Genomic DNA, 230686 nt, shown 5'->3' with positions numbered 1-230686 from the left:
CTAGCAGAATTAATTTGCTGTTGTAATCGTTTCATATCAGGGTAATTTGGCTTAAATGTTTTAAGCATCTCCTGATAATCCCCTTCTAACTGAACAAGTCTTGCCTTAAGGCTCGTAATAACGGGGTTAGTTAAAACAGTCGAAACACTTCCTGCTTTTTTCATTTGTAGATATAAGCTTTCAGCTTCAATACGACGTATCTCAGCCTGAACCAGTGCATTGTCTAGATTTTCTAATTTTTTAACTTGTCTTGTTTGATTCTCATCAACACCTAATATGCCATTTTCATTTGCATATTTAACCAGGGTTTCTTCAGCAGAACGTAAACGATCACCTGCGTCTTCGATTTGTTTAGTGAGAAATTCTTTGGCGTATTCACCAGTTTCACTTTTCGTTTCAATTTGCAGTTTAATAAAATTATCAAGTAGGCTTGTAACAACTGCTTTAGCTTCTTGTGGCGATGATGCCTCATAAAATACTTCAACTAAATGTGTTCCACCAATAGGTTGTACAAATAGGTTTTCTAGAAAAACAGCACTGTAGTCTATTGTTTGATTGTTATTAGCTAGTTTGGGCTTATCTTTAGCAAGTCCGATAGTTTTTAATAGCTTAGATAAAGAAAAACTAGATTCTTCTGTTTGCTTAGGGACAAGACTGTTTTCCAGATTTAGGTCTTCAATTACACGTTGTGCAATAACCCGGCCTCGTAACATTTCATATCGTGTTCTAAAGAAGGGATCATTCTCTGAATAACCAGTAGAAGTTTGTTGAGTATTACCAAAACTAACAATTTCAGCACCTTCTCTCTCTATTTGAATAATCGCATTTGCACGAAAGCTTGGTTTGGTTGAGAAGGTATAAAGCAGTGCTAAAGCTAGTACAGCCAGAAGTGTTAGCAGTATCGTGAATTTACGACGATTCAGAATTCCAAATATGTCTCGCATTGACATCTCTTTGGGAGTCTCAAGCATTGGCGCTTGTTGCTGAGAAGTGGGAATAGCTAGTACCTTCCCATCAATGGGTTGCAAATGCGTATTGTTAGTCTGCTTTGTAAGAACTGACATTAATTGTTAACCTTAAAATTTTAATTTATTATTTCTATATTACTTAGTTACTAAGTATTGTTATTACTAAGCAATGCTTAACGTATAAATAGCCATCAAGGATGATTACTAAATACGTTAATGCCGCCTAATCGTTAGCATATTAGGCAATATTGTAATTACGTTCGTTATCATATTAAACAATTCTGATATATACGTAAGTGATTACTAGATGAATGGGGATTTATTTAGCACTTATGTCATAAAATATTGATAACTTAGTGATTTAATGGGAAGCAAGATTATCAAATATCTTTTAGTTACCGATCATCATCACTCTCATACAGTTAGTAGTTAGACGGCTAGATTTGTTTAATTTATGTCTTTATTTTGGACAGACGGTAGCAAATCTATTGCTATATAATTTACTGGAAGGGAATCTAGAATGAAATATGATATTAATGCTCAAGCAACTGCCAGTATTCAAGAAAGAAAAATCGTTTCTTTAAACGCAAAATCAAAAAAACTGATTAAATTATTATCCGTTTGTAGCTTGTTTACATTAGGTGCATTTAATGTTGCTATGGCAGCGGAAACTTCGGAATTACCGACAAATGCTACGGTAATTGGAAAAGTATTTCACGACCAAAACAATAATGGCATTCAAGATAAAAATGAGAATGGAATACCCGGAGTTCGTTTGGCGACAGTCACTGGGCTGGTATTAGAAACAGATGGTTATGGTAGATATCACTTACCAGATAATGTGGTTGATTCCAGGTTTAACAGACATTTTATTATAAAAATTGATACAGCTAGCTTGCCTGTAGGGTCTATAGTTAAATCAGAAAACCCCAGACTCATACGTTTGACCAGTGGCTCTCTTAATAAAGTTAATTTCGCTGTAAATTACTAAAAAACTAAAGTGCAGTGAAAGCTGTGCTTTAGATTCAAATTAATATGGTCATCCTCAATATAAAAAGGGGATGTATATACACCCCCCTACTTATAAGCCTTTTTTTAACCTATTTACATATTGTAAACAGGTTAAAAAATACAGCATCTTTAACGAGTTGAGCTAAGTTAAACACTCAACATTAAAGACACTGATCTTATAGCTCTAAGAACAAACTAGCTGGATCTTCTAGTAATTCTTTAATCTTAACAAGGAAGCTTACTGCCGCTTGTCCATCGATAAGACGGTGATCGTATGAAAGCGCCAAGTACATCATAGGACGAATCACAACTTCACCATTGATCGCCATAGGACGTTGCTGAATATTGTGCATACCCAGGATAGCACTTTGTGGTGGATTCAAGATTGGTGTTGAAAGCATTGAACCAAAAGTACCGCCATTAGTGATAGAGAACGTACCACCAGTTAATTCATTAAGCTCAAGATGACCGCTACGTGCACGAGTCGCGTAATCAGCAATCGCTTTTTCTATGTCTGCATTGCCCATGCCATCTGTATTTCTAAGGATTGGAACAACTAATCCACGTTCAGATGAAACAGCTACACCGATATCATAAAAACCTTGATAGATGATATCACCGTCATCGATTTTTGCATTTACTTCAGGGTAACGCTTAAGTGCTTCCGTTGCCGCTTTAATGAAGAAAGACATAAAGCCTAACTTGATATCATGAACTTTAGTGAAACGATCCTGATACTTCTTACGTAATCGCATGACTTCAGTTAAATCAACTTCATTGAACGTAGTTAAGATAGCTGAAGTTTGTTGTGCACTGAGTAGACGCTCAGCAATTTTAGCGCGTAGACGAGTCATTGGAACGCGACGCTCTTCTCTACCTTCAGTGTTTAGCATGGTATCAATCTTAGGCGCAGATTTAGCTGCTGGTGCAGCCGCAGCTGGTTTTTGTAGATGATTTTCTACATCGCCTTTAAGGATACGACCATTTTTACCACTACCGGCAACATCAGAACCAGAAAGATCATTTTCTGCCATAGTCTTTCTAACAGATGGGCTTGCATTTGCATCATCGCCAGCAGCTGGGCTACTTGCAGATTCTGTAACTTCAGCAGCAGGTGCAGCCGTAGCAGTTTCATCAATAATACCAAGAAGGTCTCCAGCCAGAACTGTGTCACCCTCTTCTACTTTTAATTCGGTGATTACGCCTGCAGCAGGTGCTGGTACTTCCAACACAACTTTATCAGTCTCTAATTCCAAAAGATTTTGGTCTTCTGTAACTGAATCCCCTACTTTAACAACCCATGCAGCAATGCTAGCGTCACTAACTGACTCTGGTAATTGTGGTACTCGTATTTCTATAGTCATTTATTTTGTCTCTAATTTAAGTGCTTGTTGTACTAATTCGTTTTGTTGTTGAAGATGAACTTTATGTGATCCAACGGCTGGTGCTGCAGCACTAGGTCTACTTACACAAGTTACAGTGTATTTATCTTCAAACTTTCTAAATCTATGTTTCGCGCTATCCCATGCTCCCTGATTGCGAGGCTCTTCCTGACACCAAACCAGTTCTTTCAAATTAGGATAAGACTCTAATATCTTCTTCAGTAACTTTTCCGGATGTGGGTAAAGCTGCTCTAATCGTATTAACGGAATATTTTTAACGTTCTCTTCTTCAGATTTAGCAAGAAGGTCGTAATAAACTTTTCCGCTACACATAACAGCGCGTTCTACATCCTGTTTAGATTGAGAGAATCTTTCATCATCAATAATGGTTTTGAAATTACCCTCTGCTAATTCTTCCATGGTACTCACAGCAGCAGGATTACGTAACAGACTCTTAGGAGTCATTACGATTAACGGACGACGATACGGTCTAAGCATTTGGCGACGTAACATGTGAAATGTTTGAGCCGGTGTACTTGGTACACATACCTGCATATTGTCTTCTGCACAAAGCTGCATGAAACGTTCCAGGCGAGCAGATGAATGCTCTGCGCCCATGCCTTCATAACCATGTGGTAAGAACATAACCAAGCCACATAGGCGGCCCCATTTTTGCTCACCTGAACTAATGAATTGGTCAATAACAACTTGAGCGCCGTTGACGAAATCACCAAACTGCGCTTCCCAGATATTAAGCGTGTTAGGAGACGTAGTAGCAAAGCCATACTCGAACGCAAGTACTGCTTCTTCTGAAAGAACAGAATCGATTACTGTAAAACGACCTTGATTATCACTTACGTGTTTAAGTGGAACCCACGCTTGTCTTTTCTCTTGATTGTGAAGTACAGCATGGCGATGTGAGAATGTACCGCGACCACTATCCTGACCACTAATACGAATATCATAGCCTTCACTAACCAATGTAGCATAAGCCAATGTTTCACCCATACCCCAATCTACAGGGCGTTTGCCTTCTGCCATTTCATTGCGCTGATCCAAGATCTTTTTGATCTGGCGATGAATGACCATGTGCTCTGGTACATTATGGAAACGCTTAACCATTGCCTGCATAGTTTTTAGGTCAAAGCGGGTATCCGCTTTTGCCGTCCATTCTCTACCGAGATAGGTTTCCCAATTGACAATAAGGTGTGGTGGAACACTGCTGTAGTCAAGTGTTTCAACTGCTGGTTTACCTGCAGCTAGTTTGTCTTTGTAAGCTTGTATTTTTTCTGCAGCCTGATTTTCAGACAGTAAACCTTCATTTACCAATTTTGCAGCATACAATTCCTGAGTTGTTTTCTTGCTACGAATTGCAGAATACATAACAGGTTGCGTCATTGCTGGCTCATCTGCCTCGTTATGGCCGTGACGGCGATAACAAACCAAATCAATAACAACGTCTTTATTGAACTGTAAACGATAATCTAAGGCTACCTGAGCAGCATACGCTACAGCTTCCGGGTCATCACCATTAACATGAAGAATCGGCGCATTAACCATTTTTGCAACATCAGTTGCATAGTAGGTACTTCTACTGTCGTATTGTTGACTGGTTGTAAAACCAATTTGATTGTTAACAACAATATGAATTGTTCCATCAATCGTGTATCCGCGAGTTTGAGACATATTGAATGACTCCATAACTACGCCTTGACCAGCGAATGCAGCATCACCATGTACACATACAGCAATTACTTTACCGTTATGGTCATCTTCACGTTCTGATCTGCGTTCTTGTCTAGCTCTTACCGAACCACAAGCAACAGGAGAAACGATTTCAAGATGAGATGGGTTAAATGCCAACGTTAAGTGCATTGGATCATGGCTAGTCTCTATATCACAAGAGAAGCCCTGATGGTATTTCACGTCACCCGCTGAAAGTTCTTCAACTTTTTTACCTTCAAACTCACTGAATAGTTCTTCAGGTGATTTACCCATGACATTGATCAGTACGTTCAAGCGACCACGATGCGCCATTGCCAAAACGATTTCACGTGTGTTTTGTTCAGCAGAATGATGAATGATTTCATTCAACATCGGAATTAAAGATTCACCACCTTCCAGTGAGAAACGTTTTTGACCAACGTATTTCTTATGCAAGTAACGCTCTAGTGTTTCAGACGCGACTAAATCATCAAGCAATTCGCTTTTCTTTTCATTGTTGAAATTTGGTCGAGCTTCACAGGGCTCAATTCTGCTTTGAATCCAGCGTTTTTCTTCTGTATCGAGAATATGCATATATTCGATACCAATACTTTCTGTATAGGTATGTCTCAACGCGCGGAAGATATTATCCAGAGTGGGTTTTTCTTTCATCTGGAAAGTACCAGGATCGAAAACCGTATCTTTATCAACTTTATCTAAACCAAAGTTTTGTAGGGTAAGCTCTGGTAGATTCGCTTTTACTTCATCGCCTCTTAAAGGATTTGTATAGGCGACTAAATGTCCTAAAGAGCGATAGTTGTTAATCAGCTGAAGAACATGCACTTGCTGACGTTCTGCTTCAATTTCACCGTAATTGGCTGGAGTAGCAGTTTGAATAGCATGTAGCTTTTTTCTGCTGAATTGCTCACGCATAACCGAATGAGTCGCACCGTTGGTAAAATCAGCAGGTACAGGTAAATCAGTAAAATATCTTCTCCATCCATCACTTACAGAATTAGGGTCTTGTAAATAACTTTCAAAAAGCATCTCAAGATAAGCTGCGTTATCCCCATCGAATACTGTGTCTTGTTGTATGTTTTTATTATTATTGTTGTCTACGTTTTCTGTCATTTGAATAAATTCCTAGTTGAGGTCATATGCCTATACGGTTTTTAGTTTGCTTGGGGAAAAGTGTCAAGCTACAGCCGCAAAGTTCATCAATTAATTTTAAATACAGATGATTAAAAGTTAAGTTTCTAATAATCATATTAATAATATTAATGATGCACCCCCCTACTTATAGACCATATCTTGTAACTTATTTATTTAAAAACTCTATTTACCACTAACACGTGAATATCCTATCAATTAACAATATACTCAGTAGCCCGATAAATAGTCCTAATATTTTGCGATGAATCCTAATTTAAATCAATTACACCCTTATCCTTTTCAAAAAATTGCAGAGCTCTATCAAGGTGTAGAACCAGCAACAAAAGACCTAATATCTTTTGCTATTGGAGAACCAAAACATAAGACGCCGGATATTATACTAGAAGCTGTTCAACAAAACCTATCTGGTTTTTCAAATTATCCATTAACGGCTGGTTCTCCTGAACTCAGAGAGTCAATTAAACACTGGTTGATACAACGATTTAATCTTGGTCAAAGCAATATAACAGAAGATAAAAATATTCTACCCGTTAATGGCACACGCGAAGCATTATTTGCATTCGCTCAGGCAGTGGTGGATAACACAAAACCTAATGCCTCAATTTTGATGCCTAACCCCTTTTATCAAATTTACGAGGGTGCAGCTTTTCTCTCTGGCGCTAAACCGGTGTTCTTGTCGTGCACCAAAGAAACAAATTTCTCACCTGATTTTTCTAAGGTCACTCCTGCGCAATGGGATGATTGTCAGTTACTGTATTTATGTAGCCCGGGAAATCCAACAGGATCAGTTGTTGATGCTGATCAAATCATGCAATTAATCGAATTAGCTGAAAAGCATGATTTTATTATTGCCAGTGATGAGTGTTATTCGGAAATCTATTTTGATGAAGAAAAGCCACCTGTCGGTTTGTTAGAAGTTGCTGCGACAATGGGTAATCATGACTTTAAACGATGCGTGGTTTTCCATAGTCTTTCGAAACGCTCCAATGCGCCCGGCTTACGATCTGGATTCGTCGCTGGTGATGCTGAGATCTTAAAGCAGTTTTTATTGTTTCGTACCTATCACGGGTGTGCGATGTCTCAACCGATTCAAATGGCGAGTATTGCAGCGTGGAATGATGAAAAACATGTTAGAGAAAATAGAGATCAATACCGTTTGAAATTTGATGCGGTTTTAGATGTTTTGGATGATGTACTTGAGGTAGATAAACCTGAAGCGGGCTTTTATCTTTGGCCTGATGTGCAAATGAATGATGAAATATTCACAAGAGATGTTTATGCGCAGCAAAACCTCAAAGTCGTTCCGGGCAGTTATTTGGCTCGAAGCGTCGATGGTGTAAATCCGGGTGAAAACAGAATTAGAATGGCATTAGTGGCAACGATTGAAGAATGCATAGAAGGCGCAGAACGTTTACGTGCTTTTATCAAGTCTCAATAATGAAATCATCTATCTGAAGATATTCCAAACATTAAAAAAGCGCTCTATATGAGCGCTTTTTTTTGTAGAAAAGGTGCTTCTTTCATCAGAGTAAATAAAAAGGCACCCCCCTACTTTGAGGCAGTTTTTTTAGCCAGATATTTAATCGTTGCTATGCAGGCTACTGTTTAATCCACCCCATACTGAAGAATCACTGGTAATCGCTTCTACCGCTCCTGTTTGGCTGTTTCTTCTGAATAATAAGCCAGATTGTCCTGTTAAATCGCGTGCTGAGACAATTTCACCATCAGGTGTTTTTACTTTTGTACCCGCTGTCAGATACAAACCAGATTCTACAATACAGTCATCACCTAAAGAGATACCTAAGCCTGCATTCGCGCCTAACAGGTTACGTTTACCCATAGAGACAACTTGCTTGCCGCCACCCGATAAAGTTCCCATGATGGATGCACCACCGCCAATGTCTGAATTTTCACCAACAATAACACCGGCGCTGATTCTGCCTTCAACCATGGAGTCACCCAGCGTACCTGCATTGAAGTTAACAAAACCTTCGTGCATTACTGTAGTACCAGAAGCTAGATGCGCGCCTAGGCGAATACGGTCAGCGTTACCAATGCGTACACCTTCCGGAATCACATAATCTGTCATGCGAGGGAATTTATCGATAGAGGTGACGCTAAGTTGGTGATTTTCTTCCGCGATTAAACTGCGTAGGTTTTCTACTTCGCCTGGAAGAACAGGACCAGCTGATGTCCATGCAACATTCGCCAATAAGCCAAACACACCGTCTAGATTTAAACTGTTTGGTTTAACCTGACATTCTGATAATAGATGTAAGCGCAAATAGGCTTCTTCTACAGATTTAGGTGCGTCATCCAATGATTTAATTTCAACTTCTACAAAATCACTTTTCAATAGGCCAACTTTTAAAGCCAGACAGCTTCTAGCTATTTCTTTATTGGCACGTGGAAACCATGTGTCGATTGTTTTGCCGCTTGCTGCATCGGTATATCGATGCCCTATTCGTTTAATTGTCATGTAATGCTCGCTGTGTAAAATGTGAAAGAGTTAAAAATAAACTGCGCAAAGTATACAGTTTGTTGAGTTAAACGTGGATAGATTTAGATAAATTCTCTGGTTTAAATATTGATTCTGATAAACTATAGAGTCATTTTTATTGTGATCAAAAGAGAAATAAGTATGTTAGATGTAAATGAATATTTTGATGGAAAAGTTAAATCAATCGCTTATCAAACAGAGATACTTCCTGCTTCTGTTGGTGTCATGTCAGTCGGAGAATATGTGTTTAATACAGCAGACAAAGAGACAATGACGATAATAACAGGCGCTTTGGAAATAACGTTTAAAGATGCAAGTGAGTCTCAGGTATTTAGTGCAGGTGAATCCTTTAATGTTGAAGCGAATAGTTCTTTTGACGTCGTGGTGAAGCAGGAAACAGCTTATCTTTGTACTTATGGCTAAAGAAACCAGTAGAAAGATGATCGTTAAGCTGTATCTGTTAAGGCACTTTAAAAAAAAGTGCCTGTAAGTAGGGGGGTGTAGTTATAGATATTTATGTTAATAGCAAAAAAGTTGTTATTAACATCAGATGTTAGCCGTGTTTAATCAGACACCCTTTTTCACCCACTTCATCGTGGTAAATGTGTAGGCGTGAGAAGCACGCGTAATCGACATTTAAACGAAACAGATTTTCATCTTGCATACCTAGAATATACATAATGATTAATCGAATCGGGCCTGTGTCGCTAACAAATAAAATGCGTTTGCCTTGATTGTTTTCGATAATGTTTTTGAAGTATGCCAAAACGCGCGATTGAAATACGTGAAAGTCTTCACCCTCAGGTGGTGATACTCTAGTGGGTGATTGCCACCATGCGTTAAGAAGCTCTCCTTCCTCTTTCATGATCTGTTCCGGACACAAGCCTTCCCAATGTCCAAAATCCATTTCATTCAAACTATCATCGACTTCTAGATCAATATCATCTTCTTCTGCGATGAGTTGTGCGAATTCCTGGCAACGCTCTAGAGAAGCAGAGACAATTAAATCCCATTTGCCTTTATTATCGAGGGCTTTTACCATTTGCTGCCAACCGGCATCGGTAAGCGTATCGTTAGTGCTGCCGCAGAATACGGCATCATTTTCCACTTCGCCATGACGAAGTAAATCTATTATTGTTGTTGTGGGTGTCATTAATTAAAGCCTGTTAAATAATAAGAGATACATTTCGTATCTCTTATTATTTTAATTAAAACGTGAATGCGTTTTGATAAATCAAAAGACTCACTAAAATTGTTTAAATATATTTAATATCTACAATTTCGTATTCACGTATTCCCGCAGGTGCTTTAACGGTTGCCACATCGCCTTCTTCTTTTCCAATCAATGCTCTGGCGATTGGTGAAGACACAGCGATAAGATTTAATTTAATATCAGCTTCAACATCACCGACGATTTGATAGGTGACAGTTTCTTCTGTATCAAGGTCTTCAAGTTCAACAGTTGCACCAAAAACTACTCTACCTTCGACACCTAAATTGGTGACATCAATAATCTGAGCGGTAGAAAGAACGGATTCCAATTCTTGAATGCGTCCTTCTGCAAAGCTCTGTTGCTCTCTAGCAGCATGGTATTCTGCATTTTCTTTTAAGTCACCGTGTTCTCTGGCTGTAGCTATTGCTTCAACGATTTGAGGACGGGTAATCGTTTTAAGAACATTCAGTTCTTCTTTTAAACGATCAGCACCTACACTTGTAATTGGTGGTCTATCCATGAGGTAATTCCTTTGTACTTTATTTCTTAGTGTTGTTAAGTAAGACGATTACATTATTGATCTAGTGCAAGTCTTGTAGTTTATAAACTTGCTCTTGGTCATCATGAGTCATTGCCTGACATAGCGCCCAGGCCCCTGTGATAGTGGTGGCATAGGTAACTTTACCTTGCAATGCTTCACGTCTGATCTCAAATGAATCTTCAATCGCCTTTTTACCTTCGGTGGTATTTACAATTAAATTAACTTGTTCATTTTTAACCAAATCAACAATGTTAGGGCGTCCTTCTCTTACTTTGTTAATTTGTTCGCATTCAAAACCAGCTTCTTTTAACGCACGTGCAGTACCACGAGTGGCAACAAGTTTGAACTCAAGATCCTGTAAAAGTTTCGCAACTTCTAGCACTGCTTCACGATCATTTTCTCTCACACTTAAAAAGGCTGTTCCGCCCTGTTTAGGGAAATCGATACTGGCCGCGTGCTGTGATTTGCCAAAGGCTTCTGCAAAGGTTTTACCAACACCCATAACTTCGCCCGTTGATTTCATTTCAGGGCCAAGAATAGGATCTACACCAGGGAACTTGATAAACGGGAATACAGCTTCTTTAACTGAAAAATGCGTAGGTATTATTTCTTCTCTCATGCCTTGCTCATCAAGTGATGTGCCTGCCATGCAACGTGCTGCAACTTTGGCTAGAGGTCGTCCTGTGGCCTTAGAAACATAAGGAACTGTTCTAGATGCTCTAGGGTTTACTTCAAGAACGTATACATCGTGATCTTTGATCGCGAATTGTACATTCATTAAGCCTACAACATTTAAGGCTAAAGCCATTTTGCGTGATTGCTCACGTAGCTCGTCCTGAATTTCTTCACTCAATGAATAAGGAGGCAATGAACATGCTGAATCACCAGAGTGAACACCCGCTTGTTCTATGTGCTGCATGATGCCGCCAATAAGCACATTCTCGCCATCACAAATTGCATCTACATCCACTTCAATAGCATCATCCAGGAAGCGATCGAGTAATACCGGAGAATCATTAGACGCCTGAACAGCATCTCGCATATAAGTGCGTAAATCATCTTCGTTGTGGACTATTTCCATTGCTCTACCACCAAGAACATAAGATGGTCTAACAACAAGTGGGTAACCTACTTCACTTGCGAGCCTTACGCCCTCTTCTGTGCTTCTGGCCGTTCTGTTTGGTGGTTGCTTAAGACCTAGTTTCTCAATCATTTGCTGGAAACGCTCACGGTCTTCAGCCAAATCGATAGAGTCTGGGCTTGTACCAATAATTGGAGTTCCGTTCGCTTCTAGTGCTTCAGCGAGTTTTAGAGGTGTTTGCCCACCGTATTGTACGATGACGCCCTTAGGTTTCTCTAAGTCTACGATTTCAAGCACGTCTTCCAGAGTTAGTGGTTCAAAATATAAACGGTCTGAGGTATCGTAATCGGTAGAAACGGTTTCAGGGTTACAGTTAACCATGATCGTTTCATAGCCATCTTCTCGCATTGCCAAAGCTGCGTGAACACAGCAGTAATCAAACTCAATACCTTGGCCGATTCGATTAGGTCCGCCACCCAATACCATGATTTTATCTTTATCACTTGGCTTGGCTTCACATTCTTCGTCGTAGCTAGAATACATATATGCAGTATCTGTAGAGAATTCTGCTGCACAGGTATCTACTCTTTTGTAGATTGGTCTCACACCTAATTTTTGACGTAGTTTGCGTATTTCTTTTTCTTTAGCGTTTAACACAGTGGCCAAACGTCTATCGCCAAAACCTTTGCGTTTCAGGTCGAACATTTCATCTTTGCCAATACTGCTCGGTAAACGACCTTTGAGTGAGTTTTCTAACTCAATAAGTTCTTCAATTTGACTTAAGAACCATGGATCAATTGCAGTAAGGTCGAACAACTCTTCCAGACTCATGCCATAACGGAAGCCATCTCCGACATAAAGGATACGTTCTGGGCCAGCTGCGATTAATTCACGGCGTAATTCGTCGATTGCATTTTCATCAGTAAGGTCAACTTTCTCATCTAAGCCATCTATGCCGGTTTCTAAACCGCGCAGTGCTTTCTGGAAAGATTCCTGGAAGGTACGGCCAATCGCCATCACTTCACCCACTGATTTCATTTGTGTGGTTAAACGTGAATCTGCTTTCGGGAATTTTTCAAATGTGAATCTAGGAATTTTGGTTACAACATAATCTATCGTTGGCTCAAATGATGCTGGTGTTGCACCACCGGTAATATCATTTTTCAACTCGTCTAAAGTAAATCCAACCGCTAGTTTCGCCGCTATTTTAGCAATAGGGAAACCTGTAGCTTTAGATGCAAGTGCAGATGAACGAGAAACACGTGGATTCATCTCGATGATCACCATACGTCCATCTTTAGGATTGATTGAGAACTGGACATTAGAGCCGCCAGTTTCAACACCAATTTTACGAAGTACCGCTAGAGATGCGTTACGTAATATCTGGTATTCCTTGTCTGTTAATGTCTGTGCAGGTGCAACCGTTATTGAGTCACCAGTATGAATTCCCATTGGGTCAAGGTTTTCGATAGAACAGATGATGATACAGTTATCAGCCTGGTCACGAACAACCTCCATCTCGTATTCTTTCCAGCCCAATAGAGACTCTTCTAATAAAACTTCAGTTGTTGGCGAAAGGTCTAAGCCACGTGCCACAATTTCTTCAAATTCTTCGAGGTTGTAAGCTATTCCACCACCAGAACCACCCATGGTGAATGATGGTCTACAGATAGTAGGGAAACCTAATCCTGATTGGACTTGACGTGCTTCTTCCATGCTGTGCGCAACACCAGAGCGTGCTGATGCCAGACCGATATCTTCCATGGCAACACGGAATTTTTCGCGGTCTTCAGCCATATCAATAGCTTCTTTTTTCGCTCCAATCATTTCTATGCCGTACTCTGCAAGTACACCATGCTTGTCTAGATCTAATGCGCAATTCAATGCGGTTTGGCCGCCCATGGTTGGGAGCAAAACATCTGGTCTTTCTTTTTCTATGATTTTAGCAACTGTTTTCCATTGAATGGGCTCAATATAAATTGCATCAGCCATTTCCGGGTCAGTCATAATCGTAGCAGGATTAGAATTCACCAGAATTACGCGGTAACCTTCTTCACGAAGGGCTTTACAGGCTTGAGCGCCTGAATAGTCAAACTCACACGCTTGACCAATAACGATAGGGCCAGCACCAATTATTAAGATGCTTTTTATGTCGGTACGCTTAGGCATTATTTGGCCTCCTTCATTAAAGCAATAAAATCATCAAAAATCGGGGCTATGTCATGTGGACCAGGGCTCGCTTCTGGATGTCCCTGAAAACTATATGCTGGGCAATCCGTGCGCTTAACACCTTGTAAACTGCCGTCAAACAATGATCTGTGCGTTGTTTTTAATGTTGCTGGTAATGTGTCTTCATCAACAGCGAATCCATGATTCTGACTGGTAATCATTACTTTTTTACTTTCTAAATCTTGTACCGGATGATTTGCGCCGTGATGACCAAATTTCATTTTGACTGTTGAAGCCCCGCTTGCAAGACCTAATAATTGATGACCTAAACAGATTCCAAAAGTAGGTATTTTCTTGTCTAGAACTGTTTTAATCGCTTCAATTGCATAATCACAAGGCTCTGGATCACCAGGGCCATTAGATAGGAACACACCGTCAGGATTCATCGCTAATACATCTTCCGCTGAAGTTTGCGCAGGGACAACTTTAACAAAGCAGCCTCTGTCAACGAGCATGCGTAGGATGTTTTTCTTGATTCCATAATCATAAGCTACAACAAAATGGTCAGCCGATGATTTATCTATGGTCACATTATCTTCTGGTTCTAAATTCCAGGTGCCTTCAGTCCAGTCGTATGATTCTTTTGTTGAAACCACTTTTGCCAGATCGGCACCTTTCAAACCAGGAAATGAATTAATTTGTTGTTTGGCTGATTCGATTTCTTCCTGAGTTGCAGCTCCTTCGATACCACCTATGATACAGCCTCGCTGCGCACCTTTTTCACGTAATATACGTGTCAGTCTGCGGGTATCTATATCGGCTATGGCAACTACTTGTTTGCGTTTTAAATAGTCAGGTAATGATTCTTCTGAGCGCCAGTTACTGACTAAACGAGGAACGTCTTTTACTATCAGTCCAGTAGCAAAGATGGTATCGGCTTCTTCGTCTTCTTTGTTTATGCCGGTGTTACCGATATGGGGATAGGTTAATGTAACCATTTGACTTGCATAAGATGGATCAGTCAATATTTCTTGATATCCAGTCATAGCAGTATTAAAAACCACTTCTCCGACATTGCTACCATCGTAACCTATAGACTTGCCATGAAATTCATTTCCATCTTCAAGAATTAGGATTGCCTTCTTATCCAAGCTGCCTCCATTTCGCTTTGTACTAAAGATATGGGGTTTTCAATAACACAAAGCTGTAAATTGCTTACACACAAAACGGGATGGTGCTCCATGCAGAACAACATCCCGATTAAATTCAAAAATATATTGTTGGGTATTCTACTCGAAAAGAATTACGAGTGTCTACGTAGCAGATCGAATCAATAGGTGTATTTGGGTATTATTTTGAAAATAATTTTCCGAGCCAGCGTTTAGGTTGATTTTCAGGCCTATCTTTTACTTGTAAGTTCTGAGGTTTAGATTTAGTTATTGTCCATTTTGGTACAAGTGGAGTTTTGGCAATGCTGCAAGATGAACCTAGACTCTTTGGGTCAAAAACCTTAATAAAATTAGGCTTTTCTAGATCATCCGCATACACAATTCCGCAATAGTCTTCCTTGTGTTCTGCTCTCAATGACAGATCTATCTTTTCGATATAAGTAATAAAATCTTTCTGTAGCATGGGCTTTTCTGGAACTGTTTTATCTGTTTCATAGATGTACCATTCTTCGTCTGGGTCGGTCTTTATCACATCCCAAATATGATCGAGTTGATGCCATTTTAGAACACCGTAAAATTTGCTTTTAAAAAGCGCCAAAAAATCAGTTCCACCTTCCTGATTTTTATCTTGTGATGATAGATTCTTGCTCATTGCAAAATCTCCAGGGTATTGCCATCAGGGTCTCGAACAAAAAGTGCTTTACGCCCTGATTTACTCATGGTGAATACAATCCCATGATCATTAAGACGCTGCTGTATGGTCGATAGATCTCTGACTCTAAAGGCAGCATGCCGATCTCGACCACCATGCTCAGGTCGTTCTAATGGATCGTGATTTTTAACCAATAATAAATGTATTTGTTGAAGATGGTTGATGGTAAGCCAGAATCCATCAAAAGATAAATCAGGGCGTGAATCATCAACTCTTAAACCTAAAACGTCCTCATAAAAACGTCTTGATTTTTCAAGGTTTGAAATAACAAAACTAATATGGTCTATTGCTAAAAAGTTGTCTTTTGCTGTCATATTTATACTAAGAACGAATATAGTAGGAAATAATATAGTGAGATTGATGTTATCAGAATATATGTTTGATTAAGCCTATGCCTGAAATAACAATGAGCGAGGCACCCAATACACGATGGAACATATTACTATCGGTATTAATGAAATAGTCGTGCACTCGTAAGCCAATATAATGACCTATCGCCACAAAAGGAATCAATACCAAGCTAAATTGCCATTGCAACTCAACGTCATAAACAACAAATGCGGTCATTTTAAAAGCGACTAAAATTATCCAGATTACAAACAATGTTTCACGTAATTGTATTTTATTGACATAACGAGCTACTACCGCAACTATCAAGGGAGCACCTGTCAAAGATGTGCCGCTGATATAACCACCAAGCGTCAGCAAAGCAACATCTACTGCTTTTGACTGACTTCGTATCGTGTAATTTAATAACCACGTAGCACCATAAAAAAGCGTGATACTGAACACTATTATAATCAGCCAGTAATTCGGCAGGCTTAAAAGCCCAATGAGTCCTAATATTTTCGGAACTATGATGATAGACATGGACTTTGCAACAACAGGCCAATTTACATTCTGTATTCTGCTGACAATAGTAAATGAGGTGAACAATAATAAATGTGTGCCGATAATAGGCAAGAATACTAACGGCTGATCATCGACTAATAACAGTAATGGTAAGCCTAAAGCAGCACCACCAAAACCGATTCCAGTTCTTACAAACCCAGTCCAGATAAAAATGGCAGCGATCGCCATAAACTGAAATGCTGATAAATCGTTATTAAGAAAGGTATTTAATATATCCATTTATAAAGGCACCCCCCTACTTTGGGGCACTTTTTATTAGTGTACTTTTTTATTGATATCAATGTTGCATGCCTTGTTGAACACCTTCGTTAAAACCTTCAGATAGTGACTCTTTGAAACCTGGTATTTCCATGACCATATAGATGATAGCAAAGATAAACAGCAACGATAGAATGAGAAATAGATAACTGAGTATTAACCCAGTAATTGCCATTCCTTTGCCTTCGTAATCCATAGGTGCTTTTTTAATTTTAGACAGTGCCATGTGGCCGGTAATCACACCAGGAATTGCTGTTAATACAGATAAGAAGATTGATAACAATCCCAAAATTAATGATGCAATTGCCAAACTATTATTTTTTACTGGCGCATAAGTAACTTGCTCATGTGTTGTAGCCTTAGGTGCAACACCATAAGGGTTGTTTTGTTTATCCATAATAATATGCCTTAGTGGCTCCTGAAATACTTTACGTTTAGATCATCGTGAAAATAATAATAAGTCGATTATGAAATACTTTACATATAAAAATTACCCATAAAAAAAGGCATTCCATTTCTGGAATACCTCTTTTTATTCTTATAACGCTCTTTAACTGTTAGTTACAATCAAAAAGCGTTAACAGCATCGAAATGTAAATCGATAGATTATGCTGCTACCACTGGAATATCCAGTAATTTACCTTCACCAATTTTCGCAGACGCTTGATATGACTCAATTTCGTTGAAGTTTAGGTAACGATAAATATCAGCAGACATAGTATCTAACTCTTTAGCATACTCCATGTACTCTTCAGTAGTAGGAATTCTGCCTATTAAAGCAGCGACTGATGCTAGTTCCGCTGAGCTAAGGTAAACATTTGCACCATCACCCAAACGATTAGGGAAGTTACGTGTTGACGTAGAAACAACCGTCGAACCAGGAGCTACTCGAGCCTGATTACCCATACACAATGAACAGCCCGGCATTTCTGTACGTGCACCAGCATTACCGAAGATGCTGTAGTAACCCTCTTCCATCAACTGATGTTCATCCATTTTAGTCGGTGGAACAATCCACATACGTGTAGGAACAGTTTTTCCTGCTTTTTGTAGTAATTTACCCGCTGCACGGAAGTGACCGATATTTGTCATACAAGAACCCAGGAAGACTTCATCTACCTTAGCGCCTGCAACTTCTGACAAGGTTTTCACATCATCAGGGTCATTTGGACAAGCCAGGATAGGCTCTTTGATTTCAGACATATTGATTTCAAATACTTTTGCGTATTCTGCATCTTCGTCAGCTTCCATTAATTCTGGATTTGCTAGCCATTCTTCCATCGCCGTAATACGACGTCCGATAGTACGAATATCACCGTAACCTTCAGAGATCATCCACTTCAACATGGTGATGTTAGAGGTTAGGTATTCTGCGATAGACTCTTTGCCTAACTTAATAGAACAACCACCCGCTGAACGCTCTGCAGATGCATCTGATAATTCAAAAGCTTGCTCCACTTTTAGATCTGGTAAACCTTCGATTTCAAGAATACGACCACTGAAGATATTCTTTTTACCTTCTTTCTCAACCGTTAAATCACCAGACTTAATCGCCGCAAGCGGAATTGCGTTAACCATGTCACGTAAAGTGATGCCTGGTTGCATTTCACCTGTGAAACGAACCAACACTGATTCAGGCATATCTAATGGCATAACACCTGTCGCTGCAGCAAATGCTACAAGACCAGATCCAGCAGGGAAAGAAATACCTAATGGGAAACGTGTATGTGAATCACCACCTGTACCAACAGTATCAGGAAGTAACATACGGTTTAACCAGGAATGAATAATACCGTCGCCTGCACGTAATGAAACACCACCACGATTCATAATGAAATCTGGTAGGTTGTGCTGTGTGTCGATATCAACTGGCTTAGGATAAGCTGCTGTGTGACAGAATGACTGCATGGTTAAATCTGCAGAGAAGCCAAGACAAGCTAGATCTTTAAGCTCATCACGAGTCATTGGACCTGTAGTATCTTGCGAACCTACCGTTGTCATTTTTGGTTCACAGTATTGCTCTGGACGAACGCCTGGTAAACCACATGCTTTACCAACCATTTTCTGCGCTAAGGTATAACCTTTAGTTGAAGAAGCTGGCTCGTCTGGTTTAGCAAATACATCAGAAGGCTCTAAGCCTAGTGCTTCTCTTGCGCGTGCTGTTAAACCACGGCCAATAATAAGAGGGATACGACCATTTGCACGAACTTCATCGGGTAAAACTGGTGTGTTTAATTCAAATTCTGCAATGACTTCATCTGTTCCAGAACGTTTTACAACACCTTCGTATGGATAAACGTCAATTACATCGCCCATTTCCATTTTTGAAACATCCATTTCAATTGGTAATGCGCCTGAATCTTCCATCGTGTTAAAGAATATCGGTGCAATTTTATTACCGAAACAGTAACCACCTTCACGTTTATTAGGAATAAACGGAATATCATCACCCATAGTCCATAAGACTGAGTTAGTCGCTGATTTACGTGATGAGCCTGTACCTACTACGTCACCTACATAAGCAACAGGATGACCTTTAGCTTTTAGCTCTTCGATTGTCTCTAATGGCTTATCAACAAAGTTAGGACGTGGCATTTTTAACATGGCTAATGCATGTAAAGGGATATCAGGTCGTGACCAGGCATCAGGTGCAGGTGAAAGGTCATCAGTATTTGTTTCGCCCGGCACTTTAAATACAGTTACGGTAACTTTTTCCGCTAGTTTCTCTTTAGAAGTAAACCATTCTGCGTCAGCCCAGGATTGCATGATTTGTTTAGCATAATCATTACCAGCATCAGCCAAATCTTTAACATCATAAAATGCATCAAACATTAATAGTGTTTTTGATAATGCTTCAACAGCCAACGGTGCTAATTTGTCATTGCTTAAGCAATCGATAAGAGGCTTTATGTTGTAACCACCTAACATTGTTCCTAATAACTGTGTTGCTTTTAAATCATCGATTAATGGAGAAGAAGCTTCTCCCGTTGTTATTGCCGCTAAAAAGCCAGCTTTAACGTATGCCGCCTGGTCTACGCCAGCAGGAACACGATTAGTAATAAGATCTAATAATTCTTCTTCTGTGCCGCTTTCTGGTTTTTTTAGTAGTTCTACTAATTCAGCGGTTTGTTCTGCACTTAGAGGCAAAGGTGGAATTCCCTGCTCAGCGCGTTCTGCGACATGTTGGTGGTAAGCGTTTAACACATTAATTTCCTCAAAACTTGAAAAACAGTAGATAATCATCATCTATAGAAGCATGTGTGGCAAGTATAAGTTTTAAATCATGGGTATTAAATGAATGAAATCTATCATAAGAAATTTTCCTAGGCAGGGAATAATAATAAATTTACTACTCATGGCTGCTTTGACTTGTCTTGTTGTAGGTGTCTCAGCACCATTACTGACTCTAGAAAAAATGTATTTCTTTGAAAACACAGTTTCCTTACTTTCTACGATTAAAGGTCTTTATTTACAACAAGAATGGTTTTTATTTTATGTCATCGCTATTTTCAGTTTATGTATACCTGCTATAAAAATAGCTAGCTTGGTATTAATTACTAATATGCAGTTTGAAAAAGGCTCATTTCTAGATAAAACATTACAAATTATAGAAACGTTTGGTAAGTGGTCAATGCTCGATGTGTTTGTTGTAGCGCTCTTATTAGTGTCTGTAAAATTAGGTGTTTTAGCCAAAGTCGATGTGCACTATGGTTTATATGTTTTCGCATCTTCGGTTCTGTTAACCATGGGTATTAGTTTCTGGATACATAAGCTATCAAAGTAAAAAAATTGCTAAAAGTAGATACAGATAAATTACTCATGCCACTTATCATTTAATATTCAGTTTTAATCAGAATATCTTTCACAAAAAAGCATCAATAAGGATATAAATAGCCTGTGCAGTTATAGATGCAAACTGTACATCACCAGATACTGACTGTTCATGGAATCTTTAGCGCAAAGATAAGGGTGAATTTGTACTGGATTTGTAGTTAATGGATTATTCTTTATGAAGAAAAGTACAAATAAATTTTATATTTTGCTAACGGTGATTGCGACTTCATTGTGGTTTTTAGGAAGCTGGTGGCATTACACCTGCAATATAAAAAATACTTGTGGTTCAAACTCTACCGAAACTCTAGCGACAACTCCTAAACAAGAAACAACTCCTGAAAACAAATCAAATATCTCTGCTAATCAAGTAGTAGATACCGATTCTGATGGCTTAAGCGATGAGGAAGAAAAGTTATTAGGTACCGACCCCCTACTCTTAGATACCGATAAAGATAGCATTCCTGATAATGAAGAAATTGGCGCATCTGTCTCAGCACCTTTAGATACAGATTCAGATGGAATAATAGATGCCTTAGATGACGATGATGATAATGATGGTATTAAAACCTCTGTCGAAGAAAAAATAGGTACCAGCTCATTACGTCAGGACACTGATGATGATGGGATCAGTGATTTTAAAGAAGTAGGCAAAAATCCTGAAAATCCTAAAGATACTGACCTTGATGGAATCATAAATGCCCTAGATGCAGATGACGATGATGATTCAATCAGCACCAGTAATGAAACTTTACTGGGGACTAACTCCCTACTACTGGATACTGACGGTGACGGTATATCTGATTCAAAGGAAATAGGTGAAAATCTTGATCTCCCAACTGATACTGATAAAGATGGTATTATAGATGCACTTGATACCGAAGAAGAAACTGATCAAGACGGTGATGGATTAAGCGACTCTTTAGAAGCAAAACTAAATACCGATCCTAAAAAAGTCGATACAGATGGCGACGGAATAAGTGACTCAGTTGAAATAGGTGCGAATATAGAAACTCCCCTAGATTCGGATCTAGATGGAATAATCGATGCTATCGATGCTGTCGATGATACTGATACAGATAATGATACGATTAGTGATGTCTTGGAAAAGAAGCTAGGCAGCAATCCTGAGAAAGCAGATTCAGATAATGATGGCATTAATGATAATGAAGAAATTGGTAAAAATATTAACAATCCTTTAGATACAGATTCTGATGGTGTTCTTAATATTAATGACAAAGATGATGACAATGACAAACTAATTACACGTTATGAAATTACAATAGGCACCAATCCTCTGTCTAATGATACTGATAGCGATGGGCTAAAAGACAATGAAGAAGTCAGAAGCCCTGAAGGCAATGAATTACAGGATACTGATGGTGATAAATTGATTAATCCTGTTGATCCAGACGATGATAATGATGGAATATCAACCGCACAGGAACTAAGGCATGGTACAGATCCTTTAAAAACTGACACAGATGGCGATGGGAAATCAGATGCTGAGGAATACGGTAGTAATTTTGATCAACCTGTAGATTTAGATGGAAATGGAATAATCGATGCATTGCAGGCATTAGAAACAAACAAAGAAAGTATTGTTAAAAAAGATGAGCCAAAATTAGTACAAGATGAGTCAACTAATAAAACTAATGTTGGAAAGAATCCTACTAGTAAAGAGGGTGTTGAATCAGTTGAGCCATTAGCCGAAATATCCACTAAAACTGATACACAAAACCTGGATTTGGAATACACCAATCTAGATACTGAAAGCGATTTTAAATCTGCGCGATTATATTTCCCTTTCTATTCGGCAGAGCCTAAATATAGTGAAGAAGCTTCAAAATATTTTGATGAAGTTGTTGAGTGGATGAATAAACGTCCGGAAAATTTAATCACACTAATAGGACATACAGATAATATCGGCTCGGATAAGGCTAATCTAGCATTAGGTATAAAAAGAGTCATGGTTATTCGTGAGATGCTAATTAGCAAAGGTGCACCAATTGCTCAGATAGATATTATTTCCCGTGGTGAGTTTGAGCCTATCAAAGACAATAATACCGAACAAGGTCGATTGCTAAATAGACGTGTAGAAATTATTCCAAGTCAAAAGAAGTAGAACGATTCGTAAGTTTTAAAATTTAAACACTAGATAGTTAAAACGTATTAAGGAAAAATTATGTTTAACAACGATGTAACCAAAAACTATAACAACCAGGATGCGACAGGCGAGATTTTGGTTATGCTTGTGGGTGCTTTTTTACTTGGGTGCCTTCTTTGCTGGTTATTCAAAAAATTATTTAGTGAGAATGATGGTGCCGTTCATAGTAGTAATTCGTCAAACTTAAGCGCAAACAATTATAAACAGTCGATAGTTTCACCAAAAGTCGAAGAGCCAAAATATGTGCCACAGACTACTGGTGAAGTTAGAATAATCAAAAGTAATGATGATAGGATTTATTCTAAGCCTAGAATAGATGAGCTTACTAAAATCAGTGGCATCACGCCCGAAGTTCAAACCATATTAAAGCAGGAAGGAGTTAATTCTTTTACTGATTTAAGGGATATAAAAAGAGAAACTCTACAGTCTCTTCAAGAAAGACTTGTAACTAACAATACGAATAGGAAAGAAATTGAAACATGGCCACATCAAGCCAGTTTAGCTTCGAAAGGTGACTGGAATAAACTAAAAGAGTATCAAGCTTTTATTTCCAGATCACAAAAAGCCTCACTCCATGTAAATACCGTGCCTCCAATAAAACCATCTGATGATTTAAAGGTAATAGAAGGTATCGGTCCAAGAATAGAAGAAATTTTATATTCAAAAGGTATAACCACGTTTCAACAACTAAGTAACTCTGATACAGATGTTTTGAAGAGCTATATTGTTGAAGCAGACAGTCGATTTAACAAGAACGAAACAGAATCTTGGCCACATCAGGCAGCAATGGCTGAAAAAGGACAATGGGAAGAGTTGAATATTTACCAGGAGTTTATGCACTCTGAAACAACTATAAATACCGATGCTGTTACATCTTCTGATAACTCGTCTACGAAAAATACAGCTCAAGAGGTTGCTAATAACGATGATATAAAAGACTACGATGATCTAAAGAAAATTGAAGGAATAGGACCTAAAATTGAAGAACTATTAAATAAAAGTGGTATATATACCTTTAGTCAACTACACAACTCTAATCAAGAACGACTGAAAAGTATTCTAGCAGAAGCGGGGAATCCGTATAGTATGCATAGCCCTGAAACCTGGCCCCATCAAGCAGGTATGGCGCATAATAATGACTGGAAAGGATTAACGGATTACCAAAAGTCTCTTCAAGATAATAGCACTGAACCATCAGTGGACGTAGTTATCATTACTAAGGATGATTTAAAGAAAATTGAGGGTATTGGCCCTAAAATCCAGGAATTGCTAGGAAAATCAGGAATACATACATTTAAAGATTTATCTGAGCAGCAAAGGGATACTCTTAAAAATCTATTAGATGAAGGTGGCCCTCAATATAGAGTCCATGAACCAGAGAGTTGGCCACAACAGGCCAAACTAGCTAGTGAAGGCAAATGGGATGAGTTACAAAAATTTCAGGATGAATTAATTGGCGGGCGAAAGTAATAGCCACTCATCTCCAATAAAGTGACGTTTGATTGTTTAATCTGAGCAACAATACATACAAGGTAGTTATAAAGTTATTTAGCTAAAAACTGAAGTATATTCATTCTTTTGAAGGTTGATTCATAAGATGAAAAAAGAACTCTATACACATTTTGTTTATTTAAGTAATTTTTATAAGACTACTGAATTAAAGATATCTTCGAGTAATTATCTGGAGATAAATGAAATTTCTTTGTTTGGATCTGTTCATAAAAAAATAGATTTAACAGACACATTCCTTAAAACGAAAAATACTCTGCCTAATAAAAAATTTATCTTAATTGTTGCATTATTATTTATTAGCGCTATTAGTGCATTCTCCTTATCACAATTTAATCTAAACAATAAAACAGTATCTTTAGTTCTGTTATTAGCCTCCGCGTCAATCATACTAACTACTGTTTTTCATTTAATAACATATAGTTCTAAAAGAAGACATTCGCTTATTAAGTCATCCAGTGATGAGTTGCTTTATAAATTTGATTTTGATTTGGAGTCTTCATCTAATAGTGAGGAACTTAACGTTTTTACTGTTGAATTACAAAAAAGAATCTCGGGAAATGATGCACTAGACACTTATGTAGATATCTCCCCTAAGTGCAGTAACACAGAAGAACAATATAATAATCTGCTATATCATTTGGAATGTTTATATAACTCTGGTGTTATAGACGATACAACGTTCGATAGAATTGATTCGAACATTAATGAGAAGCTATACCCAAACTTATATAAAGACCCTAGACACGTTGCCGAAGTAATATATCTTTATAATAAGTAAGAGCAAATAGGTCGAGAATAATGACCACCTTATACAGATAAATATTAAATTATATCTAATCTTAGAAAAAATAAAATTCAGAATACAAAAAAGCCAAAGTGAAATACTTTGGCTTTTTTGTGTGTCAACATCTCTCATCGAGATGTTAATGACTGTTTTAGTCTTATGCTGGGACTGCCTTAGATTCAAATGTTAATTTCAAATCATCAGCCTTCTCGGTTATTCTAACAGTACCACCATCTTTACTTAACGTTCCGAATAGTATTTCATCAGCTAGACCGCGCTTAATTTTCTCCTGGATGAGTCTTTCCATAGGACGAGCTCCCATAACAGGATCATGACCAGTTTTTGCTAACCAGCGCTTAGCTTTATCATCGACAATAAGCGTAACTTTTTTGTCATGTAATTGTGCCTCTAGTTTTATGAGGAACTTGTCAACGATAGAAATAATCACATTCTCATCCAAAGGCTTGAATTGAATGACGCCGTCAAGTCTATTCCTAAACTCAGGTGTAAACACTCCTTCGATAGCCTTCATGGTATCTAAAGAATGATCTTGTTTAGTGAATCCCATAGAGCTACGACTGATGTTCTCAGCTCCAGCATTACTGGTCATAACTAGTATTACATTTCTAAAGTCTACTTTACGTCCTGTACTGTCTGTTAAGAATCCATTATCCATAACTTGCAATAAAAGATTAAAAACATCTGGATGTGCTTTTTCTATTTCATCCAGTAACAACACAGCATGTGGGTTCTTGTTAACAGCATCTGTTAATAATCCACCATCATCAAACCCAACATATCCTGGAGGAGCACCAATTAAACGTGAAACAGTATGTCGCTCCATATACTCAGACATGTCAAAGCGAAGTAATTCAATTCCCAAGTTTTCAGCCAGTTGATTAGTTACTTCTGTTTTACCAACACCAGTAGGTCCAGCAAAAACAAACGATCCAATCGGTTTAGAGTCATCACGCAATCCTGAACGTGACATCTTTACTGCAGTAACTAATTGGTCAATGGCCATATCTTGACCAAAAACAACACGCTTCAAATTAAGATCTAAGTTTCTAAGTACTTCCATATCAGTACTAGATACAGTCTTAGGAGGTATGCGCGCAATCTTTGCTACTATCGCTTCAACATCTCTAACTGTAATTTTCTTTTTACGCGTTGATTTTGGTTGTAGCTGTCTATTAGCACCCGCCTCGTCAATAACGTCTATAGCTTTATCAGGGAGAAATCGATCTGTGATATATCTCTCAGAAAGCTTTACAGCTGACTCTAAAGCAGGAATGGTATAGGTAACACCATGGTGCTCTTCAAATCGTGATTTTAAGCCTTTGAGAATCTTGACTGTTTCGTTAACACTAGGCTCTTTAATATCAATTTTCTGGAAACGACGGGATAATGCTCTCTCTTTTTCAAAAATACTGTGATATTCCTGAAAAGTTGTAGAACCTATGCATTTAAGTTCGCCAGTTGCGAGCATTGGCTTTAACAAGTTAGACGCATCCATCGTGCCACCAGAGGTAGCACCCGCTCCTATCATGATATGAATTTCATCAATAAACAGAATCGCATGCTCTTCTTTCTTGATTTGAGTAAGAACACCTTTTAAACGCTTCTCGAAATCACCTCTATATTTAGTACCTGCAACTATCGCTCCTAAATCTAAAGAGTAAATGATTGCTTCTTCTAAAACTTCTGGTACTTCTTTATCTACGATGCGTTTAGCTAAGCCTTCAGCGATGGCAGTTTTACCAACACCGGATTCACCAACAAGTAGTGGGTTGTTTTTTCTGCGGCGACAAAGAACCTGTACTGTTCTCTCTACTTCTAGTTCACGACCAATCAAAGGGTCTATCTTTCCTTCAATAGCTTGTTGATTAAGGTTTGTAGCGAACTTTTCTAGAGGGCTCTCTTGAACTTCTTCAGACTCTTGGTCTGTGTCCTGGTTTATATCAGAATCTTCTGATGAGCTATTCGTTTCATCTAAGCTAAAATCTGAAAGCATTGCTTCATCTTTGCGAATATCATGAGACACATAATTCACTAAATCCAGGCGAGACATATCCTGTCTTGCTAAATAATAAACCGCATGAGATTCAGGCTCACCAAAAATAGCGACTAAGATATTTTCTCCACTAACCTCACCTTTACCAGTAGCTTGTACATGGTATACCGCTCTTTGAATAACTCGCTGAAAGCCTAAAGTAGGCTGAGTTTCACGTTTATCTTCGGCTGTAAGTAGGGGGGTGCTTTCTTCAATATAGCTTTCTAGTTCTGTTTGTAAAATAGGTATATCTATACCACAAGCCCTTAAAGCTTTTCCAGCCGAAGGGTTTGTCGTCATTGATAATAATAGATGTTCCACTGTTACAAATTCATGGTGCTTGTCACGCGCATCCCTGAATAATTTATTTATAGAATATTCAACTTCAGTACTTAACATCTGTATCTCCTTACATTAGCCCTTTTTACAACTGTACATTCTCTATAGTTCGTCACTAAGCTTGTTCCATAGTGCAAAGTAAAGGATGCTCATGCTCTCTAGCAAACTCATTTACCATGACAACTTTAGTTTCTGCAATGTCTTTAGAATAAACGCCACATACACCTTTCCCCTTAGTATGAACATTCAGCATAATTCGAGTAGCTGCTTCTTCATCGAGGTTGAAAAACTGTCGTAAGATTTCTACGACAAATTCCATCGGTGTAAAATCATCATTTACAAGTATAACCATATATCGTTTAGGTTCGGCTACTTCTGGGCGGGATTCTTGCACCACCAAACCTGACTCATGGTCAATATCATCATCTGAATGGTTTACTATTACATTCCTGCTTATCATGTATTGATTTGTTAACTGTTTAGCTGGCATTTCTTTGTTCTCTTACTCTCACTTTTTGTTCTCTGTTGACGATCAAAATAATAATCAAGAATTTACATATGAGAAATCATTTGATCACCAAACTCTGAACAACTTACTTCTGTTGCATCATCCATTTGAGAGGAGAAATCAAAAGTAACTTTTTTGGCTGCGATTGCTCCGGATAATGCTTTAACGATTAAGTCTGCTGCTTCAACCCATCCAATATGTCTTAACATCATTTCAGCAGATAAAATAATGGAACCTGGGTTTGCTTTATTAAGACCAGCAATTGGTGGCGCAGTTCCATGTGTAGCTTCAAATAATGCAATCGTATCTGACATGTTTGCACCAGGCGCGATACCTATACCACCAACCTGAGCTGCTAATGCATCAGAAATATAATCACCGTTTAAATTAAGTGTGGCGATAACATCATAATCTTCCGGGTGAAGTAATATGTTTTGTAAAAAAGCATCAGCGATGACGTCTTTGACGATAATCTCATTACCTGTTTTAGGGTTCTTAAATGAAAGCCATGGACCACCGTTTAATTCGGTTGCGCCAAATTCATTTTTAGCTAATTCATAACCCCATTGTTTAAAGCCGCCCTCAGTAAACTTCATGATATTGCCTTTATGAACCAGGGTCATACTTGGTTTGTCATTATCAATGGCATATTGAAGAGCTTTTCGAACCAATCTCTCTGTTCCCTCTTTTGAAACTGGCTTTACACCAATACCAGAAGTCTCAGGAAAACGAATTTTGGTTACACCCATTTCATTCTGTAAAAAGTCGATGATTTTTTTCGCTTCTGGGGTGCCACTTTCCCACTCAATGCCAGCATAAATATCTTCAGAGTTTTCTCTAAAAATAACCATATCCGTTTTTTCAGGCTCACGTACAGGGCTTGGTGTTCCATCGTAGTAGCGAATTGGTCGTAAACAATTATATAAATCCAATTCCTGTCTTAGTGTTACATTGAGAGATCGAATACCTCCACCTACTGGTGTTGTTAGAGGACCTTTGAGGGACACAACATAATCTTTAATAGCGTGCATGGTTTCTTCTGGCATCCAGACATCTGCACCATAGACTTTAGTGGCTTTCTCTCCGGCAAAGATTTCCATCCACTGGATTTCTTTTGAGCCACCATAAGATTTTTCAACAGCAGCATTGATAACTTTCTTCATCACTGGAGTAATATCTATACCAATACCATCCCCTTCTATATACGGAACTATTGGCTTATCCGGAACATTTAACGAGAAGTCACTGTTAGTTGTTATCTTTGATCCTGACTCAGGGATATTTATATGTTGGTAATTCATCTAAGTACAAATTTCTCCGTATTTTTATTAAAAGATTATGTGGCTATTGTATCGTATTTCAAGTATTTGTTTTTATCAAAATCTGTTAAATTACGCGCCAAATATTAAATTTTATTAAGAGACACTTTCTATGAAATACCATGTATACGGCATTGGCAATGCGTTAGTCGATAAAGAATTTGAAGTTAGCGAAGCTTTTCTTGCAGAAAACGGCATTGAAAAGGGTTTAATGACATTAATTGAAGAAGATCAATTAAGCAGTTTACTCGCTAATTTAAAAGAAAACTTCGGCCTTAAAAAAAGAGCTGGCGGTGGATCAGCAGCTAACACTATCGTTGCAATCAGCCAATTAGGTGGTAAAACGTTCTATGCCTGTAAAGTTGCGGATGATGAGACTGGCGATTTTTACATGAAAGATTTGGCTATAGCTGGTGTTACAACAAAATTAGATCAAATTAAAGGCGATGGCATTACGGGTAAATGCATCGTCATGGTTACAGATGATGCTGAGCGCACCATGAATACTTACCTTGGTATCACTTCAGACTTTTCAGTAGATGATCTGCATATTGATGACTTAATTAATTCGGAATTCTTATACATCGAAGGTTATTTAGTAACCTCAGATGTTTCTCGAAATGCTGCATTAGAAGCACGTAAAATTGCTAAACAGAACAACGTTAAAACTGCATTTACGTTTTCTGACCCAGCCATGGTTACCTACTTTAAAGACGGCGTGGGTGAAATTATTGGAGACGGTGTTGATGTTTTATTCTGCAATGAGGAAGAAGCATGCACTTACACCGGAAAAACCGATTTAAATGATGCAATTACAGAATTACAAAAATTGACTAATAAACTGGTTGTCACCCAGGGGAATAAAGGTGCAATGGTTTTTACTGATGGCAATAAAGTAGATATAAAAGCGAATAAAGTAACTGCTTTAGATACCAATGGTGCTGGTGATATGTTTGCAGGTGCTTTCATGTACGGACTAACACAAGGAATGAGTGACAAAGATGCAGGAATGCTGGCAAGTGAGTCTGCAGCTAGAACTGTAGCTACATTTGGTGCAAGATTAGAGAAAGAAGTCTTACAAAGTGTGCTGGCTAACTATAGTAATTAATCGATCTTGATTTATTAATAGGCTATGTAACTTAGCTAAGCTGGCTAGGCAAATATAGTCAATGCAGACACTGATTATTCAGAAGCTGGTTTTACCATCAGCTTCTGGAATCTAGCCAATGTAGTTTCAAACTCACCTTTAACTTTATCTTTTTCTATGAGATTTTCTGTAATAGCTTGTTGGTATATCTTGAGATTATCGAGAACCACATCAATTTGCTTTTCTAAAGCCTGTTTGTGCTTAATATCTACCATTCTCTCGTGTTTTTGTTCTAAAACTTCTAACTTAATAGATTGTTTTTTGTGCCTGCCTTTCAACAGATCGATGGTGACTTGAGCAAGTTGTAGTTTACTGTCATAGGCTTTAACCAATTCTTTTTCACTGCTAAATACAGACAGTAATAAATTGTCTTCGGCGGCTTGAAACTCTTTAATCTTATTTTCTTTATCAGCCTGTAGCTTTTTCATGGCTCTTAAATCAGCCAATTCTTTGATTTGTCTTTTCTTTTCAGCAGACATGACTTTTTCTGTTTCTATACCCTGCTTGCTGATAACTACATGACCAAGCTGAGATTTAGACGCAGGTACGCTATATGAGTAATGGGTTTTACCATTATCATCTGTCCAACGGTAATACGCAGCTTCTACGGGCAGGTATAAGCAGAGAATTACCGCGATATATTTTGATTTAAATTTTATCATTATTATTTTTTTCTAGCGAAGAATTTACTTTGTTAACTCTTTAAATCTTTCTAAATCAGTTTTGTAGTCTGAATTTAATTTAGCAATTTGAGTTTCATTTTCTTCTAATGCTTGCTTATATTGCACAATAGTCTTATTAATATTTACAATTTTTCCGGCTAAAGTAAGCAACGTATCTTTATGTGTAACCTTAGTGACTTTCTTTTCCAGATTTGCAATTTTTTTGGTTAATACATTATTCTGAGCTTCAAGAATTCTTGAATTTCCTTTTAGCATTTTAATTTTGCTTTCAAAAGAATGCTTTAATTCATCTTCGTTTTCATAAGTAGCTAATAAATAATCATCTCTCTTGTAAACAATATCGAGAGCTTCTTGTTTGATTCGTTGTATTTCTTCTTTTTTCGCTTTCTCATTAGCCGCTATTTTTTCCAGATCTATTTCATTCTGGATCGAAGCAGGATCTACCGTTTTGGTAACATCACCTGTCTTGTTTAATTCAGAGTGCGTTTTTGTAGAGGCAGCTGCTGGAACTTTATCAGAAAAATGAACGTTTCCCGCGTCATCAACCCAACGATATAAACCAGCTTGAGCAGATAATGTAATTAATAGAACAGAACCTAGCACAACTATCTTTTTCATCTTATTTACTTACCCTTTAACTTTTACGATTATTTTGATTATATAAAGCCATAATATCATATCCGTAAAAATAGAAAAAAGTTCCCGACGAACGAAACATTCGCTTAAAACAAAAGCTTAGCTATACTTAGCTTTTATTTTCTTACAAATTGAATATCATGAAATCATATCAACAGGAATTCCTCGATTTTGCCATAGCAAATGATGTGCTTAAATTTGGTGAATACACCCTTAAATCTGGCCGCCTCAGTCCTTATTTTTTTAATTTTGGCCTCTTTCAAACAGGCTCATCATTAGCAAAATTGGGAGATTATTATGCGCAAGCAATCGTCGATTCTGGTGTTGAATTTGATATGTTATTTGGCCCGGCTTATAAAGGCATCCCATTAGTAGCCGTTGTCAGTGCCACTTTATATGAAAAACATGGAATTGATCTACCCTATGCCTATAACCGTAAAGAAGCAAAGGATCACGGCGAAGGTGGCAATATCGTTGGAGCACCATTAGCAGGCAAAGTTTTAATTGTTGATGATGTCATTAGTGCGGGTACTGCATGTCGAGAAGCTGCTGATATTGTTCAGCAAAACAACGCTGAAATAGCAGGTATCTGCATCTCTCTAGATCGTCAGGAACGTGGCACTGGGAAGTTATCTGCAGTACAAGAAGTAGAAGAAAGCTATGGTATAAAAGTGATTAAAATAATTGGCTTGGATAATGTGATTCAACATATAGAAGAAACAGCAAAAGATGATGAATTACTATCTAGAATAAGAAACTACAGAGTTGAGTACGGTGTTTCTAGTTAAACCACGCAAGCAACACAGTCTTAACTAAAGAAAGGTCGATAAGAAAAAACTAAACCCACCCCCCTACTTTAAGCCTGATTTCTTTCAATGAAGAAATCAGGCAATACAGGCTTAATAGTTTATTACACTATCAAGTCTTTACATATTTACTGATTACAAATTTATTTATAAAGAAGCAATTCGTTCAATCGCTTTTTCCAAATTGTCCATGCTCGTAGCAAAAGACAAACGAATATGCCCTTCTAAGCCGAAAGCACTTCCAGGCACTAGTGCAATTCCTTTTTCACTTAATAAAAATTCTGATAATTCAGCAGAATTTGACACGCCATCAATACGATCAATCAAACCACTAACATTGGGGAAACAATAAAACGTCCCGTCTGATTCAAGACATTCGATGCCATCAATCGCATTTAACGCACTCACCACATAATCATGGCGTTTTTTAAATTCTACCAGCATAGGAATAATGCAATCCTGGCTGCTGTTTAAGGCAGCTACTGAAGCATATTGTGATATAGAGGTTGGATTAGATGTACTCTGGCTCTGAATTTTTTTCATGCCTTTAATCAGATCAGCAGGACCTGCAGCGTAGCCAATTCTCCAGCCCGTCATAGCGTATGCTTTAGAAACACCGTTTAGCACAATACAACGATCATAAAGTTCTGGCGTAGTGTTTAAAATATTAGAAAACTCGGCGTTGTTAAACAGAATATGTTCGTACATATCATCTGTAGCGACGATAATGTTGGGGTACTTTAAAAGCACTTGTCCTAATGCTGCTAATTCATCGTATGAATAATTCACACCAGTTGGGTTTGATGGACTATTAATCACAAACAAACGCGTTTTATCTGTGATGGCGTTTTCAAGTAATTCTGGCTTTAGTTTAAAGTGATGTTTTTGATCAGCTTCGACAATAACTGGCTCACCACCTGCTAAAAGAACCATATCCGGGTAAGACACCCAATAAGGTGCCGGTATGATAACTTCGTCACCATCATTCAATAAAGCCTGACAAAGATTTGAAAAACTCTGTTTGCCCCCACATGATACAAGAATCTGATCGGGTGCATATTCGAGCTGGTTATCATTTTTAAACTTGGCAATAATTGCCTGTTTTAATTCGCTAATACCATCAACTGCTGTATATCCGGTTTTATTATCATTAATTGCAGCGATAGCCGCTAATTTAATGTGTTCTGGTGTACCAAAATCTGGTTCGCCAACACCAAGGTTAATAACATCTCTTCCCTCTGCTTTCATCTTTTGAGCTAAGGCGCTCATAGCTAGCGTAGGAGAAGGTTTTACACGCTGTACGCGATTGGATAACTGAATAGACATTAAAAATTTTCCGAAACTAGAATAGATTGAAATATACTCTATCTTACAAATGAGTAAACAAGAATCTGTATGCAAACCACTTTTAATTTAGAAACAAAGTTTGATCCTGCTGGCGATCAACCAACGGCCATAAAATCTTTGGTCGAAGGTCTTAACGATGGCCTGATGCATCAGACATTGCTTGGGGTAACAGGGTCGGGTAAAACCTTTACCATGGCAAATATTATTGCGCAAACTCAACGCCCAACAATAATAATGGCCCACAACAAAACCTTAGCGGCGCAATTGTATGGTGAGATGAAAGAATTCTTTCCGAATAATTCGGTGGAGTATTTTGTTTCGTATTATGATTATTATCAGCCAGAAGCTTATGTGCCCGCATCGGATATTTATATCGAAAAAGATGCTTCAATAAACGAACACATTGAGCAAATGCGTCTTTCTGCAACGAAAGCAATGATGGAAAGAACAGACACCATTATCATTGCCACTGTTTCAGCCATATATGGTTTAGGTGACCCTGAATCGTATATGAAAATGATGTTGCACCTAAATCGCGGCGATAGAATAGACCAGCGCGCGATATTGCATAGACTCACTGAATTACAATACACGCGCAACGATCTTGAACTCTCCCGTGGTACTTACCGCGTACGAGGTGAAGTCATCGATATTTATCCTGCCGACTCAGATCTGGAAGCTGTTCGTGTTGAGTTATTTGACGACGAAGTTGAAACGCTGAGTTATTTCGATCCTTTAACAGGTGAAGTTTTACGTAAAGTGCCAAGGCTCACGGTTTATCCAAAGACGCATTACGTTACTCCCAGAGAAATCATGCTGGAAGCCGTAGAAAAAATAAAAGTAGAACTCAAAGAAAGACTGGAAGTACTGTACGAGGCGAATCGATTAGTCGAAGCACAACGCCTTAAAGAACGTACGCAATACGACATCGAGATGATTGTAGAAGTCGGCTATTGCTCAGGCATTGAAAACTATTCACGCTATCTATCTGGTCGCCCACCAGGAGCCCCGCCACCATGTCTACTTGATTACTTACCGGATGAAGCATTAGTCATCATCGACGAATCACATGCTACCATTCCTCAAATCGGCGCCATGTATAAAGGTGATTTTTCACGTAAAACCAATCTGGTTGAATACGGCTTCAGATTGCCTTCAGCTTTAGATAATCGTCCTTTGCGTTTTGAAGAGTTTGAGAAACTTGTGCCTCAAGTGATTCATGTTTCTGCAACACCCGGCAATTACGAAAAAGAACACAGTGATAACGTTGCCGAGCAAGTGGTGCGCCCTACTGGTTTACTCGATCCAACCATAGAGATTAGACCCGTTCTCACTCAGGTTGATGATGTGATGTCGGAAATCAGTGATCGTGCCGCTAAAAACGAACGTGTACTGATTACCACATTAACCAAGCGCATGGCAGAAGATCTCACAGACTATTTGCTTGATCATGGTCAACGTGTACGTTATCTCCATTCAGATATTGATACTGTGGAGCGCGTCGAAATTATTCGAGATTTACGTTTAGGTGAGTTCGATGCCTTAGTCGGCATCAATTTATTGCGTGAAGGTTTGGATATGCCCGAAGTCAGTTTAGTAGCAATACTCGACGCAGATAAAGAAGGTTTTTTGCGTTCAGAACGCTCATTAATACAAACCATCGGACGTGCCGCGAGAAACTCTGAAGGTAGAGCAATTTTGTATGCCGATAACGTCACAAAATCGATGCAAGCGGCGATAGATGAAACTGACCGTCGTCGAACCAAACAGATCCAGCACAATAAAGAGAATGGCATTACACCGACAAGTATCGCAAAGAAAATCACGGATATTATGGAAGGTGCTTATGGCAGTTCGATGCGTGGCCGTGCAAGTAAGAAATTAGATAAAGTTGCTGATAAAGCGGCAGATTACTCGACACTATCACCTGATAAAATCGCAAAAGAAATCGTTAAACTGGAAAAGAAAATGTTCCAGCATGCTAAAGACCTGGAGTTTGAAGAAGCGGCAGCAGTCAGGGATCAAATCAACCAAATGCGAGAGCAGGTATTTAAATAACTGTTCATATATTACGAGCAAATTTCATCAAGCCACCCCCCGGCTTTGGTGGCTTTTTTTGCTGTTAACACTACAAACTGGTATTGCGAACACATTTACTTCTGCGACTAATACCATGAGTTACTTCACATCAAGCTGACTTAACTGTAATATTTGCACCTTTAATATTTAACCGAGAGATTGTAATGGGCAGAGCCTACCAGAACCGCAAAGAGTCAATGGCCAAGACTTCAGATATGAAGGCAAAGGTTTACAGTAAATACGGACGTGAAATATACGTTTGTGCAAAAGCTGGCGGTCCTGACCCTGATGGCAATCTAGCCTTGCGCAGTTTGATTGATCGTGCCAAGAAAGATCAGGTCCCGACCCATGTAATCGACAAAGCGATTGATAAAGCAAAAGGCGGTGGCGGAGAAGACTTCTCACCTGCACTTTACGAAGGCTTTGGTCCTGCAGGCAGCATGGTATTAGTCGAATGCCTAACTGATAATCCAAACCGTACTTTTGGTGATGTTCGCCAGTGTTTTACTAAATCAAAAAGCAAGATAGGAACACCGGGCACCGTTAGCCACATGTTTGACCACTCTGCTATTTTTGTATTCAAGGGCGAAGATGAAGAAGCTGCACTAGATGCATTAATGGAAGCAGATGTAGATGTTACTGATATCGAAAATGAAGATGGTATGATTTCTGTCTTCGCACCAAATACAGAGTACTTCAAAGCGAAACAAGCGTTAGAGCCTCTAGTAGATGAATTTGAAGTTGATGAAATCCAATATTTGGCACAAAATCTTGCGCCATTAACAGGTGAAGATTTAGAGCAGTTTGAACAATTGCTGGATTTGCTTAACGATAATGATGACGTTCAGAATGTTTACCACAGCGTAGAAATCTAAATAGTTAATCATATAAAATAAAAAAGCCTGCTAAATTGCAGGCTTTTTTGTGTCTATAAACATAAGTTAATTATGTTTATAGTTAGGTTTTAGCTGGGTTTAATAGTTCGTGGACTATTGCTTAGATAATGATTCAACCCAGTATCGTGTGCCGCCAGCAACACCTACAGGCATCACGATAAAGTTAACGATGGGAATCATCATCAATACAGTCAGTACACCTCCAAAACCTAGTGCCATAGAACGATTTTTTCGTAAAAGAGGAAGCTCTTCCTTAATAAACAGCTGATGATTACCCATGGCAAAATCAGTGTATTGCAACGATAACATCCACGCACCATAGATACCCCAGGCAAAGGGTGATATGACGTTAACCACAGGGATAACACTAATCAGTAATAGCAGTGGCACCCATTTCAACATATAAAGGACTTTACTGACCTCACTTCCCATGGTTTTGCCCAAAGTCTTCATCATCGCTTTAAAACCTTTCTGTTCTGTTATTGGCTGACCTTTGAGTTGTTGTTCTACACGTTCGGCGAGAATAGAATTAAAAGGTGCCGCGATAAGATTCGCGATGATAGTAAAGGTATAGTACACAGCGATTAAAATCAGGATCGCAAACAAGGGCCATAGTAACCATTCAAGCCCCGTTTTAATAAAATCAGGCATCCAGCTGGGTAACCAGCCAGTTAAATAATTCATCAACGCTTCAAACTGAGATGAAGCTAGCCAGATTGCAACTGAGAAGACAGCAATATTAATCACCAAAGGGATAAGTACAAAAGGACGAATACCCTTCTTGGTAATCAGTGAAAAACCGCTAAACGCGTATTTCATGCCCTGTAAAAAACCAGAAATCATTTTATCTCTTTCCTTGAGTAATATTGTGGGTGAGGAGTTTACTAGTTTGAAAAGCTAGAGCAAGTCGTAAACTAGAGTGATTTATAAACAAGAGTATGCATAATAAAAACAGCGTTATTCTTTATCCCTAAAATCTTAATAAAGCTTTCGGGTAATAATAGTTACCAAGCAGAGTAAGTAGCGATTCAAATTTGAATGTTATTTATAGCCAATCAGATCTAAGTAACAGGTTTAAACACAACTTTTGTGCTGGCTGGATGCGTTAACAATTTACTGGCAGGACGAATAGGTCTTTGGCAAAAGTTACCTCCGCAATTCGGGCAAACACCCTGCAAGATATTTTCCACACAGGTTCTACAGAATGTACATTCGTAAGTACAAATCATGGCCTCATTTGAATCTGCGGCTAACGATTTATTACAATTCTCACAAGTAGGTTTCAATTCAAGCATTTATCATACCTTTGCAATTGTTCAATTTTATTTAGAGGGTTTTAAACAAGTATAAGCCACCCCCCTACTTTGGGCGGTTTTTTTAGACAAAAAAATACCGACATATGCCGGTATTTTAAATAATCCAAGATAGATTTCGGATTAGTTATTTAACACAGGTGCAGCTTCTTCACTTTTGATCAGGTTACCTGCCGAGTCTTTCATTTCAACAGCTTTTTCCATTACAGAGCTTCCTGCTTCTTTCGCTTTATCCATCATATTATCAGTTGTCTTTGAAACTGCTTCTTTAGCGCTGTCAGTCATAGACGACGCTTTTTCCATCGCTGCTGATCCTGATGTTTTAGCAGCATCCATTACTTCCTGAGATTTCTCTTTAGTCGCTTCTACTGCACTGTCTTTCATTTCAGTTGCTTTTTCCACGACACTGTCTTTCATTTCTGTTGCTTTTTCTACAGCGCTATCTTTCATTTCAGTCGCTTTTTCTTTAACCGCTTCAGTAGTTTCGCTAACGGTCTCTTTTGCTTTTTCAACTGCTGTATCAGCCGCTTTAGAAACACTTTCAGTTGCTGAATCTGTTACTTCTTTAGCTTTATCAGCGACAGAACCTGCAGCATCTTTAGTAGCATCTACTGCTTTACTTGTTGCTTCTTTTGCTTTCTCTACTACGTTTGTTGCAGTATCTGAAGCCTCTGATGATTTATCAGTTTTATCATCAGAACAAGCAGATAAACCTAATGCCATTGCTATACAAACTACACCATATGAAAATTTCATTGAACTACTTCCTTTATTTGAATATAAAAAATTAAATCGATGAGGATTATAAAGTTATTTTCTTTAACTTAAAGTAGCTTAGCGTAATTTTCTAAACTACATTCTTAAGTTAATTAAGAATATTAGTACTTACTAAATAATCTGATAGCTATTAAGTACCTATAAACCTTGATTAGTTCAATATTGTTATTTATTTCATAATGACTAGTGCAGTTTTAAATAATGATCTATTGGGTATTTTTGGACATAAATTGCACAAATGGATTACGCAAATAGATTACGCAGATGTATTGTGTAAATAGATAAAGAAAAATACATAAGAGAAGTAACAAAGAAGTGGTAGATATCTATAAAGGCACCCCCCTACTTTGGGGGCCTTTTTTACAACTCAAAATGTAAGGAAATGGATATATAAGGAACGTATTATTCGTTATCGTTTATTAGATTGCTTCTTCTATTGCCAGAAAACTGCGGTAAATCATCTTTGATGTCTAGCCAATTTGCTTTCGATGAAACGAATATATGCACGTCTGGTTTCAGCTCTATATCACTATCAAGCGTGCCTAAAGCAAATTCTACAAGCTCCGTAGACTCTATGGAGTCCTGAAAAATGAGACTGGAACCGCAAGTTGGACAAAATTTACGGATAGTTCCATTGTCTGCTGTGTAACTTTGCAAGTGTTCTTCGCCTTCAACCCATTTGAAATTTTCACGCTTAGCTTCGCCAAAAGTAGCAAAGGCAGAACCATGAAATTTACGACACATCGAACAATGACAATGCCCCATTTTAGGCTCTATTTTAGACACTTCATATTTGATGGAAGCACACAAACATTGGCCGGAATATGTTGTCATTTAAATTTCTCGTAAGTGTTTATCAACCCAAGCTCTAATCAAAGCACTAATCGGTAAGGGAGTTCTTTAAAATTAATTTTGGCAAAGGAAGATTAGTGTCTGCTGATCGCAACTCTTTGCCTCCTTTTTCTCCTGTATCAACATCAGAAATTACAATATTTATACCTAACTTGTCTCCGGGCTTAGGTTGATAGTTATCTACTACGCTTTTATCAGTATCTTCTTTGTTTTTAGTGGCTGCATCATCTTCACTATCTGGGTCATCAATAGCAGGCTTTGCGTAAATCTGTTTCCAGGGTATCGCCAGATTTAATAAATAACCGGCATCAGTTCTGATGGTACGAGCTTTAGTTGTCGCTTCGTCAAAAGGTGTAAAAGTAAAAGTAATGGCATTTTCTGTGATTGATATCTTTGGCGTTACTTGAGTCTCTGCTACATCTACTGTTTTAGATTGATCAGTATTTACTTTAGCTTCTAAATCATCTTCAGTAGCAGATTGATCTTTGTTTGATTCATCCTGATTAGCATCGTTGTTTGCTATTTCAGCAGGTTTTTCTGTTGAATCTTTCGTTTTCTCTTTTGCATTCTCTTTGGCATCTTCTTTCGCACCATCATCCGAATCATCTTTCGCAGTATCTTTTGATTTAGCTTTCTTTGCTTCATCTGAAATTGTCATTAGCTCTTGTTTGGCAGTCTTATTTTCAGAAGATTTTGCATTACTCTTATTTTTTTCGGTATTTGTTTCGGTACTGGTTTCAGTATTCGATTCGTTATCCGACTTTGTTTCAGCTTTATTCTTAGAAGTTAAGACCTCATCTTTGTTTGATTCTTTGTTTGATTCTCTGGATTTTTTCAAGGATTTCTTTAATTCTTTTTCTATCGTTTTAGTAACATCCTTGATTGATGCTTTGTCATCATTTTTTACTTTTTCGGACAAATTTTCTTTGTCTTTTTCAATGGTTGTTTTATCGTTTGTTTCTTCAGCTGTTACAGAGACAGACTTCTTTTTAGATGAATCGCTAGATTCTTCTATCTCATTATCTTTATCTTTTTCTTTATCTGCTTCTTTCTTATTTTCTTTCTCTTTTTTCTTGGCTTTTTCAGCTTGAGCTTTTGCTCTGGCTTCGTACACTTTTTTACGTGCAGCTTGTTCTTCTTTCTTTTTCGCTAATAGCTTTTTCTCGGTTTTGATATCGATTTTTTCCTGCGCTATTTTCTTAGCTTTGATCTGTTCTTCAGTTGTCGTGTCGAGGGTTAATGAAACACTATCACCGTTTTGTAAGTCGTCATCATTTACGGCCAGACTGATATAGAGATGCTTGGTGTCCCAACTTGCTTGCCAGCTTGCTGAGATGTCTCGGCTGCTATTGTCTTTAATATGAGATTTAATGGCATGAGCAGCATTCAAAGCCCAAATGTCATTAGGAGTTTTAGCATATATAACGGGAGTGTCAGCACTCTCTCCATTGAGTAATGCCATACCCGAATTGGCGGAGTTTTCTGTTTGCTCTTCAGGGTACAAACGTGCATTCAAATACCGAATCAGTGAGTCATATTTCGGTGCTTCGCTACGAGGTTGACGTATATGTTCCTTAAGTCCCCAGCTGCCATACCAGCTATAGATTCTGGGCGCACTGAAAGCAACGAATAATTTGCCACCATTTCGTTGCCAACCTTCCATTAATTCATCGTATAAAATACCCATACGTGGGTCACGATTTGCAGCATAGAGTAGTTTATTGGGATGTTCATCGACCTTTCGAGTATTCCAGTCTACCAAATGTTGCCCACCTTCATAAGCAACCAAATCAACACCAAAAGATTTAGCTACATTCGCTTGTTTTTTTATGTAGTTGATCGTTGAATCCATTCCCCATTTAGTGGTTTTATCAAGCATTGCCTTGAATACATCATCGACTGTCTTAGCGCGCCTTAATACTCTAGGGTGAGCAGAAAAATACGGACCTATGGCAACAGCATCCGTATGTTTATAAGCATCTTTATAGGAAAGAATCGTGCTCGACATGGTTTGATTGCTGGCCCAACTACCGAGAACGCGCACCAATCTATCATTACCGCCAAAAACCTCTTCCCATATTTTAAAGGTTTTAACACTGCGTAATGAATACCACTTGTAACCAGCTATGGATTTCTTTTCATCCAGTTTTTGCTTCATACCTTCTGCAATGGCGTAATCGTGATGAGAAAAAATAGGATTCCAGACTTCGTTGCTGTATTCGATATACGCTTTTAACTCTTTATTCAAATGTTCGTTAACATACTCGCCAAACGCTTTAATGTAATCGTCGCTGGCTTTAAAAGGCATGGAAAACCACGGATCAGCTTTGATCTGATTAGATAAAGCCACCATCACCTCAACAGGTGCACCGCGGGAACCATACTTGCCACCCCAGCTGGCTTTCTTCAGTGTGTTTCTAGCTTTCCAGTCTGTTACAGGGTTACGCGTCATTCCGGACATATTCATATAGCGTATTACCTGAAAATCTTTCATGAAGTTCAAGTAGTCAGGATTAAAGACGATCGCTTTGCTTACGTCTGAATAACCTTTTATTTCATACTTTATATTTTTGTTATTTTTATTTGATTGAGGCTTATTGCGGTCTTCATTTTCAGTAATTTTTTTTGTGTCTTTAGTTGCTTCTTTATTACTGACTTTCTTGGACTTTTCAGACTCTTTCTCTTTAGTATTCTCGGCCTTTAATTTGTCAGAGCTAGCTGTATTTTTTGAATCGTTGTCATCATTAATTTCACTATCACTAGCTACATCACTAGCTACATCATCACTATCATCTGAGGAGGTTTCAGATGTCTGATCTTTTAAACGCAGCTTGAGTTGTTCATCCGCTAATGGGTTTAAATGGTTATCTTCAAAAGACAGATATTCTCCCTTTTCACAGTCCAGATCAGTTTTTACACGAATATGTGGAGAGTCTTTACAGATGCCTCCTTCTGGTAAAATACGAATATTCCGTATGTAATTCTCGGGGTTGGATTTTTTTATGAATAAAGATGCATTCAGTATTTTATCTGTACCTGCTTTTATTTCGATAATGTCTTTATTAGGTCGATGCACAATCAAACGGGCATCATTACCGTAGAAAATCTCACCTTCACCGTCATAAAGTACGGTAAAGAAACCATCTTCAACGGTATCTTGTGGCAATCTGTTGAGAAATTTAGTGCCTGCTTGACCACCTTTTAAATCACTGGGCCAACCATATTCATCGTATTCAAGGCCTTTACTGCTACCCCAGGGAACGGTTTCCTGAAATGGAATGGACGATTTAAAGAGATCCAGAAACTGTACGCTGGAAGTATCTTCCCTGACATCTGCCGTATTAATGCCTAATACGGGTTCCGGTCTTTTTGTTTCTGTAGATTCGTCTTTATCAGATTCTTCATCACCAGATTCGTCGTTTGCTGAGATTTGTTTTCTTATCTCATCAGTAATACTGCTTTTATTACGCCCCTGTAGATGCTCAGTCGCTGTATTAATGTCAGCATGAACGAGACCGAAGAAAGTCCCAGCTAATAGCAAACACATTAAAACGTAAAAGAAAGATTGACGAAAAAACTGATTTAAACGCGGCATATAACATCCAATGTTAGAGGTATGAACATTATGAAAATAGACAATGTAAATGGCAAGAAAGCCCTTTAACTATAATAAACTAGATCTGTTAATTTAGTTATAACACACCCCCCTACTTATAGGCCTTTTTTTATAGTTCTGAATTTTATACTAACAAGAATTCACCATGTAATCGGGAATTATATTATGCACATTCAGCGCCACCTTGTTAGTAGTGTTATCCAAACATTTATTTAATGAGTATTGTCGTCTGGTTTTTTAATAACAACAATAAAACCAACGTTATATCTTGGGGCATTCCTTATATACACTCATATATAATGCCCCATTATTGTATCGCAATATTAATTACTGATTTTCTGCGTTTTAGCATACAATTTTCTGGGATTATTTAAACTTCAGCAGAATCTATTTTCATTAATTACCTATCATTAGATTACTTTCAATGTACTTATTTAGGTAATGTAGTTATGCACGTTCTTATTCTTGGCAGTGGTGTTATCGGTGTAACAAATGCTTATTACTTGGCAAAAGAAGGCCATCAGGTAACGGTCGTCGATCGTCAATCCAGTGCGGGCCTAGAAACCAGCTTTGCTAATGCCGGACAACTTTCTCCTGGCTACTCTGCACCATGGGCAGCCCCTGGCGTGCCTCAAAAGGCAGTTAAATGGATGCTAAGCAAGTATGCCCCTCTCATTGTTAATTTTAAACCCGAGTGGGATAAACTGAAATTCATCACGCGTATGTTCGCTAACTGCACACCGAAGGCCTACAGTATCAATAAAGACCGCATGGTCAGACTCGCAGAATACAGCCGTCATTGCTTGCTAGAGCTTGATGGTGAGTTAGAGTTTGATTACAACCATGAGCGCAAAGGTACTTTACAAATATTTAGAACAGAGGCTCAATTGAAAGCATCTGCCAAAGATATTGCTGTTCTTGAAGAAAATAATGTTCCCTATGAGTTACTTGATGCTGATGGATGTGTCGCCGTTGAACCGGGTCTGGCAGATGTCAAAAAAGATATCGTGGGTGGTTTACGTCTGATCAATGACATGACGGGTGATTGCTTCAAACTTACGACACAACTGATGGAAAAATGTCGTGAGATGGGCGTTGAGTTCAAATTCGATACATCGATCAACAAACTGAATATGCGCGATGGAAAAATTTCGTCTGTTGCTACCAGTTCTGGCGACTTAACGGCAGATAAGTACATTATGGCTTTAGGGTGTTATGCAACGCCACTACTAAAAGAAGTCGGTATAGATAGTCCTGTATACCCTGTTAAAGGTTACTCTTTGACTATTCCTGTGACTAACGAAAATGCGTCACCTGTTTCAACGATTATGGATGAAACCTACAAAGTGGCTATCACTCGCTTAGGCAATAGAATTCGAATCGCTGGGATTGCAGAACTAACCGGTTATGACTTGAGTCTCGGCGATAGACAGCGTAAAACCATGCAGTTTGTTATTTCTAATTTATTCCCTAATGGTACCGATCTGACAGAAGATAATTTCTGGTGCGGATTGCGCCCAATGACTCCAGACGGGACGCCGATTATTGGCAAGACAGATATCAGCAATCTCTATTTAAACACTGGTCACGGAACGTTAGGGTGGACAATGAGCTTCGGATCGGCGCGAGTATCGACGGATATAGTTTGCGGTAAAGAACCAGAAATTTTAAGTGATAATTTCGCGATTAGTCGTTACAAAGGAAAAACAGAACGTCAGGAAATGGTGAATGAAATAGATCCTTTAGAAGTTAACTAAAGGATCAAAGAAAGAATTAAAAAAAGAAATTGGGGTGACTAAATAAATAGTTAGTCATCCCTTTTACTATAGGTACCTTTTAAATAGGCACCCCCCTAATTTGGAGCGTTTTTTTTACAATAGAACCACATCAAATTGTTCTTGTGTATATAAAGACTCAGCCTGAAAACGAATAGGCACACCAATAAACTCTTGTAACTCCGCTAAACTATCTGACTCTTCATCCAGTAACAAATCAGTCACATCCAGGGATGCCAGTACCAGTAATTCACGCGCATCAAATTGACGTGCTTCTCTTAAGATCTCTCTGAAAATTTCATAACAAACAGTTGTAGCAGTCTTAATGTAACCGCGCCCTTCACAGGTAGAACACGATTCACACAAAATGTGCTCAAGTGATTCTCTGGTACGTTTACGGGTCATTTCTACCAAGCCGAGACTAGACAAAGACGTCACGGAGGTTTTCGCGCTGTCGTTTTCTAAGGCTTTTTCCAGCGCGGCTAACACCTGCTCTTTATGATCATCCTGTTTCATGTCGATGAAATCCAGGATTATAATCCCACCAAGATTTCTTAAACGTAATTGACGAGCTAAGGTTTGCGCTGCTTCAAGATTTGTCTTGAATATGGTTTCTTCTAAATTACGATGCCCTACAAAACCACCGGTATTAACATCGATAGTCGTCATCGCTTCTGTTTGATCGACGATCAAATAACCACCAGACTTCAGACTAACCTTGCGCTTTAACGATTTTTGAATTTCATCTTCCACAGAATGAAGGTCAAAAATAGGCCGTTTTCCTGTGTAATATTCAATTTTATCGGACAACTCAGGGATATAGATTTTCGAAAATTCTAAAAGCTTAGCCAACGTTTCGCGCGAATCAACTTTAATGCTTTCAATATCTTCCGCGACCATATCTCTCAGTGCGCGCTGCACTAAGGGCAAATCAGAATATATCTTTTTGGTTTCGGATTGTCCGGAAGCATCGTTTACTTTTTTCCAGAGCTTGTTTAAAAAGAGTATATCGGCAGCAATTGCGTCATCTTCGATACCTTCTGCTGCGGTACGCGCAATATAGCCAAATTTTTGTTCTTTGAGTAAATCTAAGTCGGGGTTATCGGTATCTACTTTTTCACGATAATGAGCGATTAGATTTTTTAGGCGTTTGCGTTCCTCTTCATCATCAATTTTGCTGGAAACACCAATCGTGTTGGTGTCCGGCATTAATACGACATAGCGCGAAGGAATCGTTACGTGCATAGTTAAACGCGCACCTTTAGTTCCAAGTGGGTCTTTAATCACCTGGACTAAAACATATTTACCTTCATGGAGTAATTCGGATATTGGCGGAAGTTGGATGTCTTCATCTGGCGTATCGCCATTAAAAATTTGTTCTTTGGGGAAGCGTAAATCAGAAGCGTGCAAAAATGCTGCTTTTTCCTGCCCAATATCAATAAAGGCAGCTTCCATTCCGGGTAGTACACGACTGACTTTTCCTTTGTAAATATTACCCACGATACCCTGATTAGAGCTTCGTTCGATCATCAATTCTTGCAGAATACCGTTTTCAACCAATGCGACGCGTGATTCTTGTGGTGTTACATTTATTAGTATTTCTGTGCTCATCGATTAACCTGAAAGTTGTTTGTTATTTTGATGTTCGTTTTATTCGTTTGTTTCTAGATTACTGATACCCAAGTCATTAAGCAATTGCATTGTCTCAAATAAAGGCAAGCCCATTATGCCAGAATATGAACCTTCGATTCGCTGAATAAACATCGCAGCGATTCCTTGAATAGCATAAGAACCCGCTTTATCCTGAGGTTCTCCTGTTTTCCAATATCGTATCATCTCATCTTGAGTTATTTCACGAAATAATACGCGATTACGATTTAGTTTAACGTGGGTATTTCCGTTATAACTGATCGCTACTGCGGATAAAATTTCATGCCAGTTTCCTGACATATCCGATAACATTTTGATGGAATGATCCAAATCAGTCGGTTTAACCAGGATATGATCATTTATTAAACCTAAGGTGTCTGAACCAAGAACAGGTTTATCTGTATTTGTTACAGCTTGTGATTTTTCGATAGCTAAACGTTGCACCAAGTCTTCTGCTGATTCATTGGGTCTGACGCTTTCATCGATATCGACACTTTGAATATCGTAAGTGATACCAACCTGATCGAGTAATTCGGCGCGTCGCGGTGATGCAGAAGCAAGGATAATCTGGCTCATAGTACGAATCTCATCTTATCCAGCACGATGGTAAGGATGATTTTCTGTGACTGTATACGCACGATAAATCTGTTCAGCGAGGATTACTCTGACTAATGGATGAGGAAACGTGAGTGCAGACAATGACCATTTCTCTTGAGCCATTGATAGAATATCCTTGCTCAGGCCATCCGGACCACCAATTACCAGCGCGACATCCTGACCACCCATCATCCAGTCTTGCATGCGTGTCGCTAGCTGTTCGGTACTCCACGATTTTCCTTTTACATCGAGCACAACCAGACGGCAATTATTAGGAATAGCTGCTTTGATTTTTTCGGATTCTTTCTCAGTAATTGCGTTTATATTACTGTTCTTTAGTCGTTTTTCGGCGGGTATTTCTTTAAGGACTAATGCGCACTTTGCTGGCAAGCGCTGGGCATACTCATTATAACCTTGAGTCACCCAGTCTGGCATTTTGGTTCCAACAGCAAGCAGGAAGATATTCATCTATGTGAGTAGTGCTTTGGATTTAACTAGGCGTTTTTGTCAGCGACTGCTTGTTCGACACTTTTGTCGTTTGCATCATCGGCAGACCACAATTTCTCTAATTGATAGAACTCACGCGTAGTTTCCAGCATCACATGAACAATCACATCATTAAGGTCAACAAGCACCCATTCTGATGATCCTTTGCCTTCAGTGCCGATAACATCAAGGCCAGCTTTTTTAGCTTCTATCACGACATTCTCTGCGATAGATTTTACGTGGCGGGTTGAATTACCTGTGGCTATATACAATTTATCTGTCATTGAAGATTTGCCAGTAACGTCTACGGCAACAATATCAACAGCTTTCATATCTTCAAGCGCGTTTTGTACCAGATCGCTTATTTCATTTAATTTCATATTTTATCTACTTTGGTTAAGATCTAAGTGTGTACTCATTATCTAGATGGTTATCTAGAGTAACTACTTATCAGACCCATATAATTTGTTTGATTCAATATAATCACAGACCTTTGCAGGTGTTAAGTAATCACATGATTGTTGGTTTTTTAATTTATCCCTGATCATGGTGGCAGAAATATCTAATTGCGTTACATCACAAAAATAGATTTTTCCCGCGGCCAATGATTTCAAGTCATCAATATTGTCAGTTACGCGCGTTGCCAAATACTCATCAAGCGTCTCATCAATTTGATAGCCCGGTCGCGCAGCAATCACAATATGACAGGTTTCTACAATGTCTTTCCAGTCTTTCCAACTGGTAAAAGATTGAAACGCATCGAGCCCCAATATCATTGAAAAAGACTGATCATTGCCAATTTCAAATCGGATAGATTTCAAAGTGTCTATGGTATAGGAAGCGCCTTCGCGATGATACTCACGATCATCAAGAATAAAAGGTTTTGTGCCTTCTATAGACAATTTAACCATATTGATTCTATCTTCAGCGCTGGCTTCAGGCTGCCAGCGATGCGGCGGCGTTGCACTAGGAATGAATCGAACTTCTGTTAATGACAGTTTTTCAGCGATATCTAATGCAGGTCGTAAGTGGCCAAAATGAATGGGATCAAAGGTACCACCTATAATTGCAATCAAAGTACATTACTCATTATGAATGACCTTTACTGACGAATGTGGCCATCACCAAAAACCACATATTTTAACGAGGTTAAACCTATTAAACCAACAGGTCCACGTGCATGTAGTTTATCGGTACTGATACCAATTTCAGCGCCCAACCCATATTCAAAGCCATCTGCAAAACGGGTGGAAGCGTTCACCATCACCGAGGCAGAATCCACTTCTCGCATAAAGCGTCGTGTTTTGGTGATATCCTGGGTGATGATACTTTCAGTGTGCTGTGAACTGTATGTGTTGATGTGTTGAATCGCTTCGTCTAGATCAGCAACGACTTTAATCGCTAAAATTGGCGCTAAGTATTCTGTCTGCCAGTCTTCTTCCGAGGCTGGAGAACAATCAATGATTTGTTGCGTCTGTTCACAGCCACGAAGTTCGACACCTTCTTCTACAAATAAGGAATGTAATTCTGGCAAGATTTCAGAAGCTCTAGATTTAGCAACGAGTAATGTTTCTAAGGTATTGCAGGTTCCGTACCGCTGACTTTTTGAATTGAAAGTGACTTTTAACGACTTTTCTTTATCCGCATCATCATCAATATACACATGGCATATTCCATCGAGATGTTTGATCACAGGAATCAGTGAGTCATTGCTAACGCGTTCGATAAGCCCTTTGCCACCACGCGGAATAATCACATCTACATAGTCTTTTAAGCGCAGTAACTCACCTACGGCTTCTCTATCCGTTACTTCAACGACTTGTACACATTCAGACGGTAAACCAGCTTCTTTAAGTCCATCCTGAATACATTGTGCAACGGCTTTATTCGAATGGATCGCTTCAGAACCACCGCGTAAAATGGTGGCATTGCCTGATTTCAAGCAAAGTGCTGCAGCATCTGCTGTAACATTAGGGCGAGATTCATAAATAATACCGATAACGCCTAGAGGTACGCGCATTTGACCAACCTGAATACCCGAAGGCATATAGTTAAAATCATTAATTTCACCGACTGGATCAGCCAGAGCGGCAATCTGGCGTAAACCTTCAGCCATCTGTTTGATACTCGCATCGGTTAATGCCAGTCTGTCCAGCATCGCGTTGTCTAAGCCTTTTGCTTTGCCAGCTTCCAGGTCCTTTGCATTTTCTGTTTTCAGCGTTTCAGTATTGGCAATTAACTTATCAGCTATCGCATGCAAGGCATCATTTTTTGTTTTAGATTCTACAGCAGCAAGGGTTGACGAAGCTTTGCGCGCCTTGATTCCTAATTCTTGCATATAGACGTTAATATCTTGTTTCATAATGTGTGTCTTATTCTCTATGATTCTTTTACTGCTATGTTACTTTTTTTAAAAGACTTCTTTTCTACATCGTTTCTTGTAACTTCACACCCTATTTCTTTTCATTTAGATTAGTTGAGGCCAAGCAAACAATACAAGCAACAAATACATGATAGAAAAAAGTGCTCATAAGTAGGGGGGTGGCTATAGTCTTATACTTGACGTTAAAATATAAAAATTGCTGTTTTCCTGTGTGACAAATAAATATTATAAAGAATTTAAACCTTAATAGCTTTATTACCTGCCAGCGTTAATGCTAATTCTAACAATTCTAACCACACTCTGGTTAAACCTTTGGTAGCGATATCTCCCTGACCCTTTGAAAGGCGATCAATATTGCCATTCATTTTAATAATATGCGGCCAATCCGCTCTTTGCATTCTTTGTAGTGCCTGCTGAAATGGCTTCTGTCTGGGTCTGGGTACTTTATTCATTACCTGTGACATTTGCATACCACTGTTTAAACCATGTACGGCTGTATAAAGTTGTCGGCTTAAGTCAGACAAGGTCCATAAAATCAGTTGAACTGGCACACCCTCTTCTTTTAAGTTGTGATGAATATGTTGTATTCGACGTGTATCACCCAGCATCACTGCGTTCGACAGATCAAAAATTGAAAAACGTGAGCTGTCACTGACAGCTGCAAGTACTTGCTCTTCATCAATCTCAATTTGGTCTTGATCGTTTTTTTGATAAAGCAATTTCAGCTTATTGATTTCCTGAGCGGCGGCCAATAGATTCCCTTCAACTCGTTCTGTGAGCAATCGAACCGCATCAGATGTAGCCCGCATGCCTTTCTCTCGCATCTGTTTATTGATCCAGGCCATAGTCTGCGGTGCTGATAAATCCCAGATCTGGATAACCACGCCTTGTTTGTCGATGGCTTTTACCCAGGCTGCATTTTTGGCGTTTCCTACCAGCTTGGGCATTTGTATCAACAGAATTTTATCATCGGGTGGATTATCCATATAATCACGAATAGCCTGACTGCCTGCTTTACCAGGACCTTTTGTTTCAACGCGTAAATCAATAAGCTTACGTTCACTAAACAACGACAAACTATTGGATGATCCTAGTAAACTACCCCAGTCAAACTGACCATCTGCATGTAAAATATCGCGTTCAGTAAACCCTTGCTGTTTTGCGAACTGTCGAATAGTGTCGGCCGCTTCCATCAGCTGATAGGGTTCATCACCAGAAAGAAGAAATACACCCTGATTTTCTCTTTTTTGCTGTAGAAATGAACTTAGTTGGTCTGGATTAATTCTCATCAAGCAATAATAACGCCCCATTACGTTTTTTGTAAGTTTTTAGTCAGAGACTTTCCTGGTAATTAATCTTCCATTAATCGTGCGAAGTTAATTACTTGGAGAAGCAACGCTGTTTTTAAAATACAATGCATGGCTATTATAAAGAATACGAATGGTGCTCAACAGAAAAAGACTACCGTTTATTCTATTGGCTATATATTAAGGGATACTACATCGCTTTATACTGTCGCCAAGTATTACGGATCACTTGATAGGTAAATAAGTGGGTTTGCTCGGGGTTCGTTTTTAATTAAATTGATTATCAATTTGCTAAAACATTTAATTCGACATTAAAGAAATAAAAAGGAAATTTACATGAGAATGACTACGCAACTATCTGTATCGAGTGTAATACTCGCTGCTGTATTATCAGGATGTAGCCAACAACAAGTGATTGGTGGTTCGCAAGTTGTTAATGGAAGTTCACAACAAAACGAAGGTGGTTCGCAGGTAGCTGGTAGTTCACAAGCAGGTGGATCTCAACAACAAGTTGAAGCTACTGCACCAGTTGTAATGGCGAAACCTGTTGCTCCTGCTGCTAAAAGAGCACCTGTTAGAGTTTATCAACCTAAGCTCCCAGCGCCTAGAAGAGTCTATTCTCGTGGTCCTGCACCTCGTCCGGCACATTCAGTAAAACGTTCTGGAATGGGTTTACCACCTGCTAAACCAGGACAATGTTTTGCTAAAGTAAAAACACCAGCAAAATACATTACTAAACAACGTAAAGTACTTATCCAGAAAGCTACGTCTAAGCGTGTTCTAGTAAGAGCGCCTCAGTATCGTTGGATCAACAAGCGCGTACTGGTAAGAAAAGCTACATACCAGAATCGTCATATACCTGCGCAATACCGTACGCAAAATAATCGTGTGATGGTTAAGCCAGCATATAACACATGGCGTAAAGGTCACGGTGCGATTACACGTATTGATAATATGACGGGTGAGATCATGTGTCGTGTGACAGTACCTGCGCAATACAAAACAGTATCTAAGCGTGTACTCGTCAGAAAAGCACAAACAATCAGAAAAATGATTCCTGCTGTTTATAAAACAGTAAAGCAGAAGCAACGTGTGTCTGGTGCAATTTATAAAACAGTAAACCGCCCTGCTCGTTACACAACACAAAACTACCGTGTAAAAGTAGCTGGAGCACGTTACGTTTGGCGTCCAATTCTTTGCAAAACGAATGCACCGAAGAACTACCGTCATGCTGCAGTTAAACGTAAGCCTGTCGTTCGCCCTAAGGCAATGCACAAGACTCAATACAAGCGCCCTGCTCAAGGCATTACTCATCAGCAGTACCTGAAAGTAATGAATGCACCTATGCCAAGCAAAGCAGCACCTAAAAAACGTATGCCTAGAAAGGTTATATCGAAGAAGGTGAAAACTGCGCCAATGACTAAAGCAGTTACCAAGCCAGCAGCGACTATGACTAAACCCGTTGCAAAAGCCCCGGCTAAAGCAGCAGGCACTACAGAAAAGCCAAGCAAGACTGCGATTAAACAAAATATCGTTTATGGTATCCAGGCTGCACTTAAGTCTAAAGGTTATAACCCTGGCAAGCTTGACGGAAAAATGGGACCAAGCACAGCGGCAGCTTTGAAAGCATTCCAGAGTTCACGTGGTTTACCTGTAGGCGTTTTATCTAAAGACACATTCCGTGCTTTAGGTCTTGTTCGCTAATTGATTTAAATAGGTATATTACGTTGTAATATTTATTACAAATCAGTTAACAAAAAAGCCTGCTTTTAGCAGGCTTTTTTGTGTCTTTAATTTGAACGTATGATGGGGTATTGTTGTACTCATAAACCTAATCATAAACAAATGTAAGGAACACATAGAATGGTAGAAACATACGAAAAACTGGGTCTTTTTTATCTAGGTCAAGATATTGATAAAACCACTCAGGAAGCTACCGAAGCCCTTACACTTTTAAAGAATAAAAACTTCACTACTCATGCCACTATTATTGGTATGACAGGCAGTGGTAAAACCGGTTTAGGCGTCGGTATTATAGAAGAGGCTGCGATAGATAATATCCCGTCTATTGTCATAGATCCAAAAGGTGATATGGGTAATCTTTGTTTAACAGATCCTGAGTTTTCGCCGAGTTCTTTTGCACCCTGGGTAGCTGATGAAGCTAAAAATAAAGAACAAGACGTCAACGAATATGCCAAAAAGATTTCCACCATGTGGAAAGAAGGGATTGAAAGTCATCATCAAAATAGCCAAAGAGTCGCTAAATTTTCTGCTGTTAAAAAAACCATATACACACCAGGCAGCAGCTCGGGGATTAGTATTAATGTTCTTAGCTCACTAGAAACTCCACCTTCTGAAGTACTAGATGATACCGATGCTTTTTCATCTTACATCAACTCAACGGTTAGTAGCTTATTATCATTAATCGGAATTGAAGCAGACCCGGTTGAATCAAAAGAATACATCTTACTGGCACAGTTAATCTCTAATTCATGGATGGATGGCAATGATCTGAGCCTGGAAGATTTAGTCGGTCGAATCATCAGCCCACCGTTTAAAAAGATTGGTGTATTGCCATTAGATGCTTTTTATCCTCAGTCCGAACGTTTCAAATTTGCCACAAAATTTAATTCAGTCATTGCATCACCAACGTTTAAAAGCTGGTTAGAAGGTGAAACTCTGGATATACAAAAATTAATTTATGATGAAGATGGTAAAGCCAAAGTAGCCATATTCTCCATTTCTCATTTAAGTGATGAAGAACGTATGTTCTTTGTAACCTTGTTATTAAATAAATTCGTCGCCTGGATGAGACGTCAAAGCGGTACATCTGCCTTAAAAACATTACTCTACATGGATGAGATTTATGGCTTCTTCCCACCAACGAAGAATCCTCCCAGTAAAGAACCCATGCTGATATTACTCAAACAAGCCAGAGCCTATGGTGTCGGTGTTGTATTGAGTACGCAAAACCCTGTCGACCTTGATTATAAAGGTCTATCGAATATGGGAACCTGGTTTATCGGTCGATTACAAACCACGCAGGATATCGATCGAGTGATTGATGGTCTGGGCGGAAAAGTGGGTTCCAGTTTCAATAAAGATGAAATACGCGCCTTATTAGCAAATTTAAAGAAGCGTACTTTCTTCCTTAAAAGCGCGCATCTTGATGATATTCGATTGTTCAGTACACGATGGGTGTTAAGTTATCTTAAAGGTCCATTGAAGCGTGATGAAATTTCTACTTTGATGCATGATCAAAAAGCACTTTCAGAAAAGAAACAAGAGCAAAAAGTAGAAAGCATCAGTGCACCTATTATCCCTGAAGGATTTGATAGTTACTCAACGCTAGATAGCAGTATTCCTCAATATTATATGCCAGACCTAACAGGATCGAAGCAATACATACCTAGCTTGATGGCAGATTGTACGCTTAACTTTTTTAATCAATCCAAAGGAATCGATGAAGAAGAAAATTACTGTCTCACTTTAGAATTATCAGAAAGTGATTCTTCCGCAGATTGGGATCACGCCATGAGTGAAGAAGGCGTCGAAAATTGCTTTGCTAAACTACCAAGTAAAGCACCAGAAGATGCTCATTATGCAGTTGTCCCTAATTTTGTGGCTAAAGACAAACAACTTCGTAAAGCGACAAAATCATTATCTGACTGGTTGTATTACGAGCATGCTCTAGAACTCTATCAATGTGATTCACCTAAGCTTTTATCTAAGCCTTATGAATCATTAGGAGATTTTAAAGTTCGTGTTGCTGATATTTTAAATGATGAAAAAGAAAAAGCGATTGAAGTATTGCAAGAGCGGTATGCTAAAAAGGAAAAGGTATTAACGGATCGATTAGATCGTTATTCATTAAGCCTGGAAAAAGAAGAGTCTGATACAACGAGTTCCTTTTTAAACGTAGGTATTACTGTTTTAGGCGCCCTATTCGGAAAATCTAAAGCTTCTATTGGTAGAGCTGGATCACGTGTTCTCAAAGAAAGAGGTGATGTTGGGCGCGCCAAAGAAAAAGTCGCAAAAGTAGAAGAAGATTTGAGGGATCTTGAAGAAGAACTGGAAGATAAGATTGATGATTTAGCTGAAGAATATTCTATCGACGAAGTAGATATCGAAGATTACAGCATTAAACCAAGAAAAACGGATGTGCAAATCAATGAAATCGCTGTTGTCTGGAAATCCATCTAACGCATCTCAAAGCTACTTGCTTAAAAATAAAGCTTAATCGGCTCTTAATATTTATAAAAGTCACCCCCCTACTTATAGGGGGTTTTTTATTATTCATAGTTAGTCATAGTAAGCGATATATTCGTCATCATCCTAATTTGAAATGACGTATAGACGTAATCGGAACTATCATTTAGCGCTAATATTTAAACCTACACCACTTGCTAATCCGATAAAGTCAGGGAATGAAGTATTAACGTTGGCACAATTATTAATTGTGATTTCACCGTTTGCCCGCAAACCTGCAATTGAAAATGCCATCGCAATTCTGTGATCTCCATGACTTTCTACTGTCCCTGAAGTGAGCTGACCACTTTGAATAATAATCCCATCTGGTGTAGCTACAGCATCAATGCCGCAATTCACCAAACCATCTACCATTACCTGGATTCTATCACTTTCCTTAACACGCAGCTCTTCTGCGCCGGTTAATCGTGTTTCACCTTCAGCACAAGCAGCAGCCACAAACAGTACCGGGAATTCATCTATCGCTAATGGAACCAGTTCTTCTGGGAAATGAATGCCTTTTAACTTTGCAGAACGAATTCTAATATCTGCTACAGGCTCTCCACCCACTTCTTGTTGATTTGAGAGCGTAATATCAGCACCCATCAACTTAAGAATATCGATCACACCTGTACGTGTTGGATTGATTCCAACGTGTTGCAGGGTGATATCAGAGCCTTCTGCGATACTTGCTCCAACCATAAAAAATGCTGCTGACGAGATATCTGCTGGCACATCAATATCACAAGCTGTTAATGATCCACCACCGACTAAACGCATGCTATTGCCGTTAGTAGTGACGTCATAACCAAAGCCTCTTAACATGCGTTCTGAATGATCACGTGTGATGCCTGGCTCGGTAACACTAGATTCGCCTTCAGCATACAAACCTGCGAGTAATACTGCAGATTTAACCTGCGCACTAGCAACTGGCATATCGTAATGAATACCTGTTAATTTATGACCACCTTTGATATTCAGTGGAGCAGTTCCACCTTCTTGCGTTTCGATAACTGCTCCCATGCTAGCAAGCGGTTTAGTAATTCTATTCATTGGGCGCGAAGAAAGTGATTCATCACCTATCAGTGTAGAATCAAAGGATTGCCCTGCGAGTAAACCTGTCATCAGGCGCATGGCAGTTCCACTATTTCCCATATCTAAATCAGATTCTGGTTTTTGTAGACCATGCATGCCGATGCCATGAATAGTGACTTCATTGCCATTGGCTCCAGATGGACCTTCGATTGCAACCCCCATTTTTCTAAACGCATTCATCGTCGCTATACAATCTTCACCCGTTAAAAAACCAGTCACATGGGTTGTACCATCTGCCAAAGAACCCAGCATAATAGAACGATGAGACATCGATTTATCACCAGGGACTCTAAGTGTTCCAGTTAATTTCCCATTTGGGCTCGTTTTGAATGTTACTGAATTGGACATTGGTACGGGTAATCCTTGTTAGTGTTAACTTTATGCGAGGTAATACACATAAAAATATATTTTCTTAAATTATGATTTAATGATGCTGTCGCGCGTGGCTTTAGCCTTGGCAAAGAGTTGTTCTATCTCATCAGCATCTTCATTTTGTATGGTATTTCTGAGCTCTGTTAGATCTTTCTGAAAATTATCCAATACTGAAAGGATAGCTGTTTTGTTATCCAGACAAATATCACGCCACATAACGGGGTCACTGGACGCCGTTCTTGAAAAACTCGCAAAACCGCCAGCGGTGTAATCAAAGACGGCATCACCATATTCTGATTTAGATAAGGTATTAACGAAAGAATACGCTAACACGTGAGGCAAGTGACTGGTAGCTGCTAAAACATCATCGTGTTGTTTGACTGCCAACGTTTCGACTGTTGCGCCAGTAATTTGCCACATCTCTTTAATTTTCAAAACAGCTTCACTACTGGTTTCACTGGTTGGTGTCAGTATGACTTTATGATCTACGTATAAATCGTCAATTGCAGCTTCGACACTACTTTTCTCGCGTCCGGCAATTGGGTGCCCAGCGACAAAATTGGGTGGAAGTACACCATCATAAGCTTCTTTAGCTGCTGCTAATACACTCCCTTTAGCACTACCTGCGTCTGTCACAATCGTATTCGCACCTAGATGAGGAACTATTGTTTTTAGAATAGGTGGTATTGCGCGAATAGGAACAGCAAGCAATACAATATCTGCCCCTTCCACTGCTGCAACTGGGTCTAGTGTGTAATCGTCTATAACACCTAATTCAACAGCTCTTTGTAAATGCGCTTCACTGCGACTGCAACCAACAATTTGTTCGCAGTAACTTGCTTTTTTTAACGATAAAGCAAGTGATCCACCAATAAGACCAACACCAAATATGGTTAGTTTTTTAATCATTGTAAAAAATCTTCATGCAGTGTTCTTCTTTTATCAGTTTAGAGTGTGTATGTTATTGAATAATGATAAGAAATTAATTAGAGATATTAACTAGCTATGAAAGACGATTAGTCGATCGGATATTGCTCTAATGCAACATCTAAAGCATCAAGACAACGTTGATTTTCTTCAGCAGTAGAAATAGTGATACGTAAATGGTTAGGTAAGCCATAATTAGGTATAGGTCGAACGATAACTGCTTCTTTAAGCATAGCTTCGTAAAGTGGGACAGCGTTCTGCTCCATGTCTATGGTAATAAAATTGCCAACGGTTGGAATATAATCTAAACCACGATATTGACAAGCAGCTCGCCAAAACTTGATTCCCTTGGTATTAATATCAACACAATTCTCAAGATGATCCTGATCATTTAAGGCAGCGGTAGCCGCTTCAATTGCCATAGCATTTACATTGAAAGGATGTCTTACTCGGTTTAGCAAATCCGCAATTTCTGCACTACAAACTGCATACCCAACACGAAGACCTGCTAAGGCATAAATTTTAGAAAACGTACGCGTTACGATCAGATTAGGAAACTCTTCAAGCCACTGTAGCGTATCTGGGTATTCACCTTCTTGAACATATTCAAAATAAGCTTCATCCACAACTACTATAATATCCTTAGGCACAGCAGAGATAAATTCATGCAATTCATCTGACTTTAACCAGGTACCTGTAGGATTATTTGGATTAGCGATAAAAATAACACGCGTTTTATCATTTATTAAGTCCTTCATCGCAGTCAAATCATGACCGTAAGGATTAGTCTCATGATCGACAGGTAAGGCTTCGGCAACGACACCCGTGGCATTAACTGACTGGATACTAATCGGGTAAACCGCAAAAGCATAACGTGAATAAATAGCTTCGCGTCCTTCGCATAAAAAAGTTCTAGCGATCATATCTAAAACGTCATTTGAACCATTACCCAATGTAATCTGGTTCTGGTTAACCTTGAGCATGTTTGATAATTTCTGCTTTAAGATAAACCCATTACCATCTGGATATAATTGAATTGATGCTTTCGCTTTGTCTAATGCTTCTAAGACCAAAGGACTAGGGCCCATAGGATTTTCATTGGAAGCAAGCTTTAGCGTATTACTAACACCTAGCTCTCTTTCTAATTCATCGATTGGCTTACCTGGCATATAAGGCTGTAAGTTTTGAACGCCATTAATCGCCAGTGATTTATAATTAATTGTCATAATGCTTAGAACTATTGGTTAAATGTATTAAAGGACAGCTTTAGGGTAAGACCCTAGCACTCTCATGAGTTCGGACTCTTCGGAAAGTTCTTCAAGCGCTTTGGCAACATTCGGTTCACTTGAGTGCCCATCGATATCCATGAAGAAGTAATATTCCCAGTTTGCATTTCTTGATGGTCTTGACTCAATACGCGTCATATCTAAACCATGTGCAGCTAAAGGCGCTAATAGATGATAAAGCGCACCAGAGCGATTCTTTGCAGAAATCATCAGCGTCGTTTTATCTTTACCAGATTGAGGCACATCTTGTTTACCAATCACTAAAAAGCGCGTGGTGTTATCTTTGCTGTCTTCTATATTGCTATAGGCAATATCTAGTTCATATATTTTAGCTGCTAAAGCGCCTGCGATAGCGCCAGATTCTGGGTCTTCTTTAGCTCTTCTAGCCGCTTCAGTATTACTTGAAACCGGAATTTGCTCTACATTAGGCAAATTATCATTGAGCCATTGACGACATTGAGCCAGAGATTGTGGATGTGAATACACACGTTTGATAGTGCGCCAATCTTTATTCACTGTCATTAAGTTCTGATGAATTCGCAAGGTGATTTCACCACTAATCTTTAGTGGCGAATGCATGAAAACATCTAAGGTATATGAAATAACACCTTCAGTAGAGTTTTCTATCGGCACAACACCATAATCGACAGTGCCATTTTCGACTTCTTTAAATACCTGACCGATTGATCCCATTGGGACAGTTTCTACCGCATGACCAAAATGTTTTTTTGATGCTTCTTGTGAAAAGGTGCCGTTAGGACCAAGAAAAGCGACTTTAATGCTTTGTTCCAAGGCCAAACAAGATGAAATTATTTCACGATAAATCGCAGTGATTCGTTCGTTTTTTAGCGGGCCAGGATTATTTTCAGTAACGCGGTTTAATATTTGGGCTTCTCTTTCTGGTCGATAAAACCACAGATCGACTTCACCGGTTTCACGTTTTATTTGCGCCACTTTTTCAGCGCATTCTGCACGCTGTGAGAGTAATTGTAAAAATTGATCGTCGATTGCGTCAATTGAATCACGAATTTCTAATAACTTTTTATTTACATCTGAGTTTGTCGTATCTGCATTATCTATCAACTTTTCAGATGATTTCTTACCGTTGTTATTATCCATTCAAAATCCAATTAAAATCTAAAGTTATAATATATTACGTCTCACCATATCTATAAAAGAGACTGCAAAAAACCAACTGCTTTAATACCAAAATAAATGATTAAAGCAAAGATCACATAAATTACCATTGGTAATTTAATAGGGTTATTTTTTTCGTAAATTCTAGGCTGCTTGGCAGTTCCGATTTCGATCTCTATATCGTCTCCGGCAGCAAATGTCTTTATGGCTGTTTTTGATCGAAAATGCAATGTTTCTCCATCCAATTGGTATTCAATAGTTGGCAAATCTAACTCACCAATATCCATCACATCAATTACTTTGCCGTTGATTATTTTAGCGTTTTTAAAAACCAGTACACTTTTGATATACACGATCAGAACAGCAATCAATAATATTACTAAAACAACCGTCCCCCAGCCAAAAACCATATTGAACATCACATCAGAATCATTCATCTTTTTTACAAGCACCCAATTCAACAAATTTTATTATTATAAACGCCCACTCACATAACTAATGGTGTAGTTTGCTTGTTTTGATATATATCATAATGATGATTAGAAACTTAACCGTACTGTGTTTCGAATGATTTCATCATATCTACTAGTTCAATAACACCTTGTTCTGGCATAGCATTATAAATACTGGCGCGCATGCCACCAACGGACTTATGCCCTTTTAAGTAAACCAGATCTCTAGTTGCAGCTTCTGCTAAAAATTTTTCGTTCAGCTCAGAATTGGCAAGGGTAAATGGAACATTCATTAAAGATCGATATTCTTTATCAACCGGGTTTGAATAAAAATCAGAGTTATCTATACAATCGTAAAGCATGGCAGCTTTTCTTCGATTTAAAATTTCCATTTGCTCAAGACCACCTTGTTGCTTTAGCCATTTAAAGATCAATCCAGCCAAATACCAGGCATACGTTGACGGCGTGTTGTACATCGAGCCATTTTTTGCATGAACATCATAATTCAGCATTGTTGGGGTAATATCCATTGCATCGCCAATGAGATCCTCTCTGACAATAACTATGGTCAAACCTGCAGGACCTATATTTTTTTGTGCACCTGCATAGATAAGGCCAAATCTACTCAGATCTACAGGTCTTGATAGAATATTCGAAGACATATCAGCCACTAATGGAATATCACCTGTGTCTGGCACCCAGGGAAACTCAACACCTGCAATAGTTTCATTCGGCGTATAGTGAAGATATGCCGCATCTGGATTTATGTTCCATTCTTCATAGTTTTGTATCGAGGTAAAATGACTACTCTCTGAGTTAGACACCACGTTAACCAGGCAATATCGGCTTGCTTCAGTAATCGCTTTGGTAGACCAGATGCCGGTATTCACATAATCTGCACCCTCTTTTCCGCGCAGCAAATTTAACGGTATTGCCGCAAATTGAGAGGTTGCACCACCTTGTAAAAATAGCACCTTGTAATTATCGGGAATATTCATGACTTCACGAAGATCAGCTTCAGCTGTTTCAGCGATGCTCATAAATTCTTTACCGCGATGACTCATCTCCATCACTGACTGGCCGGTACCATTCCAATCCAGTAATTCTGCTTGTGCCTGTTCCAAGACTGGCTGTGGAAGCATTGCTGGGCCGGCGCTAAAATTATACTTGCGAGTCATGTTGTAATCCTTGTTAGAAGCTGTGACATCATATTTACACTAAATTATTACTGATCTTTGTTTTCTACTAAATCTAATTCGCGTATATCAATTGCAGGGGTTAGATTGTTGATAGTAACTGGTGTTGATAAAGAGATGTTTTTTTCAATCGATGTCTTCAACATCAATTGCAATAAACGTTGACGGGTCAACAGTAGTTTATCCACTTCTTTAGTGAAGTAATAAAAGACCCATTCAACGGCATGATCACCAGTCTCTTTAACACCGAATTCTAAATCATATTGTGGTTCTAAATAAATACCATTATCAATTTTCGCAGCATCGTATACGGTCAAAAATAGATCTTCTACAGCATCTATAGAAGTATCGTAAGAAATTTTGAAAGACAGGCTTTCGCGAAGCCCTCGAGCTGAAGCAAATTTGGATAAATTATGTACCGTAAAATCCCTTAATTTGGAATTACGAATCATAATTCTATGATTGTTTGGGATATTTAAAATAACAGTATGGAACACCTTGGTTTTATACACGAGCCCGTAAACCAATTCCCCGTCATTGAACTGAATAACGTCACCTTCGGTTAACATATCACTGTTCAGTATAATCAAACCATGAAAGATATCAGGTGCCCAGATACTGGATGTTAACGCGAGGAAAACACCTATTATTCCGATAACACCGCCCGCCTCTAATACTGAGTCGAAGCCCAGTAATCTGATGATGCTTATTAACGCAATCACAGCAATAAACAGATTACTAAAGATGCTTAATAGTCGGGTTTGATAGGTAGATACAAAGCGTTTTACGCCATTAACCTCACGCTCTTTACCGTAGTATCGAACTAAAAAACCATGTGTAATGTGCATCGATAAATAAGCAAAATAGATAACCGCCAGAACAGCGATAACATGAATCAGTAAGGTTTTATTTTGATTGTCTTGAAAGAACCGGAAATAACCGTAAGCCAGTATAATTAATAGATTCAACGCCCGAAAGATCATCACTTTGCGGGAGAAATTACTGACTTTTTCTGGCTGATGATAAACAGCTTTAAGGATAACTTTTGCAAATATAAGCAAAAATAAATTAGCACCGATAAGCAAGTAACCGAAACTATCTACCTGATTTATATATTCGATAATTTTATCGACAGCACTATCCATAAATGAATTGGGGGTGGCTTCAATTAAATAAAATTAAATTGAAGCCCCCCCCCTACTTTGAATGATATTTTTTACGTTGTTAATAACGTAAATAGAACGAAAACAAGACTAAAGAGAGCTAAGCAGATTACTCTGGAGACTCATCAGTGTTGTCACTGCTGTCACTCGCATCAGCGTCGTCAGAAGAATCGACATCGTCACTTTCAACAGAAGCTTCGCTAGCTCCATCTGTTAGTGTTGGATCCATATCTTCATCAATATCATCTTCAGACTCATCATCCATAGATTCAATGCGCTCTAATTGCGTTAGTTTTTCGTTTTCGCCCAGTTTGATTAAACGTACACCCTGTGTATTTCTACCAACAACTGATACATCAGCAACCGAGGTACGAACCAAAATACCACCGTTGGTGATTAGCATGATTTCATTATCATCAGTAACCTGAACAGCACCGATTGCAGCACCGTTTCGTTCAGATGTCTGGATAGCAATAACACCACTACCGCCACGATTTTGAGCAGAGAACTCTTCTACTTCAGTACGCTTACCGTAACCGTTTTCAGTTGCCATTAATAAACGACCTTCACGAAGAACGATTAATGCATTAACTTTGTGACCTTCAGGCATCTTGATACCACGTACACCAGCAGCAGTTCTACCCATGCCGCGTACATCAGATTCTTTAAAGCGAATGGCTTTACCTTGTGAGGTAAATAGCATCGCTTCATCATCTTTTTCTGTGAGTGCAACATCAACCAGCTTATTACCATCACGTAAATCGATGGCGATAATGCCTGAAGCACGTTGATTAGAGAATGCTTTCAAATCTGTTTTCTTGACTGTGCCGTTTTCAGTGGCCATAAAGATGTACTTGTCATCTTCATATTCACGTATCGGTAAAATAGCCTGGATGCTTTCATCTTCATCAAGTGGTAATAAATTAACAATGGGTCGACCACGAGAAGTTCTACTCGCCATGGGTAATTGATACACCATTAACCAGTACACTTTACCTTTAGAGGAGAAACATAAAACAGTGTCATGAGTACTTGCGACGAAGAGTTTCTCAATGAAATCTTCATCTTTCATTTTGGTGGCTGATTTACCGCGTCCACCACGACGTTGTGCACGATAAGTATCAATTGGTTGTGCTTTTGCATAGCCTTCATGAGACAGCGTTACAACAACATCTTCTTCTGGAATCAGATCAATATCACCCAGATCTTCACCAACTGCATTGATTTTAGTAAGACGTTCGTCGCCGTACTTTTCGAGCATTTCAATAAGTTCTTCACGAATAACGCGCATTAAGCGTTCTGGACTCGCCAAGATATCAAGCAAGTCAACAATCGTAGCGAGTAACTCTTTGTATTCACCCAGTATCTTATCTTTTTCAAGACCTGTTAAACGATGTAGTTGTAAATCTAAAATTGCTTTTACTTGAACATCAGTTAACCAGTAACCATCATCTTTCAGTCCGTAACGCGGATCGAGGTTTTCAGGACGTGCCACTGTAGAATCACCACGTTCTAGCATCTCAAGAACGATGTCAGCTTTCCACGAGCGACTCAGTAATGCTTCACGTGCTTCAGCAGGATTCGCCGATGCTCTGATTAAAGCGATGACTTCATCAATATTACCTAAGGCAACAGCAAGTCCTTCTAAGATGTGGGCGCGTTCGCGTGCTTTACGTAGCAAGAAAATAGTGCGACGTGTAACCACTTCACGGCGATGGCGAATAAACGCTTCGATAATTTCTTTAAGATTGAAAAGCTTTGGTGCGCCATCAATCAACGCCACCATATTGATGCCGAAACTATTCTGCATCTGTGTTTGTTTGTAGAGGTTATTCAAGATAACTTCAGCGACTTCACCACGCTTAAGCTCGATAACCATGCGCATGCCGTCTTTATCAGACTCGTCGCGTAGTTCTGAAATTCCTTCTATCTTCTTCTCTTTTACGAGTTCTGCAATTTTCTCGATAAGACGTGCTTTGTTAACCTGATAAGGAAGCTGTGTAACAACAATCTTTTCACGACCTTTCTTATCGGTTTCGAAATCCGCTACGGCGCGAATTTTTACACTACCTTTACCAGTGTGATACGCCTGTTTGATGCCATGTGCACCGTTAATGACACCAGCCGTTGGAAAATCAGGACCTGGCAAGTACTGCATTAAATCGTCAATACTGAGCGTTGAATCGTCAATCAGAGCTACACAGGCATTGATTACTTCAGTGATATTGTGCGGCGGAATATTGGTCGCCATACCTACAGCGATACCAGAAGAGCCGTTTAATAGTAGATTGGGTAAGCGAGTTGGGAAAACTACTGGCTCGAATTCAGATTCGTCATAGTTGCCTTGGAAATCAACGGTTTCTTTTTCAAGATCAGCCATTAACTCATGTGCGATCTTCGACATACGGACTTCCGTATACCGCATCGCAGCAGGAGAATCACCATCGACAGAACCAAAGTTACCCTGACCATCAATGAGCATATAACGCATTGAAAATGGCTGAGCCATTCGAACCATGGTGTCATATACAGCAGTATCACCATGCGGGTGATATTTACCGATAACATCACCGACGATACGTGCTGATTTTTTATAAGGCTTGTTGAAGTCGTTGCGGAGCTCGCCCATCGCAAATAACACACGACGATGAACAGGTTTTAAACCGTCTCGAACATCGGGTAATGCACGTCCTACGATTACGCTCATCGCGTATTCTAGATAGGATTTACGCATCTCATCTTCAAGATTAATCGGGATAATTTCTTTCGCGAATTCAGCCATATTATTTGGGGTTCTTTTATGAGTATTTTGTACGGTTTTGTTTGCTTATTTTAAGAAGAAATATGCTTCTTAAAAAACTGCTGGCGAGTATATCAGAATGGCACAGAAATAGTACCTAAATACGCGCTTTTAAACGCGTCTAAGTGGTTTATTTTTATAATATATACACCCCCCTACTTTTGAGGCGTTTTTGCACCTAGCGCAGCTGAATTATATTACGCTCAGATCAACGTAGGTATCATAGAATGCAGCGCCATTTCCAATATCGGTTTTGCTGTGGCTATCAATTAAAGCATTGACGGTTTGTCCTGTTGGACTACTCTCGCACCACGCGCCCTTTGGTGTATATAAAACACCCGCCGCTACAGTGTCATTTACATCGGCAATCAGAACCACTTCACCTTTATTATTATGAAGTTTGACTTTATCACCGGTTTTGATATTTAAGGTTGATGCATCGTTAACATTGATAGACACTTTTTCCGATTCGGTATTATTCCCACCAAATGTAGAATTGGAACGATTAAATGCTGCTGCAGTGACCAAGGTAAACGGTCTGTCTTTTATTATTGATTCGTAACGTGGCAAACCATAGCCGAACTCGTTTTCTAAATCTTCATTGTAGAGTGTGATTTTCTCATCATCGGCCATATCGGATAACCAGACATGATTTTTATCGATGGTGCTTAAGGCAGAATGTGTAGAAATCTCTGAAACTTTATTTGTCTCAAATCTTTCTGATGATAAATCCAGCGCTTGTTCTTGCAGTTCAGCGTCCGTGTCGCTGAATAATGCATCGGTAAACCCGAAGCGTTTGCTCAGACGTCTAAATATCTCTGTGTTAGGCAATGCATTACCTACGGGTTGAATTGCGGCTTCTGCGCGCTGTGCGTAATTATGACCGTATCCCAGATAAACATCATCATGCTCAAAGCTACTGCACGCAGGTAAGATAACATCGGCGTATTGCATGCTATCGGTCATATTGATTTCACAACCAATCACAAAGACATCTTCTTTACTTAGTGCTTCAATCATTTTGTTTTGATCAGGATGCACCAGTACCGGGTTATGGTTGTAAATAAACACAGACTTGATTGGCACCCCCCCACTTATAGGGCTTTTTTTGCTGCTTGATGGAATATCGTTACCCAAAATGTGATCTGCTGTATCAACGATATTAAAGGTGCGCGTTGGTTTTTCAAGAAGGTCTGGACGCTGTAACTTATCCGTTGTCTTAGGATATGCAGGAGAGTGATAGCCAATTTGTCCTTGTCCCTTTTGACCAAATTGACCTAGCAATACAGCTAAAGACATCGCAGAACGAATCGCAGATCCACCATTTTTGGAACGCTCAAGCCCAACACCGGTTTGCATTGAAATGCGCTTGGCATTCCTGAATAGCTCAATAAACGTATCAGCTTGTGATTGATTGATGCCACAAATCTCTGCCAATTTATCGATAGAATACGACGATGCATTTTCCAGGTATTCATCAACACCAGAGACTTTATCGATTAGTTTAGTTTTATCGATCATACCCAGTTTATCGAACTGTGATGCCATCGCGAGCGCAAAATAAGCATCAGTTCCGGGCGTTACTTGTAAAAACAGATCTGCGCTTCGGGCAACTTTGATTCTTTCTGGATTAATTACGATTACTTTTGCGCCATTGTCTTTGGCTTTTTTGATGATTTTCATCAAGTGCAAATAGGTAGTGCTGGTATTCGTGCCCCATAAAACAATCAAGTCAGAATACACTGCTTGTTCTTGAGACATCGCGACGTGGTTACCAAACAATGAACGGTACGAAAGACCGCGAACCCCAGCACATAATGGCGATCTATCAAGTTGCGTTGCACCTAGCTTATAAAAGAAACGCATATCCATTGAACCACCAGACAATTGTCCATGAGGCCCGGCATAATTTAATGGCATTACTGATTCAGGACCGTATTCTAGAATTCCTTTTTGCATGCCTTCATAGCATAAGTCTATAGCTTCATCCCATGAAATCGGTTCGAATTGAGTACTACCGTTATCTCCACCTTTAGCGTCAACCCTTTTTAACGGTGTGGTTAAACGGTGTTTGCCATGAACAAAATCAGGATAGTACTTCGATACCTTGCCGCAAATAACACCCTTAGTCATTGGGTTAGCGTATGAGCCTTTTATTTTATGTATTTTGCCATCTTTAACTTCTACATTAAGACTACAGGCATCGGGACAATCTAAAGGGCAAACACTAGGCGCCTGATAATCTTGTTGATGCTGGTGGTGTTGTGTTTCTTCATTTAGGTTCGCTGACATAATTCGCTCTTCATTCGTTATGACGATAAATAAGAGTCTAATTGGATTTAATGCGATTAAACAGGCACAATTATTTTTTTAAAAAGCATGCCACTCTGAATCAATCTAGTTTTAATTATTTAAAAGATATAAACATGAAACGCAAAATTAAAGGCTTCCATCTGGATGAAGAGAACGATTGGGTAGCTGAACTAGAATGTCATCATGGCCAACATGTACGGCATCAGCCACCGTTTATTAATCGACCCTGGGTGATAAGCAAAGCCGGGAGAAACAGCAAGCTAGATCATGAATTAAACTGTTTGAAATGTGATTTAGGTGAACCAAAAGATGATTGGTAAGTAAAAAGACTGATATAAATGATTTTAGTTACTGTTAGATATCTTATGTTTTTGCTTAAGCCCCCCCCCTACTTTGAGACGTTTTTTTTAGTATATTCAAGGGGCGCTTATCAAGTATCTAAATTATCGTTTCGGCAGTTAGCACATATTAATATTGCCAGTGTCTAAAGCTAATTTCAGTATTTAAGTATAATGTAGACCCATAAGAACTCGAACGTGTTCTGTCGCGCAACGGCCTAGAGAAGTAAGATCATAACCACCTTCAAGCATCGAAATTACTCTGCCATTTGCAAACTCATCTGCGATTTTACAGATTTGATCGGTAACCCAGATATAGTCACTATCCATTAAACTAAAACCGCCCATTTCATCATCAATATGTGCATCAAAACCCGCTGAGATATAAATTATTTCAGGCTTAAACTTTCTTAATGCTGGCAACCATTTTTCTTCAACCGCCGCTCTATAATCAGAACCTTTGGTACCCGCTGGCAATGGAACATTCACCATTAGCTCTTCCATAGATTTTCCAGCATAGCCAGGATAGAAAGGATGTTGGTAAGTTGAACAGAAAAGTACGTGCGGGTTGTGAGAGAGAATGTCTTCTGTGCCATTGCCATGATGCACATCAAAATCTACGATAGCGACTCTTTCTAATTTGTGATGTTCTATGGCATGTAACGCGGCGATAGCAATATTATTAAAGAAACAAAAGCCCATTGCCGCACCTTTCTCAGCATGGTGACCAGGTGGACGAACATTGCAGAAGACTCTTTTAGCCTCACCGGATACAGCTAAATCTGTCGCTAATATACCTGCACCAGCAGAACGTTGTGCAGCTTCCAGAGTAAACGGATTCATGCAGGTATCCGGGTCTACATGACGCAAGCCCTCAAGCGGCGAATGATTATAGATTTCTTCTACATACTTGTTTTCATGCGCTCGTTCGATTTGTAAAATAGTGGCATTAGGCGCTTCATGATACCTTAAAAAATCCATGAGCCCTTTCGCAGACAACTGATCTTCAATTGCCGTAAGACGCTGAGGGCACTCTGGATGAAACTCAACCATTTCATGTCGCAAACAATCTGGATGAGTAATATAAGCTGTGGGCATAAAATATTTCTCCTTCGCTATTTTAAGCTGCAGTTTTCATTCTTTTTGTTTTTGTTATTATTTACTAGAGAGACTAGCTTCTATTCCGTTTATTTACCAACTTACTTTAGAGATATTTACGTGGCATATTAAATAAGTATCTATGTTTTGATAATTGTCATATAAAACACTGACCAATAGAGACAAGATCAACATATAAAATATCTATATTTTGTTATTATTTAATTATTTATATATGCTGGCTTCATTATGTCTGAACATTACTTAAAAGCATTATTTGACCCGTCTTCAATCGTTATTGTTGGCGCGAGTGAAACTGAACAAACATTAGCCGCTTTAATAACCAAAAAACTGCATACGCAATTTACCGGTAGCCTCTATTTCGTTAATCCCAGACATAAAGAAATCCTGGAAACCCCTTGCTATAAAAAAGTCACACTCATTGAAGAAGATATAGATCTGGCAATAATCGTTAGTCCAACAAGAACCGTTGAAAAAGTGATTCGCGAGTGTGCAAAACAAGGCATTAAAAATGCTTTTGTTATGTCTAAGTATGCCAACACCTACAAGTCGCAAATCACCCCTGAAATGAAATCCTTGTTAAAGGTAGCAAAAGAGGTAGATGTCAGAATTTTGGGTCCCAATGCCGCCGCATTGATTCGTCCATCGACCAATTTCAATGCCAGTATTACCGATAATAAAATAATACCCGGCAAACTCGCAGTAGTCGCACGATCCAGAACCATTTGTAGCAGTCTTATTGATTGGGCAGAAACAGAGCAAGTCGGTTTTTCTTCGGTAATTTCTCGCGGTTCTGGTATCGATCTTGAATTCTCGGACATTATTGATTTTTTAGCTAACGATCACAAAACCAGCAGCATTATTGTTCATATTAATCAAGTAACGCACTCCAGAGCATTCATGGGAGCTTTGAAAGCAGCAGCCATGCGTAAACCCGTTGTTATTTTGAAATCTTCCCACGACAATGGCAGCTATAGTGATGCTATCGCAAAAACCAAAGATGTTAGAGCGATGGATGACGTCTTTCGTGCTGCCGTTTTAAGAGCAGGTGCAGATCATGTGACAACGCTGTCACAGTTGTATACAGCAGCTAAAATCCTAGCCAATAATCGACGCACAAAAGGTAATAATTTGGCACTCATTTCTAATGGCTATGGACCAGTAATGCTGGCGAATGACCGACTTAGAGATTTAGGGTTTCAACCAACACTACTAAGTAAAAGCCTTGTGGAAGAATTGAAGGGCACCTCAAAGAATATTTACGGTTTTGATAATGCGATAGTTATTCCTGACAGAAAAAATACCGCAGAACTATACGCAAAAAATATTAAAATTTTACTGGCGAGTAAAGAAGTGGACGGCATAGGAATTATATTTGCACCAGATGCTATGATAGACAGTCAGAATCTGGCTACTGAAATAGCTAAAGTAGTAAAAAATGCCAAAAAGCCAACTCCTACTATCTGGTTAGGAACTGCATCAGGCGGTCAAGGTCGCAAGATATTTACACAAGAGAAAATATCTAATTACCGGTCACCAGAAGCAGCCATGGATGGTTATAGTTTCTTATGCAATCACTTGGCAAACAGAAAAAAATTACTGCAAGTCCCTTTTCCACTGAATAAAACAATTCCACCAAAAACAGCAATTGCTAAAGAAATTATTGAAAAAAACCTTCTACAAAAGCGTAATGTGCTGTCGAGAAAAGATTCAATAAAACTTTTAGAAGCCTTCCATGTTAAATGCAACCCAGCATTGCACGCAGACTCAGTAGAGGAAGCTATAAAAATAGCGGATGAAATTGGCTACCCTGTTGCATTGAAAATTGACTCTCAACATATCACTTATAAATCGGATGTTGAGGGTGTGAAATTGAACTTACAAGATTCAAAAATGCTGAAGAAAGCATTCTTACAGATAAAAACAAGCATTTCTAAAATACGCTCAAACATTATCATTGATGGCATTATCGTTGAAAGAATGTATGCACCCTCTTCTGGTCGTGTATTGAATATCAGTATTCTAAACGACCCTGCTTTTGGACCCGTAATCAGCTTTGGCCCGGGTGGTACGCAATCCCCCGCAATGAAGGATAGAGCAATCCAGCTACCACCACTGAATAGGAGATTAGCTGAAGATCTGATTAACAACACACAGGTGAGTTTGATTTTGGATAAATACCGTAATTTACCTGCAACCAACAAAGGTAAATTACGAGAAATGCTTATACGCGTTTCGGAAATAGCGATTCATTTACCACAGATATTTGAATTAACCCTAAACCCAATTATTCTTGATGAAAATGAAGCCATAGTTAACGATCATCAAATAGTGATTCAGAAGTTTAACAAAGACCCTAAACACTTTAGTCATCTAGCAATACATCCATACCCATCCGATTGGCGCAGATTCATTACCATTAAGAATCATAAGAAAGTTGAACTGCGTCCTATTCGTAGTGAAGATGCACAAGCAGAAGTAGAGCTCATCAATAATATGTCGAGCAAATCTAAATATTTTAGATTTATGCATGCTGTCAATGATCTGACACCTGAAATGTTATCCAGATTTACCAAATTAGATTACGATCGTGAAATGGCTTTTGGTGCTTTTATTCAAAAAAAGAACAAAGATAAACTATTGGGTGTAAGTCGCTATTCCATAAACCCTGATAAGAAAAGTTGTGAATTTGCTATTGGCATAGCCGATAAATATCAAGGTTTGGGTTTGGCCAGACAGTTAATGCTGATTCTGATTGAGCACGTTAAAGACCGTGACCTTAAAATTATTGAAGGTACTGTGCTCAAAAATAATACCTCTATGGATAATCTAATGGATTCTCTAGGCTTTAAAAAGAGCGCATCAAAAGACGATTATGATATTAATATTTATACCTTTGAATTTGATGAATAGAACTTTTATAAATGCCAATTGTTAACAGTGAATTTAAACCAGCCTGGTGGCTAAACAACGCACACCTGCAAACGCTCTGGTCTACTTTTTTTAAAAACCGACCAGATCTACAATTACATAAAGAACGTTTAGAACTAATAGATGGCGATTTTATTGATATTTCGTCAACTACTGACCTTCACCAAAAACCCATTGTTCTTATTTTGCATGGACTAGAAGGAACCTTAGAATCACATTATGCCAAACCACTAATCAAACTCCTTGAAGATAATGGGTATGGCGTATGTTTTATGCACTTTCGAGGCTGCAGTGGCGAGATTAACCGCTTAAAACGAAGTTATCACAGTGGTGACAGTGCAGATTTGCAAGCCGTGATTGATTTTATAAAAACCAGATACCAACAGGCTCCTTTTGCGGTAATAGGTTTTTCATTAGGTGGTAATTTATTACTCAAATGGTTAGGCGAACAACATTCTGAAGCGAATACCACGACAGCAATAGCAGTGTCCGTGCCGTTTAAATTAAAAGATGCCGCTGAAAGATTGGAGAAAAGTTTTTCCCGTGTGTATCAGAATCATCTGATGAGTAGTTGCAAGAATAAATACCAGCAGAAAGATAATCTATTCAACATTGGTTTAGTGGAAGATATCAAATCTGTAAATACCTTTTTTGACTTTGATAACAAAATCACAGCACCGCTTCACGGTTTTTCAAATGCAGAAGATTACTACGCAAAATCAAGCAGTCATCAATTCTTAAATAAGATAGAAAAACCAACCTTAATACTCCACGCAGAAGATGATCCATTCATGTGGAGAACTACACCTCCGCAAGAAAAAGACATCTCTAAAAATGTCACTGTTGAGTTATCTAAATCAGGAGGCCATGTTGGTTTTGTTTCAGGGAGATATCCTTGGGCAGCAAGGTACTGGGCCGATCAAAGAATTTTACAATGGTTAAAATCACAATCTAAAACGTAATATTTCAGTTATTTCTATTATTCTTAAAAACAATCACTGCTTTTATTCAAGATTAATATTCATTAATCATTAGCAGTTAAGTCAAGATTCATACTTCTCGTGTAAAATAGTTTGCACATAAAATTAATTATAAAGAAAGTCATTTACTTATAAAAAATATAGAAATGGTAATTCTTAAAAATTATAAAAAAAGTATTAATAATTATGACTTTAGAAATCTCATCAAATTCAATCACTGCACCTAAAGAAATGAATAATTCTGTCAGGCGTGGATTACTATTACTAAGTATCTATGCCTTTCCCATAGTCTTGTCTTCTCTCGTTTTTCTGTTGGTCGTAATGATTAGCGATATTGATTTCAGTTCAGTTGGTAGTAAAACCGACTATGCAGAGATAACCAGCCCTAAAAATCAATCAGCTGTTGAGAAAAAATTCACTATATCCGGAACGTTGAGCGAACCTCTCAAACATCATAAATTTTACTTACTTGAGTATCGTGAAAAGAATTACTGGCCAAAATATTCTATGGGCAATAAAGCAATGTCCTGGAATAAAAACCTTACGAATAGAGCAAAAAAGAACGCGTTCAATTCTTACTTAATCATCATGGCTGATAAAGACTTATCAGCAACCATAGACAACTGGTTTAAGAGAGCACATGAAACAGGTGAATACCCGGGAATTCCTGATTTAGAGGTAGATCATGTAGTTGCAAAAGTAAGGGTACAAAAAAAATGAGCGCTATAAGAATGAACTGGCTGGATATTTCCAGATTAGCTGCTGCTTTTAGCATCATTGGCATCCATACAACCACAGACCCAAAAGGCAAGGCCTTCATTGATTATGATATCAGTGAAAGAGTTTTTCCGGTGTTGATGAGAACGACCGCAGAACTGGCAAGTACTGAATTTTTCATCCTGGTTTCTTTGTTCTTATTGGCGTTTAAATTAGAAAGAAAGCCTATGCCTTATGGCGCAACCATGAAATTACAAATGCGTCGTTTATTGGTTCCTTTTGTTTTCTGGACTTTCTTTTATGCCTTCTTTGTACTGATAAAAGCCAATGCGTTTGGCTATCTTGATCCAATGCTCGAGAAATTAACAAAACCGGAAACCTGGGCGAGTTATTTCTTATTGGGTAAGTCACAGTATCACATGCACTTTATACCAACGATATTCCTGATTTTCCTGTTTCACCCTGTATTCAAATTAGCTTTGAAAGTCCCTATTCTGGGTTTACTGGTTGTACCATTCTTAGCATTCAACTTAAGTATGAGTACCTGGATTTGGGGAAACATTAGCGATAGAAATACACTCGAATATTTAATACGCGGAATCAAAGTACTTTCTTATATAGGTTACGGTTTTGCGGCTTATAGCATTCTGGGTCTATGGCAACAAAAATTTGATAAAGAATTGTCGAAAAAGATATTCATGTTCGGATTATTAGCGGTCAGTATTTTCTTCATCATAAAACTGACTCATGCAGCGCTAAGTATTGAAGCAGGATCGTATGTTCCGAAAATGGGTGCCATTTACTATGCGCATAATTTACTTCCTATCGGTGTCATTCTTTTATTCCTCGGGTCTCAGCATTTCAATTGGCCAGAAAAAATAAGTGATTTTTCAAAGTTCACTTTTGGTACCTATCTGATGCACCCAGCGGTAATAGACATAATAGATATATTCCTGAAAGGTGTGGAGATGGCACCTTATCAACTTGTTTTATTTAAATACACATTGACGTTAAGTATTGTGCTAGCGCTGTCTATTCTGATCAGCAAGATTCCATTGCTTGCATGGACTATTGGTTTGGGGCCTTTACCTTTTGCTAATAGAACGTCAGGAAAACTAACAACGAATGAAGTTACTGATAAACCCAAAGTAGCTACAACAAACTAATTACTGATAACTAACTGAAAAACTTTATATGCTTACGAAAATATTACTGATTGGCACTTTTATATTACTGGCTTGGAGTACTTATGTACTCACTAACAAGAGCCAATATATTATGGCGCAAAATACAAAATTAATTGAATTGCAGGGTGAGCTAAAAAAGCAACAAGAAACCATCATTCAAGATGCTGACAAACAAATGAAGTTATTAGTTACTAATAATAAAGCTTCTGAATCAGCGATTAAGTCTGTAGCAGACAAAATATCAAAAGTGGAAGTCGCTGTAGATAAATTGAAAAAAACAATCGCTACAAAAAAACCTGCTGCCAAGAAAAAACCAAGTGCTAAACCTAAACCAGCGGCTAAGCCAAAAGCTCCTGCTAAACCAAAACCAGCTGCTAAGCAGAAAGCGGAAGCACCACAAAAAGCTATGCCTAAAAAGCCTGATAATGCTGACGCAGAACTGGAATTAACAAAAAAACTGAATAGTGTAAATGAGTTACATAAGCAGGGTTCTATTGAAGCAGCTTCAACAGCGCTAACAGAATTCAAAGGACTTATCTGGAAAAACAGAAAAGATGAAAGGGTCACGAAAGAAACTGTTTTATCCATTATTTCTTCAATTGATTACACCTTAAAGAAATGGAATGAAAAAGAATTAACGTACGACTTATCAAAAGTGAATGAGAAATTTAAAACATTTTTTAGCAAAAAGGAGGCATCAAAATGAGTGATAAAGTAGAAAAAGACACGATGTCAAAACGCCTTCTTACAGGATTAGTCGTACCTTTATCTTTGGGTGCAGTATTAGCTGGATCATCAATCTTTGTAATATCACAAACGAATAAAAACGTTAGTCTGGAAGATAAGGCAAAAAGTGAACTATTAGGAAGTCTCTTATTACCTAAGAAAGAAGAAGCAAAAACAATAAAAAAAGAGAACATGGAAATCGCTGAATCTAACAAAAAAGTCAATCTAGGCACCTGTTTTGTTCCGAAAAAAGAGTTAACTGAAATCGATGAGCACATCGCTAAAACAGCCTGGACTTATTACGAAAACAATTATCAGGAAAAAACGGGCTTATTCAACGCTGCCAACCAATACCCTTCTACCACGATGTGGGATACAGGTTCTGCCTTGGCGGCAACAATCGCCGCAGAAGATTTTGGCATTATTGATGATAAAGAATTTGATGACAAAATCACCGCGCTGATTAAAACCTTAATTACTATGGATTTATTCAAAGGAATAGCACCGAATAAGGTTTACAACACAAAAACCATGAAGATGGTTACCTATGCCAATAAAGTTACTCCTGATGGTGTTGGTGTTTCAGTATTGGATTTAGCACGTTTAGTTTCCTGGCTTCGAACATTATCGTGTAAACATCCCAAATTTTCACATCAGATTGATTTAGCATTAAAGCGTTGGAATTTTGACACCTTAATTAAAGATGGAAGAATGCAAAGTCTCAAACGCTACCCAGAAACGGGGGAGATTAAATCATTCCAGGAAGGACGATTAGGGTATGAACAGTATGCCGCTAAAATTTTAGAGCGTGAAGGTCATAATTTAAATGTCTCCTCTACTTATAATAATGTAGACAGAAAAGATATCGATATCTATGGCATTACTGTTGCTACTGATAACCGTACACCTGAAGAATACCATTCCAATAACTCTGTTGTTTCTGAGTCATACATCATGGATGCCATCGAAAATGGCTATGATGATGAAAATACACCTCTGATCAATAATATCTACCAGGTACAAAAGAAAAGATGGGAAGAGACAGGCATTGTTACAGCGGTTTCGGAAGACAATATCAATAAAAAACCCTACTTTGTTTATAACACGATCTTTTCTGGTGGAAAAACCTGGGTCGCTAAATCATCAAAAGGCGCCATCCTAACAGAGCATAAAACGGTTTCTAATAAAGCCGCTATCGCGATGTCATTACTATACCCAGATGATAGCTACAGTGATGTGTTATTCAATAAAGTCAAAAGTGCTTACGATCCTAAAAAGGGTTGGTATTCAGGTATTTATGAAAACGGGGAAGGATATAATTCTTCGACAACTGCAAATACCAATGGCGTTATTTTAAGTGCGCTACTGTATAAAAAATACGGTTCAATGCATCAAATTTGCCAGAAATGTCGACCTAGTGCTAAATCAAAACTGTTGGCAGCTAATAATGAAAATAAAAACCTGTGTGAGTCAAACTAAACATGTATAGAAAATCAATAACACTTTTGACGTTTTGTATTTTAGCGTCTTTGCAACAAACGGCTGTTGCAAAAACCAGCTTTTATGCACCAGAAGTTAAAAAGAAAATTAGCGTTGAAACAAAGAAAAAAACGAAATACAGCCTTGGGGGACAGTTAACCTTAAAAGACAGAGTTCATGACAGTAAAGTCAGTTTCAGTGCGAGTGCTACCTGGAAGCCAGATTCGAAAGACTATTGGTATATCAAAGGAACAGCAAAGCATAATTTTGATAACGGAGACGAAGGTTTTACTTACAACTACGGGCTTGGCTATGATGATTGGCACGAAGGTACCTGGACAGTCCAAATTAACAATTATGACAGTTTAAAAATTGGTAAAGGTGGCTTCAATCTAGATAGCGCCATTGTGAGTGTTGGTTATAAAACCAAAATTAAGCAATTACAAAAACTGAATATGAAATCTACCATTACCTTAAGTAAACGTACTGACGGTGACACCAAGCTTTCTACATCTCTACAGTGGGCGCCCAAGAAATACTGGTTTATTAAAGGCATATTGATTACACCACTTGAGAATGGCAAACCTTATTGGAACTATCTGTTTGGCTATGACGATTGGCATCCCGGTACTTTTGGATTTGAATATACAAATTATGAATCAAATCCAACCAGTGAAACTAACTTTAGAAAAGGGTTCTTCTCTTTAACGTATAAGTACAAATTAAAATAAATAAATTATAAATACAAAGTCACCCCCCTACTTATGGGCGGTTTTTTTAAATAAGAAAGGAGTTATGCGAACTAATTAGACTCAGATTGTAATGTAAGAATAAGTTGTTTTACCGCTTCATATTCTGAAACAAAATCTTGAAAAAGCTGATCTATTTCTTTTTCATCATTTGATTCAAACTTTTCAATCTGAAAACTGATGTCAGATAAACCAATAGCACCGAAGGTTCTCGAACTGGATTTAAGTGAATGGCCGATATCTTTAACAGATTCCCAATCCTTATTTTCAATGTGATTCTTCATGTTGTCGATTGATGATTCAGTTTCCTGAAAAAACACAGTAACAAGTTCAGGAAATACTTCATCCATGCTTTCTGCCAGACTAAAGAATTCGCTTTTATTAAAATTTATATCTTTCATAAAAATCTCTTAAAATTGAGAACGTTATTCATATAACCCGAAAATTATATGTGTAAACACCAAAGTATACTTTTAATAAAAATAATTAACATAATATATGAATATACTCGTCGTTGATGATTCCACAGAAATACGTTTAATCATCAAACATTACCTTACAAAGTTTAATCACAATGTCGATTTAGCCGTCGATGGTGGCGATGCATGGGAGAAAATAACAAATAACGAGTATCAAGTCATTATTAGTGATTGGAAAATGCCAATCATGAATGGTTTAGAGCTGTGTAAAAAAGTCAGAGCGGCCAATTTTAAAAACTATATCTATTTCATACTCTTAACAGGTATGTCTGGAAAGCAGAATACGCTTGATTCCATAAAAGCTGGAATCGATGATTTTGTAAACAAACCCATCGATGCTGATGAATTAAAAATTCGTTTAACGTCTGCAAAAAGAGTATTGGATTTAGAAGAAACATTAGAACGTAAGAATCTGGCACTTAAAAAGATCAATGAACAATTAAACACAGATTTAAAAAATGCGACGAATACTCAAATCAGTTTACTTCCCGCTAATCTGGATTCGAAGCATTTCACAACTGCCTGGTACTACAAACCAGCAGTATTCGTAGGTGGTGATACATTTAATTACTTTACGCCCTCACCCGATTTTTTAGTGTTTTATAAAATAGATATCTCAGGTCATGGAATATCTGCAGCAATGCTTTCTATGTCACTTCAATCGACCTTGGGCTTAAAACGTGGGTTATATGGTGGACCAATCACCCGCGAAAGTTCTTATGATTTACCTAGAGTGTTTGCAGAAAACCTGAACAAAATGATGCTGGAAAATAATACCGACCATTATTTAACCATGATTTTTGGCATTGTAGATATCAAGTTAAACCAAATGCATTATGTACAAGCCGGTCACCCTCATCCCATGTTTTACAACAAAGAACATGACCAACTTACAGAGATTGATGTTGATGGATTCCCTATAGGCCTAATAGACAATGTCGAATATGAGACACAGCATATAGATTATAAGTCCGGGGATAAGTTTGTTGTCTATTCTGATGGTATCAATGAAGTAGATTCTGCAATAACCGATAAAAGATTGGAATCAAATACGCTCTACGAGCATTTCAATTCCATTAGAAACCTAACACCCAATAATATGATCGACAAGATCAAAAATACCTGGTTGAAAAAAGAACAACTAAAAGCATTACCTGACGATGTCAGCATACTCATTTTCGAGTTTAAATAAATAAAAATTAGGAGAATTACAATGAACCTTGCAATCACTGAAAACGAAAATATAACAGTCGTTACTGTTAAAGAAGCACGTTTGGATGCCTCTATAGCACCTGAATTTAAAAGACAAATGGAAGAATTAATTAATAATGATAAAGACAAAATTATTCTGGATATATCAGAAATTGGTTTTATGGATAGTAGCAGTTTAGGTGCTCTAGTAGGTGTATTGAAGGCAATGGGTAACAACGGAAAACTAATAGTCTGTGGCGCTTCAGGTGTCGTTCTGGAATTGTTTAAACTGACTAGAATGGACCGTATTTTCACTTTGGCAGAAGACATGCAAGCTGCTAAATCAGCTTTTGTTGCTGAAGCTTAGATAATGCTAAATAACGAATCATTCAACAATGTAATTAACAAAGCAACAATCACAGTATTAAACGGAGTAATAGCCTAAGAGGTTATTCAACTGATATGAATAATATTAATCAAACAGAAATTGACAGTGAGTTATCAGAAGTTAAAAAACTTTCTGCTCACTTTCGAGATTTCTGTAACCACAATTCTCTTAATGAGCAGCTGTCTGGATTATTAGAACTAGCTCTCGTAGAAGCGGTGAATAATATAATCATTCATGCTTATGAAGGCTTACCCGGCAATACTATCAAAGCGCAATATCAGAAAACTGATTCGAATATCATTATTACACTGACGGATTTCGGTAAAAAATTTACCGGCAAAGATAAGAATAAAGATACAGAAAAAGGTGACTTGGAATCTTTACCAGAGGGAAACTGGGGCATAGGACTCATAGAATCTATCGTTGATGATATTCAAAGAAGTAGAAACGCTGATTCGAACACATTAATAATTACAAAAAGTATCAATTAATCATTACTTAAATCTAACAATAAACAATAAGAAGAACACATGAATTTTTACTTTGATAAATACGAAGACAGAAAACCAGAGCCACCATTACCGCATAATGAATGGCGCGAATTACTGTGGCAGTATTTTGCTGTAATAGCACTTGTTGTTGGTGCCTGGTATATCACTTGGCGATGGACATCATCCTTAAACTACGATGCACTCTGGTATGCCATTCCGTTGGTCATTGCAGAAACAGGTGCGTATATTGGATTAATACTCTTTACGTTTAATTTATGGAAAGTAAAAGATACACCTAAACAAGACCCTCCCACCATGTTGAGCGAAGTGATCGCCTATGATATTTCTAAAGATAGAAAAATCAATGTCGATATGTACTTCCCTACTTATGATGAGGACCCAGAACTAGTTAGATTGAGCCTAATCGATGCAAAAAATGTACTGAACCCAATGGGTGTCAATATCAGTATTCATGTTTTGGATGACGGTAGCCGAGACAGCATGAAACAAGTCGCGGATGAAGAAGGTGTTAATTATATTACACGTGAAGGCAATATTGGCTTTAAAGCGGGTAATTTAAGAAATGCCATGGAACAAACAGGTGGGGATTTTATTGTCATCTGTGATGCAGATACACGCCCTCTTCCAACCTTACTCGAACACACCTTAGGTTACTTTAAAGATTCTGATGTTGCATGGGTACAAACACCACAATGGTTTTTTGATATCCCAGAAGGAAAGCCACTTGATCAAGCCCTTGGTAAATATCTTTCTACTCCCGGAAGTTTATTGGGCAAAGGGATACAAAAAATAATTGGACCAGTACAAATTGGGCAAGACCCTTTTGTTAATGATCCTAAGATGTTCTATGACGTGATTCAACGTAGAAGAAATTGGTGTAATGCCTCATTCTGTTGTGGAGCTGGCTCTATACACAGACGTGAAGCTGTTATGGAAGCTGCATTAAAATCGTATGCAGAACAGATTGATGCTGATGTCGAAGATATTTACAAAAAAGTAAAAAAGATTACAGGCGAATCAAAACTAGATGAAAGTCTGCTTACTTTGATAGATCAACAAGCGTTGTTAAATAATGAATTCACGCCTTATCGTTTTCACGTCTCTGAAGATATTTACACGTCGATTGTTTTACATTCCGATCCGGATAGAAACTGGAAATCTGTGATGCATCCCGACGTTGAATCTAAAATGCTATCACCGCAAGATCTTTTAACCTGGACTATCCAGCGATTTAAATACGCAGGTGGCACGCTGGATATTGCTAAAAATGACAACCCGGTATTTCGTAAAGGAATGTCGCTTCCTCAACGCTTAATGTATGCAACGACCATCTGGTCATATATTGGTGGTATATGGAATGCAATTTTCCTAACTGCGCCTCTAGTGTATTTATTCTTTGCAGTATCACCAGTACAAAGCTATTCGATGGACTTTTATATCCACATAGTTCCGTTTTTATTATTGACTGAAATAGCCTTTATGATTGGCGGCTGGGGGTTAGCAGGTTATCCCTCCAAAGCTTCCTATTTAGCTTTTTTCCCGACAAATTTAAGGGCCTTGTGGACAGTAATGAAAGGAGAAAAAATTAGTTTCCCTGTTACGCCAAAAGACCGTCAGGAAGGTAGCTTCCTACATTTGGCGATACCACAAACAGTCATTATTGTGTTAACAACAATAGGTATTATTTACGCATGGTCTCAATATCAGTTAGAACATCCTTCTTATGATATTAACGGCGTTTTACTGAATACTTTTTGGGGATTAAATAATATTTTAGCGTTAAGTGGCATCATCTTTGCCGCTTTATGGAAGCCTGAACAAGAACAAGAAGAAATTACTGCAGTTTAAATAGAGTATATAAAAAATGAATAACAATAACGTACCAGGATTCAAACAAAACTTAGTGAGAGCAAGATCGCATATTATCTTTATGCTAGCCTTAATCACTGCTTTTTCGTTGGTGATATCACTATCAAACGCTTCTTTTGAAGATCGAGTAACGGCAAAATCAACAGTGAAGAATGTAATAGAAATGAAATTACCTCCACAAAGAAATCTAACAGAAGAAGAAAAGCAATGGGCGTTGATTGCCTGGAAATATTTCCAAAATAATACGATTGAATCTACAGGTTTAGCGAATTCTGCAAATGCCTATAAATCAACGACACTCTGGGATAGCTCATCTTATTTGCTAGCCGTTATTTCTGCGAGTCGACTTGGAATTATTGATAAACCTGAATTTGAAAACCGGGTAAATAAATTTCTCGCAACCATGCTAAAACTACCTTTATATGAAGGCAAGTTACCCAACAAAGTGTATAACACTGAAACATTGGAGATGGTTGATTATAACAATAAAAAGACCGAAAAAGGTTTAGGTTGGTCAGCCATAGATATCGGTCGTTTAATGGTGCCACTCAATATCCTGGTTTGGAATTACCCAGAATTTACTACACAGGTAAAAGCGATCACAAAACAGTGGGACCTGAGTGCTGCAGTAGATAAAGGAGATATGTACGGTGCATTAAATGAAGATGGCAAAACGGTTTACCTTCAAGAAGGACGCTTGGGCTATGAAGAATATGCATCAAAAGCATTCCAGCTCGTTGGACTAGATGTTAGTAGTGCAATTGATTACACGTCATGGCTAAAATTCATAGATATCGAAGGGATCAATATTCCTACTGATAGTAGAAGCCCTGAGAAATTTACCGCACATAACTATGTCGTTTCAGAACCTTATATTCTGGATGGTATTGAATATGGTTGGGATCAAATGTCGCGTGAGTTTTCTGGTCGAGTTTATACAGTACAGGAAGAAAGATATAAGAATACTGGCAAACTTACCGCTGTTAGTGAGGACAATATCGACCAAGCCCCCTATTTCGTCTATAACACCGTTTTCACAAGTGGTAAGAAATGGAATGCCATCACTGAAGATGGAACTGATGCGAGTGAGTTTAAAACTCTCAGTACTAAAGCTGCATTTGGCTGGCACATGCTGTATGAAACTGAATACACTAAAAAATTAATGAAAGTAGCTAGCCAACTGTACGACCCTAATCTTGGATGGTACTCAGGTTTGTATGACAAAACAGGTGAGCCAAATAAAGCATTAACTGCAAATACAAACGGCATAATCCTCGAAACATTAGCTTACAAACAAACAGGTCAATTATTGAAACCATAATAATGAATTAAAAATACCTTTACATAGTTTGTAGCTTCGAACGTAAAAAAATGAATAATTATAAATAGAGCGTATAAAAATATGTGTATCACAACAAATACAGCTTGGAAAAACGTACAACAACATGCACTAGAAATGTCAGAATTTCACGTACGTGATGCATTTGTAGAAGATTCCGAACGTTTTAAAAAATATTCAATTCATTTAGATGGTTTACTTTTTGATTATTCCAAACAACGTATAACAAAAGAAACCATGGAGTTACTTTTCGAGCTAGCCAAAGAAAGTGATTTAGAAAACTGGCGTGATCGATTGTTTAATGGAGAACGCATAAACCATACTGAAGATCGTTCTGTATTACATACAGCATTAAGAGATATGTCTGGTGATCCAATCTATGTTGATGGTAAAGATATTAAACCAGACATAGATTCTGTACTTAATAAAATGGAAGCGTTTATAGAAAAAGTTCACAATGGAGATTGGTTGGGCTTTACCGGAAAACCCATAGACACCATTGTAAACATTGGTATTGGAGGTTCTGATCTAGGCCCAAAAATGCTTTATGAAGCATTAAAACCCTATCATATCCCTAAGATAAAGGTTTGTTTTGTATCTAATCTGGATGGTGCAGATTTAGCCAATCAAATTACGCAAATAGATCCCGAAACGACTTTATTTACCATCGCATCCAAGACGTTTACAACGCTAGAAACAATGCAAAATGCAAATACTGCAAGAAACTGGTTCCTAAGACATACTGACAATGAGAGTGATATTGCCAAACACTTTGTAGCAATTTCCACTAACGCAGAAAGCGTTGCAGAATTTGGGATCGATACGAACAATATGTTCGAATTCTGGGACTGGGTTGGAGGACGCTATTCTCTTTGGTCTGCAATTGGATTACCGCTTGCACTCGGTATAGGAATGCATCATTTTAATGCACTTCGTGAAGGTGCATTTGATATCGATACACACTTCAAAACCAGCCCTTTTGAAAGAAATATTCCAGTAATAATGGCCCTCATCGGAATTTGGAATAGAAATTTTTTGGGGGCTGAAACTTTAGCTATTCTGCCTTATGACCACCTGTTAAAAGATCTCCCTGATTTCCTTCAACAACTCGGTATGGAAAGTAATGGAAAATCTGTAGATCGGGATGGTGAAGAAATTGATTATGCCACTGGCGCTGTTGTATGGGGTGCAACGGGTAACAATGGTCAACATGCGTTTTTCCAATTATTACATCAAAGTAAAACCTTAGTTCCTTTAGATTTTATAGGGAGTGTAAACAGCGGTTATTCCTTAGAAGGACACCAGCAAAAATTGTTTTCTAATATGGCTGCTCAAGCCAAAGCGTTGATGTGTGGAAAAACAGAAGAAGAAGTGACTAAAGAAGCAAAATCACAACATGATAGAGATATCGTTCCTTATAGGGTTTTCGACGGAAATGTTCCATCGAATATGTTTTTGTTTGATCATTTAACACCACACAGCTTAGGTATGCTTATCGCTCTGTATGAACATAAGGTTTTTGTTCAAGGCATTATCTGGAACCTTAATTCGTTTGACCAATGGGGTGTTGAACTTGGTAAAAAACTGGCCAACGAAATTTTAGACGACCTTATTAGTAATGAAAACAAAAACAAACACGATTCTTCAACAGAAGGTTTAATGAATTATTTCAAAGCAAGTTTCATGGATAAGCTTGCTTCTTAATTCGCCTTATAATTAATAATAAAAAAATTAGCCATTATGCTTAAAAATTTCACACGATCTGATGTTGTATACAGACACACATTTGTCATCATTTTAGCGTTTGTATTGATCATAGGTAGTGCAGTTGTTCTGTCCTATACCTATAAGCAAACAAATGCCATGAATGAACGCATTGCAAAATTAGATGCAGAGCAATTCGCAACATCAGTAGCTAAATTTAGAAATTTTTACAGTGAAAAGATCGTACCAATTGCAAAAGATCATGGATTAAACGTAACACATGATTATGAGAATGCTAATTGGTCCATCCCCTTACCCGCAACATTCGCTAAAGATTTTGGGGAATACATTTCTAGCGATGATAAATCTTATGCGGTGAAACTATACAGTGATTTACCCTTTCCATGGAGAAGCCAGGAAAAATTAGACACCATTGAAAAAGCCACTATAGAAAAAATAAAAGAAAATCCAGACGCTCCAGTCATATCTGTTGAAAGCCACGATGGCAATAAATATATCAGATACGCTCGTGGTGACATTATGAAAGAGAGCTGTGTAGCTTGTCATAATAGTTATCCCGGTTCTCCAAAAACGGATTGGAAAGTAGGTGACGTCAGAGGTGTTTTAGAAGTCATCAGACCGATAAATACAGCTCAGTTTAATTCTATAGGTTTACTTAAAGAATCTTTTCTTATGATGCTCGCCATTATCTTATCAATGGTTGGTCTTATCTTTTTTGTGCTGAGAAAATTAACAAATTCATTAAATGCAGCATACGAAGCTTATGAAAAAGAGGAAAAAACATCTCAAAAACTACACGCTAGCAGCGTAAAAATGACAGCTATTGTTAATTCGGTAGAAGAAGTCATCATAGTTATTGACGAAAAAGGAATAATTACAGAATGCAATAATTCCATAGTGAAAGTATTTGGCTACTCTGTAAAAGAAATAATAGGTAAAAATGTTAGTGTGTTAATGACAGGCGATCACCATATACATCATGACAATTATATAGAAGAGTATATAGGTAAAGGTGAAGGAACTGTCATGGGACAGAACAGAGAGTTTGTTGCCATCCGTAAAAACGGAGAAGTCTTCCCAATAGAACTTTTTGTAAATGATGCGCGGATTGGGGATACGGTTTTCTTCACGGGTAGTATAAGAGATATTACCGAGCGTATTGAAATTGAAAAAGACAAAGAGCTTACACACAAAGCTGCACTAGAATCCGCTGAATTAAAGAGTGAATTCCTTGCTAATATGAGTCATGAAATCAGAACGCCTATGAATGGTGTTATCGGCATGACTGAGCTACTTCTGCTATCAGACCTTGATGAAGAACAACAAGAACTCGCACATACCGTTAAAGATAGTGCAGACTCTTTATTAACCATTATCAATGATATTCTCGATTTCTCGAAGATTGAAGCAGGCAAGCTATCGATTAAAAAGAGGCACTTTAAACTGTTAAAAATGATAGAAGGTTCTATCGATTTACTATCAAAAGAAGCCAATAAAAAAGAAGTAGAACTTGCCTTCTTCATTGACAAAAATGTGCCCCTCGAAATTACTGGCGATGCCGGAAGATTACGCCAAATTCTAATTAATCTTCTCAATAATGCCTTGAAGTTCACAGAAGATGGACAGGTCATTTTATATGTCTCGATGAACAACGATGACACCATGTGTTTTTCAATTATTGATTCTGGTATTGGTATTCCAGAAGATTCTTTAGCCACCCTATTTGATAGCTTCTCACAGGTTGATGGCTCAAGCTCCAGAGAACATGGTGGAACAGGTTTAGGACTTGCCATTTGTAAGCAGTTAGTAAACCTCATGAAAGGTGAAATGGGAGTCGAAAGCAAATTAGGCGTTGGCTCTACTTTCTGGTTTACAATCAAACTGGATGAGAACAATGAACACCCCATTAAACCATTAATTGATTCCAATGCTCGCGTTCTAATGTGGAGTACTTCAGAAACGTTGAATCGTTACTATAAAGAACAACTCAGCCAATGGGGTATGAGCTCAACTATTGTCAGAAACCTGAATAGCATCAACAGTGAACTAGATAATAATACTTACAATATGCTGGCACTAGATGCGGATAATATATTTATTGATGAAAACAACCCTGAATCCTTTTTCCCTATTTTAGAGACCCTACGTCAAAAATCTAATGCCTTGTTTGTGTTGTACGCGAGCCATCAACAATATCAGTTCCTATCGACGCTTAAATTTGAAAAGAACATCGTTTTATTTAAAAAACCGATCAAACATACGGCAATCAAAACACTGATGGATCAGTTTGAATCCAGAGCAAATAAAACAACAGAACAAGATTCATCTCCAATCAAAATAGACACACTTGAAACTACTCAAGAAGAGGTGACTAACGATGAAAAAACAACAGTAATAGAGAAAGATAAATACCACATTCTTTTGGCAGAAGACAATCTGGTTAACCAGAAGGTTGCCGTCAAAATGCTGACTAATTTAGGCTGTAAGGTAACAGTCTCCAATAATGGTCAGGAAGCATTAGATAAAGCGCGTGAGTATTATTACGACGCTATCTTTATGGATTGTCAAATGCCTGAATTGGACGGTTATGAAGCAACAAAACTCATCAGAACCTTCCCCCAAAGCCACATGAATTATGACATACCAGTCATCGCCTTTACTGCTAATGCCATGAAAGACGACCATAAGAAATGTGAACAGGCAGGAATGGATGACTATCTAAGTAAACCAGTAAGTCTTGATAAGCTGGAAAAAGTAATACACAAATGGATTGAAAAGATGGCTGCGAGACAATCCAGATATTTAAAACAAAAATTAATGAAGGAATTATTATGAAAGGCATAGTGTTTACAGAATTTTTAGAGATGGTGGAGGATAAATTCTCCCCAGAAATGGCAGATAAAATTATAGACGCCTCGAAAAGCTTATCTACCGATGGTGCTTATACGGCTGTGGGTACTTATCATCACTCTGAATTAATAGAGTTGGTATCGCACCTGAGTGAAGAGACAGACATAGATTTAGCTTTGCTGATCAAAACATTCGGTATCTATTTATTCGGTCGATTTGTAGCGCTTTACCCGGGATTTTTTGAAGATAATAAAGGGACGTTTGGATTCCTTCAATTAATCGAAAATCATGTACACGTAGAAGTTAAAAAATTATATCCAGATGCAGAGCTACCGACCTTTGATACAAACCTGGTGAATGATGACCACCTGGAAATGATATACCAATCAAAACGCCCGTTTGCCCCACTTGCAGAGGGATTAATCCAGGGTTGCATGGACTATTACAATGAAAAAATAGATATCCAGACAGAAGATTTATCTGGCGGCGAAAACAAACACGTCAAATTCTCTTTAATTAAACACTAATTTACAAATCAAATATCATGAGTGAAGAACAAGTCAGATTACTTGAGAGACGCATAGCACGCGAGAAATCAGCGCGAAAGCAAGCAGAAAACTTACTCGAGTCTAAAAGTCTTGAGCTTTATAATGCAAATATTCAATTGAAGGAAATTGCTGACTCACAAGAAAGTGAAATTCAAAAGCGTACACAAGAATTAAAAGTTGCTAGAGATAAAGCGATAAAAGCCAGCAGTATCAAAAGTAATTTTCTAGCAACAATGAGTCATGAAATAAGAACGCCTATGAACGGTGTTATTGGTATGGCACAGCTATTACTGGATACTGACTTAAGCAATAAACAACGCCGGCAAGCTAATGTTTTATTATCCTCATCAGAATCCTTACTGCAAATAATTAATGATATTTTAGATCTATCAAAATTAGAATCCGGAAAGTTTCAGGTGCAAAAAGAATCATTTGCTCTGGGATCATTCCTTGATGATATTTTGAACTCTTTTGCGATTACTAGCCAAAATAAAAAAATCGAACTACTCAATATTATCGATAGAAATGTACCTGAAAAAATCCAGAGTGATCCTTTACGATTAAGACAGGTGCTGATTAATTTACTGGGGAATGCGTTTAAATTTACAGAAGATGGGTTTATTGTTTTAAAGATCAATCTAGAACGGATTAATGAAACAGATGCTAATTTACACTTCATTATTCGTGATACTGGCATTGGAATTACTCAGAAAAATTTAATAAAGCTGTTTAAACCATTCAGTCAGATTGAAGATTACAATCAAAAGCGCGCAATCCAGCAAGGCACTGGTTTAGGCTTATCTATTAGTCAAAAATTGTCTGAATTAATGGGGGGCTCAATTCATGTAGAAAGTGAAGTCAATAAAGGCACTACGTTCACATTGAGTTTGCCCATAAACTTAGACTTAAGCTTAAACTTAAAAGACATTGAAAATAAACCAGGCCGATCATTATTAGATAAAAATATCATTTTTTATCAGCCTTTAAGGTCTATTTCAGATATTGCTGAACAACAGTTAAGCAATATCAGTGATCAAGTAGAAAATATGCAATCACTTGAAGATTTTTTAGAAAGGTCTTCTCAAAAAGGTACTACTAAAGACGCCTATATTCTCGATGTAGAGAACCTAAAGAAAAAACAAATCAAATATTTATTAACGCATTTAACTAACAATAATATTAAGTACAACGATTGGCTATTCATACAAAGTATCGACAGCAAACACGAAGATCTGGAAATTTATTGCGATAAACATAACATTAAAACAGTGATGAAACCTACCTGCCAATTCACACTATACGATGCGGTAAAATCATTGAGTGATGGTCACTCACAAAAGATAGTAACAAAGAATGATAAAAAATCAGACTTTACAGGGAAGAAACTACTCCTTGTTGAAGACAACAAAGTCAATCAAATGGTCGCAAAAGCATTACTTAAAAAATTAGGCCTAGATATCACTATTTCCAATGATGGGCTCGAGTCTTTAGATGCATATCAAAAAGATTCATTTGATATTGTTCTCATGGATATTAATATGCCAAATATGAGTGGAATAGAAGCGACTCAGGAATTGCATAAAATCATGAAGGTCAATAATACATCCACCCCTATCATTGCTTTAACCGCTAATGTTATGGAAGGCGCAGAAGAAGAGTATCGATCTTATGGTATGAATGGTTACCTATCTAAACCTATTGAAATAGATAAGTTAAAGATTGAACTGAATAAATGGTTATAAAATAGCCTTACCATAAAGCGTAACCCTTATACCAATTTACATTGAAATAGTTACTTTTCGATAAGATAGATCGTGAAAGCATGAGCACAATATTTAAAAGAATGTTTAAATAAGCGCACATGAAAAAGACACATCACACATCGAATACTCGCGTAAAAACGCCAAAAAATTCCATCAAATCACCATTACCGATGAGGCATGGTGTTTCTGCCAGTAGAGTGTGGCTTCCCAAGTCTGGAGATTCTAAAAACGCATCAGAACAATATGGAGAATGGCAAACAATCCTAGAATTCCTCATAGAAAGGTTTCCATTTATTCCCGCGGATATTTTAGAAGAACGTATGCTACGTGGTGATATTGTCAATCAGGACGGTACTGTATTTAGACCCGACAGCCCTTACCAGGCGGAAACATTTTTATTTTACTACCGTGAAATACCCAATGAGGCCGAAATTCCGTTCAAAGAGAAGATTCTCTATAAAGATGAAAATATCATTGTCGTGGATAAACCGCATTTCTTGCCGGTATCTCCCTCTGGCCGGTATGTCAGAGAGAGTTTGCTTGCACGACTAAAACATCATTATCAGCTTGAAGACATTAGTCCTATCCACCGCTTAGACAGAGAAACAGCGGGTGTCATATTATACAGTTGCAATAAAGACATACGTGGCGATTACCAAACGTTGTTTCAAAAGAAACAGGTTGAAAAAACCTACGAAGCCATCGCACAAAAACCTGACAGTAACTCAGACTTAAGCTTTCCCTTAAATTACAAAAGTCGCATAACAAATGGCGAGCCATTTTTTGTAATGCGTGAAGAAGAAGGTGAAGCTAATTCTGAAACTAATATCGAACTCATTGAGACTCAAGGTAATCTGGCTAGATATCGATTAAGCCCAGTTACCGGAAAACAACATCAATTACGCGTGCATTTAATGTCATTGGGTATACCTATTCTAAACGACCCTTTTTACCCTGATGTTTTACCCGATAAAGGCGATGACTATTCTTCCCCTTTACAATTATTAGCGAAAAGTATCTCGTTTATTGATCCCATCAGTCAGGAAAAGCGATTTTTTGAAAGCGAACAAAATTTAACATTATTGTCATCAAAATAATGCATAAAGTACTAGAAGAAAAAAATAGCAGACGCTAAAATCCGCACCCAATGAATAAAAAACTTAAACGTACGCTAACTTCTTTATTTCCTGTTGAAGAAGGTAGGACTGGCTCTTGCAACAATTGTGGCGCATGTTGTCATTTGCCTTATCGTTGTGTTTTTTTAAAGACTGCCGAAGATAATAAAGAATACTGCTCTATCTACACTGTGCGCCCACCTAACTGTCGTAAATTCCCGCGTACCGCAGAAGAACATCAATTGGTTGAAGATACCTGTGGCTTTGAGTTTAAAGACAGCAAAATAGTAGTAGAAGCTAGCAGCGGCAATAATACTAAATAAACAGTAAGGCACCCCCCTACTTACAAGCGGATTTTTAATAAGTAATAAATTACACATTACTGGGCACTAGCCAGTAGCATTAACCACTAATAAAGTTCTTCAACAAAAATATTATTGAATAAAAAGGCCCTATCAAATGACAGGGCCTTTTTTATTAATAGCGATAAAACTACCGTTGAAGGTAATCCTTAGCTAGAGAGTATCTACAGTTAAACCAGCGTTATAACTATCGAAATATTCATCTAGCTGTTCGTGTCTCTGGTACTCAATGCGCACATCGATATTTTCTGTCACATTATAATAGCCACCGACACCGACGAATGGATTAGTCTCTTCCACTCTTACCCGTACATTATTCGATGAGGCTTCGGTTCTGATTCGCTCTGCACCAACACGACCATAGATGCCTGCACGTGGAGTGAGCGGGACATAACCCACAGCAGAGAATTGAATCGCTGTTGCTTCAAACTCTCGTTCAATGCCACCTTGTGAAATGGCAGTATCGCCAAAATCGGTATAACCAAGTTCTAAAGATACGTGCTTGCCGCCGCCAATGTATTTACCGACAGCCACGTTAAAACCCGCTTCATCAAAATCATCACCGTATTCTGCGTGCATTCCGTTTGCTGCAAAATAAAAGTCATTGGCATGAGCCGTAGAAACGCCAGAAAGCAGAATCACGGAAAGTGTGGTACTCAAAAGTGTTTTATTCATAATCAATCCATTGAAAATAATAAGTCTGATACCATAATATCAGACATTATTATGCCTTGAATGATCAAATATCTAGCAATTTCAATGATGTGTCTATTTTTTGAACAGTAGGGAGAGACTAATTCACCCCCCTACTTTGGAGGACTTTTTTTTATTGAATCAAAACTAACGAAACAATTAATGGAACAAATAAAAATGATTATTTAGGTTAAGACATAGATTAAGGTTAAGACTATGCCTTCTTTTGCAGAATGATTTCCTGCCACTCTTCAGGTCCAGTCTTGTGTACCGAAACACCTTTAGAATCAACAGCAACAGTTACAGGCATATCTTTTACATCAAACTCATAGATAGCTTCCATACCCATTTCTTCGAATGCCAATACTTTTGAACCGACGATCGCTTTAGAGACAAGATATGCAGCGCCGCCTACCGCCATCAAATAAACACTCTTGTGCTTCTTGATCGCTTCGATACCAGCGGGTCCACGCTCTGCTTTACCAATCATGCCGAGCAAGCCTGTTTCAGCTAGCATTTGCTCAGTGAACTTATCCATACGTGTAGATGTTGTAGGGCCAGCAGGACCAACGACTTCATCACGAACAGGATCAACAGGTCCAACGTAATAAATGAATCTATCTTTTAGGCTTACCGGTAGTTCTTCGCCAGCGTCTAACATACTCGTCATGCGTTTATGTGCAGCATCACGACCCGTTAAAATTTTACCGTTGAGTAATAACACGTCGCCTGGCTTCCAGCTTTGGACTTCTTCATGCGTAATCGCATCGATATCAACACGTTTAGCGGACTCACCCGCTTCATAACTAATATCAGGCCATACACTGCTATCAGGAGGCGTTAATACCGCAGGACCAGAACCATCAAGCGTGAAATGTATATGACGGGTTGCCGCACAGTTTGGAATCATACACACAGGCAATGAAGCTGCATGTGTTGGGTAATCCAGAATTTTTACGTCTAAAACCGTGGTTAAACCACCCAATCCTTGTGCGCCTATACCTAGATTGTTAACCGCATCCATAATTTCTAAACGCAATTCTTCAACTCTGTTTTGTGGACCACGATCTCGTAATTCCTGAATATCGATTTCCTGCATCAATGATCGTTTTGCAAGAACTGCCGCTTTTTCTGCAGTACCGCCAACACCGAGACCTAATACACCCGGCGGACACCAACCAGAACCCATTGTTGGAACTGTTTTAACCACCCAATCAACCAAAGAATCGCTAGGGTTAAGCATCACCATTTTTGATTTGTTTTCAGATCCGCCACCTTTAGCCGCAACCTGTACATCAATCTTGTCGCCTTTGACCATATTAAGATGGACTACGGCTGGCGTGTTGTCTTTGGTATTGGTTCTAGCGCCTAATGGATCAGCCATAATAGATGCGCGTAATTTGTTGTCTGGGTTATTGTAAGCCTGGCGTGTTCCTTCATTCACCATTTCCTGAATATCCATCGAAGTGCTATCCCACTTCACATCCATACCCACATCAACAAAAACAGCCACAATGCCGGTATCCTGACAGATAGGTCGATGACCTTCAGCACACATACGTGAGTTCACTAAAATCTGAGTTAACGCATCTTTAGCGGCAGGAGACTCTTCTCGCTCCCATGCGTTTGTCATGGCTCGTATAAAATCTTCACCATGGTAGTAAGAAATAAATTGCAATGCATCTGCAATACTTGAAATAAAGTCAGCTTGTTTAATTATAGTCATGGGATCTTATTAGTTTGATGATGTTAGAAAAAAGTAACGGTTAGTTAGTATGAATGTTATTGAAGTTAAAAGGTAATCTTTAGAATATACACTTATTAAATTACGCACAAAAACTTCTAAAATAACTATAGCATTAGAATTATTTCCTACACTCATAAAAAATGAATAGTGACAATAAACTCAGTATCAATCTATTAAGGCTTGTCATATCGTATCCATACGTTTTGAACTGCTTTATTAGTAATGAATAGCGTACTGTTTACGACAAAGATACTTAACGTATTACAAAATGTAACACTCGCAAATAACCAAAGTCACCCCCCTACTTACAGGCATTTTTTTAGATATCAATTAACATTGAAATATACACTATGCTTAAGCAATGAAACAAAAAATACTCCTGTCATGGAGCAGCGGCAAAGACAGTGCCTGGGCATTACAACAACTGCTACAAAACCCAAACGTCGAAGTCGTCGGCTTATTCAGCACCATCAATAAAGACGCTGATCGAGTGGCAATGCATGGCGTAAGAGTTGAGTTATTAGAAGCCCAGGCAGCAAGTATTGGCATACCACTGGAAATAATTGAAATCCCCGACCCTTGCAGTAATAACGACTACGAGACGATCATGTCAGACTTCATCGAAGCAGCCAAAAAGAAGCATATTGAATGTATTGCATTTGGTGATTTATACCTTGAAGATATCCGACGTTACCGAGAACAGCAATTAGCTGGCACAGGCATTGAAGCCATATTCCCGATATGGGGTTTAGATACCGATAATTTGTCCAGAATACTATTAGATAATGGCATCAAGGCTGTTATAAGCTGCGTCGATTCGAAACAACTCTCAGAAGACTTTGTCGGTAGAAGATACAACACTAGCTTTCTACAAGATTTACCTGAAACCGCAGACCCATGTGGAGAAAACGGTGAATTTCACAGTTACGTGTATGACGCGCCAATGTTTAAACACGCTATAGAAATAACGCTTGGTAAAACATTTAAAAAAGACCCGTTTGTATACATTGATGTATTGCCCAAATAAATACACTAAAAAGTCACCCCCCTACTTTGGGGTACTTTTTTTAATGCGTTTTTGACTGTTATTTAAGATCAAATAATAGAGATTAAAGTTTTATTTATTTATGTCTAGCTGCTTGTATCTGACCAGAGAAAATATAGGCGTTACTACAAATGCTGATATATCGACGTTTAATCAACTTGCGACTCATTTTTTACGTGTTATTAGAATCAATTCATAAGACATATTATTATAATCTATAGTAGGTTTTCTTGAGCTTATAACAAATGTGTTCTATATAGACGCACTATATTTTTATAAGAAGCAGGATTTTTGCATGACTGATAAACAATCGACCATTATTTATACGCATACTGATGAAGCACCCGCTTTAGCGACTCGTTCTTTATTACCTATTGTTCAGGCTTTTGCTGCAAAAGCAGATATCAATGTTGAAACACGCGACATCTCTTTAGCAGGACGAATTATCTCTAACTTTGCTGATTATTTAGCTGAAGATCAGCGCATTGAAGATGCGCTTCAAGAGTTAGGCGCTTTAACGCAAGACCCTAGTGCAAATATTATTAAACTACCAAATATCAGTGCTTCAATTCCCCAGTTAAAGAAAGCGATTGCTGAGTTACAGGCAAAAGGTTATGCCATCCCTGAATTTCCTGACGATCCACAAACGGATGAAGAGCAAGAAATTCGCGATAGATTCAGCAAGGTTTTAGGAAGTGCAGTAAACCCTGTGCTGCGTGAAGGCAACTCTGATCGTCGTGCTCCGGCATCCGTAAAACAATATGCGCGTAACAACCCACACAAAATGGGCGAATGGAGTCAGGCATCTCAATCACACGTTGCACACATGCGCGGTGGAGATTTCTATTCAAGCGAGAAGTCTACAGTGATGGAAAATGACTGTAATTTCAGCATTGAGTTTGAAGACAAAGTAACAGGTGAGAAGAAATTATTAAAAACACCTGCGCCTTTACTAAAAGGTGAAGTGATCGATGCCATGTTCATGAGTAGCAAAGCACTTCGAGCGTTTTTTGAAGAGCAAATGAATGATGCTAAAGAAACAGACATACTATTCTCGTTGCATGTAAAAGCGACCATGATGAAAGTTTCTCACCCTATCGTATTTGGCCATGCTGTTACCGTTTTCTACAAACGCTTGTTCGATAAGTGGGGAGAAGTGTTTGAAGAGGTGGGTGTTAATCCAAACAACGGCCTGGGTAATGTGTATGCGAAAATTCAAAACTTGCCACAGTCTAAACGTGCAGAAATAGAAGCAGATATTCGCGCCTGTTACATCAACCGTCCTGAAATTGCGATGGTCGATTCTGATCGTGGTATTTCTAATTTACACGTACCGAGCGATGTTATCGTTGATGCTTCAATGCCTGCAATGATTCGTAGCTCTGGCAAGATGTGGGGGGCCGACGGCAAACTTAAAGACACCAAAGCCGTAATTCCAGAAAGTACCTATGCGACGATTTATCAGGAAGTGATTAACTTCTGTAAAACGAATGGTGCATTCGATCCAACGACCATGGGTTCTGTGCCTAATGTGGGTCTAATGGCACAAAAAGCCGAAGAATACGGATCTCATGACAAAACCTTTGAATTAGAAGCGGATGGTATCGTTCGTGTTATTGGTGACAATGGTGAAGTATTCCTGGAGCATAATGTTGAGAAAGGCGATATCTGGAGAATGTGTCAGACTAAAGATGCGCCTATCAGAGATTGGGTAAAACTTGCGGTTAAGCGTGCGCGTATCACCGGTGACACCACGGTGTTCTGGTTAGATCACAAACGTGAACACGATATGCAGTTAATCAAAAAAGTAAAACTGTATCTTAAAGATCACGATACAGAAGGTCTTGATATCAAAATCATGCCTCCTGTAACCGCTATTCGTTACACCATGGAACGTTTGATCGAAGGTAAAGACACAATCTCTGTAACAGGTAATGTGTTACGTGATTACCTGACTGACTTATTCCCTATTTTAGAATTGGGCACCAGTGCAAAAATGCTTTCTGTGGTTCCACTAATGCAAGGTGGTGGAATGTTCGAAACAGGCGCAGGCGGATCAGCACCGAAACACGTTCAGCAGTTTAACGAAGAAAACTATTTACGTTGGGATTCATTAGGCGAGTTTCTGGCATTGGCTGAATCGCTTGAGCACATGTCTGAATCTACAGATAATTCTAAAGCCCATGTACTGGCTGAAGCATTAGACAAAGCTACGGGTGAATTACTCAATAACAATAAATCACCACAACGTAAAGTGGGCTTGTTAGATAATCGTGGCAGTCACTTCTATCTTGCTTTGTATTGGGCTAAGGCACTTGCAGAACAAGATACAGATGCTGAGTTAAAAGCACAGTTTACTGAGTTAGCGAATAAACTTGTTAGCGATGAAGAAAAAATCGTTACCGAACTAAACAGTGTTCAAGCTAAAGCTGTGGATATCGGTGGTTACTACTTCCCAGACGAGGAAAAAGCAGTTGCAGCGATGCGCCCTAGCGCAACCTTCAATGCATTACTTTCTTCTCTTAGCTAAGCTAAGCCAAGTTAAGTTAAGTTAAGTTAAGTTAAGTTAAGTTAAGTTAAGTTAAGTTAAGTTAAGTTAAGAATATTCCATAAAACTATCCCATTACCTATCTGACTGTTCAGTCAGATAGGTCTAATAAATTCTGATATACCTTTTAAGGCACCCCCCTACTTATAGGCACTTTTAATATGCACTTCTTTACATCATTTTTAATATAATTGTGTGTACAGACTTATAAATAGCCATGTAAATTCCCATGTAAATAGTCGTTTGCGGTTATATAAAACAAGTGCAAAATTATCACTGATACTAGTTATCAAACCCTTCAAGCAATCTACTACTTTGTAAACCTTTCGTCATCATAAAGATAACTTGAACTTATATAGGCCAAAGTCAGACAAACCTAGACGTGAAATGATGGATTTCAAATATCATGTGTATCCTGAAAATTGGGTTTCAATAGATAGATCAAACTTCTCGCTTTGTGATGCTCTTTAACTGATGATTTATGAATAATTATTCATTAAGAATCTCTATGAGTAATCTGCTATTGTAAGCTGCTTTTTGCGGTTTATCTGCATTCTATCGTCATTCACAACCTGTAATTAACTTAGAGTTTTAATGAAATTGAGTACCATAACATTTGTTTTTATCGCCCTATTGTCACTAACACCATTTGCGGCATACCTTTATAAAAATATATCGCCAGAAGTTGTTAGCGATGAAACCGTTTCGCAAAGCTTGTTCACACCTGCTGCTGTACAAAGCGGAACAACAGATAAAACATCAAAAAAGACGCCAGCGGATAAAAACACTCAGTTACCATCGACCGCTGCTGTTACAGGTACAGACAAAGAGTTAAAGGTTGAAACCAAGCCTAAGAAAAAACATATCCCTGTCGAAGTTAAATACCCGCCAGCAGTAAATAAAAGCTCACCATTAGGCATTAACACCAATGAAATCTACGAACAGGATGCCAGTATTCCCTTTGTTGATTTATTCAGAGTATCAATGCCGTTTAATGAAAACATACGTTGCCGCAAGCAGGATCAGCCTTGCTTAACATCAGCAAAAGTAGAATACGATAAACAAGGTTGGCCGAAGAAGCTCAATGGTGGAAAAGCCGGTGTATTCTTCATTCGTAACGTCAGCCGCGAAGCTTATCCAGAAGGTAATTACACCGTGCTCTATGACGGTGAAGGCAAGATAGAATACCTACAGAATGTCGAAGTCGTGAAACGTGAAAAAGGCGAAGATACCATTCAACTCACCGCGCGCGCTGATGGATTCATGACGGCTGCATTACAAATTGTAGAATCAAACCCTGAAAAACCCTTACGCAATATTCGTATTCTGTTACCGGGTGGTATTTGTCAGGGCAAACCTTTTGAGCAGGTTGCAGACTCTATTTTCTGTAAAGATTCAAAATACCTAAGCTTTAAAGATCATTACAAAACGATTCTGTTTAACCCTGATTATTTAAACTTCATGAAAGACTTTAATGTCATTCGCTTTATGCCCATGTCTGGCGTGACGCGTAATCCTGCCGTTACCTGGGATCAACGTCCTAAAATGGATAAAGCAACCTGGGGCGGTATATATGGATCACGTGGCGCACCCTTAGAAGTTCAGGTTGAATTAGCTAATCGACTCAAGGCAAACCCATGGTTAAATGTGCCACATGCAGCAGATGATAATTATATTAAGCAATTCGCTAGCTATGTGCATGAGAATTTAGACCCGAAGTTAACACCTTATATTGAATACACCAATGAAGCGTGGAATTCGAATTTCGTGCACAACGAATACATGCAGAAAATGGGCATCAAGGAAAAACTCGATCAAGATGCATTAATGGCTGGTTATAAATACTATTCCAAGCGCTCGGTTGAATTCTTTGAAATCTGGGAGAAGATCTATGGTGGTCACGAGAAGTTTGTCAGAGTCATCAGTGGCTGGGATACCCGCCCTGATATTAGCGGCATTATTCTCGCCTACAAAGATACTTACAAGTCTGTTGATGCATTGGCAATCGCGCCTTATATCGGTGGCAATACGCGTGGTTTCAGAGAGTCTGAGACGGTTGATGATATTTTCCATCTACTTACCGATGAGAAATCGTATCGCTCTTTAAATAAAGTCATCGATGAAATCAAAAAACATGAAAAACTGGCGAATGATTTTGGCGTCAGTCTAGTTGCTTACGAAGGTGGACAAGGTCTGGTAGATTGGGCCACCAGAGATTATATGCAACACCCTAACCCACTATTCTTTGGAGCAAATCGTGACCCCCGTATGGCGGATTTATACGACACTATTTATAAAGAATGGCGTGAACTTGGGGCAGACTTATTTGTGGCATTTAGTGCGCCTAGAAGTTGTAATGCCTCTGGTTGCTGGGGATTAAAAGAACATATCCGCAAAGATCTAAAAGAATCTCCGAAACTTCAAGCAAGTCTCGACTTTATCAACACCAATGATAAGTGGTGGAAGTGGGATGAGATTAAAGCTGCGAAGAAGCCTGGCAGCAAAGAAGTAGCAAAATACCTACCGAAAACTGATCCGGATAAACCTCGAATAGTGATTCGTCCTGCTAAAGGTGACCCAAAGCATTTCTTCCGTCTGGAGAATCCACAGGCACTTAATATCCTACTGGAAGGTGATTCGTGGGATAAACGCGATATATCGGGTAAATGGCAAGTCAAATGGGATAAAGACTATTTGTATTTCAGTGCAAAAGTTTACGACAAAGAAGCGAAGAATGATTCTAAAAACCCTGAAGATGATGACTCGGTAGAATTCTTCATAGACCCGAATAATAGTCGTAGCAAAACCCTAGACAAATCCAACGATTTTCATTTTATATTTGCACGAAATGGCAAAAAAGCAACCTTTGGAAGTGGCACTTCAAAAAACCAGAAATTAGATATTCCATTTGATGTTGAAGAGAAATATGATGGCTACGAAATCCACGCCAAGATCAAATGGAAAGATCTGGGTGTTACACCTGCTGTTAAAAACAAACTCGGCATGGATGTTGTCATTAATGACGATGATGACGGTGGAAAAAGTGATGCACGATTAGGCTGGAACACTAGAAATAGTCATCCTGTACCTAGTGATTACGGGATGATTTTAATGAGTGGCAGGTAGTCTTTTATTAGTATGATCTAATGTAAAGGCACCCCCCACCTTTGGGGCGTTTTTTTACATTGAATATATTAACTGTCTTCGATTCTTTCGAACAATTTATACCCACCATTATCTTCTGGGCTTCGTTTACCCTAAGCGCTGGTCCTTTCTGGATAACCGTGATGAGTTCGGCAAAGCATACGGCCGATATCTGAATTATTCCGTCATTTCCTGATCTATCAATTATTAGGCTGGTTCCCGATCATCATGGTGATCGGTGCGATCGTAACGACTATTGGAAAATTAAATGAGGCCATCTACACCAGTCTCTATTTCATTGGTGCAGCGGTCATTTTCTACCTTGCGTATAAAACCTATCAAAGCACAATAAGCAGCAAAGCCAGTTTTAAATTTAACTGGAAAGCGATGATGGTACTTTCGTGGACCAACCCAAAAGTCTGGCTGACTGTTCCTACCGGTGTATTGACCGCCAACTACACTGACAGCGATAGCCTGAATATTCTTATTATGTTTATTGTTGGTATCCCTCTTTACTATATTGGCTTCTTTATGTGGGCGTATATGGGAAAATTTGGGGCAAAAATTGCCAAAGATAAATTCAATATTTTCAATGCCTTATTATTGTTTATCTATGGCGCTTATCTTCTTTATGAAGGTGTTTTGGCTGTAAAAGCGGCTTAGAGATAACAATGGGGAGCAAACAGTGAGGATATATAATAAATAATAGTCACCCCCCTACTTTAAGTGACTTTTCATTTTGCTGTTTAAAATGACATAAGGAACTTATGCTTTGCGGAATGATAATACGTTTTTGTTTTTAGAAAACGTAAATAGAATTTATGCAGAGCTAGGCACTTTTCCTATAATCTAAAACAAACCACTTAATGAATCTATTCTGATTCGAGTAAGTTTCTCATTTCATCAAATTTTTCGCTTTCTTTCTTTTCTACTTTTGGAAATTGAGGATTCATTGCACGTAGGTTCTCAACAATTGTTCTGGCAACCTGTACTCGCATATAGAGTTTATTATCGGCAGGAATCGCATACCACGGTGCATGTTCTTTGCTGGTGTGATTAATAAGCTCCTCATAGGCGTGCATATAATCATTCCACAAGGCACGTTCTTTGATATCGCCGGATGAGAATTTCCAGTTTTTTTCTGGTTCGTTTAAACGGGAAAGAAAACGGTTTTTCTGCTCTTCCTTAGAGACATTCAACCAGAACTTTAGAACCAGAGTACCATTTCTGGCTAGGTGCTTTTCATAGTCATTAAAGGATTCAAAACGATTCTGCCAAAAACCTTGCAGATTCTTTTCATCCAGCGTTTCTGGTAAATCGTTCAAGCGTTGGTATTTTAGATAATCGGGATGTACTCGAACCACTAACCCTTCTTCATAATAACTGCGATTGAATATACCGATTTTACCTCTTTCTGGTGCACGAATATTACTTCGCCACATAAAGTCATGATCAAGTTCTAAAGATGAAGGTTGTTTGAAGGATGAAACCTGGCAGCCAGCTGGATTTACACGATTAAATACCGAACGTATGGTGCTGTCTTTTCCAGCGGCATCCATGGCCTGAAAAACGATCAGTAATGAGCGTTTATCTTCAGCGAATAGCTGATGTTGCAACTCAGCAAGTTCCTGCCTGAGGTCACCCAATTCTTTTTTCAGCGTTTTTTTATCTAACTCAGATTTATCAGCAATGGTTGCTGCCTCTGAAAGCTTGAATTGGTTATCTATTCCAACCTGAAAATTACTTTTAACCGCTTTTAGCATGTTGACGTCCTCAAGACTTATTTTATCTTATAGCGTGATCTACTTTTCCTGTGATGTGCTTTCTTGTGTTGTTCTTATAACGAGAAGTTTCGTATTAATACTTTAGTAGTTACTCAGCCTTCCATCAACCAGCGAGTAAATCTTATCCATCTTTTCAGCAAGTTGCATATCGTGCGTGACAATGACAAAAGCAGTTTGCATTTCCTGATTCAGGCTTTGCATCAAATCAAATATTTGCAGCGCCGTTTTATGATCAAGGTTTCCTGTTGGCTCGTCAGCCAATACCGCATTCGGATTGGTTACCAATGCTCTGGCTATGGCTGCACGTTGACGTTCACCACCTGAAAGTTGCCCCGGCTTATGAGACAACCTTTCTGAGAGTCCCACCTTATTAAGAATTTCACTGGCTTTACTACTCGATTCAGTTGTAGATAATCCACGAATCAGCAATGGCATTGCGACATTTTCCAGCGCAGTGAATTCGGGTAGTAAGTGATGGAATTGATAGATAAAACCTAAAGACTGGTTGCGTAAATCTCCGCGTTCTTTATCACTGAGCTTAGCAATATTTTTACCCATGACATGCACATTACCTTCGGTTGGAAGATCAAGCCCACCCAATATATGTAGCAAGGTACTTTTACCACTGCCAGAACTACCCACGATGGCAATTTTTTCTCCAGCGCTGATATCAAGTGAAATACCTTTGAGTACTTCAACGTCTAACTTGCCTTCCTTAAATCGTTTGGTAAGGTTTTCACACTCAATTACCTTGTCTATTCCATTATTATCAGTTTCAGTCATTGTTTTACTCATAGCGAAGCGCTTCAGCGGGTTGGACTTTAGATGCTTTCCACGCAGGAAAAATGGTTGCCAGTATAGATAACAGGAAGGCACTGATAGAAATCAAGATCACATCTCCCCATTCAATTTTTGCATCGATGTGCGTGATACCGTGAATTTCGGCATTCAATAGCTGAACATTTATCAGGTGCTCGATTCCTTGAACGATAGCGCTGACATTACTCGCAACCAATACACCCAGAAGCACACCAATAACGGTACCTATTAAAGCCAGTAATCCACCTTGCACGATAAAAACCCGCATTACTTGTGCTGGTGACATGCCTAAGGTTCTGAGGATAGCGATATCAGACTCTTTATCAGTAACGACCATAATCAAGGTAGAGACAAGATTAAACGCAGCCACACCAATGATCAGAAGCAAGACTAGAAAAAGCATGGTTTTCTGTAATTGCAAAGCCTTAAAGAAAGTTGAGTGCTGTGTTGTCCAATTAGTAATTACGTAGTCACCGGTAGAATTTTCAGCGATCTCTTTTGTGACTTGATTCGCCATAAATATATCGGAAATCTGAGCGCGTATTCCTGTTACTTCTTTATCCATTCCAAACAGTTCAGCAGCGTCGTCCATGTGAATGTAAGCAACCGACTTATCATAGATATTTAAATCTACTTTGAATGTGGCAGCGACTTCAAAATCCTTCAGTATCGGAATCAAATCATCAGGGTTTTGTGACTCTCCGTCATTCGTAAAACTCTGTTGTTTAGGACTTAACAGAGTAATTGTTTCGCCGATAGAAACATCAAGGGTTTTAGCAAGTGTTTCACCCAATATTATTTTGTATTCACCAGATTTAAGGACATTTAAACTCACCGTCTCTGTTGTCCCTTCAGGTGTTTGAATATAACGGTTGATAGTACCGATATCTTTTTCTAAATCAGGCAAAACACCTTCCAGTAAAGTTGCCTGAACAGTATCAGCTTCTTTAAGCATCACCTGTTTTTCTATGAACGGAGCAGCTCCAGTTACCTGAGTATTTTCCAGTATCTGATTACGACGGTTTTCCCATTGGGGTAGTACCCAGTCAGAATCAGAAACGGTAACGTGAGAAAGCATCCCTAAGTGACGATCTTGAATACCTTTGACGTAACCATTCATGATTGACAGAACAGTAATCAAAACAATGATACCCAGCGCAATTCCTATCACTGAGGCCAATGAAATGAATGAAATAAAGTGGTTGTCTTTCTTCGCCTTGGTATAGCGAAAACCGATAAAAGCGGATAGTGGCTGAAACATATACTTAAATTTCGCTCTTATTGCTTATTAAATTAATCAGTTTATTCATAACGCAAAGACTCAGCAGGTTGAACTTTAGCGGCGCGACTTGCAGGATATAACGTTGCTAAAATTGCGAGAACAAACGATGCGATTGAAATGCCTATCACTTGTTTAAAATCAACGACTGATGGGAATTTAGAACTAGCGTAGAACAAATCCTGAGGCAATAACTCGATATTGAAGAGTGTTTCTATCCATTCAACAATTGTGCCGATATTCAGTGCCAGTAATACACCTAAAATCGCCCCGAGAATCGCACCGAACAAACCGATGATAATCCCCTGAACCATGAATATTCGTTTGACCTGTTTGGCCGACATACCTTGGGTACGTAGAATCGCGATATCAGCTTGCTTATCATTCACTACCATCACTAGCGATGAAACCAGGTTAAACACTGCGACCAATACAATCAAAAACAGGATGAAGAACATCACTACTTTTTCAGTCTTCTGGACTTGAAACAGGCTTTTGTTTTCTTGTCCCCAATCAGTAACCGTAAATTCATCACCGAGTTTTTTAGATAACTCATTTGATACCGAAGGCGCATCAAATAAATCGGTTAATTTTAAACGAATACCTGTTACATTCTCTTTGGTTGAAAACAGCTTAGAGGCGTCTTGCATATGTATAAACGCTGTCGCGCTATCATATTCTGCCATATTGATTTTATACACGGCAACCACGGTAAAGCGTTTACTTCTGGGAATCATGCCAGCGGGAGTGACTCTAAACCTGGGTGTTACAACCGTTACCTTATCCCCTGGGAACACACCTAGTTGTTGCGCAAGTTCTACGCCTAAGGCAATACCATATCCACGCGGTTGAAGATCATCAAAACTGCCTTCCAGCATTCGATTATGCACACCCCCCACCTTTGGCTGCTCTTTTGGTAAAATTCCTTCGAGTAAAACGCCACGAAGTTCACCATTTGCGCTTAACATAACTTGATTTGTGATGAATGGTGCAGAGCCAATAACTTCTGGCATATCAACAAGTTCCTGCTGTTGTTTCCGCCAATCTGAGAGCAAACCGTTTGTCTCACTAATGGTGACATGCGAAACCATGCTTAGTATTCTATCCCTAAGCTCTTTCTCGAACCCATTCATTACGGAAAGAACGGTAATAAGTACAAGAACCCCAAATAATATCCCAAGCATGGAAGCCAAGGAAATAAACGATATAAAGTTATTTTTGTGCTTTGAGCGTGTGTAACGCAAACCGACAAAGAGTTCTAATGGTTTAAACATGGGTGCGGATTATAGCCCTGACTGTATGAATAAGTAACAAAATTGTACAAGAAAACACATACTTATAAATTTGACAACGAATTAATAAAAATAGTCATAAAGAAGAGAAAATAAAAATGAATATTAAACCCCTACTCCTTAGCGCAGCCTTTGCTTTTAGTACACAAATGGTACCAATGAGTGCAAGTGCTGAAATATTAGCGATCGGTCCACATGCAAAAGTACTAAAGAAAGCGAATTTGCCTACTCATGGTCAAAGCATGAAACAAGTTAAAAAGCGTTTCGGTCCCGCTCAAAGAGTCAAAGTATCAAAAGGTAAAGTGACTAAACGTAACCCAAAAATCACGCGTTGGGATTACTCAGGCTTCTCAGTTTATTTTGAAAATTCACATGTAATTCATAGTGTTGTAAAGCGATAGCAGTCACAGCTTAGCAAAAAAATATAAAAATAATATAACTACCAAAGAAAATAATAATGACTAAAAAGTTTACCACTTACACGTGGGCGTTCCTTCCGTTCGTCTTCAGTTCAGCCGCAGTTCTTACATCACCTTCATTTGCTGCACCATCAGCATCACAACAATATCAAGATGGCCATTATGAAGATGCCAGACAAGTAAGCCGGGCAAACCATGAATATGTAGGTGGTAGAACCAGTATAGGCGGAGGCATTACAGATGATGGCGATGTTGACGCTGAGTTCAATCAGGTTATTTCTGAAGGTCAAAATCACAGCACTGGTGTTGGTTTGTGGGCCGGTTATGATCTAGAAGGCGACGATAAAGGTTTATTAGGTCGTGGTGTACAAATGAATCACAATTGGGTATCACGTGATAAATTTGGTAATGCTTCCCATGTGAATAAAGTATTTGCTGCTTACGATAAAAATGAAGCGGGTCACGATAAAGCTACAGTGGGTTATGGTCGCGAAAATCAGAATTTATTCTGGGATACTCATGTCAGCAAAGGTTTATCAGGCAGAAAAGATTCAAGAATCATAGACGGTAAAACAGTGAGCGATCGCGCTTACGACTATGGTGTAGGTGGCAGTATTGGTAAATTTATACCAGATGCTAATGTACGTGTTCGTGCAGGCTTAGATCATGAGTGGAGCGATAAAGTTGGCACTGGAGAGAAAGATGCTCGCAACACTACTTTATCTGCTGGATTAGAAAAATTCTTCCAGGGCACAGGTCATAGTGTATCGGTTGATGTTTCCGGATCTAAACGAAGTGGCGGTTATAACGACGGTGCCAGTAGCGATGCTGATGTGAGTGGGCGTGTTGGTTATCGTTACGACTTTGGTAGTGCATTCCGCGCCGAATCGACAACACGTCGAGTTCGTGTCGAAGTACCGGGGAAAGCAACACCGCCTCGTTATGAACAACGCACACAATATAAACGTGTACCAACTTACAAAACAGTCCCTGTTTATGGAAATAAAAACGTTGGCACCGGAAAAAAACGTTTAGTTAAAAGCACTATGGAACTTGAAGGACAAACGTTCTTTAAACTCAACAGTTCTAAATTAATTCCTTCTGCAAAAACCCGTTTACTGCAAGTGGCTGCAGAAATTCGTAAAACAGGTTATAAGGGTAATATCCGAATCACTGGTAATACCTGTGGTTTAGGTGATGCCGTGTATGACCAGATTTTATCTGAGAAACGTGCAAATTCTGTAAAGAAATTCTTAATTAAAAACGGTTTCAACCCTGATCATTTGGTTTCTCGTGGTTTAGGTAAAGCTCATCCCAAATATCCTAATGTACCAGGACAAGGATTCAAAAATCGACGTGTCGATATCGAATACGTTACAGAATCCCAGCGTTATGTTGAAGACAAAACGGCACAACAAAGAGTACAAACAGGCACACGTCAAGTAGTCAGTGGTTTCAAAAATGTTCCCAATGGCACAAAAAATGTCATGATTGATAGCGGACAACCAGGAACACCACGTGTTATCTGGAAAACCGAAACAATCAAAAATTCACCGGCCTGGATTACCCGTGCGCTTCACAATAATATTAAGCACGATAGAAGTGTTAATACTTATCAAACTACTGAAGGTTCTACGACTACCCTTAGCAATCAAGGCCCAGTAGCGACTAATGATTCAACAAAAGTAGAATGTGGTCAATCAGTAGCAATTAATGTTCTTGCTAACGATACAGATGCGAATAACGACACATTAAATGTAACAAGCTTTACCCAACCTTCTAATGGTACGGTTAGTCGTGGAGCAAATAACGAACTCATTTATACTGCTAATGGCGGTGGTTGTGGTGTTGATGATCAATTCACTTATACGATTTCTGATGGAAATGGTGGAACAGATACAGCAACAGTAACAATCTCGGTTGAAGCTGATGATAAAGTAGTCGCTGCAAATGAAGTAAGTGCAACAGAAGAAGGAGAAGCAGTGACTATCGATGTGCTCAGCAACGATGATGCCGATGCGACTATTACTCGTATCGTAGCTGCAGCTGCTAATGGTGTGGTTTCAATTGTAAATGGCAAGTTGGTATATACCCCAAACCCGGGCTTCTATGGTACTGACAAGTTTACTTATGAAGTTAAAGATCCTAGTGGCAATGTTGACACCGCTACGGTAACAGTAACCGTTAAAAAACCTGAAAATTCAGCACCTATTGCTGTGGGCGAAACTACACCGACACAAATGGGACAAGCCGTTACACTTAACATTTTAGATAATGACTCAGACCCTGAAAATGATACATTAACCATTACCAATGTCAGTGACCCAGCACATGGTTCGGCAGTTATCAGAGGTGGTCAGATTATTTATACGCCAGATGCTGGTTATGTCGGTACCGACAGCTTTACTTACACCATTTCCGACGGTAATGGCGGCACTGCAACAGCGACTGAAACGATTACGATCACAGGTTCTACAAGTCCTAGCAACTCTTCACCAGTAGCGACAGATGACAATGCAACAACGCCTGTCAATCAAGCAGTGACACTAACTACCTTATCTAATGATACAGACCCAGACGGTGATGCTTTAACAATATCTAACGTAAGCAACCCACAGAATGGAACCGCAGTCATTCGTGGTGGAGAAATCATATACACTCCGGATACAGATTTTGTTGGTACTGAAACATTCACATATACAATATCTGATGGCAATGGCAATACTGCAACAGCGACTGAAACAGTAATTGTTACAGGCCCTGGTAACGCAATACCGAATGCGGTCAATGATGCTAGTAAAGTGGCTTGTAATGGTGACGTTGTGATCAATGTGTTATCAAATGATACCGACACCGACGGAAACACCTTATCTGTCAGCAGTTTCACACAGCCAGCCAATGGTTCGGTAACTCAAGGATCTAATGGCACTCTGATCTATACCTCTAACGGTGCAGCTTGTGATATTGATGATAAATTCACATACACAGTTTCAGACGGTAACGGCGGCTCAGATACAGCAACAGTGACTGTCGTTGTCGACCCTGCTGCTAACTCAGCTCCAGTTGCCGTGGATGACAATAAAACAACTTTACAGAATACTCCGGTAAGTTTTAATAGCTTAACGAATGATTCCGACCCAGAGAATGATACATTAACAATAACAGCTGTTGGCTCTCCTTCTCATGGTTCTGCCGAAATCAGTGGTAATCAAATCATATATACACCTGATAATGGTTATGTCGGTCAGGATTCATTTAGCTACACTATTTCAGATGGCAAAGGCAACACTGCAACAGCAACTGAAACAGTTACAATTACTGCAGTAGTTGAGCCGAATAAGATGCCCATTGCCAAGGATGACTCTGTAACAACAAATCAAGACACTCCAGTAACCTTGAATACTTTATCAAATGATTCTGATCCTGATGGAGACACTCTCACAATCACCAGCGTAGGTAATCCATCTAATGGTAAAGCGGTGATTAATGGCGATAAAATTGTGTATACACCAGAAGCAGGTTTTGTGGGCGAGGACTCTTTCACCTACTTTATTTCGGATGGTAAAGGTGGCACCGCAACAGCAATAGAGACAATTACAGTGAAAGCAGTAGTTGCACCTAATCAAACACCCGTTGCAGTTGATGATGCTGTTACGACTGATCAGGATACCCCTGTTACGTTAAATACACTTTCAAATGACTCTGACCCTGATGGTGACAGTTTGAAGATTACCAGTATTGGTAATCCATCACATGGTTCAGCTTCTATAAATGGCGGTAAAATTGTCTACACACCAGATCCTGGTTATGTAGGAACCGATTCTTTCAGTTATGAAATATCTGATGGCAAAGGTGGTACTGCGACTGCGACTGAAACAATTACCATTAAAGCTGTAGTGATTCCGAATAAAGCACCTGTTGCAAAAGACGATTCGGCAACGACTCCGGAACAAACACCGGTGACTTTAACCACGTTGTCTAACGACTCCGATCCCGATGGTGATAATTTGACCATTACAAATGTTGAAACTCCTGCAAACGGTACAGCGACAATTAATGGTCAAACCATTGTTTATACACCGAAAGCTGGTTTTTCAGGGACGGACAAGTTCGAATATACTATTTCTGATGGTAATGGTGGTACAGCAACAGCGACAGAAACAGTCATCGTTACTGCTGTAAATAAAGCGCCTAATGCATCTAATGATGTAGCAACTACAGGTTGTAGTGTTATTACGATTGATGTTTTAGGTAATGATACTGATCCAGATGGCGATACACTCAAATTAGTTAGCGTCACTGGTGCCAATCTTGGAACAGCCGTTGTATCAGGTAATAATATTGTATACACCCCTTCTAATACCTGTGGTAAAGGGAATACTGGTGTAGACAATCTTAGTTATACGATTTCAGATGGTAATGGTCACACAGCATCAGCTGGAGTCACTGTAAATGTTGAAGGTGTAACTGGTACGTCTAGCATCAATGCTGAATCGGATGACGTTACAACAACAAAAGGAACACCTATTACCATTAATGCACTTGCCAATGATGGAGGTGAAGGTTTAAAAATCATCGCTGTAGATTCTGGTAGTAATGGTAATGCAGTGGTTAGTGGCAATAAAATCTTGTATACGCCTTTCGCTGACTTTACCGGAACAGAAAGTATCTGGTATGACATTATTGATGAAAATGGGCACAATGATTCTGCACTAATCGTCATTTTTGTTGAGGAAGGTTGTCCTACAGGTACTAAATGTAACTAAGTTCACATTTTGTAATACAGTTACAAAATTAGAGCCACAGTTAACGCTGTGGCTTTTTTTTTGCAAAAAAACAGATAGATTTATCAAATCCACTTTTGACTTTGGCACCCCCCTACTTACAGGCGTTTTTTTTTAGCCTTACTTTTTTATCTATATGCTTGTAGAAATGTTTAATCATTGTTCTAACTATCTTCTAACCATGTTCTAAATCAATTGCAAAACATTGATTTAACGATTAATTTCACATAATAAATACACATTTCCTGTTTTAATTAAATAGCTGTTCTAAACTTGGATAATATTTACTTCGAGTTTAATGATTCATGTCACTGTTAGAAATTGAAAACCTCACTATTGAATTCCCTAATCGCCACGGCACAGAAGTAGCGGTTGATAAAGTAAACTTAAGCGTCAATGCAGGAGAAATTCTCGGATTAGTGGGAGAATCAGGCGCAGGAAAATCAACAATTGGTAATGGCATCGTGCAATTATTGAGTCAGCCAGGACGTGTTGCAGCAGGAAAAGTAACGCTTAACGGCGAAGTCATTTCAGGTTTACAAGGTGAGTCTATTCGCAAGATTCGCGGATCTAAAATCGGTTTTATTTTTCAGGATCCAATGACATCTCTAAACCCTCTATTCACCATTGAAAACCAGATGGTAGAAACCATCATTAATTGTCTTGGGGTGAGTTACAAAGAAGCTCTGGAAAGATCTATCGAATTACTCACCAAAGTAGGAATCCCTGAACCTGAAGTAAGGATCAAACAATACCCTCATCAATTTTCTGGCGGCATGCGACAGCGCGTTGTCATCGCTATTGCCTTATCCGGTGAACCTGATCTGATCATTGCTGATGAGCCAACAACCGCGCTTGATGTGTCAGTGCAAGATCAAATACTCAAACTCATTCAAGACCTGTGTACCGACTTACAGGTCGGCTGCATTTTGGTAACTCACGACATGGGCGTGATTGCCAATGTGACAAACCGTGTTGCTGTTCTTTACCGAGGTAAACTCGTAGAAATTGGCGAAACTAAAGATGTTTTAGGTACTCCACAACACCCATATACACAAAGTTTGATTAGTGCCGTGCCGTTAGCAGGAAAGAAAGTAGATAGATTCCCGCTGGTAGAAACTATTGAAAGCATAGAGTCTGGCTTAAAATCAATCGATGTTACTACACACTGGTTAGGTCAAAGCTCACAACATCACAATACAGATGACCTGCTTATCATCAAAGACCTTAATTTAAGTTTCCTAACTCAGGATGCTTTCTTTAAAAAGAATCGAAAACGTCTTCAAGCGACAGACAATGTGAGCTTCAGTGTTAAACAAGGGGAATCGTTTGGATTAGTGGGTGAAAGTGGCTCAGGTAAATCAACGATCGCGAGAATGATAGCCGGTCTGCAACAGCCTGATTCGGGTTCGATTGTTTATGATGGGGTTGAGCTAATCAACAACCCTGATAAAGAAAAAGTTAAATCTGTAAGGCAACGGCTGCAAATGATTTTCCAGAACCCCTATTCCAGCCTAAATTCTAGAATGAAAATCAAAGACATTATTGCAGAACCGATTTTGTATCATCATCTAGCCAAAACAAATGAAGTTGAAGGCATTGTAGGTGATTTACTCGATCATGTTGGTTTGGGTCGTAAGTCAGGGGTGAAATATCCACATGAATTTTCTGGTGGTCAGCGTCAAAGAATTTCCATCGCACGAGCACTAGCAACACGCCCTCGCCTGCTTATTTGTGACGAGCCGACATCGGCATTGGATGTTTCAGTACAGGCACAAATTCTTAACCTGCTAAAAGATTTACAAGATGAATTAGGACTGACAATGCTATTTATTAGCCATGATTTACCGGTAATAAGACAAATGTGCGACCGAGTTGCGATCATGAGACAGGGTAAAATATTAGAGCTTCAACAGACCGAAGATCTATTCGAACACCCTAAAGATAAATACACGAGAGAGCTGCTAGACCTGATGCCTCGTTTTGATGATTTGACCCACGATTTAAATGCTAATTCGCATGTTTAAATCATCTTTTCAATAGCTTATAAAATAATTTACTTAAAAAATACTTAACTAAAAATGCAGTTTTATAAATCTGTACTAAACTCATGAAGTCTAAAATACGATTAAGTTTTTAGAATGATTAAAAACATTATTTAAAAATAAATAGGGAGTTAAAAAATGAAGAAACAACTTGGTTTTATCGGAAAAGTCAGCGGACTTCTCCTGACAAGTTTACTCGTACTAAACCCAGCTACTGCTAAAACACTTAAATTAGCGTATGACGCTGACCCTGTAAGTTTAGATATTCATGAACAGTTATCTGGCGGTATGTTACAGCTCTCACACATGACGCATGACCCACTCGTGCGTTGGGCGCAGGATTTATCGTTTGAACCACGTTTAGCAACATCATGGGAACGTACGGATGAAAATACAGTACGCTTTAAATTACGTGAAGGGGTTAAATTCCATTCAGGCAATACACTAACAGCTGCTGATTTTAAATGGACGTTTGATCGTCTTAAAACAAGTAAAGACTTCAAAGGTATTTTCTCGAACTTTAAAGCCTTAAACGTTATTGATGACAATACAATCGATCTCGTTACTGATGGCCCTTACCCACTTGTTATGCACACGGCGACTTATATCTTCCCAATGGATAGTAAGTTCTACGCAGGTAAAGATGAGAACGGGAAAGACAAAGCAGAAATCGTTAAAGATGGTGCTTCTTATGCGTCTACGCATACATCTGGCACGGGACCTTTCAAAGTAACTTCACGTGAGCAAGGCGTTAAAGTTGTGTTTGATCGTTTTGCTGATTACTGGGATAAAGACTCTAAAGGCAATGTAAGCCAAGTAGTAATGACCCCGATTAAAGACAACCAGACTCGTGTTGCGGCACTATTATCTGGTGACGTTGACTTTATCGCACCTGTTGCTCCTAACGAGTTTGGACAGATCGAAGCTAATGACAAAGTGCAATTAGTAACAATGGCAGGTACTCGAGTAATTACTTTCCAGCTTAATCAGGAACGTCGTGAAGAGTTTAAAGACCAGAAAGTACGTCAGGCAATGGCTTACGCTGTAAACAATGAAGGTATTGTGCAAAAGATCATGAAAGGTTTTGCGACAACGGCTTCACAAATGAGCCCTAAAGGTTACCTAGGTCACAACGAAAGCCTTAAGCCTCGTTTTAATCTGGAAAAAGCAAAGCAACTGATGAGTGAGTCTGGCTACCCAGATGGTTTCACCGTAACTATGATGGCTCCTAACAACCGTTATGTAAACGATGAAAAAATCGCGCAAGCGGTTGCTGCGATGCTATCTAAAATCAATATCAAAGTTGACCTTAAGACTATGCCAAAAGCACAGTACTGGCCTGAGTTTGATAAACGCGCAGCTGATATGTTAATGATCGGTTGGCATTCTGATACTGAAGATAGTGCAAACTTCTATGAATTCCTGGCTATGACACCGAACAAAGAAACAGGTATGGGTGCGTATAACTCTGGAAATTACAGTAGCAAAATGGTTGATGAAACAACGATGAAAGCGAATAAAGAAACAGATGATGCCAAGCGTGCTGCAATGCTGCAGTCTATCGAAAAGCAAATTTACGATGACGCTGCGTTTATCCCGCTACATTGGCAAAATCTTGCATGGGCTTCACGTAAAGGTGTAAACATCAAGCCTATCGTTAATGCAATGAACTTCCCTTACATTGGCGATCTTGCTATTGACTAGTTTTACTACACTACTCCATTAATTTTTACAATTAATGACTAAATGCTGGGTACAGGCTTAAACCTTACCCAGCTTTTTATTAACTACACTAATAATATTCGCGCCCTACTATGCTGCAATTTTTGCTTAAACGTTTTTTACAAGCCATCGTTGTGATGCTAATCATTAGCCTCCTGAGTTTTTCTATTAAAGATAAATTAGGTGACCCGTTACGAGAAATGACAGGACAGTCAGTTTCGGAAGCAGAAAGAGAAGTCATGCGTGATGAAATGGGATTGAATGACCCATTCCTAGTCCAGTATGGACGCTTTATCAAAGATGCACTGCACGGTGATTTAGGGACATCCTATTTCCATAAATTACCGACCATGACAGTAATCTTAAAGAAATTACCCGCGACACTGGAACTTACCTTTGCAGCGTCGCTTATTATTATTTTTCTCTCTATTCCACTGGGTGTATTTTCCGCCATCAAACCCAAACACTGGTTTAGTAAATTTATTATGGCGGTGAGTATCGTGGGCATATCTATACCGGTGTTCCTTACGGCACTTGCCCTAATCTACATATTCTCCGTGAAACTCGGCTGGATGCCATCTTTTGGCCGTGGCGAAACCGTTCACCTGTTTGGATATTGGGAAACGAATTTCCTCACCAAAGACGGCATTCTGCATATCATCATGCCTGCTATCGCCTTATCATCCATCATGTTGCCACTGTTTATTCGCTTGGTCAGAGCCGAAATGCTCGAGGTGTTAAGTTCTGAATACGTCAAATTTGCCAAGGCAAAAGGCTTGAAAGCAGGCAAAATCTATTTCAAACATGCCTTAAAAAATACCATGTTACCTGTGATTACGGTTGGCGGTGTTCAAATCGGCATTATGGTCGCTTATACGATTCTGACAGAATCAGTGTTTCAATGGCCAGGTATGGGCTTTATGTTTTTAGAGGCGGTAAATCGTTCTGATATTCCCCTGATCGTCGCTTACATCATGTTTGTAGGCTTTCTATTTGTTGTTGTTAATACGCTGGTGGATTTACTCTACGGCGTCATCAACCCAACGGTTAATTTATTGGGTAAAAGTAAATAATGATTAATACGACCAGCAAAAACACAAAATTTCAGCGCTTTCTGGCCTCTGATTTTTTCTATCATTTCAAGCGCGATAAACTGGCAATCATCAGTTCTATTATTTTTCTGATTCTGATTTTACTCGCGATACTTTCGCCTTTAGTAGCGCCTTATAACCCTTACGATTTGCAGATTCTGGATATCATGGATTCGGAATTACCTCCCGTTTGGCAACAAGGTGGTGATCCTCGATTCCTCTTAGGTACAGACGATCAAGGCCGAGATCTATGGAGCACCATACTTTATGGAATGCGCGTTTCTTTGATGATTGGCATTCTTGCGGTGTTATTACAGGGAGTCATCGGAATTACGATTGGTCTTGTTGCCGGTTATGTCGGCGGTAGAACAGATAATTTACTAATGCGTATTGCAGATGTGCAGTTGTCTTTTTCTACTTTGATGGTTGCCATTATTATTCTGGCTATCGTTCAAAGCGCCTTTGGTAGCGACGCGTTCAATCAATGGGCAATGGTGATACTGATTTTAATCATTGGTCTCGCAGAGTGGCCACAAATAGCCAGAACGGTTCGTTCCAGTGTGCTCGCAGAAAAGGAAAAAGAATACGTAGATGCCGCTAAAGTGATGGGTTTCAGTCCAATCAGAATCATGTTTAAACACATTCTGCCTAACTGTCTCTCGCCAATATTTGTAATCTCAACGGTGCAGATTGCCAATGCGATTATTACCGAAGCCAGCCTTTCATTCCTCGGATTAGGAATGCCGGTAACCGAACCCAGCCTTGGATCGTTGATCAGCATTGGGAAGCAGTATTTGTTTTCAGGATCATGGTGGATCACCTTGATACCTGGCGCCTTTTTAATCCTGCTGGTAATCGTAATTAATCTGCTAGGTGACTTCTTGCGAGATACCTTTAACCCAAAGCTTTATAAAGATTAATCGATAGATTCTATAAGTCTATATAGAGACATATAGAAAGTGATTAATAGCAGAAAATAGATAAAGTCAAAACCAAAGACTTAAACTCTATTTTCCACCCCCCCGGTTATGGGCGGTTTTTTTAAAGAAGTTCGATGGTCTTCTATTACCAGAAGAACTGGCTCTGTTTCGATTAGAATTTGACGCACGGTTACGATGGCTGTGATTGCGCTTTACACCACCAGTTCTCATCTTATGAGGCTGTCCACCTTTGACTCTATTTGGATGCCCGTTACGTACACGGTTCGGGTTGCCACCTCGCACTCGATTTGGCTGTCCATTTTTCACACGATTATGATTACGCTTAACGTGGTTACGATTGCGGTGTTTATTGTAGTTCTTATTTTTGTGTCCGTGATAACGAGTCGTGTAAGAACGCGTATAACGATTCGGGTATCGGTTAAAGTAATATGGATCGTAACCGATATAATCATAATCAGAATAATACGTATCGTAATACGGACGATAATAAGTAGACGAACCAGAGGTAACATATCCAGCTTCTGAATACGGGGGTGCAGAGGTACAACCATTAACGAGAAATGCAAAAATAACTACTATGCCGAGCTTATACATTTTATCCATCCTTGGGGGCTTCATGGAATTTTATAACTTGAATATTGATTTAAGTATCTAAAATTAAACAATATTTACCTTAGTATAGTTAAATATACGCGCGGAATACGGTTTTGGATTGTAATTTTATGTAAAGTCACCCATCTGTTTACTAGCATCCTCTGTTTATTAGCACCCTCGATTTATATCACCCCCCTACTTACAGGCGTTTTTTTCTTTTTGCCATTCACTAAGCACGTCATATATAGCAGAAGTCAAAACTCTAAGCGTAGACGATTCCATAATATAAGCGGGCATCAAATACACCAATTTACCAAACGGTCTTAACCAAACGCCTTTTTCTGTAAAGCGTGGTTGTGACCATGTTGTATCTAACGGCTCGTGCAATTCAACGACACCAATCGCCCCTTTAACCCGGACTTCTTTCACACAGTCTAATTGAATACAAAGCAATAGTTCGGCTTTAAGTTGTGCTGATATTGCTTTAACTCTATCTCTCCATGGTGAGCTTAATAACAGCTCAATACTGGCATTGGCGACACTACAAGCAAGTGGATTACCCATAAAAGTTGGCCCATGCATTAATAGACCTTTACCGTCTGCTTCAATGCCATCCACTACTTTACGGGATGTTAGTGTGGCGGCTAGTGTCATCGTGCCTCCTGTAAGTGCTTTACCGACAGTTAAAATATCGGGTTGGATATTGGCTTGCTCGTAAGCAAATAGTGTTCCAGTTCGACCGAAGCCCGTAGCAATTTCATCGAGAATTAATAACACGTCGTATTGGTCGCAAAGTTGTCGAACAGCTTGTAAATATTCCGCGTGATAGAAACGCATACCACCCGCGTTTTGTACCATCGGTTCTATGATTACTGCGGCTATCTGCTCATGATTTTGTTCAAGCTTGGTTTTGAAGTCATTAATGAATTCAGGCTTCCAGATAACTTCTTCGCCACTCTCAGTTAGAGTCTGCGGTGCTGCGGCAAAAATGTGTTGAGGTAATACGCCTGTAAACATTTCGTGCATGCCATTAACGGGATCACACACTGCCATGCCACCAAAGGTATCGCCGTAGTAACCGTTTCTTGCAGTGAGTAGCTTGGTTTTTTGCGTTTGGCCTTGGGCAAAACAATATTGAAGCGCCATCTTTATAGCGACTTCCACCGCGACTGAGCCAGAATCTGCCAGAAACACATGTTGTAAATTGTCACAGGTGATATCAACGAGCTTTTTGCCTAATGTCACCGCAGGTTCGTGGGTCAAACCGCCAAACATAACGTGCGACATTTTTTGGCTTTGATCAATGATCGCCTGATTCAAAACAGGATGATTGTAACCATGAATGGTAGACCACCAGGACGACATGCCATCGATAAGTTTTCTTCCATCAGTCAATTCAAGATGAACACCTTGAGTAGAAGCGACCGAAAGTACGGGGGTGGGTTTAGAAAAACTCGTATAAGGATGCCATAGGTGTTTGGCATCGAGTGCTAATATTTCTTCCTGATTCATGCGTGAAACTCATATCATTAGATAGGAGATTATCTCACAGGGTGTTTCGCTATGTCTCTTATCTAAAGCAATTATCTAGCATCGCTTAGATACACATTAAGATTTTTTCGCTGCATCCTGCATAGCTTCTGAAATAGCATAACCATAGGCACAGTCTACTTCCATACGTACTTTCAGCAATCCATTCGGTGAATCATCCGACATAATAACGGCAAGCGGGGTGTTTTTACGAAAACGTCGGTGTGGTTTGCGTAACCACATTAAACGCATTTTATCGCTAAAGGGATAAGTGGTGCGAAGCGCATCAGCAATACCAATAATATGATCAATTCGGATCATCAGTTCACTGCTTTCCGGGAAAACTCTTTCTCCCATACGAAACCCCTGGATATGACGACTTTTGACAAGATCTCCCAAACCAAGAACTGCCAACATCTGCTCAGTTGAAAGCTGCCAACCATCCAGATAACTAATCACACCTTGGGTTAATTGCAACATCTCATCGTTTGAATAATCACTGTAGGTTTTTTGCGCCATTATTCAAAACCTTCTTCACTAGGATCTATTTCATAACGGTTTATTTTTTTTCTGGTTTTTACTGGCTTTGCTTTTGATGCCTGAACTTTGGCTGGCTGTTCTTTTGATGGCTGTGCTTTTAATGGCGGTGCATTGGAAGACTGTAATTTAGTTGTAGTTATCTTTAAAGAATCCAGAGATACAACATTAGATGTCACTGCCTCATCTGTAAAATGCGGTTTTTCATTCAATTCAATACCCGCCTCTTTGGCAATCTCTTGCTCGCGCGCAGCAATCAATCCAAAACACATTTTTATGTCTTCAATAGTAGCTTCGGTGAGTGGCGATTTAATGGCAGAACTGGATGGTGTAACATCTTTGACAATGCTGGATAGCGTTTTACGCATGGCTACCAGTACGCGTTTCTCCTTGGTGAAGTGTTCCACTTCCTCAGACATAATATTTCCAGATTATTCAGTTATCATTATCTTACTTATTTTAAGATTGCCTGCATATATCCCTTAATTTATATCTTTGGTTTTAATCAAGGACAACATTAAGCGCAATCTATGTTGCAACATAGAGAGCAACAATAGAATCTATTGCTTAAGAGAAGTGTTCAAGCACTATCTGATTGACTACACTACTATGACTAATTGACTAAAATCGAGTTACTCAAGTTTATGCGCCCTGCTTTGTTAAACACTGTATTAGATAAAGAATTTATAGGAGCACAGGATGGCAGCCATACACCTGTAATGTTATGGGGTCCTCCGGGAGTAGGTAAATCTGATCTGATTGCGCAAATTGGTAAACGCCAAAACGTTTCGGTAATCGATATACGTTTGTCTCAAATGGAACCCAGTGACCTTCGCGGCATACCTTTTCGTGATGATTTAAGTGGTAACGTCGAATGGGCAATTCCTTCGATGTTACCAAGTATTGAGAAACATGGTGAAAAAGGGATTTTGTTTCTGGATGAAATCACTTCTGCCGTACCGAGTGTTTCTGCAGCAGCTTATCAGCTGATTTTGGATAGACGATTAGGTGAATACGAAGTACCCGAAGGCTGGGCTATTTTTGCTGCCGGCAACCGCCAAGGCGATCGCGGTGTGACGTACACCATGCCTTCACCACTAGCGAATCGCTTCTCTCACTATGAAGTGGATGTGAATCTGGATGATTGGGTGGCCTGGGCATACAAAAATGACATCAGTGAAAAAATCATCGCCTTTTTACGCTTTCGCCCAGAGTTATTATTTGATTTTGACCCGGCACATAACCCCGTTGCATTTCCATCACCACGTTCATGGCAGTTTGCAAATAATGCGTTGATTAAGTTTTCAGACTCACCTCAAGTACTGCTCGGCACCTTACAAGCCTGTGTTGGCCCTGCTGCTGGCATCGAGTTAAAAGCATTTATCGACAGTATGGACCAGATGCCAGACCTTGATGCTATTTTAACGGGAGAAGACGTTAAAGCACCAAAGGAAATCGATCTACAATACGCGGTCGCTAGTGCTTTAGTGGGTCGAGCAATCAAAGCAAAAGAGAGCGGTAATGCCTCTGAGGTCTTTGGCAATATATTAAATTACGCCAAAGCCTTCAGACAAAAAGAAATGGGCGTGATGCTGGTATCCGATATGTTACGCGCAGTCGGCGATGAATTATTTTCAGTTCCTGAATTTAGTCAATGGGCAAGTTCGATTGGCGATATTATGCTGTACGATTAAGCAATTCAAACATGGAAGATCACGACTCAAAGTCAATTGAAAACAAGCTTAGTGCAGCCCGTACTAAATTAATTCTCGACAAGCCATTTCTTGGCGCTCTGGTGTTGCGCTTACCTCTACAGGCGGCTGATCCTGCATGGTGTGCCACCACAGGAACAGATGCACGCAAGTTCTATTACAACCCTGATTTTATTGATGCTTTAAACCCTGCTGAAACACAATTCATTCTCGCACATGAAGCATTACACTGCGCACTGTCACATTTCGCGCGTCGTGAACATCGTATCAAACATCGCTGGGATCTCGCCTGTGATTATGCGATCAATCCTATTCTATTAGCCGAAGGTCTCACACCTCCACCTGGTACTCTGCATCTTAAAGAATACGAAGGGATGACGGCGGAAGAAATTTATCCTTTGATAGCCGATAACGATATGAGCGATACGCTCGATCAACATCTATATGACAAGGAAGATCAGTTTAGTGAAGGTGGTCAAGACAGCAGCGATAACCCACTAGATCACACAGAGGAAGGTACAAAACCGCCAGAAGAGAAATCAACCCAGGATAAGTCTGGCGGCGGAAGTTCAGGTGATAAAGATAAAGACCCAGAAGGAAGCGGCCAACAGGAATTTGATGAAAATGCAGGAGGTGCTGAAGCTCCGCCACCGCCATTAGATCAACAAGAAGCTGAAGAACTCAGTATCCAATGGCAGCAACGCATGGCAGGTGCTGCGCAACAAGCGCAACAGGCGGGTAAATTAAGTGGCGTGATGAAACGTCTGGTTGAAACATTATTGCAACCAAACTTACCGTGGCGCATGTTACTCGCGAGATACATGACAGCGATGGCGCGTGATGATTATAGCTATACACGACCTTCAACACGTCGTGGTGATCCTGCTATTTTTCCAACCTTGCGGAGTTCAGAGATTAATGTATTAGTTGCACTAGACGTGAGCGGTTCTGTCAGCGATAAAGAACTACTCGAATGCCTCTCTGAGATTAATGCCATTAAAGGTCAAATGCGCGCGAAAATAACACTGATAGCATGTGATTCAGCTATCGCGGATGGCTTTCCTAGAGTCTTTGAGCCGTGGGAAGAAGTCACCTTGCCAGAAACCATAGCTGGTGGTGGTTCTACAGATTTTAGACCAGTATTTAACTGGGCACATCAACAAGATAACCAACCGGGTTGCGTGGTTTATTTCACCGATGCACAGGGTAGTTTTCCAAATGAGCCTAGTTACCCTGTAGTATGGTTAGTTAAAGGCAAAGGAGAAGTTCCCTGGGGGCAACGCGTTCAATTAAACTAATTAATACTCCTACGTCCCTATTAGTCCCTATTAATAGGCGATTTACTTGACTTAAGTTAATTTGAAAAAGTGTACTTCTGTTATATTGGATGAATTATTTTAGTGATATTAAAAGATATTAGTTAAAACTTTGATTACAAAAAAATAACACTAATAATTCATCCAAGACCTTTCAAGAAGGAGAAGCGCGTGAGACAAAGCTTAAGTACCAGCGTCATTATTTCGCTTGTCATCTTGTTTTTCTCTATCAGCAACACTTCTTCAGCAAGTGCCGAATCATGTATTTTAAAAGCACGAGTCACTAATATTCCTCCCTTATATTATAAAAACGATTCAGGAGAATGGGCTGGTTTAACAGTAGATTTAGCAAATGTTTTACTCAATGAAGCCGGTTGTAAGGGAGATTTTGAATCGATAAGCTGGGCGCGATCATTAGACTTAATGGAAAATGGTGGCATTGATATGATGATGAATCTATCTAAAACGAATGACAGAGAACAATTCATTCATTTTATCGGCCCGCAAAACATCGAAACGGCTCAGCTATTAACGAAAAAGAATATAACCATAGATATTAATTCTTTAGAGGATTTTAAAAAGTTACCCGGAATTGTTGGATATCAGCAAGGCTCTTTTTACGGAAAAGAATTTCATGAAAAACTGAGAGATGATTCTGAATTTAACAGTAAATTTGAAGTGGTCTTCTCACAGGAATTTAATCTGAATAAATTAAAATCTGACAGAATAATAGGAATTTTGGGTCAAAACTATAGCGGTGTATCAGCACAGAAAGATCTACTTAACAGTAATGAATACAAGGTTCACCCGTATATAATTCATCATAATGAAGTATATTTTGGCTTCTCCAAAAAATCTGTATTGCCTGAAATTCTCAGTAAATTAAACGAAGCCTATGACAGAGCCATAAATAATAAAGAATTTCATAGAGTCATTGAAAGCTACAAATAAATATCTATAACCACCCTGTTTCAGAGTTATCAGTTATATAGTTTTAAAAAAGTGCCTATAAGTAGGGGGGTGTATTATTAAACCGAGACACCTAATAGCTATAGTTGTGCAGCTATCATTACCAAGCTTAGATCACATACTTATTTCGCTTCCTAACTGATATGGAAATAACAATAAAATAACAGCTATTTTTTCCAATGCGTTCAAACGAAACCGGAACAAAACCACAAGGAAACCACAATAAGGACAGAACAAAAGCTAGAGTTAAACTATTCTGAACTATTTGTCGCCCCTACTCTCCTTAAAACGTTAAAGGGGTTTTATCTTGCCAGTTCTATTTCAAAAACTTATATTGCACATCAACAAATACAAATATGTATCAACGTGTAATGACTAACGTAAACTTTTATCTGACTCTTTCATTAAATCAGCGACGAATACAGGGGTAAATAGTATGAAACAGGTTATGAGTATAGTTAATGTACTTATAGTTGTTTTTATATTTTTTAGCAGCACTGCAGTCAAAGCAGAAACGTGCAATATCAATGCACGTGTCACGCAAATCCCTCCACTATTTTATCAAGACGAATCTAAACAATGGGTTGGTTTAACCATAGATTTAACAAAAGAATTACTCAAAGAAGCAAATTGCGACGTACATTTTGAGAATATCAATTGGGCACGGTCACTAGAATTAATGAAATCAGGCCAGGTTGATATGATGATGAATATGTCAATTACGGAAGAAAGAAAAGAATACATCCACTTTATTGGTCCACATAACAATGAAACCATTCAGCTTTTATTAAAAAAGTCAGTCAATACAGAGATTCAATCTCTGGATGACATCAAAAACTTACCCGGTAAAATTGGCATTCAGCATGGGGCATATTTTGGCAAAGCCTTTAAAGATAAAATAGAAAATGACCCCGTTTTTGCTGATAAGTTTGAGAAAACATACTCTCAGGAAAACAACGTTAAAAAGCTTAAACTAGGTAGAATCATTGGGATATTAAGACAGAACTACAGTGGTGTATCTGCCGAAATCGAATTAATGAAAACCGGGGAATATAAAGTAGACCCATTCGTTATAAACACAAATCAGGTTTATTTTGGTTTTTCCAAAAAGTCTGTTCCTATTACATTGATCAAACGATTAGAACAGGCTTTTGAAAGCGTTTCTCTGAATAAAGGTTTTCAGCGAGTGATTGATAGTTACAAATAAAAAACACCTGTAAAAACCGCCTATAAGTAGGGGGGTGTATAACAATAAATGTAATAATTTCCTAAGACACCTCTTATCTTATAGATTTCATAACACCCTGTTTTTCCTTTATTATTTAAAACACCTCATATACAAAATAATAAAAATCCATGAAAAACATACCATTGTTTCTAACGATCAGCCTATCTTCTCTGTTACTTGCTTTGCCTATTGCTTCTCATGCAGAGAGTAATTCCCGCTCTATCGTTAAAGATTTTCTAACAATGGAATCAGACAAAAGTGAAGAGACTGCACTACTCAATAGATTCAATAAACTTCACCCATCTAATCAAAAAATTATTTTCTTTGCATTAATAAGACTCAAACGCTCTGACTTATTAGATACCATCATTAAATCCGGATTTGATATTAACTATCTTTACACCGGAAAATCACCGCTACATGTTGCAATAGCAGATAAAAATCTGGATGCGGTTAAAGTACTGGTAAAAAACAGTGCAGACCTCGAACTTAAAGATCAAGATCAGGAAAGCGCTTTAAAAAGTGCAGTCAGAACGGATGACATGGAGATGCTTAAATACCTGATTGGGCAGGGAGCAGATGTAAACACCGTTGGTAAAAGTGGCTCTTCACCGCTCACTACAGCTGCGTATAAAGGCAATAAAGAGGCCATAGAATTACTGATTAAACACGACGCTAATCTACATATAAAACAACAGAAGAATGGTTGGACTTTGCTACATTATGCGGCTAATTACAATCATCCCCATCTTGTTGACTATCTGATTGATAATGGCATCGATGTCGATTCGCGCTCCAATAATGGCTGGAGTCCACTTTCGTTAGCCAGCAACAAAGGCAATACCGACGTTGTCACACAATTATTAAAACATTCTGCTGATATAGAGCTACCCACTGAAAAATCAAAAAACACGCCGTTAATGACTGCAGCTGCCAATGGCCACACAGACATTGTAAAGATTCTTTTAGCCTCAGGCGCAAACCTGGAACGTACTAACAAATTCAAACATGATCCACTTTGGCTGGCAGCTCATTATAGTCATAGCAGTACCGTAAAAGAGTTATTGAGCCTTGTTAAAAACCCACAAGATGTATTATTAAAAGCCAGTAGCAAAGGCGATTATGAAGTTGTCAGAATGTTGCTTAAGAATGGCGTTGATGTTCATGCGCGTGACAAAAATGGTTCAACAGCATTACATTTGGCGGCAAGACATGGTCGTTTAGAGGTTATAAAACACTTACACAAACAAGGCGCAGATATTCATGCGCTTGCCACAGATAAACAAGACACGCCACTGATGAGAGCGGCTGGCTGGGGACATAAAAACGTCATCAGATATTTTATAGATCAGGGTGCAAACGTTGATATTCAAAATAAAACTGGCTGGACGGCAGCGCTATCAACAGCTCGACACCATTCATTGGATACACTTAAATTGTTAATTTCAAAAGGTGCAGATATCCATAAAACCACAAACAGTGGTTGGACTATGGTGATGATGGCTGTTAAGGGCAAAAAAAGAGATACACTGGAATACCTGCTAAAACAGGATGTAGATCTATCAATCAAAAATAAAAAAGGTCAAACAGCGTTAGATCTTGCGCTTAAGTTTAAGAATAAGGAAATCATCGACATGATTAAAAAGGCGAAAAAAGACAACGTGATTATTTCGAAAACTTAATCGCTTTTCCTTGAAGTCAAAGAATTCATCCTATCTACATATATGTCCGCAAAAATATGCCTATAAGTAGGGGGGTGGCTTATTAGCGAGAATACATAAATATTTACTCGCTCATTAACGATCAGTTCAGTAACGGTGTTTTACAATGAATTTCACTCTTTGTATTAACAACACAACCGTTTTAAAAGTAAAAGAAGAACAATAAACCACTGATTATGAAATTCCCATCTTTAGCATCTACGCTTAAATTGCTTAAGCCATTAACTTCTCCGAAAGTACATACAGAGACTGTCGGGCATCATAATGATGATACTGAAATCACCCTGTACGATTATATTGAAGAAATCATTTCAATATACGACACCCATACCAATAGAAATGAAATACTCACTAAGTTTTATCAACTCAGTGAAATACACCAGCAAATACTCATCGTCACCTTAATCGAAAATAATATTTTTGATACCTTAAAGGTGATCGTTGAATCTTCTTATGACGTGAATTTTCTTATTAGAGGTCAGTCACCGCTGCACTTTGCCATTATCGTGAACAATATGAATATGGTGAAATTACTGTTGAATCATGACGCCGATATTGAACTTGAGGATCATTTTAAAGAAACCGCATTAAACTGCGCGGTGCGTACGGCAAACAACAATATGATCAAGTATTTATTAGAACAAGGTGCGGATGCTAATACCCATTCTAGTGACAACACGTCGCCGTTAACCTTTGCTATCAACCAAGGTAACAATGAAGCGGTTAATATATTATTAGAATACGGCGCCCTACTCGACCGCACCCATTTAGTACGAACGCTGTAACCCTCAATACTTCAATTGAGTTATTAAGCAAGTCATCCAGTAAATCACTCAGAAAGTCATCCAGCAAGTGAATTAAAACACTTAATCTAAAAACAGATAACAAAAAACTCGCTATAAGTGGGGGGGTGTCTTTACAATACAGAGATGACTACTAAACCCACATCAGATACAAAAACCGAAGCCATTACACACACCAAAAACTGGCTAAATACGGTTATCATAGAACATTCAATTTGTCCGTTTGCCAAACGCGAATTCGTCAATAATACAATCCATTACGAACTCATCCAACAAAACGACGAAGCAAAGCAAACAGAACAACAGCTGGAACAACTGATCATCAATTGTGAAAAGCTCGACAATGATGCATCTATCGAAACAGCCCTGTTAATATTTCCTGATTCACTTTCAGACTTTGATGATTACCTCGATTTTGTAGAGATAGCAGATGCCTTAATGCATAAACAAGGTTATGAGGGCATTTATCAGTTAGCCAGTTTTCACCCTCAATATCTATTTGCTGATTCTGATGAAAACGACCCAAGTAATTACACCAATCGCTCGCCCTACCCGATGCTACATATTCTTCGTGAAGCAAGTTTAGAGAAAGTATTAGAGAGTTACCCTAACCCTGAAAACATCCCTGAACGTAATATCGAATTAACACGAAGTTTAGGCCTAGAGACTATGCAGAAACTATTCGCAGAGTGTATCTAAGCCACAAATAAATTTTCATGATTTATTAATAATTTAACGCTATTCTTAAGTGATAAATTAAAGTTTACCCTTACCCAAACATACAATATAAACGCTAAATAAAGGATTCATAGATGGATGAAAAAATAATTGTAGGAAGTGAAGAATGGCTTGGCTTTCCTAGTTTAGGCATTCCAGCAATTAAAGCACGCGTAGATTCGGGTGCTAAAACATCATCGTTACACGCTGATAACATCAGTACCTTTAAGCGTAATGGTACGCCCTGGGTAACCTTTGAAGTTCATCCACTACAAAACAACAGACGAACTGTGGTACGTTGTGAAGCCGCTGTCGTCGACAGAAGAAATATCAAAAGCTCCAATGGAACAACTGAAAAACGTTATGTTATCAGTACTCAGTTAAGTGCCGGCGAACATTCCTGGGATGTAGAGTTAACCCTGACCAACCGTGATTCAATGGGTTATCGCATGCTATTGGGACGTGAAGCGATGCGTCACCGTATGCTGGTTGATCCTGCGGAAAGTTGTAATCTGGGTCTTATCAGTAAGGACCAACTAAAAGCACATTATGGCAGCCATGAGCAGCCTCAAGACGGCCTTAAAATTGGCATATTGGCAAGCAATCCTAAGTTATATAGTAATCAACGATTGATGGAAGCCGCTGCCGAGCATGGCCATCAAGTGACTTTTTTGAATATGCGTCACTGTTACATGAAAATGGATGCTGAAGAACCAGAAATTCATTATCGTGGTGGACGTTTGCTCAATGATCTGGATGCTGTAATTACCCGTATCCGACCTAGCATGACATTTTATGGCTGTGCCTTAGCACGTCAATTCGAAAGTATGGGGATTTACACTACCAATACATCGACCGCGATTACACAATCACGCGACAAATTATTTTCGCTACAATTGCTGATTAAAAAAGGTTTGAATATACCAACCACAGGTTTTGCAAATTCTCCTATTGATACCAGTGATCTTATTGATATGGTGGGTGGCGCACCATTAATTGTTAAGTTGCTAGAAGGTACGCAAGGCAGCGGCGTGGTCTTGGCTGAAACACGCAAAGCCGCAGAGAGTGTTATCAACGCCTTTAAAGCACTGCATGCCAATTTACTGGTACAAGAGTTTGTTAAAGAAGCCGACGGTAAAGATCTTCGTTGCTTTGTCATCGACAACAAAGTGGTTGCCACCATCCAGCGCGAGGCAGCACCGGGCGAGTTTAGAGCTAATTTGCACCTAGGCGGCACCGCATCGGTTGTTCGCATTAGTCAGGAAGAACGCAAGCTAGCACTTGATGCGGCTAAAACATTGGGTTTGAAAGTAGCAGGTGTAGATATTATCCGTTCCTCGAAAGGACCTTTGCTTTTAGAAGTGAATTCTTCACCGGGTCTGGAAGGTATTGAAACAGCGACTGGCAAAGACATCGCTGGTATGGTGATTACTTCTATCGAAAAGAAATTACGCTGGAAGAAACCTGCATAATTTCTTACTTGAGTCGTAATGCATTTAACACAACCAATAGCGAACTCATAGACATACCAATTGCTGCCATCCAGGGTGTAATAAAACCCATGGCTGCAATTGGTACTGCAATAACATTATAGATAATCGCCCAACTAAAATTCTGATGGATAACGGTTTGCATGCGCTTAGACAAGCTTATCGACGCTGGAATCTGATTCAGGTCCTCACTCAATAAAATCATATCTGCACTGGCTTGAGCCAGCTGCGAGCCTTTACCCATAGCGATTGACACATTAGCTGTGGCAAGCACTGGCGCATCATTCACACCATCACCAACCATCGCTATCACTTCACCTTTTGCTTGCAAAGCTTGCACATGATTGAGCTTATCAGCGGGTAGTAATTTCGCCTGATAGTTTTTAATACCGAGTGTTTCTGCCACTGACTTTACCGCGGCTTCATTGTCGCCGCTAAGAAGACTCACATCGATGCCAGCTTGTAGTAATGATTGTATGGCAGACTTTGATTCTTCTCGTACCTCATCCTGCAGATGGAAAGCCGTCAACCAATGACCTTGCTTGCCTAAATAGACGGTAGAAATGGGAGTATCTATAACGTTATCTAACTTGCTGTCTTGCAAATCATGCTTAGCTAACTGACTTACATAGTGATAAGAACCTAAGCGATACTCTTCACCTTGATGAAATCCAACCACGCCCTTACCCGATACCGCAGACAAGTTTTCGAATACCTGATGGCTACTACTAATTTCTGAAAGAGCTTTCGCCAAAGGGTGTTCGGATGCCACTTCCAGTCCTGCCGCTAATTGTTTGCATCGTGTTTCATTACTCTCACCCAGCACATCAATACCAAGGAGTTGATGTCTCCCATGTGTCAATGTGCCTGTTTTGTCGAAAATCACGTGTGTGACTTTACTTAGTGTTTCCAGTGCATGGCCGCGGGTGGTGAGCACGCCTTTTTGTGTCAGATTTCCCGTTGTTGCCGTTAAAGCGGCTGGAGTCGCCAATGACAGAGCGCAAGGGCACGTAATCACCAGTACAGATAAAGCTACCCAGAAGGCACGTGATGGATCTATAAACCACCATGCGATAAAAACCACTAAAGCGACAGCGAGTAATGCCAGTACAAACCAGGCGGCACCTTTATCGGCAAACTTTGCCAGATTAGGTTTTTCACTTTGAGCTCTATCCAGTAAACGGATGATAGAAGACAGCATAGTGCTATCGCCCAACTTCATGACCTGCATGGTCAATGGGCTTTCTACATTCAGGGTACCACCGATAAGCTCATCACCGATCTGTTTTTGTAGTGGCATATTCTCGCCGGTGAGTAGCGATTCATTGACACTGCTCGATCCTTCGACGACTTTACCATCCGCTGGTATTGTCTCGCCGGGCTTAATAATCACTCTATCATCCAGTGATAATTCATTCGCAGCGATTACATTCTGGATTTCATTACCCTGCTCATCTTTTTCTAAACGGGTGGCTGTTTGTGGCACCAGTCTTACTAAGGCATCAGCCACCTGCCCGGCCTTGTGCCTAACTCCCATCTCAAAGAAGCGTCCCAGCAACAAAAAGAAGGTAAACATCACAACCGAATCAAAATACACTTCACCAGTATTGGTGACCGTAGCCCAGATACTTGCCAGATAGGCACTACCAATGGCAATAGAAACAGGTACATCCATACCAAAATGACGTCGCTTTAGATCACGCCAGGCAGAGGTAAAAAACACCCGCGATGAATAAAAAACCACGGGTGTTGTAATGATCAAACTAATCCAGCGTAAGAAATGCAACATGGATTCAGACATATCCGTGTCTTCACCAATATAAATGGCAATTGCCGGCATCATCACCTGCATCATTCCCATACCAGCGAGCGCAATGCGTCTTAGCGCAATGGATTTTTCTTTCTTCTGCAGGGTTTCCATACGACCAGGATCAAAAGGATGAGCACTATAGCCAATATCTACAATTGCTTGTAAAACATCGCTGAGTTTAATCTGGTCATTATTCCATTTTAAACTGGCCCGACTTGTTGAATAATTTATGCGGAATTCAATAACACCGGGTAACGCCAATACATGCTTTTCGTTTAACCAGACACAGGCGGCACAAACAATGCCTTCCAAAACAAGGGAAGCTTCACGAATAGTGCCGTCTTCTGAATGCACAAAACTTTTTTGTAAGGACTCATTGTCGTAAACAACGAGTTCCTCTGGGATTAAATCTTCTGCTTTTTTGGAGTTAGTCGTACGGTGTTTGTAAAAATCAGTAAGTCCGTTTTCTACGATGGCTTCAGCAACCGCTTTACAACCCGTGCAACACATTGGCTGTTGCTTATCGTCGATAACAACATAATAGGAAGAACCATTTGGAACAGGGAGTCCACAGTGAAAACAATCTTGTGACATACGTGAGTGTGCTTATCCGTAATTGAGAGATTGTTGTGAGAATGATTTTAAAAAAGTCGCTATAAGTGGGGGGGGGTCTTTTCTATTTTTTATAAGCGTCACAAAGACCGATCGTAAATTCTTACAGACTCGTAGATATGCAATAGTCATGCTGGGCAGTATGTTCACTCCAGTGAATAAACACACCCCCCTACTTTGAAGCGTTTTTTTAATAGTCTGCTTTTTTAACAAAGGGATCAAACTATTAACGTAAACGCTTTTGTTCCACATCTGGCTCACCTTCAGCACATTCCGGGGTGACAAGTTTACCATCATTTATATACGACACTTCAGTCTGCCCTTTGATCTCGTGAATGTCTTCCCCTTTTGTAACGAGGATTTTCATTGACCAACACCCTTTTAATGGTAAGGAAACAGGCACTGAGTATTTTCCTGCATTATTATCTTTATCTGTTTCTACGAGCGTAAATAGCTGATCATAACTCATATCAGATGTGCGCCTAAATTCGGCAGTAACATTTGCATCACTTATCGCATTACCCGAACGGTCTTTCACGATCAAATTAAAATTGGTGCTGGTATTTAGCATAGGAGACCTATCCCATCCACCCGATACTCTCCAACCTCTTTCACGCTGCTTTTGTAGTTGCAGTACATAAGTGTCAAAGTTCTTTTCTTTGTTTTGTAGATCATTCGATACAGCACCCGTAAATTGAGAGCTGATGTTTGAGCCAATATCATCACTCGCTGCTTTAGGTAATAGTATTTTTGCTAAACCGGTATCTAAACCACCTGTAGCCGAAGAAATAATAAAGCTATCTACAGTGGCTAATAGTATAAAAAATACAATGATGATTCCTGGCGCCCAATGCATTCCACGTTTAATTTCCTCACCTTCTATCAAACGTCGTTCTTCATGAACTCCAGTAATGATGCCGAGGCCATAGGGAATCATCATAAAGAAAGCAAAGTGAATCGCAAACACGTCGATGCCCACCCAATGCGTAACCGATAACGGCACATAGATTAGTAGCATTAATGCAGCTGTTGCGAGCGCAGACATTTTTCCACCCCAGCGGATGACTTTGTAAAAAACAAAGAAAAGGAAAAATGCCAGTAGTGAACCAAAACCCAAGGTTACTACGAGATTGTAATTACTCATTAATTAGTACTCTATATTGCATGCTTGCTTATTATCTAAATTGCCAGTCGAATAGCTATAAACCATACTATAAGCCGGAGTTACACTACGGCGTTATAAATTGAGATTCTATATATATCGGTTCTTTAACTTCACCTGATTTAGGCGTAAGAACAAATTTAAATTCAGTATTATTGGTCAATGATTCACCTGGTTTTCTTCTGACCTTAACCATGACTCTTTGCTTTTCATCAGGCTTTAAAAATACTTCTTTAATCTGCCCCATATCTACTTCTGCACCTTCAAGACCTTTTAAACTCAGGCTAAAGCTTGCATCGTACATTGATTTATTATCTACCTTAAGTTCGTATCTATTCATAATACGTCCATCGGATAAAACAACATATAACGGGCTTCTAATTTGTCTTGCTGTACTTTCGACAATCTTTTTACCACTCATGCTCCACATCAAGAATGCTATTGCACCAATCATGGCTAAGCCATAACCGTAGGTTCTCAGCTTGAAGAAGTGTGTTTTACCGTGCTCTAGACCATTTTCAGATTCGTAACGAATCAGTCCACGATCCCAACCACGTGCATCCATTATCGAATCACAGGCATCAACACATAACCCGCATTGAATACAGGCGTATTGCATTCCATCTCGGATATCGATACCCACTGGACAGACCTGAACACATAGGCCGCAATCGACACAATCACCGACACCCGCTTCTTTTCTAGCTTCCTGTGTCTTTAATGCTTTTACGGGTTTTGCTCGTCCGGCTGTGCCTTCGCCTCTTTCAGGATCGTAAGCAGGGACCAAAGTATCTTTGTCGATCATCACACTCTGAAAACGAGAGTAAGGGCACACGTGCTGGCATACTTTCTCACGCATCAAACCAGCGGCAATATACGTTGTTGTCATTAAACCGAATGTAGTGAAATAAGCGACTGAAGAAGCTTGTCCCGTAAAGAATTTTACAATCAAATCAGGTGCATAACCCCAATAAAGAATAAAAGATAAGCCCGTCCAGAATGCAAGAAATAACCATAGAAAATGCGTTGTACCTTTTTTAAGGATTTTCTCTCCATTCCAAGGTAGTTTGTCTAAGCGTATGCGCTTCACCCTGTCGCCCTGAATCATTTTTTCTATAGAGCGAAATGCATCTGTCCATAAGGTCTGGAAACAAAAATAACCACAAAAGGCACGTCCAACTAATGCTGTTGAAAAGAACAATAAAACAGCGGCTAAAAATAACAGGGCTGCTAACCAGAAAATATCCTGTGCATGTACAACTAAACCAAAAATATAGAATTTTCTGGCTGTCATATCAAAAAGAACAGCTTGCGGATCACCTACAGGTCTCGACCACGGTATCCATGGCAAAATGAAATACACCAGATACGCCATATAGAGCGTTACAGATTTAAACAGTCTGAAACGACCTTTGATAGAACGTGGATGGATAGTTACAGATTCTGCAACTACCGGGATAGGAAAATCACTCATTATTATTATCCGCCATAATATTTAATAGGTTCTAACTTTTACCTAATACGTTATTTACAATTAAATACGGCCGGATAAACCGGCCGTAAATATTTAAAAAGTATGAGGCTTACCCCAAACTCTTACTAAGCCAAACTATTCAGAACTGAGTAATTTAATATAAGCAACTAACACTTTAATTTCATCATTACTTAAACGTGATTCCCAAGCAGGCATTTCACGTTGAATACCATTCGCTATAACATGCTCAACAGCAGTAACTTTAGCAGCCATATCTTTAGCACCAGGTACATCAGCTTGTGTCCAGATTTTGTCTGTCAGATTAGCTGAACCCAAAGCCTTCATACCAACACCCGTTGGCATATGACAACCTGAACAACCTTTAGTCTCGAATATAACTTTACCTTTCGCTGCTAAGCCAGCGTCAACAGGCTCACCTGATAAACTCAATACATAATTAGCAGCTTCTGTGATTTCTTCAGGATTTAATAGGGTATTCTGAGCAGGCATATTACCTTTTCTGCCTTTACGAATAGTAGTTTCGATATCCGCACTATCGCTACCCCATAACCATGCATCATCGATGATATTTGGATAATGTCCGATAACACCTTGACCACCCGCCTGATGACAGGCTGCACAGTAATCACCAAAAATACCTTTACCATAAGCCAGAACGAAAGCACTTTGTTGAGGGTCTTTAGCAACCGTATCTAATGGTGTTGCGGCAACTTTTTTAACCATTTCCTGACGCTTTAACTCGTTAGGATCCGTTTGCATTTGAACTGCTAACAATGCACGTGTATTCCAGTGAGTCGTTACTTCTGGTCCTGCTGCTATCGTTCTTTTACCGTCTTCTATCTTGTCAGACTTGAACGTTAAAGTACTCGTACCAGGGATATATCCATCTTTCGCAAGACCTGTAGGCCAACTTGGGTAAATAACCCAATAAACGATTGTAAATATGATTGTTCCGTAGAACGCCCATAACCACCAACGTGGAAGTGGGTTATTAAACTCTTGAAGATCGTCGTCCCATACGTGGCCAGTTGTTTCCGCCCCTGTAATTGGATCTTTTGTTATCTTATGTTGCTCAGAGTTGTTATCAGACATAATTATTTTTCACCTGTACTTTTTTTACTTCCAGTTACGTTTTCCTGATGAATATCGTTATCATCATCGAGAAAAGGAATATTTCGATATTCTTCTAGGCGTGCACTGCGTTTTTTACTGCCATAGACATAAACTATGATCGCAGTGAAAGTAACAACAAATATCACAAGCGTTACACTCTTGTTATTTGCCATTACCATGAACCAATCGAAAATATCATTCATCATTTGATTATTACCTTATGTTACTTTGATATGTGAAGTTCTAGCGGAACTTCACAAACTCAGCTTCATCATGTTTGCTGAAATCAATCATCGTGCCTAGTATCTGCAAGTAAGCAACTAACGCATCCATTTCAGTCAAATTTTCAGGATCACCATCATAATTACCTAATTTAGCCTGAGCCTTTAGGTTAACTTCAGCCGCATTGATATCTAACTTCTTAGCGACTTCTTCACCAAATTTTTCTACATTTGCTTCAAATTCAATTTTAGATAATGAGTAAGGAACACCTACTGCTTTTAGTGCACGCATTTTACCCTGAACATCGGTGTAATCTAACTTATCAGTTAACCATGGGTAATTAGGCATGATTGACTCTGGAACAACTGAACGGGGTGCCATCAAATGCTTCGTATGCCAAGCACTTGAATACTTACCACCAACACGAGCCAGATCAGGTCCTGTTCTCTTTGATCCCCACTGGAATGGATGATCGTACTGTGATTCAGCAGCTAATGAATAATGACCATAACGCAATGCTTCATCACGGAAAGGTCTGATCATTTGTGAATGACAGGTGTAACAACCTTCACGTGTATAAATATCACGACCAAGTTGCTCTAGAGGTGTGTAAGGACGAACAGCGTCTTTACCATCTTCATTTTTTACGTCTTCAACAGTACCTTCGATATAAAACAAAGGCACGATTTCAACTAATCCACCGATACTAATTGCTGCTAGTGTTAAAACTATTAACAACGCTGCATTAGTTTCAATACTTTCGTGTTTCATCATGGCTGTATCTCCTTAAGCCTTAGCAGCTGATGTTGCTTCATCAGTGACAGTGTTACGTTTAGCGATTGTCATCCATATGTTGTACGTCATGAAGAACATACCTGTAACGATAAACATACCTGCTATCGCTCTTGCTACTAATGGACCATGCATGAATACAACAGTTTCAATAAAGCTATAAGCAAGGTTTCCGTATTCATCAAACGCTCTAAGCATTAGACCCTGGCCGATACCAGATACCCATAGAGCTGTGATATATAAAAGAATACCAATAGTCGTTAAGAAGAAATGTATGTAGACAAGTTTAAGACTATAAATAGTTGTATTCCAAAGTTTCGGAATCATGTGGTAGAAAGAACCGAATGTAACCATTGCAACCCAGCCTAATGCACCCGAGTGAACGTGACCTACAGTCCAGTCAGTGTAATGAGATAGTGCGTTTACACTCTTAAGAGACATCATCGGTCCTTCAAACGTAGACATACCGTAGAAAGATAAAGAAGTAATCAAGAACATCATAATAGGATCAGAACGTAACTTATCCCAGGCACCAGATAGCGTCATGATACCGTTGATCATACCGCCCCAAGAAGGCATCAATAGCATGATTGAGAAAGTTGCAGCTAGAGTAGAAGTCCAGTCAGGAATTGCAGTCCAATGTAAATGGTGAGTACCTACCCACATGTACATGAAGCTTAATGCCCAGAAGTGAATAATCGATAAACGATAAGAATATACCGGACGCCCAGCCTGCTTAGGAACAAAGTAATACATCATACCGAGGAAAGCAGCTGTTAAGAAGAAACCTACCGCGTTATGACCATACCACCACTGTGTCATCGCATCTTGAGCACCAGAGAATAAGCTATAAGACTTAACGCCAAAGAAGCTAACAGGTACAGCAAGATTATTGAAGATATGAAGCAGTGCAACGGCAAGAATAAAACTGATAAAGAACCAGTTTGCAACATAGATATGAGGCTGATTACGTTTTAACAGAGTCATTGTGTAGATAACTAGGTAAACAACCCATACAACAGCGATCAATAGATCAACGTACCACTCAGGCTCAGCATATTCACGACCTTGCGTGATACCGAATAGGTAACCGACACCAGCGATTGCAATAGCCAGGTTCCAGCCCCAGAAGGTAAAGTCGGCTAATTTACCGCCCCATAAAGGCGTTTGACAGGTGCGCTGTACAATATAATACGAAGTCGCAAATAATGCGTTACCACCAAAACCAAAAATAACACCACTTGTGTGCAATGGTCTTAAACGGCCAAACGTGATTTGTGCGATATCGAAATTCAGAAAAGGCCAAGCCAATTCAGAGGCAATATAAGTTCCCGCAGACATACCAGCGATGCCCCAGAATATTGCCATCAGAGCGAATTTCTTCACTATGTCATAATTATACTTTTCTAGATAAGTCGCCTCAACGCTTGAAGCATTTGAAATGCCTATCCCCGCGCCGTCTATAGCTGCACTTTGCGCCATCATTCACCCTCAATGTAAATTTAAATATTCTATAAATTAATACTAATAATTAAGTATATTAGTACCTGCTAATAGGTTGCCGCGAGAATACAACAAAACTTTCAAAAATGAAAATAATAAACCAAGATTCTTCAGCCTAAAAAGCATTATATAGATTTGATTTGAAACTAAATTGATATAGGTCAAAATCGTAGACTCTAAATAATTCAGCAACATAAAATCTATGTACATAACGCTCATTATAGCGATTACAAGAGGATAAAAAGCAACGAAAAACCTTTTAATTTTCAAAAGGCGACCTTATCTTAGCTGCATACGTCATAATGTTACTTGCAATTGGTATTAAATAACGTATAAAACGCAATCCAATCACGACCATACAAGTCTAATGAATAAAATATCACAAATACAAGAGATTCTTCAAAAACGCATCCTGATTCTTGACGGTGCAATGGGCACTATGATCCAGCGCCGCAAGCTTGAAGAGGCAGACTACCGTGGCGAAAGATTTTCTAATTACCACATGGATATTAAAGGTAATAATGATCTTTTGGCCATTACGCAGCCTCAGATTATTGGTGAAATTCACGAAGAATATCTTGAGGCTGGCGCCGATATCATTGAAACGAATACGTTCAATGCGACACGTGTCAGTATGGCCGATTATGAAATGGAAAATCTTGCTTATGAACTAAACGTTGCAGGAGCAAAAGTGGCACGCGAAGCCGCTGATAAATTTTCCACCCCTGAGAAACCAAGATTTGTTGCTGGGGTTTTAGGTCCAACCAGTAAAACCTGTAGCATGTCTCCTGATGTGAATGACCCAGGTTTCAGAGCCATCAGTTTTGATGATTTGGTAGAAGATTATATGTCGTCTACCAGAGGTCTCATTGAAGGTGGCGCCGATATCATTTTAATTGAGACCATTTTTGATACGTTAAATGCAAAAGCAGCAATATTTGCCGTTGAAAGCGTATTTGAAGAAGACTTCGCCGAAGATCAGGCTAAACTGCCGGTGATGATTTCCGGAACGATAACAGATGCTTCGGGTAGAACATTATCAGGTCAAACCACAGAAGCTTTTTATAACTCATTGAAACACGCCAAGCCGATTTCTATAGGACTAAACTGTGCACTTGGTCCAGATGCCTTGCGTCAATATGTACAAGAACTTTCACGTATCAGTGAAACCTATGTATCTGCACACCCTAACGCTGGTTTACCCAATGAATTCGGTGAATATGATTTAGAACCAGCACAAATGTCTGAGCACATTGAAGAATGGGCTGAAAGTGGCTTTCTTAATATTGTCGGTGGTTGTTGTGGCTCAAGCCCTCAACACATTAAAGCTATTGCTGATGCCGTTGAAAACAAAGCTCCTCGCGTAATTCCTGATATCCCCGTTGAATGTCGACTATCTGGCTTAGAGCCTTTCAATATTGGTAGTGATAGCTTATTTGTTAATGTGGGCGAAAGAACTAACGTAACTGGCTCTGCCAGATTTAAGCGTCTCATAAAAGACGGTGATTATGATACCGCCCTTGAAGTTGCTAAAGAACAAGTAGAAAACGGCGCTCAAATTATTGATATCAACATGGATGAAGGCATGTTGGAATCAAAAGAAGCCATGGTACGTTTTCTCAATTTAATTGCAGCTGAACCGGATATTGCCCGCGTTCCTATTATGGTAGATTCATCTAAATGGGAAATTATTGAAGCTGGCCTTAAATGTATTCAAGGTAAAGCCATTGTAAATTCGATTTCACTCAAAGAAGGTGAAGAAAACTTTTTACATCAAGCCAAATTAATTAAACGTTATGGCGCTGCAGCTGTAGTGATGGCTTTTGATGAAGACGGTCAGGCAGACACATACGAACGTAAAGTAGAAATTTGTACTCGTGCTTATAACTTTTTGGTAGATCAAGCTGGATTCCCACCTGAAGATATTATCTTTGACCCTAATATCTTTGCTATCGCAACAGGTATCGAAGAGCATAATAACTATGGGCTTGATTTTATTAAAGCCACTAAAGCGATCAAAGATACTCTTCCGCATGCCATGATATCGGGTGGTGTGTCTAATGTATCATTCTCATTCAGAGGGAATAACCCTGTACGTGAAGCGATTCATTCCGTGTTCCTCTATCATGCCATTAAAAACGGCATGGATATGGGTATCGTTAATGCAGGTCAGCTAGAAGTCTACGATAATTTACCCAAAGAATTACGCGATGTCGTTGAAGATGTGGTACTCAATAGATATCCGGAAGCGACAGAAAAACTGATAGATATTGCTCCTAATTACGTCGGTGATGGCACTCAGAAAGAAAACAAACAAGATCTGGAATGGCGCACCTGGCCTGTTGGCAAACGCTTAGAACATGCATTAGTTAAAGGCATAGATGCCTTTGTTGATGCCGATACTGAAGAAGCTTTAGCGGAATTAAAGCGCCCTATTCACGTTATCGAAGGTCCACTGATGGACGGCATGAATGTCGTCGGCGATTTATTCGGTGATGGCAAAATGTTTTTACCTCAGGTGGTAAAATCAGCTCGTGTAATGAAAAAGTCAGTTGCCTGGTTAGAACCTTATCTATTAGCTGAAAAAGAAGGCAACGAAGTTAGTACCAACGGCAAAATCCTAATGGCTACGGTAAAAGGCGATGTTCATGATATCGGTAAAAATATCGTAGGTATCGTGCTGCAATGTAATAGCTATGAAGTGCTTGATCTAGGTGTAATGGTGCCAGCAGAAACTATTTTGCAAACTGCTCGTGATGAAAACTGCGACATAATTGGCTTATCTGGACTAATAACCCCATCACTTGATGAAATGGTGAATGTTGCAAAAGAGATGGAACGTCAGGATTTCAAACTGCCGCTTATGATAGGTGGCGCTACAACATCAAAAATACATACAGCCGTAAAGATTGATCCTCAATTTGGTGGTTCTATAGTATATGTACCTGATGCTTCTCGAGCAGTAGGTGTTGCTGGCAAATTAATGTCACCAGAAAGCAAACAAGCTTTTCATCAGGAAATGAAAGACGAATACGATGCAATGCGTGTTAAACGCGCGGCAAATCAGCGCGAGAAAAAGTCAGCTACGCTGGTGCAAGCACGAGCAAACAAAGTTGATATTGACTGGGCATCTTACACACCACCTAAACCTGCTATTTTTGATGGCAAGATCGATGATCCTTTAATTGCTGGTGATTATACTTTTGAACAACTGGATAACGGTGGCGTTTTACTGCAGTTTAATGACTATCCACTTGATAATCTGGCTGAAATTTTTGATTGGACGCCGTTCTTTAGATCATGGGAATTAGCTGGCAGATACCCTTCAATTTTAACCGACAAGGTTGTTGGAGAAGAGGCAACCCGATTACTAGGTGATGCTAAAGAAATGTTAGACAGCATTATCAAAGAAAAATGGCTAACAGGAAAAGCCGTACTTGGCTTCTTCCCTGCTAACAGCGATGGTGTCGATGATATTAATTTATACACAGATGAAGACCGTAAAACCTCTCACACAACTCTGCACAACATCCGCCAACAGATGGACAGAAACAATCAGCAACCTAACTTCTGCCTGACAGACTTCATTGCACCATTAGATACTAACAAATCTGACTGGATTGGCTCATTTGCGGTAACCACTGGTTTTGGTATTGAAGAACATATTGAACGCTTTAGAAAAGATCATGATGATTACAACGCGATTCTTCTTGAAGCACTCGCAGATAGATTCGCAGAAGCACTTGCGGAAAAAATGCATGAGTTAACGCGTAAAGTATTCTGGGGATACGCAGCTGATGAAGACCTGGATAACGAGGAAGTTATCAAAGAGAAATACCAAGGTATACGTCCGGCTCCTGGCTATCCTGCCTGTCCGGAGCATACTGAAAAAGGAACACTTTGGGAGCTATTACAACCCGAAGAAAGGATTGGTTTAAAAATCACTGAATCCTATGCGATGTGGCCTGCTGCCGCAGTATCAGGTTTCTACTATTCTCATCCGGATTCTCGTTACTTCGGCACAGGTAAAATTCAACCAGATCAGGTAGACGACTACGCTAAACGTAAGGGCTGGACGATGAAGCAGGCAGAAAAATGGCTTGGACCTGTTTTGGCATACGATGCTTAAACAGTTTCAATTTACTGTCCGGATTTGATAATCAGAATGACCAAATAAAATTAAAAAGGCACCCCCCTACTTTGGGGGGATTTTTTTCTGAGCGATAATGCTAATAAATGCTTATTTCTAAATTCACTCGATAAGCGTTATTTCAGCCGTCATTAAAGAAATAATTTAACACTCTTATACTTTCACTAATACTTTGCCTTAACGTCTTAACAATGCGATCCATCTCCAGACGCTCAAAATACTTGTGAGTGAAGCAGCGATATAAGTAAATGCTGCGGCTTTTAAGATTGAGTTAACTGCAGCATGATCTTGTTCACGTATATAACCCTCTTTAAGAATTGGCATCGCTTTGCCAAAGCTCGCATCCCATTCTACTGGTAATGTTACCAAGTGAACGACAGACGAACCTGCAATACTAAGTAATCCGGTAGCAATAAATACGAAACCCGCCAATGGACTTTTGGTAAGAATTACAACAATCGGCATGACCATCATAATGACCGAGCCAAACTTTTGTAGCTTAATTGACGATTTCACCAAGGTTGAACGCAATGCTAATTTCGTCTCATTGCGATCATCCTGAATAGCATGACCTACCTCATGCGCTGCGACAGCAACAGCAGTTAGTGATTTTTTATTATAATTACTGGGTGAAAGCCTAACCATTTTGCTTTCAGGATCATAATGATCATTACCCTCTTCTGTTTCTTCAACCCCAACATCTGACATTTCGAAACGTTTTAAAAGGTGAATTGCAAGCTCGCCACCAGTACCATCGATATGATCTTGTTCATTTGAATAACGCTGAAATATGCGTTTGGCCCACCAATGTGGAACATAAATAATAAATACAATAAAGATGACTAAAAGTAGAATATGCATCCTCTAATTGTACATGCATGAGATAGTTTACTTAAACGATTTAAAATTTACGGTAGGCTAGTTTGAATACTTTTAAGGAGATACTTTTCTAAAAACACACAATGAATTACGTACGTGTTTCTCTATAGAGGTTCGAGTAATTAGGCTTTTACAATTTCCCAAAGTGTATTAATAGACAACATTTTGGTTATCGAACCCAGATTATGAAAGCTAACTATGAATATACTGTTCCAGCTGCCCTATTATCGTTTCTTGTTCTGCAATAACTTCTTTGACTAAATCCCCAATTGAAATAATCCCAATTAAATCATTATTCGAATCTATTACTGGTAGATGACGAATTCGCTTATCTGTCATAATAGCCATTCCTTCCGATACAGTCTTTTGTGGCTCAATCACCGCAACTTCGGACGACATTACTTCGCCGACTTTAGTTTTATTCGTATCAAGATCATTCAACAGTACTCTACGGGTGAAATCCTGCTCTGTAATGACCCCTACAATGTCGCTTTCCTGCAAAACAATCAAAGCACCACACTTCATTTTAGCCATTTCTTTAACAGCATCGATGACGCAAGTTTCAGGTGTTGTTACATATACCTGGTTACCTTTGACGTCGAGAATTTGATTTATCGTTTTCATCAGAAATCCTATTCCAGAGCAACTAAAAAGCTTTAGATTTTTTGTAAGCTACCTTTAAACATAGTACAAATTGACTGAATTAACACGCTACACTATTTGTTTCATGATTTGTTAAAACAATTTTTCTTTTAAAGTAATGCTTCATAACGCAAAAACCCAGTCTATTTAATGAGACTTTATGCTCATTAAATAGACTGGGTTTTTAGTTCAGTAAAAGACTACATACTGAAGACTTATCCACTAAGTTTGTACTTTTTATTGCTTGTATTTACACGCTGACATGAAATTCCTGGTGTTCTTGCATTTCTTGTAAACTGGCTTTTATCTGCTCTTGTTTTATTTCAAGCTCACGGATTTCTTGTCTTTTTGACTGTTGATTTTCTTCAATCTTCTTCAACGCTTCTTGTTTCATCGATTGCTGCTCTTCCAGCTCTCTAATTTCACGTTGTTTTACGACTTCAACCTCAGTCTTCTTTTGACCCAGTTCGATTAGCTCTTGTTTTACAGCTCGCAGCTCTTCTTTGCGTAATTGCTGTTGTTGTTCAAGTATATTTAATTCTTTTTGCTTCTCTCTTTGCACTTCAGCTTTATGTTCGTCAAGTTTTTGCTGTCTTTGCGACTCAAGCTCACTTTGCTCTAATTTAATATTCTTTTGATCTTCGATATTTTCAAGATCTTTATTTTTACCATCTTTTTGTGATTCTAGATCAGCAATATCCTGCTCTACCAATGCAACCTGATCCTTTAGTTTTTGTAAATCTTTTTGGCGAAGATCAAGATGCTTATCTATTTGCTTAATGTCTTCAAGCTTATTTGTTTTTTGTTCATCTAATTGAGCTATCTGCTGTTTTTCAAATAGAACACTTTGCTCTTTTTTCTTTTCTAGCTTTTGATCTACCATTTCTAGTTGATCAAGCTCTTGCATCTTTCTGTGAGCCTGCTCATCAAGCTTTGCTAGTTCTTTTTCTTTAAGTTCTTTCGCTTCTAGTTTTCTGGTTTCTAACTCAGTATGTTCACGTTGATCAATCTCCATTTCCTGATGCTTAAGCACATAATACTGCTCAAGTTGCTGGATACTTTGTTGAGTTAACTTTTGACGCTCTTTAAATTGATTCAACTCCAGTTGTGTTAATTCAATTTCTTGATCTAACTGCTTAATATCTTGTTGTTTTAACAGCTGTCTTTGTTGATTAGGGTTATTGCTATTATTTGATGACATAAAGCTTTGGACAGTAGCATTTTGATTATGATCTTCGTTTATGGCTGTCTCAGAATGCATTTCTGATACAGCTTCTTTAGTTAATTTATCTACATCATCATTTAGATGGGTGTTAGATGTATAAATCGGACCTTCAGATTCGGCTGGATTTTCTAATTCAGCTTTTATTTCTTCAACTTCTTGATGTTCACTATCTTCTAGATTTGAATCATCTTGATTGTTAATTTCTACATTGTCTGTGAAATCGATTGATTGATTATCGTTTTCTTTTTTATTTTCAGTATTTTCAGTATTTTCAGTATTTTCAGTATTTTCGAGGTCGATATCAGATTTATTGTCAGAACTTTGATCCGACTCATTTGTTTTTATTGTTTTGTCTTTTAATTCTGATTCCTTGCTGATTTCTTCTGACTCTTTTTCTTCTTCTACTTCTTCATCAAGCAGCATATCCTCAAAATCAGAGACGATCATCTCGTCCAATTCTGCATGAACATCAGAAAGAAGTTTTTGATAATCATTTGAATGCATTTCTAAATCATTAAATCGCTCAATTAATTCAGCGCGTGTTTTAGGGTTATACATACGCATCGATTCATAATACAAAACGCTATAAGCCTTATGGAATTTTGTGTGAATATCGTTAATGTCTTTATACCAGCCAAACTTTCTAAGCCTAGTGCCATTTGAATTAAACCAAAGATGGAACTCACAATCATCGCAATTCAGTGGCGCTTGAGCAGTTTCAAGATTTAATCCATCGATAAGAATTTGTCCGTGCTTAATCCAGACGACATGCGTATCAATTGCATTTTTGATAATACTGATGACTTTTTCTTTTTTCATTGTTAACCCGACAACTCGATTATTTTTATTAAATTATGATTCGATGTGCAATATAGCTATATTAATGCAGTATTCTTTGTTTATCAAAACGAATAGATCAGCGGTATATAGTGTTTACAGCGTGTTTTACATCTTGCAAACAAACAAGTAAAATAATTGTAATCAAATAATGCAAAAGGCCAAATCTAGGTCTACCATAGCGACTCTTTTATCAAGTAATACTATCCGTGTCAGACAAACCTCAAATGAATCCACAACAGCAACAGGCTGTTGAACATATTGGCTCACCTCTTCTCGTATTAGCAGGAGCAGGCACCGGAAAAACGCGTGTAATCACACAAAAAGTTGCCTGGTTAATTCGTAGCGCCAAAATTAATGCCAAAAATATAGCCGCGATTACTTTTACCAACAAAGCAGCGCGTGAGATGAAAGAACGCGTGTCGGAAATACTCACCAAGGAAGAAGGCAAAGGACTCACTGTATCGACGTTTCATACACTCGGTCTCGACATAATTCGTAAAGAGTATAAGGCTTTAGGTTATAAACCAGGTTTCACTATTTTTGATGCGCAAGACAGTTCGAATATCATCAAAGAATTGACCATGAATGAAGTTGTAAACGAAGAACAGGATGAAAACGATGATGATGCTCGCTGGATCATCTCACGCTGGAAAAATGACTTTGTTTCACCTGAAAAAGCCTTTGAAGTCGCCACATCAGCACATGAAGTTCACGCCGCAAAACTGTACAGAAGTTATCAGCGCCAATTGAAAGCCTATAACGCGATTGATTTTGATGATTTGATTTTATTACCGCTGCAATTATTTAAAGAACAGCCAGAAGTACTCAAGAAGTGGCAAAATAAATTACGTTATCTACTCGTCGATGAATATCAGGACACCAATATTTGCCAATATGAATTAGTAAAACTTTTGGCTGGTTTGCGCAAAGAGTTGACCGTTGTAGGCGACGATGACCAGTCAATCTACGCATGGCGTGGTGCAAAGCCAGAGAATATCGCGCAATTGCAGGAAGATTATCCAACCTTAAAAGTGGTGAAACTAGAACAAAACTATCGATCTACTTCATTGATTCTCGATAGCGCAAATGCCTTGATTGCGAATAACGATCACTTATTTGATAAAAAGCTTTGGAGTAGTCTGGGTGAAGGCGAAAAGATCAGAATCATCCCCTGCAAAAATCCCGAGCATGAAATAGAAACCGTGATTGGCGAAATCATGAAATATACGTTTCGTGATCAGGCAAAATATCAGGATATGGCGATTCTATATCGGAGTAACCATCAGAGCCGATTATTCGAGAAATACCTGAGAAGCAACAACATCGCTTATAAAATTAGTGGCGGGCAATCGTTTTTTGAACGCGCTGAAGTTAAAGATATTCTCGCCTATGTCAGGTTATTGGTAAACACCTCTGATGATGCAGCCTTTCTTCGTGTGATTAATACACCGAAAAGATCCATTGGTGCAAGCACCCTGGAGAAACTGGGTAACTATGCAAACGAACGACATATAAGCTTATACACGGCCAGTCAGGAAATGGGTTTTGCGCAGCGTGTTTCGCAAAAAGCACACGCCAGAGTTAAAGGATTTATCTTCTGGATTAATGAATTGATCGCTGAAAGCCACGAGACCCAGCCGCACGAAGTGATTGAAAAAATCGTGTCCGAAACAGCTTATGAAGACTGGCTACAAAATGTATCCGGCTCTGAAAAACAAGTAGAGCAACGCATGGCTAACGTTAATGAAATCATTGACTGGACCAGACGCCTCTATGAAGACGGTCAAGGCAAAGAGACTTTAGCCGAAATTATGGCTCACATGTGTCTAATGGATCTTCTGGAAAGAAATCAGGAAGAGGAAGAAGAAAACGCCATTAGCCTAATGACAATGCACACGGCAAAAGGTCTTGAATTCCCTTATGTCTTTTTGATTGGTGCTGAAGAAGAAATCCTGCCTCACGCGAACAGTATGGAAGATGATGGCCTTGAAGAAGAACGTCGTCTTGCTTATGTTGGTATCACGCGTGCAAAACAACATCTCACCATCACATATGCCAAAGCGAGAAACAGGTTTGGCGAGCGTCTTAGCTGTGAACCGAGCCGATTTTTAGAAGAGTTGCCGGATGCGAATGTTGTATGGGCAGATCGTGTTGAAGTATCTCCTGAGAAAATGCAGGAAACAGCACAATCCTATATCTCTAATTTACAAGCCATGCTTGATGACTAAGCCCTGAATGCTATTGACAGAATAGACAGAAACACAATAGGCATAAGTAGAGCAACTTTAAATAATTAAGTCACCCCCCTACTTTAAGGCCGTTTTTTACTATTTATTCACTCTTTTTTGTTTTGGTTTTATTAACTGTTGTTACCTTAAGAAATATTACCTATTAAGAATATCGCTTAAATATTATTGCTCTCTAAAGGTATTACCACAGAAGCGACAGCGAAGGAAACGAATATCAGGAAGGCTTGAAACTTCTTGAGAGGGTTTTAATTTAATAACATTTTGACTACCACAATTTGGGCAATCACCTTCATTGTGCGCTGGCAGATTTGGTAAATCGACTTTGGTATCACTAACGCGTTGTCTACCAACAGGCTTTTCTTCCGTTGATAGTAATGATGCAGTTGCTACACTTTCATCCGCATCTAGAGGTGGTAAACGATTATCGTGTTCGGCGATCAAACGCTGGCATTGTTTTCTAAATGGCTTTAGCAGACCGACTTTATCAAACTCATTTCTAAATTCATTGAGTAATTCTTTTGTCGGGAGTTTTGGCTGAAAATCTGGCTGCATAAAACTAAACAGAAACAGCTGATGTTTAGCCCAACGTAATAGGCCGTCATCATCCAGACAAAGTACTTCTTGCAGCGCTACCAAACGCAATAAAATTAATTGTTCATTTCCAGAAAGATTAACCATTTTCTTGGTTTCAAAAAACTTTTTGAATCTTGACCAAGGCAAGCTACTGGAGAATAAAGCAATAGTACTTATAAAATGCGGGTCCGGTGCAACATATGAACTTCCCTTTCCCATTTCTTCCGCAACATATAAGTTCACACTAACTCCTTGTGTTAAATTTTGTAAAATGCATTAACTGCACCTATCGATTTGTACAGAATAGTTAAATCAAAAACTCACCGATAGAAAGTAATGTGGCTTGGTCTATATCAGCAGACGAACGGTAGTAGTTTTTCTGAACCTTTTTTGTAGCCTAAATCCTTGTTTAATCTTTGATCATCGTCATAAACCACAGTTGCTAGGTGGATAAAATAAACTTGGCATAGAACGATATAAAATAACTCTCGATTGATTCATTAGAAATCCCAGCAACGAAAGTAATTAATGAGATTTGTTGACTAAGAAATCAAGCCGTTAAAACGATATATAAGTGCTCTGTTATAGGATCAGAGTTCACCGCAGTCCTTGTTTAATTCTGTAACAAATAAACACGATTAAATGAGATTATGTTTTTATTGAAACACAGGTGTTCTTTACCTATTATTACCCGCCTATGTCCTTTACTTCACCTCCCCAACATTGCGTTTAAGCAAGATACAAATAGCCGGCTTCAAGTCCTTTGTTGATCCTACAACAATTGACCTGCGCAGCAATTTAACTGGCATTGTTGGGCCCAATGGTTGTGGCAAATCCAATACCATAGATGCTGTTCGCTGGGTTATGGGTGAAAGCTCTGCAAAACACTTGCGTGGCGCCTCTATGGATGACGTTATTTTTAACGGATCGTCCTCACGAAAACCAATTGGCCAAGCTTCAATAGAACTATTGTTTGATAACTCAGATGCTAGTCTGGGTGGCGAATATGCCGAGTTTTCAGAGATAGGTATTAAAAGACTCATTTCAAGAGACGGACAATCAAAATACTTTTTAAATGGTACCCGTTGTCGCCGTCGCGATATTACCGACATTTTCCTCGGAACAGGTCTTGGCCCCAGAAGTTATGCGATTATTGAACAAGGCATGATTTCACGTTTAATTGAAGCCAAACCAGAAGAATTGAGAAATACCCTGGAAGAAGCAGCAGGTATTTCTAAATACAAAGATAGACGTCGCGAAACAGAACGCCGAATAAAAAATACACGTGAAAACCTCGATCGTTTAACGGATCTTCGAGAAGAATTAGAAAAGCAATTATCTCATTTAAACAGACAAGCTAAGGCCGCTGAAAAATTTAAGACCTTTAAACAGGATGAGCGTCGTGTCAGTGCTGAATTAATTTTGCTGCGCTTGAATAAAGTGAAGCAAGATATCTTAAACAGACAAGAAACCATCAATGAAAAGGCAACGACCCATCAGGCCCAGCTTTCTGAACAACGCTCACTAGAAAATCAGATTGAAGCAAAACGCTCTGAACACACCGAAGCCAATGAAAACTTCAACACCGTTCAAGCAAACTTCTATCAAATTGGCGCTGAAATCTCACGCTTAGAGCAAAGTATTCAGCATCAAAAGGAACTCTCTGAAAGACATCAACGCGATTTAAATCAGGTTGATAGCGAAATTAATGCTGCAAATATTCATGCAGAAGAAGACCGCAGGCAATTTGAGCGTGCTAATCAAGAATTGGAAATACTGGAACCACTTCTTGAAAAAAAGCAGGAATTATTTACTGCATCAACAGAAGCGCTAAACGAAGCAGAAGCCAAACTCAGAGAATGGCAGTCAAGCTGGAGCTCACTGCAGCAGAAGCTGGCTGAACCTGCACAACAGGCACAGGTAGAACGTGCCCGTATGGAGCAGTTAGAAAACCAGTTGCAGCAAATCGCTAGTCGCTTGATCAAACTGAATACTGATAAAGCTATTTTTAATACCGACTCGCATAAAGAAGAACTGCTTAAACAGCAAGAACTGCTTGCGGAAACCAAACAGAAATCAAAACAGGTTCAGGAAGAATTTAACCGTTGCAAAGAAGCGCTAAGCGCTCAGATTGAAAACAATAAAACCCTGCAAAATCAACTTCAGGAATCACGTTCTGAGTTACAGGGTCTGAGTGGCAAACTGTCCTCGCTGGAAGTATTGCAACGAGCTGGTTTAGGAAAAGACAGTAACAATAAAGCCCCTAAAAAGTTAAAGAGCTGGTTGACAGAAAATGGGCTTGATGATGTTTCTGCATTAGCTGAATCAATTGAGATTGAATCAGGATGGGAAAAAGCACTAGAAACCATTCTTGGAGACCTGCTTCAGTCAAAACCATTAGAATCACAAGAAAAACTCACGCAATTAATGGCAAATGCGCCTGATGTGTCGGCTTCTTTCATCATAAAAAATGATAAAGACACCCCCCCACTTACAGGCAGTTTTTCTGGAAGCCTTGCGGCTAAAGTGGCGAAACCAAATTATCTACATGCATTGCTGATTAACGTGAAGTGTGCAGAGTCTTTAGAAGAGGCTATCTCTAAACAACATTCGTTAAAACCGGGTGAAGTATATATCACAAAAGAAGGGATTGTATTAGGGGCGAACTGGCTAAAGAAACAAGCGAATGATTCTGGCAACAAGCACGAAGGTGTTTTAGAACGACAAAAACAAATCGACGAAACACTGGCACTGATTGAAAATACAAAACAACAATTAAACACTCATGAAGAGTCGCTAGAAAACGGACAACAACACAGAAAAGCGTTAGAAGAGCAACAATCAGAATTACAAACGCGTTTGAATGAATTACATCGTGAAGAGTCGCAAGCGCAATCTGTCATTTATGCGAGTGAAAACCGTATTAAACAAACTGAATCCAACCAACAACGTGTACTTGCTGAAGTTGAAGAATTAGAAATTCAACAAATGACTAATCAGGAATCGCATCAAAGTGCGACTCATCTTCGCAATCAGGCGTTGGCCTTATTAGAAACACTAGAATCAGAAAAAGTGGACATTGAAGGTAAAGATGCGCCATTAATTGAAGAAGTTAATCGATTAAAAGAACAAACCAGACTACTAGGTTCTGAAACACAGCAAACACAAATTAAAGTTGAAAGTTTCAAAACAACCCAAAGCAGCGCACAACAACAATTAAATAGACTTGATGAACGTTTGAGTTTGCTGCAAGAAAGAAAAATTCAACTTGTGGAGCAAAATAACACCACCGAGGTAGACTCGGTTGAAAATTCAGCACAACAACTAGAGATTCAACTAGAAAAACGTAAGAACGTCGAAACAGAATTAGCAAAATCCAGAGATGCCTTACAACTCATTGATAATACAGTGAGAGAACTCGAACAGAAACGCCACCAGGCAGAGCAGGAAGTGGAACGCTATAGAACCACGCTCGAAAGCCTAAAAATGGAATGGCAGGAAGTGAGTGTTCGTGAACAAACCTTGCAAGAGCAGTTTGATGAAACTGAATTTGATCTTGAAACACTTTCAGAGCAAATGGATGAAAACATCACATTAGACTCTCACAAGAACTTATTGGAAAGCATACAGACTAAAGTATCCAGACTTGGTGCGATTAACCTGGCAGCGATCGAAGAATTTAAAACGCAGAGTGAGCGTAAGATATATCTGGATAAGCAAGATGCTGACCTGATGGAAGCGCTGGAAACGTTAGAAACAGCCATTGCTAAAATCGATAAAGACACCAGAAGCCGCTTTAAAGAAACGTTCGAAAAAGTAAATTCGAGAATTCAGGATATGTTCCCGCAATTATTTGGTGGCGGTAAAGCCCATCTTGAAATGACCGGAGACGATTTGTTGACCACGGGTATCGCGATTATGGCGCAACCACCGGGCAAACGTATTTCCAGTATTCACCTGATGTCTGGTGGTGAAAAAGCGTTAACTGCCGTGGCGATGGTGTTTGCTATTTTCGAATTGAATCCAGCACCCTTTTGTATGTTAGATGAGGTTGATGCGCCATTAGACGAAGCCAATGTAGGACGCTTTTGTCAGTTGGTAAAAAAGATGTCTGATAGAGTGCAGTTTATTTTCATCACACATAATAAAACAACCATGGAACTCGCTGAAAATCTCGTCGGCGTTACGATGCGAGAGCCAGGAATTTCACGATTAGTGAGTGTAGATGTTAACGAAGCATCTCGTATGGTAGAAGAATAAGCGTATCAATAAGCACTAAAGTTATCAGTAAGAATAACTACCAGTAATAACAAGGCACTTCTAAAACAGCCTCAGTAAAAGAACATAAGTTAATCAAGAGTAAACGATGAATATAACCAGTATCTTAATCACCATTGTCGGTATCATTTTTATAATCGCGCTTTACTTATTAAGTCGTATTTCTCAGAGTAAATTGCCAAATAAAGACGTATCGTTATTACCGGATATCAAAGAAGATAATGGTGAGCCTTTCACGTCTATTCTTGATGATATACCTGCGCGTGATGGTATTAAACCGACGAAGACTGCAAAAACTGAAGTGTATTACGAGAAAGTAAAATCTGCAGCGGCGGATAAAAGTACACTAAAGAATGCATCTGGCACAAAATCGGATACATCTCCTTCTGAGATTCAGCCATTAAAACAACAAATTGTCCTGTTTATCTCAGCGCAGGATGAACAAGGACTCGATGGTAATCTGATCCAACCTGCTTTAGCTCACCATGGCTTACAATTAGGCGACAATGATATATATCATTACTTTGATGATGCTTTAGACGCTAAAAGCTTGTTCAAAATTGCTAATGGCGTCGACCCATGGACATTAACAAGCTACGACTTAATCAACAAAAAACTCGCTGGTTTATCCGTTGTAATGCTTCCTAACAACAAAGTTGATGGAAAAACAGCAGTATCTATTCTTTTAAAGACCGCAGAAAACCTTGCTAATGATATAAATGGCGTATTAAAAAACGATAAACAACAACTACTTACTCAACAAGATAAAGAAATGTTATTAAATTAAATAAAATTTAATATTTTTTAATACCGCTCATCTGGCGTTAAGCTTGACTAACTATAATGAGACCCATACATTAAGAATGTATAACAAGATAAGTTCAGCTAATGATCTTATCTTATTCAAAAATAGCTTTTAATAAAACAATAACAATAAGACTGCTAACAGGGGAAGGTAGAACTATGAGATACAATGATCAAACGTTGAATCCGGATTTAGACGACAAAGAAATTATTCCAAATCTGGAAGATGTCGACAGTGATGATAAGTCAGACAAGAAGATCAAAGCGCATGTCGTGCGTAGAAACATCGAAGATTATCTTGAGCGCAAAGCGTTAGAGCGAAGCCTTAAAGAAGTATTCGATGATGATTACTTATTAGACTGAGCATACTGTTAGGCAGAAGTAAGTTGGTAAGCAGATAACTGCTTGTCTAATTGCTTAATTGAGCATTAGCTTGGTATGCAGACTTTCTGACTGCTAATAAAATCACCTATTGCCTGTGCAGCAAGTGGTGAAAGCCAGATATTCATAAAACGTATTTTATACTTTTAAATATTGGTATTACTGTTTTGCTCTTATCTTTTAAGCGCCACTCATTTTTATAAATAAATTCAAAACTCAATAAATGTTTGGATATTTATATCCAAGACTTAACTATAATATCCGCATATTATTTTTGTATTTTATTGAGGAGTCGCTATGCCTTCCGATATATCCTTGTCGGATATCGTTGCCGTATTCTTATTTTTATCCTGCTGGTTCAGCATCAACTGGATTAGTAACCATTATAAAATCAAAGAAAAAAACACCCTCTATAGTTTATCTAAAAGCTACCGTAACCAGTGGATGATCAATCTTTTGGAGCGAGATAATCGTATCTCGGATGTCGCCCTGGTTGGTCATTTGATGCGAAGTACCTCATTTTTTGCGTCTACCAGTTTACTGGTACTTGCCAGTTTAATCGCTGTTTTTGGTGTAATAGACCAAGCAATGAAAGTCGTTGATGACATTCCTTTTGCGATGCATGTATCAGCGCCCTTCTGGAAAATCAAATTACTCCTGATTATCCTTATCTTTGTTTTCATATTCTTTAAACTGGTATGGTCAATCAGACAATACAACTATACTGTCATCATCATTGGTGCCGCACCAAGCGTCTTTAATACCGATAAGCAATTACGATCCTATGCGGATAAATTAGGTACTGTCATTAATCGCGCCAGTCGTCATTTTATAGATGGGATGCGTGGTTTCGAATATGCATTGGCAGCACTTGCCTGGTTTATACATCCCTTTGCATTTATTGCAGCAACCTTGTTAGTCACTCGCGTTATTTATCGTCGTGAATTCTCTTCAAGAACGTTACAGGCTATGGAAGAAAACTAGTAAGAAAGTCAGAAAGAAGATCAGGAAGAAATTCACAGCAATATCAAATAACCAAGTAAAGTTAAAATCTAAATATCATTAAAAATAAGTAATCCATTTATAAATAAGCGGTAAATAATGCAAAACAATACAGACAAGACTGATTTCAGCGCCTACTTCATTTTACTACTCCCGCCTTTGTTCTGGTCGGGTAATTTTGTAGTAGGAAGAGCGGTTGCAGATGCACACGCGCCTTTGGGCTTATCATTCTCGCGCTGGTTGCTTGCTTTCTTTCTGCTGCTCCCTTTTATAATTAAGCCTATATGGCAACAGCGTCATATCATCAAAGCACATTTTTGGGGTCTGGTATTGCTCGCCTTTTTAAGTATCACTTGCTTTAACTCCATTGCATACGTGGCTTTGCAATACACCACGGCAACCAACGCTACCTTGTTGAATTCATTCATACCTATTTTTATTTTTGTTATATCTGGTGTCTTTTTTAAAGAGAAAATAAATGTAAAACAAGTATTGGGAGTTTTAGTTTCACTGTTAGGTGTCATAGCCATTATCACTCGCCTTGATATAGAAGTTCTGCAGCATCTCACCATCAACAAAGGTGATTTATGGATGTTGCTCGCAGCTTTAGTATGGGCGCTTTATTCAATTTTACTGAAATATCTAAGACCAAAAGAAATGTCAGCCATGGCATTTTTAGGCACTTTGATTATTATAGGTACGATAATTCTTTATCCCGTGACCTTGTGGAATCCATTGAACGAACCTGATATCACCTGGAACAGCGAAATGCTTAAAGCTGTTTTCTATATAGCAATTTTCCCTTCGATAATCGCTTACCTATCCTGGAACTACGGTTTAAATAAAATAGGCGCTGCAAAAGGCGGGCAATATATTCATCTTATGCCATTTTTCGGTGCTATTTTGGCGATTGTCTTTCTGGGAGAAACGATTCAGTTATTCCATCTAGTAGGAGGCTGTTGCATTGCCATGGGTTTGTGGTTGAGTTTATCTAAAGCCAGATAGTTAAATAATACTGAAGCCACCCCCCTACTTTGAGGCGTTTTTTTCGTTAGACATTATGAGTAATAATGTCTTTTATTCAGACTTATCTATCTGCAATCGATCAACCAATAACTGCATATCAGCCGGCATATCAACCTGCCATGACATCTCTTCTTCAGTGTGAGGATGAATAATGGTTAAGCGGGTCGCATGCAATGATTGGCGATTCATTTTTTGTAATTGCTCGCGTAATTCACCATCAATATTTGCAGGGACTCGAGAACGTCCACCATAGACTCTATCGCCCAGAATAGGCATGTGCCTCCAAGCCAAATGAACGCGTATTTGATGGGTACGACCCGTTTCAAGATTCACTCTTAGTAGCGTGTGATGAAGTAACTTTTGCTCTACACGATAGTGCGTAATCGCCGTCTTTCCACCACCACTAGTGAGCACCGTCATTTTCTTTCTATCTTGTGGATGCCTACCGATGTTTGCTTCGATAGTATCTCCGGCAATCACTTCTTTGCATACAAGCGCTAAATATTCGCGCTTTACTTCTCGCTCTTGTAATTGGTTGACCAGTGCAGTGTGCGTTTCCAGCGTTTTAGCCACCATCATTAAACCAGTGGTATCTTTGTCGAGCCGATGTACGATACCAGCTCTGGGTAAGTTCTCTTGTGCAGCGTTATGCGCGAGCAGCCCGTTGACTAAGGTACCCGTCTGATTACCAGCACCAGGATGTACAACTAAACCAGCTGGTTTGTTGATAACCAATAAATGATCATCTTCATAAACAATATCGAGTTTGATTGCTTCGGGTAAATCGTAGGTTTGCTGCTGTAATACCGGGGTAACAACAACCTCTTCACCGCCGATGACTTTGTCTCTTACATTAGCCACTTTATTATTAATACGAATATCGCCAGATTTAATCCATTTCTGTAATTGGCTTCGTGAAAACTGTGGGCACAGTTCAGCGACAACGCGGTCTAATCTATCGCCCAGATACTCTTCGGGTATCGAAAATACTATCTGATTATTGTCTGTGCTGTTGTCTGTGCTGTTGTCTGTGCTATTTTCAGTGATGTTTTCCATACTGTTGTCAGCGCTACTATCCGCATTCATTTCTGACAAATCTTCAGCATTTTGTTCGATATCACTTTCATTATTACTCATATTCACGTTTTTTTGACCACTTCTCTGCATACAACTTCCAATTATAAGGTAATATTTATACAGAATGTTGTAATACTGTTCTAATAATTAAACTGCTGTATAATTAAGCAGATAAAAGAACTGAAAATAAAACAAGCACATATTAACCAAGGGCCTTTCATGAACATATTTAAACCATCTATTAATCACAATCAGTCTAAGTCCATCTGGGTTGTGGCCGTGATGATAATTCTTTCTGTAATGCTTAGCTCATGCTCACAAAAAAAGAAGGATATATCCGCGGAAGATTCTAAAGCAACTGCACAGCAATTGTTTAAAGATGCCAGAATATCTATGGATGAGAAGAACTACGAAGAAGCAATTAAAAAATATGAAGCACTAGAAGCGAAATACCCATTAGGGCGTTACGCACAACAAGCGCTTCTAGAACAAGCCTACGCATACTACAAATACGATGAACCTGATACTGCGTTAGACACCATAGATCGTTATATGCGTGTTTACCCAAGAAGTCCTCGTATGGATTACGCTTTGTACTTACGCGGTCTGGTTAACTACAGCCGTGGTGGAAGTATCATTGATAAAGTATTCCCACGTAATTTTTCTGATTTAGATGGTGTGCGCCAGAAAGAAGCCTTTCAGGACTTCTCAACACTCATCACAAGACACAAAAACAGTCCTTATGCAGCTGATGCCAAGAAACGCATGCACTACCTGAAGAACACGTTGGGCGAATCAGAAGTGAATGTTGCTAAATATTATATGAAGCGTGGTGCTTACCTTGCAGCTTTTAATCGAGCTGATTACACAATCAAACACCATCAAGGAACGCCGGCGGTTATTGAAGCACTTCAAATCAAAGTGTGCGCTTCAAGAAAGTTAGGCAAAAAAGGACTTGCTGAAGACACAATGAGAATCATTAAATTGAACTTCCCGCAAAAAACCAAGTTTTCATGCTTATAGTTTTTAAATTAATTTTTTTGAGTTAATGTTTTCTACTAACTATCAGAAAACAATTAACTGAAAACAACTAAGGAATCATTAGTTAAAACGAAAAGATTCGAGACAAAACATCAAGAGCTTCCATTTGGAGGCTCTTTTTTTGTGTGTTAATCGATAAAAATTTACAGAAATGACCACTTACTCATCTTATATTTTGAGAAGAGGTATTATCTTTATTAAAAAACTGTATACTACCGCCCAAAATCATAAAGCCAGTAATTTCCCATGTTTAGCATAATTTCAAAACGTCCTGAAAGCATTAAAAATGACTTACTTTCGGGGCTCACAGTCGCGCTTGCTCTAGTACCAGAAGCTGTTGCTTTTGCCATTCTTGCTCATTTACATCCATTAACTGGTTTATATGCCGCATTCACTATTGGTTTAATCGCTTCTATTGTTGGTGGTCGCCCAGGGATGATATCTGGCGCTACCGGGGCTATCGCCGTAGTTGTTGGTACCTTAGTGCTTACTCATGGAGAGGAGTATTTGTTTGCCGCCGTCATGATGATGGGGCTGATTCAGATCATCTTCGGCATTTTAAAAATGGGTAAGTTTATACGGCTAGTACCACACCCAGTGTTTTTAGGATTCGTAAATGGACTGGCATTGGTCATATTGATCGCCCAATTTGAACACTTCAAAGTACCAGGTCCTAATGATACGCACGAATGGATTGCTGGTTCAGCACTCTATATCATGATTATCTTAATCGTTATTACTATGGCAATCATTCAGTTTTTGCCGCGCTTCACTAAAGCGATCCCATCAACACTTGCTGCTATTATTGTTGGTACCTTACTGGTTATTGGCTTAAATCTGGACACCAGAACTGTTGCAGACATGGCTTCTATCAAAGGTGTATTCCCTCCTTTCCATTTACCAGAAGTCGATCTTTCCTGGGAAGCATTCAAGATTGTTTTCCCTTACGCCATTATCATGGCACTTGTGGGTTTAATCGAGAGTTTGCTCACACTTAACCTTGTTGATGAGTTAACAGAAACAACAGGTCATCCTAATCGTGAATGTATTGGTCAGGGCGTAGCAAATACGGTCACTGGCATGTTCAGTGGTATGGGGGGTTGTGCCATGGTTGGACAAAGCATCATCAACATAAAGTCTGGCGGTAGAAGTCGTCTTTCAGGCATTTCAGCCTCTATATTTTTGCTTATCTTTATTCTCTATGCCTCATCGCTGATTGAAGTGATTCCGATTGCGGTATTGGTTGGCGTAATGTTTATGGTGGTTATTGGCACATTCGAATGGGGTAGCTTGCGTTTACTGGGCAAAATTCCATTATCTGACTGGATCATTATTGTTGCAGTTACAGCCATTACCGTTGCTTCTGATAATTTGGCACTTGCAGTAATAGTAGGCGTCATTCTCTCTGCTTTGGTATTTGCCTGGGAGCATGCAAAACATATCGATGCGGTTACGCATTTGGATAGCATGGGTAATAAAGTCTATGAAATTAGCGGGCCTTTATTCTTTGCCTCTATTAGTAACTTTCAGGAAATATTCACCCCAAAAGATGACACTGACGATGTCGTTGTAGATTTCAAGAATTCACGTATCGCAGATCATTCAGCATTAGAAGCCATCGAAAAATTAGCAGATCGATACGATCGTGCGGGTAAGCGTCTTCATATCAAACACCTTAGTAAAGAATGCCGCCTACTACTCAAAAAAGCAGGCCCATTAGTTGAAGTGAATGTTGTTGAAGACCCTGATTATCATGTCGCTGCAGATAATGTGGCAGATAAGGTAAATTCTGGCGTAAATCTAAAATAGATTATTGAGTATTGACACCCCCCACCTTTGGGGCACTTTTTTTAAAGTGACAAGGTGCCATACAAGGCAACAAGGCAACAAGGCAACAACAATAATAGTTGTTTAGAGAGTCACGCTTAATTAAAACAATATTAGGTGTGATCGTTCAACCATTTAGGTAGTTGATTGATATCGTCGATAAACCCTACCGGACCTTGTTTTAGCAAACGAAGTAAATCGTGCACGCCGTAACTCACAGCAAAACCATCAACCTTCGCATTATTTGCCAATTGTAAATCGTATTCGCTGTCACCAATCATCAGCGCCTTGTTAGCATCCGTATTATAATCCACTAATATTTCTTCAAGCATTTGAGGGTGTGGCTTAGAGCGCGTCTCATCCGCACAGCGTGTGATGGGAAAGTACTCATGCAAACCTGTTTCCGATAAGCCCTTCTCAAGTCCTCTACGTGATTTACCCGTTGCCACAGCCAATTCATAACCGGTCTCTTTTAGTCCTTTGAGTACATCTTCTACGCCGGCAAACAGTGGACTTGGTGTTTTGTCTTTAAACAAATAATGCTCACGATAAGTCTGGCAAGCATGCTGTATTTCTTTCGGCTTCAAATCGGGGTAAAGCGAACTTATTGCCTCTTCAAGCCCCAAACCAATAATATTGCTGATTTCTACATCGGTTCGAGACTCCAGACTTAATTCAGAAATTGCAGATTGCATACAATTAACAATCTGGGTTTTTGAATCCATTAACGTGCCATCCCAATCGAACACCAGCAATGAGTATTTATCCATATTTTTATTTATTTCTGTTTAGTTTGTTTTAAGTTTTTCTATGACGGCAGTGAGCTCATCCGGCAGATTAATCTTACAATCGTAGATTTTGCCACTACTTTTAAGTTTAAAATTAAGATGATAAGCGTGCAAAAACAGCCGCTTTAATCCAATTTCCTTTTTTGCAGAGCGATTAGCAGCGAAATCACCGTATTGAGAGTCACCCATAACTGGATTTCCTAAATCTGCCAGCTGCGTTCTAATTTGATGCATTCTACCGGTGAGTAGTTCAACTTCCATTAAACTGTAGCTCTGAAACACTGTTAATGGACGAAAAATACTTTCGGACTCTTTTGATTTATCGCTTTTATCAAGACTTTCACCTTTAACAACACGTACTTTTTGATTACTGCCACGGTTCTTTTGCAAATGATTTTTAATGTGCTGTTTGCCACCGTGCCACTGACCCAGTATCAATGTTTGATAGAACTTATTGATTTGTTTTTGTTTGAGCATCTCATGCAGTTCTAATAGCACCCCCCTACTTTTAGCCAGCATGACAATTCCACTGGTTTCTTTATCTAAACGGTGTACTAACTCAACAAACGGTAATTCAGGGCGTAACTGCCTAAAGCTTTCAATCAGCCCGAAGCGAACTCCTGAGCCACCATGAACGGCTAAACCAGAAGATTTATTGATTAAAATAATGTCATCGTCTTCTAGAATGATTGCTTGAGATAAAGCATCCAGAAACGATTGCGGAATCGTTTCCTGTTTTTCTTTCACTGGCAAATAAACGGGCGGTATTCTTACGACATCCTGATCTTGTAGCTTTTGCGTTGGCTTAGCACGTTTCTTATTAACGCGAACTTCGCCTTTACGTAAAATACGGTAAACATACGAGCGTGGGGTGTCTTTTAATTCTCTCAGCAAGAAATTATCAATACGTTGCCCGGCATGAGATGCATCGATAGTGACGAATCTGACTTTATGCACCAACACATTTTCAGGCATGTTTTTTTTCGTATCTGCCATAGCGCTTTTATCAAGATCTTGGGCAGTTGTGTTTTTTGGCTTTACGTCTGATGCATTTTTCATGAGTTAAGTTTACACAAGTGATATTTTAATTGTTGTAGAAAAACCTCCATATTGATATAATTAATAACTGATTTTCAAATGTTTTTTGAAGTCAAAAGATTTACTCAATCAAGATCAGATATTACTCATATCAACTTGATTTAAACACAGCGTTTATCTGGTCGAAATGACAAACAGATAAATAATTAAAGGACGCAGCTCCTTGCCAATTAGAACAATTTTGAAGTTAATAACACTTAAAATTACCTTCAGAGCTTACACATCATTATTTAAAATATTGTAATTATTTTGTAGAGACATTTGTAGTCATTTTGTAGTTATAACAATAACCTGAAAACAGGATTGGGCTAAAACCAAATAGGGATTCTCAAGAATTTACTTCTAAAGCTATCAGACAAATAGCTTGTTTAATTTTAGTGTGTACTTTTAAATACATTTCTAAATGCCCTTCATTGGCATTTTATAGTGGTTTATTGTGTAGATAGAAAAAGTTAACACCGTTTTGTAAAAACGATATAACACCTATCCTGACTGGCAATACGTGAGCTGTAGCATCGGTTAATTCCGATACAAAACAGGAAACGTACACCCATGAAAAGAATTTTAATAAACGCGACACAACAAGAAGAAATACGCGTTGCAATGGTCGATGGCCAATATCTATATGATCTAGACATCGAACATCCTTTCAGAGCACAGAAAAAAGCCAATATATACAAAGGCATTATCACTCGAGTAGAACCAAGTTTAGAAGCTGCATTCGTTAATTACGGCGCTGATCGACACGGCTTTCTCCCCTTCAAAGAAATTTCCCGTGAATACTGGAATACCTCTAAATCAAAGAAAAACGATAAGAACAACAAGGGTCGCCCATCGATCTCCGATGTAATCAAAGAAGGTCAGGAAGTTTTACTCCAGGTAGATAAAGAAGAGCGCGGCAACAAAGGCGCAGCACTTACTACTCAAATCAGCCTTGCAGGTCGTTATTTAGTACTAATGCCAAACAACCCTAGAGCGGGTGGCGTATCACGAAGAATTGAAGGCGATGATAGAAATAAAATCCGTGAAATCCTCGATCAATTAGATCTGGACGAAGGCATGGGTGCGATTGTTCGCACTGCCGGCGTAGGTCGTGAGTTAGAAGAACTTACGTGGGACATGGAATACTTAAAAACACTCTGGGCAGCAATCAAAGATGCTCATGAGCAAACGACGGCACCTAGCCTGCTGTATCAAGAAAGCAACGTCATCATCAGAACCTTACGCGATTACTTCCGCAAAGACGTAGGTGAAATCATTATTGATAACGAGCGTGTATATCAACAAGCACACGACTTCATTAATGCGGTAATGCCACACAACCTGAATAAGCTTAAGCACTACACAGATACTGTTCCATTATTCAGCCGTTATCAGGTTGAGCATCAAATTGAATCTGCTTTCCATCGTGAAGTTACACTGCCTTCTGGTGGTGCGATCGTAATCGATCACACTGAAGCACTGACGTCTATTGATGTTAACTCAGCTCGAGCCACAAAAGGCCGAAGCATTGAAGAAACTGCTCTCAATAATAACCTTGAAGCCGCTGACGAAGTTGCAAGACAACTACGTCTTCGTGACCTCGGTGGATTAGTTGTCATCGACTTTATCGATATGCAGCCTAATAAAAACCAACGCGCCGTTGAACGTCAATTACGCGATGCATTAAAAGTCGATCGTGCCAGAGTACAAATCTCACGCATCTCACGTTTCGGTTTACTCGAAATGTCACGCCAGCGATTACGCCCATCTTTAGGCGAATCGAGCCAGATTGTTTGCCCACGTTGTAGCGGTCAAGGCACTATCCGTGGCATCGAATCCATGGCGCTTTCTATTCTTCGTTTAATGGAAGAAGAAGCAATGAAAGAAGGCACTGTTGAAGTTGTTGCTCAAACACCCGTTAAAGTAGCAACATTTATTCTCAATGAAAAGCGTAAGAGCCTGACTGAAATTCAAGCTCGTCATAATATGCAATTAACGGTGTTGCCAAACCCTGAATTAGATACGCCTCATTATGAGATTGTTCGTCGCAAAGAAAGTGACGTAGAAGATTCTTCTGTTCAGAGTTATAAGCAGATAACCAAGCCTGAAGTACAACCTGAAAGCACTAAAGAAACAATGCCACAATCCGTTGAAACGGCTGTTGTAAGCAATGTCACTCCTGCTAGTCCTGCTCCTTCACCGCAAGCGCTTCAAGAAACTAAAAACCCGGGCGTTGTTACTCGAATTTTCAGTGCTTTATTTGGAAGCAAAAAAGTAGAAGAAGCTGTGGAAGAACCAAAGACTCGTCAACGACCTGAGAAAAAACCACAACAGAACCGTAACGACAACTCCAATCGTACACGTAACACTAATTCACGTAACAACAATAACCGTTCTAATAATAATCGCCGTAAGCCGAATAACAACAGCAATGGCAATAACCCGAATGCGAATAAAAATAATCGCAATCAAAATACCAAGCAGAACGCTAAAGGAAATAGTAAGCCGCAAAATAATACACAAGCTAACGGCAACGTAAAAGATAATACAAAACCTCAAGCACCGAAGCAGCAAGCTAAACGCAACAATAATAAACCAAGACAAAATCAGAATAACAACACTGTTGATACTGAGAACAATCAAAATACAGTAGCTGAATCAAACGGCAACCAAGCTAAGCAGCAAGCGCCGAAACAGAATTCTAAGCAGCCTAGAGCTAAACAGGAAAACAAGGCACCTAGACAGAACCGTAAGCCAAATTCAGACAAAGAAAATGCCAATACTGCTGATACTAATAAACAAGTTGAGAACCAACAGGACCAATCTCCTATTGAGATTAAAATTCCTGCGGCTCCCAAGACAAATAAAAAGCCTAGTACAGATAAAGCCGCCGAAGCATCAAAGACTTCAAATACAGAAAGTTCTACTGTGACTTCATCAACATCAAAAACACCTAAGCCTTCTGACACTAAAGAAGTTAAGGCCGAAGTAAAAACTGATGCGCCGAAAAAGACGAGTACTGATAAAGTTGAAAGCACACCTAAAGCGGAAGCGCCAAAGACAACTACTAAAACTCAAACCAGAACATCAAAAGCCTCTAAATCTACTGAATCGAATGCTTCTGATACAACGGCTACTGCAAAGAAACCTGCTAGCAAGAGAAAATCTTCTAACAAAGACAATGTAGAAACTAATGTAGAAGCTAAAACTTCTGCGCAGACTAGAGAAACAGCACCTGCAAATAATGCTGCAGTTAAAGAAAGCGCACCAGCAGCTAAAAGCAGTAATTCAACCACCAAAGAGTCAGCAAGCACGGACAAGCAATCGACAGAAGCTTCTGCGACGTCTAAACCAGCAGCTGCAAAAGTAGCCACAACGACGACTCGACGTAAAACGACTACCAAGAAAGCTACTGCGTCTGATAAGCCGTCTACTCCTGCAAAAGCAAAAACCAAGCCTGCCACCACTAAAAAAGCAGCAAGCAAGGAAGATAAGCCAGCAGCGAAAAAACGCGCTCCTGCAAAAGCCAAGAAAACAGAAAGCGATACTGCAGTAGCAAAGTCTACTGATGCAGCAACTACGACTGCTGCTAAACCAGCAACGCCTGCGCCAGTAGCGACAACGACAACCAAGAAAAGAAGCTCTTCAGCAACAAAACCTGAGCCTTCGGATAAACCTGTTGAAGTAGTCGTAAAAAAACCTGAGGCGAATACACCCACGCAGGAGGCAAGTGAATAAATCACTTAAGCCGTAAGTCCAAAAGCTAGAAACAAAAAAGCCCGGGAGCATATTGCTCCCGAGCTTTTTTGTTTCGACGTATTAGTTTTTATATAAGAATAGGTATATTCTTTTTGTTATCTAAGCTTCTACTTGGTTTAGCATTCTTTACAAATCGTACTTTAGGATATGCTCTACTAACCCTGTTGATGCGGACTGCACCATATCAAATACCTGCTCAAATCCATTACCGCCACCATAGTATGGATCTGGCACTTCTTCATTATCCCATGCGGAAGCAAATTCCATAAAGAGGTGTAATTCTGCTTTGGACTTAGATTCATTTCTATCTTTAATACTCAGTAAGTTTTCATAGTTGGCATTATCCATGGCGATAATATAATCAAAGTTAAGAAAATCATCAGTCTCTACTTTTCTTGCTCTTTGACTGGATAAATCGATACCATTAGCAAGCGCTGTTTTTTGTGATCGAGCATCTGGTTGCTCACCGATATGATAGGCATGTGTACCTGCAGAATCTATGTGAATACGATCAATAAGGTTTCTTTGCTGTACAGTATGACGAAACACACCCTCAGCAGTGGGTGACCGACATATATTACCCATACACACAAACAATACGGAGACTTTTTCTTTACTCATCTTTATTGGTACCTGTATCTGAGGAAGCGTTAGATATTGGCTTATCTTCATCAGATGGGCTTTTTACATCTTTTGCTTTCTCAGATTTTTTTGTTACTTTTTCTGTTACATCTTCTGCTTTTATTAATTCTTCGTCTTGCTCTTCTGTTTGCTCTTTTATTTGTTCTTTGTCAGCGTCACTATCTTTAAAGCTATCATCAACGCTAGTGGCACCAACACCCTTTCTATATTCCCAGAGTTTTCTTAACACCCAGCCTGAAGGCTTATCCTCACCGGTCAAAATATATTCGAGCATATTAATATTATTGAGGGAAAGCATCATATTATCTCGTGCTTTAATGCTACCGCACATCAGATAACGATCACCTTCTTTGATGAATCGATTTTCTTCTGGCAATAACACATTGCCTTCACCTCTACGTAGAAACAGAGGGAGTGTTTTCAATATTCTCTTATAAGAACCATCTTCGGTCATTTCATTGCCGCATAAAACATCTGAAACCAGTAACGATCGTTGCTTTAAAATCTGGTACAAAGCAGGCGTTTCTTCTGCACATACTGTGATTTCCCAGAGGTCTGGGATATCTTGTTCCACAACGCCAATGATACTGCTTACTAATTCATTTGAACGCTCATTCTTGAAACGCGAAACAATACGTAAGAAATCACCCAATAAAGGTGTTTTGATTAAGGCAAAGATCGTATTTGAGATAACGCTACCGCGTTGCATCACCATATCCAGATTAGCAGCCTCAAAGAGATGTGCATTCTTATCTTCATTTTGACGTGCAACTCTAAAAATATCAGGATTCTCTTCCTGTGCAGTCATTAAAATGGAAAGGTTATCCGCATCAATATTGGTTCCACCGATAATACCAACTGCTTCTTTTATCCCAGCTTTACGTAGAGTTGCTGCTTCTGTGGCTCTGCCCATTACCGTACCCGCAGGCAGATCTCTTTTAGTCCGGTCCGATTCAATCACGCGTAAATCAACATCTTCGTCATCCAGATGTTCATAGAGTGACTCACCAAAACGGCCAAAACCGGAAATGATCCATAAACCTTGCGCCAAAACCGGAGGCTCTTTCATGACTTGATGGGATATTCCCGTCATCCAGTCATATAAACAATAAAGACTGGGTGATCGAATCGCTAAAGCGAGGCGTGAGGCAAAAGTTTCAAACGGATTAATGACTTCATTCGCGCCAAAAGACAAAATATTTGCTTCAGCTTCTGGCGTTTCAGCACGAGCAATTAATCGCAAATCCGGATTGAGCAATTGTGCCACGATAGCAACAGTAAGATTGACCGTATCATCATTCGCCAAGGTAACCATGCCTTGGCACCATGGGTGTTTCACACCAGCCATTTCCAGAAATTCAGATTGCGAGGCATCTGCACAGAGTGCAAACACAGGTGATTTAAAATCATCTCCTTCAAGCTCTGTAATACGGTTTTCATCAATATCAATAACGACCGTAAGAATATGCTCGTTAGTCAATGATCGTGTGAGTTGCGTACCGGTATCGCCATAACCACAAACGATGTAAAAAGGTTCTCGAATATTACCTACTCGGCGACGAAAACTATTGATTCTCATTTGCTGACGGAACACAGCATCCTGAAAAATACTTAGCAGCATACCAATGCAATATAACCATGCAACAACCGTGGCATACATGGTGATCAACGCCCAGAAGCGTTGCGTATCGGTAAAAGCGTAAGGTATTTCACCAAAACCAATGGTGGTTGCCATAAAGCTGACAAAGTAAAACGCGTGGAAAAAAGACATTTTCCATGGCTGCCCCTGATCATCAACACCTGGGATGATGACGAAGCCAAGTATTGAAATGGCATAGATAACCACTAATACAAACAGCGGCGACCTTAAGCGGCGAAACAGGATATGGAATAGACTAGACATGTTTCAACGGATAGTGACTAAATTAAAGTCCACAATCTACTATCTGCGAACAGTGATTGTTTCTGAGACCAGTAGCACAACCGAAATGATATTAGCTAGTAAAGCACCGCCTGACAGTGAGACCACTATGGATAAGGTTTCGCCGTTGAGTGAAGCCTCGGTAACATGCTCAGTATAGCCCCAGACAATCGCTGCAGCGATTAATTGTAAATCGGCAACCAGACTCGTTGCCAGAAAAACAGCACCGAGATGGGTTCGATCTCCCACTTTTAAAATGGTTGCTATCATGCTAACGACAAGCGCCGCATACAACTCGAAGATATTATGATGACTGGCGTTGTCCATACCACCCAGAAAAAAACCAAAATTGAGTGTGAGTGCTAACACAATAAAAAATGCAAATATGACTTTTTCTGAATTCATACCTTAGCCTTTTGAAAATAAGAAATCAGTAGGGTAATTATCAATAAAAGTCCCCCCCCTACTTTGAGGCACTTTTTTTATGTCATGTCATAAACTACAGCGCTATGGCAAATATCCAAAGCACTGTAATCAGTGGCCCTAAAAACTACAAAGGTTCGCTAGAGTGCAATGTTTACGTTTTAGGTAACGTAACGCCTTGCTGCCCCTGATACTTACCACCACGATCTTTATATGAGGTTTCACAAATCTCATCAGACTCAAAAAACAACATCTGGGCAACGCCTTCATTGGCGTATATTTTAGCAGGCAACGGCGATGTGTTAGAAAATTCCAAAGTCACATGGCCTTCCCATTCTGGTTCTAATGGCGTTACATTTACAATAATACCGCAACGTGCATAGGTTGATTTACCCAGGCAAACGGTTAACACACTGCGTGGGATTCTGAAATACTCAACAGTACGTGCCAAAGCAAATGAATTTGGAGGAATGATACAAACGTCAGATTGAATATCGACAAAACTGTTTTCATCAAACGCTTTAGGATCAACAACCGCCGAATTGATGTTAGTGAATATTTTAAACTCATCAGCACAACGCACATCGTAACCGTAACTAGATGTTCCATAAGACACAATCTTCTGGGTATCTTTCTCACGAACCTGACCCGTTTCAAACGGCTCAATCATGCCATGCTGTTCCGACATTCTGCGGATCCATTTATCAGACTTTATACTCATAAGTTCTCTACTTGTTAATAGTTATAGTCAGGGAATATAACCCTATTATTGGATATTAGTGCTGCCAGCACGATTAAAAGGTATCTTAAACCAAGGTAAGTGGATTGATCCACCAAGATCGTAGTTGACACTTCTATTACGCAATAAGCCTGGCAACATATTTAGCATATTACCGAAACTAAATTGCAATGGAATTTCTAGTTTTTGGCTTTGTTTTGCACCAATTGTTACTCGTTCGGCTTTACTTCCTTCTGCCACCTGAACACCATTTAAACGCAGACCGTAATCAAGCCCGGTTAATGGAATAGCAAAATTATTCGGATTCTGAATATCTAAAACAAACGTAGCACTTCCGCCGCTGAGACTAAAATTACCCATTTGTACTTTGTGCACTTGAATCGTTGGTTGCTCCACCAATCCTTTGATACCACTCGATGAACAAGCGGAGAGTAAAACAGCGAATCCCAGGACTAAGAACTTAGCGAATAGAGTTTGGCTAAATAAATGGCTATAAGTGGGGGGGTGACTTTTTCTCATTATTTTGAAGGCCCTAATTGTTGATTGTGGTGATAGTAATTGTTTGTTATTGAATAGGTTATTAAACGTTCTTTATGAACAGTAATAACTTATTGAAAATGAGTGACAGTAAAACGTTAACTAATAAATGATAAGCGTTTGAAAATCAGCACTATATTAAAACAAAAATGCCCCATAAGAAACCTTATGGGGCATTTCGAAACAAACTGTTAGCTAACTTCTATAAAATAGAAGTCGCAACGCTGAAAAGACACGTGTTATTACGTATTCTGAATAACAATATTCGGGAATTTCGTGCTGTAATCTTTTCCTTTTGAGGCTAATCTAGCCGACATTTTTCGTGAGATTTCTTTGTATAGTTCCGTATTCTTACTATCTGGATCAGCAACTACGGTTGGTCTGCCTTCATCAGCTTGCTGACAAATTGTGTAATCCAGAGGTAATGCACCAAGATAATCAACATCCGACTCATCAGCCATACGCTTACCACCACCTTCGCCGAAGATGTGTTCTGCATGCCCACATTCGCTACAGATATGAATACTCATATTTTCTACAACGCCAAGTACCGGCACTTCTACCTTCTCGAACATTTTTAGACCTTTACGTGCATCCAGCAAGGCAATATCCTGTGGTGTCGTAACGATCACTGCGCCACTCACAGGAATCTTTTGCGATAGCGTTAACTGCGTATCACCCGTTCCCGGAGGTAGGTCGACGATTAAGTAATCCAACTCGCCCCAGTTAGTATCGTTGAGTAATTGCTCAAGAGCCTGCGTCACCATAGGACCACGCCAGATCATCGGCGTATCTTCTTCAACAAGGAAACCAATCGACATCGCTTTGATATCGTAATTCATCATTGGCTCTAGTGTTTTACCGTCATCCGATTGTGGTTGACCAGAGATACCGAGCATACGTGGCTGACTTGGTCCATATATATCAGCATCCAGCATGCCTACAGAAGCGCCATCAGCAGCAAGTGCTAAGGCAATATTTACAGACGTAGTAGATTTACCCACACCACCTTTACCAGAAGCGACAGCAATTATATTTTTGATACCTTCGATACGCTTCAGACTTTTTTGAACAGTGTGTGCTGCAATTTTTTGCTCAATCGTCACTTCAGCTTTAGCGATACCTGACTCAGCTTCTAATTTAGCTTTAATCTCATCCGCGAGTTCATCTCTGTAAACACCAGATGGGTAATTTTGTTCGATATGAACAAATACGTTATCACCCTTAATCTCAACATCTTTAACCATATTTGCAGCAACTAGATCTTTTTCTAGATAGCGTTCTTGTATACCTTGTAATACCGTATCTATTTGCTCGCGTGTAACTTCCGACATGTATCTATCTCCTAAAACTTTCTGTTTTTATCGCTATTTATTGATAGCTATTTGGGATTTACAAAATAAGTAAACTTCCTAATTCGCGTGGATATTACACTAATAAGTGTAAGCTGAATATTAGTGTGGGTTAATATCCTTAAATATATACAGTAACAGGAATCAGTCTTAACATTACAGCGTTAGAGATAGACTTTTTTGTTTAAATAGTAAAATTATCTATTGCGATATTCATGGCGCTAAAGGTTATCTTCAGTGGCAGACGCTTTTTCATTTTTTATTGCCTTTTTCTTTTGTAGATTTTCATTTACTACAACTTTTGTAGCATCAACATCCTTATTTTTATTTGTTGTGATTTTTTCTTCGATGGCTTTTTCAGCATCGTCTTTAACGGGCATCACCTGCTCCATTGTTCGCTTCAGAAGACCGGGACGATTACTTTTTGCCTCGTGATCAATGATCTGATCTTTGGCAACGCGATTCAGCCCTGCTTCTCTATCCCACTCATTTCTAGCCCATGCCCACCAACCAAAACTTCTAATCGCATAGTAGATTAGCTTTTTGATAATTGGGTTCACCTCTAGCACAGTCATCGCTTCTAACATGATACTGTCAGATTCCCGACGGCTACGTTTCTGCGTCCAGTACAGCCAATCGTGAATCACGCTGGCGTTTCCGTAAACTCCCCACTTTGGCAGCGCCCACCACAAAAATCTCGGCACAGAGGCAAAATCAGTGACAAAACCTAGATCTACCTGAATTCTATCTCCGCTACCTTCTTCGCCAACATCGTAGAAAAAGTCTTTATAAATAATCCATGATTTACCATCTGCCAGCGGTGTAACGACAAGTGCTTCTGTGAATTGACTCATAAACTTTACACTCCATTTTTAAATGACACCCCCCTACTTTGAGCCGTTTTTTTAAACGGACTTAAAATGTAGAGAGGTATCTATGTATGTTATTTAAAACGTTAACATTTCACCTAAGGTAGAGACGTTGACACCATCACTGGGTTCCCAGTTTCTATTTACGGTCATATAAGACCTTGCATCAGATTCTAGTAAACCAATCAATGTTTCTGCAACAATGCGCGCACCAACAGGGCCAAGCCCTTCACCTTGATCGAAATTGCCCGCAGTGGTTTCTCTGCCAATGGTTTCTGCTTCGGATAATAAATAAAACCATAGCGGTGTGCCGGTTGATATATCGACATTATTGCCAGCAACCGTTCGAGCATTACTGGTTACACTGTCGATTTCTGCCTGGGGCCTTTGCATGGCATGTGCGATGTTCTCACCGGATGGCAATAAAAAACTTTGGCCACGCAATAAATTTCGCGTCGCTAATGATTGCTCACTATCACTTGATATAAACGGCAACTTGAGCAGATCTGTAGCCAATTTAGTATCGAGTTTTTCTGCCATCTGTACATTTCTGCCAGCATTGCTATGCACTAACTCTAACCAGTCTACAATGCCTCTGGGATCACTCAAGGGTTCAAACCCTCTGCCAAGCAAAGAACCAAACAACTCAAGCGCTGAGTCATTTTTCTGAATCTGGATTTTCTGCGGAATCATCGAGTGCCCAAAACGATAGGCAGCTACTGAAAACTCAATAGGAATATACGCATCACCAAATTGCGGCTTATAGTATTTACAACCACTGCCCAAAATATCGTTAACCACAGCTCCACCACACATTTTCACCAGAAAATCATGAACCACCACCCACTGGTAATGCCATGTTGAGTATTCCCGTGAAAGTTCATATAACTCACCGCCAGCATGGTCGGCAGAAAGATGATCGACAACGTGATTATGAAAATTAATCATGGCTAATTGCAACTGAGAGATCACCCTGTTCTCATCATTTCTAGGATCACCAATAATTGCTCGACCATGTACAGATCGCATTAAATCGGCTGCTTCCGGCGGAGTTGGATTCATCAGGTCTGCACCAGTGAGTAATTTAATTCCCGCAAAATTACCTTGTGATGAATATAAATAGGGTTGAGCTTCTGGGCCATCGCCATAGATATTATCTAAATCCAAAGAAGGGCTTCTGGCATTATGCAGCTGCGTAACATCAGTATTTGAAGACAAACTAGACATAACGTCCAGGGTAATATCGTGATCGATAAATTGACCAAAAAACACATCACCAACGGCTACGCTATTGGTGCGGTTAGACGTGGTACTTCCGTCCATCGGACCTGTTTGTTTGCCGAGTTCTTTTAACGCACCGGGATAAGTACTAAGAGGTGCTATATTAAACATTCTACCAAAGCTTTCGCCAGGGCTTCTATGATGAAATGGGGAACAAAAAGCATCGATCCCATCGAGGGTATGCATACCATGATTATCAGACATTTTAATTACTCCTTCACTCTAGTGTGAAATTGATTTTCATATCCTGTAATTTTTATTATTTGAAATGTAGATATGTAATCGAACAGCATACGAGCAGTAAAATTATTTTCTGTGACTTATTTAACATTATTGTACGATAACTATTTGTATGGGCTTATTTATAAGGCTTGTTTGTAGAGATTATTGGTATGGATTTATCCAAACATAAACATACGATATAAGAGGTAAGTTCCCTACTTTTAGTCTTAATTTAAGCCTGTGAAATGATATGTTTTACTTAATACTGGTTTTATCTTATTTTTATTTACCTAGTATTATTATCTTAGTTTGTTGTTTCTGTATTATCCTAAAACTAATTAAGCAAACACGATGAAAACTACCTTCAATGAATTTTAAAACGATAAGAATAACCATTCTGGTGCTCATTCTGGCTTATGTGGGTTTTGATACATTCTGGAGTAACCAGCGCGCTACGGATTGGAAACGTTCACTCAGGGTGGTTATCTATCCGATAAATGCGGATGGCAGTGATGCCGCGTCTGACTATATCTCGCAATTAGATGAATCTATTTATGATGTTATCAATGATAGGCTGGTAAAATTGGGACAGAACTATGGAAAAGATTTTTCCATACCAGTGAGTATTAAGTTAGCACCACAAATTTCATCACAACCACCCAAATTGCCTGAAACCAGAAGCAGCCTGAGTGTTATATGGTGGAGTATCAAGTTACGCTACTGGGCGTGGAAAGAAGATAATTATCTGGGTGCCAAACCTCAAATACGTTCTTATGCGCTGTTTTATGACCCAAAAACCCACAAAGCTTTGAAGCATTCCACGGGTTTGAAAAAAGCAAAAATAGCCATCAATCATCTGTTTGCTGATAAACAATACAATGGGCAAAATAATGTAGTGATCATGCATGAGTTATTTCATACACTCGGTGCAACGGATAAATATGATCTACAATCTGGGATACCCGTTTATCCAGAGGGTTATGCAGATCCAAAGCAAAACCCGTTACATCCACAAACACTGGCTGAGATTATGGGTGGCCAAATAGCGCTTTCTCAAACAGAATTTACAATGCCAGACTCATTAGCTAAGGTCGTTATTGGAAATAAAACGGCTAAAGAAATTGGCTGGATAGATTAAGGATTTATAATAAAAGCTGGCTTAAGTCAGCTTCTTTAATTGATTTAGCAAATCACCAGCAGTTACATACTGCTAACACATACAGGTTTACAGCATGTCATCAATCGTAAAAGACTCAGAACTTCACCAGCAGATGACCTCATGGAGGCATTGGCTACACCAACATCCAGAACTGAGTTTTAATGAGTTATTAACCAGTGATTACATCGCATCCGTACTTGAAGGTCATGATATAGAGCACCATCGTGGCCTTGCCAAAACAGGTATCGTTGCCACCATCAAAGGTCAACGAACGGGAGGAAGTATTGGTCTTCGAGCCGATATGGATGCATTACCGATTCAGGAACTCAATGAGTTCGACCATAAATCCCAACACGATGGAAAAATGCATGCTTGTGGCCATGATGGGCACAGCACCATGTTGCTGGGCGCAGCGGTTTACTTAAAACAACACAATGATTTTGCCGGCACCGTTCACTTCATCTTTCAACCTGCAGAAGAAGGCGGTTGCGGTGGTAAATTTATGGTGGAAGAAGGACTCTTTGAGATGTTCCCCTGCGATTCTGTTTACGGCATGCATAACTGGCCTGGTTTAGCGGCAGGTAAATTTGCAGTGCATGATACCAATGTCATGGCAGCCGTTGACGAAATTAACATCACAATTACGGGCAAAGGTGGTCATGCAGCGATGCCGGATCAAGTAATCGATCCCGTGCTTGCTGGTGCACATGTAATCACTGCTCTGCAATCGGTAGTATCTAGGAATGTGCCGCCAGTAGAAACCGCCGTTATCAGCATTACCATTGTTGAAGCAGGCAGTATTTCTAATGTCATTCCGAACCAGATGAAACTTACAGGAACATTACGTCACTTTAATCCAGACATTGGTGTAATGCTTAAACAGCGAATGAAGGAAGTGGTTGAAAATACCTGTGCGGCAATGGGTGCAACCGGCACACTTCATATCGAACCTGGTTATCCTGCTACTATCAATACGCCTAAACACGCACAAAAATGCGCCGAATCAGCTGCTAAAATAGTGGGAGAAGAAAACGTCATTCAAACTCTTCCACCCAGCATGGGCGCCGAAGATTTCTCGTTTATTCTTAACGCCAGTGAAGGCGCTTATATCTGGATCGGAAATGGCGAAGTGCCCAAAGATGAACTCGTTGGCGGCTGTATGTTACATAATACACAATACGATTTTAATGACGCTGTTTCAGCAGATGGGGCAAGTTACTGGATTCAATTAGTCTATGATTTATTGAAGTAGTAATAATTTTACACCCCCCTACTTACAGGCGTTTTTTTGGTTTGATGTTGAGAAAACGGAACACTTAATAAAGTTTTGAACAAGCCTTGTTTAAATGGTCGATGTTTGCCGTTAAACGGATTATAGAGATTGTTTTAGTGACAGGCTGACTGGTTTAAAATTTATACAAACATTATGCTGTTTACTTATAAAAGGATTTTTAAATAAGTAGCAATGATAGAAATTTCACGTCATATACACGATGGATCTGAATTAGACGCTTCTGAACTAGAGCGTTCTGAGTTAGAGCGTTCTGAGTTAAAGATACTGGAAGCAAAGAATACATCACAAACTGTTTCTCCGATAAATAGTACGGACAGCTTTGACTGGAGCGCAGAAGAATATCAAAACTTCAGCCGTGAAATCCAACTGCTTAAACACGAATACCACAAATCAGAATTATTCAGTAACGCATCCTTAATCAAGCTACTCGATAATTACCCGAGAACCTGGTTACAGTGTTACACCATGGGTACAAATCCAGAAAACCATAACGAATGGACGCCTGTGCATATCGCGGAAAGCAGCGGCATTGAAATTATGGAAGCCTTGCAAAAAGGTCGCATCTGGATCAATGCGGTAAATATCGATAAATACGATAAACATTACGGAAAACTGATCGAAGAAATGTACACCAAGATCAGTTCTAATTGCCCGCATATTCATAAGCTGCGCAATGCATTTAACGCGCTGTTGATTTCATCTCCTGGTATTCAGGTTTACTATCACCTGGATACTGACCCCAATATGCTGTGGCATATTCGTGGTGTCAAAAAGTTCTGGGTTTATCCTGCAAGGGATAAACGCTTTACTCCGCAAAATTATATTGAAGAAATCATTGCTCATGAACGCCATGAAAATATGCCTTATCAAAGCTGGTACGATGATCATGCTTATGCCGTTTCGCTAAAAGAAGGTCAGGCAGTAAGCTGGCCTCAACATTCGCCACATCGCGTTGAAAATGTGACAGTTAATGTATCTTTAACCAGCAGCTATGAATCGACAGAAAGCCGAAGATTAGTCGGTGTACACGGAGCGAACTATTACTTCTTGAGAAAGCTAGGTATTAAAAACAGACCTACGAATACTGAAGGGCTTTTACCTGCATTTAAATCATTTAGTTACTATGTATGTAATAAACTAAGCCTACTGAAAAAAGGGAGTCGCACCAGTACGTATGTATCCAATATTCGAGTTGATCCTAAAAGCGAAACTGGATTGAGTACCATGGATAATGCCAGCCGAACTGCTTTCTCCTATATCGATGAGTGAGTATTAGCTAAAAGAACCTAACTGTTTTTTTTAATAGTGATTGTTATTCTTTAAAACCCGCCTAAATAGGCAATCTTTATCTATTCGAAATAGGTTATATTGTAGATCAAACTCTTCTACTCAACGCGCAATAGCTTTTTAATCCCTTGCTTTAATCTACCGTGTATCCATTGATACATAGAGAATTTAGCGCCTGTCTTATCAAAAGATAAGGTATACATAGTCTCAGTTGTCCCTGAATAACGCTTTTTATACGTACCCTCTTCATCTGAATACATGAAGTTAAATCGTTTTAATTGCGGATTTTCGATACTGCTTTCGATTTCTTTACTTAACATCGTAGTCAGTAAAGAATAACGATGGCCATTTTCTGTTTCGAAACCACTCTGATAAGGGTGAATCGTATCTCCATCAATGAATGAATAGAGTGCTGCTACAGGCTCATCGTCAAAGTAGAGTATTTTAAAACTAATCTGATTTTTAGATAACAGACGCTTTATCACTCGTTTGTGAAATTTCACAAAATTCTCTTGCTCAAAAACGCTGTGTTTTTTCATATACCCACGACGGGAAAGATTAAGATTAGCCAAAATGTCTATAGACTGATTTACCTTCGATTCATCGTCTATGGTCTCTATGGTGTAGTTTTGCTCTGACTCTAATCTTGAGAAAGTTCTAGTGATGTTATTGCGCATTTTTTTCCGCAACCCCATCAAATAGTCTTTATATGTTTCAGGCAGATCTATATAGGTCCTAAAACCTTTTGCTTTTATTTGCTTTACTATTAATGGCTTCTCTTTGTTAGCACTATTGTTAGAACTATCATTAGTATTTTCATTTATTTGTGCAGAAAACAATCTTGATAAATAGGAGTTTTCTAGCAATTCATGAAACTTCATTCCGTCCCATAAACTATTATTTTTGATTAAGAAATTTGAGAAACAATCTATAACGCGTTGCTCTTGTCCCTGTTGAATAATTAAATCCATATATTCACCAAAAACAAAACTACCGTCTGTTTCACCTGTCCCCAAAAGGATCAATTGGCGGCTACAGGGATAGTATTTTTTAGGGTTTTGTATGATTTGAAATGGAGCAATACCAATCAACTGATGACGGTTATTCGTACATGTAAGAATGTATAGCTTTCGATTGCCATCCTTAGCGTAAGTTTCCCACCAGGTATAAAGCCATTCCCAGGAGACAAAAACAGTTCCTTTGGGGGAGCTTTCATTAATGGCATTCCACTGGTCACGCAGCGCAAAAAACTCATCTGTTTTTGTAATGACAGAGACGCGGTTAGATAATGCTGTTGTGATTTTTTCAGCGTTGTCTAGAGTATGAATGACATCTTGTACCGGCATAAATAACTGTATAACTTTCCCTTTTTATTTACGTATCTGGATTAATCGTTTTGACTAGTATGAATGATGTATTCATACCGTATTATTATTTTAATACGATTAAAAACATGTCCAATATTTTTATTATTGAATATCTATCAGATTTAAATCTTCTGATCCAAAAAGTAATGTTATCCCATTGTTAGTCTTAATTACTTTCAGGCGATGACCAAAGGTATTCTGTACTAGATTAAAGTGATTCATTGATTGAAGCGGTGATCCTTTGGTAGAGACAATGATAGCAAATTTAGCCAAAACACAAAAACCACTTCTAGATACATAAACGGCTATTAAGGTATCATATCAAGCTATGTTAACCATCCATACCAGTAATCAATTAGAACAACTTAAAAACCAGTTTTCTAAACTGATAAAAACGCCTTTAGATAATGTATTTGCGACTGAGATAGTGGTTGTACAAAACGCTGGCATGGCTCGTTGGTTATCAATGCAATTAGCTGATAGTTCTGGTGTCAGCGCCAATACTAAATTCCTTTTTCCTGCTGAATTTATGTGGCATTTATTGCGTCTGGTTTCCGAAGATATACCTGAAAAAAACCAATGCACGCCTGAAACCATGCGCTTTCATATTATGCGCGAGTTAACGCAGAACCCACAAGATTATCCGGAAATAGCTCACTATATCGGTAATCTTGAGCAACAAGATGCATTGGCTACCTGGGAATTATCCTGTGAAATTTCACAATTAATGGATCAATACCTTTTTTACCGAAGCCATTGGATTCGTGATTGGGAAAAACCAGAATGGAACAGTGATAACAACTGGCAATCTCGACTCTGGAAACGCTGTGTTCAAGATAGAAATTTAATCCATTGGCTAGCCTTACAGGATCAATTCAAACAATCATTTGAATTACTCGACAAAAGTAAACTAGACGAACGTATTACGTTTTTCTCCATGTCTGCTTTATCTCCCGGTTATATCGATATGTTAGGAGAATTAGGCGCTAAAACCGATGTGCATCTGTTTATGATTAACCCTTGTGAAGATATTTACTGGGGTGACATTCAATCTGAAAAAAGCATCGCTAAAATGGATCCTGAAGCTCAAATCTATATGGATATACAGAACCCTTTATTGGCCAGCATGGGCAAACAAGGGCGTGATTTTATCGATAAATTATTAAACCTTCCTAGCTACGAAGAACAGCAGGATTACGATTTTGATGACGGAATACAAGATGACGGTTTACAAGTAGCAGGAAAGCAGCCAAGCCTTCTAAGTATTTTACAAAAAGATATCGAGCAATTAGCCGAACCACAAGCTCTCGCGATTGATCAAATCACGAATCTGGATAACAGTTTATCAATCAACGCCTGTCACACCGCCATGCGAGAAATTGAAGTGTTATATGATCAAATCCTCAATGAACTAGATTCAGATCCTACTTTAGCACCCAGTGACTTTGTAGTGATGATGCCGGATGTTGAAAAATATGCGGCTTATATTGATGCTGTTTTCTCAGCGTCAAACCCCTCTTTGCCCTTTAGTATTGCAGACCGTGAAGCACTCAATGTCTTTCAAATTATCGAAGCTTTAGAGAAACTCTTCACCTTACCCGATAGCCGTTTTGATGTTGAATCGGTTTTTGAACTGCTAAATTACACCGATATCAGTGATAAGTTTGATCTGGATAACAACCAGATTGCTGCCTGCCGTGAATTAGCCAAAGCAACCAATATACGCTGGGGCATCAATGCTGCCAACAGAAAACAAAACCAACTCCCATATACCGAAGAACACACCTGGAAATATGCATTAGACCGTATACTGCTTGGGTATAGTCTGGGCGAAGATGTTGATACATTAGTTGATTCATTAACATCAGAAAAACTATTTGAGTCAGACAGGTTGTTATCGTTACTGGCATTTACCGACATTGAAGGTAGCGAAGCGCTAATGCTGGCTAATTTCAAGCAGTTCACAGATAGCATTTTTTCAATACAACATTGGCATTCACTGGAACTCACTCTGTCTCAATGGATAGATAAAACCAAACACCTGATTCAATCAATTATGGTAGAAAATACCGATCAACAAGTGTTAATCAATGCTATTTCAAACCTGAAAGAAATGGGCGACTTTACTGAATTCGATCAGTTACTTACCTATAACGTGTTTAACAAAATGCTGATGTCCTGTTTCCAGTCGATATCCGCCAATGAAAAATACCTTGGATACGGCATAACTTTCTGTGCACTGGTGCCAATGCGAAGCGTACCGTTCAAAGTCGTTGCATTGGTTGGCATGAACGATGGTGAATTTCCCCGTCAAGACAAACACCATAGTTTCGATTTAATGGCTGATAAACCTTTAAAAGGCGATCGATCCAGGCGTGAAGAAGACAGGTATTTATTTCTTGAATCAATTTTAGCGGCAAGAAATAAACTACTCATCAGCTTTAATGGTTTAAGTGTTAAAGATAATTCGGATATTCCACCGTCTGTATTGGTTAACGAGTTATTAGAAACAGTATCCATCTACACAAATTTAGAGCCCGAAGCACTCATCACCAAACATCCCTTACAGGCATTTAGTCCAAAATATTTTGAAACCAATAGTCAAAATAATGCTGATCTTTACTCTTATGCAAAAGAATATTGTTCCCTGAATAAAAATGAAGCACTTGCCTCTCAAGTTTTTATTCAAAAGGCGCTTGAAGAGCCAGACAATGGGTATAGAGATATTTCACTGGCAGATTTAATTAGTTTCTATAAAAACCCTGCTCGTTATTTTCTGAAACACCGCTTTTCCATTCAAACTTTTGATGATGATCCTAGCTTGCTGATTAGAGAACCATTCGAGTTAGAGTCTTTTAAAGATCGTGAAATTAGAAATTTAGTATTAGAAAACCATGATGGTCAAAATGATTCTCTGGCGATTAAAGAATCGGCACATCAGGAACTGATTGCAAGAGCCAAAGGATTATTGCCCTATGGTCAGATTGGCGGTGAAATCTATCAAAGAGAAAAACACATCACAGAAAGTTTTATCGACAATCTAGCAATCGAAGATAAAAATGAAAAACAAAGTGCACATCACTATTTCAACATAAAGCTCGGTGATTTTTCCATACATGGCAATATCGACCAGTTAATCGATAAAGGTCGTTTAGTCAAAGCTGTGACAAAACCTTTTACGGGTGATTATATTAGTTTCTGGCTGACACACTTGGTGTTAAATGCCGTTGATGACTTAAGTTGCGAGAAAACGAGTTATCTTTTTTCTCCCGATGTTGATCTACAACTTACGCCAGTCGATGATGCTAAAAACCGACTTCAGGAACTATTAGAGTATTACTGGAAAGGACTGAGCTTCCCCTTATTATTCTTTCCGAAGAGTGGTTTTGCCATGTACAAAAAGCCCAGCGATACCAACCACAAAGAAGCTCAGGTCAGATGGCAAGGCAGCGATATGTTTGCTGGAGAAAAAGACAGTTTTGAACACTGGTTATTACACAGAACGTTAGAAATGGATAAAAACAATCTTCCTCAGGAATTTCTGGATATCAGCCAAAAGGTTTTTGGTGATATGTACCTATTTCAATATCTAAATGAAAACGACTAATTTGAATGATGTGTGGATGTTTCAACTAAAAAACGGCCTATAAGTAGGGGGGGCACTCCAGATAATTCAGATACAGACGATTTATAATTACATTCGCTGATTTTTTTACTCATCTGATTTTCTCTTTACCTTTATCTTCTCTTTCTCTTTAACTTTCTTTTCATCAAAATCTTTCGCTTTATGGCTTTCTGTTTCTTTCATAATATCCATCAATCTAGCTATAAGTAAAAACCTATAGCAACTATAAATAATTCCTGCTGTTATCCTATTAAACCTGTGGAATAAAGGGTATTATCCGCCACTTTCTATATTATTAGAAATAACTAATATTAGAACCATAATTTAAACAGTCTTACTATGAACCAACCTGCAGATACACCGCTAAACGACAAGGATGTAGCCACCAATAACACAATGGCCCTCGATAAAAAGGAAGTGATAAAGAAAGTTGCATCATTTGCCATTTTCGCTTTATTGGCGTTATATTTTGCATCAATCTCACCCACAATAACCATTGCCTGGGTCGTTGTCATTCTAGTATTGACGATCTACTTATTCGTGTTTGAAATTGTCGATATCGATGTTGCTGCAATTAGCATCATGGTTCTTCTCGGTTTAAGCAGTTTATTTGCCCCGATAATGGGATTAGATGAAGGATTAGTAGACACAAAACAGCTTTTTGATGGATTTTCGAGTAATGCGGTAATGTCTATCATTGCCGTGATGATTATTGGAGCAGGTCTCGATAAAACCGGCGTCATGTCAAAAGTATCGAGTTTTATCTTGAATATTGGCGGCACCTCAGAAGGCCGTATTATCCCTATCATATCCAGTACAGTCGCGATCATTTCATCGTTTATGCAGAACGTAGGTGCGGCAGCCCTATTCTTACCAGTGGTCTCTAGAATTTCGTCTCGCTCCAACATCCCGATGTCTCGCTTGCTGATGCCGATGGGTTTTTGTGCGATTCTTGGCGGTACCGTTTCAATGGTTGGCTCGTCACCACTCATCTTGCTGAATGATCTTATTGAAACGTCAAATATTGTACTGCCAGAAGACAATAAAATGGAGCTCTGGTCGTTATTCTCAACAACACCTGTCGGGCTCGCGCTAGTTGCTACTGGCATTCTTTATTTCGTTATATTCGGTAAATACGTCTTACCTGCAGTAAAAGAAACGGGTTCAAAAAATGACGATTTACGTTATTTTGAGGATGTTTACGGGCTTCGATACACACTGCATGAAGTGGTAGTTGGTGATCAAAGCTTACTCATTGGTAAAAATCTGGATGACATTGAAACAGCCTATAAAATTCGCGTGGTTGCGACAAAACGCCCAAGACAACCTTCCCAAATAGGCGCTGGTGCGATCGATAGAGACACATCCATCGAAGCTAAAATGGTTTTGGCAATTATCTCTGAAAGCCATGACTTAAAGGCATTTTTAAATAAATACAAATACCTAGAAAAACGCAAAACGATTAAAACTTTTGCGGATGACTTATCTCCAAACAAGACCGGTATTGCTGAAGTGCTTATACCACCAGGCTCGAGATTAGTGGGTAAAAGCGCACGTGATGTTTGGCTTCGTAAAACCTATGGCACTGCCATGATCGGCCTTCACCGTAATGGTGAAACCTTGCACGAAGGTGATGATATTCGTAGCATCCCTTTCCAGGCTGGTGATACGTTAGTGGTATACACGCCTTGGGAAGCGTTAATGCGCATTGAGAAATCATCCGATTTCGTGGTGATTAACAACAACTTCCCACATGAAGAAGTGCGCCCTAAAAAAATTGCTTTTGCCGCCATCTTCTTTTTAATTTCGTTATACATGGTGTTATTTACAGACATACGTCTTTCCATTGCTCTACTAACGGGTGCGACGGGTATGATAATTACCGGCGTGTTAAATATTGACGAAGCCTATCGCGCAGTTTCCTGGAAAACAGTATTCCTGCTAGCCAGTCTGATACCTTTAGGTATGGCGGTTGAGCAAAGTGGTACCGCTAAGTGGATTGCCGAGCAAACACTGTCTGTCGTTGGCGATATGCCAATCTGGGTGATTCAGGCCGCTGTTGCTATTCTGGCAACCTTCTTTACCTTGGTAATGTCGAATGTAGGGGCAACCGTTTTACTGGTGCCTTTAGCCGTAAATATTGCAATAGGTGCTAACGCTGACCCTGCGATATTCGCTCTAACCGTTGCTATCGCTACATCAAACTCATTCTTGATTCCTACGCATCAAGTGAACGCCTTAATCATGGGTCCTGGTGGATATCGGGTGCCTGACTTTATGAAGGCTGGCGGCATCATGACCATCCTGTTCTTGATTGTGATGATAGTGATGATGAATCTTATCTATTAGAATAAATACGCTATAAACTCAATCACTCTTTTAAGTGATTGAGCCAACCATACCAACCTGATTTGTTCATTTAGGCACCCCCGTACTTACAGGGCTTTTTTCTAAGAGCTCTAATGCCAGAGACTCTCATGTATCTATTAAATTAAGTCTCTATACTATTCAAAAAAAATATCTACCATTCATAGAATTGGCTTATGCGTAAAGCATAGGTTCAGACTCGTATCGTTATACTTTCATAAGAAATAACTGGCTTGGCGCTGATCTGTTTGATTATCTTTGTTAGTTATATTCAATAATTAAAACAATTCTTTTCAGAAAAACCAAGAAAATCATACATGCCAAAAATCAAAATACATCGATCTGTAGAAGAAATTCTAATTATGTCTGCTTCGATTGTATCGGCATTAACAGTGTTACCTTTTGCAATTTATCGCTACATTAATGGCCAGTATGGCATAGCGTTAGTTGAAGTTGTGGCAGTATTGATCGTAGCATCTATAGGTTTACTCGTCTGGAAAACCAGAGATACTATTTATACCAGCGCCAGTCTTTCTGTGATTATGTTGGCTGGATTAGTGGCATTGAATTATATGATTGATTCATCCATTTTTATCTGGACCTATCCAATAATAATGACGGTGTACTTCCTGAATTCAGCGAAAAAATCCGCTTTAATGCTCGCTCCTACGCTACTCGCATTATTACCACTGATGTATATGGAAAAGACATCCATACAATTTGCTAGCGCCTTGGTGACAGTAATCATTACCTTAATTTTCAGCCACGTAGTCTCTAGAAAAATTAAACAACAGAATGATCGTTTACAAAATCTAATCAATTACGATGGCCTAACGGGCGCCCTGAATAGAAGATCCTTGGATGATAGGCTTGATCTGTTACAAAGTTTATATTTCCGTCACAAAACACGCGGCTCTAATATTGCTTCTGTCATACTCTTTGATATTGATGACTTCAAAATAATTAATGATACCCGAGGGCATTTGGAAGGCGACAAAATCCTGATTAATCTGACCAAACACATCAAACAGATGATCCGCAAAACGGATGAGTTTTATCGTTATGGTGGAGAAGAATTTGTAGTGATTGTAAATGGATCTAATTTATACAAATCAGGTGAACTCGCTGAGAAAATCAGAGCCGCGATAGAAAACGCAGAATTACTAAAAGATTTGACTGTAACAGCATCATTCGGGGTTGCCGAAATTCAAAGCCTGGAAGAATCACAAAACTGGTTGGCTAGAGCAGATAAAGCACTCTACCGCGCCAAACGTGCCGGTAAAAACCGTGTTTATCTGGCTAACCCGGAAAAACGAATAGATTACGAAAAAGAATACGAAGACTATAAAAAAGAAAAGTCACGAGCCTAATTTTTATTGTGGCTCTTTTGGGTCTGTTTAAATTGTTTCTTACTATCGCGATGTTTACTCGCAAATTTCGTGACATCACCACCAATATGTTCTTCACCGCGTTGACGTGCTAATTCAATCTGTTTCTGACGCTCCAGATAACGCTGCTTTTGCACTTCATCGGTCTGATCATGGCAATGATGGCAACTCACACCATGCAAAAAGTCAGGATGCTGCTTATCTTCTTCTGTAATCGGCATACGACAGGCGTGACACTGATCGTAAGAGCCTTTTTCAAGTTGATGATTCACTGATACGCGATTATCGAAAACAAAGCACTCGCCTTCCCACATCGAATTTTCTTCGGGGACATCTTCCAGATATTTTAGAATGCCACCTTGCAGGTGATAAACCTCTTCAAAACCTTGCGTCTTCAAGTAAGCGGTAGATTTTTCACAACGAATTCCACCCGTGCAAAACATCGCAACTTTTTTGTGTTTATTCGGGTTTAAATTTTCTTCAACATAAGCGGGGAATTCACGAAATACCGTAGTATCCGGATTCACCGCATTTTTAAAGGTACCGATAGCCACTTCGTAATCGTTACGTGTATCAACCAAAATGACATCTGGATCAGAAATAAGATCGTTCCAATCTTCCGGTTTTACATAGGTGCCGACAATCTCTTTCGGATCAATCGTCTCGATACCCATGGTTACGATTTCTTTTTTCAGTTTTACACGCGTACGGTAAAACGGAATCTCATCATCATACGACTCTTTGGTATCGACTTTTGTTAAACGCGGATCATTGCGCAACCATGCCAGTACAGCATCGATGCCTTCACGTGTACCCGAAATAGTGCCATTAATACCTTCACGAGCCAGCAATAAGGTGCCACGCACACCGTTATCTTCCATAACTTGATGCAATGGATCGCGGAGCGCTTCGAAATCTTCAAGAATCACAAAGTGATATAAAGCACATACTACATATTTTTCAGAAGTCATATTTGACATGGGATTAAACGTATTTGGTTAAAAAGTCGGCGTGCATTATACCTGTAAAATGAAACAGGTAAAATTCAGCACTAGTGCATTAACAATAAATGCTTAATTCAGATCAGTTGCATACTGCTTAAGAATATCCAGAGGAATAATGTCCAGGGCACGCTTATGCGTTCTGCTTAAAAATACTCTTGGCGCTGCACCATCGTTATAAGCCTCTAACCATCGTGCTGCACATAAGCACCAGCTATCGCCAGGCGTTAAGCCAGCAAAACCAAATTGAGGGGCAGGTGTTGATAAGTCATTGCCTTTAGCTTTGGAATAATCGAGAAATAATTTACTGGTTTCTACACATACGGTATGCGATCCAACATCCTCGTCACAGGTATTGCAGTAACTATCACGATAAAAGCCAGTCATCGGTGCATCACCACACATATCTAAAGGCTCACCTAATACGCTTACTGATTCATCTTTTTGCATAGTACTTTCCTGTTTATAAATCGGTTATCAGAAGATGATTAAGTCACCCCCCTACTTTGAGGCAGTTTTTTTACTGACTCGTTTAACAACTTTTTCATACGAGTCTAAACGTCAATAGCAACGCGCTATTTACGTCTCGCTTTAAAGAATGCGCGTAAAATATCACCACACTCATCCTGCATAATACCACCAGTTACAGCAACCTGATGATTATGATAAGTCTGGGAGAATAAATCGATAGCACTACCTGCAGTACCTGTTCGCGGATCTGGCGCACCAAAAAACAATTGACCTATGCGCGCATGAACAATTGCCCCGGCACACATTGTACAAGGCTCGAGGGTGACATATATTTGGGTATCAGGTAGACGATAATTATTTAATACGCGACCCGCTTCACGAATCGCCATAATCTCAGCATGTGCGGTCGCATCGTGGGTTTCAATAGGTCGATTCCAGCCTTCAGCAATCAATTCGCCATCTTTGACAATCAAAGCACCGACAGGAACCTCACCCTCATCACGAGAGCGTTCTGCCAACATAAGCGCGTGTTTCATCCATTTCTGATGAATAATAACATCTTCATCAGAAATAGAGGTCACCCCCCCACTTATAGGCGTTTTTTCAACAGACATAGAAATAATTTGTGTTTTTTTTACTACTCAGGGTGCTTCTAGAACTTATCATTTCAAGACGGGGAAATAGGCGCTTACTAACGTAAGTAACTGTTTTCCCATCGAAGAAATGGTAAGTTATAAGAGTGCACTGTGGAGTAAAAATTATTCCCATTCAATGGTTGCTGGCGGCTTTCCTGAGATGTCATAGGTTACACGCGACACATTCTCGATCTCATTAATAATGCGGTTAGATACCAGTCCTAAAAACTCATAAGGCAAATGTGCCCAACGAGCTGTCATAAAGTCGATGGTTTCAACCGCTCTTAATGCAATCACATAATCATAACGGCGACCATCGCCGGTTACACCTACAGATTTAACTGGCAGGAACACCGCAAATGCTTGTGAGGTTTTGTGATAAAGATCGTGTTTGTATAGTTCTTCTATGAAGATATTATCGGCAAGACGCAAGATATCAGCATACTGCTTTCTCACTTCACCCAGAATACGAACCCCTAAACCAGGACCCGGGAAAGGATGACGTCGCACCATTTCTTCTGGCAATCCTAGTTCAACACCAATGGTGCGAACTTCATCTTTAAATAATTCACGCAGTGGCTCTACCAAACCTAACTTCATATCTTCTGGCAAACCACCTACATTATGGTGTGATTTAATTAGATGTGCTTTACCCGTTTTACTACCCGCAGATTCAATCACATCAGGATAGATGGTTCCCTGTGCCAGCCACTTGGCATTGGTTAATTTTGCTGATTCTTCATCGAAGATTTCAACAAACATATTTCCAATAATCTTACGTTTTTCTTCAGGATCAGTCTTGCCTTCAAGCGCATCCAGATAACGTTGTTCTGCATCGACACGAATGACTTTCACACCCATGTGCTCAGCAAACATATCCATTACTTGATCGCCTTCGTTCAAACGAAGTAAACCCGTATCAACAAATACACAAGTGAGTTGTTTTCCGATTGCTTTATGTAACATCGCAGCAACCACCGAAGAATCCACGCCACCAGATAAACCGAGGACTACTTCTTCGTCACCCACCTGTTTTCTCACATTTTCAATACTATCTTCGATAATATTCAGAGGCGTCCATAACTTTGCGCAACCACAAATGGTACAGGCAAAGCGTTCTAAAATTGCGCCACCTTGTTTAGTGTGTGTAACCTCGGGATGGAACTGAATGCCATAGAATTGCTTCTCTTCATTCGCAATACCCGCAATCGGCGCATTTGATGTACTCGCCATTAATTTAAACGATTCAGGTATCTCTACCACATGATCACCATGTGACATCCACACATCTAATAAACCGTGGCCTTCTGCATTCACTTCATCCTGAATATCTTTGAATAGTGCCGTATGACCACGAGCACGAACCTGTGCATAGCCATATTCCTGATGATCCGCTCTTTCGACCTTACCGCCAAAATTCATCGCCATGGTCTGCATGCCGTAGCAAATACCTAACACTGGAACACCAAGATCATAAACTGCTTGAGGCGCAACAGGCGCATTCTCAGCAATCGTAGATTCCGGGCCACCTGAAAGAATAATGCCCTTCGCACCAAAATCTATCACATCCTGATCGCTAACATCCCATGGGTAAATTTCACAATACACCCCAACTTCACGTATTCGACGAGCAATTAACTGAGTGTATTGAGCACCAAAATCGAGAATTAAAATGCGGTCTGTATGAATATTATTGGTCATAGGAAATAGACTTTGTTGAATGAGTTTAAATCTGTTTTAAGTTTAACGAGAAACGGTAAAACACTTAGGAAAATACTTAACACTATTTTCGTAATGGTTAGATTGCTGCTAGTACTTGTCAGTTCAAGACGGGTGAATGTGAAGTTTACAGTTTGTAAATGAACATTCGCCCAACACCGAAATGGCAAGTACTAGTAGTGAGCTAATCAATTACGAATGGTAGTTTGGAGCCTCTTTGGTAATCGTCACATCATGCACATGCGACTCCTTCATACCAGCACCCGTAATACGCACAAACTCAGGCTTGTTACGCATTTCTTTTAAATCTTTACAGCCAACGTATCCCATGCTCGAACGAATACCGCCCGTTAATTGATGGATAATCGGTGATAGTGGACCTTTGTAAGGAACCTGTCCTTCAATCCCTTCTGGTACCAGTTTATCTGCCGCATTCTCTGATTCCTGGAAGTAACGATCACTTGAACCATCTGCCATTGCTGCCAGAGAACCCATACCACGATAAGATTTGTAAGAACGCCCTTGATAGATAATGATTTCACCAGGTGCTTCATCAGTACCCGCGAACATTCCACCTAGCATCACACAGTTAGCGCCAGCTGCGAGTGATTTTGCGATATCACCGGAAAAGCGAATACCACCGTCAGCGATTAATGGAATTTCCATGCCTTTAAGGGCTTTTGCAACATTCATGATTGCTGTTATTTGAGGTACGCCAACACCGGCAATCATACGCGTAGTACAGATTGAACCCGGACCAATACCTACTTTTACAGCATCTGCGCCCGCTTCAACGAGAGCTAATGCAGCTGCACCGGTAGCGATATTGCCACCAATCACCTGCACTTCAGGAAATGATTCTTTTACCCATTTCACACGATCAAGAACACCTTGTGAATGGCCGTGTGCTGTATCAACAATCAGTACATCGACACCTGCTTCAACAAGTGCTTTGACACGAGCTTCTGTTCCATGGCCTGTTCCAACCGCAGCACCAACACGTAAACTACCTGAGCTGTCTTTACAGGCGTTGGGGAAATCTTTCGATTTTTGAATATCTTTTACCGTAATCAAGCCACGTAATTTAAAGCTGTCATTAACCACTAAAACTTTTTCGATACGATGTGTGTGAAGTATCTTTTTAATTTCACCTTTGCTGGCGCCTTCAGATACGGTAATTAATTTATCTTTAGGCGTCATGATTGCTGATACTGGTTGTTCAAGATTTGTCTCGAAGCGCAAATCACGACTGGTGACGATTCCTACTAAATCATCGCCGTTTGCCACGACGGGTACGCCAGAGATTCTGTGTTTTGCAGTCAGCGCCATAACATCGCCAACAGACACATTTTCTGTAATTGTAATTGGTTCTTTGATGATTCCACTTTCAAATCGTTTAACAGTTGAGATGATCTTAGCCTGAGCATCAATTGACATATTTTTATGCACAATACCTAGACCACCTTCCTGAGCTAATGCAATTGCAAGTTTAGCTTCGGTAACGGTGTCCATTGCGGCTGAAAGCATCGGTATGTTTAATACGATTTTTTTCGTAAGATTTGTACTTAAATCTACCTCTGCAGGTAACACATTAGAATGTGCAGGCACTAGAAGTACATCATCAAATGTAAGTGCTTCTTCAAGTATTCTCATAGGATACATCCGATTTTTATTGGGGTTTATGGTCAGATTTAAGCTTAATAGAAACCGGGTAGCTTTCTAACGTTTGGGTATAAACGTAAAATTAAAACTTAAATTCAAAAAAAGCCCTGAAAAATTATTCAGAGCTTTTAAAAATATAAGCGCCTGATTATAGTCATTGACCTTTATAAGGTAAACTGGTATCGCACTAAAAACGCTAAATATTCGAAAATAAACTCGTTGCTCCAATACCTAAATAATCGCATACTAAATCGGTTTGTAATCGACATATAAATGGGTGAAGTGGTTGAGAATTAAAATAATGCTAATCGCATTTACTTTTGCCTTTGCAACAGAGCTACTCGCTACAGAAGTAGACGATGCTATCAAGCAAGCAAAAGCAGCACAAAAAGAAGCAGCAAGTTTAGGTTTTGAATGGCGTGACACGGGTAAAATAATAAAAAAAGCAGAAGCTGCAGCGAAAGAAGGAAAGGATAAAAAAGCCATCGAACTGGCCAACATTATTATTGACCAACTACCTGCTGTTAGAAAACAGGCAGCCATTGCTAAAAATGCTGGTCCACGTTTTTAATTTTCCTTTAAATATCTTATGTATTGCCAACCATAAATGCTAACCAATAACCGCACGATTTTAAGCGTTGCCGAACTCAATGCTGAGGTTAATCAGCTATTAACTCGTGGTTTCCCATTACTCTGGGTTGAAGGTGAAATATCTAATCTGGTTCGTCCATCTTCAGGGCATTTATACTTTACCCTCAAAGACAAGAAATCCCAGATACGTTCTGCCATGTTTCGTAATAGAAATATGAAACTTAGCATTAAACCAGAAAACGGCATGAAGGTTTTGGTCAGAGGCAGAGTCGGATTATATGAGCCCCGCGGAGATTATCAGTTTATCGCCGAACACATGGAAGATGCAGGTGTAGGTCAACTACAAAAGCAGTTCGAGCAATTAAAGCAAAAGTTATCGACGGCTGGCTTATTCGCGGATGAGCATAAAAAAGACCTTCCTGAATACCCAAAGCGCATCGGTATCATTACCTCACCCACTGGTGCTGCAATCCGTGACATTTTAAACGTATTACAACGACGCAGCCCTCAAACCCCTATTTTGATATACCCTGTTGCGGTACAGGGAGAGGCTTCTAAACTTGAGATTGAAACCGCCATCCGTAGAGCAGATACTGATAACAAATGTGACGTAATAATTCTTGCCAGAGGTGGCGGTTCGATTGAAGACTTATGGTCTTTCAACGAAGAGAATGTCGCCAAGGCAATCTATAACGCCAACACACCTATTGTGTGTGGTGTAGGACACGAAATCGATTTTACCATAGCAGACTTTGTCGCGGATTTACGTGCTCCTACGCCTTCTGCGGCCGCTGAACTCATCACACCTGACCGAAATCAGTTGTATACCGATGTGATGCAAACCACGTTGTGGTTAGAAGAACGAATGAAACGAGAAATCTCATCTCGGCAACAGCATTTAAGCTGGTTGCAATCACGATTAGCGTTACAGAAACCATCACAAAAGATTCAACAACAATACCAGAGACTCGATGAAGTTGAATCTCGTCTGCACCAACAACTCAATAAGCTTTTGGAACAGAAGAAAGCACGTATCACCTATCTGGATACCAGACTAAGAGCGACATTACCGCATAAAAAGATACAGCAACAAAAACAACAAGTAGATCATTTACAGTCTCGACTTTATCAAAGCATGCAGACCAAATTAACTAAATCTAGATCGCTGTTCCAATTGCAAATGACAACCTTAGATAATATCAGTCCTTTAAAAACGTTAGATCGCGGTTATGCCATTGTCAAAAATAAAGACACAAATGATTTAATTACATCGGTAAAGCAAACGAAGGATGTGAAGACAATTACAGTCACATTGAAAGACGGTGAATTTAATGCAAACCTCACCCCTTAAACATTGCACTAACCCATTTCGCTAAGCCATAGCACTAACAATGAGTAAATTATCAAAGCTTTGCCCTTGTGGAACTGACCTAAATTACACTGTTTGCTGTGGGAAATTTCATAAAGGTAAAATACACGCAGCAACAGCAGAAGCGTTAATGCGTTCTCGATATAGTGCTTATGTTTTAGATCTTACTCAGTACATATTTCGAACGTGGGATGAGACAACCCGACCTACTTTACAAAGTTTAAGAGACGGTAATACGCAACAGTTTATTGGCTTAAAAGTATTATCAACAAGCAAAGGTGGCGTTGATGATGTATTGGGGACCGTTGAGTTTATAGCCACATACAAAGTTGGCAATGAATTGTTCGAGCATCATGAAAACAGTCTGTTTAAACGCCATAAAAATCGCTGGGTATATGTAGAGCCGATTTAAAATAATTCTAAACTTGAGCTACACTTACCTATAAAAAGGATAAAGATCATGAACGGATTAGAAGCTAAAACCATTCAATGCCCCTACTGCTGGGAAATGTTTGAAATAACCATAGACTGTTCTGTGAGTTCTCAAGAATACGTGGAAGATTGCGAAGTGTGTTGCCAGCCCATCTTAATCAAAGCCACTGTTTCAAGTGATGGTACTCCTGACGTGGAAGTCAGTAGAGAGAGTTAACCGCGCGCTAGTTAGCTATAAAGCATGCCACGTAAAATCCAAGAAAATTCGTCATAAATATCAAATGACTTTTTTCGCATAACTTGCAGTTTCCATCTCTACAATTTCTACCGTAATAGTTACAGCGGTTAAGCTTAAATGATCAAACTCCTGTAATACTTTTTCAGACAAATCTTGTCGTTGCTCGACTGTTCTTCCTTGCAATATTCTAACGGTTACATGAATAAACCCTGCCTGTTTCACATCACCTTTTTGATAATACTCATAAGCGTGTGTACGTAATTTAATGTGATCAAGCTCAAATAACGATGACTTTTTAGCACCGGTTAATACTGAATCTATCAGCTGTTGCTGAGTTACACGTGTTAGAACATCGTTTGAATGTTCGATAATACAATGCGGCATAATTTACCCTATAAGGAATAGTCTTGTGATTTCTAAAGGCACCCCCCTACTTTGGAGGCTTTTTTTGTATTTGTTTAACAACAAGTACTAATGATACTCTGGATAGAACAATAGACACGAATAAAAAGCTACGCATAAGAATAATTAAAAGATAAACCGGGGACTCATTAATGCCGACACCGTTGAAACCAACTGAATCTACTCTCAGGCCTTGGTACTGGATTCCAACGCTATATTTTACCGAAGGACTGCCTTATTTCGCGATTGTTGTACTTTCCACATTTATGTATAAAAGCTTTGGCTTAAGCAATAGCGAAATCGCTTTTTATACCGCCTGGTTTTATTTACCCTGGGTAATAAAACCGCTATGGAGTCCGTTCGTAGATATTTACCGCACCAAACGCTTTTGGGTTATCAGCATGCAACTATTACTGGGTGCTGGTCTTGCCGGTATAGCACTCACTTTGCCGTTAGAAAATTACTTACTCTATTCGCTGGTGATTTTCTGGTTACTCGCCTTTAGTTCTGCCACTCATGATATCGCAGCTGATGGCTTCTATATGCAAGTACTGGACAAAGGTCAGCAAGCGTTTTTCGTTGGAATTCGCTCAACTTTCTACCGCATCGCAATGATAACCGGACAAGGTTTAATCGTAATTTTAGCAGGTAAGCTGGAAAATATTTATGATGTAAAAACGGCATGGCAGATCACCATGGCTTTGTTGGCCTGCATATTAGTGGGTGTATCTATTTATCATGCTTTAGTACTTCCCAAAGAAAACAAACAACCGCGACAAATAAGTTCAGAATCTCCTTTCACTTCTTATTTACTCGTATTTAAAGGCTTTTTTCAGAAACAACACGTTGTAGTATTTATTGCCTTTATCCTTTTATACAGACTCGGTGAAGCACAGCTGGGAAAGGTCGCGAGCTTATTTATGCTCGATGATAGAAGCGCAGGTGGTCTTGGGCTAAGTACCGAAGCCGTTGGCTTCATTTACGGCACTGTCGGTGTTTCTGCGTTGGTTATCGGCGGTATTCTTGGCGGTATTTTAGTTTCCAGACATGGACTAAAAGCATGGATTTGGTGGATGGCTTTAGCTATCAATTTGCCAGACCTTGCTTATATTTACCTGGCCTACGTACAACCAGAAAACTCGATAGTGATTCATATACTGGTAGCGATAGAGCAATTTGGTTACGGTTTTGGTTTTACCGCTTTCATGATGTATTTAATCTATATTGCTGAAGGAAGTTTCAAAACCGCACATTACGCCATAGCCACAGGATTTATGGCGATGGGAATGATGATACCTGGTATGTTCAGTGGCTGGATTCAGGAACAGTTGGGTTACCCACACTTTTTTATCTGGGTAATGATTGCAACTATTCCCTCTTTTTACGTGATATCTCGACTACCTTTAGATAAGGATTTCGCCAAATCCAGAGTTAATACCAAGGCCAGGCAAGACTAAGGTTAAGTCAGACAGATAGATGTGGACTTAATCATCTAGAACTAATCCGCTAAATCATTTTCTGAAATAATATAGGCTTTAGGGGTTTTAGTGTGAATTGCAACCGCATTTTTGATAAACCCTTCCGCAATCATTTCTGTCAAAACTCGATTTAATTTAGGCAATAAAGCAGCCTGACTTTTATGTATACGCATCGAAATATCAATTGCTGGTCCTGCATCATAGGCTTCCTTATAGGCATCGATATCATCATTAAGTTGACTAATCCAGTATTTTGCAGCCTGACGTTCTATGATTAAACCATCAATACGGTCTGCCTTGAGTAACTTTAAATTTATATCGTGACTGCGACTATCCTTTCTATCAACCAACTGATCATCAAAAGCTTTACCCACAAAAAAATTATGATGGTAACCTAAGATACTACCCAAGGTTTTTCCCTGAAAATCATTTATATAATCACCCGTGATTTCTGTTGAATGCTTAACAAAAATTACTTTTTGGACTTTTAAATAAGGGATTGTATATAACGAAACATCTTTATCAGCTTCTCTCCAAACTTTAGATGATGTTGGGTCAATATCCAGTTCTCCACTTCTGAAATACGTCACCATTCTTTTTTGTGGAAGTTTGATTATTTCGAGCTCAACATTAAGACGTTTCTTAACTTCAGCTAACACATCAGAAACGATACCTGATGCTTCTGAATGCTCATCATAGATGAAATAAGGAGGCCAATTTATCGCCGAAACACGCAGCTTCTCATCAGCAAAAGTATTTGATGATGAAACGAGTGAAATGAAAAAAACTACAACGATTAACGCTTTTAGCCGAGACATAAATAGTTACTAATAAAACTTATATATGCAATAAATCTAACATAGATTTATCCATGAAAAATGAAAAGATGGCAGAACGTTGATAAAAAGGGCTAAATGGCTTGAATATAACTAGTTATTCAAACTCCATCTCAGTAAATACCTGCTGGGCATTTCTTCCTGACAGAGAATCAAAATTAAGCAGGTATTTATACGCTGATTGATCAATGGAACTAATATCAGAAATATCGCCATCATTGTCGAGAAATTCAGCAACGGCTTCGCGCAAAAAAACCAGATACTCGTAACTGTCTTTATTTGCAATTGCCAATGTCGTGGGATCACCATGACCCGGGATAATATGTTCTGGCTTATAAGCGGCCATCGCTTTATACACATCAATCCAGCTTTTACTGTTAGATTGGCTTCCCACGCCTAGCATGCGCTTTATATACACAATGTCCCCCGTGAACATAACCTTATGTTGCGGCAACCAGATAAAGCTATCTCCCGGCGTATGTGCCTGCCCAGCATGGGTAATTTCAAAGCGTGTGCCGCCAAGATCAAACGTTAATTCGCTATCAAAAGTCGTATCAGCATATACTGCCTCAGTTCCTTTTAAGCCTTCATCGCCGACGAGATTCCCCAGACCAAAAAATTGATCCTGTGTTCTGTTTTTCTGATCTTCTACTGCCTCATTGCTCGCAATGATTTTTGCACCCAGTGCTTTAAAGTAACCATTACCTAGCCAGCGATGATCTTGTCCACCTGAATTAATCACCCTCACTATCGGTTTGTCTGTGATGCTTTTGATGACAGCATGAATTCTCTCCGCACCTTTATAAGTTGCGCCTGAATCAATGAGCACCACACCTTCGCTGGTTACGACGACGCCAAAGGTTGCATTATTGCCAAGGTTGGTGGGACTACGATTGCTCAACTCCCCAACGATTGCATAGACATTTTCAGTGACTTTTTTTAGTGTTAAATCAGACGCTGCAAATAAAGAATGACTAATGAGCAGTGAAGATAACAGAAACAGAAGAGCTAGAAATTTTAAGGTTAACACATTTAGTCGTAACATATTGTCCTCACGTGTGCTTTTAGAATGGCAGTTAGGACTTCATTAGAACCTTGTTTCAAGCTGTTATAAATATGTATTAGTAGATAGGGGAGTAGATAGGGGAGTAAATAGGAGAGTAGAAAGGAGAGCAGATAGGAAAGAAAATAGGAGGATGCATTAATGGCACCCCCCTACTTATAGCCTGTTTTTTATTGTTATTTTTAGTTGTTAGTTTTTTAGACGTAAAAGTACGAAACTATTAATCAGCATACTTAGCAGTAGCAAATGCAACTGCCTTTTCCATTCTTTCCAAGGTGCGCTCTTTACCGATTAAATTAAGCGTAACATCAAGCGAAGGAGACATAGCCACACCAGTTACAGCAACACGCAATGCAGGACCAACTTTACCCATACCTAGCTCTAATTCTTCACAGGTATTTTTAATTACTGCATCTATACTTTCAACATTCCAGTTTTCTACGGCAGAAAACTTATCTAATAAGTTTTGTAAAATACCAGGCGTTGCTGTCTTAAAGTGCTTCTTAGTAGCATTCGCATCAAACTCTTCAAAATCTTCGTAGTAATAACGAATATTGTGCGCCAGTTCTTTTAATGTTTTTGCTCGTTCACGGTGCGCATCAATCACATCTGTAATAGCAGGACCATTCGATGTATCGAGGTTTTGGTCATCCAAATGCCATTGCAAATGTGTCGCGATTTCTTCTGCCGGTAAAGTCTGTATATATTGCTCGTTTACCCAGATTAATTTTTTCGTATTAAAAGTAGAAGGGGCAACATTCACGTCTTCTATTTTGAATAGGTTAATCATTTCTTCACGACTGAAAATTTCCTGGTCTTCGTGAGACCAACCTAAACGCAATAGATAATTTAATAAGGCTTGAGGAATGAATCCGTCATCACGGTATTGCATTACACCAACCGCACCATGACGTTTTGATAAACGTTTACCATCATCACCCAGTATCATAGACACGTGTGCGAATGCAGGTAATTTGGCACCCAAAGCTTCGAACAGATTGATTTGACGAGGCGTATTGTTGATATGGTCATCGCCACGAATGACATGAGTCATACCCATATCCATATCATCCACGACAACGGTTAAATTGTAGGTAGGTACGCCATTAGGGCGCGCTAAAATCAGGTCATCCAGCTCGCGGTTATTAATGACGATATCGCCTTTAACCAAATCGTGAATCACCACATCGCCTTCCAGTGGGTTTTTAAAACGAACCACAGAACCTTCGACAGGCACATCAGTACGGTGACGACATTTACCGTTGTACTTAGGCTTTTCTTTATTCGCGCGTTGTTGTTCGCGTACTGCGTCTAATTCTTCAGGACTGCAATCACAGCGATACGCCTTGCCTTCATCCAGCAATTGTTGAATCACTTCTTTGTAGCGATCAAAACGATCAGTTTGAAAAATCGGTCCCTCATCATAATCCAGACCCAGCCAATTCATGCCATCGAGAATAGCGTCAATCGACTTTTGTGAATTACGTTCCAGATCCGTATCCTCAATACGCAGAATAAACTTACCGTTATTCTGTCGTGCATAAAGCCAGGAATATAATGCAGTGCGAGCACCACCTATATGTAGATCACCAGTAGGACTTGGAGGAAAACGAGTAACTATCATGATATCAATCTGTTTAATTTTAAAAGAAACGAAGGGTAGCATTTAGCGCAGAAAAGCGCGAGAAATTGCCACCTGGATTTTACAATTTCAATGAATAGTTAACCTTACGATTGAGTTGTTAGGCACCCCCCTACTTTGAGGTATATTTTTATCCGCATCATATTTATCAGACTAAAAGCAGATTAACGATAAGTCTAAAGTCATTTAACTTCTTATAATTAAATAAGATATGCGTAAATAAAATTACAAGACTTAGACTAATCAGCACGAAAAAATAGTATTTAATGATATTATCCAAAATTAATTTTAGAGATTAGGACGAATATATGGCTGCTGGCAGTTTATTAATGTTGTTAGATGATATCGCAACGGTACTGGATGATGTCGCGGCGATGAGCAAGGTAGCCGTTAAGAAAACAGCCGGGGTGCTTGGTGATGATCTGGCATTAAATGCAGAGCAAGTATCCGGAATAAAAGCTGACCGTGAGATTCCTGTAGTTTGGGCTGTAGCCAAAGGATCGTTTAAAAACAAACTGATATTAGTCCCTGCTGCATTAGCCATCAGTGCGTTTATTCCTTGGTTAATCACCCCTCTACTTATGTTAGGTGGTGCATTCTTATGTTATGAAGGTTTTGAAAAGATAGCCCATAAATTCCTGCATTCATCCGATGAAAACGAACAACACCATAAAGAACAAATCAAAGCGATTCAAAACCCAGAAGTTGATATGGTCGAATTCGAGAAAGATAAAATCAGTGGCGCGATAAGGACTGACTTTATTTTATCCGCAGAAATAGTAGTGATCGCCTTAGGAACCGTTAAAGATCAATCATTCCTGATTCAATCATTAGTGGTATCAGGTATTGCTTTATTTATTACGATCGCTGTCTATGGTCTGGTAGCAGGCATTGTGAGAATGGACGACGTCGGTCTTCATTTAATCAAAGAAAAAGCAAAAACCATGTGGGGAAGTGTCAAGCGCACTATCGGTAGATGGATTTTGGTTTTCGCCCCCATTTTAATGAAAACGCTAACCATTGTCGGCACAGCAGCGATGTTTTTAGTGGGCGGTGGTATTTTGGTACATGGCTTTCATGATATTGGCGAAGGTTTCTTACACTTTAGCGAATCACTTAAAACATTACCACTGGGTGGTTTTTGGTCAGCAATTACACCGACTCTATTAAATGGTTTATTTGGAATTCTGGCCGGTGGTTTACTGGTACTGGTGTTTAAAGTTCTGTCACCTGTTTATGCCAAATTCAAAAGCTAATTTTAAATTAGCACTGCTGATAAATACTTCAAAGGTGAATGGTTTTATTAACCATTCACCTTATTAAATTTTAACCTGTGTAATAAATTCGGCTTAGCTCATTGCGCCGTAAAGAAAATATCTCCATATACCGCTGTAACTTGTCCCTTGCCGTTATCGGTGTCTGTCATGACGGCTACGGCATCTATTTTCGTGAGATTTTTGCCATAAAGCGTTTTGAAGTCCTGCTTTACATTCCGTTTTTCTTTTTGCCAAACACCAGCACGATCCTGTTGACCTCTTACAGCTGTCATCTTTGCGTTTTTAGGCAGATACGCATTGCCCCACGACGCTCCGCGGTTTTGGTTACTCGACCAGACATAATTCAATGCTTTAGAGTTCCAGGGAAAAAGTCCTCCATCAATAATGACGTATACACGGGCAGCATAATCATCGCCGGCTTTACTCTGTTCATTTAATCCCTTGAGTTGACCATCTACTTTCCAACTCCAGTTAAGAAAAGGCGTTTTATTTAAATCGACTTTTATTTTCCTGACCAAGCCGGAAGCGGTTTTATTGCTGCTTGCTTTTAATGCTTTTCGTCCAGAATCACTAACAATGTTGTAACTAGTAGTTCCACTGAATGATTTTTGCTCCCACCCTGAAAGGTTGCCAGCAGAAAAATCTCCAACAGGAACTTTATCAGCAGCTATTGCATTGCCACTGATCAGTGCTAGAGTGAATACTTGGATTATCTGTTTTAACATCAATGATGTATCTCCTATCATTTTTATCCTTGTTTATAAAAATCAAATCTTAACGTTTTCAGACTCACTCATGTGTTTTTCAGGCTGAGTATAAGAATGAACATTATTACTTACGCATCCACCTTACATTCAGTTGCGTAAAGAGATGTAAATTAACTAACCACGTAAATAAAACCATGAATAAAAAAATTATAATTGTCGCACTGATAGTCAGCATTATAGCTGCGTTCTTTCTTTTTGATTTGAAGCAATACCTGTCGCTTGATTATATCAAATCACAGCAATCAGCCTTTCAAGCGTTCTACGCTGATAATACATTTCTTACTTTATTAATCTTCTTTGTCACTTATGTTGTCATTGCTGCATTAAGTTTACCCGGCGCTGCCATCATGACTATTCTGGCGGGTACGTTATTCGGCTTAGTCACAGGAACGATCATGGTTTCATTTGCGAGCACCTTAGGCGCAACCTTAGCTTTCCTCGCAACCAGGTATTTATTACAAGACACCATGGAGTCGCGTTACACTGAAAAATTAAAGTCAGTAAATGCAGGTATCGAAAAAGAAGGTCCTTTCTACTTATTTGCCATGCGCCTTGTTCCGATATTCCCTTTCTTCTTAATTAATATCGTAATGGGACTCACCAAAATACCAACGTTGACCTTTGCTTTGGTTAGTCAGGTTGGAATGCTCGCTGGAACAATTGCCTATGTATTTGCAGGAACACAATTAGCAAAAATTGATTCCCTATCAGGTATTCTTTCTCCAGGTCTAATCTTTGCCTTCGCAGTATTAGGTTTATTCCCGCTTGCTGCGCGTAAAGTCATGGATAAACTTCGTGCGAACAAAGTTTACGCTAACATTGATAAGCCAGAAAAATTCGACAATAACCTGATTGTGATTGGTGCAGGCGCTGGTGGACTGGTTTCTTCCTACATCGCTGCAGCAGTAAAAGCCAAAGTAACCTTGATTGAAAAACACAAGATGGGCGGTGATTGCCTAAATACAGGTTGTGTACCAAGTAAAGCCATTATTCGTACTGCCAAATTACTCTCTGAAGCGCAACATGCACCTCAATACGGTATTGAGAAAATGGATGCCGAAGTCGATTTCAAATCGGTGATGAATCGTGTTCACAATGTTATCCGTAAGATTGAACCACATGATTCTGTAGAACGTTACACAGAATTAGGGGTAAACGTGATTCAAGGCGAGGCTAAAATCATCGACCCTTACAGAGTTGAAGTGAACGGCGAAGTACTAACCACTCGTAATATCATAATTGGTACAGGTGCCAGACCCTTTGTACCCAATATCCCGGGACTTGAGAGTGTTGATTATTTAACCAGTGATACACTTTGGGATCTGGAAGAACTACCTGAAAGATTCATTGTACTTGGTGGCGGCCCAATTGGCGCTGAATTAACGCAAGCGTTTGCTCGCCTTGGTTCTAATGTAACGATGATTGAACGCGAAGAACGCATTTTGATTCGTGAAGATGAAGATGTTTCAGAGTTAGTCCTCGAAAGCTTCAATGAAGATAAAGTACAAGTGCTAACGCAACATGATGCTGTAGAAGTCATACAGAAAGACGGTCAGGATATATTGCTTTGTAAACATAACGATGAAATCGTTGAAGTACCCTTCGATAAATTGCTTATTGCAATAGGACGAAAAGCCAATATCACTGGATTTGGTCTGGAAGAACTTGGCGTTGAAATAAACAAGAATGGAACTATTACAGCGAATCAATTCCTCGAGACTAATTATCCGAATATTCATGTGGTTGGCGATGTGACTGGACCTTACCAGTTTACACACACCGCCGCTCACATGGCATGGTTTGCCAGCGTCAATGCGCTGTTTGGCTTTGCTAAACGCTTTAAGGTTGATTATCGTGTCATCCCATGGGCAACCTTTACCGACCCTGAGGTTTCTCGAGTCGGATTAAACGAACAAGAAGCAAAAGAAAAAGGCATAGAATACGAAGTAACGACTTATGGTATTGATGATCTTGACCGTGCCATTGCTGATAGTGCTGATCATGGTTTTGTTAAGGTGCTTACTCCTCCAGGAAAAGACACGATTCTTGGCGTAACCATTGTCGGCAAGGACAGCAGTAGTTTAATTGCAGAATTTGTATTAGCCATGAAATATAAACTGGGTTTAAATAAGATACTCGGAACCATTCATATATACCCAACCATGGCAGAAGCAAACAAATACGTTGCAGGTGACTGGAAGCGTAAGAATGCACCTGAGAAACTTCTTGTATGGGTTGAAAAATTCCACACATGGCGCAGAGGCTAATTCATGAATGACCTTATCGCGAACGAGCCGCAAATTCGGCTGTTCGCTTTCTTTAGTATTCTTGCCATCATGATTGTATGGCAAGTTGTTAAGCCTAGACGTGCTTATCAAAAACCACTACAAGAAAAAGCTAAACGTTGGACCAGCCATGCCTTGATGATGGTGGTCTCTACGTTGCTGATAAGGTTAACTCTACCGTTTTCCGCCGCAGCCTTCGCGCTGTATATTGCGGATAACGATCTTGCACTTTTCGGATTTAGTCTGCCTTTGATTATTGGCGTCATCCTTTTGGATTGCCTGATCTATTGGCAACATCGTATCTTCCATAAAGTCCCTATATTATGGCGCTTACATCGCGTACACCATAGTGATGAAACGCTAGATGTCACTTCCGCGATACGCTTTCATCCGATTGAAATATTTCTTTCAATGTTGATTAAGTTTGCGGCGATCTGGATGTTTGGTTTAAGCGCAGCGACCGTGATTATTTTTGAAATTATCTTGAACGGCATGGCTATGTTTAATCACAGCAATGCACGAATACCTGCTGATAATATTCTACGATTAATCTTTGTTACACCTGATATGCATCGTGTTCATCACTCTGTTTACGGTAACGAAACAAACAGTAATTACGGATTTAATATGTCTATCTGGGATCGCATCTTTGGTAGCTATATCGCACAACCTAAAGATGGACACGATGCCATGACAATTGGTTTAAAAGAATATCCGGGTGGCGAAAGTGGTTTAAAAGGCTTATTAGAAATGCCTTTTAAACGCTAAAATGCAGTGAATGCAATTTCATAAATAACCAATTCATAAAGCATCATTATGTGTGTCATGGGTTAATTTAAGGCTTAGACAGAACAGCTATAAAAACAACTCTGCAAAAAAGTGCCCATAAGTAGGGGGGTGGCTAAAAATTAAAATCAATACCATTACTATCATTGAAAACTGCTAATATTTTGTCATGAAAAAAATAGACTGGTATTTCGACTTTATTTCACCCTTCGCGTATTTGGCATTAAAGCGTTTCAATACGTTACCTAATGATATTGAAATCAATCCCATCCCAATTTTATTTGCGGGATTACTCAATCACTACGACACCAAAGGACCTGCTGAAATTGAACGCATGCGCCAATATACCTTTCGGCATATTGTTTGGCTAGCCGAACAATATCAGATCCCTCTCACACTTCCGCCTGCACATCCTTTCAATCCATTAAAGTACCTGCGGTTAAGTTTGTTATTAGAAACCGATTTGAAATCGATAGAGACAATCTTTGAATTCATTTGGAAGGATGGTCAATCTGCTGTGGATGCCAGCAACTGGGAGAAACTAGCGATTGATTTTAGCATCAGTGATATAGATTCAAAAATCTCACAACAACACATCAAAGATCAGTTAATGAGCAATACACAACAAGCCGTTGATTTAGGTATTTTTGGTGTCCCTACTTTTGTTGTTGATGAAGAATTGTTTTTTGGTCAAGACTCAATGGGATTTCTAACATCTTATCTACAAAACCCCGAAATTCTAAAATCAAAAGCAATGCGCTCTGCGGATACTATGCCTGAGGGAATAACCCGAAAATAATAATCTAAAAAAACTGGCTATAAGTACGGGGGTGTCTTTTTTCTGATCCACAAACGAAAAAAAGCCCAGCAATTGCCAGGCTTTTAATAATCTTATGAAAGAATATTTAGTGCGTTTAGATTTCGTTTAATATCAAGGCGTAGCTGTGCGGAGAATGTGAGCGTACATCAAGTACGTGACCATTCGAGCACAGATACAACGCAGAGATTAAGCGAAAGATGAATGCTCTAATTAGTTCTTTTCTTGATCAACGATTTTATTTTCTGTAATCCAAGGCATCATAGAACGCAACTTAGCACCTACAACCTCGATACCATGCTCTGCATTCTTACGACGGTAGCCTGACATTGATGGGTAGTTGCTCGCACCTTCAGCAATAAACTGCTTCGCGTACTCACCCGTCTGGATGTTATGTAGTGCCTCTTTCATTGCTGCACGAGACTCATCATTGATAACACGTGGTCCTGTTACATACTCACCGTACTCAGCGTTATTAGAGATTGAGTAGTTCATGTTCGCGATTCCGCCTTCGAACATTAAATCAACAATAAGCTTGAGCTCGTGAAGACATTCGAAGTATGCCATTTCAGGCTCGTAACCAGCGTCTACTAGTGTTTCGTAACCTGCTTTAACTAACTCTACTGCACCACCACAAAGAACTGCTTGCTCACCAAATAGGTCAGTTTCACACTCGTCACGGAACGTTGTTTCGATGATACCTGTACGGCCTCCACCAACACCTGATGCATAAGATAATGCGATATCTTTTGCCTTACCAGAAGCATCTTGCTCAACAGCGATTAAATCTGGAACACCACCACCACGAACAAACTCAGAACGTACAGTATGTCCTGGTGCCTTAGGAGCAATCATGATTACATCAAGATCTTTACGTGGAACAACCTGATTAAATAGAACAGCAAAACCATGTGCAAATGCAAGAACTGCGCCTTGCTTGATGTTTGGCTCAATTTCGTCACGGTATAATTCAGACTGGAACTCATCTGGAGTCAAAATCATGACTACGTCTGCTTCAGCAACTGCCGTTGGTACGTCAGCAGTTTTCAGGCCGTAACCTTCAGCTTTAGCAATAGATGAAGAACCAGGACGAAGACCAACAGTGACATCAACACCAGAATCTTTAAGGTTAGCAGCGTGAGCATGGCCTTGTGAACCAAAACCGATGATGGCTACTTTTAAGCCTTGAATAATAGAAAGATCACAGTCTTTATCGTAAAAAATATTCATTTTAAAATTTCCTTAAAGTATATTACTTTGATAATTAAATAACGCTAATTAGTTCTTTCTAATTAATCAGTTATGTTCTTTATTAAATGTAGTTTATAGAAATAAAAACTACACTGTTAGAGAGGCATTTCCTCGTGGAATTCCCATTGCACCAGAACGAACGACTTCTACTATTTTATGAACTCTCATAGAATCCAGGAAGCCATCTAGCTTAAGGGGATTACCTGTTATTTCGATCGTATACATATGATTACTAACATCGATGATACGACCACGGAAAATATCTGAAAGACGCTTAATAGACTCACATGACTCCATTTCTTTAGCAACGACTTTAACAAACATCATTTCACGCTCGATGTGAGAATAATCAGATAACTCCATCACTTTGACCACATCAATCAACTTGTTTAGTTGTTTGACGATTTGTTCGATAGACGCGTCATTACCTTTCGTTACGACGGTCATTCGAGAAAGTGTTGGATCATCCGTTGCGGCAACAGTCAAAGATTCGATATTGTAACCACGTTGTGAAAACAAACCAGATACGCGAGATAATGCGCCTGCTTCATTTTCCATTAATAGTGAAATTATATGTCTCATAAATTTAACTCTCCGGGTTACTTCTTGGAATTCGCATCATCAATGGCATCTTGCTTATTAAGATACATTTCATTGTGACCGTAACCCGCTGGAATCATTGGATATACATTACCTTGTTCTTCAACAACAAAATCAAGGAAGTGTAAGTTCTTCTTATCTTCAACGGCTTCGCGAAGCGCATCTTCAACCTCAGAAGGTTTCGTTATGCGTTTACCAATGTGCCCATAAGCTTCAGCTAATTTAACAAAATCAGGTAAAGATTGGTTATACGTCATTGCGTAACGCTCTTCATAGAAGAACTCCTGCCACTGACGAACCATACCTAAGTAACCGTTGTTTAGGTTGATGATATTAAGCGGTAGACCATACTGCTTACAACAACCCAACTCTTGAATACACATTTGAATACTGCCATCACCCGTAATGCAGGCAACCGTTTCATCGTGATTTGCAAATTGAACACCCATTGCTGCAGGTAATCCGAAGCCCATCGTACCTAAGCCACCTGAATTAACCCAACGTTTAGGTTTATTGAAACGGTAGTACTGTGCTGCAAACATTTGATGCTGACCAACGTCAGAAGCAACAAAAGCATCGCCGTTAGTTACTTTACATAGCATATCAACGACATACTGAGCTTTGATAATTTCATCACCCTGCTCGTAACTAAGACAATCAAGCGCTTGCCAGGCTTTAATCTCTTTCCACCATTCATCGTATGCAGATTTATCAGGAACAATGTTTTGCTCCTTAATTTCAGCTAGCATCGACTGCAAGACTTCTTTAACGTCACCTACGATAGGATTATGCGCGTGTCTATTTTTAGAGATAGATGCAGGATCTATATCGATATGGATTACTTTTGCGTCAGGTGAAAACTTTTTCAAATCTCCGGTTACACGGTCATCGAAACGTGCACCAACACAAATAATCAGGTCTGTATGATACATCGCACGATTCGCTTCAACCGTACCATGCATGCCTAACATGCCGATAAACTGAGGATCATTCGACGGATAACAACCTAAGCCCATTAGAGTATTAGTCACTGGGAAATTGTATAAACGGCCAAGTTCGGTAAGTTCATCTGCTGCTTTCGATGTAATTACACCACCACCTGCATAAAGCACAGGCTTTTTAGCTTGCCCGATCATTTTGATCGCAGACTTAATTTGCTTCTTGTTACCTTTGATCGTTGGCTGATAAGAACGCATCACTAAATCTTTAGGGTATTTAAACTCTATTTTCTTAACAGCAGGATTTGTTAGGTCCTTAGGGATATCGACAAGTACTGGACCTGGACGACCTGTAGAAGCAATATGAAATGCTTTTTTCATCACAGGTGCTATGTCTTCTATACACGTCACTAAGAAATTGTGTTTCACACAAGGACGGGTAATACCAACAATATCAATTTCTTGAAAAGAGTCTTTACCAATCAAATCTTTAGGAACATTACCCGAGATTACGACTAAAGGAACCGAATCCATATACGCATCGGCAATACCTGTGACGGCATTGGTAGCGCCAGGGCCAGAAGTTACAATACAGACACCAGGCTTATCGCTAGTCTTTGCATAACCTTCTGCAGCATGGACAGCACCCTGCTCATGACGAGCCAGTATGTGTCTTATCTCACCACGATTTTCTGCTTTATACAGTTCATCATAGAGAAAAAGAACTGCCCCTCCGGGATAACCAAATATGGTATCAACGTTTTCCGCTTTTAGACATTCTATAAATATCTCAGCGCCTGATAATTTCACGTATTTCTCCTCACGTAATATCTACCTTTTCACAACGAACTAAAGTTCGACATAGTAATATGAAAACAACACTCTATCCAGTCCAATATAGCGTGTTTTGCGATATTCTAACCCCTTTTAGAAGAGTGTGTTTATGAGTATATTAATCCTATGTATTAGCTCGTAGTAATAGACTTAAACCTTAAACGGCATTAATTGATCAATCTAGCGTAACAAATCAAAGTAATAACAAGGTGCTAATAATGATTAAAGTCACCCCCCTACTTCAGGGCAGTTTTTTTAAGTAGCTTAAATACAAAAAAGGCCACACATTTGTGTGGCCTTTTCGAAGAAATTAAAGCTTAAATAACTTTAATGCCTTATATATGGTGGCTATACCGAGATTCGAACTTGGGACCCCATCATTATGAGTGATGTGCTCTAACCAGCTGAGCTATATAGCCAAAACCGTTTTGCCAATCAGCAAAAACAAGGAGCGCTAATATAGTGATTGTAATACCTTGTGTCAACCATTCAAACACGAAAAATCATCACTTTATTAAAGATAAATATTCAGACAAGAGCAGACGTAAGAGGTAAAACATTTTATAATTGTTCGGTTCACTTCCACCATTAAATAAAAATAGAAATTATAATTATGAGTCATCAAAGTTTCGACCCTGCAGCATTTAGAGATTTACCCAAACTACAACGGGCACTGATTCAAATCCTTGCGATTGTTTATGCGCCTGTAGCTGCAACACCATTAGCCAGTTGTGCTCATCGACTCGGCATTGATGACCCAAATATCAACGATAGCTTCACCTTGCACAGTTTACGCCCTATTCTTGTCGACCTGATTCATGATAACTGGGTAGAAGGTAGTCAGGGCAAGTATATGGTGCCAGCCGAGATTCGTGATGATATTTTATTAAGCGCTATAGAAGAAGGCGTTTTTAATGCTTACGCCGATCAGGTGTTACAGTCCTTTTCCGCGACCGAATCGTTTGGCCGCATTCTCTGGCAAAGTGTTGAACACGGTCTGTCGCACGCCAGAATTTACCTGTTTCAAGGTAAAACGGAGAAGCTTGATCATACCTTAGCTCTTTTATTTGAACGCTATCAGTACCGCGAATCAGAGCTAATCAATCCCGGCTTTTACCCTTCGACGTTTGGTTCACCTGCAAATCCTAAATTATTGTCTGTGCTCAGTGATGAAATGTTCAGCATGGCTTTTATCGGTCTTTCTGAATACAGCCTCGATGGCTTGCATAAACAATCAGAGTTGTGGGAGCTATTAGAAGAAAGAAAACAAAACATACCTAATTTAGCCAGCTTTGAATTCCAGCTACTGGAACCTCAGGCGAGATACAGCATTCTTTCAGGTAATTACGAGTTATTTCCAAAATTACCTCCTGCGACAAGTACACATACCAGTTCGATGCTATCGAATGATGAAAACAAAACGTACGACGATCGTCATATCTTCTGGCACCTGGCTAATTCTGCAAGGCAACTGGTTCACTCGAATAATGAAAGTGCTATACAGGCATACGACAATGCCACCGATATTTATCGCGAAGTGTATTCGAAACGTAAAAACGCTACGGTGCTTTTTGGTAATGAATTAGAAAAATTCTACCTGCTTGCTTTAATTACCTCTGGTGATACACAAAATCTGGCTGTTGCACAAAAGATATTCAAACTATTAGAGCAGGATATTGACCACCAAATTCTAAGTGCCTACACCGACACCGTAGTTTCAGGCATATTTAACTTTAATGCGTCATTAAAAGAACTTGAAAGCAATACATACAGTGTTCTTTTCTATGCACTAATCAAACACTGGTTGGGACAAAAGCTCTCTGACGGTGTGCAAGATATTCTTGAGGCTAAATATAACCGTGCCAGTAATGGCCAATACCTATGGTTAAAAGCTGAATACGCACATGCACTGGGTCTATTTGCAGAGAAACAGGAAGACCAGGAAAAATTCAAACAGGAAGCAGAAAAGTTACATCAACAATTAAACACATCAACACTATTCGACCTGGTTAAACCGCAGGCAGAATGGGAACGCGCATTAAATGCAATGAATCAATTAGTCAGCACCGACAAACCTTTGGGTGGCGCTAATGATGAAGAGCGCGTTGTGTGGATGTTAGACGTTGATAAATACAATGAGTATTCCCTTACACCTAAATTACAGAAGCGCACTGCGGCTGGCGGCTGGACTAAAGGACGTAATATTGCACTCAAACGTCTTAAGAAAGAAAGACAGGAATTACCGCAACTCAGTGAACAAGACCTTGATTTAGTATCGGCTATTTTTGAGCAACCAGACTACGATGCTTACTATCACCGCGGCCCACAATTTACACTTGATCTCAATAGTGCATGGCCAAAGTTGGTCAATCACCCAAATCTATATTGGGATGGCGCACGCAATACACCGATTGAATTATCACAAGGTGAATTCGAATTACTCGTTAGTGAAGAAAACGAAAATTTACGTATAAGCTTTTACCCTGCTTTCGACAATAGTCAGGAAGACAGCCAGTACCTTATTGTCAAAGAAACGCCGACACGACTTTGTATTTACCAAAAGAATGAACAGGTCATGCGTCTCAGTGAAATTATTTCTAATGGCATAGTCATTCCGCGTGAAGCTGAAAAAGATTTGCGTGAGACTTTGGGTACATTGGCACCTATGATCAGCATTCAGTCTGATCTGGAAGGCGTTGTAGATGCTGAGGAAATAGAACCGGATTCACGTATTCACGCCAACTTACTGCCTTACGGCGAAGGATTAAGAGCGACATTACGTGTAAAACCCTTCGGAGAATTTGGTGCGTATTTCCCTCCTGGTCATGGACGCGCAAAACTATCTATTGAGCATGAAGGACAACGTTACAAAACTACCCGTGATCTGGAGAAAGAAAAAGATCTACTAGATTCTCTTCTTCAACATAGCAGCATACTAGGAGAAGAAGATGAGTTTAACGACGAATACCTGTTAGATGAGCCACAGGATTGTCTGGAATTACTAGAGCAACTCCATAGAGAAGCCGCTGCTGGTGAAGACGGTGAAGAAGCAAATGTCATCATTGCATGGCCTGAAGGCGAAGTAATGCGTATCGCATCGCACTTTGATACCAATAATCTACGCCTAAGCATCAATAAAAGTGGCGACTGGTTCAGCCTTGAAGGCACTGTATCGACTGACCCTAACCTTATCGTTTCACTCAAACAATTATTGAATTTGTCAGCCAACAATAAAGGTCGCTTCCTGAAGATGGAAGATGGTCAGTATTTATCACTGACGCATCAGTTTAGAAAGAAACTGGATTCTATTCACCGTTATGCTGAAATAGATGGCGATGGTGCAAGAATCAGTGGCCTTGCCTCGTTGGCCTTAGAAGACTTAACCGATATGGTTGGCGAACTGAGTGTCGATGAAGCGTGGGAAAAACATATACGCAATATCGAAGAACTCGACGACCACAACCCTCAAGTCCCTTCTACCCTCCAAACTGAATTACGCGAATACCAGGAAGATGGTTATAAATGGATGAGCCGACTCGCCAAATGGGGCGTAGGCGCATGTTTAGCCGATGACATGGGTCTTGGTAAAACCGTTCAAACCATTAGTATTTTACTAGAGCGAGCCAGTCTTGGACCTGTTTTAGTCGTTGCACCAACATCGGTGAGCAATAACTGGGAATCTGAAATACTTAAATTTTCTCCGACATTGAAACCGCATTTTTATCGTGAAGGTTGCCGTAAGACACTACTGGAAAATGCAGGCGCATTTGACGTGGTCATTGCGAGTTACGGTCTGCTACAACAAGATGCTGAAGAATTTATCGAGAAAAAATGGGGAACAATTGTTCTCGATGAAGCGCAAGCGATTAAAAACATTAACGCAAAACGCACTAAAACAGCTCATAAATTACAGGGTGATTTTAAACTTGTAACAACCGGTACCCCCATCGAAAATCATTTGGGTGAATTATGGAGTATTTTCAGATTCTTAAACCCTGGTCTACTTGGCACACAACAGCAGTTTATGCAGCACTACATCAGCCCTATTGAAAAGGACAACGATGCGGATGCGCGTAATCATCTAAAAAAACTGATTCAACCGTTTATTTTACGTCGTACCAAAACTCAAGTACTGGATGAATTACCACCTAAGACTGAAATCACGCTAGAAATTCCGCTATCTGAAGGTGAACGTAGTTTATATGAAGCGGTTCGTAGCAGCGCACTTGAAAACCTTGCTCAAGACAAGAGCAAACCACAAAGTGGTGAGCATCTGAAAGTACTTGCAGCGATTACCAAACTTCGTTTGGCCAGCTGTCATCCGAAACTGGTTATGGAAGACTCGACGCTATCCAGCAGTAAACTTGATCGCTTTGGTGAGTTGCTAGAAGAACTGATCGAAAACAACCACAAGGCATTGGTATTCAGTCAGTTTGTGAAATACCTATCCATTATCCGTGCCTATCTGGACGAACGTGGAATCAAATACCAGTACCTAGATGGAAGTACGCCGGTTGCACAAAGAAAGGCTCGCGTAGATGCTTTTCAGGATGGTGAAGGAGAGTTATTCCTAATCAGTTTAAAAGCTGGTGGTTCTGGTTTGAACTTAACTGCCGCTGATTATGTTATTCACATGGACCCATGGTGGAACCCTGCCGTAGAAAATCAGGCATCGGATCGTGCGCATCGTATTGGACAAACACGCCCTGTGACGATTTATCGCCTTGTTGCTGAAAATACGATTGAGCAAAAAATTGTTAAATTACATCAGCACAAGAGAGACTTAGCGGAAAGCTTGCTGGAAGGTTCTGATATGAGTGGTTCTATGAGCTCTGATCAAATGCTGGAATTGATGCGAGAAAATTAACAAGTTTGTTATTTGGTCTGACTAAATAACAAGTTATGATAATAACTTGCTAAAAAAGCCTAAGAAGAGAAAATATAAAAAATCACCCTATCTTGGTATGAAATTCAAATCAGGATAGGGTGACCAAATACTAAGAAGACTATTGCGAGTTTTCATTTAGTAAAGACTACTATATACACAAATATTTTCTCTGCAAGGTAGAGTTTCCTACCTGATAGTTTTAGATTATACTCCCATTTAATTATTCTTTATGAGTAAAAGTTAATGGGTATTGATGATAAGACTACTTTCATTAAAAATGATTGTTTCATTCAACAGTTATACGACAACGATTCACCTTCAGGTAAATTCTCATTACTAGAAAAAGAAGTACGTAAAGCTGGCTTTAATGCAGCGCTGTATACCTTCATACCCAAGCTATCTCAACTTTCAAACTCGTTAGAACCCGTATTTCAATACTCGAATATCTATCAACAAAGAATGCGCGACTATAAAAATAACCAAACGCATAGAGACGACTTTGTTATCAGACTATTTAAATTAGGCAACACACAGTACATTGATTGGTGGGAGATATCAAAACAGATAGAGCTCACAAAAAAAGAAAAGCACGCAAATCATAAAACAAAAGAACACTTTGGGGTCAGTAGAGGAATCTCGTTTCCTACGCTAAACAATGATATGGGCATCGCCTATGTGAGTGTTATCAAGCTTAAAGATAACGCTTCTAACAACGACATAAGTTCCGAAATGTTAGCATATTTGAATCAGTGTTCTCAGGTCTACCACGATCATGCCATGACTCATCAAGACCTTCGTTATCATTTTATTTTACCCATATTAAGAACACTCACCCCGAAAAAAGTAACACTCATTGAATACCTTATCTCAGGCAAGCCCATTAACTGTATTTCGAAACATGAGAACATCAGCACCCGTTATGCCGAGAAACTATTAATAGAAACACGCAAACAATTTGGGAATATCTCCACTAACGAATTGATCTATTTAATGGGATGCCTAAACATAGCAGAGTATATCTAAGCAAAAAAAAGTGCCCCAAAGTGGGGAGGTGCCTACGATATAACACTATTAAAAAGCGATTAGAAAAAACGACAATAAAGAAAAGGTCACCCCCCTACTTTGAGGCCTTTTTATATTTATCTTCCTTCGCAATACGTCGTAAATTGTTTAACGTATGATAAGGAATATCCACAGCCAGCGAGTTAACCAGCCACTTGGGAATATTCCCCCCGGGATCAACACTCATCTGATACAGTATTTTTAATTTGCCATTCTGCAATGGCGTTAATTCCCAAAGACCTTGCATCTTGGTAATTCTGACCGTCTTAGGCAGTTTCTCGATCATTGCTGGTTTTGAGACAAAAGTAATAGTGATCTGATTACTTGTCTTATTTTGTGTTTTTACAGATTGTACAACACTGTCGCGATCAATAACTGGCCATGGCATATCAGTGACTATATGATTATAAATCTCTGTCTCACTAACGCGTTTTATGGTTTTAGCGCTTTTGCAATTATGCACCCATCGAGGATACGAGCTAGTGTCAGCAATTACTGACAACACCGAATTAACTGAACTATCAACAGTTACCACGCCACGGAAGGACTTTAACGGTGAACCCTTGGTTTTTGACACAAACACCTGAATATTATCTTCTTCTTTTTCTAGGTACCAATTATCTTGCGTAGCAAATATTGGAACTGAAAAAATCAGCAGCATTGAAAATAGAAAACCGTGTTTAGTATAATTTTTAATCATGTCTTAGTTTTAACATAAATTAACACCTTAAAATCGATTTTAACTAAATACCAAGATATTAATTAAGATGTGTACCCATGATTTTTCTATTCAACTCTCCCCGCACAATCAAATAACTGCATATAAATTCAGTCAAAGATTTAAACATTTATAAAATACTTATAGTGATTAGGCGTATTTAAAGCAGCTTAAATGAGATGAGTTACTGATACTGTGACTCTTTTGCAACTCGGCGTAAATTTTGTAATGTATAAAATGGAATATCAACCAACATCGAATTAACCAACCAATTGGGAATACTGCCACCCGGATCAACACTCATCTGAAACAGAATGTTTAAGCGCCCATTATGCAAAGGAGTTAACACCCACAAGCCATTAATATTAGTGACTCGGATTGTATTAGATATTTTACCAATCATGCCTGGCTTCTCAGAAACCCTGATCGTGACTGTTTTAGTCGAAGGATTTTGTGTTTTTATTGATTGAATGATGCTGTCTCTATCAACAAATGGCCATGGCATATCCGTAACTACATGACTAACAACTTCGTTGTAGCTCACAAACTGAACCATTTTGGCACTCTTGCAATGATATAACCAACGTGGGTACGAAGACGCATCAGCAATGACAGATAATATAGAATGTAAAGAGCTATCAACGGTAACCACACCACGAAAAGTTTTAATAGCCGAGCCTTTTACCTTGGCAATATACACATCAATATTGTCTTCTTCTTTTTCTAACAACCAAGGATTTTCAACCCCAAATATTGGGGTTGAAATAAACATAGCTAAAGAAAAGAAAAAATAGTGCCTAATGTATTTTTTTATCATTTGTTATTTTAACAAATCGGCACGATTTAATCTGATTTAAGCAAAACTCGGAAACTTATTAACCTGTGCTTCGATCATACCCGCATAGATACTATCGCTATCACCTTCATAAACCATCGCAGACGAAAGCTTACTCGCGAGGATAGCGTATTTCACTTTTTCTGGAAGTTTCGTTAATCGAGTTTTAAATGCTTCGTTTTCACCAATCAAATGCGGCATGTGTAACAGCATCGCATTCTGGAACACCGTTCGATTACTTAACTCAGGATTATTAGAAAAATAGCTAAAGATACGAGCATAGTGTTCATTAATCTCACGACTAATATCGTTAGAAATATCAGTGTATGGAATAGCCCCGTTATTTTGCGCGTATCGATCAAGTATCAATGTCGCTTCTCTTTCAGCCATTTCATTTAACTTGGCAATAACATCTTCTACATACTCGTCTTTATGGGTTAAGAACTCCTCTTCACTCAACATAAGATTTGCGATAATTTCGTAGGACGATGAAATAACACCACACTTATTCGCCGATGCATCACGGATGATAACTGTGCCTAGTCGCTGCAATTCTAAACGTGCCACTGGCGTGATATAAGAATTTGCGCCTTCAACAATAACCTTGGCACTTGGTTCACCTTGAGCATTTAAATAGCGCTGGTAATTATCCTTATCGATAGTTTCAGGACGTCCGCCGGCAGGAATAAATAAGTCTGCCTCGACAGTAAACGCCAAACTATTAAACTCTTTATAGAATTTATCCGTAGAAATCCATTGCTCTTCCAGACCAGCGTCCGTCATCACCACTTTCTTGTAAAGTTCTAACATGCCTTCTTTACGCGTTTGATTACGGTACAGTAAAAAACCACCGAGATGTAATGACTCAGGGTCAAAGCCTTCGAGATCAGATTTTAATACCACTTTATCCAATGCCGTAACATCCAAACCAGCAGGATCAAACAAAGCACCAGAACCATCAATAATGAGTTTGATCTTTACCTTGGGACAACGATCCATCAATAAGCGCATGCCATTACCTGCAACATCACCATTTGGACCACCGGTGAACTTAACGCTGAATTCATCCTTATGCATATCGATGCCTAATGACTTCATCGTTACTTCTGCAAAACGGATCACACCGATAGACGTCACCCCATAATCTTTATGGTTGATACCGACTTTTTTACTCGACATTACACCAGGACCTAATAGGTAACCTCGCTTAACTGACTGCTTTGCGATAATCTCTATCATCACATCATGCATATTCTCATCAGGACCCAGTTCGATAGGTTCGTCTTCTGCATAGTAATCCACAACTTTTGGATTTTTCGCTATACCATCTTCGGTAACAAAAAGATCGAAGAATGCATTGATAAATGCAAGCTGGAGTTTGTATAGGTGCTGGCGATTAGATTCTGCGTTGCTATTGCTATCGACACGCAATACCGCAACCATTTTAGAACCACCTTCATAGATATCTTTATTCTTAAGGTGTTGCGTATGTGCCAGTACGTAGTTTTCTTTAAACATTGTATTGGCACTGGTTATGTAGTTATCACGTCCCTGGGTGATAATAGTTCTCCAACCGCCACGAGCGATATCAGAGAAGCCGATGTGATACGCAATTCCGTTTCTACTATAGAAGAAAGTGACACGATAAGGTCTATCTACTGGTAAATCTTCCGTGAATCTTTCACCCAGTTCTTCGAGATATTCAGGTGATAATCTAAACGATAAAGCATGTTTTTGCTGCACAAAGAAATTCGTTTTCAGTGTGTATTTAATAAACGATAAACCACAACTAAAAACGGTTCTGCGGAAATCATCCAGGAATTTACGCCCTGAATTAAGATCTGTAATAGCAGCAGTAGTGGCTGCTAGTTTTTCAGCATAGACCGTTTCACGATCCGTTTGCTTGGGATCAAAACGCGCATAAAACAAATCGACTAACTGCGTAGTGATTTCCGGGTGGTTATGAAACGATCTGCGTATACCTTCAAGGGTAAAACTGTCTGGATTGTTGTGTGCCAGATTGGTATGACAAAAGCTGATCATCGCATCGATCATGCTGGCATCAGTTCCAGAGGTAATTCCTTTTTTTACCAGGGCTTTATAACTTCGGGAGCGAGAAGAAAGAATCTGGGTGTTATAAATCTCTCGCTGTAAGGTTAAATACAACTCACTGTCCTTACTCAAGATTGAGTTATCACGCGGGCTTACATAAAACGTAGAGAGAAAATAAGGATGAATGCCATTACTCAAGGTCAAACTGTAAGAGCGTCTGAGTGAAATATTCAAACGATTAAACACTTCTAATATCTGCGCCACATAGCCTCGAGATGGAGGGTTAGAAATTCCGAAAAGAATACGGTATTCCTTATCATCCCCCTGAGATTTAACACTTTCCAGATCCAGATGAATACCGTCATTAATATCCGTTTGTGCATACAAGCTTATCAATCGAGCGATTCGACCCGGAGGTGACACATGTACATACTCAGGACTATTGGCGAGTACAATTTTCAAATACGATTCAACATCTACCTGTCCACAATCAACGCATGTTTTTTTCAGTTCTTCTTTTATGGTGTTAACCAAGGTGTCATCGGCTAGCAAAGTACCATCAACAGCATCCTGTTCCAGAATTTCTGCTATGTCACTTTCAGATTTTGAGGAATAATCAAAACGCAAAGCCTCTAAGCCATGTTCTGTATCTGTAATCTTATTTCTGGAAGTCGTTACCTCGGCATAAGAAATGTTTTTTTCAGGGAGCTCTAACAATGTTCTATATAAGGAGCCTCTTTCATTTATCTGAGCCAGCATCGTTAGTTCTGGCTTATCGACAAGCAGTAAACGCTTGTGATATTCCATATTGTGAAGACTCTTGGTTAATAACGATAAAGCTTCAACTTCAGCCTGATTGAAAACGAAAAAAAGCGGATGCATTTCTTTCTGTAGCCATTCTAGATTTTCATCAGTTTGTTTTATCTCGTTCGAGATATCACGCTTAATCAACTGAGTAACAGAATCACTATTTTTTTGAAAATTCATAACCTTGGGACCTTGGTGGTTTTATAGTAGTTTAAAAAGACCATATAGGTCTCATATACTCAAAAGGCAAACCCAAAACTCATATTTCACCACTTTAATGCTATTTATTAAACAATACTATAATCATTGAAATCATCATTTAGTTTTCAGTAAAAATAATCAAAATTAGCTGCAATAAATTCCATTAAATTTTGATAGTTAAACTACACTTTGCTTCCTTTTCTTTTTTAAATATACCCACATAAATTTTATAGTGCGCTGGATATTTCATGATGACAAAAGTAACTGTACTTTTACTAATTTTTCTCGCCGCTATTTGGGGAAGCTCATTTATATTTATGCGCGCAAGCGTTGAATCTTTTGGGCCTGTTGGTTTAATAGCTTTGCGCATTATTGTTGCCGCATTGTGTATGTTTGTCTTTCTTCTAAAACGAAGACGGTTTCTGGAGTTCGTAAAGCATTGGCGAATCCTGTTAATCGTTGGCTTATTAAACTCGGCAATACCGTTTCTCTTTTTAGCCTACGCGAGCCTTAACCTCACGGGTGGCACTGTGTCTATTTTGAACGCCATGACACCAGTCTTTACGGCATGGATTACGCATATCTGGCTGCATGACAAAATGACGAAGTTACAGTTCTTTGGGATGTTCCTGAGTATTACCGGCCTGGTTTTCCTTGCCTGGGATAAAGTCAGTCTGAATTTAGCCAGTTGGTTACCGATTCTGTCTGGCGTATCTGCTGCAATATCCTATGGTATAGCGACCAATCTTGCCAAAAGATACCTTGCTGATGTTTCTATTATGACTTCAACATCGGGCAGCCTGTTCTTTTCCGGAATTTTTATGAGTCTACTACTCATTCCATTTATGCCAGATGTTCACAATATTCCATCAATTCAGTGGATCTATGGAATTGCGCTAGGCTCACTATGTACGGCGCTTGCCTATATTATTTACTTTAATCTAATTAAATCCATCGGCCCTATGAAAACCGCCAGTGTCACATTTTTAATTCCTATATTTTCATTCATCTGGGGATATTTGCTACTGGGCGAAAGAGTGACACTAAGAATGTGGATAGCTACCGCAATCATCCTATGTGGTATGTGTCTTGTGATGGGACTAATCAAAAAAAGAAGCCCAAAACTATAAGTACTGCTTGTTAATTTTAAGTTAATAAGAATATGCGATAATCTTACATAAAATGCTATCAGGTAAGATCATGAAGACACCCATACTCGTTTTATCAATCACTGCAGTGACATTGCTTTCTGCATGTTCCACACAACAGGTAGTTGGCAGTGCCATTACCGTTGCGAAAGTACCGGTTAAAGCGGCAGGTGTTGTCGCAGGAACGGCTGGCAGCATCGTCGGTGGAACTGTGGGTGGAATAATTGCAGGCGGAACCGGAGCAAGGCTTGGAAGTGCAGCGGGTAGTGCAGCAGCCAAGAAAGCCGCTTCTTTTTAGGAATATTAAATAAGGTAAGCCACCCCCCTACTTTGGAGGCTTTTTTTATTTGTCATTTGTTCTAGTGATTAAAGCTACGTCTTTAATCTAGTTTTATAAACCAGCTTTAATAATCCAGTGTCTTTAGATAAGAAATCACTTCGTCATAGCTACCTTTAAAACTAATCCGTTCTTTCTTTTTAGCGCTTTGATAATCATACATAGGGTCGTAATAATCGATCAATAATGATTTAACCAGAGGAATAAATCCTTCAACCGATCCTGTTTTATTCCTGAGTGTAATCGCTTCTTCCATCTGGGTTAACGCTTCTTTATAACGCACACCACCCAAACGTTTTTGAATTTTCCCTAAGCTATTAATGAGATGCTCAGATAGTTTTTCAGCGCCTAATTCTTCACCATAAACTTCATTAAAAGAGTGCTGTGTATCCAGAATATATTCTTCGATACTCACTTTATTACGCTCTTCTTGCGAGACTTCCAGCATGACCAATTTTGACGTTTGCATTACGTCAAAGAAAGCTTGTGGAATACCCACTGAACCAACGTTTCTGGCTTCATCTTCTACAACCAGAAATTTATGTCCTGCAGCTTCTGCCTTGAGTAGCTGGACTGCAAGTGCATTCTCGAAATTAATCGGTGTTGGCTGCGGTGTAGCCGTCGGACCAAAAGCAGATCCTCTATGATTTGCCAGCCCTTCCAAATCAATGCTATTAGGCAATCGCTTTAACAACCTGGTTTTACCAGATCCTGTTCTACCACCCAGCACAATCACCGGAATTTTCTGACTAATACGTTCTATGCTTTGAATCAGAAAGGTACGCATGGCTTTGTATCCGCCGTCGACACGAGGGAAAGGCTGCTGACCTTCAGTGAGGCTATCGGCAATCCATTGCTGTGATATTTGCGAACGCAATCCGCCACGAAAACAATAAAGCACACCATTAGGATTATTGCTAAAAAACCGATTCCACTTCTGTGTTCTTTTTGCTCGTATTTCAGGCGTTACTAATTTAGATCCTAAAACAATTGCTGAGTCTTGCCCCTGTTCTTTATAACGTATGCCAACTGCTTCGCGTTCTGCATCATTCATCAATGGTATATTGACTGAACTTGGAAATGCACCCTGTTTAAATTCTACAGGAGCGCGTACATCCAAAAGTGGAATATCATTCACAAAAATATCGGTCAGGTTATTTACTTTGGGTAAATTACCTTTGGGCAGTCCTTCTATCTTAAGGTCACTCATGTATTTGGATCATAGCTTGTGACTCAGCATCAGAATTTTTTTCAGTGAGATAACCGATTGTTTCCAAAGATAAGCCGGCAGCTTCAATAACAGCATGAAAAGATTGCTCATCATTTTCATCAACCGCGATCAGCAAGCCACCACTGGTTTGAGGATCGCAAACGATTGATTGTTGCGTTGGCGTCATTGCACTTATGTGCTCACCGTAACTATCGAAATTTCTTTGCGCGCCACCTGGCGAACAACCTTGATTGAGGTAATCCATCACGTGTGGCAATAACGGTAACTTACTGTAATTAATCACCGCATGAAGACCACTACCTTCACAAACTTCGCGTAAATGACCACCTAAACCAAAACCCGTTACATCTGTCAGCGCTGTCACACAATCAAGTTGTGCGAGCTTTTCACCAATGCTGTTTAATTGACACATGGAATCAGGCGCAAGGTGAGCATGCTCATCTTTAATCAATTTCTTCTTTTGGGCCGTAGATAAAATTCCGACACCCAAAGGTTTGGTCAAATAAAGTTTATTCCCCGCCTTGGCAGTTGAGTTTTGTTTGACTTGATTGCTCGCAACGGTTCCAGTAACTGCCAAGCCAAAAATAGGTTCCGGAGCATCGATACTATGACCACCAGCTAATGACATCCCCGCATCTTTACATGCTTGACGTCCACCTTCTATGACTAACTGTCCAACCTCTGCCGGTAGTTTATCTAAAGGCCAGCCAAAAATAGCAATCGCCATAATCGGTTTACCACCCATGGCGTATATATCACTAATGGCATTAGTAGCAGCAATACGCCCAAAGGTGTAAGGATCATCCACTATCGGCATAAAGAAATCTGTGGTACTTATGATTGCGGTTCCATTGCCCAAATCATAAACCGCAGCATCATCACGGGTGCTATTTCCTACGAGTAATGACGCATCAACCATTGGTGGAATATCACTTTGTAACATCACATCTAAAACTGCAGGTGATATTTTACAACCACAGCCAGAACCGTGACTGTACTCAGTCATTTTTACATCAGCAATGTTGATTTGAACTTCGGAATTATTCATAGAAATTGTCTAACTTATTAATGGTAGTCGGATTATACTCGCATTTATACTAAGATGAATCTATCAATGAGTAACTAAGCCTTTAAATAAGAACTTATAGACATATACTTATTTGCAGCAACACATTATTGATTAACACTTAAACCTTATTAGAATTTACTAACAAAATTATATGCCAACATTACTGATAACAGGTGCCAATCGAGGCATCGGACTCGAACTCTGTAAACAATACGTCCAACAAGGATGGCGAGTATTCGCCACCTGTCGTTCTCCGGAAGATGCGAAGGAACTGAATCAACTCGTAGCTGACAATAAAGATTTATTGAGTGTCCATGCACTGGATGTGAGTAATGAATATCAAATGTCCGAGCTGCAAAAAACATTGAAAAATGTACCTGTCGATATCTTGTTAAACAACGCAGGTGTCTATGGTTATGGCGCGACAGAATTTGGCAAAACACAAAGTGATGCATGGGATGAAGCTGTTGAAATAAACTTGCTTGCGCCGATGAAAATGATGGAACATTTTGTTGAAAATGTCGCAATAAGCGATAAGAAGATCATCGCCAGCATCAGCAGTAAAATGGCGAGTATGGAAGATAATACTTCAGGCGGCTCTTATGCCTATCGTGCCACTAAAGCGGCACTAAATGCCGTTATGGTAAGTGCAGCACATGACCTTAAGCATCTGGACATTACATCTTTGATTTTACACCCAGGTTGGGTTCGTACAGATATGGGCGGACCAAATGGTGAAATCTCAGTGGAAGAATCTGCAACCTTACTTAGAAAGAATCTAACAGATTGCACGATTGCAGATAGCGGCTGTTTCCTCGATATCGATGGCAGCATAATCCCCTGGTAAAAAACAGATGAAAAAAGAAAAAGTCATAGTCGGCATGTCCGGCGGCGTAGATTCGTCTGTTGCTGCCCTGCTTTTGATTGAACAAGGTTATGAAGTTGAAGGCCTGTTCATGAAAAACTGGGAGGAAGATGATTCCGCTGAATATTGCTCAGCCACCGTCGATCTCGCTGATGCACAATCGGTCAGTGATGAACTCGGCATCAAATTACACACGGTAAACTTCTCAACCGAATACTGGGACAATGTATTCGAATACTTTCTCGAAGAGTATCGATCAGGTCGTACCCCTAATCCAGACATCATGTGCAATAAAGAAATCAAATTTAAAGCATTTCTGGATTTTGCTCTCGACTTGGGTGCTGATTACATTGCGACTGGCCATTATGCACGCGTTGATATAAGTGGCACTGAAGTTAAAATGTTAAAAGGGCTGGATAATAATAAAGACCAGACCTATTTCCTTTATACCTTACAGCAACATCAATTAATCAAAACCTTGTTTCCCATTGGCGAACTAGAGAAATCAAGAGTGCGTGAACTAGCAGAGAAAGCTGGCTTTGATACCGCTACCAAAAAAGATAGCACAGGCATTTGCTTTATTGGCGAGCGTAAATTCACCGAATTTTTACAACGCTTTTTACCTGCACAACCGGGCAAAATCGTGACACCAGAAGGTGAAGAAATCGGCGAACATCAGGGATTGATGTATTACACCTTAGGCCAGAGACAAGGTCTGGGTATTGGAGGTTTAAAAACCTCATCAGAAGCGCCATGGTTTGTAGTAGATAAAGACTTAAGCAACAACAAACTGATTGCAGCTCAGGGTCATAACCATGAACTTTTGTTAAAACAACAACTCAAAGCTTCTCAGTTACACTGGGTCAGCGGCAAAGCGCCGAGCGAAACTTTTAAGTGCAAAGCAAAAATCAGATACCGCCAAGAAGAACAAGCCTGTACGGTTATGATTGATGATTCTGATACCGATAAATGCATAGTGTGTTTTGAAGAAAAACAGCGAGCAATGACACCAGGTCAATCCATTGTCTTTTATGATGAGAATATTTGTCTGGGCGGTGGCATCATCGATGAAATTAAAACCGAGTGTGGTTAACCAGTCGTTTAGAAAAACATAGAAGCGACTAAAGCCATAGCCACCCAGAATAGTAAACAACAAGATCAATTAACCAGTATAGATAAAAATAGGTAATTCAATCCGTGGAATCAAATACACAAAATCGAGCCATAGCCTTAGCTGCAGTTTTTCAATGCGTTGATGGTGTTTCACAAGTGGCCAATACTGGCAAGGTAGACGACACTTTATTCAATACCTGTATCAATAGTGTATTAAACGATAACGCAGGAACAGCTGTTGAGTTATACGGTAGCTTAGACAACTTAAAGACTGGTCTGACATCCATGCTGTATCAATTAGGCTCTGGGCAAATGACCCCTGATGGTAAGGCCAAGGACATGGAGGCAACTCGTTACGCTTTAGGCTTGCTACACCTTGAAAAGAAATTAAACAATAATCCTGAAATGTTTCAACAACTCCTTCAGGGAATCCAAGAAACACAGAAAAAACTAGAGTTTTTCGATGTCGGCCATGAAAACATTACCGCTTCACTTGCTGAAATTTATACCAATACAGTGAGTAAAATTGGTCCAAAGATCATGGTTAAAGGCGAGCAATCTCATTTAGCAAACCCTGCCAATGCCTCTAAAATCAGAGCATTATTACTCGCGGGAATTCGTGCTGCATTATTGTGGCGGCAAGCTGGTGGTAATCGTTGGAAGCTACTGATTGAGCGTGGTAAATTACAGAAACAGGCAGACAGCTATTTAAACAGTTTGTAGTACTCGTCTATTAACCCTATTCAAAACCACTCAACTTCATTTACGAATAGAGATTCGTACCATCTGGCAAACGCTTAAAACGTTTATAAGACCAGCTGTATTGCTCAGGAAACTTATTGATCATCGTTTCAATCTGACTATTCATAGCATTACATGCAGTCACCAGATCTTTATCGTAAAGTGCTTTAACCCCTTCTTCGATATGAAGGTAATAGCCGTTACGTTTTCTCTCAGCGGCGATATAAAGCACAGGCGTATTATGACGCGCAGCCAATTTTGGCATTAGATTGGTGGTATAAGCTGGTTTACCAAAGAAGTCCGCATAGATTCCCTGATCCCTTCGCGGCTCCTGATCCGGCAAAATACAAATGGATTGCTTATTCGATAAGGCTTTGGTTAGCTCGCGAATTCCTTTAAACGTGCTTGGGACTAGACGTGCTCCGGTAGATTGCCTACCTTTCACCACCAATTCATTCAATGCGGGTAAATTGAGCGGACGATAGGCACTGGTAGTCTTGGTATGCATTGCCGTGATTAGACCAAGATACTCCCAACTCCCCAGATGAAGTACCACAACAATCAACCCATCGCCTTTTGCATAGGTAGTTTTGATTGTGTCTAAGGATTCCGGGTTTAATAATAAAGAAGCTATCTTATCCTTACCGGCCTTCCACAAAGTGGGGGTTTCAAGCAAGGCTTCCGCACTGGAACATAATGCTTCACGCCCTACTTTCGTTTTCCATGCTGTAGATTTTTCAGGATAGCAGCGATCAAGATTAAGTAAGGTTCTCTGACGCATATTTGCAGAAACGTACCAACCGATGAAACCGATGATTCGCCCAATTCTTTGATTAACACTCAGTGGTAAATAACTGATTAATTGTAGTGATGTATGTGCCAACCAATTTTTCAAAATCTAAAACTTCCTTTGTTTAAAACGTTGTCTATAAATAATTGAGTAACTATAACTGAATTTCTAAAATGTAAATCAGGCTTGTGAATCTGCTTACGAACGATACGCAACCTGTAGTCACATTCAGTCGAAAAAAAGCGCTATCTTATAGGCAATATCACCTCGGTCAATAGGTCTGATTGATCTGTGTTGGCCGGATCATTTAAATAAAACTCATACCCTAAAGGATTTCTGCGTGTTTTGATTCTATGGTTGCCACTATATGCCATAGCAGTAGACCAGGCATTGCCTAAGTGCTCGTAAAAACCGGTATGCGTAATTTTTAAACCATTCTGCTCTTTTAAAAAACCGGCTATAAGTGGGGGGGTGACTTCCATTTCCTTATTAACCGGAACAGCACAGACAAAACTCGTCATTTTTGATAAGGGATCAACACTCTTCACAATTTTAAGTGGTGAAGAAGTAAGTGACATATCTTGCTCTTCCATATAGTTAAACAAATAACTGAAATCATCTCTCATTACTTGTGACAAATCCGCAATCGCACAGGTTCTTTCTAGACCAATAAAGTGCTGCTCTTGAATTTTTGTCTTACCCTCTATCTCAACCTTTGAAGAAACAGTGCCTGTCTCTAAGTAATCCTTCAGCATTTTCAAACCACGCTCATAATCCATGCCTATATGGGCTTTGATTTTCTTCGCTACAAAGAATAACAAGAAAGGAAAATGACTGTTCATTGTCCAGGTAACGCGTGTTGTCGATGGATCCTGCTTCTCTAGATCAAAGAATACTTTTGCAGTAGAGGTAAAGGGGCGTTTAAATTGTAAATCCATCGCTAATTGTTGATCTGTAATTTCTTCCAACACCATCTCTCCGGCACCCACAAGCGTGCCATCCCAGTTGTAACTCGCACCCACTTGAGATTGTGAATCACTATAATTTAGTTGGCTATCGGGCTCCATAATCAACCAGGGAGACCAGGTCGGCCATTGACGAAAATCTATTAATGATGCCTTCACATCAGCTATGGGTTTATTTATAACGATTGAACGTTTCACTTGATACGCAGGCATATTCTTTCCTTGAAATTTTTATTAATTATAACCAAAAAAAACGGCTATAAGTGGGGAGGTGCCTTTAAATATTTGTCTTAATGTAAAGTATCTGATCATAGATTTTATTTAATATTCCAGAGTTATGATACAGTTTAAAAATGAGCAATTTACCCGATAAAAAAGAACAAATTATTCAAGTGCATGCCAGCCTTATCAATATGGTTGTACAAACGCATTTAAATCCACAATTAAGACCTCAGCTTAGCGAAGTACTCAAGACCAGCGCGGCTAACGGCTGGCAAAACCTGGTTTTGAGAATCTATAAAATACTTGAAGGCGATCGTTCAACATCCTTACTTAACGATCTGGATGAAGAAGATGGAATCATTATAGATGCCATTTTAAAAGGTATACAAAACCCAGCTACACTACCCGACCCAACAGCTAAAAATGCGAATCCAACGATGGCTGCACCAGGTATTGCGCACATGGTAAATGAAGCAAGCAGAGGAAGTACTCAAGCCCTGACGCTTCTATCGACCATGGCTGAACAAATGAGTCACGCTGGAGGAGATTTGACGATTTTAGCTGCCATTATGAAAAAATTAATCGACGGAGAAAGAGATCCAGAGATTTTGAGCAAAGGCATGGGAGCGCAAGGTGAGAGTCTGGTGAATGCAATTCTTGAGGAGCTTGCCAAGTTACAGATTCATTAAACTGATATTGTAGTGAGTCAAAACACATTCAGTTAAATTTAAGCATAAAAAAAGGCTAGTAAAAACTAACCTTT

Annotated in this window: 180 protein-coding genes and 1 tRNA gene (1 of these 181 running past the window's edge); 85 read left to right on the top strand and 96 right to left on the bottom strand. The window is 39.3% G+C overall.

Going from position 1 to position 230686, the window contains the following annotated elements:
- A protein-coding gene (locus OO007_RS08370; RefSeq protein WP_325808462.1) for a GumC family protein crosses the window boundary here: on the bottom strand, positions 1-1064 show its 5' portion. 1192 nt of this gene lie to the left of the window's left edge; 1064 of the gene's 2256 nt are visible here — the first part of the coding sequence; the start codon lies at positions 1062-1064; its stop codon lies beyond the left edge, outside the window.
- 424 nt (positions 1065-1488) lie between these two features.
- Between OO007_RS08370 and OO007_RS08365 the strand changes: the two genes are divergently transcribed.
- Complete coding sequence (locus tag OO007_RS08365; protein ID WP_325808461.1) at positions 1489-1959, top strand: hypothetical protein; 471 nt, start codon at positions 1489-1491, stop codon at positions 1957-1959.
- Between the two features lie 196 nt (positions 1960-2155).
- Here the strand turns inward: OO007_RS08365 and odhB are convergent, their stop codons facing one another.
- Both odhB and OO007_RS08355 read right to left on the bottom strand, forming a co-directional pair.
- On the bottom strand, positions 2156-3343 hold the full coding sequence (gene odhB, locus OO007_RS08360; RefSeq protein WP_131905225.1) for a 2-oxoglutarate dehydrogenase complex dihydrolipoyllysine-residue succinyltransferase: 1188 nt from the start codon (positions 3341-3343) through the stop codon (positions 2156-2158).
- On the bottom strand, positions 3344-6196 hold the full coding sequence (locus OO007_RS08355; RefSeq protein ID WP_131905226.1) for a 2-oxoglutarate dehydrogenase E1 component: 2853 nt from the start codon (positions 6194-6196) through the stop codon (positions 3344-3346).
- Positions 6197-6479: 283 nt separating this feature from the next.
- Between OO007_RS08355 and dapC the strand changes: the two genes are divergently transcribed.
- The gene (gene dapC, locus OO007_RS08350; RefSeq protein ID WP_325808460.1) at positions 6480-7676 is read left to right on the top strand and encodes a succinyldiaminopimelate transaminase; all 1197 of its coding nucleotides are present in this window, start codon (positions 6480-6482) and stop codon (positions 7674-7676) included.
- Between the two features lie 141 nt (positions 7677-7817).
- Here the strand turns inward: dapC and OO007_RS08345 are convergent, their stop codons facing one another.
- Positions 7818-8717: a tetrahydrodipicolinate N-succinyltransferase N-terminal domain-containing protein gene (locus OO007_RS08345; RefSeq protein WP_325808459.1), complete on the bottom strand. Its 900-nt coding sequence runs from the start codon at positions 8715-8717 to the stop codon at positions 7818-7820.
- 162 nt (positions 8718-8879) lie between these two features.
- On the opposite strand from OO007_RS08345, the gene ppnP reads away from it, so the two are divergent.
- Positions 8880-9161 (top strand): pyrimidine/purine nucleoside phosphorylase, encoded by a 282-nt coding sequence (gene ppnP / locus OO007_RS08340; RefSeq protein ID WP_325808458.1) that lies wholly within the window; start codon positions 8880-8882, stop codon positions 9159-9161.
- 130 nt (positions 9162-9291) lie between these two features.
- Here ppnP and OO007_RS08335 read toward each other — a convergent pair whose 3' ends face one another.
- From OO007_RS08335 to acnB, 9 genes are all read right to left on the bottom strand, one after another.
- Complete coding sequence (locus OO007_RS08335; protein WP_325808457.1) at positions 9292-9891, bottom strand: histidine phosphatase family protein; 600 nt, start codon at positions 9889-9891, stop codon at positions 9292-9294.
- A gap of 103 nt (positions 9892-9994) precedes the next feature.
- Positions 9995-10471, bottom strand: a complete 477-nt coding sequence (gene greA, locus OO007_RS08330) for a transcription elongation factor GreA (protein ID WP_131905231.1) — start codon at positions 10469-10471, stop codon at positions 9995-9997.
- A 61-nt stretch (positions 10472-10532) separates the two neighbouring features.
- A complete protein-coding gene (gene carB, locus OO007_RS08325) occupies positions 10533-13742 on the bottom strand; it encodes a carbamoyl-phosphate synthase large subunit (RefSeq protein WP_325808456.1) in 3210 nt (1069 codons plus the stop codon).
- Positions 13742-14893 (bottom strand): glutamine-hydrolyzing carbamoyl-phosphate synthase small subunit, encoded by a 1152-nt coding sequence (gene carA / locus OO007_RS08320; RefSeq protein ID WP_325808455.1) that lies wholly within the window; start codon positions 14891-14893, stop codon positions 13742-13744. The genes carB and carA overlap by 1 nt, the downstream gene beginning before the upstream one ends.
- A gap of 199 nt (positions 14894-15092) precedes the next feature.
- Positions 15093-15563, bottom strand: a complete 471-nt coding sequence (locus tag OO007_RS08315) for a hypothetical protein (protein WP_325808454.1) — start codon at positions 15561-15563, stop codon at positions 15093-15095.
- The gene (locus OO007_RS08310) at positions 15560-15937 is read right to left on the bottom strand and encodes a VOC family protein (protein ID WP_325808453.1); all 378 of its coding nucleotides are present in this window, start codon (positions 15935-15937) and stop codon (positions 15560-15562) included. Before OO007_RS08310 ends, OO007_RS08315 begins: the two co-directional genes overlap by 4 nt.
- Before the next feature lie 52 nt (positions 15938-15989).
- Positions 15990-16754, bottom strand: coding sequence for a TSUP family transporter (locus tag OO007_RS08305; protein WP_325808452.1), 765 nt, complete (start codon positions 16752-16754; stop codon positions 15990-15992).
- A 58-nt stretch (positions 16755-16812) separates the two neighbouring features.
- Positions 16813-17190: a DUF4190 domain-containing protein gene (locus OO007_RS08300; protein WP_325808451.1), complete on the bottom strand. Its 378-nt coding sequence runs from the start codon at positions 17188-17190 to the stop codon at positions 16813-16815.
- Between the two features lie 209 nt (positions 17191-17399).
- Entirely contained in the window at positions 17400-19997 is a 2598-nt protein-coding gene (gene acnB / locus OO007_RS08295) for a bifunctional aconitate hydratase 2/2-methylisocitrate dehydratase (protein ID WP_325808450.1), read from the bottom strand.
- A 94-nt stretch (positions 19998-20091) separates the two neighbouring features.
- Here acnB and OO007_RS08290 point away from each other — a divergent pair, with 94 nt between their 5' ends.
- The 4 genes from OO007_RS08290 (at position 20092) to OO007_RS08275 (ending at position 25081) form a co-directional block, all read left to right on the top strand.
- Positions 20092-20577: a paraquat-inducible protein A gene (locus tag OO007_RS08290; protein ID WP_131905237.1), complete on the top strand. Its 486-nt coding sequence runs from the start codon at positions 20092-20094 to the stop codon at positions 20575-20577.
- Between the two features lie 225 nt (positions 20578-20802).
- On the top strand, positions 20803-22749 hold the full coding sequence (locus OO007_RS08285; RefSeq protein WP_325808449.1) for an OmpA family protein: 1947 nt from the start codon (positions 20803-20805) through the stop codon (positions 22747-22749).
- A gap of 60 nt (positions 22750-22809) precedes the next feature.
- Positions 22810-24261 carry a helix-hairpin-helix domain-containing protein gene (locus OO007_RS08280; RefSeq protein ID WP_325808448.1) on the top strand — a complete coding sequence of 484 codons (1452 nt, stop codon included), beginning with the start codon at positions 22810-22812 and terminating at the stop codon, positions 24259-24261.
- Positions 24262-24388: 127 nt separating this feature from the next.
- Positions 24389-25081, top strand: coding sequence for a hypothetical protein (locus OO007_RS08275; protein WP_325808447.1), 693 nt, complete (start codon positions 24389-24391; stop codon positions 25079-25081).
- Positions 25082-25244: 163 nt separating this feature from the next.
- Here the strand turns inward: OO007_RS08275 and clpA are convergent, their stop codons facing one another.
- The 3 genes from clpA to icd all read right to left on the bottom strand — a co-directional run bounded on the left by clpA (position 25245) and on the right by icd (position 29288).
- Positions 25245-27539 (bottom strand): ATP-dependent Clp protease ATP-binding subunit ClpA, encoded by a 2295-nt coding sequence (gene clpA / locus OO007_RS08270; protein ID WP_325808446.1) that lies wholly within the window; start codon positions 27537-27539, stop codon positions 25245-25247.
- A gap of 55 nt (positions 27540-27594) precedes the next feature.
- Complete coding sequence (clpS, locus tag OO007_RS08265) at positions 27595-27939, bottom strand: ATP-dependent Clp protease adapter ClpS (RefSeq protein WP_131906125.1); 345 nt, start codon at positions 27937-27939, stop codon at positions 27595-27597.
- Between the two features lie 92 nt (positions 27940-28031).
- Entirely contained in the window at positions 28032-29288 is a 1257-nt protein-coding gene (icd, locus tag OO007_RS08260; RefSeq protein ID WP_325808445.1) for an NADP-dependent isocitrate dehydrogenase, read from the bottom strand.
- A gap of 130 nt (positions 29289-29418) precedes the next feature.
- Between icd and OO007_RS08255 the strand changes: the two genes are divergently transcribed.
- Entirely contained in the window at positions 29419-30414 is a 996-nt protein-coding gene (locus OO007_RS08255; RefSeq protein WP_325808444.1) for an adenosine kinase, read from the top strand.
- Positions 30415-30488: 74 nt separating this feature from the next.
- On the opposite strand, the gene OO007_RS08250 is transcribed toward OO007_RS08255, so the two are convergent.
- The gene (locus tag OO007_RS08250; protein ID WP_325808443.1) at positions 30489-31115 is read right to left on the bottom strand and encodes a DUF4124 domain-containing protein; all 627 of its coding nucleotides are present in this window, start codon (positions 31113-31115) and stop codon (positions 30489-30491) included.
- Positions 31116-31139: 24 nt separating this feature from the next.
- Complete coding sequence (locus OO007_RS08245) at positions 31140-31754, bottom strand: DUF4124 domain-containing protein (protein WP_325808442.1); 615 nt, start codon at positions 31752-31754, stop codon at positions 31140-31142.
- A 158-nt stretch (positions 31755-31912) separates the two neighbouring features.
- On the opposite strand from OO007_RS08245, the gene pyrE reads away from it, so the two are divergent.
- A complete protein-coding gene (pyrE, locus tag OO007_RS08240) occupies positions 31913-32560 on the top strand; it encodes an orotate phosphoribosyltransferase (RefSeq protein WP_325808441.1) in 648 nt (215 codons plus the stop codon).
- A gap of 165 nt (positions 32561-32725) precedes the next feature.
- On the opposite strand, the gene OO007_RS08235 is transcribed toward pyrE, so the two are convergent.
- Positions 32726-33904, bottom strand: a complete 1179-nt coding sequence (locus OO007_RS08235) for a pyridoxal phosphate-dependent aminotransferase (RefSeq protein ID WP_325808440.1) — start codon at positions 33902-33904, stop codon at positions 32726-32728.
- A gap of 69 nt (positions 33905-33973) precedes the next feature.
- Here OO007_RS08235 and uvrB point away from each other — a divergent pair, with 69 nt between their 5' ends.
- Together uvrB and OO007_RS08225 are read left to right on the top strand one after the other, a co-directional pair.
- Entirely contained in the window at positions 33974-35983 is a 2010-nt protein-coding gene (gene uvrB / locus OO007_RS08230; RefSeq protein WP_325808439.1) for an excinuclease ABC subunit UvrB, read from the top strand.
- A gap of 185 nt (positions 35984-36168) precedes the next feature.
- Positions 36169-36879 (top strand): YebC/PmpR family DNA-binding transcriptional regulator, encoded by a 711-nt coding sequence (locus OO007_RS08225; RefSeq protein ID WP_131905249.1) that lies wholly within the window; start codon positions 36169-36171, stop codon positions 36877-36879.
- A gap of 114 nt (positions 36880-36993) precedes the next feature.
- On the opposite strand, the gene cysZ is transcribed toward OO007_RS08225, so the two are convergent.
- The 5 genes from cysZ to OO007_RS08200 all read right to left on the bottom strand — a co-directional run bounded on the left by cysZ (position 36994) and on the right by OO007_RS08200 (position 43437).
- Positions 36994-37743 (bottom strand): sulfate transporter CysZ, encoded by a 750-nt coding sequence (gene cysZ, locus OO007_RS08220; protein ID WP_325808438.1) that lies wholly within the window; start codon positions 37741-37743, stop codon positions 36994-36996.
- Positions 37744-37961: 218 nt separating this feature from the next.
- The gene (locus OO007_RS08215; RefSeq protein WP_325808437.1) at positions 37962-38195 is read right to left on the bottom strand and encodes a DUF1272 domain-containing protein; all 234 of its coding nucleotides are present in this window, start codon (positions 38193-38195) and stop codon (positions 37962-37964) included.
- 141 nt (positions 38196-38336) lie between these two features.
- A complete protein-coding gene (locus tag OO007_RS08210; RefSeq protein ID WP_325808436.1) occupies positions 38337-38969 on the bottom strand; it encodes a hypothetical protein in 633 nt (210 codons plus the stop codon).
- A gap of 423 nt (positions 38970-39392) precedes the next feature.
- Positions 39393-39824 carry a GFA family protein gene (locus OO007_RS08205; RefSeq protein ID WP_325808435.1) on the bottom strand — a complete coding sequence of 144 codons (432 nt, stop codon included), beginning with the start codon at positions 39822-39824 and terminating at the stop codon, positions 39393-39395.
- A gap of 46 nt (positions 39825-39870) precedes the next feature.
- A complete protein-coding gene (locus OO007_RS08200; RefSeq protein WP_325808434.1) occupies positions 39871-43437 on the bottom strand; it encodes a hypothetical protein in 3567 nt (1188 codons plus the stop codon).
- 470 nt (positions 43438-43907) lie between these two features.
- Here OO007_RS08200 and OO007_RS08195 point away from each other — a divergent pair, with 470 nt between their 5' ends.
- On the top strand, positions 43908-45215 hold the full coding sequence (locus tag OO007_RS08195; protein WP_325808433.1) for a D-amino acid dehydrogenase: 1308 nt from the start codon (positions 43908-43910) through the stop codon (positions 45213-45215).
- Positions 45216-45329: 114 nt separating this feature from the next.
- Here OO007_RS08195 and rng read toward each other — a convergent pair whose 3' ends face one another.
- From rng to holA, 7 genes are all read right to left on the bottom strand, one after another.
- The gene (rng, locus tag OO007_RS08190; protein ID WP_131905256.1) at positions 45330-46844 is read right to left on the bottom strand and encodes a ribonuclease G; all 1515 of its coding nucleotides are present in this window, start codon (positions 46842-46844) and stop codon (positions 45330-45332) included.
- A gap of 39 nt (positions 46845-46883) precedes the next feature.
- Complete coding sequence (locus tag OO007_RS08185) at positions 46884-47459, bottom strand: Maf family protein (protein ID WP_325808432.1); 576 nt, start codon at positions 47457-47459, stop codon at positions 46884-46886.
- Positions 47460-47474: 15 nt separating this feature from the next.
- Positions 47475-47948 carry a 23S rRNA (pseudouridine(1915)-N(3))-methyltransferase RlmH gene (gene rlmH, locus OO007_RS08180; protein ID WP_299872439.1) on the bottom strand — a complete coding sequence of 158 codons (474 nt, stop codon included), beginning with the start codon at positions 47946-47948 and terminating at the stop codon, positions 47475-47477.
- A gap of 26 nt (positions 47949-47974) precedes the next feature.
- On the bottom strand, positions 47975-48346 hold the full coding sequence (gene rsfS / locus OO007_RS08175) for a ribosome silencing factor (RefSeq protein ID WP_325808431.1): 372 nt from the start codon (positions 48344-48346) through the stop codon (positions 47975-47977).
- A gap of 63 nt (positions 48347-48409) precedes the next feature.
- Entirely contained in the window at positions 48410-49042 is a 633-nt protein-coding gene (nadD, locus tag OO007_RS08170) for a nicotinate-nucleotide adenylyltransferase (protein ID WP_325808430.1), read from the bottom strand.
- Between the two features lie 26 nt (positions 49043-49068).
- On the bottom strand, positions 49069-50328 hold the full coding sequence (locus OO007_RS08165) for a glutamate-5-semialdehyde dehydrogenase (protein ID WP_325808429.1): 1260 nt from the start codon (positions 50326-50328) through the stop codon (positions 49069-49071).
- 257 nt (positions 50329-50585) lie between these two features.
- Positions 50586-51638 (bottom strand): DNA polymerase III subunit delta, encoded by a 1053-nt coding sequence (holA, locus tag OO007_RS08160; RefSeq protein WP_165874645.1) that lies wholly within the window; start codon positions 51636-51638, stop codon positions 50586-50588.
- A gap of 360 nt (positions 51639-51998) precedes the next feature.
- Here holA and OO007_RS08155 point away from each other — a divergent pair, with 360 nt between their 5' ends.
- Positions 51999-53360 carry a peptidoglycan-binding protein gene (locus tag OO007_RS08155; RefSeq protein ID WP_325808428.1) on the top strand — a complete coding sequence of 454 codons (1362 nt, stop codon included), beginning with the start codon at positions 51999-52001 and terminating at the stop codon, positions 53358-53360.
- Positions 53361-53519: 159 nt separating this feature from the next.
- On the top strand, positions 53520-55859 hold the full coding sequence (locus OO007_RS08150) for an ATP-binding protein (protein ID WP_325808427.1): 2340 nt from the start codon (positions 53520-53522) through the stop codon (positions 55857-55859).
- Between the two features lie 168 nt (positions 55860-56027).
- Here the strand turns inward: OO007_RS08150 and aroA are convergent, their stop codons facing one another.
- The 9 genes from aroA to OO007_RS08105 form a co-directional block, all read right to left on the bottom strand.
- Positions 56028-57347 carry a 3-phosphoshikimate 1-carboxyvinyltransferase gene (gene aroA, locus OO007_RS08145; protein ID WP_165874646.1) on the bottom strand — a complete coding sequence of 440 codons (1320 nt, stop codon included), beginning with the start codon at positions 57345-57347 and terminating at the stop codon, positions 56028-56030.
- 69 nt (positions 57348-57416) lie between these two features.
- A complete protein-coding gene (locus OO007_RS08140) occupies positions 57417-58280 on the bottom strand; it encodes a prephenate dehydrogenase (RefSeq protein WP_165874647.1) in 864 nt (287 codons plus the stop codon).
- A 107-nt stretch (positions 58281-58387) separates the two neighbouring features.
- Complete coding sequence (hisC, locus tag OO007_RS08135; protein WP_131905265.1) at positions 58388-59524, bottom strand: histidinol-phosphate transaminase; 1137 nt, start codon at positions 59522-59524, stop codon at positions 58388-58390.
- 27 nt (positions 59525-59551) lie between these two features.
- Entirely contained in the window at positions 59552-60703 is a 1152-nt protein-coding gene (gene pheA, locus OO007_RS08130; RefSeq protein WP_131905266.1) for a prephenate dehydratase, read from the bottom strand.
- Positions 60704-60753: 50 nt separating this feature from the next.
- Positions 60754-61158: a hypothetical protein gene (locus OO007_RS08125; RefSeq protein WP_325808426.1), complete on the bottom strand. Its 405-nt coding sequence runs from the start codon at positions 61156-61158 to the stop codon at positions 60754-60756.
- A gap of 110 nt (positions 61159-61268) precedes the next feature.
- Positions 61269-62351, bottom strand: coding sequence for a 3-phosphoserine/phosphohydroxythreonine transaminase (gene serC / locus OO007_RS08120; protein WP_325808425.1), 1083 nt, complete (start codon positions 62349-62351; stop codon positions 61269-61271).
- 47 nt (positions 62352-62398) lie between these two features.
- Complete coding sequence (locus OO007_RS08115; RefSeq protein ID WP_325808424.1) at positions 62399-63514, bottom strand: mechanosensitive ion channel family protein; 1116 nt, start codon at positions 63512-63514, stop codon at positions 62399-62401.
- Positions 63515-63641: 127 nt separating this feature from the next.
- Entirely contained in the window at positions 63642-66314 is a 2673-nt protein-coding gene (gyrA, locus tag OO007_RS08110; RefSeq protein WP_325808423.1) for a DNA gyrase subunit A, read from the bottom strand.
- A 210-nt stretch (positions 66315-66524) separates the two neighbouring features.
- The gene (locus OO007_RS08105) at positions 66525-68624 is read right to left on the bottom strand and encodes a molybdopterin-dependent oxidoreductase (RefSeq protein WP_325808422.1); all 2100 of its coding nucleotides are present in this window, start codon (positions 68622-68624) and stop codon (positions 66525-66527) included.
- 134 nt (positions 68625-68758) lie between these two features.
- Between OO007_RS08105 and OO007_RS08100 the strand changes: the two genes are divergently transcribed.
- Positions 68759-68965 carry a DUF3565 domain-containing protein gene (locus OO007_RS08100; RefSeq protein ID WP_325808421.1) on the top strand — a complete coding sequence of 69 codons (207 nt, stop codon included), beginning with the start codon at positions 68759-68761 and terminating at the stop codon, positions 68963-68965.
- A 183-nt stretch (positions 68966-69148) separates the two neighbouring features.
- On the opposite strand, the gene OO007_RS08095 is transcribed toward OO007_RS08100, so the two are convergent.
- A complete protein-coding gene (locus tag OO007_RS08095; RefSeq protein WP_131905273.1) occupies positions 69149-70081 on the bottom strand; it encodes a histone deacetylase family protein in 933 nt (310 codons plus the stop codon).
- Between the two features lie 249 nt (positions 70082-70330).
- Between OO007_RS08095 and OO007_RS08090 the strand changes: the two genes are divergently transcribed.
- The 7 genes from OO007_RS08090 (at position 70331) to OO007_RS08060 (ending at position 78853) form a co-directional block, all read left to right on the top strand.
- Positions 70331-73015: a bifunctional acetate--CoA ligase family protein/GNAT family N-acetyltransferase gene (locus OO007_RS08090; protein WP_325808420.1), complete on the top strand. Its 2685-nt coding sequence runs from the start codon at positions 70331-70333 to the stop codon at positions 73013-73015.
- Positions 73016-73026: 11 nt separating this feature from the next.
- On the top strand, positions 73027-73995 hold the full coding sequence (locus OO007_RS08085) for a hydrolase (RefSeq protein ID WP_325808419.1): 969 nt from the start codon (positions 73027-73029) through the stop codon (positions 73993-73995).
- A 204-nt stretch (positions 73996-74199) separates the two neighbouring features.
- On the top strand, positions 74200-74733 hold the full coding sequence (locus OO007_RS08080; protein ID WP_325808418.1) for a hypothetical protein: 534 nt from the start codon (positions 74200-74202) through the stop codon (positions 74731-74733).
- Positions 74730-75896, top strand: coding sequence for an acyltransferase (locus tag OO007_RS08075; RefSeq protein WP_325808417.1), 1167 nt, complete (start codon positions 74730-74732; stop codon positions 75894-75896). Before OO007_RS08080 ends, OO007_RS08075 begins: the two co-directional genes overlap by 4 nt.
- Before the next feature lie 112 nt (positions 75897-76008).
- Positions 76009-76623 (top strand): hypothetical protein, encoded by a 615-nt coding sequence (locus OO007_RS08070; protein WP_325808416.1) that lies wholly within the window; start codon positions 76009-76011, stop codon positions 76621-76623.
- Positions 76620-78122: a DUF3131 domain-containing protein gene (locus tag OO007_RS08065; protein ID WP_325808415.1), complete on the top strand. Its 1503-nt coding sequence runs from the start codon at positions 76620-76622 to the stop codon at positions 78120-78122. Before OO007_RS08070 ends, OO007_RS08065 begins: the two co-directional genes overlap by 4 nt.
- Positions 78123-78124: 2 nt before the next feature.
- A complete protein-coding gene (locus OO007_RS08060; protein ID WP_325808414.1) occupies positions 78125-78853 on the top strand; it encodes a hypothetical protein in 729 nt (242 codons plus the stop codon).
- Between the two features lie 71 nt (positions 78854-78924).
- On the opposite strand, the gene OO007_RS08055 is transcribed toward OO007_RS08060, so the two are convergent.
- On the bottom strand, positions 78925-79272 hold the full coding sequence (locus OO007_RS08055; RefSeq protein ID WP_325808413.1) for an Hpt domain-containing protein: 348 nt from the start codon (positions 79270-79272) through the stop codon (positions 78925-78927).
- A gap of 97 nt (positions 79273-79369) precedes the next feature.
- Here OO007_RS08055 and OO007_RS08050 point away from each other — a divergent pair, with 97 nt between their 5' ends.
- From OO007_RS08050 to OO007_RS08000, 11 genes are all read left to right on the top strand, one after another.
- Positions 79370-80542 carry a fused response regulator/phosphatase gene (locus OO007_RS08050; RefSeq protein WP_325808412.1) on the top strand — a complete coding sequence of 391 codons (1173 nt, stop codon included), beginning with the start codon at positions 79370-79372 and terminating at the stop codon, positions 80540-80542.
- Positions 80543-80563: 21 nt separating this feature from the next.
- Complete coding sequence (locus tag OO007_RS08045) at positions 80564-80908, top strand: STAS domain-containing protein (protein ID WP_325808411.1); 345 nt, start codon at positions 80564-80566, stop codon at positions 80906-80908.
- 95 nt (positions 80909-81003) lie between these two features.
- Entirely contained in the window at positions 81004-81420 is a 417-nt protein-coding gene (locus OO007_RS08040) for an ATP-binding protein (protein WP_131905283.1), read from the top strand.
- 39 nt (positions 81421-81459) lie between these two features.
- Positions 81460-83289, top strand: a complete 1830-nt coding sequence (locus tag OO007_RS08035) for a cellulose synthase catalytic subunit (protein WP_325808410.1) — start codon at positions 81460-81462, stop codon at positions 83287-83289.
- A 16-nt stretch (positions 83290-83305) separates the two neighbouring features.
- Positions 83306-84631 carry a DUF3131 domain-containing protein gene (locus OO007_RS08030; protein WP_131905285.1) on the top strand — a complete coding sequence of 442 codons (1326 nt, stop codon included), beginning with the start codon at positions 83306-83308 and terminating at the stop codon, positions 84629-84631.
- A gap of 81 nt (positions 84632-84712) precedes the next feature.
- Positions 84713-86353, top strand: a complete 1641-nt coding sequence (gene pgi / locus OO007_RS08025) for a glucose-6-phosphate isomerase (protein ID WP_325808409.1) — start codon at positions 84713-84715, stop codon at positions 86351-86353.
- Positions 86354-86389: 36 nt separating this feature from the next.
- Complete coding sequence (locus OO007_RS08020) at positions 86390-89209, top strand: ATP-binding protein (protein WP_325808408.1); 2820 nt, start codon at positions 86390-86392, stop codon at positions 89207-89209.
- Positions 89206-89751 (top strand): heme NO-binding domain-containing protein, encoded by a 546-nt coding sequence (locus OO007_RS08015; protein ID WP_325808407.1) that lies wholly within the window; start codon positions 89206-89208, stop codon positions 89749-89751. The genes OO007_RS08020 and OO007_RS08015 overlap by 4 nt, the downstream gene beginning before the upstream one ends.
- Positions 89752-89768: 17 nt before the next feature.
- Positions 89769-91514, top strand: coding sequence for an ATP-binding protein (locus tag OO007_RS08010; RefSeq protein ID WP_325808406.1), 1746 nt, complete (start codon positions 89769-89771; stop codon positions 91512-91514).
- A 119-nt stretch (positions 91515-91633) separates the two neighbouring features.
- On the top strand, positions 91634-92632 hold the full coding sequence (locus tag OO007_RS08005; RefSeq protein WP_325808405.1) for a pseudouridine synthase: 999 nt from the start codon (positions 91634-91636) through the stop codon (positions 92630-92632).
- Between the two features lie 50 nt (positions 92633-92682).
- On the top strand, positions 92683-92973 hold the full coding sequence (locus OO007_RS08000; protein ID WP_131905290.1) for a YkgJ family cysteine cluster protein: 291 nt from the start codon (positions 92683-92685) through the stop codon (positions 92971-92973).
- A 192-nt stretch (positions 92974-93165) separates the two neighbouring features.
- Here the strand turns inward: OO007_RS08000 and OO007_RS07995 are convergent, their stop codons facing one another.
- Both OO007_RS07995 and OO007_RS07990 read right to left on the bottom strand, forming a co-directional pair.
- Entirely contained in the window at positions 93166-93687 is a 522-nt protein-coding gene (locus OO007_RS07995) for an outer membrane beta-barrel protein (RefSeq protein WP_325808404.1), read from the bottom strand.
- 232 nt (positions 93688-93919) lie between these two features.
- On the bottom strand, positions 93920-95431 hold the full coding sequence (locus tag OO007_RS07990) for a fumarate hydratase (protein WP_325808403.1): 1512 nt from the start codon (positions 95429-95431) through the stop codon (positions 93920-93922).
- Between the two features lie 382 nt (positions 95432-95813).
- Between OO007_RS07990 and OO007_RS07985 the strand changes: the two genes are divergently transcribed.
- The 5 genes from OO007_RS07985 to OO007_RS07965 all read left to right on the top strand — a co-directional run bounded on the left by OO007_RS07985 (position 95814) and on the right by OO007_RS07965 (position 102852).
- Positions 95814-96479 carry an ATP-binding protein gene (locus OO007_RS07985; RefSeq protein WP_325808402.1) on the top strand — a complete coding sequence of 222 codons (666 nt, stop codon included), beginning with the start codon at positions 95814-95816 and terminating at the stop codon, positions 96477-96479.
- Positions 96480-96792: 313 nt separating this feature from the next.
- A complete protein-coding gene (locus tag OO007_RS07980; protein WP_325808401.1) occupies positions 96793-99027 on the top strand; it encodes an NADP-dependent isocitrate dehydrogenase in 2235 nt (744 codons plus the stop codon).
- Positions 99028-99639: 612 nt separating this feature from the next.
- Entirely contained in the window at positions 99640-102171 is a 2532-nt protein-coding gene (locus OO007_RS07975) for a sugar-binding protein (RefSeq protein ID WP_325808400.1), read from the top strand.
- A 59-nt stretch (positions 102172-102230) separates the two neighbouring features.
- Positions 102231-102365 (top strand): hypothetical protein, encoded by a 135-nt coding sequence (locus OO007_RS07970; RefSeq protein ID WP_325808399.1) that lies wholly within the window; start codon positions 102231-102233, stop codon positions 102363-102365.
- A 52-nt stretch (positions 102366-102417) separates the two neighbouring features.
- Complete coding sequence (locus OO007_RS07965; RefSeq protein ID WP_325808398.1) at positions 102418-102852, top strand: hypothetical protein; 435 nt, start codon at positions 102418-102420, stop codon at positions 102850-102852.
- 209 nt (positions 102853-103061) lie between these two features.
- On the opposite strand, the gene OO007_RS07960 is transcribed toward OO007_RS07965, so the two are convergent.
- The 4 genes from OO007_RS07960 to OO007_RS07945 form a co-directional block, all read right to left on the bottom strand.
- Positions 103062-103952 (bottom strand): PPK2 family polyphosphate kinase, encoded by an 891-nt coding sequence (locus OO007_RS07960; RefSeq protein WP_325808397.1) that lies wholly within the window; start codon positions 103950-103952, stop codon positions 103062-103064.
- A gap of 102 nt (positions 103953-104054) precedes the next feature.
- Complete coding sequence (gene lolD, locus OO007_RS07955) at positions 104055-104768, bottom strand: lipoprotein-releasing ABC transporter ATP-binding protein LolD (RefSeq protein WP_325808396.1); 714 nt, start codon at positions 104766-104768, stop codon at positions 104055-104057.
- Positions 104761-106053: a lipoprotein-releasing ABC transporter permease subunit gene (locus OO007_RS07950; protein ID WP_131905299.1), complete on the bottom strand. Its 1293-nt coding sequence runs from the start codon at positions 106051-106053 to the stop codon at positions 104761-104763. Before OO007_RS07950 ends, lolD begins: the two co-directional genes overlap by 8 nt.
- Before the next feature lie 41 nt (positions 106054-106094).
- Complete coding sequence (locus OO007_RS07945) at positions 106095-107345, bottom strand: lipoprotein-releasing ABC transporter permease subunit (RefSeq protein ID WP_325808395.1); 1251 nt, start codon at positions 107343-107345, stop codon at positions 106095-106097.
- A 116-nt stretch (positions 107346-107461) separates the two neighbouring features.
- Between OO007_RS07945 and OO007_RS07940 the strand changes: the two genes are divergently transcribed.
- The 6 genes from OO007_RS07940 to OO007_RS07915 all read left to right on the top strand — a co-directional run bounded on the left by OO007_RS07940 (position 107462) and on the right by OO007_RS07915 (position 118344).
- Positions 107462-107764, top strand: coding sequence for a hypothetical protein (locus OO007_RS07940; RefSeq protein ID WP_325808394.1), 303 nt, complete (start codon positions 107462-107464; stop codon positions 107762-107764).
- A gap of 56 nt (positions 107765-107820) precedes the next feature.
- Positions 107821-112548, top strand: coding sequence for an Ig-like domain-containing protein (locus tag OO007_RS07935; protein WP_325808393.1), 4728 nt, complete (start codon positions 107821-107823; stop codon positions 112546-112548).
- Positions 112549-112871: 323 nt separating this feature from the next.
- Positions 112872-114593, top strand: a complete 1722-nt coding sequence (locus tag OO007_RS07930) for an ABC transporter ATP-binding protein (RefSeq protein ID WP_325808392.1) — start codon at positions 112872-112874, stop codon at positions 114591-114593.
- A gap of 156 nt (positions 114594-114749) precedes the next feature.
- A complete protein-coding gene (locus OO007_RS07925) occupies positions 114750-116315 on the top strand; it encodes an ABC transporter substrate-binding protein (RefSeq protein WP_131905303.1) in 1566 nt (521 codons plus the stop codon).
- 122 nt (positions 116316-116437) lie between these two features.
- Entirely contained in the window at positions 116438-117406 is a 969-nt protein-coding gene (locus OO007_RS07920; RefSeq protein WP_207907003.1) for an ABC transporter permease, read from the top strand.
- The gene (locus tag OO007_RS07915) at positions 117406-118344 is read left to right on the top strand and encodes an ABC transporter permease (RefSeq protein WP_325808391.1); all 939 of its coding nucleotides are present in this window, start codon (positions 117406-117408) and stop codon (positions 118342-118344) included. The genes OO007_RS07920 and OO007_RS07915 overlap by 1 nt, the downstream gene beginning before the upstream one ends.
- An 87-nt stretch (positions 118345-118431) precedes the next feature.
- Here OO007_RS07915 and OO007_RS07910 read toward each other — a convergent pair whose 3' ends face one another.
- From OO007_RS07910 to OO007_RS07895, 4 genes are all read right to left on the bottom strand, one after another.
- On the bottom strand, positions 118432-118959 hold the full coding sequence (locus OO007_RS07910) for a hypothetical protein (RefSeq protein WP_325808390.1): 528 nt from the start codon (positions 118957-118959) through the stop codon (positions 118432-118434).
- Positions 118960-119154: 195 nt separating this feature from the next.
- Entirely contained in the window at positions 119155-120471 is a 1317-nt protein-coding gene (gene bioA / locus OO007_RS07905) for an adenosylmethionine--8-amino-7-oxononanoate transaminase (RefSeq protein WP_325808389.1), read from the bottom strand.
- Positions 120472-120567: 96 nt separating this feature from the next.
- Positions 120568-121008 carry a DUF2384 domain-containing protein gene (locus OO007_RS07900; protein WP_325808388.1) on the bottom strand — a complete coding sequence of 147 codons (441 nt, stop codon included), beginning with the start codon at positions 121006-121008 and terminating at the stop codon, positions 120568-120570.
- Complete coding sequence (locus tag OO007_RS07895; protein ID WP_325808387.1) at positions 121008-121445, bottom strand: hypothetical protein; 438 nt, start codon at positions 121443-121445, stop codon at positions 121008-121010. Before OO007_RS07895 ends, OO007_RS07900 begins: the two co-directional genes overlap by 1 nt.
- A gap of 198 nt (positions 121446-121643) precedes the next feature.
- Here OO007_RS07895 and OO007_RS07890 point away from each other — a divergent pair, with 198 nt between their 5' ends.
- The 8 genes from OO007_RS07890 (at position 121644) to rimK (ending at position 130964) form a co-directional block, all read left to right on the top strand.
- Complete coding sequence (locus tag OO007_RS07890) at positions 121644-122720, top strand: MoxR family ATPase (protein WP_325808386.1); 1077 nt, start codon at positions 121644-121646, stop codon at positions 122718-122720.
- Between the two features lie 11 nt (positions 122721-122731).
- The gene (locus OO007_RS07885) at positions 122732-124036 is read left to right on the top strand and encodes a vWA domain-containing protein (protein ID WP_325808385.1); all 1305 of its coding nucleotides are present in this window, start codon (positions 122732-122734) and stop codon (positions 124034-124036) included.
- A gap of 189 nt (positions 124037-124225) precedes the next feature.
- On the top strand, positions 124226-125005 hold the full coding sequence (locus OO007_RS07880; RefSeq protein WP_325808384.1) for a substrate-binding periplasmic protein: 780 nt from the start codon (positions 124226-124228) through the stop codon (positions 125003-125005).
- 466 nt (positions 125006-125471) lie between these two features.
- The gene (locus OO007_RS07875) at positions 125472-126230 is read left to right on the top strand and encodes a substrate-binding periplasmic protein (RefSeq protein WP_325808383.1); all 759 of its coding nucleotides are present in this window, start codon (positions 125472-125474) and stop codon (positions 126228-126230) included.
- A gap of 149 nt (positions 126231-126379) precedes the next feature.
- The gene (locus OO007_RS07870; RefSeq protein ID WP_325808382.1) at positions 126380-127933 is read left to right on the top strand and encodes an ankyrin repeat domain-containing protein; all 1554 of its coding nucleotides are present in this window, start codon (positions 126380-126382) and stop codon (positions 127931-127933) included.
- Between the two features lie 215 nt (positions 127934-128148).
- Positions 128149-128757 carry an ankyrin repeat domain-containing protein gene (locus OO007_RS07865; protein WP_325808381.1) on the top strand — a complete coding sequence of 203 codons (609 nt, stop codon included), beginning with the start codon at positions 128149-128151 and terminating at the stop codon, positions 128755-128757.
- A 144-nt stretch (positions 128758-128901) separates the two neighbouring features.
- On the top strand, positions 128902-129474 hold the full coding sequence (locus tag OO007_RS07860; protein ID WP_325808380.1) for a DUF1415 domain-containing protein: 573 nt from the start codon (positions 128902-128904) through the stop codon (positions 129472-129474).
- A 113-nt stretch (positions 129475-129587) separates the two neighbouring features.
- Entirely contained in the window at positions 129588-130964 is a 1377-nt protein-coding gene (rimK, locus tag OO007_RS07850) for a 30S ribosomal protein S6--L-glutamate ligase (RefSeq protein WP_442784335.1), read from the top strand.
- Positions 130965-130968: 4 nt separating this feature from the next.
- Here the strand turns inward: rimK and OO007_RS07845 are convergent, their stop codons facing one another.
- The 7 genes from OO007_RS07845 to ccoN form a co-directional block, all read right to left on the bottom strand.
- Entirely contained in the window at positions 130969-133386 is a 2418-nt protein-coding gene (locus OO007_RS07845) for a heavy metal translocating P-type ATPase (protein WP_325808379.1), read from the bottom strand.
- 244 nt (positions 133387-133630) lie between these two features.
- A complete protein-coding gene (locus OO007_RS07840) occupies positions 133631-134548 on the bottom strand; it encodes a FixH family protein (RefSeq protein WP_325808378.1) in 918 nt (305 codons plus the stop codon).
- Between the two features lie 85 nt (positions 134549-134633).
- Positions 134634-136040, bottom strand: a complete 1407-nt coding sequence (ccoG, locus tag OO007_RS07835) for a cytochrome c oxidase accessory protein CcoG (protein WP_325808377.1) — start codon at positions 136038-136040, stop codon at positions 134634-134636.
- A 135-nt stretch (positions 136041-136175) separates the two neighbouring features.
- Positions 136176-137153 carry a c-type cytochrome gene (locus tag OO007_RS07830; RefSeq protein WP_325808376.1) on the bottom strand — a complete coding sequence of 326 codons (978 nt, stop codon included), beginning with the start codon at positions 137151-137153 and terminating at the stop codon, positions 136176-136178.
- Between the two features lie 2 nt (positions 137154-137155).
- Entirely contained in the window at positions 137156-137380 is a 225-nt protein-coding gene (locus tag OO007_RS07825; RefSeq protein ID WP_131905321.1) for a cbb3-type cytochrome oxidase subunit 3, read from the bottom strand.
- A 37-nt stretch (positions 137381-137417) separates the two neighbouring features.
- The gene (gene ccoO, locus OO007_RS07820; RefSeq protein WP_243651526.1) at positions 137418-138170 is read right to left on the bottom strand and encodes a cytochrome-c oxidase, cbb3-type subunit II; all 753 of its coding nucleotides are present in this window, start codon (positions 138168-138170) and stop codon (positions 137418-137420) included.
- 12 nt (positions 138171-138182) lie between these two features.
- The gene (gene ccoN / locus OO007_RS07815; protein WP_279388034.1) at positions 138183-139673 is read right to left on the bottom strand and encodes a cytochrome-c oxidase, cbb3-type subunit I; all 1491 of its coding nucleotides are present in this window, start codon (positions 139671-139673) and stop codon (positions 138183-138185) included.
- A gap of 385 nt (positions 139674-140058) precedes the next feature.
- On the opposite strand from ccoN, the gene metH reads away from it, so the two are divergent.
- Complete coding sequence (metH, locus tag OO007_RS07810; protein ID WP_325808375.1) at positions 140059-143820, top strand: methionine synthase; 3762 nt, start codon at positions 140059-140061, stop codon at positions 143818-143820.
- Between the two features lie 198 nt (positions 143821-144018).
- Here metH and OO007_RS07805 read toward each other — a convergent pair whose 3' ends face one another.
- From OO007_RS07805 to OO007_RS07795, 3 genes are all read right to left on the bottom strand, one after another.
- Positions 144019-144702 carry a zinc metallopeptidase gene (locus OO007_RS07805; RefSeq protein ID WP_325808374.1) on the bottom strand — a complete coding sequence of 228 codons (684 nt, stop codon included), beginning with the start codon at positions 144700-144702 and terminating at the stop codon, positions 144019-144021.
- A gap of 210 nt (positions 144703-144912) precedes the next feature.
- Complete coding sequence (locus OO007_RS07800; RefSeq protein ID WP_131905324.1) at positions 144913-145344, bottom strand: CBS domain-containing protein; 432 nt, start codon at positions 145342-145344, stop codon at positions 144913-144915.
- 268 nt (positions 145345-145612) lie between these two features.
- On the bottom strand, positions 145613-147406 hold the full coding sequence (locus tag OO007_RS07795; protein ID WP_325808373.1) for a hypothetical protein: 1794 nt from the start codon (positions 147404-147406) through the stop codon (positions 145613-145615).
- Positions 147407-147633: 227 nt separating this feature from the next.
- On the opposite strand from OO007_RS07795, the gene rep reads away from it, so the two are divergent.
- Complete coding sequence (rep, locus tag OO007_RS07790) at positions 147634-149655, top strand: DNA helicase Rep (protein ID WP_325808372.1); 2022 nt, start codon at positions 147634-147636, stop codon at positions 149653-149655.
- A gap of 183 nt (positions 149656-149838) precedes the next feature.
- On the opposite strand, the gene OO007_RS07785 is transcribed toward rep, so the two are convergent.
- A complete protein-coding gene (locus OO007_RS07785; protein ID WP_325808371.1) occupies positions 149839-150492 on the bottom strand; it encodes a hypothetical protein in 654 nt (217 codons plus the stop codon).
- 480 nt (positions 150493-150972) lie between these two features.
- On the opposite strand from OO007_RS07785, the gene smc reads away from it, so the two are divergent.
- The 5 genes from smc (at position 150973) to OO007_RS07760 (ending at position 157719) form a co-directional block, all read left to right on the top strand.
- Positions 150973-154509: a chromosome segregation protein SMC gene (gene smc / locus OO007_RS07780; protein ID WP_325808370.1), complete on the top strand. Its 3537-nt coding sequence runs from the start codon at positions 150973-150975 to the stop codon at positions 154507-154509.
- A gap of 106 nt (positions 154510-154615) precedes the next feature.
- Complete coding sequence (locus OO007_RS07775) at positions 154616-155314, top strand: cell division protein ZipA C-terminal FtsZ-binding domain-containing protein (RefSeq protein WP_325808369.1); 699 nt, start codon at positions 154616-154618, stop codon at positions 155312-155314.
- 176 nt (positions 155315-155490) lie between these two features.
- Positions 155491-155694, top strand: a complete 204-nt coding sequence (locus OO007_RS07770) for a PA3496 family putative envelope integrity protein (protein ID WP_131905329.1) — start codon at positions 155491-155493, stop codon at positions 155692-155694.
- 315 nt (positions 155695-156009) lie between these two features.
- Positions 156010-156696 (top strand): DUF599 domain-containing protein, encoded by a 687-nt coding sequence (locus OO007_RS07765; RefSeq protein ID WP_131905330.1) that lies wholly within the window; start codon positions 156010-156012, stop codon positions 156694-156696.
- A 117-nt stretch (positions 156697-156813) separates the two neighbouring features.
- Positions 156814-157719: a DMT family transporter gene (locus OO007_RS07760; protein ID WP_325808368.1), complete on the top strand. Its 906-nt coding sequence runs from the start codon at positions 156814-156816 to the stop codon at positions 157717-157719.
- A 72-nt stretch (positions 157720-157791) separates the two neighbouring features.
- On the opposite strand, the gene rluD is transcribed toward OO007_RS07760, so the two are convergent.
- Positions 157792-158877, bottom strand: coding sequence for a 23S rRNA pseudouridine(1911/1915/1917) synthase RluD (gene rluD / locus OO007_RS07755; protein ID WP_325808367.1), 1086 nt, complete (start codon positions 158875-158877; stop codon positions 157792-157794).
- A 159-nt stretch (positions 158878-159036) separates the two neighbouring features.
- On the opposite strand from rluD, the gene OO007_RS07750 reads away from it, so the two are divergent.
- Positions 159037-159840, top strand: a complete 804-nt coding sequence (locus OO007_RS07750; protein ID WP_243651530.1) for an outer membrane protein assembly factor BamD — start codon at positions 159037-159039, stop codon at positions 159838-159840.
- 264 nt (positions 159841-160104) lie between these two features.
- Positions 160105-161667, top strand: a complete 1563-nt coding sequence (locus tag OO007_RS07745) for a SulP family inorganic anion transporter (RefSeq protein WP_325808366.1) — start codon at positions 160105-160107, stop codon at positions 161665-161667.
- 131 nt (positions 161668-161798) lie between these two features.
- On the opposite strand, the gene OO007_RS07740 is transcribed toward OO007_RS07745, so the two are convergent.
- On the bottom strand, positions 161799-162455 hold the full coding sequence (locus OO007_RS07740) for an HAD-IA family hydrolase (protein WP_131905333.1): 657 nt from the start codon (positions 162453-162455) through the stop codon (positions 161799-161801).
- Between the two features lie 18 nt (positions 162456-162473).
- Positions 162474-163532 carry an RluA family pseudouridine synthase gene (locus tag OO007_RS07735; protein ID WP_325808365.1) on the bottom strand — a complete coding sequence of 353 codons (1059 nt, stop codon included), beginning with the start codon at positions 163530-163532 and terminating at the stop codon, positions 162474-162476.
- Between the two features lie 591 nt (positions 163533-164123).
- Between OO007_RS07735 and OO007_RS07730 the strand changes: the two genes are divergently transcribed.
- On the top strand, positions 164124-167291 hold the full coding sequence (locus OO007_RS07730; RefSeq protein WP_325808364.1) for an Rne/Rng family ribonuclease: 3168 nt from the start codon (positions 164124-164126) through the stop codon (positions 167289-167291).
- 147 nt (positions 167292-167438) lie between these two features.
- On the opposite strand, the gene OO007_RS07725 is transcribed toward OO007_RS07730, so the two are convergent.
- The 8 genes from OO007_RS07725 to OO007_RS07690 form a co-directional block, all read right to left on the bottom strand.
- Positions 167439-167933, bottom strand: a complete 495-nt coding sequence (locus OO007_RS07725; protein ID WP_325808363.1) for a low molecular weight protein-tyrosine-phosphatase — start codon at positions 167931-167933, stop codon at positions 167439-167441.
- On the bottom strand, positions 167926-169857 hold the full coding sequence (locus OO007_RS07720; protein ID WP_325808362.1) for a potassium channel family protein: 1932 nt from the start codon (positions 169855-169857) through the stop codon (positions 167926-167928). The genes OO007_RS07725 and OO007_RS07720 overlap by 8 nt, the downstream gene beginning before the upstream one ends.
- A 39-nt stretch (positions 169858-169896) precedes the next feature.
- Entirely contained in the window at positions 169897-170280 is a 384-nt protein-coding gene (locus OO007_RS07715; protein WP_131905337.1) for a DUF6394 family protein, read from the bottom strand.
- Between the two features lie 172 nt (positions 170281-170452).
- Positions 170453-171019 carry a dCTP deaminase gene (dcd, locus tag OO007_RS07710; RefSeq protein ID WP_325808361.1) on the bottom strand — a complete coding sequence of 189 codons (567 nt, stop codon included), beginning with the start codon at positions 171017-171019 and terminating at the stop codon, positions 170453-170455.
- Between the two features lie 45 nt (positions 171020-171064).
- The gene (locus tag OO007_RS07705; RefSeq protein ID WP_131905339.1) at positions 171065-171556 is read right to left on the bottom strand and encodes an LEA type 2 family protein; all 492 of its coding nucleotides are present in this window, start codon (positions 171554-171556) and stop codon (positions 171065-171067) included.
- A gap of 260 nt (positions 171557-171816) precedes the next feature.
- Positions 171817-172908, bottom strand: coding sequence for an iron-sulfur cluster carrier protein ApbC (apbC, locus tag OO007_RS07700; RefSeq protein ID WP_325808360.1), 1092 nt, complete (start codon positions 172906-172908; stop codon positions 171817-171819).
- Positions 172909-173147: 239 nt separating this feature from the next.
- Entirely contained in the window at positions 173148-173780 is a 633-nt protein-coding gene (locus tag OO007_RS07695) for a DUF1353 domain-containing protein (RefSeq protein ID WP_325808359.1), read from the bottom strand.
- A gap of 93 nt (positions 173781-173873) precedes the next feature.
- Positions 173874-175280, bottom strand: a complete 1407-nt coding sequence (locus OO007_RS07690) for a peroxidase family protein (RefSeq protein WP_325808358.1) — start codon at positions 175278-175280, stop codon at positions 173874-173876.
- Between the two features lie 385 nt (positions 175281-175665).
- Between OO007_RS07690 and OO007_RS07685 the strand changes: the two genes are divergently transcribed.
- From OO007_RS07685 to OO007_RS07675, 3 genes are all read left to right on the top strand, one after another.
- Positions 175666-176436, top strand: coding sequence for a hypothetical protein (locus OO007_RS07685; RefSeq protein WP_325808357.1), 771 nt, complete (start codon positions 175666-175668; stop codon positions 176434-176436).
- A 94-nt stretch (positions 176437-176530) separates the two neighbouring features.
- Entirely contained in the window at positions 176531-177709 is a 1179-nt protein-coding gene (locus OO007_RS07680) for a M20 aminoacylase family protein (RefSeq protein ID WP_325808356.1), read from the top strand.
- Between the two features lie 213 nt (positions 177710-177922).
- Entirely contained in the window at positions 177923-179020 is a 1098-nt protein-coding gene (locus OO007_RS07675; protein WP_325808355.1) for a hypothetical protein, read from the top strand.
- 116 nt (positions 179021-179136) lie between these two features.
- On the opposite strand, the gene OO007_RS07670 is transcribed toward OO007_RS07675, so the two are convergent.
- A complete protein-coding gene (locus tag OO007_RS07670) occupies positions 179137-180384 on the bottom strand; it encodes a GNAT family N-acetyltransferase (RefSeq protein ID WP_131905345.1) in 1248 nt (415 codons plus the stop codon).
- A 349-nt stretch (positions 180385-180733) separates the two neighbouring features.
- Between OO007_RS07670 and recC the strand changes: the two genes are divergently transcribed.
- The 3 genes from recC to OO007_RS07655 all read left to right on the top strand — a co-directional run bounded on the left by recC (position 180734) and on the right by OO007_RS07655 (position 187767).
- Positions 180734-184012, top strand: a complete 3279-nt coding sequence (gene recC, locus OO007_RS07665) for an exodeoxyribonuclease V subunit gamma (protein WP_325808354.1) — start codon at positions 180734-180736, stop codon at positions 184010-184012.
- A 357-nt stretch (positions 184013-184369) separates the two neighbouring features.
- The gene (locus OO007_RS07660; RefSeq protein WP_325808353.1) at positions 184370-186379 is read left to right on the top strand and encodes an SLC13 family permease; all 2010 of its coding nucleotides are present in this window, start codon (positions 184370-184372) and stop codon (positions 186377-186379) included.
- Positions 186380-186714: 335 nt separating this feature from the next.
- Positions 186715-187767, top strand: a complete 1053-nt coding sequence (locus OO007_RS07655; protein ID WP_131905347.1) for a GGDEF domain-containing protein — start codon at positions 186715-186717, stop codon at positions 187765-187767.
- Here the strand turns inward: OO007_RS07655 and trhO are convergent.
- The 5 genes from trhO to guaB all read right to left on the bottom strand — a co-directional run bounded on the left by trhO (position 187764) and on the right by guaB (position 193264).
- Positions 187764-188756 carry an oxygen-dependent tRNA uridine(34) hydroxylase TrhO gene (gene trhO, locus OO007_RS07650; RefSeq protein WP_325808549.1) on the bottom strand — a complete coding sequence of 331 codons (993 nt, stop codon included), beginning with the start codon at positions 188754-188756 and terminating at the stop codon, positions 187764-187766. The genes OO007_RS07655 and trhO overlap by 4 nt on opposite strands.
- 102 nt (positions 188757-188858) lie before the next feature.
- Positions 188859-189236, bottom strand: coding sequence for a DUF2237 family protein (locus OO007_RS07645; protein ID WP_131905349.1), 378 nt, complete (start codon positions 189234-189236; stop codon positions 188859-188861).
- A gap of 125 nt (positions 189237-189361) precedes the next feature.
- On the bottom strand, positions 189362-189871 hold the full coding sequence (gene tadA, locus OO007_RS07640; RefSeq protein ID WP_325808352.1) for a tRNA adenosine(34) deaminase TadA: 510 nt from the start codon (positions 189869-189871) through the stop codon (positions 189362-189364).
- Between the two features lie 144 nt (positions 189872-190015).
- Complete coding sequence (gene guaA / locus OO007_RS07635) at positions 190016-191593, bottom strand: glutamine-hydrolyzing GMP synthase (RefSeq protein WP_325808351.1); 1578 nt, start codon at positions 191591-191593, stop codon at positions 190016-190018.
- Positions 191594-191803: 210 nt separating this feature from the next.
- Entirely contained in the window at positions 191804-193264 is a 1461-nt protein-coding gene (gene guaB / locus OO007_RS07630) for an IMP dehydrogenase (RefSeq protein ID WP_131905352.1), read from the bottom strand.
- Between the two features lie 295 nt (positions 193265-193559).
- Between guaB and OO007_RS07625 the strand changes: the two genes are divergently transcribed.
- Genes OO007_RS07625 through OO007_RS07610 form a run of 4 tightly spaced genes read left to right on the top strand, consistent with a single transcriptional unit; the run spans position 193560 to position 195882 of the window.
- Positions 193560-193844 carry a hypothetical protein gene (locus tag OO007_RS07625; protein ID WP_325808350.1) on the top strand — a complete coding sequence of 95 codons (285 nt, stop codon included), beginning with the start codon at positions 193560-193562 and terminating at the stop codon, positions 193842-193844.
- 36 nt (positions 193845-193880) lie between these two features.
- Positions 193881-195215 (top strand): exodeoxyribonuclease VII large subunit, encoded by a 1335-nt coding sequence (gene xseA / locus OO007_RS07620; RefSeq protein ID WP_325808349.1) that lies wholly within the window; start codon positions 193881-193883, stop codon positions 195213-195215.
- A gap of 40 nt (positions 195216-195255) precedes the next feature.
- Positions 195256-195645, top strand: a complete 390-nt coding sequence (locus tag OO007_RS07615; protein WP_325808348.1) for a YchJ family protein — start codon at positions 195256-195258, stop codon at positions 195643-195645.
- Between the two features lie 48 nt (positions 195646-195693).
- Positions 195694-195882 (top strand): CPXCG motif-containing cysteine-rich protein, encoded by a 189-nt coding sequence (locus tag OO007_RS07610; protein WP_325808347.1) that lies wholly within the window; start codon positions 195694-195696, stop codon positions 195880-195882.
- Positions 195883-195942: 60 nt separating this feature from the next.
- Here OO007_RS07610 and OO007_RS07605 read toward each other — a convergent pair whose 3' ends face one another.
- On the bottom strand, positions 195943-196287 hold the full coding sequence (locus OO007_RS07605; RefSeq protein WP_325808346.1) for a 5-carboxymethyl-2-hydroxymuconate Delta-isomerase: 345 nt from the start codon (positions 196285-196287) through the stop codon (positions 195943-195945).
- Positions 196288-196457: 170 nt separating this feature from the next.
- Between OO007_RS07605 and OO007_RS07600 the strand changes: the two genes are divergently transcribed.
- Positions 196458-197762 carry an MFS transporter gene (locus OO007_RS07600; protein WP_325808345.1) on the top strand — a complete coding sequence of 435 codons (1305 nt, stop codon included), beginning with the start codon at positions 196458-196460 and terminating at the stop codon, positions 197760-197762.
- 41 nt (positions 197763-197803) lie between these two features.
- On the opposite strand, the gene OO007_RS07595 is transcribed toward OO007_RS07600, so the two are convergent.
- The 3 genes from OO007_RS07595 to gltX all read right to left on the bottom strand — a co-directional run bounded on the left by OO007_RS07595 (position 197804) and on the right by gltX (position 201306).
- The gene (locus OO007_RS07595) at positions 197804-198601 is read right to left on the bottom strand and encodes a substrate-binding periplasmic protein (protein WP_325808344.1); all 798 of its coding nucleotides are present in this window, start codon (positions 198599-198601) and stop codon (positions 197804-197806) included.
- 115 nt (positions 198602-198716) lie between these two features.
- Entirely contained in the window at positions 198717-199664 is a 948-nt protein-coding gene (locus OO007_RS07590) for an MBL fold metallo-hydrolase (RefSeq protein WP_325808343.1), read from the bottom strand.
- A 238-nt stretch (positions 199665-199902) separates the two neighbouring features.
- Positions 199903-201306: a glutamate--tRNA ligase gene (gene gltX, locus OO007_RS07585; protein ID WP_442784333.1), complete on the bottom strand. Its 1404-nt coding sequence runs from the start codon at positions 201304-201306 to the stop codon at positions 199903-199905.
- 326 nt (positions 201307-201632) lie between these two features.
- On the opposite strand from gltX, the gene OO007_RS07580 reads away from it, so the two are divergent.
- Entirely contained in the window at positions 201633-202580 is a 948-nt protein-coding gene (locus OO007_RS07580; protein WP_131905361.1) for a DUF808 domain-containing protein, read from the top strand.
- A gap of 98 nt (positions 202581-202678) precedes the next feature.
- Here OO007_RS07580 and OO007_RS07575 read toward each other — a convergent pair whose 3' ends face one another.
- The gene (locus tag OO007_RS07575; protein ID WP_131905362.1) at positions 202679-203326 is read right to left on the bottom strand and encodes a DUF3047 domain-containing protein; all 648 of its coding nucleotides are present in this window, start codon (positions 203324-203326) and stop codon (positions 202679-202681) included.
- Between the two features lie 176 nt (positions 203327-203502).
- On the opposite strand from OO007_RS07575, the gene OO007_RS07570 reads away from it, so the two are divergent.
- The 3 genes from OO007_RS07570 (at position 203503) to OO007_RS07560 (ending at position 207238) form a co-directional block, all read left to right on the top strand.
- Positions 203503-205635: an FAD-dependent oxidoreductase gene (locus OO007_RS07570; protein WP_325808342.1), complete on the top strand. Its 2133-nt coding sequence runs from the start codon at positions 203503-203505 to the stop codon at positions 205633-205635.
- A gap of 3 nt (positions 205636-205638) precedes the next feature.
- Entirely contained in the window at positions 205639-206421 is a 783-nt protein-coding gene (locus OO007_RS07565) for a sterol desaturase family protein (RefSeq protein WP_325808341.1), read from the top strand.
- Between the two features lie 187 nt (positions 206422-206608).
- A complete protein-coding gene (locus OO007_RS07560; protein ID WP_325808340.1) occupies positions 206609-207238 on the top strand; it encodes a 2-hydroxychromene-2-carboxylate isomerase in 630 nt (209 codons plus the stop codon).
- 231 nt (positions 207239-207469) lie between these two features.
- Here OO007_RS07560 and ilvC read toward each other — a convergent pair whose 3' ends face one another.
- The 4 genes from ilvC to OO007_RS07540 all read right to left on the bottom strand — a co-directional run bounded on the left by ilvC (position 207470) and on the right by OO007_RS07540 (position 211298).
- Complete coding sequence (gene ilvC / locus OO007_RS07555; protein ID WP_131905366.1) at positions 207470-208486, bottom strand: ketol-acid reductoisomerase; 1017 nt, start codon at positions 208484-208486, stop codon at positions 207470-207472.
- Positions 208487-208594: 108 nt separating this feature from the next.
- On the bottom strand, positions 208595-209089 hold the full coding sequence (gene ilvN / locus OO007_RS07550; RefSeq protein WP_131905367.1) for an acetolactate synthase small subunit: 495 nt from the start codon (positions 209087-209089) through the stop codon (positions 208595-208597).
- A gap of 17 nt (positions 209090-209106) precedes the next feature.
- Positions 209107-210855 (bottom strand): biosynthetic-type acetolactate synthase large subunit, encoded by a 1749-nt coding sequence (gene ilvB, locus OO007_RS07545; protein WP_131905368.1) that lies wholly within the window; start codon positions 210853-210855, stop codon positions 209107-209109.
- Positions 210856-211221: 366 nt separating this feature from the next.
- A tRNA-Met gene (locus tag OO007_RS07540) sits at positions 211222-211298 on the bottom strand.
- A gap of 194 nt (positions 211299-211492) precedes the next feature.
- Here OO007_RS07540 and OO007_RS07535 point away from each other — a divergent pair.
- Complete coding sequence (locus OO007_RS07535; RefSeq protein ID WP_325808339.1) at positions 211493-215746, top strand: DEAD/DEAH box helicase; 4254 nt, start codon at positions 211493-211495, stop codon at positions 215744-215746.
- 264 nt (positions 215747-216010) lie between these two features.
- The gene (locus tag OO007_RS07530; RefSeq protein ID WP_325808338.1) at positions 216011-216790 is read left to right on the top strand and encodes an autoinducer binding domain-containing protein; all 780 of its coding nucleotides are present in this window, start codon (positions 216011-216013) and stop codon (positions 216788-216790) included.
- A 94-nt stretch (positions 216791-216884) separates the two neighbouring features.
- Here the strand turns inward: OO007_RS07530 and OO007_RS07525 are convergent, their stop codons facing one another.
- From OO007_RS07525 to OO007_RS07515, 3 genes are all read right to left on the bottom strand, one after another.
- Entirely contained in the window at positions 216885-217529 is a 645-nt protein-coding gene (locus tag OO007_RS07525) for an START domain-containing protein (RefSeq protein WP_325808337.1), read from the bottom strand.
- A 202-nt stretch (positions 217530-217731) separates the two neighbouring features.
- On the bottom strand, positions 217732-218319 hold the full coding sequence (locus OO007_RS07520) for an START domain-containing protein (protein WP_325808336.1): 588 nt from the start codon (positions 218317-218319) through the stop codon (positions 217732-217734).
- An 81-nt stretch (positions 218320-218400) separates the two neighbouring features.
- Positions 218401-221421: an NAD-glutamate dehydrogenase domain-containing protein gene (locus OO007_RS07515; RefSeq protein WP_325808335.1), complete on the bottom strand. Its 3021-nt coding sequence runs from the start codon at positions 221419-221421 to the stop codon at positions 218401-218403.
- 269 nt (positions 221422-221690) lie between these two features.
- On the opposite strand from OO007_RS07515, the gene OO007_RS07510 reads away from it, so the two are divergent.
- Both OO007_RS07510 and OO007_RS07505 read left to right on the top strand, forming a co-directional pair.
- Positions 221691-222572: a DMT family transporter gene (locus OO007_RS07510; RefSeq protein ID WP_325808334.1), complete on the top strand. Its 882-nt coding sequence runs from the start codon at positions 221691-221693 to the stop codon at positions 222570-222572.
- Positions 222573-222642: 70 nt separating this feature from the next.
- Entirely contained in the window at positions 222643-222888 is a 246-nt protein-coding gene (locus OO007_RS07505) for a hypothetical protein (RefSeq protein WP_325808333.1), read from the top strand.
- A 106-nt stretch (positions 222889-222994) separates the two neighbouring features.
- Here OO007_RS07505 and mnmH read toward each other — a convergent pair whose 3' ends face one another.
- Together mnmH and selD are read right to left on the bottom strand one after the other, a co-directional pair.
- On the bottom strand, positions 222995-224137 hold the full coding sequence (gene mnmH, locus OO007_RS07500) for a tRNA 2-selenouridine(34) synthase MnmH (RefSeq protein ID WP_325808332.1): 1143 nt from the start codon (positions 224135-224137) through the stop codon (positions 222995-222997).
- Complete coding sequence (gene selD / locus OO007_RS07495; RefSeq protein ID WP_325808331.1) at positions 224130-225206, bottom strand: selenide, water dikinase SelD; 1077 nt, start codon at positions 225204-225206, stop codon at positions 224130-224132. Before selD ends, mnmH begins: the two co-directional genes overlap by 8 nt.
- Before the next feature lie 172 nt (positions 225207-225378).
- Between selD and OO007_RS07490 the strand changes: the two genes are divergently transcribed.
- The 3 genes from OO007_RS07490 (at position 225379) to hflD (ending at position 227928) form a co-directional block, all read left to right on the top strand.
- Positions 225379-226074, top strand: coding sequence for an SDR family oxidoreductase (locus OO007_RS07490; protein ID WP_131905377.1), 696 nt, complete (start codon positions 225379-225381; stop codon positions 226072-226074).
- A 7-nt stretch (positions 226075-226081) separates the two neighbouring features.
- Entirely contained in the window at positions 226082-227185 is a 1104-nt protein-coding gene (gene mnmA, locus OO007_RS07485) for a tRNA 2-thiouridine(34) synthase MnmA (protein WP_325808330.1), read from the top strand.
- Positions 227186-227289: 104 nt separating this feature from the next.
- A complete protein-coding gene (gene hflD / locus OO007_RS07480) occupies positions 227290-227928 on the top strand; it encodes a high frequency lysogenization protein HflD (RefSeq protein ID WP_325808329.1) in 639 nt (212 codons plus the stop codon).
- A 40-nt stretch (positions 227929-227968) separates the two neighbouring features.
- Here hflD and OO007_RS07475 read toward each other — a convergent pair whose 3' ends face one another.
- On the bottom strand, positions 227969-228841 hold the full coding sequence (locus tag OO007_RS07475) for a lysophospholipid acyltransferase family protein (protein WP_325808328.1): 873 nt from the start codon (positions 228839-228841) through the stop codon (positions 227969-227971).
- A gap of 140 nt (positions 228842-228981) precedes the next feature.
- Positions 228982-229914 (bottom strand): SRPBCC family protein, encoded by a 933-nt coding sequence (locus OO007_RS07470; RefSeq protein WP_325808327.1) that lies wholly within the window; start codon positions 229912-229914, stop codon positions 228982-228984.
- Positions 229915-230054: 140 nt separating this feature from the next.
- Here OO007_RS07470 and OO007_RS07465 point away from each other — a divergent pair, with 140 nt between their 5' ends.
- Positions 230055-230612, top strand: coding sequence for a hypothetical protein (locus tag OO007_RS07465; RefSeq protein WP_131905382.1), 558 nt, complete (start codon positions 230055-230057; stop codon positions 230610-230612).
- Positions 230613-230686 lie beyond the last annotated feature (74 nt).

The organism is Cocleimonas sp. KMM 6892 (assembly GCF_035798195.1).
Lineage (GTDB): Bacteria > Pseudomonadota > Gammaproteobacteria > Thiotrichales > Thiotrichaceae > Cocleimonas > Cocleimonas flava.
This window is presented reverse-complemented; position numbering and strand designations above follow the sequence as displayed.

Coding starts and splice junctions, on each gene's coding strand:
- pyrE (WP_325808441.1), top strand. CDS start 31,913: ATGAAATCATATCAACAGGAATTCCTCGATTTTGCCATAGCAAATGAT.
- OO007_RS08065 (WP_325808415.1), top strand. CDS start 76,620: ATGAGTGATAAAGTAGAAAAAGACACGATGTCAAAACGCCTTCTTACA.
- OO007_RS08015 (WP_325808407.1), top strand. CDS start 89,206: ATGAAAGGCATAGTGTTTACAGAATTTTTAGAGATGGTGGAGGATAAA.
- OO007_RS07590 (WP_325808343.1), bottom strand. CDS start 199,664: ATGTTACGACTAAATGTGTTAACCTTAAAATTTCTAGCTCTTCTGTTT.
- rng (WP_131905256.1), bottom strand. CDS start 46,844: ATGAGCACAGAAATACTAATAAATGTAACACCACAAGAATCACGCGTC.
- OO007_RS07525 (WP_325808337.1), bottom strand. CDS start 217,529: ATGATTAAAAATTATACTAAACACGGTTTTCTATTTTCAATGCTGCTG.
- rimK (WP_442784335.1), top strand. CDS start 129,588: ATGGATGAAAAAATAATTGTAGGAAGTGAAGAATGGCTTGGCTTTCCT.
- OO007_RS07795 (WP_325808373.1), bottom strand. CDS start 147,406: ATGAAAAAAGAAAAAGTCATCAGTATTATCAAAAATGCAATTGATACG.
- bioA (WP_325808389.1), bottom strand. CDS start 120,471: ATGAATCAGGAAGAAATATTAGCACTCGATGCCAAACACCTATGGCAT.
- OO007_RS07930 (WP_325808392.1), top strand. CDS start 112,872: ATGTCACTGTTAGAAATTGAAAACCTCACTATTGAATTCCCTAATCGC.
- OO007_RS07510 (WP_325808334.1), top strand. CDS start 221,691: ATGATGACAAAAGTAACTGTACTTTTACTAATTTTTCTCGCCGCTATT.
- OO007_RS08345 (WP_325808459.1), bottom strand. CDS start 8,717: ATGACAATTAAACGAATAGGGCATCGATATACCGATGCAGCAAGCGGC.
- OO007_RS08155 (WP_325808428.1), top strand. CDS start 51,999: ATGACTACGCAACTATCTGTATCGAGTGTAATACTCGCTGCTGTATTA.
- pheA (WP_131905266.1), bottom strand. CDS start 60,703: ATGGATAATAACAACGGTAAGAAATCATCTGAAAAGTTGATAGATAAT.
- OO007_RS07990 (WP_325808403.1), bottom strand. CDS start 95,431: ATGACTATAATTAAACAAGCTGACTTTATTTCAAGTATTGCAGATGCA.
- OO007_RS08245 (WP_325808442.1), bottom strand. CDS start 31,754: ATGAAAAAGATAGTTGTGCTAGGTTCTGTTCTATTAATTACATTATCT.
- OO007_RS07605 (WP_325808346.1), bottom strand. CDS start 196,287: ATGCCGCATTGTATTATCGAACATTCAAACGATGTTCTAACACGTGTA.
- ppnP (WP_325808458.1), top strand. CDS start 8,880: ATGTTAGATGTAAATGAATATTTTGATGGAAAAGTTAAATCAATCGCT.
- icd (WP_325808445.1), bottom strand. CDS start 29,288: ATGAATTACCAACATATAAATATCCCTGAGTCAGGATCAAAGATAACA.
- OO007_RS08275 (WP_325808447.1), top strand. CDS start 24,389: ATGAAAAAAGAACTCTATACACATTTTGTTTATTTAAGTAATTTTTAT.
- OO007_RS08210 (WP_325808436.1), bottom strand. CDS start 38,969: ATGAAATTTTCATATGGTGTAGTTTGTATAGCAATGGCATTAGGTTTA.
- clpA (WP_325808446.1), bottom strand. CDS start 27,539: ATGTTAAGTACTGAAGTTGAATATTCTATAAATAAATTATTCAGGGAT.
- OO007_RS07775 (WP_325808369.1), top strand. CDS start 154,616: ATGAATATAACCAGTATCTTAATCACCATTGTCGGTATCATTTTTATA.
- OO007_RS07975 (WP_325808400.1), top strand. CDS start 99,640: ATGAAATTGAGTACCATAACATTTGTTTTTATCGCCCTATTGTCACTA.
- OO007_RS07980 (WP_325808401.1), top strand. CDS start 96,793: ATGACTGATAAACAATCGACCATTATTTATACGCATACTGATGAAGCA.
- OO007_RS07595 (WP_325808344.1), bottom strand. CDS start 198,601: ATGTCTCGGCTAAAAGCGTTAATCGTTGTAGTTTTTTTCATTTCACTC.
- OO007_RS08285 (WP_325808449.1), top strand. CDS start 20,803: ATGAAGAAAAGTACAAATAAATTTTATATTTTGCTAACGGTGATTGCG.
- OO007_RS08100 (WP_325808421.1), top strand. CDS start 68,759: ATGAAACGCAAAATTAAAGGCTTCCATCTGGATGAAGAGAACGATTGG.
- rluD (WP_325808367.1), bottom strand. CDS start 158,877: ATGAGTAATAATGAAAGTGATATCGAACAAAATGCTGAAGATTTGTCA.
- holA (WP_165874645.1), bottom strand. CDS start 51,638: ATGAGAATTAATCCAGACCAACTAAGTTCATTTCTACAGCAAAAAAGA.
- OO007_RS07910 (WP_325808390.1), bottom strand. CDS start 118,959: ATGTATAAGCTCGGCATAGTAGTTATTTTTGCATTTCTCGTTAATGGT.
- OO007_RS07720 (WP_325808362.1), bottom strand. CDS start 169,857: ATGTCTAGTCTATTCCATATCCTGTTTCGCCGCTTAAGGTCGCCGCTG.
- OO007_RS07985 (WP_325808402.1), top strand. CDS start 95,814: ATGAAACAAAAAATACTCCTGTCATGGAGCAGCGGCAAAGACAGTGCC.
- OO007_RS07950 (WP_131905299.1), bottom strand. CDS start 106,053: ATGTTTCAGCCACTATCCGCTTTTATCGGTTTTCGCTATACCAAGGCG.
- OO007_RS08250 (WP_325808443.1), bottom strand. CDS start 31,115: ATGATAAAATTTAAATCAAAATATATCGCGGTAATTCTCTGCTTATAC.
- OO007_RS08310 (WP_325808453.1), bottom strand. CDS start 15,937: ATGACAGCAAAAGACAACTTTTTAGCAATAGACCATATTAGTTTTGTT.
- lolD (WP_325808396.1), bottom strand. CDS start 104,768: ATGAGTAAAACAATGACTGAAACTGATAATAATGGAATAGACAAGGTA.
- OO007_RS08070 (WP_325808416.1), top strand. CDS start 76,009: ATGGCGCAAAATACAAAATTAATTGAATTGCAGGGTGAGCTAAAAAAG.
- OO007_RS08050 (WP_325808412.1), top strand. CDS start 79,370: ATGAATATACTCGTCGTTGATGATTCCACAGAAATACGTTTAATCATC.
- aroA (WP_165874646.1), bottom strand. CDS start 57,347: ATGTCCAATTCAGTAACATTCAAAACGAGCCCAAATGGGAAATTAACT.
- OO007_RS07705 (WP_131905339.1), bottom strand. CDS start 171,556: ATGAGAAAAAGTCACCCCCCCACTTATAGCCATTTATTTAGCCAAACT.
- OO007_RS08165 (WP_325808429.1), bottom strand. CDS start 50,328: ATGAAACAAGATATTAACGTCTATATGCAAGAATTAGGAATCAAGGCG.
- OO007_RS07490 (WP_131905377.1), top strand. CDS start 225,379: ATGCCAACATTACTGATAACAGGTGCCAATCGAGGCATCGGACTCGAA.
- OO007_RS07960 (WP_325808397.1), bottom strand. CDS start 103,952: ATGCTAAAAGCGGTTAAAAGTAATTTTCAGGTTGGAATAGATAACCAA.
- ccoN (WP_279388034.1), bottom strand. CDS start 139,673: ATGATGGCGCAAAGTGCAGCTATAGACGGCGCGGGGATAGGCATTTCA.
- OO007_RS07655 (WP_131905347.1), top strand. CDS start 186,715: ATGCCAAAAATCAAAATACATCGATCTGTAGAAGAAATTCTAATTATG.
- trhO (WP_325808549.1), bottom strand. CDS start 188,756: ATGACTTCTGAAAAATATGTAGTATGTGCTTTATATCACTTTGTGATT.
- serC (WP_325808425.1), bottom strand. CDS start 62,351: ATGACTCGCAAGTATAATTTTAGCGCCGGCCCAGCAATGCTTCCACAG.
- OO007_RS07860 (WP_325808380.1), top strand. CDS start 128,902: ATGACTACTAAACCCACATCAGATACAAAAACCGAAGCCATTACACAC.
- OO007_RS08095 (WP_131905273.1), bottom strand. CDS start 70,081: ATGCCCACAGCTTATATTACTCATCCAGATTGTTTGCGACATGAAATG.
- OO007_RS08055 (WP_325808413.1), bottom strand. CDS start 79,272: ATGAAAGATATAAATTTTAATAAAAGCGAATTCTTTAGTCTGGCAGAA.
- OO007_RS07680 (WP_325808356.1), top strand. CDS start 176,531: ATGTCATCAATCGTAAAAGACTCAGAACTTCACCAGCAGATGACCTCA.
- dcd (WP_325808361.1), bottom strand. CDS start 171,019: ATGAGTATAAAGTCTGATAAATGGATCCGCAGAATGTCGGAACAGCAT.
- OO007_RS08355 (WP_131905226.1), bottom strand. CDS start 6,196: ATGACAGAAAACGTAGACAACAATAATAATAAAAACATACAACAAGAC.
- OO007_RS08225 (WP_131905249.1), top strand. CDS start 36,169: ATGGGCAGAGCCTACCAGAACCGCAAAGAGTCAATGGCCAAGACTTCA.
- OO007_RS07470 (WP_325808327.1), bottom strand. CDS start 229,914: ATGCCTGCGTATCAAGTGAAACGTTCAATCGTTATAAATAAACCCATA.
- OO007_RS08195 (WP_325808433.1), top strand. CDS start 43,908: ATGCACGTTCTTATTCTTGGCAGTGGTGTTATCGGTGTAACAAATGCT.
- OO007_RS08080 (WP_325808418.1), top strand. CDS start 74,200: ATGACTTTAGAAATCTCATCAAATTCAATCACTGCACCTAAAGAAATG.
- ccoO (WP_243651526.1), bottom strand. CDS start 138,170: ATGATGAAACACGAAAGTATTGAAACTAATGCAGCGTTGTTAATAGTT.
- gyrA (WP_325808423.1), bottom strand. CDS start 66,314: ATGGCTGAATTCGCGAAAGAAATTATCCCGATTAATCTTGAAGATGAG.
- OO007_RS07675 (WP_325808355.1), top strand. CDS start 177,923: ATGATAGAAATTTCACGTCATATACACGATGGATCTGAATTAGACGCT.
- OO007_RS08205 (WP_325808435.1), bottom strand. CDS start 39,824: ATGACAACATATTCCGGCCAATGTTTGTGTGCTTCCATCAAATATGAA.
- OO007_RS08255 (WP_325808444.1), top strand. CDS start 29,419: ATGAAATACCATGTATACGGCATTGGCAATGCGTTAGTCGATAAAGAA.
- OO007_RS07745 (WP_325808366.1), top strand. CDS start 160,105: ATGTTTAGCATAATTTCAAAACGTCCTGAAAGCATTAAAAATGACTTA.
- OO007_RS08075 (WP_325808417.1), top strand. CDS start 74,730: ATGAGCGCTATAAGAATGAACTGGCTGGATATTTCCAGATTAGCTGCT.
- OO007_RS07900 (WP_325808388.1), bottom strand. CDS start 121,008: ATGGCGCAAAAAACCTACAGTGATTATTCAAACGATGAGATGTTGCAA.
- OO007_RS07965 (WP_325808398.1), top strand. CDS start 102,418: ATGGTGATCGGTGCGATCGTAACGACTATTGGAAAATTAAATGAGGCC.
- OO007_RS08305 (WP_325808452.1), bottom strand. CDS start 16,754: ATGGATATATTAAATACCTTTCTTAATAACGATTTATCAGCATTTCAG.
- OO007_RS07570 (WP_325808342.1), top strand. CDS start 203,503: ATGAATAAAAAAATTATAATTGTCGCACTGATAGTCAGCATTATAGCT.
- OO007_RS07515 (WP_325808335.1), bottom strand. CDS start 221,421: ATGAATTTTCAAAAAAATAGTGATTCTGTTACTCAGTTGATTAAGCGT.
- rlmH (WP_299872439.1), bottom strand. CDS start 47,948: ATGAATATCTTCCTGCTTGCTGTTGGAACCAAAATGCCAGACTGGGTG.
- OO007_RS07580 (WP_131905361.1), top strand. CDS start 201,633: ATGGCTGCTGGCAGTTTATTAATGTTGTTAGATGATATCGCAACGGTA.
- ilvN (WP_131905367.1), bottom strand. CDS start 209,089: ATGAGACATATAATTTCACTATTAATGGAAAATGAAGCAGGCGCATTA.
- OO007_RS07770 (WP_131905329.1), top strand. CDS start 155,491: ATGAGATACAATGATCAAACGTTGAATCCGGATTTAGACGACAAAGAA.
- selD (WP_325808331.1), bottom strand. CDS start 225,206: ATGAATAATTCCGAAGTTCAAATCAACATTGCTGATGTAAAAATGACT.
- OO007_RS07735 (WP_325808365.1), bottom strand. CDS start 163,532: ATGAAAAATGCATCAGACGTAAAGCCAAAAAACACAACTGCCCAAGAT.
- ccoG (WP_325808377.1), bottom strand. CDS start 136,040: ATGAGTGATTTTCCTATCCCGGTAGTTGCAGAATCTGTAACTATCCAT.
- OO007_RS07935 (WP_325808393.1), top strand. CDS start 107,821: ATGACTAAAAAGTTTACCACTTACACGTGGGCGTTCCTTCCGTTCGTC.
- OO007_RS07535 (WP_325808339.1), top strand. CDS start 211,493: ATGAGTCATCAAAGTTTCGACCCTGCAGCATTTAGAGATTTACCCAAA.
- OO007_RS08010 (WP_325808406.1), top strand. CDS start 89,769: ATGAGTGAAGAACAAGTCAGATTACTTGAGAGACGCATAGCACGCGAG.
- OO007_RS07730 (WP_325808364.1), top strand. CDS start 164,124: ATGAAAAGAATTTTAATAAACGCGACACAACAAGAAGAAATACGCGTT.
- OO007_RS07825 (WP_131905321.1), bottom strand. CDS start 137,380: ATGATGAATGATATTTTCGATTGGTTCATGGTAATGGCAAATAACAAG.
- OO007_RS08185 (WP_325808432.1), bottom strand. CDS start 47,459: ATGAGCCAGATTATCCTTGCTTCTGCATCACCGCGACGCGCCGAATTA.
- OO007_RS07940 (WP_325808394.1), top strand. CDS start 107,462: ATGAATATTAAACCCCTACTCCTTAGCGCAGCCTTTGCTTTTAGTACA.
- OO007_RS07830 (WP_325808376.1), bottom strand. CDS start 137,153: ATGTCTGATAACAACTCTGAGCAACATAAGATAACAAAAGATCCAATT.
- OO007_RS08235 (WP_325808440.1), bottom strand. CDS start 33,904: ATGTCTATTCAGTTATCCAATCGCGTACAGCGTGTAAAACCTTCTCCT.
- carB (WP_325808456.1), bottom strand. CDS start 13,742: ATGCCTAAGCGTACCGACATAAAAAGCATCTTAATAATTGGTGCTGGC.
- metH (WP_325808375.1), top strand. CDS start 140,059: ATGAATAAAATATCACAAATACAAGAGATTCTTCAAAAACGCATCCTG.
- OO007_RS08315 (WP_325808454.1), bottom strand. CDS start 15,563: ATGAGCAAGAATCTATCATCACAAGATAAAAATCAGGAAGGTGGAACT.
- OO007_RS08020 (WP_325808408.1), top strand. CDS start 86,390: ATGCTTAAAAATTTCACACGATCTGATGTTGTATACAGACACACATTT.
- guaB (WP_131905352.1), bottom strand. CDS start 193,264: ATGAGAATACTTGAAGAAGCACTTACATTTGATGATGTACTTCTAGTG.
- OO007_RS07865 (WP_325808381.1), top strand. CDS start 128,149: ATGAAATTCCCATCTTTAGCATCTACGCTTAAATTGCTTAAGCCATTA.
- pgi (WP_325808409.1), top strand. CDS start 84,713: ATGTGTATCACAACAAATACAGCTTGGAAAAACGTACAACAACATGCA.
- uvrB (WP_325808439.1), top strand. CDS start 33,974: ATGCAAACCACTTTTAATTTAGAAACAAAGTTTGATCCTGCTGGCGAT.
- clpS (WP_131906125.1), bottom strand. CDS start 27,939: ATGATAAGCAGGAATGTAATAGTAAACCATTCAGATGATGATATTGAC.
- dapC (WP_325808460.1), top strand. CDS start 6,480: ATGAATCCTAATTTAAATCAATTACACCCTTATCCTTTTCAAAAAATT.
- OO007_RS07600 (WP_325808345.1), top strand. CDS start 196,458: ATGCCGACACCGTTGAAACCAACTGAATCTACTCTCAGGCCTTGGTAC.
- OO007_RS07530 (WP_325808338.1), top strand. CDS start 216,011: ATGGGTATTGATGATAAGACTACTTTCATTAAAAATGATTGTTTCATT.
- hisC (WP_131905265.1), bottom strand. CDS start 59,524: ATGACAATTAATTATAAATCACTGGCGATTAATGGCGTTCAAAACTTA.
- xseA (WP_325808349.1), top strand. CDS start 193,881: ATGCTAACCAATAACCGCACGATTTTAAGCGTTGCCGAACTCAATGCT.
- mnmH (WP_325808332.1), bottom strand. CDS start 224,137: ATGAGTGACCTTAAGATAGAAGGACTGCCCAAAGGTAATTTACCCAAA.
- OO007_RS08300 (WP_325808451.1), bottom strand. CDS start 17,190: ATGGATAAACAAAACAACCCTTATGGTGTTGCACCTAAGGCTACAACA.
- OO007_RS07565 (WP_325808341.1), top strand. CDS start 205,639: ATGAATGACCTTATCGCGAACGAGCCGCAAATTCGGCTGTTCGCTTTC.
- OO007_RS07725 (WP_325808363.1), bottom strand. CDS start 167,933: ATGAGTAAAGAAAAAGTCTCCGTATTGTTTGTGTGTATGGGTAATATA.
- tadA (WP_325808352.1), bottom strand. CDS start 189,871: ATGTCTGTTGAAAAAACGCCTATAAGTGGGGGGGTGACCTCTATTTCT.
- OO007_RS08040 (WP_131905283.1), top strand. CDS start 81,004: ATGAATAATATTAATCAAACAGAAATTGACAGTGAGTTATCAGAAGTT.
- OO007_RS08105 (WP_325808422.1), bottom strand. CDS start 68,624: ATGTCAGCGAACCTAAATGAAGAAACACAACACCACCAGCATCAACAA.
- OO007_RS07875 (WP_325808383.1), top strand. CDS start 125,472: ATGAGTATAGTTAATGTACTTATAGTTGTTTTTATATTTTTTAGCAGC.
- OO007_RS07760 (WP_325808368.1), top strand. CDS start 156,814: ATGCAAAACAATACAGACAAGACTGATTTCAGCGCCTACTTCATTTTA.
- OO007_RS08030 (WP_131905285.1), top strand. CDS start 83,306: ATGAATAACAATAACGTACCAGGATTCAAACAAAACTTAGTGAGAGCA.
- recC (WP_325808354.1), top strand. CDS start 180,734: ATGTTAACCATCCATACCAGTAATCAATTAGAACAACTTAAAAACCAG.
- ilvC (WP_131905366.1), bottom strand. CDS start 208,486: ATGAATATTTTTTACGATAAAGACTGTGATCTTTCTATTATTCAAGGC.
- OO007_RS07805 (WP_325808374.1), bottom strand. CDS start 144,702: ATGCATATTCTACTTTTAGTCATCTTTATTGTATTTATTATTTATGTT.
- OO007_RS07840 (WP_325808378.1), bottom strand. CDS start 134,548: ATGAGTAATTACAATCTCGTAGTAACCTTGGGTTTTGGTTCACTACTG.
- OO007_RS07560 (WP_325808340.1), top strand. CDS start 206,609: ATGAAAAAAATAGACTGGTATTTCGACTTTATTTCACCCTTCGCGTAT.
- OO007_RS08290 (WP_131905237.1), top strand. CDS start 20,092: ATGAAATCTATCATAAGAAATTTTCCTAGGCAGGGAATAATAATAAAT.
- OO007_RS08280 (WP_325808448.1), top strand. CDS start 22,810: ATGTTTAACAACGATGTAACCAAAAACTATAACAACCAGGATGCGACA.
- OO007_RS07615 (WP_325808348.1), top strand. CDS start 195,256: ATGAGTAAATTATCAAAGCTTTGCCCTTGTGGAACTGACCTAAATTAC.
- OO007_RS08200 (WP_325808434.1), bottom strand. CDS start 43,437: ATGCCGCGTTTAAATCAGTTTTTTCGTCAATCTTTCTTTTACGTTTTA.
- OO007_RS07945 (WP_325808395.1), bottom strand. CDS start 107,345: ATGTTTAAACCATTAGAACTCTTTGTCGGTTTGCGTTACACACGCTCA.
- OO007_RS07870 (WP_325808382.1), top strand. CDS start 126,380: ATGAAAAACATACCATTGTTTCTAACGATCAGCCTATCTTCTCTGTTA.
- OO007_RS07715 (WP_131905337.1), bottom strand. CDS start 170,280: ATGAATTCAGAAAAAGTCATATTTGCATTTTTTATTGTGTTAGCACTC.
- OO007_RS07695 (WP_325808359.1), bottom strand. CDS start 173,780: ATGAGTCAATTCACAGAAGCACTTGTCGTTACACCGCTGGCAGATGGT.
- OO007_RS08000 (WP_131905290.1), top strand. CDS start 92,683: ATGAATAAAAAACTTAAACGTACGCTAACTTCTTTATTTCCTGTTGAA.
- OO007_RS07465 (WP_131905382.1), top strand. CDS start 230,055: ATGAGCAATTTACCCGATAAAAAAGAACAAATTATTCAAGTGCATGCC.
- OO007_RS07765 (WP_131905330.1), top strand. CDS start 156,010: ATGCCTTCCGATATATCCTTGTCGGATATCGTTGCCGTATTCTTATTT.
- OO007_RS08115 (WP_325808424.1), bottom strand. CDS start 63,514: ATGGATAGTGCTGTCGATAAAATTATCGAATATATAAATCAGGTAGAT.
- OO007_RS07895 (WP_325808387.1), bottom strand. CDS start 121,445: ATGTCTGAGGAAGTGGAACACTTCACCAAGGAGAAACGCGTACTGGTA.
- OO007_RS08150 (WP_325808427.1), top strand. CDS start 53,520: ATGGTAGAAACATACGAAAAACTGGGTCTTTTTTATCTAGGTCAAGAT.
- OO007_RS07845 (WP_325808379.1), bottom strand. CDS start 133,386: ATGTCACAAGATTGTTTTCACTGTGGACTCCCTGTTCCAAATGGTTCT.
- OO007_RS07995 (WP_325808404.1), bottom strand. CDS start 93,687: ATGAATAAAACACTTTTGAGTACCACACTTTCCGTGATTCTGCTTTCT.
- OO007_RS07925 (WP_131905303.1), top strand. CDS start 114,750: ATGAAGAAACAACTTGGTTTTATCGGAAAAGTCAGCGGACTTCTCCTG.
- OO007_RS08365 (WP_325808461.1), top strand. CDS start 1,489: ATGAAATATGATATTAATGCTCAAGCAACTGCCAGTATTCAAGAAAGA.
- rsfS (WP_325808431.1), bottom strand. CDS start 48,346: ATGAAATTAAATGAAATAAGCGATCTGGTACAAAACGCGCTTGAAGAT.
- OO007_RS07645 (WP_131905349.1), bottom strand. CDS start 189,236: ATGCAAAAAGATGAATCAGTAAGCGTATTAGGTGAGCCTTTAGATATG.
- OO007_RS08035 (WP_325808410.1), top strand. CDS start 81,460: ATGAATTTTTACTTTGATAAATACGAAGACAGAAAACCAGAGCCACCA.
- OO007_RS07610 (WP_325808347.1), top strand. CDS start 195,694: ATGAACGGATTAGAAGCTAAAACCATTCAATGCCCCTACTGCTGGGAA.
- OO007_RS08335 (WP_325808457.1), bottom strand. CDS start 9,891: ATGACACCCACAACAACAATAATAGATTTACTTCGTCATGGCGAAGTG.
- OO007_RS08090 (WP_325808420.1), top strand. CDS start 70,331: ATGTCTGAACATTACTTAAAAGCATTATTTGACCCGTCTTCAATCGTT.
- OO007_RS08005 (WP_325808405.1), top strand. CDS start 91,634: ATGAAAAAGACACATCACACATCGAATACTCGCGTAAAAACGCCAAAA.
- OO007_RS07520 (WP_325808336.1), bottom strand. CDS start 218,319: ATGTTTATTTCAACCCCAATATTTGGGGTTGAAAATCCTTGGTTGTTA.
- OO007_RS07660 (WP_325808353.1), top strand. CDS start 184,370: ATGAACCAACCTGCAGATACACCGCTAAACGACAAGGATGTAGCCACC.
- OO007_RS07800 (WP_131905324.1), bottom strand. CDS start 145,344: ATGAAAACGATAAATCAAATTCTCGACGTCAAAGGTAACCAGGTATAT.
- OO007_RS07685 (WP_325808357.1), top strand. CDS start 175,666: ATGAATTTTAAAACGATAAGAATAACCATTCTGGTGCTCATTCTGGCT.
- mnmA (WP_325808330.1), top strand. CDS start 226,082: ATGAAAAAAGAAAAAGTCATAGTCGGCATGTCCGGCGGCGTAGATTCG.
- OO007_RS08125 (WP_325808426.1), bottom strand. CDS start 61,158: ATGAATGATTCTGATGTGATGTTCAATATGGTTTTTGGCTGGGGGACG.
- OO007_RS07915 (WP_325808391.1), top strand. CDS start 117,406: ATGATTAATACGACCAGCAAAAACACAAAATTTCAGCGCTTTCTGGCC.
- gltX (WP_442784333.1), bottom strand. CDS start 201,306: ATGATAGTTACTCGTTTTCCTCCAAGTCCTACTGGTGATCTACATATA.
- OO007_RS07885 (WP_325808385.1), top strand. CDS start 122,732: ATGGAAGATCACGACTCAAAGTCAATTGAAAACAAGCTTAGTGCAGCC.
- greA (WP_131905231.1), bottom strand. CDS start 10,471: ATGGATAGACCACCAATTACAAGTGTAGGTGCTGATCGTTTAAAAGAA.
- OO007_RS07740 (WP_131905333.1), bottom strand. CDS start 162,455: ATGGATAAATACTCATTGCTGGTGTTCGATTGGGATGGCACGTTAATG.
- cysZ (WP_325808438.1), bottom strand. CDS start 37,743: ATGATTTCTGGTTTTTTACAGGGCATGAAATACGCGTTTAGCGGTTTT.
- OO007_RS07575 (WP_131905362.1), bottom strand. CDS start 203,326: ATGTTAAAACAGATAATCCAAGTATTCACTCTAGCACTGATCAGTGGC.
- OO007_RS08060 (WP_325808414.1), top strand. CDS start 78,125: ATGTATAGAAAATCAATAACACTTTTGACGTTTTGTATTTTAGCGTCT.
- odhB (WP_131905225.1), bottom strand. CDS start 3,343: ATGACTATAGAAATACGAGTACCACAATTACCAGAGTCAGTTAGTGAC.
- guaA (WP_325808351.1), bottom strand. CDS start 191,593: ATGACCAATAATATTCATACAGACCGCATTTTAATTCTCGATTTTGGT.
- apbC (WP_325808360.1), bottom strand. CDS start 172,908: ATGTCGGAAGTTACACGCGAGCAAATAGATACGGTATTACAAGGTATA.
- OO007_RS07670 (WP_131905345.1), bottom strand. CDS start 180,384: ATGCCGGTACAAGATGTCATTCATACTCTAGACAACGCTGAAAAAATC.
- OO007_RS07750 (WP_243651530.1), top strand. CDS start 159,037: ATGAACATATTTAAACCATCTATTAATCACAATCAGTCTAAGTCCATC.
- OO007_RS08045 (WP_325808411.1), top strand. CDS start 80,564: ATGAACCTTGCAATCACTGAAAACGAAAATATAACAGTCGTTACTGTT.
- OO007_RS08085 (WP_325808419.1), top strand. CDS start 73,027: ATGCCAATTGTTAACAGTGAATTTAAACCAGCCTGGTGGCTAAACAAC.
- OO007_RS07505 (WP_325808333.1), top strand. CDS start 222,643: ATGAAGACACCCATACTCGTTTTATCAATCACTGCAGTGACATTGCTT.
- OO007_RS08215 (WP_325808437.1), bottom strand. CDS start 38,195: ATGCTTGAATTGAAACCTACTTGTGAGAATTGTAATAAATCGTTAGCC.
- OO007_RS08140 (WP_165874647.1), bottom strand. CDS start 58,280: ATGATTAAAAAACTAACCATATTTGGTGTTGGTCTTATTGGTGGATCA.
- OO007_RS07690 (WP_325808358.1), bottom strand. CDS start 175,280: ATGTCTGATAATCATGGTATGCATACCCTCGATGGGATCGATGCTTTT.